The following is a 230686-nucleotide window of genomic DNA, read 5'->3' on the forward strand; positions in this document are numbered from 1 at the left end:
TTATACACAAATCATTATTTCTGGAACTTTAACGACATTCATAGATCAGATCTTCCATTGATGAGTCTGAATTAAGGAATAAACATGATTGTCAAAGCTGCTGAGTGGGCACAGAATAATTTTGGTAATGCTGAGCTAGGTGATAAAAGACGGACAAAACGACTCGTTACTTTAGTTACTGACTTAGTCAGTAACATTGGTATGTCGGTAGTAAAATCATCACAAACATCGGACAAAATTGAGGCTGCTTATCGCTTTATTCGAAATGAAAAAATTAAGGCTCAAGATATTGAAACGTCAGCATTTAACACTACAGCAGAGCTCGTTAACAATTATGATTTATTGCTTGCTTTAGAAGATACAACATCCCTTAATTTCAGTTATAAATCCGTCAACCCTGAACTTGGCCCTTTAGGGAATAGTACAAAAGCTAGGGGGATGATGGCTCATTCTGTATTGTTATTTGCACCAAATGAACAAAATGTTGTGGGCCTTATCGAACAACAGCGTTGGTGCCGAAGCCTCTCCTCTCATGGTAGAGGAAGTAAACATTTAGAATATAAATATGAAGATAAAGAAAGCTTTAAATGGCAAAGAGCTTCAACTCATGTTGCCAAGAGACTTAAATCGAATATGAGTAAAGTTATATCTGTCTGCGATCGTGAAGCAGATATTTATGAATATCTTCGATATAAAACTCAAAATAACCATCGTTTTGTTGTTCGTTCGATGCAAAGTCGGAGACTCACAGAGGAAAACAATAAACTCTATTCTTTTTCAGAAAATTTAGTCAGTGTTGCTCAAAGAACAATTTGCATATCTCAAAGAGGCGCAACAAAAACCTCAGCAGCTAGGAAAAAGAGATTAGTAAACTGCGATATCAAATACTCACCTGTTACATTAAAAGTTCCGGGGAATAAGCGCGGTAATCTTGAAGATATAAGTCTTTATTATGTTGGCTGCCATGAGAACTCAACTGGCTCTAAAGAGCCATTGAGATGGCATTTATTGACTTCTGAAAAAATCAATAATGCTGATGACGCAAAGCGAATCATAGAGTTCTATGAGAAAAGGTGGCTAATTGAGGACTACCATAAAGCTTGGAAGTCTGGGGGGACAAAAGTCGAATCATTACGCATGCAGACAAAAAATAGCCTTGAAAAAATGACTGTCATATTGTCATTTATTGCTATTAGGATTCAGCAGCTTAGGTATGTAGGGTTAAATAAAGATAAAGCTAAAAATACCAGTTGTGAAACACTATTGACGCCTTTGGAGTGGAAGTTACTTTGGATAAAAGTTGAAGGTGTACAACCTCCTAAATTAACGCCCAATATTCATTGGGCTTACATTAGCCTAGGTAAATTAGCAGGTTGGAACAATAGTAAACTAACAGGGAGAATAAGTTGGATCACCCTATGGGAAGGATGGTTTAAGTTGCAGACTTTGGTTGAAGGATATCGAATAACCCAAGACTTCATTTTTGATTTGTGATCAAGAGACAGCCCCAGCCCTCCCTTGGCTGTAAATCTTGATACCATGTATTTTTCATTGATAAAGGGAGGGAGTGATTTGTGATCGCTTGTTGTTTAGTGTTATCTGCGTAAAGAGAAACATTCCAATATTCAGCGCGAGATTAGTAGATTCCAGCTCTCGATTAGGCTCGGCTAGAATGACGGTTTCAAAAAACACTCACCGCGGGCTGATTGAGATAAAAATGAAAGTAACGGCGACAACGATCAGCTCTTCCCCTTGATATATGAAGCCACTTGGCAGCAAAAGTTGATATAAGGGGAAGCGGGGATGGGGTTGATTACGCCAAACGCCTTTGAGGCATAAACATTTAAAAATAGACAACTGACCAAACAAAGAAAGCCGATAAATTGACATTTATCGGCTTTCCTTTTTATTCAACTTAGCAGTGTGTTTTAGCGCTTTTTCACCACCACCGGATAACGGTTTGCTCTTAACTCTTTGATAAACGTCGATGGATTGGCGTTATGTAAAACCCAAACCTTCTCTTTCGCTCGGGTCATCGCCACATAGAACAAGCGACGTTCTTCAGCATTCGGGAACACATCACCGGTAGATAACAACGCATCATGCAAATGCTGCTGACGTTCAACCGCTGGGAACTGCCCTTCATCAACCGACACAATCACCACATAATCGGCTTCTTGCCCTTTGCTGGCGTGACAGGTTTTAAATTCAATATCTAAATGTAGGTTGAGTTTTTGTAGTGTCTTTAAATCGCTCGGCTCATGGTAATGATTACGGCCTAGCACCAACACTTTCTTGCGAGATTTCACTTGGCTGTTTAAGTCACTTAAAAGAGCTTCGAGCGTATGCATAGGCGCAATCGTCACCGCTTTTTGTTTTTGCTGCTTATGGCTATTTAAGGTTTTTTCTAATTGATAAGGGTTGGCTTGAATAAAGCGATTTGCCACTTCACCAATTTGGTTATTAAAACGATAAGTGGTGTCTAGGTAATGAATCTGCGCATTAGGGAAACGCTTTTTAAAACCAGTGGTTAAGTTCACATCCGCCCCTGCGAAACGATAAATCGCCTGCCAATCATCGCCAACCGCAAATAATGAACACGGTTGTTGCGTGGTCGTTTCACCTAGAGATATTTTATGCTTGGTGTTATGGCAGAGGTTATCTAAAAGCGCTAAGCGATTTGGTGAGATATCTTGATATTCATCCACCATAATAAAGCGCCATTGCGGTTTAAACTTACCATTGCCTGCATACTGAGTCGCTTTAGAGATCATGCTGTTAAAATCGATTTGATTTTCATCTTTCAGCATTTTTTGCCACGCTTGGTAGCACGGCCATGCCAACATTAACTCACTATTCAATTGCGGGTAATTTTCTAATTCAATTAACTGCTCTTGTAGTTGTTTCTTTGGTAATTGCAAAACTGAAAGCTGATCGACTTGCTGTTCTAACCACGCCAATAATTTTGGATTTTCAACATGAGAACCTAACTCAACATCCCCTTTCAAAAAGGCAATTGGCCATTCGGCTAAGTGTTTCTGCCAACGCTTAAAATTGGTTTCTGTCATCCAGTGTGTTTTTAGCCACTGGGAAAACCAAGCGGTCTTTTGGGTTGGCGTCGTGACGAGTGGAGAAATTTCAACCTGATGGCCTTCAACCGATTTAATAATATCTAAACCTAATTGATGGAAGGTCTGCACTTTTATCTGAGCACCTTGATCGCCAAACTTTTCTTTGATGCGTTGTTGCATCTCTTTTGCTGCATCACGGCCAAAAGCCACTAATAGCATCTCTTCAGGCTGAGCTTGCCCACTCTGAAGTAGATAACCTACTTTCGCCATCAACACACTGGTTTTACCCGACCCGGCTCCTGCCAAAATCAAGGTGTGATCATCATTTAATAGCACCGCTCGTTGTTGAGAAGCATTCAGTGGTGAGCGTTCACATTCTTGAAAGAATGACTTCCACTCTATTTCTTGATTGGAAAGCCAAGTTTGGTTGCGTTGCTCTAATGAGGCTTTAGGGTGTGTGAGCCAGCGTTTCAAACCACTCATTAAAGACGGTTTACTGTGTTGGAACTGACCATCGTCTTCCCATTCGTTATAACTTGGGAAAATATGTATCACTTCCGGTAGTGACATGTCTTTTTTGGCAAGATCATCTGAAATCCCTTTCATCCAGAACTCAAGCGATGAATGTGTTAAATAACCGGGTTGATTCACTAGCTCTTTTAGCTGTTGAAGCCAGCTTGGTAATAACTCCGCCAGAGATTCATTTTGGTTTAATTGCCAACGGCGGTATTCTCCTACGACACTTTGAGCAAAATGTTGACAATCAACCCAAGGTAGGCCTTGAGCCAGCCATTGAATGTGTTCATCTTCCTCTTCTTCATGAGCATGAAAATATAAATTGCCCCAAATTAAACCACGCTCTACCGTTACCTCTCCATTCCAGGCGCCAAATGGGATCTGAAGCTCATCGGTTGGAGAAGATAAAATAATGCACTGATCTTTCACTTCAACTTGTTGGTATTCATCTTGAATGAAAAATTGAGCAAAACGGCTAGCGCTTAATTGCATGAGTTTTCCTTATGCGATCAGTAAAATTTTGAATAAAAATATATCCCGATATTCTAACGGGTTTTAATGTGAAAGGAAGAGGGCTGAGGTCATCGCTTTTTCAAACTTACAATAAAACGAATAAAAATCCATCAGGCTGGCTCAAAACTTGCTTATAATCAAACAGAGAGAAGTTTTTTTGCTGTTATTACAAGAGAGTATAGTTTGAGTAAGTAAAGGCCTCTATACTGACAAGACTCTCTTTCTTCAGGAATATTATTGCGCTTTATGACGAATTCGATGCAACAACTCCGACACTATTGGTCTGATAAAACGGTTAACTACTGTATTCGAATTCTTATCGCTCTATTAGGTGTGGTCTTACCTTGTTGGTATTACGGATACACTACCGAAATTACCTCGTTGATCTTAGGCATTATTGCCGCTGCCCTAGCAGAAACCGATGATAACTTTATGGGCCGCATTCGGGCGCTTATATTAACTTTTATTTGCTTTGCGATTGCCTCCTTTTCAATCGAGATCCTATTTCCCTATCCACCACTGTTCGCCATAGGCCTGTTCACTAGCACCTTTGGTTTTATTATGCTTGGTGCCATTGGCCCACGCTACGCCAGTATTGCCTTTGGTTCTTTATTAATCGCTATTTATACCATGTTGGGGTATCACCTATACGACAACATTCTCTACCAACCCGCTCTGTTATTAGCGGGTGCAGCTTGGTATTACCTACTTTCAATGTTGTGGCAAATATTCTGGCCAATGCAGCCAGTTCAACAAGGGTTAGCGAATGTATTCGAAGAATTGGCCAACTACCTAGAAGCCAAAAGCTCATTATTTCATCCGATATCGGGTCTAACGCCACAGCCTTACCGTATTTTAGAAAGTAAGTTGAACTCGACTACAGTTAATGCATTAAATCAAGCGAAAAGCACGTTACTCTCACGTTCTAAGCGTGGGCATGTGGATGGCCCAAGTGACCGTTATTTACAGTTGTATTTTTTAGCACAAGATATCCATGAACGTATCAGTTCAACTCATTACCGTTACCAAGATTTAGCCGAACACTTTTCGCGTAGTGATGTACTTTTTCGCTTCAAACATTTAATGCTGACACAGGCTAACGCCTGCCGAGATATCTCTGAGGCACTAGAAAGTGGAAAACAATATAAATACGATGGCGACTCCATTTTGGCACTCGATGAGCTGCAAGCCTCAATGCAATACCTTAAAGATCAAAATAAACCCGAATGGCGATACCCATTAAGCCAACTGTTCTACCTATTTAATAATATGGTGACGGTAGAAAAGCAGCTATCAAACGTCAGTAACCCTGATGCGTCTAAATTCACGCCAGAAAACACCAGCGACGAAGCGAACGATTACTCATTGCATGACACGACGGCTCATACACCAAAAGTGATGTGGCAACGCATTCGTAATAATTTACATCGTGATTCAATGCTGTTCCGCCATGCACTACGTATGTCGATTGTATTAACCGTGGGTTACGGGGTGATCCAAGGACTTGGATTAGAGCGTGGCTACTGGATCATGTTAACCAGTCTCTTTGTCTGCCAACCAAACTTCAGTGCGACTCGCCAGAAACTGACCGCACGGGTTATCGGCACGATTGTCGGCTTACTCGTGGGCGTACCGCTGTTAACCTTATTCCCTTCACAAGAAAGCCAACTGGTCTTTTTGGTTATCTCTGGAACGCTATTCTTCGCTTTTAGAATGAATAATTACGGCTCCGCGACTGCCTTTATTACTCTCTTGGTCTTGTTTTGCTTTAATCAGCTCGGTGAAGGCTACGCGGTCATCCTACCCCGCCTTGCTGATACTTTAATTGGCTGTGGTTTGGCGGTATTTGCGGTGCGCTATATCCTGCCTGATTGGGAAGCGAAAAAATTGCACAGGGTGATGTCGGAAGCAATACAAGCCAATAAAAATTATCTTGGTCAGATCATCGCTCAGTATCGTGTTGGTAAACGTGATGATGTGAATTATCGTCTAGCCCGACGCACCGCCCACACGATGGACTCGACCTTAAGTACGACCATCAGCAATATGCTGGCCGAACCGGATAAATACAAAAAAGCCATTGATGAAAGTTTCCGTTTCCTGACGCTTAACCACGCAATGCTCAGTTATATCTCGGCACTAGGCGCGCACCGCAAACGTATTGATGATAAAGAAACCCACCGACTCATTTTAGAAGCGCATAAAGGGATTCACGAAAGCTTAGAGCAACTTGAACAACAGCTTTATTATCAAAATGGCGATATCAACTTAGATACATTCAATAGTGAACTCGATAAGAAACTCAGTGAATGGCGTGAAGGCGATGAAGAAGCCGTACGTTTGATCTTACAACAGCTGCACTTAATCTATCGTATGCTGCCGGAGATGTATTCACTGGCAAATAAGTTTTCGGTGAGGCTACCTACGACGGTGGCGAGTGTTGGTGAGGGATGATTTAGCAAACCATTTAACACCCACAAAACAGCACCATGACACTTTTGATTTAGTCATGTACAATTTAGTTATAATTCATTAAAAGGAGTATAGGTATGTCACAAGCATCGAATTCTACAAAGCGTAAAACAAAATTTGCTCCGAACTTTGAAAATTTTAAAACTAGTCTAAGCTACGAAGGGTTATCTTTTAAAGAAAAATCAAAAGCTCCATCGATTGCAGAACTTAAACAAAAGTATGCGAGATAAATACGGTACCGAACACGATAAATATTGTTATAACGACTCTGATGTTTTAATAAATCGTTTAAATATTCGTGATCTCGATAGGTTGGCAGAAGCTGAAACTGCTTTCACTATGCAACGATATCTTGCATATCAAAGTAATGTCGTTGAATTACAGCAACTCAATTTTAGCCACCTCAAATTTCTACATAGTTACTTATTCCAAGATCTCTTTGACTGGGCTGGTCAAGTTCGCGAAATAGATATATCAAAAGGAAGTACTCGATTTTGTACAGTTTCACGAATTGAACCTGAAGCAAAAAAATTATTCGATACCATCCCACATCTAACTAATGTAAGCCCTCCAGATTTAGTCCCTGAACTAGCCAACTTATTTTGTGAATTAAACCTACTTCATCCATTTAGAGAAGGTAACGGTCGTACTTTGCGTTTTTTCTTCGAAGAGCTAACGTTTATTCTAGGTTACGACATTGAGTGGCCGAAAATCTCACAGCAAGAATGGGTGGATGCAAACATTGCAGGAGTAGCACTAGATCTAAATCCATTAATTGCTATCTTTAATTCTGCTCTTCGTGATAGCAATAACTAATCTATATTGCCGAAAACACTACTCACTAAAAAACCTCAACATTTCTCGATAATGTCGCTCTGCTTTATCGCGCTCAATTAATTGAAACTGAACTCTCGAAGCCGGAGGGCATTGGGCGAGCTTGTTGATACTCATCCGAGTCAAGCAACCGATTTTAGGGTAACCGCCGATGGTTTGATGATCAGCCATTAGTACAATGGGTTGACCATCGGCAGGAATTTGAATCGCACCTAACGCTATGCCTTCAGAAATTAAACTGTCACCATCATAGTCAATCTTGTCACCTGATAATCGGTAACCCATGCGATCGCTGTGTGGGCTGACGGTATATACGCCGTTAAAAAGCCGCTGACGAGCAACTTTAGAAAACTGCTCATATTGGTAACTAGGAATCATATCGAGTATGCAAGAATTCGTGGTTACGGTTACTTCTGGGTATTGCGGAATGTACTCAATTGGCACTTGGCGCAGTAGAGTATGCTCGGTTGCGTGGTAAGCAATGTCATCTCCTTTGGTTAACGGTTCACCTCGACGATGTAATCCCCCCATTTCATCACGCATGACCGTAGAACAACTTGCTAATACTTGGCTTACTTTAAAACCATCTTGAATAGCTAGATATGCGCGCATGCCTTGTCGTGCTGTTTTACATTTTAATATCGATCCGGCTTTAACATGATAGCTGGCCCAAGGCTGGATCAGCTCACCATCAAGCTCAGCACGCATATCCGCACCGGTAAGCGCGATTTGTGTCGGTTGGCTAAACTCGCATTGAAACAAACCTAAAGTAATCTCTATTTGCGCGGCATTCACATCATTATTGAGTAGATGATTCGCCCAACGAAAAGCATGTTCATCCATTGGCCCACCGACTGCTGCACCTATTCCTTGAAAGCCCATCCGTCCAGTATCTTGCAATAAGCTTAATGGGCCCGCATTAAGTACTTTTAATGTCATGATTTCGCCCTCTTATTCGTATCAAGCAGCCCAACGGTATCAAGCTCTCCGCCCATATCGATAAACTGCTGACGTGAGATAGCTTTAAAACAAACTTGTGCGCCAATATGGAAAAATGACAAGTTATCTCGTTCAAAATCCACCAGCGAGATTGGGGTGCGGCCAATAATATGCCAACCACCGGGTGATGTTTTGGGATAGACGGCCGTTTGCTGCCCTGCGATTGCCACACTACCTTTGGGTACTCGTGCCCGTGGAGTGCTTTTTCTCGGTATTTGCAAGCGACGATCTAGATTGCCTAAATAAGCAAAGCCCGGTGCAAACCCAATCGCATAAACACGGTAATTTGCCTGACTATGTATTTCTGTAACGTCTGACCATGACAAACCACTATGGGCACAAACTTCAGCCGCATCTAACGCCACTTCTTCGCCATAATAAACCGGTAATTCGATGTCTAAATGCGGTAACGACATGGAGGCAGAAAGAGGCTGATTAAGTAACGCTTCGACTTGCTGCTGAAAGTCATTCATGTTCGTTTGTAAGATATCGACGGTAATGAGAATTGAATGATAGGAGGGAATCGCATCCAGAATAACATTACCCAGCGAGCTTTGCAGAACATAGAGAGCTTGAGTCACTTTCTCTGACGTTTCAGTATCGATGGTGTTCGTAAAATACACCATGATGGTATTCTCACTGATTATTTGTGTTTTCATGCCATTCCTTGCCTTTTATTCGCCACCCGACGAGATCACTTACAACTTGACTGTAGCATTGGATCTTTCATAATGAATCGAATTTTAAAATTTCCGACAAGGTAGTGGTATGTCTAATTCGAAACTCAAAATTGATATTATTTCCGACGTGGTCTGTCCATGGTGCGTCATTGGGGTTAAACACCTTAAAGATGCCGTAGTTAAAAACAACTGGCAAGATCGTATCGATATTGAATGGTATCCGTTTGAGCTAAATCCAGATATGCCGCCAGAAGGCGAAAATTTACGTGAACATATTGCAAGAAAATATGGCGCATCAGCCGAAGAAAGTGAACAAAACCGCCAACGTTTAATCGAGTTTGGAAAATCTGTCGGCTTCGAGTTTAACTTTACTGATGAAACCCGAATCTACAATACTCGCCAATGCCATATTCTATTAGATTACGCCCACTCAGTAGGCTTACAAACTCAGTTGAAAATCGCCCTTTTTACCGCTTATTTTACTGATGGCAAAAACATTTCAGATACGGATGTATTACTGGATATCGGTGAAAAAGTTGGCTTAGAAGTCGATGAAATGATCGCCTACCTGCATGATACTGCCGAGCACGATAAAATTGATGTTATTGAAGACCAATGGCATGAAATGGAAATTTCTGGTGTACCAACCATGATATTTAATGGTGAACAAGGACTCACAGGGGCACAAAGCGTAGAAAGTTACGAAGAAATGCTAAAGCAGTACTTATCTGACGAGAAATAAACCTCATACAAATTAGCTCCAACTAATCTATTCCATGGGGATGTTATAACCTCTACAAGGTGTTTAATAACCCACCATGCTTTCATAGATATATAAAAACGCCCTTACTGGTCACTCGCTCTCGTCGAGGCCAATAAGGGCGTTTTTATTAGATTAATGTTAATTCAGCTACGCTTGTTGTTGCATCATCGCGATCAAATCCCCCGAACCTTTTAGCTTGGAGACTTGACCTACCAATGGTTCAGAGAAATGAATCGGTTTAATTTTATCTGCGCGTTCTTGGTTAAATACTGGCACACGACTCATCGCATATTCAGATAGAGCTGTAATGGTTAACGACGGATTCACCCCTAAGTTGCCAGGAATAATAGAACCATCAATCACTCTCAGGTTTTTATAACCAAAAACTTCACCGCCTTCATTAACAACGCCATTTTCAGCACTGGAACCAATGGCAACACCACTCATAATATGGGCCGTCATTGGCGCCCCGGTTAATATCTCAGCTAATGCAGATCCCGGCTCGCCACCCAGTTTTTCTGAATAGATCTTCGTTGCTTTCTCTGCTGCTGGAAATGATACTTTGAGAGGTGTATCCCCTTCATTTTGCACAAAAGTGATGCCTTTTTTAAAGCCTCGATACCATTTTCTTCGCCATTCAAAATGAACAAACGCTTCTGATTTTTGCATCACTAATAACAAAATTGAGTTCACAGCCTTCCCTTTCGGTCTCAACACTTTGAAAGTTTTAACCGGGTGCAATAGGGTGTTTTTCAGCATTTTTGCTATTCGAGTAATCCCTTGCCCCGTAACCATAGGGACATATGGTAGATACAGCCACGTACCATCTGAGCCTTCACGGAAGCGGGTGATTTCAACGTTCGTCGTCTGATCCACTGAGATAAATGAACTGATACTCACGCCCTCACTCACCTTGGCATTCATGTTATTTGCTGTCGTTAATGTTTCTGAGTTAGTTCGAACTTCTTGACCTAAATTTTTCGAGATATTCGGTAGCGTTTTAAGCTGATCTCTCATGCGAAGCAATAGAGGAATCGTCCCCATCACGCCCGCTGACACAACAACACCGCGCGTGCGAATCGTGTATTCTCGCTTACCGCTATCGTTGCTTTCTTTGACAGTGATTAAATATCCATCACTGCCATCTTTGCTGCCTAATGGTTCAATTTTGGTCACGGTCGATTCTGGGCGAATTTCCGCCCCGTTACGTTCAGCAAAATACAGATAGTTTTTCATTAAAGTATTTTTAGCATTATAACGACACCCTATAATGCAACTGCCACATAACTTACAGGTTGAGCGCTCTGGGCCATCACCATTAAAGTAAGGATCTTTAAATGATTGCCCAAACTTGCCGTCCGATTGAGGAAAGAAAACGCCGGTATCAACGGTTTTGAAACTATCGCCGTACCCCATCTCCTCTGCCACTTCCTTTAACGTATCATCCGCAATATTAGTGTATTCATTATGCGTCGTTCCCAACATACGCTGAGCCAATGAGTAGTAAGGCGCCAATGTGTCTTTCCAATCAGAACGTGTTTTACTCCAAGCGGGAGATGAAAACACTTCATCTTCAGGAATAAGATGAACATTGGCATACACTTGGGAGCCCCCACCCACACCAATGCCATGAATAATGGCCGCTTTATTGGTGTAACTAAACTTCGTCACGCCCTTCCAACCGATTTGAGGCATCCACATATAATTCTTTTTATCTAAATTGGTTTTCGCAAAATCTTTATCATTGCGGCGCTTCCCCATTTCTAAAATAAGGACACGGTGACCTTTTTCAGTTAAGCGTAATGCGCTGACTGAGCCACCGAAGCCTGAACCAATAATGACTTGGTCAAAATCAAAGTTATCATGTTCCATCATATTGCCTCATCCTTTTGTTTCTTATTGTTTTTATTATTAGTTTTGTTTCAGGTATTGGTTTTTCTATTTAATCTTCATCATTAAATTCATCACTTTTATCGCGAATTTCCCATAAGGTGGCGCCATAAATTTCATGCTGGAAAAACTGGCTTGGTAGAAAACAGGACGTAATTTTGAAAAGGTCAAAAATCCTTCATAACCGTGATAATGACCCATTCCGCTGCCCCCAATTCCACCGAATGGCAAATCGTGTTGAGCAACATGGAATAACGCATCGTTCACCGACACCCCACCCGACAGAACCGATTGAATATAACGATCCACCAATACTTTATCGTTGCTAAATGGATAAAAGGCTAATGGACGATCACGCTGAATAATGTAGTCAATGACTTCTTCCGGCTGTTGATAGGTTTTCACCATTAAAATGGGGCCAAACGTCTCCCTTTGCGAAATAATCATGTCGTCAGTGGTATCGAGGATAAAGGTCACTGGAAATTTACGAGTAACGGGATCCGCAGGTTGATGGCTTAAATTAACAACGGTTGCCCCTTTATTTTTGGCATCTTCAACCGTATCGATTAGGCGCTGGAAGGCCGTGTTATCAATAATCGAGGTGTAATCTTTATGCTGAATATCAGGACAATGTTTGGCAACCCATTGCTCAGAAGTTTTAATGAATTCTTCACGTTGTGATTGGTGAACAAACGTATAATCGACATTGGTGCAAATCTGGCCTGCGTTGAATTGTTTTACGAACATAATTCGCTCAACGGCTTTCTTCATTGGGTAATTTGGATCTATCACCGCGGGCGATTTTCCTCCTAGTTCTAATGTCACAGGAGTTAAGTTTTCCGCACAAGCAGCCATCACTTTGCGACCTGTTGCCCCAGATCCCGTAAACATTAAATGATCAAAAGGCAGCTTCGAAAATTCAATGCCGACCGTGCCCGTTTCAATGAAAAACTGTAGCTTTTCTGGTTTAAAGTATTTGGGCGTCAACTCTTGTAATAGCTTGGTTAAATAAATCGAGTTTTCCGACATTTTCACCATGGCGCGGTTACCGGCAGCAAACGCAGCAGATAAACCCGAAAAGCTAAGATTAATTGGAAAGTTCCAAGGAACAATAAAACCCACGACCCCAACCGCTTGCGGAATAACTCTATTTTTCGCGCCCAAATACACCGTATGATCGACTTTGCGTTTTTGAACTTTCATCCACTTTTTGAGGTGTTTGATCGTCGATGAAATATCATCCGCAACCGTAATCACTTCCGCAAATAACGTTTCATGATGAGAGCGATTTCCGTAGTCTTTATTGATTGCCTCAGAAATCGCTTCTCGATTATCCATTAAAAGACTTTTTAAGCGTTGTAAGTGAGCTTTACGTTCTTGATAGCTTTCCTGCCCATGTTGATTAAACGCTTGCTTCTGAAGACTTAACGCTTCTTGCAACATGACACGGTTCTCGGTTGGGCTTTCATCTAAAAACGGTTCTTCGGTGTGGTTCATATTACGTTACCCCAATGCTGGTTTAGCTCGACGACATTGCTTTAAATTCGTCAGTATGTGATTCAGTCTATATTAAGATTTCATGAAGAATTTGACTTTTTAAGACACAAGCTTGACTATTTGAGACACAAAAGGCCAATAAGTAGAATTTGATCACATTGATTTAACATCAAAGGGGGAAAGACATGACTTGTTTTATTCGAGCCGCTTGTTTAGAAGGCTATGAAGAGATTGTGAGAAGTTATGGCGAGAACCCAACATTACTACTAAAAAAGGCTGGTGTGATCCAAAGCCAATTAAGAGATCCAGATACGTTTATTTACTATGAACATTTTTTACAAGCATTAGAGCTTGCGAAAATTGAATGTAATAACGATGTGTTTGGCTTAGAGCTAGGATTAAAACAAAGCGTCCACAATTTGGGGATGATGAAAAACTATATGTATCGACAAGGCTCGATACTACAAGCACTAGGCTCTTTAAATAAATATATTCACCTCTACGCAGAGGGGTTCTCCTTAACGATCACTCCAACCGGAAATCACTATAAAGTTGAGTTTAATCACCTTCATCAAGAATACTTTACCGCTCAAAAAGCGCAGTTTACGTTAGCCGCTTGTTTTAACATTTTCACAGAGCTACTCGGCTACCAAACGGCAGTACATAAAATGAGTTTTAAGCAGCCTATTCCTCACCAAGATACACGTTATTTTGAAGAGCGATTTGGTTGTTCGATGATGTTTAATGCAGAACAAGATGCCATTTACTTACCGAAAACGTTGGTGATGCAAAAGCCCGCAGTACCTAACGATGAAAAAAATCTAACATTTTCAAATGAAAAACTCAGTCAATCAAAGCCTAGTGTTAACGCAACGGAATTTATCTATCAAACGATCAAATCATTACTGGCAACAGGTGAATGTAATAAGAATAATATTGCGCTTTGCATGGGAATCCACCCTAAGAAATTACAGCGCTTATTAACCGAAAAGAACACCAGCTATCGAGAAATCATCGAGCAAGTCAGGCAAGAAGAAGCCATTAAGCTGTTGCAGCAACCGCAGTTATCTCTGACGATGATCGCTTTAAAACTTGGCTATAGTGAACTGGCGGTGTTTAGTCGTAATTTCAAAGCTTGGTTTCAGCAAACCCCTAGTCAATGGCGTGATAAAAACGTAATGGCAGTGGCTTAGAGCGTACCTTACGGTTGCCACTTCGCTTTCATCTTAGCAATGGTGCTCGGCTCTATATCGTGGATGCTACCGTAATCATTACGGCACACTTGCACCTGCAATTCAACTTGGCAGCGTTTGGCGATCGCTTTATAGGCTTTCATTTCCCAATGTTGAACAAAGGTATTCGAGACAATCACCGAGTGACCTTGTTGTAAATAGTGTTCGGTTTTCTGTTGGCACCATTGATGAGCTTGTTCTAATTTCATTGGATTAAAACGATACTGCCCATCGGCTTCAATAAAATACATATCGGTTTCTAAATGTATTGAACCTTGCTGCTGCGATAATTGCTTAGCTAATGTCGATTTCCCCGAGCCCGGTAAACCTCGAATAAGCATTAAGGTTTGAGTGTTCTTTGATTCTGACAATAGATTAATCCCAACCTTCAAGTTGATACTTTTCGATTAACGCATCAACATCTTCTTGTGTCGGCATTGTGCCATGATCGATGGTTTTAATCACTCGGCATGGGTTACCGACCGCAATCACGTTATCAGGAATATCTTTGGTGACCACACTGCCGGCGCCAATCACGCTGTTATGACCAATCGTCACGCCACCTAAAACAATCACCCCCGCACCTAGCCAAACACAATCGCCAATGGTGATTGGATCGCCGCAAGCAAACGGCTCAATACGCTCACGTAAAATGATGGGATGACTTGCCGCGCAAAGCTGCACGTTCGGCGCTATCAACACATAATCACCAATCGTGACGGGCGCAATATCGAGAACCGTTAAGCCATAATTAATAAAGCCGCCTTTGCCTATGGTAAAGTTTTGTCCCATATCACATAAAAATGGCGGCTCAATATGAGTACCTTGGTAGTTATTCAAAATCTTACCAAGTAATTCTTTTCTCAGTGCCGACTCTCTTGGGCGAGAATGATTAAAATCATAAAGCCATTCTTTACATTGCATTTGTTGCTCAATCAATTCACTATCAATTAAGGTTTTGACTGAAAAATCATTTAAGGTTTTGGACATACAGGCCTCTTGTAAATAATCAACCTCAACTTGGATGAAAATACTATATGGATCAACAACAAATCACCATTTGCGGCTGCGGCTGGCTTGGATTAGAACTTGCCAAATCTTTAGTGAAACAAAACTACACCGTTTATGGCACCAAGCAATCAACGATCGACGCACAAGCGTTAGCGACCTTTGGTATTCAAGGTATTCCTTTAACTTTACCCATCGATTTCGAGCCATTAGACACTGAACAACAACGTACACTGCAGCGTGCTTTCGCGGCCGATTTGCTAGTGATTAATGTGCCGCCGGGTCGTTACCCAAATAGTGCCGAAGATTTCAAACAAAAAATACAGAGTCTATCGCATCTTGCAAAACAAGCAGGTTGTAAAAAGGTGTTATTTATCAGCACGACAGGGGTTTATGCCGATTGTCAGGGTGAAATCACAGAAAGCACCCCTACCGCTCCCAATAACGAATCTGGGCATGCTCATGTGTGGTTGGAGAATTGGTTAAGAGAGGAATGGCAAGATAACTTAGTTGTTTTGCGTTTATCAGGTTTAATCGGGCCAGATCGTCATCCAGCTAAACATATTGTCAAACGCTATCAATCGACTGAAGAGCCTTTGGAAAATGGCTTAACGCCGGTTAACCTGATCCACCAGCATGATATTATCACCGCAATTTCTCACATGCTGACCCAATGGCCTGAGCAAAAAATATTGCACTTATCTGCGCACACACACCCAACTCGTGCCGAATATTACCAAACCATGGCCAAACACTTAGGTTTAACCATTCCTCAGTTTGTCGAAAACGGCGAGCACAATAAATGGATTAATGCGCAAGCCAGTTGCCAAGCATTAAACCTTACTTTGAAATATGATGATTTAATGAAGTTTAAGCCCTATCAATAACTAAGCCTTTTGATTCACTGAATACAACGCGCCAATAAGATCAGATTGGGTAATGATGCCGCACAGCTTTTGTTCGGCATCCAAGACGGGAATATGATGCAAGCCAATATCCGAAAGTAATGGTACTAACGCCACAATATGATCGGTATCTTTCACCGCGATCACATCCGTCACCATCAAATCTTTTACCTTATTATTCACTTCTTTCCGATGCTTACGTTTTACCAACATACGATTCAAGTGTTTCAATAACCCTGCGTAGCTTGGTACAGACAAGTTCTTCAAAAAGTCGACACTAGAGATCACACCAAGTAATTCACGTTCTTCATTGACTACCGGCAGCATGCTGATTTTATGTTTATGCAGGATCTTCCACGCCATTCCAAGCGGCATATCGGCAGACGCCGTGATCACATCGGAAGACATAATATCGCGGCTTAAAATCTCGCCACTGCGACGTTGATAAGCCAGTTTCTGTGCTTGCTGATAAATCGATTCTAATTCTTCTTGGCTGACCGCTAATACACTGTCAAAACTGTTAATCGCTTGCATTAAATCTTCCGATTGCAAGCCTAAGCGCTTCAACGGAGTTTGGTTTTGGTGCAAATGCACAGGATCATAATTCGGCTGAGGTGGTAGCCAACGCCTTTTCATGATCAGACGATTCAATACCTGACTGGCAATAAAAAACACCACGATATTGATCATAATCGGGTAAAGGAACTGTAAATGAAGATCGCTATGTTGAACCGCAAGTACCGGTACTAAGGCGGTGGCCGCTGCGGGTGGGTGCATACATTCTAAAATGTACATCACCATCAGCACACAAGCCGTTGTGGTCGCGGCCAACAAGGCTAAATCTGAAATGAAAAACGTCAAAGCAAAGCCTATCACCGCCGATATGGAGTGTCCCACCAAAAACGGCCAAGGTTTGGCTAATGGGCTACTTGGCAGAGCAAATAAAATAACCGATGACGCCCCCATTGAGCCAAGCAACACCAACATGGCATCTTGGTCTTGAATATGTTGGCTCACTAACACCACAATAAAAATGGCAAGAAAAGCCGTCAATGCGACTTTGATCCTTTCGGTTAGAGGAATGGTTGAAATTGCCTGGCTACTCGTATGATTAATACCAAGCTGAAGCAACAAACGAGAAAAGGCCTTTTGAATGTGCGATGAAAATTGCTGAACGAGAGACTGCATTGAGAATGTATCAATTTATGAATGAGGCCCTATCATAAACAATTGAGTAACATATCAGCAACAAGGATATACAAAAAACATCCACTCTAGCCCCTATAAACGGGTTTTTGCATAAATCAAAGTATGATCTAATTCCCTAGATGGCAAACGCCGCGCATACCGCAATGTCCCTTCTAACTGATAACCACACCGCTCAGCCACAGCTTGGCTTTTCGTATTAGTGCCTGCCGTTCTAATCTCCACTCGCTGTGCTTTTAAATCCTGAAATGCGTATGTTTCCAAAGCTTGAACGGCTTCCGTTATATAGCCCAACCCAACACAAGAACGACGTAGCCAATAACCAATTTCAAAATAAGGCACCTCTTTATCTCGAATGAGCAGCCCTATCATGCCGACCAATTTACCTGATTGTTTATCCAACAAGGAATAACGTAATTCATTTTCAAAATTATCGAAATTCACCATAGCTTGTTGAGTTGCTTCTATCGATTGTTGTTCGGTTAACGCAAAAGGCACCCAATCAAGAAACTGACTTAATTCAGCCTGACTTTCTATGATAGCCTCTAGCATCGCCGGTTGATTCGCTAAACATGGTGGAGCGAGGTATAAACGGTCGGTTTCCATACCAATGTCATCCTTCGTTTTGATGTAGATTGATATCATCTTCGTTTGATTTAATGCCGGATAATTGCGAGCTTCCTAAGCATAAATAAAATACCGTTCAGGAAGATAATGCAGATTTTTGAATAAACGGACCATATCAAACGCTAATCAGTTTATAAAGACAATATGACAAAACTACGCCTGCTAACGGGCTTTTCGGCTTCCTTTAAAACCGTACCTACCCAACAAACCATTCCGCGTTGGGGTCATTATCAAGTACCCATTGCGGGTTTTGTCTTGCTTCAAAATACAACTGCAAACCGTAGTAATTAAGGTAGCATTGCGGGCCGCCAAGGTGAGCAAAAGCATCAAAAAAAGCATCTTCTTGTTGGCATAATACCGGTAATGTCGTGATCTCGTTTTTAAGTGCCCATTGAATCGATTCGGTCGTCGCAATTCCATCACCGACCAGTACTTCTTCAATTCGAGAATAATCACCGGCAAAACGGGCTTGCCTATCGATCTCTTGTTGGTCTTCAAGTTGTTGGCGAACTTCATCGAGTATTTTGTCACGTTGATAGCCAATAATCGCTTTGTTGAGCTTAGCGATTTTCACCGCATAATCGATCTTTTCCGGCCCAAGTAAATCAACTAAGCTTGGCAATAACTCTTTATCCAAACGCAATGATTTGATCAGGTGATCGATGCAGGTATTGAGCGACATATAACGCACACCATCAAACTCAAAGCCGTAAGTTTCATCCTCACCTTCTACTGGAATGCTATCAATCGCGACCTTCCAGCCTTGATAAGAAAGTCGATCTCGAGCGATTTCATACATTTTCCAAGCACTTTCGCCAAAGCCGCCCAATAAAGCACCTGAAAATTCAGATTCTTGCAGTTCTTGTTCGGTCCAATTTTGGCCAATGGCAAGGTGATCAGAATACTTATCCATCAGAGAACGCTTCACATAATCTCGAACCGCCCAAATGGAAGATACATCACTGGCGACTCGAACTGCCGCGCATTCATCACACGCCGGAATGCTCATTGGAGCGTGTGCTAAGAAGTGAATATTTTTAGGATTTCTGGGTAAATCAAAAGCCTTTGCAGCTGGCTCGCCACAAAACCAACAGGTATGTCTGAAATTGAATGGAATATCGATGTAAGTATATTGAGACATGGGAAACCTTACTGGCTATTGATCAACTGAAACGCTAAAAGAAAAAAATAGCGCTCTAAAAACGTCAAAGGACTGAGATTATCAGCCCTTTGCTTAATATCCAAGAGAAGTGATTTAGCGATTAATCTTCAAATTCCGTCGTATGTTCAGGGCGCAATTGACGCTGCACACCAAATAAGAAATTACGTAAGATTTGATCTTTACACTCTCGGTAGTGCTTGTTTTCTGGCTTGCGGAAAAAAGCACTGAGTTCGTGCTTACTCAAATTGAAATCGACTAATTTCAGTGTCTCTAAAATATCTTCTGCTTTCATATTAAGTGCAATACGCAGCTTCATGAAAATCATGTTATTCGTCAAACGGCTTTCAGGTTGAGGCTGCTCACCTTCGCGTTTACCACGTTTGGTATTAATGAGGCCATTAAGAAAAATCGCTAACTCTTTATCGGTGCACTTTACAAAATCCGCGTCTTCTTCTTTTTTTAACCAAGCGCTTATTTGTGAACGTGATACTTCATGATCAGCTGCTGCATAAATGGCAATCATCTCAGCATCTTTAAAATCGAAGGCGTAACGGATACGGCGTAAAATGTCGTTATTAGTCAAAATAGTTCCTAAAGTGATACTAGATAAATATACCCTACCTCATTGATTTTGCTGTTTGAGGGCAAATAAGAAGGGTATAACAAAGGGCTGCACACTTGGCAGCCCTTAAAGAATATCAGCACATTTTAGCAGAGTTACAGATGGTCACCTATCTATATTCTCTGCCGTGGCCTATTTGGCGGTTACCGTCACCATGACTAATTTACCATCAACACGAATAGGCCCATCTTCTTTCGCTCCCAGTGTGTATTCAAACACGCCAGTTTTCATGCCGCCAGCTTCACCGTGAAGCATTAACATTAACATATCTCCTGACTTTACATCCTCAGTTAAAATCGCAGTGACATCATGGTTCTCACCACTTTTCACTGGAGAATAACCAACAACAGGTCCTGGCTTCATTGCTTTATCGGTTCGATGAACCACTAACCAACCATTGGCATCCGCATGAATTTTTTTCGCTGTCACAGTGCCACCTGAAACATCTTGATCATCGCCCCAAACTTTATTATCCGCGAAGGCTAATGGGGTAACGCCAAGAAGAACCGATGCTAATCCGATACTTTGTATCAACTTTTTCATATTTAATTCCTTGTTTCTAACAAAAGTAAAGAAACGACGGCGGACTGTTTCTCAGTAATCAACAATTAATACGTACCGCACAAGAAATAGTTCACTTTTTATACCAATAGAAAAGGCTCGTTATTCTGCCAAATAACGAGCCTTCTTCGAAAACTTATGAATGAGCGGACTAATACGCTTTACAAGATCCCCGTAATGGCGATCCCTAAACCGACTCTTTGCTGGTTTTGGTTATAGTCAATCAAGCTACTACCATAACCACTTGAATATTTCGCATAGCCACGCACTTTCCCCCAAATAGGAAAGGTTAAACCAAGCTCCGCATAACCTTTATGGGTAGAAAAGTTCTCACGACCTAAAAATGAAAACTCTAAATCATTCCATTTATACACACTCGAAAGTTCAAAATGCCCCATGTAGTCTTCAATATCAGGGTTATCATCACCACTCGAATCACTTGGATCATTCTTATCGCTTTCTGGAATTCGCCACCATGGCTGTAACGCAATAAGAAAGTTATCTTTGGCAAAATAAAACTGGCTATAAACTCGGTTCCAACTACGAGATAAATCTTGTCGCTGACCATTAGATTCATGCTCTATACCGACGCCAAAAGCAGTCGTACCGCCAAATGGCGTCCATGAGGTTGGTGTGACGTAAAACAATTCAGGACGGTAATTGGTTTCTCTAAATGGGCGTGAAATTTCATCCGCATACACTTGCCAAAAAGACTTGAGCGTCATTCCAAAAAAGAGGCCATCCCCTTCAAATAAAAGATCAGAGTAATTCAATGGTACTTTAAAGCTGATCTGAAATTCGGCCTCAGCATGCTCCAGCCCTTCAGACCAATCAGTGCCTTCGTAAGCTTTATCATTAATACTGTCGCTATAAGTGATTGGCAAAAGGTAATTTAAACGGTGCGCCGTCATCACAAAGGGTTCAAAGGCATTCTTTCGTTCGGTTTCTAGTCGATTAACGGCTAAATTCTCATCTTCTTTTTTAGCTTGAACCGCGGTTCCTGACACATTACCTAACTGGCATTCGTCTCGAATATCTTGCAACGTTTTTGAGCCTGATTGTTGTTTCATTTTTTCCAACAAACACACATCGTAAGCACTCGGTATCTCATTATTAGACGGTGGCGACTCAGCCCACACACTCGGAACCCAACAGGCATTTAACAGTAACATTTGAAACGAACTCACTTTCATGGCTTATCCTTGATCACTGTTTTGATAGGAATATCAGCATACCAATTCATATTGACAATTTATATATCGAGCGGATATTTATAACAAAATACAAACATTTATGATGATATAGAGACATAAAAGCTGTGAGACTTATCGACTCAATGAGTATGCTGTTTTACATCGCGCCGCTTTTAAGGCACATTTTGATGGATACGTTCGAATCCATGCCAACAACGACAGATAGGTTCTGATAATGAAAAAATCACATTGGTTACTCTTAATGCTTGCCGCGCCTACTGCTTATGCCGATGTCATCATTACGCCGATGGTTGGCTATACACTCGGTGGCGAAGTAGAAGATTCTAGTGGTAATAAATATGACTTTAAGGGAAGCGAAAGCTACGGCTTATCTATTGAAGTGCCCGTTGAAAATGGCCAGCTCGGACTATTCTATTCCTATCAGGATAATGAATTGGAATCTTTGGATTATGACACTTCAATCCAGTACTTAATGATTCAAAGTCGTTTGAACATGCCGATCAACAATGACGCATTAGGGTATTTGGGCGTGGGATTAGGCGGCTCTTATACTGATGTCGATTGGGCTGATAATAAGTATGGTTTTGCGGCCAGTATTTATGCAGGGTTGGAGTACAACATCACTGAGAATTTAGCCTTAACCGGACAAGTCCGTTGGTTAGGCACCGTGGTCGATAACGATTCACAAAGTGCCTGTTACGCAAACCAAAGTTCAAGTAATTGTTATATTCAATTTGAGTCAGACTGGATGAACCAATTCCAGTCTAACGTAGGTGTCGCGTTTCGATTTTAAGCCTGAGTGTTAGCAACGAAAACCTTACGCTCTGTAAGCTAAGTCACCATAAACATATGTCGCATGCACGGTTCGGTCATCCCCTAAGCTCATCAGTACAAAGAGTTTCTCTTCTAAGGTTTTGGCTTGTTGCATGCGAAATTTCATCAAAGTAGTAGCATTCGGTTCTAACACCACAAAATCCGCTTCTTTTCCCACTTCTAGACTGCCAATTTTATCATCGAGATATAAGGCTTTTGCACCGCCTAGTGTCGCTTGATAGAGCGATTTCACAGGATGCAGTTTCTTCTGCTGTAACTGCATAATTTTGTAGGCTTCACTCATGGTTTGCATCAGTGAGAATGATGTGCCAGCGCCAACATCGGTCCCCATTCCTACTCGAACCCCAAAGCCTTCCATGCGATTTAAATCAAACAGCCCTGAGCCTAAAAACAAGTTAGAGGTTGGGCAAAAGGCAATCGCTGAACCCGATTCCGATAAGCGTTGGCATTCACAATCCGACAAATGAACACCATGAGCAAACACCGATCTCGGGTGCAATAACCCATGATGATCGTACACGTCCAAATAGCCTTCTCGTTCTGGAAATAAGGATTTTACCCATTCGATCTCTTGTTTGTTTTCCGATAAATGGGTGTGCATATACACGCTTGGGTATTCTTGCAGTAATTTTCCAACCATATCGAGCTGCTCTGGAGAGCTTGTCGGTGCAAAACGAGGGGTGACGGCGTAGGATAAACGACCATTATCGTGCCATTTTTCAATCAGCTCTTTTGAATCTTGATAGCCGCACTCTGGTGTATCGGTAAGATAATCAGGCGCATTTCGATCCATTAAGACTTTACCGGCTATCATACGTAAATTACGTCGTTTGGCTTCTTGGAAAAACACATCGACTGATTGTTTGTGCACCGTACCAAAAACCAATGCGGTGGTAGTGCCGTTGGTCGCCAGTTCGTCTAAAAAGATTTTTGCTACTTTCGCGGCATATTCAGGGTCTTTAAAACGCTCTTCTTCTGGGAAGGTATAATTTTCAAGCCAATCTAAAAGTTGCTCGCCATAAGAAGCGATCATACCGGTTTGTGGGTAATGGATATGCGTATCGACAAAGCCCGCAGTGATGATTTTATCTTGATAGTTAACCATCTCAAATTCACCGTTGAGACTCGCAAGGGTGGTAATGTAATCGCCAACGTGAGTAATGATGCCGTTTTCAACCACCAATAATCCATCTTCGAAATAACGATAAGCGTTGTCTAGCCCGACTTCACTAGGGTCTGCAACGAGTTGAATAATAGAACTACGATAAGCCGTATTGACTTGTGACATTGATGACTTCCTTGTATCCATCGTCTGATCGGTATGGCTTTAATGGCCTAACCAACCAAAGTGTTGTGTTTTAATGGGCGCTTCGCTTCTAACGTTTCACCCTGATAATGCGCGATCAACTCACCCGCCACCGAAACGGCGATTTCTGCGGGGTGTTTACCTTTGACTATGGCAATGCCTATCGGACATTGCATTTTTTCTATCGTACCTTGCTCAAAGCCTCGGTGAGCTAGACGTAAATCAAATTTTTTACGTTTGGTTTGAGAGCCAATCATGCCAAAGTAACTAAAGTGATCTTGGCTTAAAATCTCACGGGCTAAATCAAAATCAAGCTGATGATTATGAGTCATCACCAAATAGTAACTATTGAGCGGCATGTGCTTAATTTCCCCCACAGGATCATCCGTCACTAATTTATGCACGTTGGGCGCTAAATAATCAGGAAATTCGGCTTCTCGCTCATCAACCCAGGTAATTTTAAACGGTAAGGTTTGCACGATATTGACTAACGCTTTCGCGACATGTCCTGCGCCGAATAATACTAAATGATGTTGATTAAAACCGATTGGCTCAAAGCTCAGAGTCGCCATGCCGCCACAACATTGACCTAAACGAGCCCCTAAATTAAAGCGCTCGATATGGATTTTGTTATCGGTTTTTCCATCACCAATGCTGATCAACATTTCACGAGCCATTTGCGTGGCGAGGTGCTCTAAATGCCCTCCGCCAATCGTCGCATACAGTTCATTGCGCGTGACAATCATCTTGGTGCCAGCGTCACGAGGCACAGAGCCTTTATCTTCCAATACAGAAACCAAAATACATGCCTCACCTTGCTGCTCGAGTAAGGCAAGTTGTTGAATCCAAGAAACTTGGCTCGTTGGATTCGAATGTTCATTTCCATAAGTAGGCATAGCTATTTCCTTTTAATAGGCTATGAAACTGTCATCCTGAATAGCGACGAAGGAGCGTAGTTCAGGATCTCCATAAGTAATCGATGAATCAACCAAACACTTTAGGAGATTCCAAACAGCTCGTCCCTCGCTTTTGGAATGACACGGTATTTATGACAACTATCAAGAACACCACAAACTGATTTAAGCTTGTACTCGATGATTTTCTACTAAAGTCGCTTTAACCGTAGAACTCCCCGCTCTCGCCTTTTCCATTGCCCACAATACTCGCTCTGGTGTGGCTGGCGTATCAAGGTGTACAGTGACTCTTTCACCTTCTTGAGCATTCTCTAGTGCCACGGCGTGCACGGCATCTTTTAACGCGCTCCAGACCGACATTCCTAGCATAAACGGTGGCTCACCAACGGCTTTCGAGTTAAACACCGTATCTTCTGGGTTACTGCGGTTTTGCACGATATTGGTTCTAAAATCAATGGGCATATCCGCAATCGCTGGGATTTTGTAGCTGGCGGGGCCGCTGGTCATCAAGCGCCCTTTTTCATTCCACACCAATTCTTCCGTAGTCAGCCAACCAACACCTTGTATAAAGCCGCCTTCTATCTGACCAATATCAATCGCAGGGTTTAGCGATGCTCCCACATCATGCAAAATATCAGTACGTAGAATTTTGTACTCACCCGTTAAAGTATCCACAATCACTTCTGAGCACGATGCACCATAAGCGAAGTAGTAGAATGGACGGCCACGCGCTTTTTCATGATCATAATGAATCTTCGGCGTGCGATAGAACCCCGTACTCGACAACGATACTTGGTTGAAATATGCCTGTTGAACAAATTCAGCAAACGGGATCAATTGATCGCGCACCTCGACCACACCATTGTTAAAGACCACCTCTTCTGGCGTCACTTTGTAGTGATTTGAGGCGAAATCAATCAAACGTGCTTTGATCGTCATCGCAGCATTTTGCGCCGCTTTACCGTTCAAGTCAGTACCGGATGAAGCCGCGGTTGGCGAAGTATTCGGTACTTTGTCAGTATTGGTGGCGGTGATTTGAATTTGGTCGATATCGACGCTGAACTCTTGCGCGACAATTTGCGCCACTTTAGTGTTCAACCCTTGCCCCATCTCAGTACCACCATGGTTCAAATGAATACTACCATCAGTATAAATATGAATAAGCGCACCGGCCTGGTTTAAGAACGTCGCGGTAAATGAAATACCAAATTTGACGGGTGTTAATGCTATGCCCTTTTTCAAGATTGGACTATTGGCATTAAATTCCTCGATTTCTCTACGACGTTTTTGATATTCACTGGTTTTTTCTAACGCTTCCGTGATTTCTAATAAGCAGTTATCTTCTACTTTTTGATAGTAGTGAGTGGTATCTCGACCTTCTCCGCCGTAGTAGTTTGTTTTACGGATTTCCAGCGGATCTTTACCAAGGTAATGCGCGATTTCATCCATGATATGTTCAATGGTCATCATGCCTTGCGGGCCACCAAAACCACGATAAGCGGTATTCGATGCGGTGTTGGTTTTGCAGCGATGTCCTACTACTTTGGCATCACCTAGGTAATAAGCGTTATCCGAGTGGAACATTGCACGGTCGACAATGGAATGTGATAAATCAATCGAATAACCACAATCACCTGAGTTAATTAATTCCGCGCCATGAATACGCCCATCATCATCAAAACCAATACGATACTGGTTATAGAATGGATGACGCTTACCCGTCATGATCATATCGTCACTGCGCCATAAGCGAATTTTGGTTGGCTTTTGGGTTAAGCTTGCAATCACTGCGGCAATACAAGCTGGGGCATTCGCTTGGGTTTCTTTCCCCCCAAAGCCACCGCCCATACGACGCATGTCCACCACCACTTTATGCATTGCAACGCCCAACACTTCCGCCACTACTTTTTGAATTTCAGTTGGGTTTTGAGTTGAGGTATAAACGATCACACCACCGTCTTCGGCTGGCACAACACTACTGGCTTGGGTTTCTAAATAAAAATGCTCTTGACCACCAATATTCAGCTCGCCCTCTAATACGTGCTTGGCAGAAGCGAGCGCGCTTTGATAATCACCACGCTGTTGCACATGGGTTTCATGCACAAAGTGTTTTTTCTCAAGCGCTTCTTTAACATCCAAAATAGCCGGTAATGGTTCAAATTCAATCTCAGCCGCTAAGGCCGCTTTACGTGCGGTTTCCATATCTTTAGCCGCCACCGCGATAATAGGTTGGCCATAATATTCCACCACGCCATCGGCTAATAATGGGTCACCAGGAAATACTGCGCCAATATCCAACTCCCCGGGCACATCTTTACTGGTGATCGCAATCTCAACGCCATCAAATTCGTAGCAAGGATCGGTATTGATACTGACAATCTTGGCATGCGCTTCGGTACTTAAACGGCAATACACATGCAACTGATTAGGAAACTCTAAGCGATCATCCACATAAATTGCTTCACCTGAAACCTGCTTGCTAGCGCTATCGTGTTTGACGGACTTACCAACACCCGTTTTAAGATCTTGCTTATATTGTGTGAGTAGCTCGTCGTAGCTTAATTTTGGAGAATGATTAGACATAAGACGTGACCCTCGTTTCAATGCTGTGTTGCTTAAAGTTATTGCTGTTTTGCTGTGACATGACCTTGGTTTGTTGCTCTAGGAAAAAACGCAGAAGCATGTTGCACGCGGTTTTTGAGCGATATTCTTTGCTGGCTCTAAAGTCAGACAATGGCTCAAAATCTTGTGCTAATTGCGCCATGGCTGCTTCAATTGATGATTTATTCCAAGCCTGACCTATTAACGATTTTTCACACAAATCTGCGCGTTTCGGTGTGGCGGCCATTCCACCAAACGCCACACGGGCATCGACAATCACGTCATTTTCAATGGTGAAGTTAAACGCGCCGCACACCGCGGAAATATCATCATCAATACGTTTAGATAATTTATAAGCGCTGAAGATCTGCTGATCATTTTCAGGCTTAGGAATGATGATTTGTTCGATGAATTCCGATTCTTGCTGAACCGTCACTTTGTAATTAATAAAGTATTCATCAATTGCGACTTCTCGGACTTGTTGCCCTTTTCGCAATTTCAGACGGGCATTAAGTGCAATAAGAAGAGGGGGCGTGTCACCAATAGGAGACGCATTGGCAACATTACCCCCAATAGTGCCTTGGTTACGTACTTGCAATGATGCAAAGCGATGCAGTAAGTGACCAAAATCTGGGTAATATTTAGCGAGTGTGGCGTAACAATCACTGATCGGCATATTGGCGCCAATCACGATGTCTTGTTCGGTTTCATGGATGGTTTTCATATCCATAACGCCAGTGACGTTAATCAAGGTTTCAATTTCACGATGGAACTGAGTGACTTCCAACGCCAAGTCCGTACCACCTGCCACCAATTTGGCTTTTGGATGACGCTCATATAACTCAGCTAATTCATCGGTAGTCGTCGGTGAAAAACTGGTTAAATTCCCTTGCACTAACGGCGCGGTTTTTGATTCAATTTTTTCAAGTTTGGCGATGGTTTGTTGCTCAAGTTCAGCAAACTGATCAAGCAAAGGCTGATCAGAGCTTAATGATAAAGCGGCATCAACAATCGGACGATAACCCGTGCAGCGACAAAGGTTACCCGCCAATGATTCCATCACATCTTCTTTATCGGCACTTGGTTTATTTTTACTCAACGCAAACATCGACATTATAAAGCCCGGTGTGCAGTAACCACATTGTGAACCATGAAAATCCACTAAGGCCTGCTGGACTGGGTGCAATGATTGTTTGTTTTTTAGATCTTCAACCGTAATCAATTGCTTGCCGTGTAATGACGACACAAAGGTCAAACATGAATTGACACTGCGATATTGCAACTTGCCATCCACAAGCTCACCAAGTACTACGGTACACGCACCGCAATCACCAGAACCACAGCCTTCTTTGGTACCGGTTTTATGTAACTCGGTACGTAGATAATTTAACACTGTCATATTGGGTGAAATATTGGTTTCACGCTTCAGTGTTTGATTGAGTAAAAACGTAATCAAAGTGCTTCTCCTGTGCTCACTTATTCGCTATTTGAAAACGGCTTTTTTATCGTACCGTTTAACCTATAGCTCACTTCCTGTACATTCAGTATTGGATTTCTTGACTCAATGGTCAAGTTTTAGCGATCACATTTTTTAAACAATTTTGCAACACTTTGATTTTTTGCATTTTAATTTTTTCTCATATACCAATTAATATAAGTAAATGATCTAAATTAGCGTAGGAAAAAAGCTTGATAACAAGGCATAAAATTTCTGTTAGTAGCTGCCCTACATACAAATTTTATAACGTAGTTAGCAAGTTTTTTAACAAGCTAAGGCGATCAGTTACTTATTGCGATTGGTATTAAGTCTTGAAAAAACAAAAATGCCGACACTAGGCCGGCATTCAAAAGGATATGTAGGTATAAACTAGTTTAGATTAGCTAAAGAAAGTCGAAACAAGAATAAACGCACCAAACAAGAATGAAGCAACTAAAGCAGTATTGCCACCCCCCGTCGTATAAGCACTTGCTTGTGATGCAACGGTAAAACTTGGTTTTCGTACATTCCACACCATGGCTAACGGCCCCCAAATCGCTAGGAAGACTAAAGTAATACCTGCGTAGTCCAGCATATTGAGGAATTTGTTTGAAAATAAATTGGTCACTAAAAGCGGCAAAATGAAAGTCAGAACAAAAATTAACCCTGCCGTTACCTTGCCCTTTTCTAGTTTGGTTCGATTAACAATCCCCGCAATCGCATCTTTGTTTTGGTCGAATAACGCCATCGACACGCCAAGAAACGACGTCACTAATGCCAATGCTGAAAAGACAGCAATAATGGTTTTTAATGTGCCAGATGAGCCGCCAAATGCCGCAATAAGCTGCGAAATATCTTCAAATTGACGAATTTCAGTCGTACCTAGGTTACCGATAATTGCGAGAAGCCAGGTGAGGTAACAAATCAGCGGGATCACAGAGCCAAGCAAAACCATATTGCGCATCTGCTTTGGTGTTGCTTCTTTGTTGTACATAACAAGTGATGGGATCACCACCATAGAAGCAAAACTCGTGAAAATAGTGGTGCTGTGTTTCACCACATCTTTCCATAAAAAGTTTGGTGTTTGCTCTAGGTACTCAATGTGAATATTGGTAAACAGTGTCACAACAACGGTAACCAACATAGTGATCATCAAAATGAACAAAACACGGTTTAGCATATCGATATACGATTTACCTGCGATAATCACCACCGCCATCACAAAGGTAAACACCGTATAACAAATCGATTGAGGGACATCAAACCCCATCCCTGCCAATAAATTATGGAACAGGTCACCAATACCGAGAATGTAAGCGACTAAAATACAAATTAGCAGCATATAAAAGAAGAAATTGATGACGAATTTGCCACTGGTTCCCAAAGAAAGCTGGGCAACGCTATTCATACCGCCATTTTGATCGGTTTTAGTACACGCTTCTGTTAGCAATAAAGATCCATAAGTGGTTCCCACAAAGATCACTAACATTAAAATTAAACTGACCGTAAAGCCAAATTGAGCTAATGCCATTGGAATGCCTAACATTCCGGCACCTAGTGCAGTCCCCGACAAAATCAAAGAACTACCGAATAATTTCATATTCACTGCATCGGTCCTTTTATTGGTTATCCTATGTAATACAACATCAACAGAGTAATCGGCTACTTTTAACGAAAACGATAACATAGGGTATTTTTTAAGACGCGCAGTTTAACAGAATATCTGGATTTTGGAGGCTAACATTCATAAAGAACGGAATTAAACACTATTTACCTGCAAATATAAGAAATAATAGTGTATGAAACCAGTATGGGTTTATAAATTAGATTTAATCATTATTTTTAGTGATCATTTCAGAATCAAAATTACATATAATGGCTAAAAATCGAAATTTCATCGCACAAATATTCACAAGAGACATTGGTTAGTAGGCAGTAATAAGGAGAGCCAATAACAATCAACATAACACCCGAAACAGCATCACATTTCAGACACACAATCACGCCAATAATGGTTCCGGAGATCGCCGCAAATAACACTCAGGTTGTGGTTTTATGATTTGAAGCACTCGCAAACACTTATGATTTAGCCAACACCACAGCCTTTTAAAATCATGGTAGTTAAAAATTCCGCCGCTTCATCATAATCTTTGCGAGCCAATTTCTTTTTGTTCATGACTCGACAAATCTGCCAACCAAAGTCCGCATACGTTTGCGTCGCCGCCCAAATAGTAAACATTAAATGGTGTGGAGAAACCGCATCCATTCTGCCCTGCTCAATCCATGACTGAAATTTCGCAATGATCATTTCAGATTGTTGCTGTAATTCATCTTCAATATCTTTGGGTAAAGAACGGCCACCAGACATCACTTCATTAGCAAACACTTTAGAGGCATAGGCATGATCACGAGAAATAACTAACTTGGTTTTGATGTACTCAGTGAGCGCTTCAATAGGGTCGTCTAAGTCTTGTATCGGTTTAGAAGATTGCAATAGCGGTACCGTCACGCTTTCTAATACTGCGCGATAGAGGTTATCTTTGGAATTGTAGTAGTAATAGATATTTGGTTTAGGAATGTTGGCTTCTTTAGCAATATCCGCCACTTTGGTTGCAGCGTAACCATACTTAGCAAAGTGCTGACTCGCAGCCTCAATAATGACACTTTGATTTCTTTCTCTCACTTTTGCCACGTCGTCACTCCTGTATTTCTACCAAAATAAGATGTGATTAGTGTTTTAACATAGCGAGCAAGAAATTCATCTTTTTTATCAATATTTTGATGATTACATCATGGGAAATCTCATTAGGATTAAAAAATCCTGAGTAACGTGATTACTGCATTAACTCGTTGCACACAAAACGAAGATTAACTTACACGCTACTCAGGGCGCACTAAAGGAGACAAAAAGTGCGGTAAAAACTGAGTCTTTGCGGCTTTATACCACCATTCCCAAATATGGCGATATAAAGCAAGTCCAATGCAATGACTCAGCTATAACGAAAATAGTATTGATTAATATACCTAAAGTCATTGGCGTTGCAGTGAGGCGAATGAACGCCGTCAACAAAGCTGCAACTTCAAGTACGAAAGGTATCGTTATTCACCACGGATATTATGTTTACCACGCGCTTCAATGGCTTTAATCAATGCAGAGTGGTCCCAGTTCGAGCCATCCATTGCGGCACACTCACCAAATAATTGTTGAGCCGTAGCCGTGTTTGGTAGATCAAGACCCAGTTGCTCCGCACCTGTTAACGCTAGATTTAAATCTTTTTGATGCAAAGAGATTCTAAATCCAGGGTCGAACGTGCCTTTCACCATGCGCTCACCATGGACTTCCAAAATCTTCGAGTTAGCAAAACCACCCATCAATGCATTACGCACACGAGCAGGATCGGCACCCGCTTTTGAAGCAAAGACAAAGGCTTCTGAAACCGCTTCGATATTAAGCGCCACGATGATTTGGTTGGCCACTTTACAAATTTGTCCTGCGCCATTGTCACCCACCAGCGTGATGTTTTGTCCCATCACTTCAAATAGTGGTTTAGCACGTTCAAACGCCGCTTCACTGCCCCCAACCATAATTGTTAGCGAGGCGTTAATCGCACCCACTTCGCCGCCGGAAACAGGAGCATCAAGATACTCCGCGCCACACTCTTTAATTTGCTTCGCAAACTCTTGCGTTTCAATTGGTGCAATCGAACTCATGTCGATCACTAACTTTCCAGCAGATAAACCTTGTGCGATACCATTATCACCAAACAGCGCATCAGCAACATCCGGCGTATTCGGTACCATAGTAATAATGATGTCCGCTTGCTCTGCCGCTTCTTTACCGCTATGTACCACCGTTGCTCCGCCATCGACTAACTCTTGTGGTGGCGCAATAAAGTGATCAGATACCACCAATTGATAACCCGCTTTTTGTAAATTCAATGCCATCGGTTTGCCCATAATGCCAGTACCGATAAATGCAATTGTTGGTGTAGTCATAATCTCATCCTTAAAATTTGTTTTTTTATCTGTTTAGTAAATTGAATTACGCCATTTCTTTTAGCCAAACAAGACCTTCTTGAGTCGTGGTCTTCGGCTTATATTCACAACCAATCCAACCGTCGTAACCAATGCTATCTAAATGGTTAAACAAGAATGGGTAGTTAATCTCCCCTGTACCCGGTTCGTGTCGACCAGGATTATCCGCTAATTGAACATGCTGAATTTGGCTAAGGTGCTCGCTGAGCGTTGGCGCTAAATCCCCTTCCATGATCTGCATGTGGTAGATGTCGTATTGGAAGTTCAGGTTATCACTGCCTACCTTCTCAATGATGTCGAGCGCTTGCTTGGTATTGGTTAAGAAAAAGCCCGGTATATCACGAGTGTTAATCGCTTCAATGATCAAACTAATGCCATTTTCTTTTAGCGCACCAGCAGCAAAACGCAGATTGCTCACAAAGGTATCTTCAGCTTGCTGTTGCGTGACACCATCCGGCACAATTCCCGCTAAACAATTGACTTGGCTGCAATTAAGCGCTTTGGCATATTGAATTGCCTTCGCGACGCCTTGCTGAAATTCATCCACCCGTTTAGGGTCAACCGCAATCCCACGATCACCGTCTAACCAGTTACCAGCAGGTAAATTGAACAACACTTGTTGTAACTGATTTTCTTCAAGCACTTGCTGAATGGTGCTAGGTTCAAAATCATAAGGGAATAAGTATTCCACACCTTGAAACCCAGCTTCCGCTGCTTGTCCAAAGCGTTGTAAAAAATCCACTTCGGTAAATAGCATTGATAGATTTGCCGCAAACTTAGGCATATCCTTCTCCTTTTTCTGCAACTAAAAATAGAGACAAAGCCATTGAAGTTGCTATCACATTGGCAGCAACTTCAATGATGTCATTACTGGTTAAAGGTAATCGCGGTTGGGGCGTCGCCTTCCATTTCCGCTAAACTTTCAAATTCATTGATGCCATCAATTTCAACACCCATTGCAATGTTAGTAACGCGTTCTAGAATGAATTCGACCACAACTGGCACGCGATGCTTGGCCATTAATTGCTTCGCTTCTTCAAAAGCGGCTGGCGCATCTTCAGGGTTACGAACGCGAATCGCTTTACAACCTAACCCTTCGACAACCGCGACGTGATCAACCCCATAACCTTCCATTTCTGGTGCGTTTTGGTTTTCAAAAGCAAGCTGCACACAGTAATCAATATCGAACTGGCGTTGCGCTTGGCGAATCAAACCAAGGTATGAATTGTTCACCACCACGTGAATGTAAGGCAGATTAAATTGCGCCCCAGCGGCTAACTCTTCAATCATGAACTGGAAGTCGTAATCGCCGGAAATCGCGACAATTGGGCGGTCAGGGTCAGCCGCTCGAACACCTAATGCAGCCGGAATCGTCCAACCTAATGGGCCAGCTTGACCACAGTTAATCCAATGACGAGGTTTATACACGTGTAGGAACTGTGCGGCAGCAATTTGCGACAAACCAATAGTGCTGACATAACAAGTGTCCTCACCAAATGCTTTGTTCATTTCTTCATAAACACGCATCGGCTTCATCGGCACTTCTTCAAAGTGAGTTTTACGCAACATGCTTGATTTGCGTTCAATACACTCACCAACCCAGCTAGAACGGTCTTTTAACTTGCCTGCTGCTTGCATTTCTTTCGCAACGTCTAAGAACAGCGTTAATGCCGACTTCGCATCTGACACAATGCCAAGATCAGGGCAGAACACGCGACCAATTTGTGTCGGTTCGATATCCACATGGACAAACTTACGACCCTGGGTATACACATCCACCGAACCGGTATGACGGTTTGCCCAGCGATTACCAATGCCCAATACAAAATCAGACGCAAGCATGGTGGCATTTCCGTAACGATGTGAAGTTTGTAGCCCAACCATACCGGCCATGAGTTCATGGTTATCAGGGATACTACCCCAGCCCATTAAGGTTGGAATGACAGGCACATTTAAGATCTCAGCCAACTCTTGCAGCTCAGCACTTGCCCCCGCATTAATCACACCACCACCAGACACAATTAAAGGCTTGTCCGATTCCGTTAACATCGTCAGCGCTTTTTCTACTTGGCTACGTGTTGCGCTAGGTTGATACGGCTCAAGTGGCTCATAAGTATCAATATCAAACTCAATTTCGGCCAATTGCACGTCAATCGGTAAGTCGATCAATACTGGCCCCGGACGACCTGAACGCATAATGTGAAATGCTTGCTGAAATGCGCGTGGCACGAGTGCTGGCTCTAAAACAGTGGTTGCCCATTTAGTGACAGGTTTGGCAATCGATTCAATGTCCACCGCTTGGAAATCTTCTTTATGCAAACGGGCGCGCGGTGCTTGTCCAGTGATACATAAGATTGGTATAGAATCTGCAGAGGCAGAATACAGCCCAGTGATCATATCGGTGCCCGCAGGGCCTGAAGTACCAATACACACCCCAATGTTTTTATCATTGGTTCGGGTATAACCTTCCGCCATATGGGAGGCCCCCTCAACGTGACGTGCTAAGACATGGTCAATCCCACCAATTTTTTTCATCGCCGCATAAAAAGGGTTAATTGCCGCACCAGGTACGCCAAATGCGATATCTACGCCTTCCCTTTTCAATACTTCAACTGCCGCTTCAATCGCTTTCATTTTAGCCATAACTCAATTCCCTTTATATATTGTATACAATTAAAAATACATTACTCAGTCTAGACTCGACAGATTGAATTGTGCAAATAAAAAACAAAAATATTTTCAAATAAACGGCAAATATTGAGTTAAGCCAATGCTTATAAAGCAATTAAAACTGATCCGACCATGAGTGCGCCATTCTGTTTTAGTGCACAAAACGTTAAATAAACTTTGATCTTTTGTGAAAACGAGGATATACCTAGACAAGAAATCAAAACAATAATGTACACAATATTGTTTAAGTAAACATAAATACAAGAAATACGTAGATAAGATTTAAAACTCAAGATCGTCCCAACGCTTTTGGGTTTACCCGTATTGACTGCTCGTACATGTTCATAAAGGAGACGATTATGCACAGCACTGAGGACCGTGAAACAGACATGCAAACCCAACAATCGCGTACGATTAATGTGGTTGGCAAACTAACAACTGAACAACAAAAGGCCATTCTTTCAGAGCCTGCTTTGGATTTTCTGAATGCCTTAGTGACCAAGTTCAGTGCACCATTAGAGCAAGCACTGAAACTACGACGTGAACGTCAAACACAATTTGATGCAGGCGAACTTCCTGATTTCCGTAAAGATACTAAAAGTATTCGTGACGATAAAAACTGGAAAGTGGCACCTATTCCTAAAACGCTTCAGGATCGTCGAGTTGAAATCACAGGCCCTGTTGACCGTAAGATGGTGATTAACGCACTCAATTCCGGTGCAAAAATCTTCATGTGCTGTTTTGAAGATGCGTCTTCTCCAACGTGGGAAAATATGCTGGATGGGCAAATTAACCTACGTGATGCCAATGCCGGCACCATCAGCTACTACGATGAGAAAAAAGATAAACAATATGATCTCGTTGCAAAACCAGCACAACTGCTTGCTCGCCCTCGTGGTTTGCATTTACCTGAGCGTCATATTGAATATAACGGCCAGCCAATTGCCGGTTGTTTAATGGATTTTGCTTTGTACTTCTTCCATAACTACCAAACTCGCGCCAAGCAAGGTGAAGGTGTGTACTACTACATTCCTAAGTTAGAAAGTATGGAAGAAGCCAAATGGTGGGACGATGTTTTCCGCTTTACTGAAGAGTACTTCAAAGTAGAGATCGGCACCATTCGCGCAACGGTATTGATCGAAACCCTTCCTGCGGTATTCCAAATGGAAGAGATTTTATATGTGATGCGTGATCATATTGTGGCAATGAACTGTGGCCGTTGGGATTACATCTTCAGCTACATCAAAACATTGAAGAATCATAAGGATCGTATCTTACCTGATCGCCACAGCGTCGGTATGGATAAACCATTCCTCAATGCTTATAGCCAACTATTAGTCAAAACCTGTCATGCTCGCGGCGCATTAGCCATGGGCGGCATGTCAGCCTTTATTCCAAATTCCGACCCGGCTGTGATGCAGCAAGTGCTAGCCAAGGTGGAAGAAGATAAAAACCGCGAATCCTCGAATGGACATGACGGTACTTGGGTTGCTCATCCAAAGTTAGTGGATGTTGCAATGAGTATTTTTGACAACAAATTGGGTGGGCAAGTCAATCAAATGGATTTTGACAGCAGCCATGTAGGTGACATTACTGCAGAACAATTACTTGCACCATGTGAAGGGCCACGCAATGAAGAAGGCTTACGTAAAAATATTCGTATTGCACTTTATTACATTGAAGCCTGGATCAGCGGTGTGGGCTGTGTACCAATCTACGGCCTAATGGAAGATGCGGCAACAGCGGAAATCTCTCGCGCCAGCATCTGGCAGTGGATTAAACACGGCGTAAAACTAGACGATGGCCAAGTGGTAACAGAGGCGTATTTCCGAGCTCTGTTGGCAGAAGAATTAATTACGATTAAACAAGAAGTTGGCGAGCAACGTTATGCTCAAGGACGATTTGAAGAAACGGCCAAGATGTTCGATACCTTATCGACCCAAGACGATTTTGCAGAGTTCTTGACTCTACCGAGCTACCCGCTTCTTTGTTAATAACCACAACTTACGATCACTCCCTGCTCTCATCGAGCCAAGTATTTGAGCAGGGAGTTTTTGTAAGTTATACCAATCACACTGATTAGCGGTTCAGATATTGCTAGGCAAACTTTGAGGACAAACAATACATGTTCGATAAGTGGTTACCTACTATCACCCTTTTTATAGATAGAAAGGATGAATCTGATAAGGAGTGCGACTGGTATTATATTAATAGAGGATCCTGATCATGAGTTTGACACTGCAACAAGCATTAAGTATCACCCAAGGTGCGTTTCATACCGCATTAGACTTAAAAAGTGCCCCCCTCACTGTGGCTGTTTTAGACAGTGGTGGCAAACTGATTTCCCTACAACGACAAGACGGCTCCAGCATGATGCGACCCGATATTGCCATTGCCAAAGCGTGGGGAGCCCTTGCATTAGGATGCTCATCAAGAAAGTTAGCGCAAGATGCCGATGCCCGACCTGCCTTTATTTCCGCCATTAATGTATTGGCTCACGGCAATATGGTACCGGTTCCCGGAGGCGTATTAATTCGCAACGAAGCGAACTTAGTATTAGGTGCAGTGGGAATCAGTGGCGACTTATCAGATTTGGATGAAAAGTGTGCGCTGGAAGGCATTTTGCATGCAAAGTTGTATTCATCTGACACTTAGATAAACTAAGGTCTATAATGTACAATCTAAGGGCGTTGTTATTATGTTTTTGAACGCCCACCACTTTTAGCAGATTAGGCCATGACGAAATTAAGTAAGCTATCGAATACTAAAATTCAAGCAAAAGCGAATAACCAGACTCAAGATGATGTGGTGTATTGCCACATCTTTGATGCCATCTTAGAGCAACGTTTGCCACCAAGCACTAAGCTCAACGAAGAGTCTTTGAGTGAAATCTTTGGCGTAAGCCGCACGATTATTCGCCGTGCCCTATTACGATTATCACTTGAGCAAGTCGTTGATATCAAACCTAACCGTGGTGCGACTGTTTCTGCACCAACCATTGAGGAAGCAACGCAAATCCTAAAAGCTCGAGAAATTGCAGAACTTGCGCTCACAGAACTCGCAACAGAGAACTGCAATCCTCAACAAATGCAAGTTCTACGTAATTTAGTCACCAGTGAAGATGAGGCCATTGCCAATGGCGATGTCGGCCGTGGGATTCGTTTATCCGGTGAATTTCATATTGAGCTGGCTAAAATGGCAAAGAACGCGCCATTATTACACTTCTTACGCAGCCTCGTTTCTCAAACGTCATTATTGATTGCTCAGTATGAAGGCAGTAATAACAGCAACTGTTCTCAAGATGAACACACTAATCTACTCAATGCGATTGAAGCCGGCGATAAGCAAACTGCCATTCATTTAATGGAACATCACTTACAGCACATCAAAGCAAACCTGAATTTAACCGATGATGCGACGTCGAGTGATTTACATGTGGTATTTTCCAATGTCATTCGTTCACGTGCATAGTCAAGCGTTTGCTAAATAATATTCAATATGTCTCGTCCTAAAATACGTTGACAGTTTTATACTAAGCCAACTGCGTTAGCCGTTGGCTTTTTCATGCACCTCATTCGGGGTTCTCATCCCAAGACTCAGGTGTGGTCTCATATTGTTATAGATGTTGATTGATTCCTTTACTAACTGCTTAAGCTCAACGATATCCTTACACTCATAAAGTAAAAATTCTTGTTTCAGGATGCCGTTTACTCTTTCTGCTAATGCATTCTGGTAGCAGTCATAACCATCCGTCATCGATGGCTTGATGGTTTCCTTTTTCAATCTGTCTTGGTAAACACCTGAGCAATATTGAAGCCCGCGATCTGAATGATGGATACACGGGCAACTATACTGACGTGTTTTTATCGCCATATCTAAAGCCTTTACAACATCCGTCGCTTTCATTTCATTGCTGAGCTCATAGCCCATAATTTTCCGACTAAAGGCGTCAGTAACTAACGAGAGATAATGCACGCCTTCATTAGATTGGACATAGGTTATGTCACTCACCAACACATCTTCGGGATGACGAGGTTTATAGTCTTTAAGCAAGTTAGGATGTTTTTTCATCCAATGTCGACTATTGGTCGTCTTCGTAAAACTGCGCTTAGGCTTAACGAGAAGACGTTCGTCACGTAAGTAATCAAAGAGTGCATCTCTACCTAGCTTGATTCCTTCTTCTTGCAGCTTTGGTTTGAGTAAGGAATACAATTTTCTAGTACCTATTCGAGGCATATAGCGCCGAAGTTCTAGAACCATCTGCTTGATGGGGGTGAGCTCTACCTGACGGTGAGCTGCCCGCTTTTCTCTTTGATAAACGCTTTGTCTCGATATGCCGCACAACCTACAGACTCGAGCTAGGCTGAGCCCCTTCTGTTTTTGAAGGCTTCTTGCTCCTTGGCGATATACTTTTTTCTGAGGCTAGTTCCGTGCTCAGCATCAAGGATATCAACGACTTCATTTAAAAAGAGATTCTTTAGTCGTTCATCTTCCAATTCTTTTTCAAGTCGCTTAATTTTTTGAGCTGGAGATTCATTTGGTTTCGTTGTTTTATGCATGGCTTTCTTCCTTGGATTTTGCGTCCAGTCCATTTTCCCGAACTTTCTTAGCCAGGTTAAAACCGTTGAACGACCTTGAATGCCATAGATAGCTTGGGCTTGTTTATAAGTCATGTCGCCTTTTTCAACAGCATCGACAACCTGTAATTTAAAGCCTAGTGTGTAATCACGCTGAGTGCGCTTAACGTAGATATTATGTGAAGTAGTCATAATTCGTCCTCAATGTGTAAACACATTTCAGGACGAGACAATACAATCAGAAAAGGCAGAGTGGTAAAGCTCTGCCTTTTTTGGTTTTGTGGGAGAGTTCTCTGGATAAGTGATGATACGTTTACTTAACTTTACCTAATCTTAAAAATTAGATTATTGTCATGTAAACTTTATAGCTGGTAGTGTTTAGAAATCTGTGTCATTTCTCCTAAAATAGACAAAAAAGGAATGACACATGAATAATGATTTCGATCTAGAGCAAGCCATTAAAGCTCTTCAATCTGGACAAGATTTAACAGGCAAAGATGGCTTTTTAACTCCTCTTATCAAGCAAATTACGGAAGCTGCTTTAAAAGCTGAGCTTGCACAACACATCGATAATGATGACCAGCCAAATCGTAAAAATGGAACCTCTAAGAAGACTGTTAAGTCTTCTGTCGGAGCATTTGAACTTGATACTCCTCGCGACCGTTCAGGCTCTTTTGAACCTCAACTTATCAAGAAAAATCAAACCAAGCTGACTGATGAAATTGATCGTAAAATCCTTTCTATGTTCTCGTTAGGAATGAGCTATCGTGATATTCGAGGACATGTTGAAGATATGTATGGTATCGACGTCTCTGAGGCCACAATTACTGCTGTCACAGACCGCTTAATACCAGAGCTTAAAGAATGGCAGCAGCGTCCATTAGACGCTATATACCCGTTCATTTGGCTTGATGCCATCCACTATAAAATTAGAGAGGATGGTCGTTATGTCAGTAAAGCGATATACACAATCTTAGGCTTGAATATCGACGGTAAAAAAGAACTACTTGGGTTATACCTATCAGAGTCTGAAGGCGCAAATTATTGGCTATCAGTTTTAACTGATTTACATAATCGAGGGGTTGAGGATATTTTAATCAGTTGCGTAGATGGCTTGGTTGGCTTCCCTGAAGCCATTGCCACAATTTATCCAAATACTGAAGTTCAATTGTGCATCGTCCATCAAATTCGGAACTCAATAAAATATGTCGCATCTAAGCACCAAAAAGAGTTTATGGCAGATCTGAAACCAGTTTATCGAGCGGTAACTAAGGAAGCAGCTGAAATAGAGTTAGACCGATTAGAAGCTAAGTGGGGCCAACAATATCCAATAGTATTACGCTCATGGCGTAATAAATGGGTAAACCTGTCGGTTTACTTTAAATATCCAGAGTATGTTCGGAAAGCCATATATACCACCAATGCTATTGAGGCGGTACATCGTCAGTTTCGAAAGCTGACCAAAACTAAAGGTGGTTTTCCAAATGAAAACAGCTTGCTTAAGCTGTTGTATGCTGGGATATTGAATGCGTCTAAGAAGTGGACAATGCCAATCCAGAACTGGAATATGACATTGTCTCAACTGGCGATTCATTTTGAAGGTCGTTTGGATGACGTCTTAGATATTTAGTCAAAATTAACTGACACAGAATTCTGAACGCCCTCTTATAGCTACGTGGTTTTCTAACTTTTAATTACATCAATTTTCTTTTAACGATGAATACAACCCATCGATTCTATCCATATAAAAGAGCTTGGCATATTCAATCCCTTTGATTGATATATTTTCTAAATTATCAATGAAAAAGCGACTAGTCATCGTATGCTTTCCATCATTAATAAAGATTTCAATAACAGAATTATCGACATACATTTCAAGTAATTGGTTATTAATGAGTCTTGGAGCCTTTCTTACTGTGCCAAACTTTTCCGCATATAGATGTGACATTTCACTTCGGTCAAGCTGAAATTCTCCACGAGTTGCACTAAAAACAATTCTCTCACCTTTGAGGTTACTTAATTCAAGCTCAAACTCTTTATCTTCAATATCAAGCTGGACTAAGAAGCTACCGTTTTCAATTTTATGAGTCTGTGAAAAAACAACCTCTTCCTTCCTTAAGCTTTGCAATTCAGTTAATGGTTTCTGAATAAGGAAGCCATCTTCCAAGGTTAGCTCACGAGGGATAGAAAGCATCCCTGCCCATTGATATTTTACAGATGGCGTATCGATATCAGGCAATCCAACCCAAGCGATTAAAATGCGTCGACCTGAACCATCTAAATAAGTCTGTGGAGCATAAAAATCAAAACCATAATCAGGTTGCAAGATATCATGATGCCCCTCTAGCTCTATCGTACTTAAGTTCAATCTATCCCCAACTAAATACGCCACCGAATAAATATTTTTAAAATCATAGGGATCGCTGCTTTGTACTCCCTGAGGTGAGAACAACATCACGGCTTGACCATCGAGTTCAAAAAAGTCTGGGCATTCCCACATATAACCTAAATCAGTATATTTTGTTTTAATTGGGCCTTTATGCTGCCAAGTAAGTAAATTTTCACTTTCATAGAGCGCCATAGAGCCTTTTTCATTTTGAGTTTGAGCACCAACAACCATGAAATAAACATCATCTTTTTTCCATACCTTTGGATCTCTGAAATGCTCAGTGTAGTGCTCATTTTCAATAATGATGCCATTCTTTTTTATCTCGTTATTTAAGAACATAGTGGCAAAACATTGTGTTGGAACTCGATTCCAATTTTCATCACGCTTATTACCTGTAAAAAACAGCAATACACGATCGCCTTCAACCAAAGCCCCCCCAGAATATACTCCATGAGAATCATAATCTTCATCTGGATGAAGGCCTATTCCATGATCGGTAAAATGAATAAAATCCTTGGTAGATAAATGGTACCAATATTTCATCCCATGCACTGGCCCTACTGGTGTCCACTGATAAAAGATATGGTGCTCTCCATTAAAGTAACACAAACCATTCGGGTCATTTAACAAACCAAATGAAGGCGCAATATGGTAGCAGGGAAAGCTTGTATCCTGTTGGCGAGAAAGTGTCATACTTTCACGCTCAGATTGCGAAATATCTTCAAGTCGACGATACCGTTGCTCTATAGTCCAACTCGTATTTAAGCTCATATATTTTTCCAACAGAAATAGGTTGTGGACATTATTGTTGAATGAATTCAAACAATTCTTTTTGGTTAGGCAATGCCGTCATCGCACCTTTTTGAGTCGTAGCCAATGCACCACACCCATTTGCCCATCGAATAGCTGAGTCAATAATATAAGTATCTTGCCAATCCGCATATTGAGACAAACTTGCTAACAACCCTCCAACAAATGCATCACCAGCCCCCGTCGTATCCACAGGATTTACCACTTTTCCTGTAATGAGCTTACCTTCACTCTCAAATACACGTAAAACGCCTTTCGCACCTTGAGTCACCAAAACTAATGTCGTGTTTAGTTCATCAAGAACCTCTAAGCCTTGCTCTATTGAGGTTGAGTTAGTTAAAAAAAGAAGCTCTTCTTCTGAAAACTTAACCACATCAGCCATAGCGATAGCCTTAAGAGCAACCGATTGAATTTCTGCCGGTTGTCGCCAAACTTCATTACGTAAATTAGGATCAAAACTAATAAAACCACCGATAGCTTTTATCCTTTTCATTGCCTCAAATGTACTACCTCTACTTGGTTCATTCGCAAGTGAAATTGAACAAACATGCAACCAATCACCTGATTTAAAATTTGGAATATCTTCCACTGACATGAATTGATCTGCACTCGGCTTAACCATAAAGGTAAAGCTTCTTTCACCTTTCTCATCCAAACCAACTACAACTGTCGATGTTCTTTGAGCAGGATCTTTTACGAGAAACTGAGTACAAACCCCCTCTTTATCCAAGGTCGCTTTCATAAAATCACCAAATGGATCCGCTCCTACTCGCCCAAAAAAACCACTTTTTCCAGCTAAACGAGCTATCGCTACCGTCACATTGGCTGGAGCACCGCCTGGACATTTAATTAAAGTGGTCTCTGATTCAGTAATGAGATCAACGACAGCATCGCCCGTTACCCACACATGGTTCATAGTGATTTCCTTTAGATATTGAAAATATTAATAGCTTCAGTAACAACATGCCGCTGCTATCAAATTGAAATTAGAAAAAACTAGCTAAGTAAATATTGCTTAGCTAGCTCCTCAGCTTTTGAGGAAAAGGATGGAACAGAGGGATCCATCCTCTAAGGAGTTCAATTAAGCGATTGCCTGTTTGCTTGTCTTGGCTCGCTCACGTATACCGAATACAATCGTTAGAATAAAAGCGGTTAAAAATGAGATCACCATACCCACGATATAGTAGCCAATCTTATCTGGTGTAATAGAGATGATCCCAGGCAGACCAGCAGCTCCAAGTGCCTGAGCTTTAACATTAAACATGGTAATAAATGCACTGGAAACTCCAGCCGCACATATAGCTGCAATAAATGGATAGCGAAGCTTTAAATTCACACCAAACATTGCAGGCTCAGTGATTCCCAATAAAGCCGTAACACCTGATGGGATAGCAATACCCTTCATCTTTTTATCTTTACTCATGAACCCGACGGCTAATGCAGCAGCACCTTGTGAAATATTTGCCATTGCTGCGATAGGAAAGATAAACGTCCCACCCGTTTTAGCGATATCGACAAGCAATTGGGTTTCAATGGCGATAAAGCTATGGTGCATACCGGTAATCACAAAAGGAGCATAAAGGAAGCCAAGTACTCCCCCTCCTATAAAGCCAGCAGTATGGTAAAGCCAGTTAAGTCCATCACCTAAGAAGAAACCAATATCGCGAGTAAATGGCCCCACTACGGTAAATGTCAGTAAACCAGTAATAAAAAGAGCAAATAGTGGCGTTAAAAGATTATCTAGAACCGATGGGATAATTTTGCGTAGACCTAGCTCGATCTTCGCCAAAATAAAAGCAGAGACTAAGACAGGAAGAACTGAACCTTGATAACCGACCTTTTGAATTTCAAAACCGAAAATATTCCACATTGGGATATTCCCTGTAATAGATGCACTACCAAAACCCCATCCGTTCAATAATTCAGGGTGTACCATTATCATACCGAGAGCTGCACCTAAATACGGATTACCACCGAATTTCTTCGTCGCTGAAAATGCTAATAAAATAGGTAAAAAAACAAATGGAGCATTTGCAAATGTGTTGATCATATTTGCTAAGTCCATCAATTCAGGATTAGCATCAATCAGGCTTTGACCATCAATAAATAAACCTTGAGCAGTCAGTACATTATATATCCCCATCAACAAACCACCTGCAACAATCGCAGGAATAATAGGAACAAAAATATCTGATAAGCCTTTCACAGCACGCTGAACAACGTTTTGCTTTTCTATTCCAGCGGATGCAACATCATTGGTCGACATTTCACTCATACCGGTTAACTTAGCCAACTCGGCATAGACCTGATTTACAATTCCTGAACCAAAGATAATTTGATACTGCCCAGCAACTTTAAATTGTCCTTTCACACCATCAAGCTCTTCGATCGCTTGTTCATCAATTTTTTGCTCATCAGCAACCGCAAGACGTAAGCGAGTAGCACAATGCGCGAGCGCAGTGATATTACTTTTACCACCTAACAGAGTTAGTAGTTCTTTTGCTACTACTGGATAATTCATTTCTCACCCCATTCGTTTTTTATCATTATGATTAATTTTCGGGAACGTTTGCAAAACACAATATTTCCTGATTAAAGTTAAACTTTCAAAGAAAAAAGAATAATAATGTGATAATGATCGTTAAACTGTCTCCCTAAGGCATCACTAGAAAGGTAAAATCACTTGTCTTTTGTCTTCATCGAGATGATTTTTGAGCTTTTCTGCAAACAATCCCAAAAACTAACGCAACTAATGGATAAAAATAATGGCGAGTTTATACGATGTCGCCCGTTTGGCTGGCGTATCAAAGTCAACCGTTTCACGGGTTATAAATAATGAATATGGTGTCAAAGAGGCAACAAAAGAAAAAGTTCGCCAAGCAGCAGAAAAATGTGGCTATGTCCCCAACCAAGTGGCCAAAGATCTCAAATCACAGAAAACAAACCTTATTGGTATCATCGTTTCGCGCGTTTCTTCTCATGCAACCGCTCAAGGGATCGACGGGTTAACTGGTGTATTAGAAAAGGCAGGGAAGCACGTTTTACTGGCAAGCACGCACCAAGATCACGAAAAAGAGCTGGAATATATAAAACTTTTCAACCAAAAGCGTGTTGAAGGCATCATCCTGTACGCCACCCACCTTGATACTAAGCTGGTAGAAAGCATTCAAAACTCCGCGGTTCCAGTGGTTCTTGTCGGCCAAGATGGGTCAATGTTCAATATTCCTAGTATTATTCATGATGATATTCGAGTCGGGTTTGAAGCCGGAAATAGGCTTATTGCCAAAGGATGTCAAACGATGGGTTTCATTGGTGTGCAAGGTGATGATATCGCCGTTGATAAACAGCGCTCAGATGGATTTCTTCAAGCATTACAGAATAAAGGATTAGAGCTCGCTTTCCATGCCCGAGGTGACTTTTCGATAAACTCAGGTTATTTACTCACCAAGCAATATTTATCACACACACCCAAATTGGATGGTTTATTTTGTGCTACTGACCGGATAGCGGTTGGTGCGATAAGAGCGATTCAAGAACATGGTCTCACACCAGGAAAGGATATTTCGGTCCTAGGAGTGGGTAACGATGAACTGGCCTCAGTATGCACCCCAAGCCTATCAACGTTTCACTACTCATTTGATAAAGCTGGCGAAAATGGTGCGCGATTATTATTAGAAAGAATTGAAAATCGAAACATTGAAACCAGCAAAATAGTATTAAATTTCAACGATATAGAACGAGAATCTTGTTAACTAAAGATAAGGACCGAGGCAATAAGGTACCGCATATCACCTCTTTTTATTGAAGCGATTGATAGAGAGGTCTCTACAAATTCAAATACTTGATAGCTTGAGTCGAATTGATTGGAAATATTGAGTAACCTTATTTTTAGAAACTACAGTCGGGAACGATACCATTTCGTAGGCAAGTAAAAAAACGCACTTGCAATCGAGTAAAAGTCTAAGAATTAATTGTTCAAGTCTGTTCGCAACGATTCTATTTAGGCTTATTCAACACTTGGGGTTTTCAACATTTTTTTAATGTCCCAATGAACTGCTCTAAGCTCAGTGGCTTATAGAAGAGGTAGCCCTGCAAGTAGTGAACCCCTTTTAGCCTTAACGCTTCGGCTTGCTCTTTCGTTTCCACACCTTCTGCTACCACATCGATTTTCAAGCGATTTGCAAGATCCACAATATTATCAATCAGACTCACACTCAGTTCATCATTAGGATATCTATCCACAAAACACTTATCAATTTTCAAACCGCTAATGTTAAGTTCCAGTATGTTCTCAAGCGAAGAATACCCAGTTCCAAAATCATCAATAACGATCATAACCCCCATATCATTCAATTTTTTCAGCGTTGTGAGCGTTTCAGGTGTGTAAGTAACAATCTGTCTTTCCGTCAACTCCAATACAACCTTTACAAAACCGAGCTTTGGACAATTTCGAAATCTCGCCACAGCATTAACTACCCCTTGTGCGTAGGGCTCAGTCAGTTGAATTGGGCTAATATTGAATGCAATGTAAAACCTAGGTAAAAGAAGATGATAATGCTGAAGGAAAAACTCATAGGTTTTATTTATAAGCTGGATACTCAGTGGGACTATCAGTCCTGATTTCTCAGCAGTGGGGATAAAGTCGTCTGGACGAATCAACGATGATTTATAATTCCAGCGCATCAGTATTTCACAGCCAGTAAGAGTACCATTAGAATCGGTAACACCTTGAGCATAGGGTTCAAATTCCCCTTTTTTTAACCCTTTTCTTAATGCTTGTACCACTTCTATTTTTGAATCATAGAAAAAATAAAGCAGACTGATAACAGAAGAAAAAAACAATAACAGTAATAACGACCAAGTATTTGTCCTTAAGAAGTTAAAAAATATATGTCGATAATCATACTTGGTGCTGATGGAGTACGGAAAAGCTTTCGATTCTATGTACACAGTGTCAGGGTTTTTAGTTGTCACCAGGTTATCATCATCATTTACCCAACCAAAGGTGGTATTGATATGAAAAGGTGTTTCTATATCTAAAATGTTAACAATCCCAAGCAAGATAAATCCATGAATTGAAGCGGAGATAAAAAGATCATCATTACCCGAGTTAATAAGAACAATTGTTTTCCCTGGAACAACAATCTTTGAAGTGATGATACTGAAATCTACAAACGTGCTAGGTGAAATTATGCTACCAATGTTCGGTTCATAAGTTGAACACACAATCGAACCCTTTTTTAAAACATTAATACTTTGAATACTGGGCTCCTTGACTATCGTATCATCCAGTATTCTAAAATCGGAGGAACAGTCTCCAGTAATCTGATGCAGTACATTATCAATCGCCACTGTCGCGGTTTCAAACAGTCCATCCATCACTTCCACAGATAAGTGCATTCGAGACTCGGTATCTTTTTTATAGTTTTGTAAGGATTGATAATACAAAACCCCATAGGTGCAAAGTAGCAAGCCAATAAATAAGCAAAAGCTATGGAGAAACTTCAGTCGTCTAAAAGGACTTTTATTGGTAAAAATAACATTATCCTCTTTGATAATAACTTAACCCAGTTGTCATGGCGTTGTTTTACTTGCCCGACTGAAATATAGATATAAATAAAATATAATACATTGAATAGCACCCAACCAGATCCCTTCAATGTCAGGTCTCTCATTACCTGTTAAAAAACTCTATTGCTATATAACCAGGTTACCCACACAAATAATAATGATAATTATTCATAACAGTCAAGTGTTGATAACAGCTATTTTCGATGATTTTATATATGGCATTACAAACTTTGTCATTACCTCCCATTCCTCTTTAAACATAAGTCTGTAAAACTAGGGAACACAAAATTAGTCAATAAGCAAAAGTATCGTTAACTAAAAATAGTTAATCTTTTCAATCCTAATGTATTAACCTTTCAGCGACCTAATAAACACAATAGCTTTTATAAAGTCATTCCAATCAAAACGGCTACAGGGGGCACAAATACGACGTTCATTGGGCTAACTTAGGTGAGTTGATGCGGTGTATTAGAAACTTTAACGACGACTCTAAAACCTTTTTATCTTATAGGTGACCCAACTTAAGCCATTGCAGTAACGCTATATGTAAACTGACTGCATGTTAATCTTATTTCGATATCTCATAAGATCTTTCAGAGAACAATGAAAAGGCCACATAACGTGGCCTTTGTGGTATTTGTTCGTAGGTAATTGTTTTAACTCAGTTGAGCAATAAGCGCTTTGGCCACGGCTTGAGAACTGGTAGGGTTTTGGCCAGTAATTAATTTCCCATCTTCGATGACAAATTCCCCCCAATCTTCACCTTTGTGATAATCAGCGCCGAGGGATTTAAATTCATCTTCAATCAAAAATGGCACAACGTCAGTCAACTCAACACCAGCTTCTTCACCGTTGGTAAAACCTGTGACTTTACGGCCTTTAATAAGCAACTCGCCATTTTCGGCTTTTACATGACGCAATACCGCCGGTGCATGACACACAAAACTGATGGGTTTACCGCTACGCTCAAAGTTTTCAATCAAATTAATGGAGATCTCTGAGTTGGTAAGATCCCAAAGTGGTCCGTGACCGCCAGGATAGAATACCGCATCAAACTCATCCGATGTTACCGTTTCAAGCTTAACGGTATTTTCCAGCGCATCTTGAGCGATCAGATCTTGATTAAAGCGCTCCGTCAATTCAGTTTGGAAATCAACAAGTACACTTTTAGGATCTAGCGGCGGTTGACCACCCGCGGGAGACGCAAGTGTGATATTGGCGCCAACATCAAGGAAAGTGTAGTAAGGGGCCGCAAATTCTTCAAGCCAAAACCCTGTTTTTTCGCCAGTGTTACCCAGTTCTTGATGGGATGTTAAGACCATTAAAATATTCATATCGATTCCTTTGAAGCGGTGAATTGTTTTCATTGTAGTTAGTCATAGTTTTCGTACCACATCATTTGTTGTTGGGATGCCGCGACGACTTTTAAACCTCAGCTTGGTATTTACTGACTCAACTCTTGCTAAACTGCAGTGGTTTTGTCTTGATAAGCCAGACTTAACAATAATGATTAACGTTTGTCATTAAAACATCATGTGATTTTTTTCATCCAAAAAGTGAGCATATCGTCATTACCGCGATTTTTGATAGAAATATGTCTCCTGGTAAACATTTCGAGCAACAAATATAACTTTTATCTTTCTTCGTTTATAGCTGTCGAAAAACATTAAAGTACATCTAGCTAAAACTTAAATATAAATATCAAGAAACCTATATGAAATAAGGCCTGGCACCTGATTATCTAAATTTAAATAAAAAACGAAAAAATTTATCTAAGTTTATGGGTTGTTTCACTGAGTAAGAACTAGTGGTTACGAGATAATGCGACAGAATAGTTATTCTCCAACTAACTCCGTTAGCTGGGGCAAACTTGGCAGCGCTATCATCGCCCTTTTTTGTGTCGTCGCGAGCAGGACACAGCCGTTACCCCAGAGCACAGCGGACAGCTTCGCTAGCAAGACACCTAAGCACCTAGCATCACAATAATCAGCTTGTTATCCCCTATCTTTAGCGCATCCAAAACAGATGAAGCAGTCTACTGATTTCATTCGTTTCATAGCTTCCAAGCGGTAGCAATGCCTCATCGAGAGATGGCCACAGCAACGTTTGTTAGTGCGCCACCTCTAGGCATTTTAAATAAGAATAAAATCCACAACAGCATCTACAGCTACTCAAACCTTGTTCATATCACTTTGCCTCTCGTGACGTTGTATAAATTAAAATTCGTAGAACAGACGCACACGAGTACCGAAATCATCTTCTTCAGCAAAGGCTGATACTTCTGATTGTTGATCCAGTTTATTGTCGACGGTCGTATAATATGTACCTAGAAGAATTGAAAAATCTTGTACTTCAAATACATCTCTGAGTGCGTAAGATGCATACCATGTTGATACATTCACGTCACCTTCAGCCCAAGAAGAAAACTCTTTATTTTCATATTTATTGATAGACTGAATGTAACCTAAACCAAAGTTCTTCCAAAGTGCATTAACACCGGCTGTTAGGTTATTTTCGTCTACTGCATCTAAGTAAGCAAGGTTCACATTTACGCTCCAATTGCCACTACTCCAGTTACCAGTTAAGCCATAACCCGTACGCTCTGAAATATCAACGCCGTTGGCTACAACCGCGTCTGAAACTAAGTTAGTCTCAACCGAAGCGGCTACCTTGAAGTCCTCCATTTGGTAAGCCACAACTGGACGAACTAAGAATGAATCTTTTACTGTGTCAATTTGCTCTCCGTGGTATTTACCTTCAAGGCCTCCATCAAACAAGTTAGATCGGTCACCTAGCATCGTGCCGACTTCAACATACAAGTTGCCAAAAGTTTGGTTGTACATGATCTGGCCATCAGAACCGCGCCCACGTACTTCTTTCATTTGATACGTGTATGCTGCACCATCTGAATACAGATCATTAGCTGTATCACCTGAATATTCAAGGAAGACATCAAGACCAACAGGGAACATATCGTAAGCTTCAAAACGACCCGCTTTAATTGCCCAGCCTTCTTTTTTACCAAACTCAAAGTACGCATCATCCAGTGCTATATTGCCTGTACTCTCAAACAAAGGCTGCGCTTTAACACCCACATAGTGACCGTTACTCGTGTACTTTTCTCCAAAAAACTCGATTAGAACGCGGCCATCTTGGTTGAATTCGCTGTTATTATTAATGTGTGATTCACGGTCTCGATAGTTGACGTTCAGCTCGACATTACCGCCAATTGAAAAGTTACCTTTTTCGTTATCTATAACTTTTATATCCGCAAATGAATTCATAGAGAATAAAGCCAAAATACTAGCTACTGTTATATTAAAAATATTCTTCATTGTTCTTCCATTTTATATTTTAACATTAATTAATGTTTTTTAGGTGTAGAGAGACCAAGGGTGATATTCGATAAAACCCTTAATTGTTACGTTTTAAATTTTAATTATAAAATATAATTTATAGACTTATTTAACTGGCAATCAAATTACCGTATTTACTTTACTATTACTTTTCTTATTGAAGATAAATAACTTATCAGCCATATAAGTTACAGAGAATGAGAACACAAATACTAATATTCCCACAGCAATATAAGCGAGTACTTGATAGCTATCATAAATGTACATGAGTGGAGAAAGTAGTACCGCAAGACCATATGAGTTAGCCTTAACCGCAAGTAGTGATAAGACCATTCCACCCAGAGCTGAGCCACACAACATAATGCACAGTGGAGTCATACCAGATCGCAAAACCACACCGAATAAAGCAGGCTCTGATACCCCTAACAACTGTGTAACTGTTGCAGAGATCCCTGCTGTTTTAAAAGCCGTATCTTTTGTTCTAAGAGAAATAGCTAAACAAACCGCAGCATTGGCAAATCCATACATAGCGCAAACTGTTATTAGCGGATTGAAGCCTGTGCCTGCAATTAAAGAAGTTTCAATCATGATGAACATATGGTGCATCCCCGTCAGCACTGCAATTGGATAAAGGAAACCGATCACAAGACCCCCGATACCAAAAGGTAATTGTAAAAAGCCTTGAATAGCTTCAATTGCAACACTTTCAAACCCTTTAACTAATGGTCCCATCACTAATAAAGCAGAGGCCACCGACAAAATGATAACGACAAAAGGGGTGAAAATCAGATCCATTGAATGTGGCATAACGTTGCGGAAGTAAAGCTCAAGCTTAGCACCAATATATCCTGTTATGAGGGCTGTCAATATAGACCCTTGATATCCCACTAAAGGAATAAATCCGAATACATAAATAGGCTCTGCGCTACCGTATGCTACGGCATATGCATTGGGTAGAGCTGGCGAAACTAGCATCAGACCAATGAGAAAGCCGATAATAGGCGTACCTCCGAACTTTTTAAAAGCTGACCAACAAATAAATGCCGCGAGAAAGGCAAATGCTGTATCGCAGAGAATAGCCATTATTGTGGTAAAACTTTCAGGGACATTTTGTAGACTCATTCCCATCATTCCTAGGACAGTAGCGTTGAATAACACGCCTTTAAGTCCTAAGAAGAGACCTGTCGCTCCCAATATTGGAACAATAGGTACAAAAACATCAGAAAGATTTCTTAATGCTGTTTTTAGTTTACCTGCATCATTGTTAGCAACCGTTCTATGATCTACTTCTTTAGCTTGTGTGACATCCATAAACGCTTCGTATACTTTATTTACGATGCCGGTACCTAAAATTACCTGATATTGTCCGGAGTTATAAAACACACCTTTAACCTGATCAATTTTTTGCACGTTTTCATCACAAATAATATTTCGATCTTTAACTTGAATTCTTAGTCGGGTCGCACAATGTGCAGCTGAAATAATATTATTCTTCCCTATTTCTCTTATGATTTCTTCAGCAGTACTTTTATAATCTTTCATTTTATAATCCCTTAATGAGTAAAGTCTGGTAGGGTTGTAGTTGCGAATATGTTTCTTTATAGTTATTAAGCAATATATTTCCATCTGGGAGGGTAAATGGCACTATTTCGTCACTTAAATTAGTAATAATAAAGAATGTCTCTTTGCTTCCTAATCGCTTATAAGCAATAATATTTTCTGCTGTATCCAAAGGCACAAACTCTCCATAAATCAATGCATCAGGATATTGATGATTACGAATCTTTATCATCGATTTATAGAAGTTAAGTACCGACTCTGGGTCTTTTATTTGGTCTTCGACATTGATGGTATATTCTGAATGCGAAAGTCCAAGCCAAGTTGGGTAGCCTTTGTTGAACCCACCATTAATTGTATTTTCCCAAGGAATCGGTGTTCTACTGTTATCGCGAGAACGAAGATTAACAAACTCTAACGCTTCTGCTTCACTATATCCCTCAAGTACTGAGCGATGATAGTTATCGATACTTGAAATATCATCGAACTCGTCGATGGACTCGCGCTTGAAATTAGTCATTCCAATCTCTTGTCCCTGATATATAAATGGTGTGCCTTGTAAGAAAAAGTATAAAACAGCTAAACATTTTGCACCGGTTTGATCACGATAGTTAGTATTTTTTATTAGCTTAGACAGTGCACGAGGTTGGTCGTGATTTTCGATAAATGTTGTTCCCCAACCGTGAGTTTGAAACGCATGTTGAGTAGAAAACAAATGCTCTCTCAGATCTTTGGTTTGCCACTGAGTTCTTTTAAACCATTCCGTTCCACTTTCTACATCAAGATCAGCAGCATGGAAGTCGAATATCATATTGAAAAATCCATCTTGGCCGATGAACTTGCCGTAATCATCTTTTGATACACCGGGAGCCTCACCAACAGTAACGCAAGGATGACAATCAAAGGTATTCTCTCTAAGCTCTAATAGAAACTCCTCTATGCCTGGACGATTTCTTGACTTATATTTTATGCTGCCCAAACCATCAGCCCCATCAACAGGTATTGAAGCAAAGTCCTGATCTTTCTTGATAAAAGTAATGGCATCAATACGAAAACCTGCAATACCTTTATCGAGCCACCAGTTCACCATACGATAAATCTCCTGACGTAGGGCAGGATTCTCCCAATTTAGGTCAGGTTGTTTCTTATCAAAAACATGCAGGTAATAGTTATCTTCACCCTCAATTTTCGTCCAAGCACTTCCACCAAAAATTGAACGCCAATTATTTGGTGGTAGCCCATTATTACTTGGTTTAATGATGTAGTAATCTCGGTATTTTGATGAAGGGTGACTGATCGCTTTTTGAAACCACTCGTGTTCATCACTGGTGTGGTTGATAACCAGATCAACCATGATCTTTATTCCTTTAAATTTTGCCTTCTCGATCAGTACATCAAAGTCACTCATCGTTCCAAAATCAGGGTTTATATCGTAATAGTCTGAAATATCGTACCCATTATCCGCCATTGGTGAACGATAAAAAGGTGATACCCAAAGCATAGTGATGCCAAGATCTTTAAGGTAATCAAGCTTCTCTATGATACCTGTAATATCGCCAATTCCATCATTATTGCTGTCTCGAAAACTCTTAGGATAGATTTGATAAATAACATCCTCTTTCCACCAAACAGATGTTTCCGTCTCGTTTTTACACATTTATCATTCCTTATTACTATATGGTATCGATATCATATTTTCATGTTAAATATGATATCGATACCACACAAGCAAGAAACTCATGATATCGATATCATACATCTAAGCAAAAGGACTCAATTCATTTAGGCTGAGTTTCTTATAACCATATTGGTTTTAAGCATACCTGTATCATAAACGTAACTTTTTCCTTCAATCGCCGCTAATAGATATTCCATCGTAAACTTCCCTAGCACATCTACAGGCTGATGTACCGTGGTAACTGGAACAGAAATTAGGGATGAAATCTTCTGATTATCAAACCCCATTACAGCAATATCATCGGGTACGTTAATGCCTGACTTTGTTAGTATGTTGATAACCCCACAGGCCACTTCATCACTGCCTGTAAAAATGGCAGAAGGACGCTGCTCATTTTTCATACTAGCGAGTTGTGATGCGATCTTCTCTCCATCTTCAAGTGTATGAACATGGCGAAATACCAGGTCATAATCAATATTCTGATTTGCTTTTCGCATCGCGGTTTTGAAGCCTTTATTCCGACGAGCACCATGGCTTCGTGATGTGAAATCACCTCCAGTACAGTAAGCAATTCTTTTATGCCCTTTTCCGGTTAAATAATTTATCGCCTCTTCTGTTGCTTGCTCATCATCTATATGGATAGATGGAATATTGGTATTATATAAATGAGTGTTGCACAAGACTATTGGGCCATGCTTAACATAATTTTCTAGAGTATCTATATCGCTTTCTACAGTGCATAAAACCAAACCATCAATAATTTTTTTCTTCAACAACTCAAGAGCGCGTTTTTCTTCCCCTTCACTATTGTGATTTTGAATAATTAAAATGGAATAACCAAACTTGCGCGCGGTTACTTCAAGAGCATCAATTAATCCTGCGTAATATTGGTTAGTAATACGGGAAACTAGAACGCCAATATGAAAAGCCTTTACCCCCCGCATTTGCTGTGCAACAGCGCTTGGTTGATAGTCCAGATCCGCCATTGCCTTTTCAATTTTCAGCCTCTTTTCATCCGAAATATAAGGATGATTATTCAGGTAGCGGGAAACGGTTGTTACCGATAATCCTGCAGAGTTTGCTACTTCTTTTATCGTTGCCATACACACTATGAAATCGTTACCATGCTTTATGATGGTAAATTAAACAATCCAGTATTAATGTCAATTAGAACGACAGAAAATGAGAAGTTTGTCATAGTTATACTTTTTTGAGCTCTCAATATATAGATGCCTATCACATCAAGTATGCGCTTCACGAAATGAAAACTATTCATTCCTGCCACCTTTAAAGCATACTGAGTTTGACTTTAGATAAGCCATTCTCTATTTCGGAGATAATTATGAATTTAAGGAATGGTTTAAGCATATTTAAAGAGATGGTATATCCCTCTCCAACGCTATGGCTTGCGATTCGCCTGCAAGGAATGTAATAGGTTTGCCTTCAGCTGCATCAGGACGCCCAACAACAGAAGCAGCAATATATTAGCAACCACGTTTTCATGCTCTATGTAGCGGGTTCGATAATAGTTAATCGAACATGGATTTTACCTGTTGTCATAGAATCAAGAATGCCATCTTCGCCAAGAGATAACTTAATAATCGACTTGTGTTCAAGAGACAGAAGTTGGATGGGGTTGGTTACGCAAAACTACTTTTGGGGAAATATTAAAAAAGGCAGCTGACCAATGTGAAGTGATCGCTGCCTTTTGGGATGAAGAGTTTATTACTCTCCCGTAGCTCTTTATTACGGTTTTTAATTATACGTAGCGTGCATTACTTATAATGTAAACGGCTTTGTAAGCGCGCTTTCAGCGCTCCATCAACCAAACCTGCCGCATGAATTTCGAGATCACGCCAATCTTGCTCGGTAAACGCTTGATAAGCTTTTTCTATTAAGCCTTGTTTCACTTCATCCGACACAAACGCCGCTTCTAGTGCACATAAGGTAACATCTAATAATTCAACGCGATTAAAGCCAAATACGGTTTCTGCAATGTGATATTCCTTCGCCACATCCGTACCAAATAAACCCGCGTCATCAGTATTAATCGACAAACGCACGCCCTTTTCATATAGACGACGCAGAGGATGATTATCAAGCTTTTGCTCAAACTCGGTGACTAGAATTCGGTTACTGGTCGGTGCCACTTCTAATGTGATATTTTCTGCAATCAGCTGTTCAATCAAAGCATCGTCTTTTATTGCTGCAATACCATGGCCAATGCGTTTTGCACCAAATTTTAAGGCATCACGAATACTTTCAGGGCCACGGATTTCACCGGCGTGGTAAGACTTAGGCAATGGAATATTATCCACCAACTCATGAACGTAGATGAAATCTTCAAATTCACCCGCCATTTCGTTACCGGCAATATTAAATCCAGTCACAACTTCACGCGGATTTTGCGCGATAAAGTCTACACTCAAATCCAAATGCTCTAGGCTTAAATGACGAACCCCACAGCCTTGCAGGCGAGTTTCTGTACCGTACTCTTCTTTTACTTCATTAATCGCACGCTCAATACCATCCATGAATTCGTGGTATTTATTAGCATTCAACGACACAGTGCCATTACCATCTTCTTCACAACATAAATGGAAAGCAGAGGTGATCATTTCACAGTAGATCATCCCCTGTTGTGCATTACGGCTTAAGTAGTCTTTCATGATCAAGTAGTAATCATCCGCATCACGCACCAAATCAGCAACCACATCATACGCTTTTACAAACTCGCCAAAATCCGTTTCATCATATTGATAACGACCATTTGGAAACTCTGCTTTGTCATAAGCACCATCGGGATAAAGAAAATCATCAGGCAATGAAACGCCATGTTTTTTAGCCAAGATCAAAGCCATTTCAGGCGTCACAGAACCTTCAATATGTTCATGCAAAATTACTTTCGGAAGCGTAGCAGTCATGATGTTATCTCTATTGATTAATCTATTTATTGCACCTTACCGTTCCATTTTATTAATGCAACCGTGGAGTATTAAAAGTTACGTACTGAAACACAGCAAACGTTTTCGGTATGCTGTTGAAAGGAGGTCGTACCCTGAATATAAAAAGCTCAGGTATCACCACCTGAGCTTTTTAATCCGCCATTATTTACACTGTAAAATCAGCGCTTAGATTGACGTTGCTGTGCTTTCTTCTGAAGCTTTAATTGACGCTTTTGCTCCATCTGTTTAACTGCATCGCCGCCAACATGTTCTTCACCGCGTTGCTTTGCTAATTGCACTTGTTTCTCACGTTCACGAAAGCGTTCAATCTGTTCATCAGAATGGGTGCCAAAACACTTCGGGCAACTCACCCCTTGTTCAAATTTATCATTTTGTTTATCTAGTTCGGTTATCGGTAAACGACAGGCATTACAAAGCTCGTATTCACTTTTTTCTAATTGATGGTTGACCGCCACTCGCCCATCAAAAACATAACAATCGCCTTTCCATAAGCTGTCTTCTTCTGGCACTTCTTCTAAATACTTTAGAATACCGCCTTCAAGATGGTACACCTCATCGAAGCCTTGTTCTTTCAAATACGCTGTAGATTTTTCACAACGGATGCCACCAGTACAAAACATCGCCACTTTCTTATGCTTTTCAGGGTCGAGATTCTCTTTTACATAGTCGGGAAATTCTCGGAACGTCTCGGTATTCGGGTTAACCGCACGCTCAAAGGTGCCGAGTTCGATTTCATAATCATTACGAGTATCCACCACAAACACTTCCGGATCGGCAATCAAACTATTCCAATCTTGTGGCTTCACGTAGGTTCCAACAACCTGTTTTGGGTCAATGCCTTCTACGCCCATAGTGACGATTTCTTTCTTTAATTTCACTTTAGAACGATTGAATGGCATTTCTTGGTGATAAGACTCTTTATAGTTAATGTCGGCCAAGCGAACATCTTGCTTAAACCAATCGAGTAGAGCATCAATCCCTTCGCGAGATGCCGCAACCGTGCCATTAATCCCTTCATGAGCCAATAATAACGTACCGCGAATAGCATGCTTTTCCATCAATTCTAATAATGGGGATTGCAACGATTGATGATCTTTAAGCTCGACAAACTTATACAGAGCACAGACAACAAATTGACTCATGGAATTCCTTAAATAACAAAATAGATACAATTTGGTCGCATTGTACTTGAGAAAGATAACAACAAATACTTACAGTTTATAAGTCTATTGTGTAATTAATAGCCCATTCTTGTCATAAAGCGAATTGAAAGTAAATTCGCAGTCATGAGTTGTTATAAATCGGTTAATTTCATCGACTTAACATCGTAATTATTTATAAATAGGCTAGAGTTAATTGGTACACAACATTTAGAAAATAATTTTTTTGAGATTTCCCCTTACATATCTCACACATTAAGGAGTGAATATGACTAAAACAAATTGGTTGAAACCATTCGCAGTAGCCTCTTTTTTCACATTAGCGCTTGCCGCTTGCGATAATAACACTGCTGATAAGGCCGAAGAAAAAGTCGATACTGCTGTCGAGCAAACTCAGCAAATGGCTGATGATGCAGGCCAAAAAGTTGACGAAATGGCAACCGATGTAAAAGAGTCAGCCTCTGAAGCTTCTGACCAAATGGGAGAACAACTTGATCAAGCCGGTGACGCGATGTCTGATCAAGCCGATGCTGCCGCTGATAAAGTCGACCAAATGGCTGATGACATGTCTGATAGCGCCAATGATGCTCAAGATTCGATGGATGACATGGCAACTGACGCAGGTAACGCGATTGAAGACAAATGCGAAGACATTAAAGAAGGTGTTAACGCTGAAGATACGGACTGTTAATCACTCTCAAGTGAATAAATCGTTCTTTTAAATCCCCCCTAGGGATCAACAAAGCCACTGAATGCTCTAGCATCAGTGGCTTTTTAGTATTTATACCCGTCGTACTTGAAGCTGCAGCTTTGTTGCCGGCTTTCATTCGCCCCAATCACATAGGCAAGCTATGCTCATGGGGCCTCATTCACTTGTCGCCTCACGGCAACTCCAATTACTTTGGGTATATAAATCAGAAACACAACTGTTATTGGAAAATTGCGTCTTGCTCAGTCTCCACCAACATCAACCCTGCCCTCAACCCCGGCCGAACATTAGGGTTAGGAAACAATACCCACTCCCTCGGTTGCTCAACTCGGTAGGTGATATCGCCATCAATCGCTAATACTTCTCCTTGTTCAAAAGCGGTAAAGTTTTTCACTTCATCACTAAAGTGCATTTCAAAATTTTCAGATAGTTTGGTTAATTGCTGCGAAACTTGATACACCTTTAACGCCACGTTCGTTGGTGGTGATTGTGGTAAACCTTGGCTCACCAATTGTCTTAACCCATTATTGATGCCTAAAAATTGTGATAGGTCGTTTTGCCCAAAAGGTCTCGCTTTACCCAGCTCTAAAGTGCAACTATCTGCCCCACAATACTCACTTGAATAATAAGAGAACGTAGCACTCGGCGCTTGATTTAATACGATGGCTTCAACCTCTGCACTCGATAACCAATCGCACATTTGTCGGCTATATTTCTCATTCTCTTTATACGGTAATAATGCGAAACGCACATGATGAGACTCACGAATAGCAGTATGCAAGTCAAAGTGGAGCTTGCGACCGGCGGCAGATTCAAAAAACTGAGCGGTTAATGCTTCAAGCTGCTGAGCTCTTAATGTTTCTGCGCAGATTGGATAATTTTGATGGTGCTGACTAAATAAACGATTCAAATCGATATCGTTATAACGCTCACCATTACGCATTGCTGCTGGATTACCCAACATCAACATCAGTTTTACATTGAGTTTTATCCTACTATTGAGCAAGTCATCCACTAGCTGATCGAGCAATTCTATCGGTGCGGTTTCATTACCATGTACACCAGCAGATAGCAGAACATGCTCTAAATGATTCACCTCATCTTTTCTTGGCTCAATCACCATAACGCCATGGTCAAGCCAGTGCCAATTAATCGCCCCTATCGTTCCACTCGTGATAAGAGGCGCATGCTGCTTTAAGGTACTTGTAAGAAAGTTATCCATAACACTTACCTCTTATATTACTGCTGAAATGGATAAATACTGCCAAGTGCAAGAATTTGCGTCAGCTCATCTAATGCTTGACGGTTTTCATTCAATAATTGTGGATCGGCAAGGTCGCTTTCGCGTAGTCGGTCGCGATAAAAACGATCAACCCAGGCATTTAAAGTGCTAAACAAGTCATCATTCATCAGCACTTGTGGCGTTACCGCTTGCAGTTCGGCTTCCGTCAAAACCACACGTTGACGCAGACACGCTGGCCCACCACCATTACGCATACTTTCTCGTAAATCGAACACTTTCACTTCATCAATTGGCCCATTCGAACTCATTAATTCCGTTAAATAGTTCCACACATTGGTGTTTTGACGCGACTCTTCCGGCACCACCAGCATCATCTTGCCATTTGGCTTAGTGAGTAACTGACTGTTAAATAAATACGTATTAACGGCATCTTGCACCGAGACTTGCTCTGTCGGGACTTCAATGGGAATAAAGTCCGTTTGTTGTAATGCCAATTTGTTCCTGATCTCATCAAAAGCCGCGCTCTGATTCAAAAAGGCTTGATCATGATGAAACAGCACATTGCCATTACTTACAGCAATGACATCATTATGAAACACGCCCTGATCAATCACTTCTGGGTTTTGCTGCACAAATACCGTTTGTTGTTCAGGTAGGCCATGTAACCTGGCTACGGCTTGACTCGCTTCTAATGTTTGCCGCGCAGGAAAGCGAGTCGGTTCAACTTGCCCACCGTAGGCTTGCCTACCATACACAAACACTTCAACACCTTTCGCGCCATATTCACGACATAAACGATTATGGTTGGCCGCACCTTCATCGCCCATTACCGACTGTTGTGGCAAAGCATCGTGATGAGCAAAATAGTGATCATTGTTAAACATTGCACGAAGTGTCGCACTGGTGGTATCCGCTTCAATCGCGCGGTGGAATTTATTGTTTAGATTGGCGACCGTGAAATGCGCTCGACCATCAGCGGTATCAGCCGACGGAGACATAGTGGCAGCATTAGCCGTCCACATAGAAGATGCCGAACTGACTGCCGATAATAATTTAGGCGCTTGTTTAGCAACATTGGCAAGTATTTGTTCATCGCTGCCGCTAAAACCAAGCTGTCTTAATACCGGAATATGCGGACGCTCTTGTGGGGGCAATACTCCTTGCTTAAAGCCCATATCACTCAAGGCTTTCATTTTTAACAAGCCTTGTTTCGCCGCCAGTTTAGGATTAGATACCGCACTTTGGTTACTGGTGGACGCCACGTTACCAAATGACAGCCCAGCATAATGGTGAGTCAGCCCGACTAAACCATCAAAATTGACTTCATAAGCTTTCATATTCACTTCCTTACCCAAACGTTAAACCGGGAGATAATTGCTCAGGTAAAGCAATGTTGTCACTTTCAAGTGATGCCATTGGCCATGCACAATAATCCGCAGCGTAATAAGCACTTGGACGATGATTTCCTGAAGCCCCAGTCCCGCCAAATGGCGCAGCACTTGAAGCCCCCGTTAATGGCTTGTTCCAATTGACAATACCGGCACGAGATTCAATTAATAATTGTTCATAATGCTCTCGATTTGGTGAGATTAAGCCCATCGATAAACCATAACGCGTGTTATTGGCGATCTGCAGTGCTTGGTCAAAATCTTGGTAACGAATAATGGTCAGTAATGGGCCGAAATGCTCTTCATCGGCAATCCCTTCTACACCAGTAATTTCCATGATCCCCGGAGTCAATAGCGCAGCTTGATCATCAACTTGAGTCATTTCGAGTAACGACGTTGCACCTTTATCTAACAGATCTTGTTGAGCTGCGAGTAATTGTTTCGCTGCATGCAGGGAAATCACACTGCCCATAAACGGCGCAGGTTCAGCATTCCACTCACCAACGCGAATACCTTTACTCACTTCAACTAAGCGCTGAATAAAGGCATCCCCTTGAGTACCTTGTTTCACCAATAAACGACGAGCACAAGTACAACGTTGACCTGCCGAAATAAAGGCGGATTGAATAGTTAAATGCACCGCGGCATCGATATCTTCAATGTCTTCCACAATTAAAGCGTTATTACCGCCCATTTCGAGTGCCAACACTTTCTCTGGCTGACCAGCCAATTGGCGATGTAAGTGATAGCCCGTATTAGCACTACCAGTAAACAATAAACCATCAGTGCCGTTATGTGAGGCTAAGGCTTCACCGGTGGTTCGACCGCCTTGTACTAGGTTAATCACGCCATCAGGCAAGCCCGCTTTTACCCACAGTTTTAACGTTTCTTCGGCTGTCCAAGGGGTTAATTCACTTGGTTTAAATACAATCGTATTGCCCGCTAATAACGCAGGAACGATGTGCCCATTCGGCAAATGCCCTGGGAAATTATAAGGACCAAATACCGCCAACACACCATGTGGACGATGGCGCAATACTGCCTGTCCATCTGGCATATCCGTCGATTTTTCACCGGTTCTTTCATGGTAGGCTTTCAGGGATATCGCCACTTTACCGACCATTGCACCGACTTCGGTTAAGGTTTCCCAATACGGCTTACCGGTTTCTTGTGAGATCACTTCAGCCAAATGCTGTTTGTTTTCACTCAGTAATTGAGAAAAGGTTTCTAGTAACTCTATGCGTTTTTCAAGTGATGTTCTTGCCCAACGAGGGAAAGCGGCACGCGCGGCATTAATTGCCTTATCTACATCCTCGGCAGTGGCTTCTTGACCTTGCCAAATCACCGCATTATTCGCTGGATTGGTTTTATCAAATGATTGACCCGTCGCATTACACCATTGGCCATTAATGAATAAATTTGGATGAGACATTACGAATTCTCCTTTGGAAATAAAGTAACAGCGCGGATCACATCGCCCGCTTTTACGCCTAGAGCGTCTGCAACATGGGCAGGGATACAAATAGATTGAGCTTCAAATGACACTTGCCCTAATACGGCTCGGTAATTTAAGAAGTCTTGATTCGCGAGTAAGTAAGCGGGGCTATCTTGCGATAGCGCCGGAGATTGAATAGAAACAGGCCACAGTTCACTGTCTCTGACCGCGCGAATATCTTCGATTCGGGCTTCTAGTGTCGGACCGGCGTCGAAGATATCGACACAACCTTCATATTTCATCCCTTCACTATTTAATATAGCGGCTGCAGGCTCGGTTTGAGGGTGGACTTTACCAACCACGTCTTGCGCTTCTTGAGTTAAGAATTCAACGTACATCGGATGTTTCGGCATAAGTTCAGCAATAAAGGCTTTTTTACCCATGCCGGATAAATAATCCGCTTCTGCAAAATCCATACTGAAAAAATGTCGACCTAGGCTTTCCCAAAAGGGTGAGCGGCCTACCTCATCTGAATAACCACGCATTTCAGCGATTAACTTGTCAGAAAAGCGGTCTTGAAAGCTCGCCATAAATAGAAAGCGCGCTTTAGATAATAAATAACCATTTTGGCTGTGACGATAGTCAGGATCTAAGAAAAGTGTACACAGTTCACTGTAACCAGTATGGTCATTACTTAGGAAAAGCGTTGGCATGCTGCGATAAACACCCAACTTTTTAGAGGCATGTACGGTCGTACCTACACGGTAGTTATACCAAGGTTCATCCAGTCCAATGGCAACTTCAATACCACTCACCCCTACTACCTTGTTCAGCTCAGTATCTTCTAAAACAAACAAATAACCTTGTTCTTCAAGTTGAGCGTGTTGGTGCCAGGTGTTCAGCATGCGCTCAATTCTTTGCTCAACTCGCTCTTCATTTTGTGGTAATGAAGTAAAACCCACGCCCGTTTTACTGGCAAGCTCTACAATGGCGGCTCGGTCTTCCAATCTGACCGGTCGAATTATCATCATATTAATATCCTTGTACTGCCAAAATTCCATTTAAAAATACAATGGTTCTAGTGTGGTCATTCCTATTTTTATTATCTCTATCTTTAAACGCCTAATTAGTCACAAATATCGCATAAAGAATCAAATGACAAAATATACTCTCTACAAACCCCTTATTTGCAGAACTTTAAACATATTTATAACATTTTTTATAACTAGGGGAACGGGCAAAACATGATCAAAAACACAGATCAAAACTTTATATTTTTAAGCGGCAAAGAGAGGATGAAGAAACGCAGAAAGGTAAAGTAGATATTCATTTACAATAAATGAATAAGATTTCATTTATCTATATTAAGACTAAAGCCAAATAAAAAAGCTTGCCGGTTATCGGAAATAACAACGCTAAAAACTGAGCACTCTCATTCCAACAACCAAGGAAAGCATACCCTAAGTGACCCCAAGATTCAGATCTACCTCCCAACTCTTTAAGCAAACAACGTTGGCGAAGGAATGTAAGCACCTTGGCGTTACTGGGTATATATTGTTAGGCGCCAAAGCGAGTCGCTTCGAAACGATTTAAAAATTTATGAAGGAAAAAACACACCATCAAGGTGATCACAATCGCAACGCCAATACTACTCATCCGATATAAAGCGCTGAATATCAAATCACCATTAGGGCTTAAATACTGACCAAATAAGATCCCTAATGTCGTCATGGCACCAAAACCGGCACCAGAACCACTCGCCTCTTTAACATGTGCTTGGCTGAAGATCATTAATCCAATCCAAAGCAGAGGGACAACAAGAATCAGCATGTTAGACCAATCATATAGAATAACTTGCACTGCGATACCAAAAGTCACACCAAGGATTGTTCCAATTGCACGCTTACGCGCATAACCCAACATTCCATCCCAATTCATAGGAAATAAGAGAAGTAAGCTAGTCGCTTGCGCTGACATTGAATCTTGTAAATCGAGCACCTGGAAGACAATAAATGACAAAGTTGCCATGATTGCTCCTAATAAAGCTTCATGACGCATGCGATTGGCATTTTTTTCAATCACTGGCCTACCGGGCCTAGGCTCGACATCTGGCCATATGTACATCATTAGATAAGCGATCATTAATGATGTACAAGACGAAACAATATTATCTGAAATGAGTATCTCGATATTGGTGGTCGGAAAACTGGCAAAATGCAACATGATGCTCAGGTTGATGACTCCGGTGGCGCCAAATAAAAATAAACTCCCTTTACTCATGGCAATGAAACGATAGAGAAACATCAAAAAAGCCATCAGTGTCATCATGGCGGGGTGATCCCCAAGCATGCCTGCAATTAATCCGACTTCAATTGCTGAAACAAACGCAGAAGCGAGCACCTGACGCACGATATGCATATTAACTTGTGGAATAAGACCTAATAATAAGATCGGCGTAACAGTGTAAAACACCCCCATTTTGCCAACCAAATAATTTACAAATCAAAAAGCCTAAGGTGGCACCAGTAGCAATACGTAAGCACTGCCTCACATCATTCGCATTTAATGGGTGGTGGCGAAGTAACAACATACTAAACCACCTTTAATAAACGTAGTGTAATAAACTAATGAACTTAATCTGAACCTTAGCCAGTAAAGCAAAAAAATGATTATCGGGCAGTAATTGAACCGTCGTCCTTGCCCCTGCGGCAGCCGGGAATTCCAGCGGATTCACCAATTTTAAATGTAAACGTAAGCGTTGAGCATCTCGCACCCAGCGATCTGAAGACGTTGGTGTCGCTAACTGACCATTTGCATCAAACTGACCAGAACTTACCCCAGCATCGATACTTTCAACAATGGCATCAAATAACTGACCAGGGCGACCATCAAAAGCGACAATCGCATGATCGCCTTGCTGAGTATAAGCAATATTTTTTTCACGGAAATCCGCAATAATATCGACTTTCGGTGATACCAAAGCTAATGCTGGGCTACCCGCATTTTTGAAACTCCCTTCTTGCAAATGCAAGTTCGTGATTAAACCATCGCTTTCCGCTACTACTCGAGTATAAGATAGGTTCAACTCTGCTTGTTTCAGATGATTTTGAGCCTGACGAATACTCAAGTTGTCTTCACCGCCAAGGCCTCGAGTCACTTTTATTTTTTCCAGTTCAGCCTTTGCTGCGAGTAAATTCGCCCGTGCAGAGCGTGCATTACTGACAGCTTGATCTCGCTCTTGTTGTGATACACCGTGATTTTTCAATAAATTAACCATACGGTTCGCTTCACGGTTTCTTTGTTCACTGATGCTCTCAGACGCATGAACATTAGCTTCAGCCGCCTCTAAGGCCGCATCTAATTCTTGGTTATTTTGTTTTGCTTGCTCTAGCGATAAGCGTGCTTCGTCTACCGCTAATTGAAAAGGAGAAGAATCGATTTCAAATAGCACATCGCCTTTTTTGACCATCTGATTATTATGAACATTTACATGCTCAATACGCCCACTGACTTGAGGAGCGACTTTAACAATAGATCGCGTCGCCATAGACTCGGTGGTCACCGGCATTTTTAAATCAGCGATTAGGAAATAAATGAATATGAAGGCAAAGCCAAACATAGCAACACGCACAAGGCGTGCAAATTGTTGATCTGGTGACATAACTCTCTCTAATTTTTTAACGATAACTCTGACATTCTTACTTACGGTCTTTTAACTGCTCTAACGCATTATGGCTAATATGCTCAACAACAAATTCAAACTCTTGCAATTGCTTTTCCGAAAGCCCTGATAATACTTTTTTGCGGACATCGAAAATTCTGGTTTCCATCTGTTTCAAGATGGTTTCCCCTTCCTTGGTCAAACAGACTAAACGGGCTCGCTTATCATGTGGACAGGCTTTACGAATGATCAATTGCTGTTGCTCTAGTTGATTAAGCGTTCTCATCAATGAGGCGAGTTCTATTTCTAACCCTTCTGCGAGACACTTCTGACTAATACAATCTCCAAGTTGTCGTAACTTCCACAATGCACTCCACCTAGGATGAGTGAGGCCTAAAGGGCTTAATTCAGCATCGGCCACCATTCGCCATAAACGAGTTAAGCGGCCTAAACGCTCTGCCAAAGGTAAGTTTTGGAGATGTTGTTTATCAGAAGAATTCATAGCACCCATACCTAGTAAGATAAAAAACAACAATTTAGTTAGCAGGCTAACCATTTAAGGATTGACATTATAAATACTTAGCGTGCAAAGTAAAGAAAAGAAAACACCAAAAGACACAAATCATTAACAACCATGTAATTTTTGAGGTCAATCTTATTGACATGGGTCACATTTTGTTACATTTTGTGCTAAGTTGTATTGATATTGTGAATTTTATTTTAGTCTAGACAGGGAGTTTCCATGAAGTTTTTCTCGCTGCTGTTCATCTTGATTGGTTTATGTCTCGCGATTGGCGGGGCTTGGCTAACGTCATTAGGTGGCAGTTTTTATTATCTATTTGCCGGACTTGCATTACTTGTATCTGGTGTGTGTATTTGGAAACAAAAGCGCACCTTATCTCATTACATTTATGCACTCTTTTTATTATTTACTACCTTGTGGGCAATCTTAGAATCTGGCATTGATTGGTGGCCATTATCAACACGTATGGGTATACCATTATTACTTGCTATCCCATTATTAGTGACATTTAAAAAAGCTAACCGCCCTTCCACCCTTTCTCTTTTTGTTATTTGGGCAATCAGTAGTGTTATTACACTAGGATCTATTTTCAATACTACCCACGATATTGAAGGTAATTTATCGACTGAGATTGTAAGCTCAAATCCTGATATGGGCGGCATTAAAGATGATGCTTGGACAAGCTATGGTCGTAGTAATTATGGACAGCGGTACTCACCTCTTGATCAAATCACTACCGATAACGTTGCAGGTCTTGTACCAGCATGGCAAATACAAACAGGTGATGTAAAAGGCCCAACGGATGTTGGTGAAACCACCTATCAAGCGACCCCGTTAAAAGTCGGCAATACGCTTTATCTTTGCACTCCACATAACTGGCTTGTCGCATTAGATGCCGATACAGGTAAAAAACAATGGATTTTTGATGCGAAAGTACCAGCTGAAAGCCAGCGTCAACATCAGACTTGTCGTGGTGTTTCTTACTTACCTCCTCAAGAACCATCAGAAGAAATGGGGGCATCGGTTGTTTCAAACACACCAAATATGAGTACACAAGATCTCCCAAGCACTCAGTGTGATGCCCAACTATTCTTACCAACCTCAGATGCACGATTAATTGCTATCGACCCAAAAACAGGCGCGCGCTGTAGTAATTTTGCTAAAGATGGTGTGTTAGATCTGATGGCGAATATGCCATATAAACAAGATGGTTATTACTACTCGACCTCACCGCCTATTGTGACTAATGGTGTGGTCGTGGTTGCCGGTGCGGTCAATGATAACTATGACATCGATTCACCTTCTGGCGTTATCCGTGCATACGATGATAAAACCGGTAAGTTAGTCTGGAATTGGGATTCAGCCAATCCAGATGACACATCGCCAATTGGTGAAGGCCAAACGTATAGCGTCAGCTCACCAAACAGCTGGTCAGTAGCGAGTGCCGATGAAAAGCTAGGCTTAATTTATTTCCCAATGGGTAACCGTACTCCCGATCAACTCGGTATGTATCGCAATGCAAGCGAAGAGAAATACTCAAGCTCAGTTGTTGCTTTGGATGCCAAAACAGGACAAGCCAGATGGGTGCAACAATTTGTTCATCATGACTTATGGGATATGGATACACCTGCACAACCAAGTTTGATCGATCTCAACACCAAAGATGGTGTACAACCGGGCTTAGTGGTTCCAACCAAGCAAGGGGACGTTTATGTGCTTAACCGCGCAACGGGTGAACCGATTCAACCAATTACAGAGAAACCTGCGCCACAAGGTGCGATGAAAGGTGATTTTGCTTCGAAAACTCAACCAGTTTCAGCACTTAGCTTTAATCCACCAGCATTGACAGAATCAAACATGTGGGGCGCAACATTAATTGACCAAATGATTTGTCGTATTCAATTCAAATCATTGCGTTATGAAGGCCGTTACACGCCACCTTCAGAACAAGGCACCATTGTTTATCCAGGTAACTTTGGGGTATTCAACTGGGGCGGCATTGCCGTCGACCCTAAACGTCAAGTGATGTTTGGTATGCCTCTAAACCTAGCGTTTGTTTCTACGGTTGTAGATAAAAAAGCATCTGGATTCTCAGAAGAAGGCAGTAACACGGGTGAACATGGCGTCAACGCTAACCACGGCGCGCCATATGCAGTAGAGCTAAAACCATTCTTATCGCCACTAGGTGTTCCTTGTCAGCAACCACCATGGGGCTACGTTGCTGGAGCAAACTTAGTCACAGGCAAAACAGCATGGCAACACAAAAACGGCACAATCTATGATATGACACCACTTCCACTGCCAATTAAAATGGGCGTACCGGGAATTGGCGGACCAATTATCACCGGTGGTGGCGTCGCATTCTTAGGGGCAACGGTTGATAATTACCTACGAGCTTATGATGTCACATCCGGCCAAGAACTGTGGAAAGGTCGACTTCCTGCTGGTGGGCAAGCAACGCCAATGACTTATCTAAACAGTAAAGGTGAACAAATGGTGGTCATTGTTGCCGGTGGGCACGGCTCTATTGGCACAAAAATTGGCGATTATGTCCTAGCTTATAAATTACCTAACTGATCATTTTTATAATTAAGTTAGTAATAAGCCTCTATTAAGCAGCCTTCGGGTTGCTTAATTTTTATCTAAAACTTATGCCGTTGTTAGAAACTAAATTCACAATGGTTCAGCATACATTTCATATTCTTTTATTAATACGCTAGAACTAATCCTAAATTCAGGTACATTTGTCATGTCTCAATGATTAAAGGATGTAATCAACCGTGCTGGAAAGTTCATTTACCCTGCTTCATAAACCGCTAGATCCCAAACAAACACCTAAAAGAATTTGGCGCCGATTCGCATGGATGTGGCCGTGTTTACTTTTGATTAGCCTAACCACGAGTTACTTTGCCTACCAAGCTTATAACCATGAACTCGAAGATCACATCATCAATGATGAAAACAATTTCATTGTAACTACGACTCAATTGCTGCAAAAAGAAATTCAACAACAAATAATGATTTTGCAGATGACATCTAAATCAAAATTTATCGCTCATTATTTCACCGCAAAAACAGAAACTGAAAAAACAGCTTATCGAGATCAAATATCATCGCTATTTATTAATCTCTCCAATACTTTCCAAAGTCACGACCAAATTCGTCTGATTTCATTAGAGGGACAAGAACTCGTCAAAACGCTCTATAATTCAGACGTTGAACAAAGCATTATTTCTAATGATTTGCAAAATATCGCCAATCAACACTACTTTAAAGAAACCCAATCACTCAATCCAAATGAAGCTTACATTTCAAAAATGGAATTAAGTTTGTATAAAGGGGAAATAGAGAAACCTAATAAACCGATTTTACGCTTTGCGACTCCCGTTTTGGATGACCACGGAAGTAAAGTAGGCATATTGATGATTAACTATCTTGCCCAAGACTTTCTCAATAGCTTCAATAGTAGACAGGAAGAGAGAGTCACTAGTTACGCCATGTTGATTGATAACCAAGGTTATTGGCTCAGCCACTACAAAGATCATGCAGAATGGGGACGTGATTTAAAGCAACCAAACAATAATTTTAAGTACGACTTTCCTGATGCCTGGAAGAGCATTCATACTGAAGACTCTGGTTCTATTCAGACACATAAAGGTTTGTTTCGTTTTCAATCGATTAAACCTTTTGATACTCAAGACATTCACTTTTTCCCAGCCGTAAAAAGGCTTTCTATTACAGAACAGTCGATAGAAAATACCCATTGGAAATTAATTTTATTTATTCCAAATGCTTTAATCCACCAGTCCTCTTTTTTCCATCAGCCACTAGGCATTATTTTTATTACCTGTATTTTCTTACTCTTATCCGTATTACTGTATTTATTAATTAGCTTATATGAACAAAAACGTTATCAAAATGAATACAACAAACGAGCGGCATTAGAGCTTAAAGACCTCTATGAAAATGCTCCATGTGGTTATAATACCATCGATAAAAAAGGCTATATCAAAAGGGTGAACAATACGCTTGCCCAGTGGCTTGGTTATTCAAAAATAGATATTTTAGACCATCATTTAAGTGATTTTTTAACTGAAAATAGCAAACTCTTATTTAATAAATTACTCATTGACTTAAATACAACGTCTCAGATCGAAGGTGTCACCTTAGAACTCATCTGTAAAGATGGTAATCGCTTCCATGTATCCTTATCTGCAAGCGGCATTAAAGACCGTAATCGACTTGTGGTCGCCAGAACAACGGTGTTCAACATTTCTGAACGTGTAAAATTGGAAAAGCGCTTAGAAAAAATTGCGAATACAGACTCCCTCACTGGCGCGAAAAATCGCCGTTACTTTTTTGAGCTAGCGGAAAGCTTTTTTCCACCCAACGTGCCCAATTCTAAAATGGTCGCCGCGCTTATGTTTGATATCGATCATTTCAAAACCATCAACGATACTTATGGTCACAAAGCCGGTGATACGATATTACAAAGCTTCACTCAAGCGTTACAACAGAACATCAGTGAGGATACCCTCTTCGCACGAATAGGCGGAGAAGAGTTTGCCATTTTGTGTCACTTAGATTCACCGCAAGCAACAATAGATCAGGCTGAAAAGTTACGCCAAATCATTGAGAACCTTATCATCAAAATTAACGACCACACGAGCATCTCAATTACCGTTTCGGTCGGCTGTTGTCATCAACGAGCCGATGAAAGCGACATTGACCAGTTAATGCATCAAGCTGATACGGCTCTATATCAAGCTAAGCTAGCCGGTAGAAATCGAGTAGCGTTACATTGATAAAATAAAAGCCACTGTCCCTATCCAGTCTAGAGGTAAATCCAAACTAAATAGGGACAATGGCATTAAAGTATATCAATAATTTAAGTCTAATGAGAAAAATAACGATCCGAATAAACAAACTGCACACTATCTAGCTTAGAAGACATCAACTCTTCATGTTGCTCACGTTCTGCTTCCGTTAGTTTTTTAAATGCCCGATCATAATTGTCCTTTGCTTTATCATAGGTTGCAGCCATTCGATCTGTGCCTGCAAACTTTAGGTATAAATTTAAATACTCTAAACCTAGTCTTTTATTAATAAAGCTAGCGTAACCTTCCCCTGAATGACCTAACAAAATATTTCCCATAGAGGCAAGAGATAACAAATCACCTTGTTGTAATAATTTCACTCGCCAATCATAGGCATTTTTGTAATCGCCCTCTGCTTCATAGTTTTGGATTAACTTTCTATAAGCTGGGATGTAGCCTTGGCTTGCTGATTTAGCTAACCACTCGTTCATCTCTGCAAAACGATTCGATTGAAAGAAATAAAAACCATCCCCTTTCTGTAAGTTTTTCGCTTGCTCATACATGGCCAACGGCTGCTCTGCATTTAAAGCTTTGTCAAAATATGCTTCTGCTGTATCTTCATCACGTTCATTTTGACGATAAAACTGGTAAAGATAGAAATCCGCTTCGTCAGAGTCTGCCTTCTCTGATTCTAACAATGCATCCAAATAACGTTGCTTCCACTCAACTTGATCATCACGACTTAACAGACCTTCACGATGATAAAGTTCAAACATGGCTGGCCTATAATCACTTTGTGCCGCTTTAATTAAATATGTTTTTGCAATTGGCTTATGCCGTGAAGTTGGGTGATAAGTTAATAAACTCATTGCATACAAATATTGAGCCTTCACATTTCCCGCTTCTGCTGCATATTGCAGATAATCCCTGGCTTCCTTGTCTTTAAATTGAGCCCTTAAAAGTTCACCTTTCTCATAAGCCGCTTCAGGAGTAAGTTGATTAATATCTGGCGGTAATTGCGCCATCACACCAAAAGAATAGAGAAAAGACAATAAACCAATTACGCCAAACCTAGCCGATGTTAACACTTGAACCTCCGATAATAACGCCACCACAATCCACTGCATCGCCTACCCTTGCGGCAGGTTTTCCATCTATCATAACGGTCGAAGAACCGCCTTTTATCATCCTAGGATGAGGTGGATTTTTCGGTTTATCATGTGGCGCAAGTGGATCGCCTTGTCTTGCAACCGGGATACCATCAATCTTAACCGTTGAAGAACCAGCTGTAATTGAAGTAGGAGGAAATCCGTCATGGTCAGAGCCTAAATCACCCACTAATGCTGCTTTTGGCATAAAACTTTCCTTATTTCTGTTTTTTATTGGCACATTTCAGTCAAGTTTTGCTTCAATGTACGAATACCTTCGGGCTTAATTTTTAATTCCTTACTTACCGTTTCAACGGAATAATTGGTTAATCCCACCAAGCGACTGATCACCCAGATTTGTGAAAGATCATCATTTAAGCCTTTCTGCTTCGCTTCTTGCCACGCTTCTATAATGGCGGCATCTTCATCATTACCGGCTTGTATGACTTGTTTTAATAGTTCAGGAGCGTAGTTCCATAAAATGCGTTGCAATTCATATTGGGGTGATGCTCGATCCCACTTCACTCGCGAAGTGCGCTCTGGTTGTTTATCTTTCCAACAACGATTGGTGATGGGTTTAGGTTTTGGGATAACTGGCTCAGGTTTAGGGTTAATCAAATCACCTTGATCGTTATAATCATCAAGTGAATAAACGTGAGTAATGTCTTTTCGCCAATAGGTTTTATTAACTTTGTCCCAAGGGATAGGAAATACTTTATGGCCTAGCGTTTCCGCTTGTTTTTGAGCTCGGACAGCCACTTGTTGGCTACTTGCTAAATCACTCGCTTTAAAACCATTGTAATCTTGCTGCATGATTTTAAACGGGGCAAGCTCTCCTACGTAGATATATTCTAAACATCCAGATAACCACACTTTAACATGACCATTAGGTAACATCCCTAATGAAAAATCATTGATATAGCAAGGAATATCACTTCCTGCATATCGATAAGATTTTTTTTTCATCATCAAAGCTTTGACCTTGTTTGATAAATCAAACTTGGTGACATAAAACTTTAAGTCGTGCATCGAGGTCCAATACACATAGATTGAATCCGGCAAATGATTAGTTCCCCCTATTTGATATGGAAAGTCAATTGCTATTGGGTTTAAGGCAATACCAAAACCATCGTAATCAGAGAGCAATCCTTGGATATTAGCTAAAGATATCCTACGCAAAACGGCTGTATGATTAAACAAGAGGCTTGTCCAATCTTCTTCCTCATTCACGCCATACGCTTTACTGACATAAATGGGATAAAAGCTGGGCGCGGTTACACCAATACGCCATTTAGGCTTATCTTGGGGAACTTCTGGCACCTTAGTGAATGCGACACAAGGCAATGAGACTAAGGTTAATAACAGTAATGCTCGTTTACACTGTCGGATCATATTGTTCACGATCAAACGCTCCTTGCGAATTAATATTAGGGTGATTGGCAATACCGTCATCTGATGAGTGATGAATCAGGTTATATCGCATAAAAGCATCTAAAAACTTGCTCGAAGACAAGTAAGTCGTTAGCTCTGCAATGTTGCCTTTTTTGCTCATTTGCAATACGGCATCACACAATTTTCCAAAAGTCATTGCTGGCGAACTATCATTACCACTAATTAACTCAGGAACAATAAAGCTACTTTCTTTTTCGTTATTCCATACTACTTTATTATTTTTAAGTGAGACCTCACTCAGTGGCACTTGCATTGATTCTGCCAATCCATACATAACCCGTAAGTACAGACGAGATAAATCACCTTGCACTAACCTTTGCAAAACCAATTCTCCTGTGGTCTGATACCGATTACCTTTGCCGACTCGAGACCTAGTTGTTTTAACCGAGATGATATAGTCGTCTGCATTCCAGCCTTGTTTGACTTCTTGCCCCAGCACTTGTTGCAACGCTTGCTCAATCCTCTGTTTTGCTCTGTCATTTTCAGACCAATCATGAGTTCGTGTAATGCGCTTGATACGTTTACGTTCAATCAAAGGTAATAAATATTCCTTTTGATCAAACGCGTATTGCGAGTAATAACCGCCACCCACATCGGAATGGGCGCCATACACTATAATTTCATGAAAATTATCGGCGGAATTAAGCTTATTCGAACTAAAATTATAGCGGTATTCGGTTTTTGGAGAGGCGGTTAAATGCACAGCGTGGCGCACTCGCTTCGGGTCGAGCCATAAACGGATATTACCGTTGTCTTGATTGTGTGGGGTAAAGTCTAATTCACTGAAATCGGCGATCGCTGCTACCGTATCAAACAGCCCCGCAAAGGTGACCTCGCAATGCTCATTGCTTGCCCAATCAAAGCCCGCTTGTAACGCTAACTCATTTTGCTGACAAGCGGCAACAAATTGAGGCACAAATTCGCCTTGTTCTCCATCAAGTGTCACATTAATAAAATGACGAGCAGCGGCGGCTCCTCGGCTAAAACCAAACACATCCAATTCAACCTTACCGATGCCATCCATAGGAATAGATATTAGATTCCTCATTGAAGTAGCAATTGAATCAAAATGTTCGCTTAAGTTTTGAATACTTGTTGTTACCTTCGCTTCCACACCGTATTCGCCTAGCCCTAAGGCTTGACCTTTTAGCGATTCATCCGCTTTGGCTATCTCGGTGCTGTTACCTGTACCAATGCCTGTGATGTATTCCGGATGATAAAATACTGTTTTATCTGAATTAAACTCATCACGCATATACCGCTCATACAGTTTTTGAATATTGGTCAATTCATTGGCGGCGCTACTTTCGACTTTTTGATCATCTTGCCAAAACCAATAAAAGTCTTCTTGATTGGGGTAACTATAGCTACTTGATTGCCATTCTTTTACTGGCTTATTACCTTCTGAATTAAGTAATTGCTGCCATTTTGAATAATAACCTTCCAGTTGTTGCTTACCCCATTGTGCGCTGTAAGTATTGTTAGCTGTGCCATCAAAAAACAAACCAAAACGCAGTGTAATATAATTAAAGCCATGCACTCTTAATAAATAACTTTGATCAACTATTAAGCTTTCTGTATCAGCTTTTTTCGCTTGATGACGATCCGACAAATCTTGGGCTTGTTCTGCCGTCAGAAAATCCCCGCTGGTAACATTAATTAATTTTCTTGGTTTCTGCTGATATCCCACCGGATTGTTTGCTAACCAATCTTGAATAGGGTCCGTTTCTGCATTGCTATTTAAGATAATTTCATCGCCCACAACGATAAGATCTGGGTTGGATTGGTATTGCGGATTTAGTGTTAACAAGGCATCTAAAGTCATACCATATTGAGAGGCGATTTTTGACAACGAATCCCCACTTTGCACAGTGTAAGACGTGCTATCGCTTGCCTTCATAACAAACGGAGTACGCTGTTGAGATTCCCGTAGCCAAGTATCTGCCTCAAGCTCGATATTAAAACGGCCAGCACTTAAACCGGTGATAAAAACGCTCGAACCATTTAAAGTAATCGGGTGTTGAGTTCCTTCAGAGTCAATCAAATGGCCGGAAACATTATTGAAAGGCTGATTGTGTTCATCAACAATATAGAGCTCTGCCCAATGTGTCCTTTTTTCACAAGCAACACAATGTGAGTTAACTTCTAGCATTCCCATAACGCCATTTCCTTTTCTATTTCTTTTAGTAATTGCACATCATTGTCATCAAGAAAAAGAGCTTGAGAGAGTTCCCAATAATCCACACCCGTTTGCTGAGCAAATGCCACGAGCACCGCTTGCTCTGCTTTATCGACTGACGCTCCATTATCAATGGCCTGTTGCAATATTTTTTGCAATGTTAAAGAAGGAGATTCAAATTGATTTATCTGTTCAGGCATTCGTTCCCATAAACGACGTTCAATCGCTCTCGCATGGGCCTCAACCTTATATAAAGGCTCTAAATGATGCGGCTTTATTTTCCACCATGTTGCTTTAATCAGTTGAAACGGTAGTTGGCTATGATTGCGATAAATTTTCAACTCTTGTTCTTGCATAATGGCAATGTGTTGACCATTACCTAAAAAAGCGTTGATTTCATCTTGAGTGAATGTTGCAAACATCGGCGCTAAAACATTAGGATCATAAAATCGAAACAGGACCTCTTCACCATCGAGAGCGGCATAAAGCATGCTTCTTAAATGCTTGATAACATCCCAAATATCGCTATCGCTAACGAACACGATTCCGTTATCAAAGGTCTCTTGAGCCACATGATTCAACGACTCTTGTGCCGGAATCAGCCAAGGTGAAAATGGCATCACCTCTTTAAATTGTTCACCGTGGAACAAAGGGATGACATCATTAAATCCTAACTGATGATTCTCTTTGATCGCCTGTTGATGCACATCGGCACTGGCTAACCAATAGGCCTGCTTTTGCTTAAAAAACCAAGAGGCTAGCATTAGTTATTACCTTCCAACGGACACGGTTTAACAGCAGTGACATTAGCCAGTTCAGCTGTTTTTAACGATTGCAGTGAAACTGGTGGCGGCGCTTGTCGTGGAGCAACCGGTTCTACTCCTTTCGGTAACATTGGTGCGGAAGCGCTGTATGTTGATGCGGAGCCGGCACTACCACCTGAGTTTAGATTGACTCCCGGCCCGACGAGGTGAACACCGGCAGCATCAACTTTAACAAAACTGCCTCCGACTTTAAAGGTCACTTCCGAGCCAGCTTCAACCACCAGTTTGCCCCCACTGGTTAAGCTGATTTCTTTACCTGCTTCCATCACGTGAGTTGAACCTATTTTTTGCTGTATAGAGCCACTCACCTCTTGTGATGAATTCCCTTTCACTTGGATCGCGCTTTCACCTTCAACCGTTAAATTGTGGTTGTTTTTGATTTGGGTGAATTGGTCATTTTCAACCGTTAAATGCTGGTCGTGGTTGATGTCGGTAATCGCATCGTTTTGCACTTCCGCTTTAAAATCTTTTTGGGCGTGTAGATACACTTGCTCGCGATCTGCCTGATCTTCAAAGCTGATTTCATTAAAGCCTTCACCTTGATGAGTTTCACTGCGCCACACCGTTTTGGTTTTGTTATCTGGCAAGGTGTATGGCGGTATATTTTGCGCGTTAAAAGCACGTCCGGTGACGATAGGCTGGTCTGGGTCGCCATTTAAAAATGAGACAATCACTTCATGACCAATGCGCGGAATAGCAATCATGCCATATTGACTGCCCGCCCAACCTTGAGAGACTTGTACCCAGCAAGAGCTGTGTTCATCGCCATTAGAATATCTATCCCACGGAAAATGCAGCCTGACACGGCCATATTCATCACAGAAGATTTCTTCACCGTCTGGGCCAACCACATAAGCGGTCATCGGGCCGTCGACTTGTGGTTTGGTCATCTGCGGCATGCGCCAAGTTTTATCGGCTGGGATGGCTTCAAATTGGTTGGCGTAAGTCGTAGGTTTACTGCCTGCGGACTCTTCGAGCGCTTGCGGTTGGTCACCTTGATGCGTGCTGGCAATAATTAGCCATGATTGATTAAAGCTATCGTCGCTATGCTCTTGCATATCAAACTTCGCGCCCGTTTGTAGCTGTGGCTCATTACTGGTGCCTTTGGCGGTGTGAGCTTCGCGACGCAAACTGTCTAAACGTAGTTGATTGAACGCTTTGCCTGTCGCATCCTCTTTAAAGCGCCCTGGGAAATCAAAGTGCTGATAAGTATCACGTTGATAATCCATGTCACTGCCCACCGCTTGCTGGGCAAAAGTGTACTGCGGCTTTTTGAAGCTGCTGTCACCGCTGTGCGCTTCACTGACTTCAAACTGGGTGGTTTTGGTGAAAGTGTTGATGTACGGCGTTGAGCTAATGCCACTCGCCATTGCGTTGTAAGGAATGGGCGCATCGAGTGAGCTAATCAATTGACTATCATCGGTAAACAATACGGTGTGTTTGCCTTTTGATTGCTCAATGTGATAGACCATGCCTTCTTCGGCGGCGAGACGATTAATAAACTCAAGGTCAGTTTCACGATATTGCATGCAAAACTCACGCAGCTTAGGCGTGCGGGTTAAAGCAAAAGCAAAATCTTGAATGTCCATTTCTTTCAACAAGGTGGCAATGATGTCGGGGGCCGAAATGGATTGGAAAATACGGCTGTTATGACGCAGTGATAAACGTTCGATTTCAGGGACTAGAGTCAAGGAATAAAAGGTATGGTGATGGCCGGTTTCACCAACCGAAAAAGCGCGCACAATCCCATTGATGCGTTGCACCACTTCGCCATCGCGATGCATAACAAGTTCGGCGTTTTTATCCACCACATCCAATGCAGTAATATCTGGGCGGCGGCTGGCAAGTTGAAGGCGATAGTGAAAGCCGTGGCACCACGAGCCATCGGCTTGTTGCACCGATGAAAAGTTATCTTGCCCTTGATAGCTTGTTACTACTAAAGATTCGTCACTGATACCATCGACGTGAATAGTAAATTGTAGCGCTGCCATGCCCTATCCTTTTATTATTTAACGCTTTACCTGTTTGCTTTTTACGCGAGTGAGCAGTCCAATCACACCCAAAGCAAACAGGTAAATATTGAGACTAAAATAACCAGAAAAAGCTTGGCAGAAATCCGCCAAGCTCGATTATCCAAACAATTACGCTTCGATAGGTTTACGCCAGTCATCACCACCTGAGGTACCGGCATTGTTGTGGTCCCAAGTGATTTTGCGGTAAGACATCGCTACCGTGATGTTTTGTGTAAAGTCTTTCATTGATGGGTCTTGGCAATGTGGCATTTCACATTGGATATCAATGATGGTCGCGCCTTCTAATTTCGTAGTGAAGAAGTTTTCTTGCTTACCTTCAATTGAAGTGCGGTACCATTTCAATTCAACTTCATCCAGTTTTTCACCAGAAGTCAGTGAGTTGTACATCAGTGGTACCGCTTTATTCAGCGCTACGGTGAATTTGAATGGTTTGTGAACACGTTGACCTGAAGGTTGGCCTGATTGCGGGTCAGTTGGAATGGTGACGGTGTGGTCAACATGTTGAACCAGCATTTGGTCTTCATGGCCTTCAACGTAAGAGTCACCGATAGAATCCGCAGTACATGCGCCTGCAGTGATGTTGCCTTGAGTCGCGCCTTTGATAGATAAGTAACATGGAGTTGGCATTGTATTGTCCTTATGAGATTGAGTTAAATGATGAAGGTCATCCTTCACACCCACCCTACCTAGCAACTTTTATGCCAAACAAAAAACACATATAATTCAATGTATTAAAAATTTAAAAATGAAATAACCAGGCAAAAAGTTGCCTACTATTCAGCAACTTTTTGCCTGATTTATGTTTTTCTCACCCCACCGATTAGCGCTATTGTTCATTCATATCCTTCCAACATATCCTTCCAATATTTCACCGTGTGTCTATTTGCTAAATGCATGGACTATTTTGCTACAAATTTTCTACGTGACTTGCCTCACTTCATAACATATCCATAAACCCTATGATTCTCCGTGCTGTACCTACATAAAAAAATAATCATGCAAGGGAATTAACATGAAACTAAAAAAACTACTCTCCACCTGCTTATTTGCGAGCGCCGCTCTACTTAGTGTCAATGCGAATGCTTTCTGGGGAAGTGACGATGATGACACATTGAAGCTTGGCTACTTAGTGAAACAACCTGAAGAACCTTGGTTCCAAACGGAATGGGCCTTTGCAGATAAAGCAGCGAAAGAATACAACTTCGAATTAATCAAAATGGCGGTGCCAGATGGAGAAAAGACACTAAATGCCATTGATACACTGGCGGCAAGTGGCGCAAAAGGTTTCGTAATTTGCACACCCGATCCAAAACTTGGCTCTGCGATCATGGCTAAGGCCAAAAGTTACGGCCTGAAAGTCGTTACCGTTGATGACCAATTCTTAAACGCCAAAGGCCAACCAATGACGGATGTACCTCTAGTCATGATGGCGGCATCGCAAATTGGTCAACGCCAAGGTAATGAGCTTTATAAAGAAATGCAAAAACGTGGCTGGAATGTTGCAAACACAGCGGTTATGGCCATCACAGCGGATGAGCTAGATACCGCACGACGTCGTGTACATGGCGCAATGGACGCATTAAAAGCTGACGGTTTCCCTGAAGCTCAAATCTACACCGTTCCAACCAAAAGCAATGATATTCCAGGCGCACTTGATGCCGCAAACTCACTATTAGTTCAGTACCCAGATGTGAAAAACTGGTTAGTGGTTGGCATGAACGACAACACCGTATTAGGTGGTGTACGTGCAACTGAAGGCCAAGGCTTTACCGCTGATAACGTGATCGGTATTGGTATCAATGGTGTTGATGCAGTTAACGAGCTCGCAAAAAGCAAACCAACTGGCTTCTACGGCTCACTACTTCCTAGCCCAGATGTCCACGGCTTCAAGTCAACTGAAATGCTGTACGAATGGGTCGCAAAAGACGTAGAACCACAAAAATTTGTTGAGGTCACTGACGCCGTATTAATCACTCGCGATAACTTCAAAGAAGAATTGAAGAAAAAAGGTCTGTAATCGAGTGAGTTAATTACTTCGGTTAACCACGTCAAAGTGCATTAACCGTCAAAGTAATTATCTAAAGGCAATGCACAAAAACAACCAATGTGCTCAAGGCTTAGTCCTGTCCCAATGGGGCTAAGCCTTGCTAAGCGAGGTCATTATGTCGTCTCAACAAAACAATTCATCCCAATCGTATTTCGTCGAATTTGACAACATCTGTCAATATTTTCCGGGTGTTAAAGCACTTGATGGAATGAGCTTTGGTGTTAAAGAAGGTAGCGTACACGCGCTTATGGGCGAAAATGGCGCAGGAAAATCCACGCTATTAAAAGTCCTCAGTGGCATAAACCAGCCAACCAAAGGTGAACTTATCATCAATGGTGAAAAGGTAAAATTCACGAACGAAACTGACTCATTAAATCACGGCATCGCCATTATTTATCAAGAGCTTAACTTAATCCCAGAATTAAGTGTGGCGGAAAATATTTTCTTAGGTCAATTGCCAACCAAGGGTGGTCGAGTTGACTATGCCAAACTCAATCAAATGGCAAAAGTACAACTGGAACGTTTAGGTGAAAATATCGACCCTTCCGATTCAGTGAAAAATCTTTCTATTGGTCAATGGCAAATGGTTGAAATTGCTAAGGCACTCAGCCGTGATGCAAAAATCATCGCTTTTGATGAACCAACCAGTAGCCTATCTCAACGTGAAATTGGTAACTTATTCAAAGTCATAGAAGAATTACGCGATCAAGGTAAGGTCATCTTTTATGTTTCACATCGCATGGAAGAAATATTTCGAATCTCCGACGCCCTAACCATTTTTAAAGATGGCACCCATGTTGAGACTTTCTACGATCTCAGCAAACTCACCAATGACCGTCTTGTCAGCCTGATGGTTGGACGAGAGTTAAAAGATATTTATAACTATCGCGAACGTGAAATGGGTATAGAAGGCTTGGCCGTTAAAAATATTCTCGGGCCTGGTGTTTCCGAACCTATTTCATTTTCAATTCGCCGAGGCGAGATCTTAGGCTTATTTGGCCTTGTCGGTTCAGGTCGAACCGAGCTGACTCGCTTATTATTTGGCGCAGAACCTAGACAGCAAGGTGATATTGCCGTTGATACCTACCCTGTCAAAGTAAACTCCCCGATTGATGCCATCAAAGCCGGTATTACTTATTGCCCCGAAGATAGAAAACTCAGCGGGATCCTGCCGATTTTATCGGTTCAGGAAAACATGAATGTGACCGCCCGTCGTAATAACTTGCAATTTGGCAGCTTAATCGACGAAAAATGGGAGCATAAAAACGCCGATGAAAAAGTCAAAAACTTAAAGGTTAAGACACCAAACTTAGAGCAAAAAATTGGCAATTTATCGGGTGGAAACCAGCAAAAAATCATCCTCGGCCGCTGGCTTTCAACTCATATGAAAGTGCTAATTCTGGATGAGCCAACTCGCGGAATCGACGTAGGTGCAAAATCTGAGATCTACGATCTTATCTTCACGTTAGCCGAATCTGGCGTCACGATCTTGATGATCTCAAGTGACTTACCAGAAGTGCTTGGCGTAGCCGACCGATTAATAGTAATGAAAGATGGAAAGATTAATGGCGAACTGACTCGTTCCGACTTCAATGAAGAAGCCGCTTTAAACCTTGCCATGCTCGAACAAGATACGCCTCAAGGCAAAAATGACGAGCCTACAGAATCACGATTAGTTCATGAGGGATAAACCATGACAACGATGAACCCAGCAACAACGACCAACGAAACAAAGAAAAAATCACGCTTTAAAATCAATCATTTCTGGGATCGATTTGGCATGCTGACCGTATTCGCCGGTCTATTCATTCTTTGCGCTGTTCTAGTGCCAAACTTTGCTTCCATGATCAACATGCGCGGTCTAGGACTTGCAATATCGATGAGCGGTATGATCGCTTGTGCCATGCTATTTTGCTTAGCTTGTGGTGATTTAGATCTTTCCGTCGCCTCGATTGTCGCTTGTTCTGGCGTAGTGACTGCGGTCGCGATCAATGCAACGGAAAGTGTCACACTCGGTATTGGTGCTGGCTTACTTTCAGGCGTGGCTTTTGGTTTATTCAATGGTTTTATCATTGCGAAACTAAAAGTAAACGCATTGATCACCACCCTCGCGACCATGCAGATAGCCCGTGGTCTTGGCTACATCATCTCTGATGGTAAAGCCGTTGGTATCACAGAAGAAAGCTTCTTTAGCCTAGGTAATGCTTCATTTTTAGGCCTGCCTGTTCCAGTATGGCTAACCATCGCTACCTTTGCGGTATTTAGCTTCTTACTCAACAAAACCGTTTATGGCCGTAACACATTAGCGATTGGTGGTAATGAAGAAGCTGCTCGTTTAGCCGGTGTCAACGTCACTAAAACCAAACTGATCATCTTCACCGTATCTGGTTTAATCAGTGCACTAGCTGGGGTTATCTTAGCGGCGCGTATGACCAGTGGTCAGCCAATGACTTCCGTTGGTTTTGAGTTAACGGTGATCTCGGCTTGTGTTCTTGGTGGTGTTTCACTAAAAGGCGGTATTGGTAAAATTTCTTATGTTATCGCTGGGGTATTGATCTTAGGTACCGTTGAAAATGCTATGAACCTGTTAAACATTTCACCATTTGCTCAGTACGTCGTACGTGGCAGCATCTTACTTGCAGCGGTTATCTTTGACCGTTATAAGCAAGCAAAATAACTTCCTTTTTCACTTAACAAAAAACCGCCAATACATTAAGTATTGGCGGTTTTTTATCATCGAATAAACATTACTTTTGCAGTTTTAAAGGCACATATTCTGCTTTATTCGCGATGGTTTCTAAAATATGAATCACGGTTAATGCTTCACTTTTCTCAACCGGAGGGTTGGGTCTTTGACCTTCCACCCAGTTTTTAAAGTCATTATAAAATTGAGTGTAATGTAGGTACTCTGCCGGCACTTCTTCTACTCGATCTTTATAGTAAATCTTACATAAACCTTCTGCCGTATCATGACCAAATGTCGGGGAATCTAAAAAGATACCTTGCTTTAAGTCGCGTTCTTGTTGGTCAATCTCATACTTTTCAACTGTGGCTTCGGTGGCGTTGATAATCCAGCGAGGTGGATGCTTAACAATTAATTGAGAATGACGAACACGAATGCGCAAATTTCCATAAATCAGCTTAATATCATAATAGTCTTCCGGCACGGTATCTGAATGCATTAAGCCTTCACCAATGTAGAAATTCTTCTGGTTACACACATCATAAATAAGGCTGTCTGGTTCCCCATATAAACTGACAATCTGATCGATAAAATGCACGGCATGGCCCAACACACTGCCATCGTATTGGTTGCCTCGGTTATCCGCGCCATCTGGTCGGTAATGAGTGTGGTTCGACTCAATCTCCATCACCTTACCAATATCTTGACGCTGTAATATGTTCTTAATAGTCAGAAAATCACTGTCATAGCGGCGGTTTTGATACGGCGTAATTTTCACATTGTGCGCCTCAGCAAGCCGATACAAATCTTCCACTTCCGCTAAAGTATTGCAAAATGGCTTTTCAACAATCACATGCTTGCCGGCCAAGATACTTTTTTTGGTATATTCATAGTGGTATTCCGGAGGCGTGGTAACGCTAATCACTTCAGCATCACTATTGAGTAATTGTTCAACATCCGGAAAGCGTGTCAGATCGGTGTTCGTTTGGTAAGGCATATCAAACGATTTTGAACCTCGAGTATAAAACCCCACGATTTCATACTGTCCAGAATCTTCTACAAACGGCATGTGATAACGGTTAGTACTTTTGCCGTAGCCAATAAATCCTATTTTCATACATCCCTCTTTATTGCATTTCGAATTTGGCTATTGTGATAATTCTTTATTCATTAGATATCCGAATCATCCTCTTGATACGCATCGACATCCGGCGCAATATCTTGACCGCCTAATGCTTGATACAGCGCCACTTGGGCGACAAACTGGTTATAGCGATTTTCTAATAATGACGCTTTGGCGTTTCGCGTGTTTTCTTGTGAATCCAGTAAATCCATGATGGTGATCGAACCGTATTTATAGCGAGAAATATAAATCTTCTCTGCTTGCTCAGCAGCATCATATTGCTCTTGCAGGCGATCATGTTGATATTGCAACTGCTCTCTGGCCGATAACGCATTTTCGACATCTTGAAACGCCGAATACAACACTTGACGATAATTGACTACCGCCGATTGATATTCAACATCCGCGATTGCCTGATTATTTTGCATATCATTCCACTGTAAAAATGGCAGAGTTAAATCAGCACCTAAGCTACCAATCGGATTGGATAATAAGTTTTTTAATTCTTCCGATGAGCCACCTAATGCGCCAGTTAGCGTCAGTGTTGGCAAGTACTCTAAATCTGCCGAATCTTTACTGGCGAGACTCGATTTAATGTCGTAAATCGCCGCTTTAACATCTGGCCTGCGGATCAATAAATCGGCAGGAACACCCGATGATACTTGCGGCAAGGTAATATCAGGTAATTGCTTAACGTTTTGTGTCATATCGAGCGGCGGCTGATTAAATAAAATCGCAAACGCATTATTCGCTTCCACCAGCTGTTGATTAAATTGGCTCTGCTGCGCTTGCAAGCTGGCGAGGCTGCGTTTCGCTTCCAATACATCCAGCTTAGTCACTGCGCCCAATTGATATTGACGAGTGATCAAGTCTAAGGTTTTTTGCGCATCTGCCACATCACTTTCACTTAGTGCGATGCGCTGCTTTAAATAGCCAATTTGCCAGTAAAGCGACGCGGTAGTCGCCACTAAACTTTGCGCGGTGCTTTCTCTATCTTCAAGACTCGCCATTGCCGCCCATTTAGCTTGATCGGTATCAGCTGAAATTTTTCCCCACAAATCCAATTCATAACTGACCGATAAGTTGGTGCGGTAACTGTCGGTTGAATCGCCACCATCTAAGGGTTTAGACACACCAGCAGAAGTAGTTGAACTTAACTGCGGATACAAATCATCATCAGCCAGGCCCATTTGTAGCCGAGCCTTTTTCAAAGTGAACGTCGCAAGAGCTAAATCGTTGTTAGTGATCAACGCTTTATCAATAAATTGATTCAGGGTTTGATCATTAAACGCATACCACCATGGGTCCACTTTTACCGCTTGAGAAAGATGCTTTTGTTGCCAGCCTTCTGGTATTTGCACTGGCGGCGCTTGATAGTCCGTTCGGGTTAATGTGCCACAACCAGTTAACACAACGGAGCTTAACACTAGGCTAATTATTGTTTTATTCATCATCATTAATCTCGCGCTAATGCTTCGACAGGATCAAGCTTGGCAGCGTTTCTAGCTGGTAAGAAACCGAACACAATACCAATCAAAGTTGAACATACGAATGCCCAAATAATCGACGCTACAGAATAAATCATTTGGAAACTGCCATTGAATGAACTGAGTAATGCGCCCAATCCAAACGCTAAGCCAATACCGGCAATGCCTCCGCACAAACACACTAATACCGCTTCAATTAAGAACTGACGCAAAATATCAATTTGCCTTGCGCCTACCGCCATTCGAACGCCAATTTCTTTGGTACGTTCGGTCACTGACACCAACATAATGTTCATCACGCCAATGCCACCTACCACCAATGAAATAACCGCAATCGAAGAAATCAATAAGGTCATCATCGCGGTGGTCTTTTCAATATTTTGACGAATAGTATCGGTATTAATGGTGAAGAAATCTTCCGTACCATGACGCATTTTTAACAAGCTAATAATGCCTTGCTCAGCGGCACTGCTCGGGGCATTTTCATCAATCCGTACCGTGATGCTATTGAGATAACGTTGTCCCATCATTCGGCCAGACATCGTGGTATAAGGCACCCACACATTCAAACTGTCGTTATTACCAAACGCACTTTCTTTCGGAGCGGTCACACCGACAATCCGCACTGGCAATCGACCTAGGAAGATCACCTGCCCAATCGGATTTTTATCCGGAAATAACGCTTGTCTGGTATTGTCATCAATCACCGCATCTTGCGCTAACGCATCGACACTGTCTTGCTGCCAAAACTGCCCTTGCGCAATCTCATACCCTTTAACGCGAAAATAATCCGGCCCAACCCCTTCTACCGACGCGCTGACCGCTTCATTGTCATAACGAACGGTTAAGCTATTACTGAGTGATGGTGTCACGCTATCGACATAAGATAAGTTTTTAATCGCTTTGGCATCTTCAGCGGTCAAAGTACGCACTCGCCCAGAGCGTCTATCACCAAACCCTGTACCCGGTCGAATATCAATGGTGTTGGTGCCCATGGAAGCGATATTGGCTAAGATTTGCTTTTGCGTACCATTGCCCAGCGCCACGACTGAAACCACTGACGCAATGCCAATAATGATACCCAACATGGTTAAAAAGGTACGCATTCGATGGCTCGACATCGCCAGTAAAGCCATTTTCAATGCATCAATAAAACTGTCCCAATGCCACCAATGTGAAGCAGAATGGCCTTGAGGATGCAATTTCTTTGGAGTAGCAGGAGTCACTTGCGAGGAGGGACTGAACTCATCAGATCGCGTATCAGCAATGATCTCACCATCTTTGATTTCGATAATACGATCCGCAAAATGCGCCACATCCATATCATGAGTCACCAAAATAATGGTATGCCCCATTTGATGCAGCTCTTTCAACAACGCCATCATTTCTTGGCCGCTTTGACTATCTAAGGCCCCCGTTGGCTCATCAGCCAAAATCACATCACCGCCGTTCATTAAGGCGCGAGCGACACTAACACGCTGTTGCTGACCGCCACTTAACTGGTTTGGTTTATGAGTTAAACGCTCGCCCAACCCTAAACGGCCCAATAACTGCTGGGCACGTTCGCTGCGTTGTGAATGAGGCACTCCGGCATACACCGCCGGCACTTCCACATTACCAACTGCGGTTAAATCGCTGAGCAAATGGTAACGCTGGAAGATAAAACCAAAATATTCTCGGCGCAGTTCCGCTAATTGATCGCTATCAAGCGTAGAAGTATCTTGTCCGTTAATCCAATATTGACCGGAGCTAGGCTGATCAAGGCAACCTAAGATATTCATCAAGGTCGACTTACCAGAACCCGACGCGCCAACAATCGCCACCATTTCACCTTGCTGGATCTCAAGGCTGACGTTATTTAATACGGTTAATGACTCATCACCACTGGCAAAACAACGAGTAAGGTTTTCAATTTTCAGTAAAGGCTGGCCCATAATATTACAGTCTCATCCGGCCACGTTTACTTGAAAAGGTATCATCGGAAGGCATGCCAACAATCACTTGGTCGCCTTCATCTAAACCAGAGAGAATTTCCGCATGTACTTTATTATTGATCCCTACGGTTACGTTTTTATACACCACGTCTTGCCCTTGCAAAACAGGGACTTCAAATTGCCCTTCCCCTTTAGATGGTTGCAATACTTGCGCCGGTACAAGTAACGCATCTTTCGATTGATTTAAGATGATCGACACTTGCGCCGTCATGCCAATTCGCAGTGTGCCTTGTGGGTTTTTTACATCAAATAACGCGTTGTAATAAATCGCATCGGTGTCAGTGACCGCAAGCTGGCTATCATCGCCAGTCATAATGGTTGGGCCGGGTTCGATGGCGCGTAATGTGCCTTGGTATTTTTTATTTGGCTGACCCAAAATGCTGAAATAAGCGGTTTGACCTGGTTGAACATGAATCACATCCGCTTCGGAGATTTGTGCTTTCACTGTCATGGTATCAAGCTGAGCAAGCTCAATAATAGTTGGCGTGGTTTGATTGGCGTTGACCGTTTGGCCACTTTCTACTGCGGTGTACACCACCGTGCCGTCCATCGGAGCACTAATCGTGGTGTAGCCTAGATCCACTTGTGCGCTGTCGACATTGATTTTGGCTTTTTCAATTTCCGCTTTTAATTGGGCTAAATCCGCTTGGTAGATCGCGAGCGTCGCTTCTGCACTTTCGTAATCGGCGCGAGAACTGGCTTCGGCTGCCAGCATGCCCTTCTGGCGTTGGTATTCATATTTTGCTTGTTTGATTTGCGCCTGCTTAGCTCGGTATTGCGCATTTAAACTATCAAGTGAGGCTTGCGATTCTTTAAGGTTATTTTGCTGAGTTAAGCTATCAATCTGGGCAATCAAATCCCCTTGCTTCACCTCATCACCTAGTGATACCGCCAGTTTTTGGATTTGCCCTGAAACCTGCGCACCGACATTCACCAACTTGGCTGCTTGCAACATACCATTGGCTAATACGGTATTTTCAATATTAGCGCGCTGCACCGTTTCCGTGGCGTAGGCTGGCGCTGGCTCCGACTGGCCAAAATAAAACCAACTCGCAATGCCGATAACCGGAACCGCAACAATAAGCATCCATCTTTTTTTAATTTTCATAGGGAGAGCGAATTTAGAAAAGTCATAACAAAGTTATACCGATTCTTTCAGAAACATCAAAGGGTAAAGCATGTAAAGAAAGGTAAAAGTACTGATTTATCGGTATCGCGTTAAAGATAAATACACCAAACCGAGCCCCTCATTCGACATTGAACGTGAGCGCTCCCTCACTTCATACATAAATTTCCACACGTTAGCCAAAGGTCGAATAAGCACAATTGAAATATAGAGTTAGGCTTTAACAGATAACGTTATCAATTAAAAATGTCACCTAAAGCAATAACACCAAAAAGTACATCAACAGAATTACTCCAAATGGAAGAGGGTTATTTATGTTTTCCTTTATACGAAAAGCTTCAACTACTGGCCGGACACTCCTTTGTGCGGCTTCTATTGTCACGACATCCATGATGTTCGCTTTTTCTGCTAACGCGGCCGATCCAATTGTGATCAAGTTTTCTCACGTGGTGGCCGACAGCACACCAAAAGGACAAGGCGCATTACTGTTTAAAAAATTGGTCGAAGAACGTTTAAAAGGCAAAGTCGAAGTACAAGTGTATTCCAACTCATCGCTTTATGGTGATGGTAAAGAAATGGAAGCCTTGCTACTTGGCGATGTGCAATTTATCGCGCCTTCTTTAGCGAAATTCGGCCAATACACCAAGAAATTACAAGTTTTCGATCTTCCTTTCCTATTCAAAGATATTAATGCGGTCGATAAATTCCAACAAAGTGAAACTGGAAAATCGTTATTAAAATCGATGGAAAACCACAACATTACAGGCTTAGGTTACTGGCACAACGGAATGAAACAACTTTCTGCGAATAAACCTCTTCATGTACCGCGCGACGCTCGTGGTCTGAAATTCCGTGTACAAGCTTCCGATGTATTAGATGAGCAATTTAAAGCGGTTCGTGCGAACCCAAGAAAAATGAGCTTCGCTGAAGTATACCAAGGCCTACAAACCGGCGTGGTCAACGGGGCAGAAAACCCTTGGTCGAACATCTACTCACAAAAATTCAACGAAGTACAAAAGTACATCACCGAATCTAACCACGGCGTACTGGATTACATGTTGATCACTAACACCAAGTTCTGGAATGGTTTACCGGATGATATTCGCGCGCAGCTGTCTGATATTTTGGATGAAGTGACGGAGCATGTGAACTCAGAAGCTGGTGCTTTAAACCAAACGGCGAAACAATCTATTATCGATTCTGGTACTTCTGAAATCATCCAATTAACCCCAGAAGAACGCGCAGAGTGGGTAAAAGCGATGAAGCCAGTTTGGGCTAAATTCGAAGATGATATTGGTTCTGATGTGATTGAAGCTGCACTCGCGGCAGGCAATTAATTGTTAATCGGATTCACTTCAATAAAAAGGCCAACCAATGAATGCTGTTTATCATTTATGGTCAAAGTTAGAGGAAGGCCTCGTTGCCTTCCTCTTAGCCGCGATGACCCTCGTAACCTTTGTGTATGTGGTTTTAAATAACCTTTATACGCCTTTCTACGACTTATCCGATTGGTTCTACGATCGTGAATGGTCAGCGACTAGCGATGCGTTCTTGTCGATAGGCGATTTCTTCATTGGCTTCGCTCAAGAGATGACCTGGAGCACCGCCTTAACTAAAGCGTTGTTTGGCTGGCTGATCTTTATTGGCATGTCTTATGGCGTACGAATTGGCGGACACATTGGCGTTGATGTCGTCGTTAAATTACTTTCTACTCGCAAACAAAAAGCACTGGGTATTCTCGCCTGTCTTGCGTGCCTCACTTATGCCAGCCTAATGACCTACGCAAGCTACGACTGGGTGAGCACCCTATTTCGTGCCGACATTTACGCCGAAGATCTCGAAAAAATCGGCATCAAACTTTGGTATATCGGCGCTGTAGTACCACTAGGCTTTACCCTATTGTGGATTCGCTTTCTTGAAATCTTCATCCGTATTATTCGGGGCTTACAACTTGGGCTTGGCATTGCCGATGAAACCAAGGATGCGATGAAGCACGCGATGGCCATGATGCCGGATGATCAAAACTCAAACGAACAAACTGCGCACAAGCAAGCCGACTCAACAAAGCAAGCACCACAGAAGAAGGACCAACCATAATGACGATTCTTTTTCTGTTTTTTAGCTTATTTCTTTTAATGTTTATTGGCGTACCGATTGCTATCTCGTTAGGCCTATCGGGTGCGCTTAGCATCTTATTTTTTAGTCAAGATTCAATCCGTTCTTTGGTGATCAAGCTGTTTGAAACCTCAGAACATTACACCTTACTCGCCATTCCTTTCTTCTTACTTTCTGGCGCGTTCATGACCAGTGGCGGAGTCGCAAAACGTTTAATCGACTTTGCCAACTCCAGTGTCGGACACATTCGTGGCGGCCTTGCGATTGCCGCGGTCATGGCATGTATGTTATTTGCTGCCCTGTCAGGCTCATCACCGGCCACCGTTGCCGCCGTCGGCTCAATCGCCATTGCCGGCATGGTTCGCTCTGGCTATCCAAAAGAATTTGGCGCAGGGATTGTGTGTAATGCCGGTACATTAGGCATTTTGATTCCCCCTTCAATTGTAATGGTCGTCTACGCCGCAGCGACTGAAAGCTCGGTCGGTAAACTTTTCATGGCAGGCGTGATCCCCGGCACCTTATTAGGGCTAGGTTTGATGACCGCCATCTACATTATTGCCCGTAAGAAAAACCTACCCGCCATGCCAAGAGCTACCTTTAAAGAATGGTTGGCTAGCGGACGCAAAGCGGCATGGGGTTTGCTGTTAATGGTGATCATTCTAGGTGGGATTTACAGCGGTATGTTCACCCCAACCGAAGCGGCGGCGGTTGCTGCGGTATATGCCGGATTCATTGCCTTATTTGTGTATAAAGACATTACCATCAAGCAATGCCCGAGCGTATTACTGGAAGCGGCCAAACTGACCGTGATGCTGATGTTTATCATCGCCAATGCCATGTTATTTGCATTTGTGTTAACTACAGAACAAATCCCTCAAACCATTGCCGCGTGGATTATTACCTTAGGTTTATCACCTTGGATGTTCTTATTGCTAGTTAATATTATTCTCTTATTAGCGGGGAACTTTATGGAGCCGTCGGCGATTATTTTGATCCTCGCGCCCATCTTATTCCCGATTGCGATTGAGCTTGGCATCGACCCTATACACTTTGGCATCATCATGGTAGTGAATATGGAAATCGGCTTAATCACGCCCCCCGTCGGCTTGAATTTGTTTGTTACGTCAGCCGTGACAGGAATGCCACTCAGCGCCACCATTCGAGCCGCCCTCCCGTGGCTAATGATCTTATTAGTGTTCTTGATGATTATTACCTACATACCAGCAGTGTCGTTATGGTTGCCGAATGCATTGGGAATGCCGTAAGGAATGAAGGCGTTTATAAAGTTATAAAGAAGCGTGCCAGGTAATGGCTGGCACGTTTGGGGAGAATTCGATACAAAGAATTTAAACTATTTATACTGTGTCAAATTATAGTAATGCACTATCTACATTTGGTGACAATACACGCTTCTCGATCTCTTTTGACAGAACATCTAAGCTATACGTCGAACCTGACAAACTAAAACGAGATACCTTAAATTGGCTATCTTTTATTGGTATTGCTATCTTAAATTGCTTACTTGCTTTAACTACGCTCTCAATTTGCTCAAAGTCATCAAAGATCAACACATTCTGTTTGCCAATTCTGTTTCCACAAACGAGGTTAAGATATACTGAACCAGACTCTGTATTAACTAAAACTGGATACTTATCTCCTTCGGTACAAGCTATACCCACACCAATTAAAAATAAGCATTCTTGATCTTCAATATAACAATATTCTCCAAATATATGATTATTGTTATTGACGGTTACAGCGTAATAAAAGTCCTCGCCATCGGTACGAAAAAACCAGTCTTTGTAAGTCTTCTCAGCAGAAAAAGCCGGAAAACAAAATGAGAGAGCAAATACAATAAGTAGGATATTTTTCATATTATTCACTTTAACGTTGAGCACTATAGTCTCTATCACTCGACCAATCCTGCATCATAATAGAGAATGAATTATGTTAATTTAGAAGGTCGTGACCTAGTCGGTTGGCTTAATTATAAATAGATGGATAATCCAGCTTACCAAACAACCAATCACTGTGATGGCAGTCCAAACAGCTAAGCCTTTCCACAGAAAAGGGTAGTTTTCTTTTGTGGCTAATATATAAAAATTAATAATGTGACCAACCAAACAAAGAAGTGACCACAATATATTTATTCCAGTAATAAGCTTATTCCGCTTTACGGCACCGGTTGAAACTCGCTTTATCTGTCTACCCATAATTTAATTACCTATGATGAGCTGAGGATTAACAAGATATGGTGGTAATTGACCAAAATCTGCAAACTGTGTCGTGAATAATTAAGCGTCTTACCTTAATAAAGTTCATCTCGCTTTATAAAGTACAAGTCATGTTTAATATGTCATTTTCTTCGTCTGTTTCAATATGAACACGAAGTGTAGGGACGTCCTTAACTGTATAACCAGCGCCCGCGATCATATCAGGCGCACCATTTTCCATTTCGTGACAAAGCTTAGTCACCAATATCCCTCGAACTCTTTGGTTTTGCGTTGCTAACTTAACCTTTTTTGCATTCTGATTATCCGCTCGAACCGTCTGGTGAATGACCAATTCACGCTTGCCATCGGTATACTCAACAATCATGACTTGTGATTCGTTTGTGGCGTTATCGCTAATCGTCTCTACCGTGACGATTTCATTCTTTGAATGCGTTGGGGTTGCTTCACAGCCAGTCAATGCGATAAAGGCAACAAAAGTTAGGGCGACAAATGTGCGTTTCATGATTGTGTTTCCATTATTGTTAATTATCTTTTGCTCTTCTCCTGCTAGATTTACCCTTTCTAACCGCTGCGTAGAAACTAACCCTAACGAAGAAAAATGCTTACAAGTCATTGTGACTTAAGTCTCAAAAAAAGCTTTTTATTAAAATTAATAATCACCACGAAAACTAAAAATATAATAAAAACAACAAATTAAAAAACCTCTAAAAAATAAGATAATGGGGCGTATTGTGCGGTGAGCCAAAGCGAGGGAGGAACTTTGAAGTGCGTAATTGGGCTAAAAAATACCGATGATTGTTGGATAAGTATCAACGTGATGGCTAGTTTCCTGCTTAATTAATCTTACTGTGACTTATGATTAACCAGCCCTGTCTTATCAAATTAAAACCCTTTCTGTGAGCGCCTACCTCATCTTATAAATCCATCAATCAAACCGCTCAAAGGTACTGCCGACTTTGATGAATGTTTATACCTAAGTGATTTACCCTCACTGAGAGCAACATTAACCATATGTTTTTATTGAATTTTAATATTATTAATTTTAATAAAGATACATTACCTAGTGAGCTATTTAACATCTGCTCCATTGAAGTGAGCAATCAACTCACATAACCAATGAATCTTAGTTTTGGCAGGGCAAATCCTACCAAACGTATTGAAAGGTAATGAAAATGAAAAAGTATTTAGTTCTTGGTGCCGCGCTTAGTGCGATGAGTTTTGGTAGTGCTTACGCTGGTGAACTTACCGTTGGTATTGCTCAAGAGGGCTTTGCTTATGATGGCTCTAGTCTCGATAATATTAGTGTCTCTACGTCTGGTCTTGTCATTCATGGTGATACAAACCTAGGTAGCAGCAACTTCGTCATCGGTGCAGAGACTTTTATCTCAATGCAGGGTGATGCTGACGCTGATGACACAAATGGTACTGGAGATGCTGATCTTTGGACATTCAAAACCACCATTGGCTATGACTTTAAGTTACTTGAAGACAAGCTAAAACTTACCCCAGTAATCGGCTATCAACTCGGTAACGGTAAGATTGAATCAGCAACTTACGATATTGATGGATTTATCGGTGGGTTACGTGCTGATTATGCTATTGACGAACATTTATCTATCAACGCTGGGCTGTTAGTCGGTATGAGTACCGTTGACTTTGATGATGTAAACGCTTTAGATTCAGACTCTTACGATGCAGTCTCTGCTAGCTTATCATTTGGTGTTGGTTACAGGTTCTAGCAATACACTGAATGCCATTCTTCAGAGTGGCATTTGTGAAGATACCAACAAGCTATTAGTAAAAGTCCAGCATTGATAATCGATGCTGGGCTTTTTGTTTATTATGCTTCTGACAGTCTTACTGTTATTTCCATCAATCAGGAAATGTAGAGCAAACGACCTTCCGCAAAATATGATGGAAAAACGATCCAAATTGTAAAGGGCAAATGGTAAGCGCTAAATCAAACTTACGGCTTATAAAAAAGCTAATGATTTGAACGACACTGCAAGATTAAAAAACCTCCTATTAATAGGAGGCTGCACAAAGATTTTAGGGGGAGAAGTGCAAAAGGAGGTTACAATGAAAGACTTATTTCAAGCATTTAACATGAATCTTAATTACAGCCTTCTTTAAAACTAAAGGTTTATCAACCACACATCCTGGTTTGTGAGGCTCCTCAGGAAAGAAAATAGCAAATTGTCTTGGTGATAATGTCACTTCATTTGTACATAATAATGATTCAACCAAATAGTAGTCATCCTTTTCATCATAAAACGTTGCATGAGGATGCTTTCCTTTTAAAGCAAACTCAATACGTTCATTTCCTGATATTAAAATTTGCATATCAACATATTCTTTATGCACTTCAGCTTGTTTCGAATCGGCAGCACCAGTTTCAAAAGTCATGACGTTGATATACATGTTCTCACCATCAATATCATGTCTCCCAATAGGTAAGGCCTCTAAATCAACACTATCTAAATATTTAATCGCCTTCTGGAAAGCATCTGGCAAAACTTTATAACTGTTAGAATCGCTTAAATCACCTAAAAACATAATTTGGACCTTTAATAATAAATAGAACTAAAATCATTACATAATGCCCCCTACCCTTTAGCAAAAGATAGGGGGGGATAAATTACATAGTTAAGTTATCAAGCTTTGATTCTGTAAGTTTAGACTTAAACAATGGCGCAGTGAGGTAACCAACAATAACGACAACTAAAGTCCCAATTACACCGTAGAAGAAGAAGTTAAGGTCAGTGAATGATTGCACGAATAAGACAGAAATAACGCTCGCCACAACACCCACCAATGCACTATTTGCATTAGCTTTCTTAATAAAGATACCTAGCATAAATAAGCCTGTCATTGGACCGCCCATCAAGCCTATTAAACTATTGAAAGTATCCCATAACTCACTTTCATTTGAGTAAATAAGGTAAATTGACGCAAGCACTCCCATCACACCAGCTATAACGGTCACAGAGCGAGCAACAAACAGTATTTTTGTTGCTGGTTTATTTTCACCAAAGCGCTCATAAACATCAGAAGTAAAACAAGCTGAAATGCTATTTAAGCTACTTGAAATGCTTGATTGTGATGCTGCAAAAATAGCGGCGATAATTATTCCAGCCACACCTGCTGGCATTTGGGAGATAACAAAGAATGGAAGGATCCCACCGGTATTAAAGTCCTCAGGTAATAGCTGAGGGTTTTGAGAGTAGTATGCATAAAGCGCTGCACCAACACCAAAGAAGAATACAGGGACAATAGCCACCAATTTAGCATTCATCACAAGTGCTTTCTTTGTTTCTTCAATAGACTCCGTTACGATATAGCGCTGCACCACGTCTTGGCTTGCTGTGAACTGTTGTAAGCTAGCAAATAGGAAACCTATAATCAGTACTGGTACATGGCTTTCGGTCCAACTCCATGAAAAGCTCTCAGCAGGAAAAAATTTATCAGCACTAGCAGTGAGATTATAAATTTCCCCTAAACCACCATCAACATTAAAACAAATCATGACGAAGATAGCGATGGCAGCAACAGATAACATCACCCCTTGAATTACATCGGTCCATATTACCCCTTCTATCCCCCCCATAAAGGTATATACGATGCAAAGCACGCCGATAAGGAATACGATAAATAATGGATTAATATCAATAAAAGGTATTAAGGTAAGTGCTGTTAAGTAGATAATGATAGCAATTCGACCAATATGAAACAGCATAAATGAAATGCTAGAGAATAAACGCATTCTTACATCAAAGCGTTTTTCTAAATATTCATAAGCAGAAGTTAGGTTTAACCTTCTGAAAAAAGGAATGTAGTAAATAAATACTATTGGCAATACCGCAATTGCCATATATTGACCGATTAAGAAAGTCCAGTCAGATGTATAAGCTTTTGCAGGAATTGACATAAAAGTTATTGAGCTTAGTGTCGTTGCAAACACACTGATACCAGCTGCCCAGCCTGGAATACGTCCACTTGCTTTGAAGTAATCTTCTGTAGACTTCTGCCTTTTAGCAAAGTACACACCGACCATCATGATTGCGAAGAGGTAAACCAGTAGCATTATATAATTTAATGCACCAAATGAATGATTTTCCATTATTATAAACCCTCGTTAATTTTAAATATTTATGATTAGTTAACTGTAAAATAGCTTTTATCTAGGTACAGACTTGCTGCGCCTAATAAGCCTGCATCTGCACCTGATTGTGCTAATCCAATATCTCTTGGTTTATAGATGTCTGGTAATAGATCTAAATGATTTCTAACCAGCTCTAAATATCCTTCAGCCAGTCCCACACTTCCACCAAGGATCACTACATCTAAATCAAGAGAAATAGTGAGATCTGCAATTAAATTCGCAATACTTTTTGCGGAACAGTTAATAATATTTGCTGCGTCTCGATCTCCATTAATAAAATATTGATAGACCTGTTGTCCTGTACATTCATCTCCCCAAAAAGCCTTACCAGCAGCAGCAATTGCTGTCCCTGAGGCAATGGATTCCACACACCCTTTCCGACCACAACCACACATTGGCCCATTAGGATCCGAAAGCATATGTCCTGCGTGCCCCGATAAACCACTTGGCCCAACATGCAATGTTTCAGCAAGTACCAATCCTGCTCCGACACCAGTAGATACTGTTATAAATGCCATATTAGAAGCAGGAGTCTTTAATAACTTAAATTCTGACCAAGCAGCAGCTTGAGCATCATTAATTACTAACGTTGGTAACTGAGTGATATTTTCAATAACAGATTGAATAGGAAAATGATTTAAACCACCTAAATTTTTAGGGTTTAAAGCCGTTAGTATTCCTTTATTAATGATCCCTGTAGATGCTACTGTGACAACCTGTGCTTCTGGCATAAAGGGGGCTAATAACTCTTTCAAAACGCTTTCTAATTGTTCAGGTGCCTTTGGAGTAGAGACTTGGGCTCTTTCTACTATTTTTTTATTAATCACAAGAGCAGCCGCAATTTTCGTTCCACCAAGATCTACGCTCAATACTTTACTCATGGTTTTTCCCTTCCACACTTTTACGGCCATGATTAACAGATTCTTTAAACCATCCACAAATATGTTCTATTCGAGTAATTGCGGAGCCTACAGTTACAGAATATGCCCCTGCTTTTATTGCTTTCTGTGCCAATTCTGGAGAGTTATAACGGCCTTCAGCCATCACTAAGCAACCTGATTGAGCCAATCGAGTAACTAATTCAAAATCGGGTTCCGTTGGAGTTTCATCCCCAACATATCCAGACATTGTGGTGCCGATAATTTCGACACCAATAGATTCACTATATTTTCCTTCTTCAAAATTTGAGCAATCTGCCATAGCCAAGCAACCTAAAGATTGAATCTCTTTCACTAAATTTTCGATGCTTTCTGGACGCACGCGATGGGTGGCATCAATAGCGATAATGTCAGCACCAGCGTCTTTAAGCGCATGAATATCTTCAATGAATGGAGTGATACGGATAGGACTATCGGCTAAGTCTCTTTTGATAATACCGATGATAGGAACGTTAACTTTAGTGCGGACAGCTTTTAGATTTTCGAGACCTTCAATACGTAACGCTGTAGCACCACCACAAACAGACGCTTCCGCCATTGCTGCTACAATCTCTGGTTTATCCATAGGGCCATTGTCTACAGGTTGGCAAGAAGCAACAAAACCTTTTCCGAGTGCTTTTAAGCAGTGTTCTTTATGATTCGACGTCATCTTTAATTGTCCACTTTTCAAATATGAAGTTATGCTTCATATAATATGAACACGGAGTTAAACTTCAACATTAATATATAAAAATAGAGATATACTCCACAGTTTTTACTGTTTTCTTTTATCATTGAATTAACATATTCAAAAATTCATCGCTTAAACAGCAAGCTTCAATAAAGAAAAAATACTGTTGATAAAGAAATAAAAAAACGCCGTACTTTTCTAAGTACGGCGCTTCTCATTATGCAGCTTAAGTTAAACTTCGAAACGAAAATTCAAGGCATAGAAATACTCATCTGCATCACCATAGAACCTTTTTAACTATCACCATCTCTTACTTCATCAGTAACATAGAACGATGATAATTCAATCAAGCGCTGTCGTGGTTTTCACTTTATTTTGTTGAGTTAAATCAGGATCTTTCTGTACCAAAAGCGTATATATCAAATCCAAAACAAACAACTGAGAAATTTTGGTGCCGATCGAATCACCTTGAAGCTTACCCTGCCGATTTCCGTTCACTAGGATAAAATCTGCATGACTAGCAATCGGTGAGCGTGGGTTATGCGTAATAACCGCTGTCGCAGCTCCATTTTCTTTCGCAAGCTTTAAAGCTTTAATCGTTTCAGCAGATGTTCCTGAGTGGCTGATTCCAATGGCAATGTCACCAGGCTGAAGTAATGATGCTTTCATGTACATAAAATGATTATTAGTCAACGCATCCACATTGTAGCCAATTCGCATTAATTTATTTTTAGCATCTTCTGCGGTAATGCCAGAAGAGCCTACACCAAAAAAGTAGACACCTTTACTCTGTTTTATTTTATTCGCGGTAGCTTCTAAGATATTGATATTAATCAAGTTCAGAGTTTCACCCAAAACGGCTGTTATTGCATTGTACAGTTTAGAGCCTATCTCCTCTGCATTGTCCTTATCAGTAACTTCAGTATCTAAAATAGAACGTTCATCTTGATTCACTTTTGATAATTCTATCGCCAGTTCCATTTTAAAGTCTTGGAATCCTTTAAAACCCAAAGAGCGACAAAATCGAATAATAGTAGCCTCACCTGCATTCACAATACTGGATAGTTCAGCAATCGACACTTTGGTTACTTCTGTCGGATTCGATAGTACATAGGATGAAATTTTTTTTGCAGAAGGAGTTAAACTCTCATGCAAACTACCTAAACTGTCTAAAATCTTTCCTGTACTTAAAGTTTGCATATATGCCATCGTTTAAACCTTCAATAAATGAGTACTACCGTTTTTATACTACCTTGTAAATTTGCTTTTTGAAATAAAACTCCGACTCCAACTTGTAAACATACATTACCCTAAGCGATTATGGCTAAATAAAGCAGCACAGCTCACACTTTACAGCTAGATTCAAAATTTACTTTGATTTTTAGTTGCAGGATGAAAAACAACCAAATAAACTAAAACTCCAAATATAATTTAATTTTGAAGTTTAACTTCCTAACTGAGATAAAAACTATGGAAAAACTTATTGGTTTAATTGCTGCCCCACACACACCTTTCACAACCGATGGAAAGGTCAATTTTCCAGTTATAGATCAAATCGCAGATCATTTGATCAAAGATAACGTTAATGGGGTTTATATCTGTGGCACAACTGGAGAAGGTATCCACTGTTCTGTTGAAGAAAGAAAAGCTATTGCTGAACGTTGGGTGACGGCTTCAAAAGGTCAACTAAAGATTACCGTACATACTGGTGCTTTGAGCATCGTAGACACCCTTGAACTTACTCGTCATGCTGAGACATTAGATATTTTTGCCACTTCGGCTATCGGACCATGCTTCTTTAAACCTGGGTCAGTCAATGAATTAGTTGAATACTGTGCGACTGTTGCAGCTGCAGCTCCAAGCAAAGGTTTTTATTACTACCATTCCGGTATGTCAGGTGTCACTGTTGATATGGAACAGTTCCTAATCGCTGCTGATAAAAAAATCCCTAATCTGTACGGCTTAAAGTTCAATAATGGTGATCTATACGAATATCAACGTTGTTTACGTGCTTGTGATGGTAAATATGATATTCCATTTGGTGTCGACGAATTTTTACCTGGTGCACTTGCAGTTGGTGCAATTGGTGCCGTAGGCAGCACTTATAACTACGCTGCACCACATTTTAATAAAATCATTAATGATTTTAATAAAGGCGACCATGCTTCTGTAATTAAAGGGATGGATAATGTCGTCGATCTGATCCGTGTATTAGTAGAGTTCGGTGGTGTTGCAGCTGGTAAAGCAGCGATGTCATTACACAACATTGATGCTGGCGATCCTCGTTCACCACTAACGCCTTTAACCGCTGAACAAAAATCTATTGTCGTAGAAAAAATGCGAAACGCTGGTTTTTTAAACTAAAAAATACAAATTTTCTTTCAAAATACCAATAAGTTGATGATTTGATTTTTTCCGGCTGGATTTATACAGCCGGAAACTTCCCATCAACAACTTATCACTTCTACTATTTACGAGAGCTTAACATGGAACATTACGCAATTTCTGCTAAAAGAATTTTTGATGGTGAACGATTTCATACTCATTCGTCTTTAGTTTGGCAGGGTGAAACGATAGTTGGTATTTTTCCAACCAGTACTGTCGATGAAAAAATAATTATTCAACATTATGCAGAGGGAATCATTACACCTGGATTTATTGATATTCAAGTGAATGGTGGCGGTGGTGTAATGTTTAACGAAAAAACTGATGTGGATGGTATCGACACTATTTGTAAAGCACATCGTAAGCATGGCACTGCTTACCTCCTCCCAACTCTTATAAGTGATACGCCTCGTAAAATCCATGAAGCACTAACAGCAGCCCAAAATGCATTAGATTGTAATACTCTCGGCATATTAGGCATTCATATAGAAGGACCTTGGATAAACCCTGCTAAAAAAGGAGCTCATAACGAATCCCTCTTCTTTGATCCTCAAATATCTATGCTTGAATCACTGCCTTGGTTAAAATCAGGTACAACTTTGATTACATTAGCACCTGAAAAAGTTAATAATGAATCTATTAAGTGGCTAGCTAAAAAAGGTGCCATATTATCCTGTGGCCATAGTAATGCGACAACACAGGAGCTAGATAACCAATATTTTAATGCCATTAGTGGGTTTACACATTTATACAATGCAATGTCACCACTAGAAGGCCGTCAAGCTGGTGTTGTGGGTAAAGCGCTAATGACAGACAATGCTTGGTGTTCAATTATTACTGATAATATACATGTATCTAAAGAATCCGCGTTATTAGCCCATAGAGTTAAACCTAAAGGGAAATTACTAATTGTGACAGATGCCATGGCCTCTGTTGGTAGTAAGAGCCCATCATTTACGTTAAACGATGAAATAATTTCTGTTGTAGATAATAAGCTTGTTAATACGAATGGTAATTTAGCAGGTGCCCATATTGGTATGGATGAGTCTGTTGCTAACGTCATAAAGTGGGGGATCGACGAAGCTGAAGCATTTAAGATGGCGTCAACCTACCCTGCCATAGCGATTAAACAAGAGCGCTTAGGCAAACTAAAGGAAGGGTTTTATGCCTCTGCAACCATTCTAGCCCCCAATTATGAGGCTCAACATGTCCTAGTAAACGGTATTTTATTTTAAATACCTTTTTTCAAAAAAGATTTGTTTTAACAGTGTCGAAGTACATATTAAAAAGTAGACATTCTTTTATTAAGCCTTAACCAAGGAACTGGCACCGGAAAGTAGGGGCTACTTTTCTTTACCTTATTCGCTCAGGTGCAGTTCAAAAAATCATCTCAATGAATAACGACTATCTAGGTTAGCATCAAAAAATATTCTCCTTTATCGCATTGGTTATTTAAAGCTATTAGAGCAAGTCAAAGAGCACCCTCAAGTAGCTCCTCAACTCGCCTTGTACTTAAATACTCAATTGCATTCCGCACACATTTGATCCGATTACAGACTCATAGCATCATTTACAACCTCCCCCGCGCCATCCATTGCCTTACACACATAAATGGTTTCTTTTAAGCCCGTTTTCGCTTGGTATTGATCTTCTACGGCTTGCTTCACTGCATCCACTAATGATGGTGGAACCAATGAGACTACGCAGCCACCGAAGCCACCACCGGTCATGCGTACGCCGCCTTGAGTGCCTATCACCTCTTTTACAATCTCAACAATCGTATCAACTTCTGAGCAGGTAATTTCAAAATCATCACGCATTGAACTATGAGATTGTTCCATTAGTACCGCAAGGCGTGCCATGTCGTGATTTTTTAACGCGTGAGCCGCTTCTACGGTTCGGTCATTTTCCGTAATGACATGGCGGGCACGTTTGGCAACCACTGGATCAAGATCCGCTTGGCGTTCGATAAACTGTTCAATGGTCACATCACGCAGCGCTTTGACAGCAAAAAACTCGGCGGCGGCTTCACATTGTTGGCGGCGCGTGTTGTATTCACTATCGACCAAGCCACGTTTTTTATTCGAGTTGATGATCACAATCGCCATGTCTTCTGGCATAGAAACCGCTTGAGTGTCTAATGAGCGGCAATCAATCAAAAGAGAATGGTTACGTTGCCCCTCGGCGGAAATAAGCTGATCCATAATGCCGCAATTACAGCCGACAAATTGGTTTTCTGCCTGCTGGCCATTAAGTGCAATCTCTTGCTGAGAAATCTCTAACTGATACAAGGTTTTGAAGGTCTGCCCTATCACGACTTCTAGCGCGGCAGAAGAACTCAGCCCTGCGCCTTGAGGTACGTTACCGCTAACGGCAATATCCGCCCCTTTAAACTGATAACCACGTTTTTGTAGGCAATCAATCACACCACGAATGTAGTTTACCCACATAACATTGTTATCAAACTCAATCGGTTGTGAAATATCAAACTCATTGACCTCGTTTTCATAATCAACCGCCACCACGCGCACGATATTGTCATCACGTTTTGCTGCGGCCACCACGGTTTGGTAGTCAATCGCACAAGGCAAGACAAAGCCGTCATTATAGTCGGTATGTTCACCGATGAGGTTTACACGCCCCGGCGCTTGGATAATATGCTTGGCGGCGTAACCCAATATCGTTTCAAAAGCATTAGATACGGCATCAATAAGTTGTGTGGTTCTTTCTGTCATAATAAAGCCCTAAATCGTTTCTCGTGGCTCGGAATCTCGTAACTCGAATCCAGCCTTTAAATATTGCGCTCAAACCTCGAGTAACGAGAGCCGAGCATCCTAAATTCGTTATTCTTTATAATGCTTATCGCTCAAAGCTCGTAGGCGCTCGGCGGCTTGCTCGGCGGTTAAATCGCGTTGGCTTTCTGCCAGCATTTCATAACCGACCATAAATTTTCTAACCGTGGCAGAGCGCAATAGCGGCGGATAAAATAGAGCATGCAGTTGCCAGTGTTCGGTTGAGGTATCGACTTGATTATCATCTTCAACTTTTTCATTCTCAACCTTACTATTTTCAAAAAAAGGCGCGTAATGCCAGCCCATTGAATACGGGAATGAGCATTGAAATAAGTTATCGTAACGACTGGTAAGCTTTTTAATCGCCACTGCTAAATCATCACGCTGCGCATCCGTTAATTCACTCATGCGGCGAATATGGGTTTTCGGCAATAACATGGTTTCAAATGGCCACGCCGCCCAATATGGCACGACGGCAATCCAGTGCTCAGTTTCAACGACAGTACGTGCGCCATCTTTTAATTCTGACTCGACGTAATCGACCAATAAATTCGAGCCATATTGCTGGTAATAGTCTCGTAGGTGATGGTCTTTACGTTCAATCTCATTGGGTAAGAAGCTGTTTGCCCAGATTTGCCCGTGCGGATGGGGTTGTGAACAGCCCATCGCTTCGCCTTTATTTTCAAACGCTTGAACCCATAGGTAATCTTTACCCAGCTCCTCAATTTGCTCGTTCCACGTATCAATCACATTACGAATTTGATTAAGTGGTAACTCTGGTAAGGTTTTGCTGTGATCAGGCGAGAAACAAATCACTCGACTTAAACCGCGTACACCTTGGGTTTTAAATAAAGGATCGTTAGATTGCGGTGCATCTGGTGAATCGGGCATTAACGCCGCAAAGTCATTTTGAAAGACGTAAGTACCTTGGTAGTCGGGATTCACATCACCTGAAATACGTGTGTTGGTTGGACATAAAAAGCAGCCCTCATCGTATGGCTTAATGCTATCAATAACGGGCTTTTCATCTTGGCCACTCCACGGGCGTTTTGCGCGATGCGGCGAGACTAAAATCCATTGGCCTGTTAATGGGTTATAACGGCGATGTGGATGATCAACGGGATTAAATTCTACCTTGGACATCTTGTTTCCTACTTATATGAGTCTATTTCTCTAATTCGTCATAGCCTTGTGGATTATTGGATTGCCAATACCACGTATCCACGCTCATTTGGGCAATATCACGCGTCGCTTTCCAACCTAAATCTTTTTCAGCTTTGGTAGTGCTTGCCCAACATTCTGCAATATCACCCGCACGACGCGGATGGATTTCATAAGCGACCGGACGCCCACACGCTTGTGAAAACGCATTGACCATATCCAGTACACTGCTCCCTTTACCAGTACCGAGATTGTAAATATGCAAGCCAGATTTGTTGGTTAAAGCATTGAGTGCGGCTAAGTGACCTTCGGCCAAGTCCATCACATGAATATAGTCACGAATGCCGGTGCCGTCTGGCGTTGGGTAATCATCACCAAAGACCGCTAACTTTTCTCGACGACCAACCGCAACTTGGGCGATAAACGGCATCAGGTTATTCGGAACGCCTTGTGGATCTTCGCCCATCGTGCCAGAAGGATGCGCCCCAACTGGGTTGAAGTAACGCAGTAGTGTAATGCTCCAATCGTTTTCAGCGGTGAATAAATCACTCAAACATTCTTCGACAATATATTTGCTACGGCCATAAGGATTAGTCGTTGCACCTGTCGGTGAATCTTCGGTGATCGGCACTTGTTGCGGGTCGCCATACACGGTAGCTGACGAGCTAAAAATGATGTTCTTCACGCCCGCTTTGCGCATACTACGAGCTAACACTAAAGAACCATTAACGTTATTGTCGTAATATTCCAATGGTTTCGCGACCGACTCTCCCACCGCTTTTAAGCCAGCAAAATGGATCACCGCATCGATGTTATGTTCGGCAAATATAGAGTCGAGAAACGCTTCATCACGCACATCGCCTAAATGAAATCTCGGACGCTGACCCGTTAGGGCTTCAATGCGATTCAGTACTAATGCTTTACTGTTAGACAAGTTGTCCATCACCACGGGCGTGTGGCCATTTTCGATTAACTGAACACAAGTATGGCTGCCGATATAGCCCAAGCCACCTGTCACTAATACTTTCATTTATTCCTCCGTAAGCACTGCACAACCAAGAAAACGATTACACCAGCACTTATTCACTCTTTGATGTCGCTATATTAGCAAGCCTAGAAGGTTTAATTCTGTGATCCAATGCAATTATTGAAAACGTTTACACAAATGAACGAATAATGATTAACGATAACAATCAGACAAAAAAAAACTCGGCACATCACGTGCCGAGCTTGATTGTTTTATCGATTCGCTTTTAAGCTTTATGCTCTATTTCTTCAAATCAATCTGATACACCGCAAAACCAACATCATCGGTGCCGACTTTTTTCATTGGATATTGCCCTTTCTCTTTAATGAATTTAGCCGCCAATTCACTTGGTGAGGTTTCAAATTGCACTTTCAAATCCGCTTGAGTTTTAATCGGCGCAAATGACCAATTGTTATCCGCACTTGGTGTCACTTCGCCTTTCTCTTTACTAACACGAGAAATGTAGTCCGCCACGATGGTACGGTTTTCATCTGGAGAATCAAAAGCCACGTGACTCGCGCCAGTACCGGCAAATTTACCGCTGTAGGCTCGGTAATTATTGGTTGCCACGATGAAGGTTTGCTCAGGGACGATCGGTTTACCTTGGTAAGTTAACCCAACGATACGGTGAGAATCTTTATTGAGCAGCTTACATTCACCATCGTATCTTGCAGGCTGAGTCACATCGACCTGATAATTCACCCCATCAATCACATCAAAATTATAAGTGCGGAAATCATCCCAGTTGATCAAAGGCTGAACTTTATCGCTGTTGGGATCGATTTGATTAAACTGCCCTGCAGAGCATTCCAACCATTCTTTAACCTCCTTGCCGGATACTTTCAGCGCGACTAAAGTATTTGAGTATAAATATAAATCCGCTGCATTACGGAAAGTTAATTGGCCCGATTCCACTTCGGTAAAGTTAGATGGATCATTTTTACGACCACCAGCTTTAAATGGCGCAGCAGCCGAAAGCACGGGTAAACCGTCTAGATTCGGATCGCCTTGTATAAATTGTTCGACATAATCTTTCTGCGCTAAATTAACGATTTGAACGGTAGGATCGTCTTGCACTAACGACAAGAAGCTATACATCACATCATTGGCTTTGCCGATAGGTTGATTCACAAAATCACGAGTCGCTTTATGATCTTTTGCTACCGCTTGCTTCACTTCAGGGTCTTCAGCTGCCAGCGATTTCTGTGCATTCGCATCATAAATAGGACGAGCTACCGCAGTACCGCTTGCAACCGCCCATTTGCCATTTTTTTGTTCTAATACGAGATCAATCACGCCAACATGGCTTCCCCAGCGGCCAGGCATTACTGATGGAATACCATTAATCGTGCCTTTTTTGATATCAGCGCCAGCAACATTAGCAAATTCTTTACTTGGGAAAATAGCATGTGCATGACCAAACGTAATGGCATCAATTCCTTTCACTTTAGTTAAGTAATAGACTGAGTTTTCCGCGCCTTGTTGGTACTTTTCCGTTGAAATACCAGAGTGAGGAATCGCGACAATCACGTCGGCGCCTTCCGCTCTCATTTTAGGAATAAAGGCTTCGGCGGTTTGTTTTATATCGTTAACTTGTATTTTACCGGTTAGGTTTTTCTTATCCCACACCATGATTTGTGGCGGCACAAAACCAATGTAACCCACTTTAATGTCATGCGATTTACCATCGGTATCTTTAAATTGGTAGTCCTTAATCACATAAGGATTGAAATAGTTTTTGCCGGATTTAGCATCCACAATATTGGCGTTAACATAAGGAAATTTAGCGTCATTGGTCGCTTCAGCTAAAAAATCTAAACCGTAGTTAAACTCATGGTTACCAAAGTTAGCAACATCATAATGCAGCAGATTCATCGCTTTATAAGCGGGGTGAACATCACCGGATTCTAACCCTTTGGCTGCGACATAATCGCCCATTGGGCTACCTTGAATTAAGTCGCCATTATCGACTAGCACGCTGTTGGTTACTTCGTCTCGGGCTTGTTTCACGACCGTTGCCGCACGCACTAAACCAATTTTGTCTGATGGCTTATCTTTGTAATAGTCATAATCCATGATATTGGCATGAATATCCGTGGTTTCGACAACACGTAGTTTGATTGTGTCTGCAAAGGCTGGATTCGCTATGCTGATCATCCCGACCAAAACAGAGAGAGAAAGAGGGTGGCGGACAAAATTCATTAAACACTCCGGTGTGAATTTTAAAAATGAGAGTTAAGGTGTAAAACACGCGCAATCATATGATCTCTTTGATGAAAAATATGTGACAAGAGACAGATTTATTGGCGAGTCCAACAAGGTTACAGTGTTAAGAAGTTTCAAGCAGGCTAGAAAAGGTATCGCGCCAATCTCGTAATTTTTCATGATAATGCTCAAGTTGCTTATCTGACATTGCTTGAATGACTTGGCTGACCATCTGAAAGGTCACTTGTCGATTACGAGTGACCTTTTCAGTAAATTCTGCGGTATAAAGTTGCTCAGGGTTGAGCAAAGTCTTGACGAATTTTTGTTTAAACTCTGGGGAAGGATTACGCTGCAAAAACAGCACTTGTACTTCTGATTTATTGGTTTGTTGTTGGTAAAACCAATCTTTGGCCATGACCGGACGCTCCAGACTCCATTGCTGAACCCATTGTTTTTGCTGTTCCGATAAATCCCCTAGCCAAGTCTCTAATGCTTCAGTCATGCGTTCGGCCGTTTTTTCACGCATTTCCGATTCTGATAAATCTTTATAATCGGCAAATTCATCGCGATATTTTTCATCTAACGAAGCAAACAATTCATCGGCTTGTTCTTGATCTAATGTCATGAATAATTTGTACATTTCAGGGACTGCTTGCTCAGCCACTTCCGCCGAGAAGGCTTTTAAGCGAAAGAACTCCGCTTCCACTTGTTTCGGGCCAATGTCTTGTGGCTGCAAAGTCAGCAATCGATCAATATGGGCAATGTATTTAGGCAGTTCTTGAGTTCTATGCCAGTGACGAACATCAATCACTGATTGCTTTACCATGCTTTCTTGCGCATCATTAAGTGGTAGATAACGGTCAACATATTGCGTGGCTAACCAATCGAGTCGATTATAAAAAAACTGCGTTGAGCAGCCGGTTAGCACGAGCAAAGTAACCACAATAATCAAACGCTTAAACATATCTTGCCTATAAACAATGAAGGTAACATGATTAGTGTATACCCTCATTTCAGTAAGATGCAGTTTTCTATACCGTTTTGTTAACCAAAGAATAAAATAAACCAAAGGATCTATCATGAACGCGACCAATGCATTTCCAATTGGCACTCCAGGCCAACCGTGGGGCGATTTAGAAAAACGCCAATGGCTTGAACAAACCACTATCAAGCGTTCTTACTCTGAAGAAGTGGTGCCAAAAATACAGGCGCTCAGCAGCGATTTTGAAGTGGCTCAATATGGCCAATTGCAATACGACAACAATCCAGTCGGTGAAAGCCGCTACCCATTGTTTGTTTTAAAATCAAAGCAATGGAATCAAGCGAACCCAACGATTTTAATTACCGGTGGCGTGCATGGTTATGAAACCAGTGGCGTACACGGCGCGTTGTTATTTGCTCAGACACAAGCGGCACGTTATCAAGAACAATTCAATATTGTGATCGCACCGTGTGTTAGCCCTTGGGGTTATGAAACGATTAACCGCTGGAACCCAGATGCACTCGATCCAAACCGTAACTTTGTGGCGAATAGCCCGGCGCAAGAGTCAGCTGCGGTCATGAACATGGTGGCCGATCTTGGTGTGCCAATTTTAGCGCATATTGATCTACACGAAACCACCGATACTGATGAGCTAGAATTTCGCCCAGCCCTTGCCGCTCGTGATGGTATTGAATATGTGAAAGGCACGATTCCTGATGGTTTCTACACCGTGGGCGATACAGAAAAGCAAGATGATGAGCTGCAAAAAGCGATCATTGATTCGGTACGTAAAGTGACGCACATTGCGCCTGCTGATGAGCACAATCAGATCATCGGCTCTGATGTCACGCAAGACGGCGTGATTAACTACCCATTGGTCGCGTTAGGCTTATGTGCAGGCTTTACCGATTGCCAATACTGCACCACGACAGAAGTGTATCCAGATAGCCCGAAAGTGACCGATGAGGAATGTAACCGCGCGCAAGTGGCGGCAATTACCGGTGCGATCGATTATATTTTGGTTCGCTAAAAGTCACCTAACACAATAGGCAACATTGGGCTCACAAAGTCATTAAATAGGAAGATCGTTATGGCTGATATTCATTTTGAAGAAAAACTCGACCGCATTGATTACGCTACCGTAGCGGTATATCGCTCGTGCTTTTTATTGTCAGCCATTGCGATTGCTCTGATTGGTTTTGGGCTAGCGCAATACGGTGCTCCCCTTTTGATTGTCAGTGCGCTGATCGCAAGCAGCTGTGTGCACCTTTATGACAAAACCATCCGTTGGTTTATTCAAAGCTGCGCCTTATTCGCAATCTGCTTATTTATCGCCAACTGGTTTACGCCGATTGCGGTTGGAGCCAGCCTCGTAGTGTGGTGTGGGCTTTCGATTAAAGAATACTATTGCTTCCGCATTCGGTTGATTCGTATTACGCCACTGGTGTTAGTGCTATTTTGGCTGTGCTTTGCACTACCGATTTGGCTTCCGGCATTTTATGTCACAGCGGGCTTATCGAGTGTTTTATTGTTTAGCATTGGCATCGCGAAATTCAGACAACCTTTTCGCTATGATATTGGCGATAAAAGCAAGTTTCAGATCTAGCCTTTCAATGTTGAATCCATCTAAATAATTGGGACGGATGTACACCGTCAAAAAAGCTAAAATTTCAACTACGTAGGGTATTGACCTTCCCCTAGCAGGAAGCTTTATAATCGGCACTTATTCATGGACATGCTAGCGAGTCGCTTTTTCACTATGCACTACTCTACACTGCAACATTCTGCGGTATGGTTGTTTACCTTGATTGCCATTGTGTTTTCAAGTGTGAGTGCTGCTACGTCCATTTCACCAGCGCCCATGGTTCAAACCGCCCAACATTCCAATACCCTTGAATCAGATGCTCAACATCATGCATCACCTTGTACTGGCATGGCTAAAACTGGCCTAACTGCCGATTTCCCGTGTTCCGACTCCGCTAAGCATAGTAATGAACATTGCGCGAATTGCATGAGCAACTATGCCGCGCTACCGACTAGCCTCGACATCAGAAATCATCCATCGTCCCCACAAAAATACAGCGATCACACCGAGTCCATTCCGAATCTCACTTTGCCGAATTTATCGCGCCCTCCCATTCAATCTGTTTGGTTTTAATTCAATACATCAACACGATTAAAAACTTAACTTTTGAATAAAAACACCCCAAAAAACGGGCGTGTTATGGAGAATACAATGAACTTACGTTTAACTATCACGACGTTATTAACTGGCGCATTCGCCGCTGCTTTATCTTTTTCAACCTTCGCCAATGAAGCCGATAAATTTGAAGGCTTAACGGCCCCACAAGCATTAGAAAAAGCGCACAGCTACCACGGCAAAGGCACCGCATCGATTCAAGTGATGCCTGATGTACTAGTGGCGAAATTTGACGATAACAGCCAAATTCAGATCCCAACCAAAGATCAGCATTTACTGTCGATTGCGCCTTATGAAAACCAAACTCACCCATGCGGCTACCATGTGCCAACCGGCTGCCAAGGTGAAATGGTCGAAAAAACCATGATGGTCAAAATCGTCGATTTGGATAGTGACAAGGTCTTGAAGTACGGCCAAGTCACCACACAAAAAGACGGTTTCATTGACCTATGGATGCCAAAGAACCGCCCAAATTTACAAGTGACTTTTACTTATAACGGTAAAACCAGTACCGAAGTATTAAGCACTGCCGATAAAGCAAGAACCTGCATTACCACAATGCAGCTGATTTAAGCTTGCCACGACTGTAGGCTTAGCGTTACTTAAAAGCTGAATACACAAAACCCACAGATTTAGGTCTGTGGGTTTTGTTCATTTCTGGTGGCTAGCACTTCTTTAAATGCAAACATACCATTCAGTGCCGCGGGGAAACCTGCATAAACAGACATTTGAATAATCACTTCTTTTATTTCGTCTTCCGTACATCCAACATTCAATGCTGCATGCAAATGAACTTTGAGTTGAGGGGAGCAATTCCCCAAGGCAGTAAGCGCCGCGACAGTAGCAATTTCTCGGGATTTCAGATCAAGACCTGGACGAGCATAAATGTCGCCAAAAGGATATTCAATGGTGTACTTAGCAAGATCGGGGCAAATATCTTGCAAGCTTTCGATAACGTTATGTCCGGCTTGGCCATCAATTTCAGACAGCAGTTGTAACCCAATTTCAAAGCGTGATTTTTGCATGGTTTATGTACCTATTTAGTTAAGAATAAGCACACCATACAAGTTAGAGTTCACTCTAAGTCAACTCACTTTTCCATTTTTATATAGGCCAATTTTTTCCTCTAAAGCCGCCATGTGTTTCTGTTGCTCATCAATATGTTTTTTTAAGTTTTGCTGATGCTGTTCTAATAAGTGTTGCCGTTCCAATAGCGACTCCTCCCCCAGCTCTCTTAACTTTGCATACTGTAAGATTTCATCTAGAGGCATCGCGGTGTCTTTTAATCGCTTCACAAAGCCAATCCAGATTAAATCTTTATTTGTATATTCACGATGACCACTACTATTTCGATGAATATTCTTCAGCAAACCGATTTTTTCATAATATCGAAGAGTATGAGAAGACAAGCCGACTAGGCTAGAAAATGCTTTCATATTCATATTTTGCTCCTAAATGATGCCAATCCCTCTGATTCAGCGCCGTTTGATCAGAGATCTACGTTAAAGACCTATTTCTCGTAAGCCGCTCACCTGAATAATACCATCAGCTAATTGAGTACTATTTATATTAGGTGCGAGCCAAATAGCACTTAAACCAGCGGAAATTGCGGGGATAATATCATTACCGAAAGAATCACCCACCATAATGAGCTTGTTTGGGTTCACTCCCAACTTCTGAGCAATCGCATCAAAAAATGCTGGCGTTCCTTTACTTATGCCTAGATTAGATTGGCAAAAATAGCCATTGATATACCGAGCTAAACCCACTCGTTCAAAAGCTCGCTTAATCTCACGTTCAGTAGAATCCGCCGCATTAGTCGCAATATAAATACGATGATGTTTAGATAAGAGCGCTAATGTTTCTAAAGCGCCATCTACCGCCTTCACTTCCGGCCAATCACACATTGGCCCGCTCTGCTCTAGGCTGTCGACCATTAAGGTGTCGCCCCAATCAAATAAATAAATCATTTCCATAGTTAACTCTTTATTTCTCACACTAATAAAAAATACTATCACGAAGAAAAAAGATAAGGCACAAATCGATCCAAAACCCCATACACTACGTATTGGTTAAATTGTTCTAATCTAAACATAAACACTCACAGGGAAAATATTTATGCTTTATCCAATGGCGGCAATGGTACTACTGATTTTTATTGTTGGATGCGTCACATTAAAAGTGCGTATTAACAGCGTGAAAAGCAAACAAATCAGTGTGAAGTATTTTCAGCTGATGCAAGGCGAAAATTTGCCAGAAATGGTGATTAAGACTAATCGACATCTGGCCAATTTATTTGAAATACCGGTGCTATTTTATGTGGTATGTACTTTGTATATCAGCCTACAGATTGATAGTAGCTTTGGCGTGATTGTCGCGTGGTTGTTTGTGGTTTTCCGCTATCTGCACAGCTACATCCACCTAGGCACCAACAATGTAAGACATCGCATGTTGGCGTTTTGGGGATCGTTTATGTGTGTTCTAGCGCTATGGATTAACTTACTGATTCTAGCTTAGTTGTATCGTACTCATTAAAACAATCAAGCCTCGAATGATGGTCTCACTCAAGGCTTGATTTTTATGGCTCGTTTAGCGCCATTCTAAAACTAATTTTGTTTAGTTCTGCAAGGTCTCGATGTATTTCACCATGACATCTTTCACAAACGCTTGGCATTCCTTGGCAGTATTCGGGTCGTAATGACCACCGTTGGTAATGTTGTTCGATAAGATACGAATGGATAAAAATGGCACTTTATACGCTTCCGCGATTTGAGCCACAGATGCGCCTTCCATTTCTTCAACACTGGTACCAAAATTTTCATGGAACCAGGCAATACGATCAAGCTCGCTGTTCCAAAAGTTAGCCGAACCCACCGTTCCTTCAACAACTTTACCGTGCTGATATTTCACTTGTTTCGCAATCGCTAACAACTCAGGGCTACCTTGATAATAACGGATCTTGTTAGCATCATCTGAGCCTGCGCTGCCTGAAGAGGCCATGATATCCATTGGAATCCACGTCAATGAATTCGAACCTTCACCCGCTTTTTTTCTTGGTGTTTTCAAGTTGCCAATATTGACGACTCGTTGACCTAACACAATGTCGCCCACGGCCAGTTTAGGATCATGACCACCAGAGGTACCTTGGTTGATAATCGCAAGCGGCTTATAGCGCTCAATCGCAATCGCTGTTGCAGCTGCCGTATTCTCTAACCCTTTTCCAGTTTGGCTCACGATGACTGGGTAGCCGTTTAATGTGCCTTTATAGAAAACAAATGATCCAGTTTTTTCAATTGAAACGTCTTTTAAAAGTGCCGCAAAATGTTGCGCTTCAATCGGCATTGGGCCTTGAATAATAATCGGCTGTAGTGGCTTACTATTACCAGCAACCGACACACTAGCCATCCCAGTTGCTTGAGCTCCAACACTCATGAATGCTGCGCTCAGCATAGTCGCACACACCATCATCATACGAATAAACAATTGCATAACTCACCTAATTAAGAAAATGAAGGCGGCATTGTAATGCAAAAAGCAAACGTTTGCATAATTTTGCGAGCGAAGTTTTGAAATGGATGGTAAGAGCATCAAAAAAACCGCTGCTTATATCCCAAGTCATACCTTCAGAATATCAATCAGCGGCTAAAATACGGTTGCGTACATTCGGTTATTTTACTCCTTCTAGATCCAGCAACATTCTTTTCATTTCAAGACCATGAGCAAAACCGGTTAAGCTACCATCTGCCCCGACAACACGGTGGCAGGGAATAATAATTGGAATCGGATTACGCCCGATAGCTGCACCAACCGCACGCACCGCTTTAGGATTGTTAATCTGTTGTGCAATATCCATATAGCGACAAGTACTGCCGGTTTTGATTTGATTAAGCGCATGCCAAACACTTTGTTGAAAATCCGTACCTTTATGCTGCAATGGTGTGGTGAAATCAAACTCAACCCGCTTACCAGCAAAGTATTCGATCACTTGCTGTTTCACATCCGAAAAACGTGCCGTATCTTCTACCCAATTTGGCTCAACTTGAAAACCATCTTTTTTGCCCGCGCCCGTTTCTAGGTGCAAGATATGCAAACCCTCATCACTGCCAACTAAGGTGACATCACAAGCTTGAGTGGTGAAGGTTTGATAATACCAAGTGTTATTGATTTTGGTTGTCATGTGGTTAATGTCCTAATCCATTCCATAAACATAATGTAGCGTAAGCGCGATATGGTTGCCATGCTTTTGCTTGCTCTAATACGGCTTTCCTGGCGGGATATTGACCATCGATTGCTAGCGCTTTTAATACGCCAAGATCTTTATCTGGAAAGCTATCTTGAATGCCTAAACCACGCATCGCGAGATAATTAGCCGTCCAAGGTCCAACCCCTTTCAGCGCGGTCCATTGCGTGAGAAACTCTTCAAATACTTGCGCCTTATCCAAAGAGATTTCATCATTTTGTAACGCGCCAATCACCACTTGTAAGGTGGCAATTCGAGATGACGTTAAGCCTAAACCATCAAAACTGTGATTGAGTAAATCATTACACTGCGGAAAAAAGAAATCGATACCTACGGGAAAGCTTTTTGGCGTCGTTAATTGAGTCGAATGCGCGATACGTTTAGCTAGGGTTGTCGCCGCTTTTACTGAGACTTGCTGACCAAGAATCGCTCGAATACAAAACTCAAAAGCATCAAACGCTTTAGGCATTCGAGGCACTCGATGATCAACAAATCCTCGTTGCAGAACGGAGTCAGCTTGTAACTGGTGTTCAATCGCTTGCATATCGGTATCAAGATCAAACATAAAACGTACACGTTGTTGCACGATTTCAAAGCCAAGCTCATCATCACACACCACTTTTACCGCTAGAGCGTTCTCGGCGGATTGGTATTCCACCTCAAAATAACCATTGATATAGCCATCCACTGTTTGCGGATTTTCAAAACGAAAACTGCGCGCGTATTTGCCTTGGGTTACACACTCAACGCCTTCAATGATACGCGGATGAAGAAAGTCCAACATAAAGTCATAATCAAACCCTACCGGGCAGGCGAGCAGGAAATGCGTTTCATGTAAATCTAAATCGGTTAAAGGTGACATTTTAGGCCTTGATTAATAAAGATGTTTGAGGAGAAGAACCAATCTACTTGGGTATTTTTTTTATTCACGTACAATCACTACTCTTTTTCTTAATGTTGGTTTCTCATGGCTTTAAAACCCACTATATATAAATTTCGTATCGCACTTACTGACATGAATCGTGATTACTATGATTCTTTTAATCTGACTATTGCGCAACACCCTTCAGAAAGTGAAGATCGCATGATGGCGCGCCTTATTGCCTTCTGTTTAAATGCCAGCCAAGAATTACAATTTACTAAAGGCTTATCCAGCATTGAAGAGCCTGATATCTGGTTAAAAACACTGGATGACCAAATTGAGCTTTGGATTGAAGCGGGCGAACCGGACCCGGAACGCATCAAAAAAGCCACTCGCCTCGCTAAACAAGTCAAAGTATACAGCTTTAACACCAAATCAGATGTGTGGTGGAAGCAAAATGAATCGAAATTTGCGCAACTCAAAGCAACCGTTGTGCGTTTAGAACATCAAGGTATTCAGGCCTTCAGCCAAATGACCGCCAGAACCTTAGATTTAGGGGTGATGCTGTCGGGCAATACCGCTTATGTCTCAAGTGATGACAAACAATGTGAAATTAATTGGGAAACCTTGCAAGAGTCATAGCAAAATATAGGGAACTTGTTTTTTTGTCTCACTTGTTTGTTATGATGAATCCAGAAAATAACTCTATTAAGGAACACGGATGCTTCGTTTGTTAACTGTTCGCCTGTGCGCATTAGCACTTCCTTTGATGCTGGCCTTTTCAACCCATGCGGCCACACCGGAAAGATTGTCAGATTCAGATGTCGCTCGTTATTTTGTATGCAGTTATCTCCATACGGAAGACAGCTATAAAATCGGTGCTTATTTGATAAAGAACTACGAAACTCAATGGTATAGCTATAGCGAAACCTACAAAGCTTTGGTGAATAACCGATTGGCTGAAATTTCTCGTGAGCAAGGCGTGTCTAAGTTTAAAGCAGAAGATGAACTTTCGACCAAATACCAATGCAATAATGCCTATATCGATTTGATTGGGTTAAGCAATATTAAGATTTAATCATTAGGAGAAAATAATGACTGAGAAAAATACTCAAGGACTGGCGTTATACCATTTTGAAACTTGCCCGTATTGCCAAAAAGTACGTCGTGCAATGGTAGAGTTAGGTATTAATATTGAGCTACGTGATACTCGTCAAAATCCTGAGTACCGTGAAGAACAAGTTAACGGTGGCGGTAAAGGACAAGTACCATGCCTACGCATCGAGCAGGCAGGTGAAATCACTTGGATGTATGAATCAGACGCGATTATTGATTACCTAAAAGCACTATAATCCGATAAAAATTGAAAAGCTGATCGCGATAACGATCAGCTTTTTTTGTGCCTTGTAACACAAGTTACTCGTATTCTCTTTTGAATATTCAACACTTGCTTTATTATGCCGCCCACTCTCCAACATCATCAAAAGGACAATGACATGGCTGTTATTCGCTGGATCCTTGGTCGCATCATTTTATTACTCAACTTTATCTTTTCACCACGCGGCGTAAAGCGTCCCCCGGAAGCTCAACAAGTAATCAATGAGCGAACTCAACATCTCGCGCTTTACCAATTTGATGCTTGCCCATTTTGCGTCAAAGTTCGTCGCGCAATGAAGCGTAATAGCCTAAAGATCGAACTAAGAGATGCTAAAGTTGAACCGCATCGCCAGACACTGCTAGACGGTGGCGGTCGCGTAAAAGTACCTTGCCTACGCATTGAAAAAGAAGGTGAAGTGACTTGGATGTATGAATCTAACGACATCATTCAATATTTAGAACAAGACATCGTAAACGCGTAATTTAGCTTGGCGCTCGTCATACTATATAACGATTAGCCGAATCATTTACATCACTCGGCTAATCGTTAAGCATTATAATACTTATACTTAAATTATATTCTCGTCAGAAAGCCCGCCTGCTGCTTCATCCATCGAAAACCATTCTGTTTCCGTCTTCGAACCACAGTGCTTCATTTTCGCCAGATTAAAGCTCGGCACTTCAAGTAGGTATAACGCTTCACCGAACTCTTTCAAACCGGCCTGACAAAACGACTGAATAAAACTATTGGTTTGACCACGATTTAACTCACTTACCGACTTCATATCTCCAAACGTAAAAACCAATATCGGTACGTATTCATACCAATCTACATTACATTGGAAATCATTGGGGTGTTCATCCCCCCAAGTACGGCATTGTTTTAAGAACACCACAAAAGGCGAATGAGCAGGCTTAGCAATAGGAGTCCACTCTTGCCAACGGCTAGTTTTACAATCGTACTGGCGTTGGATTTGAGTAGCAAAAATCGTCACGACCACATGGCCTTCAGCTTGATGCAGATTAACCGCATGACAATAAGGCATAATTAACCCATGTGATAACATCATTAAATAAAGCTGCGAGCTGTCGTAATGGCTAAACGATAAATCCAATTCATAGACATCAGATTTAGTCGTTAATTGGCAGTAAACCGGAAAATCGAGGGCGGTGTTAATCACTTGGCAATGACGCTCCACCGTTTGCATGGCTTCGACTTCTGGTGAAATGAATGACGCAGATTTAATTAACTCAGATTGATGACCGTAATCTTGAGGATCTGAGTGGGCGTGAAGATCAGAATTAAGTGAATGAGTAGTCGGTTGAGTCGATAAAGCGCTGCAACCGGTCACTAAAATCAGCAGCAACCAAATCCCTATTTTCCAGCCAGTATTGCTTTTCCAATAGGCATCGTTTTTTTCGCCAACATGTTTTTTTTCACCAACATAGCAAGGCGCAATTAATCCTTTCATTACGCCCTCCTACACCTAAAAAACTGACACGCTATTTAGTAAGGATAGTTGGTATTTATCGCTTTGTAGCAGCCGATACTTTTGCTTTTGATATTGGTGGCTTTAGAGGCTACGGCTTATATGCACTAATTGTTTTGAATTCGGTCTTTCACTTTACCAAACAAAGTAAAAATACCGACCAAAAACGCGCCCGCTGCCAACCCTAGAATACCGGTAATAATGAATGGTAATACCGACCCCACCAAAGGTAATGTCGCCACACTGTGATGAATACCAACTGTGAAATGATGCACTGCCGGTATCGTATGTTCAATAATGCCACCACCGACTAGAAACATTGCGACGGTTCCAACTACGGTTAATACTTTCATTAGCTTAGGCGCAGCGGCAACCAAACCATTACCGATGAGGTTCATCGCGCCTTGGCCTGCACTTTTTCGTTGTAAATAAAATCCCAGATCATCCAGTTTGACGATACCAGCAACTAAGCCGTATACACCGCAAGTCATGATAAAAGCAATTAAGCTCACCACCACAATTTGCGTCAATTGCGGATGGCCTTGAACAATCCCTAAGGCGATCACGATAATTTCTAGTGAAAGAATAAAATCGGTGCGGATGGCGCCTTTAATTTTCTTTTTCTCATACGCAACCAGATCTTCAGGCTCTGATTCTTGGTTCTCTGTTTCATGAGGTTGATGATGGTGAGGCAGATATTTCTCTAAAACTTTTTCAGCACCTTCATAACACAGATACAAACCGCCCACTAATAACACCGGCATAATAAGCCAGGGGGCTAACGCACTGACAATCAACGCCGATGGCACGAGAATAAGCTTATTCTTAAAGGAACCTTTTGCGACCCCCCATACCACCGGGATCTCTCTTTCTGCTCGTACACCAGTAACCTGCTGCGCATTTAAAGCTAAATCATCGCCTAATACACCCGCTGTCTTTTTAGCCGCAACCTTTGACATCACCGCAACGTCATCTAAAACCGATGCAATATCATCCAATAACGTTAATAAACTTAAACCTGCCATGCCTTACCTTCTTTAGTCTGCCTTGAGAGCGTATTGTAGCCTTAGAACGTATTGTAACCTTAAATTGCACTTTAACTTTAGTTCGCGCTTTAATATCAGCACGCACTTTAGCACTGAATGAATACACTAACCTAGTGTCGTTCCATCGCTGACATTTTCATTTAACTCTTCAAACAAAAAAACGTTCAATTTCTTTAACAAAAACATCACCCTTGTGCAATTAATCAACATTAAACACTGCCAAAGTAAGTTTTAGTAGATTAAAATCACATTATGGTTCGTTAATTTCGATATATTCATAAACTTCAGGTAAAGTGCGGCCTTTTAAAATTAGCGCTTTCATTTTGTGATCACTATGGTCTGTTGATCTTAGGGACAATCACGCCCGAAAGCCAAATAAACTAGAGGCTATAATGACGTACCAGCCAACGCGCTTACCCAGCTTGACACAAGTCTTTATTTCACTAGGACTGTTCTTATTATTGGCGTTTTCTTTTACTGCTAAATTAGACCTGCCCATCCAACTCGCGCTGTATATTGGTTGGTTTATCATCATTGGCTTAGGCATCTTTCTTGGCCATAAGTACAAAGATCTAGAAAAAGCCGCGTTAGACGGGATCTCTAATGGTTTAGGCGCCGTGCTGATTTTATTAGCCGTGGGTGCCCTGGTTGGAACCTGGATTTCTGGTGGTATTGTTCCAACCATTATTTATTATGGTCTAAAAGCTATCCATCCTTCTATTTTCCTTTTAGCGACCATGATCATCTGTTCTTTAACCGCATTAGCAACAGGGACCTCTTGGGGATCTGCTGGTACAGCGGGGATTGCCATGATGGGGATTGGCCAAGGTCTTGGCGTTCCGGCTCCAATTACCGCGGGTGCTGTCCTTTCTGGTTGTTACTTTGGTGATAAAATGTCGCCACTGTCTGATTCTGTGATTTTGGCTTCTTCAATGTCGAATGTCGAAGTCATGGAGCACATCAAGGGTATGCTTCCGATTGCTTTGATTAGCTATATCATTACTGGTGTGTTGTTTACCGCATTTGGCTTTCACTATGCAGGCAAAGTCGACATGTCACAGGTTCAAGGCGTGATTACAGCCATGGAGCAACAGTTCACCATTACCCCACTCTCCTTTGTGCCGGTGATTATTGTGCTTGGTTTACTCGCAATGCGTATGCCTTCATTCCCTGTAATCAGCTTTGGCTCACTATTGGGTATCGTCTGGGCCGTCTACGTGCAAGATATTGATTTTTTAACCGCATTCAATACTGCATGGGCACCTTACAGCATTAGCTCTGGCGTGGATTTCATTGACGCAATCTTAAACCGCGGTGGCATGTCTTCCATGCTCGGTTCTGTCGCGGTGATTGTGTTTGGTCTCGGTTTTGGTGGCTTACTGGATAAAGTGGGTCTATTAGAAACCGTGGCGAAATTATTTGAAAAACGCATTCAAAGTGCAGGCTCTCTTGCTTCAAGCACCATTGCCACCGCCTTTATGGGTAACGTATTTGGTTCTGCTATGTATGTGTCTTTGATTCTTACGCCTAAAATTTGTGCGAAGAATTACGACCGCCTAGGCTACCAACGTAAGAACCTGTCTCGTAATGCTGAGTTTGGTGGCACGTTAACCTCAGGTATGGTGCCTTGGAGTGATAACGGTATCTACATGGCGAGTATCTTAGGTGTGGCGACGCTATCGTATGCACCATTTATGTGGCTAAGCTTCATTTGTATCTTCGTGACTATTCTATGCTCTTACATGGGTTGGTTTGTCGATAAATGCGAACCTATTGCGCAAGTAGAACAAGAAGAAGCGGTTGAGCTAAAGCCGCAAACCGCCTCTTAAAACCAAGCTATTAAGCGTTTTTTAGATACAAAAATGCCGCTAATTTAGCGGCATTTTTTATCGCAATTACTTATCAATGGCTGTTACACCGACATCGAATTAACGACGTTTGTTGGCTAAGTAAGCGTCTTCAGAAATTGTGTTTCCTTGCTGATCTTGCACAGTGAAAACATAATTCATACCCGACCCTGCAACATTACTCACGACGATTTGACCGTTATCATCCGTCATGCGAGTTTTAGGACCGAAACCTTTAATTTCTACTGGGTAGTTAGCTAACGGTTGACCATCCTGGGTCACCTTAACTACCGCTTGATCGCCAGCGTGAGAATTCACATCTAGCTTAATTCCATTTGAAGTAGAAGCCATTACTGCTGAACTTAGTACTAAAGACGTCGCAAGCATTGTTGTAGATAACATTTTCATAATTAGCTCCTTTCTTAAACAAATTCACCATTGAACTCATTCATGCCAATTATCATAACGTGATATGCATCACAATAAATTAGATTTTTTCGCTCGATACCATCGAAAAAATCGAACAAGAAAATGTGAACTATTTTTGCTCTTCTACAGCCCTTATCAGCTCTAGATTTGCGTGATGACCCCTTATTGGATATAAAAATAGGGCGATGAATAAACTTTCATCGCCCTGACTTTATTGCGCTTTTATTTACGTTTTCTTAACCAAATTTATTCGATTTCAAACGAAACAACTAAACAAAATGCGAACGGTTACGCCCACTTTCTTTCGCTTTATAGAGTGCTTCATCGACCCTTTTAACTAGCCCACGTTTTTCATCACCACTCACAATCACCGACGCACCGATACTGACGGTCACTTTACGATCATCAAGAATGTTGTAGCTTTCCACTGCCTGGCGAATGGTTTCCGTACGCTGCTCTAGGTTCTCCTGATCGATCACGTTATCCAAAATAACCACAAACTCTTCACCACCAATACGGTATATCTTGCCAGAATCAGCCACAACTTCTTTTAATACCGTGCTTAAACGAACTAACGCATCATCACCTTTATCATGGCCAAGCTCATCATTTATCAATTTGAAGAAATCAATATCTAGCAAGATTAGACCGTAACGTTCAGCATCGTCTTTTTCTAACACTTTTTGTAAATCCGTTTCGTATTTTCTGCGGTTGTTTACTTTAGTGAGAGCATCCGTATTGGAAAGTTCTTCTAGCTGCTTCTCTGCGGTGATATCCACCACAACGCCAGTAAACCCGATGATGTCACCATTTTCGTATAAAGGTTTGTATATCGCATGGTAGTGATGAGGATTACCATCTGCCTTAACAAAGAAGGAGTCATATCTGATGCTTTCCCCTTGCAACACTTTTTTATAATGCGGCAAGTTATTATTAAAGCCTTCTTCTCCAATCACTTCAGACATGTGCATCCCAACCGCTTTTTGTTGGTCGATGTTATGCACTTCAGCAAAAAAAGGGTTGATGTAGGTGTAAGTTAAATCGCAACCAACCGAGAAAAATAACAAGGGTGCCGAATCGATCAATTGTTCAAAAACTTCAGGCGTTGAAGGGGTTACATTGCAGGGCATAACAACCTCGAGATATAAGCTTATAAATCATTGTTAATAATAGAATCAGTATATACTCAGCCCCTTTAAAAGGCAGCATAACGAGTTCTCATAGTTGTAAAATAATATATGAAAACCCCTGAAACTTTTCAGTTTCAGGGGTTTCGTTTTTTATATTTTACTTGGGACGGTTTGTGACTAAATCAAACCAAAAGTAAAGTGCATACCATAAAACACACCGCGACCAAATATTTCAGCAGCAATCAACGCCACCAGTGCAACGAGGCTATAAAAGCGTACTTTATTGCTTTCTTGGTGTGCCGATACCGACCACAATACTACTGCAATCAGCATCAAGATACATTGCGTCATGATCATGCTTGAGTATTCCGTCAACACAGTCGTGCCTTGGTGAATAGACGTTACCACCGTTGAGAAATCCAACACGCGAGAAATCATGACCACAAAGTGCACGGCGATCAGTAACACACCAACACCTGCAATAATTTTGTTTGATTTCACTGAACGCACATCAAAGGCATTCAGCAATACGTAACCAAACAATAGACCGGCAGTGATCACGGTGAATGTGAACTCAATAGGCGTGTAGATGCTATCCCATAACGGCACCGTATTGATCAAATACACTTTGATCATCGCCGCCATGAATACCACACCCGCTAACGAACCTAGGTGACGTAAACCCGTACGTAATGAACGAGTGCCCACATTCAATACTTCTGATAACCAGTAAAAACCCGCAATCGCAAAGAAGATTGACCCCGTTAGGATTTCATTCGATAGACCAGATGCGCCAACGCGATTAAACGAGTTAAACGCGCGCAATGGTGAGCCTAAGTGCATCGTAGACGCAGCGAAACCAATCGCCATAAAGCCCAATACGAAGAACAAAGCTTTCATCGCTAGGTTCTTGCTTTCTTGCTCATCTGCGACACACATTAAGCGAGTGCTCACTAATAAATAAGCGCCCACCGCACATTGTGCTAATACGGTAAAGAAAACTAAAGGGAGTTCTAAAAAGTGCATTAGATCACCTCCTTAGGATTTTGTAGGAAGCCTGAAGTATCCCCTAATGGTTTCGCATTCGGGTTTAACTTCACGATAAGGTTCGGGCTAGTTAAGCGTGAATCAGGTAGTGGTGCACAGTCTGCGTTATTACCATATTTCGCACGTAACTCATCAATTGGGCCAAACTCAATTGCACGTAATGGGCATGAATCGACACAGATTGGCATCAAGCCTTCAGCAACACGTTCATAACAACCATCACATTTAGTCATGTGACCTTTTTCTTCGCTGTATTGTGGGGCGCCGTAAGGACAAGCCATGTGACAGTATTTACAACCAATGCACACTTCTTCGTTTACCACCACTAAACCATCTTCTTCACGTTTATGCATCGCACCAGATGGACAAACCTTAGTACAAGCAGGGTTAGAGCAATGGTTACAAGCGATAGACAAGTAGTATGAGTAAACATCTTGACGATATACGCCATTGTTCTCAGTCCAATTACCACCTACGTATTCGTAAATACGGCGAAAGTTACGTTTAATGTCTAGGTCTTTATTGTCTTTACACGAAAGCTGACAAGTTTTACAACCCGTACATTTGCTTGAGTCAATATAGAAGCCGTACTGCTTCTTAACACCGGTTGAAGTCGTTACGCTCATGCCTTAACTCCCATGCTTTTCAGTAGTTTAATTTCAACTAAGTTGGTGTGCGATGGATTCGCTTTTGCTAATGGTGTTGGACGTGCGGTAGTCAATACGTTAATTGAACCATTCATGTCGGTACCTTCACGGTTTGGCGCATACCAAGCACCTTCACCAAGCGCAGTCGTGTGAGGAATGATACGAGGTGTCACTTTGGCGCACACTTGCAGCTTACCGAATTCACTTTCTACCTGAACTAAATCACCATTTTTGATGCCACGAGGCTCTGCATCCATTGGGTTAATCCAGATTTCTTGCGGTGCTGCGGCTTTTAGTAATTCAACATTACCGTAAGTTGAGTGAGCACGAGCTTTGTAGTGGAAACCGGTCATTTGCAGTGGGAACTGCTTACGCTTAGGTGAATCCCAGCCATCAAATGTTGGGTGGTATTCTGGGATCGGCGTAATGTGTTCATCTTCATCTAATTCCCAAGTGGCCGCGATTTCCGCTAGCTGCTCAGAATAGATTTCGATCTTACCTGATGGCGATGGTAATGGATTAGCAATTGGATCTTTACGGAAGTCTTCAAGCTCGACATAAGGGCGATCATGCTGCTTCTTGTAAATACCTTGCTTACGCATCGTGTCGTAATCTGGTAAATCTGGATCGTTATTTTGCTTAACGGTTTGAGCGTACATCCACTGTAGCCACTCTTCTTGAGTACGGCCTTCTGTGAATTCTTTTTCAACGCCTAAACGTTTTGCAAGATCAGACAACATGTCGTAAATCGGACGACATTCAAAGCGAGGTTTGATCGCTTGGCTTGCAAAGATGAAGTAAGGCATTGAACCTGCCGCGCCATCCATACAGAAATCCGATTGCTCAGACGTCGTACAGTCTGGTAGTACGATATCCGCGTATTTGGCAGATGATGTCATGTGGTTATCGATCACAACGATCATTTCACACGCTTTTTCATCTTGCAGAATTTTATGCGTACGGTTGATGTCTGAGTGTTGGTTAATCAAACAGTTGCCCGCATAGTTCCAGATGAACTTAATTGGGTTTTGCAGACGTTCTACACCACGAATACCATCAGTTTTATCCGTCATTTCGTGTGCACGGTAAATCGCATCCGTCCATAAGAACATTGGGATAGACGCTTTTACTGGGTTTGGTACTTTCGGGAAACGTTGGAATGGGTAGCCATGATCACCTTCACGTAGACCAGTACCACCACCTTGTAGGCCAACTTGACCACGAAGAAGAGAAAGCATACCAATCGCTTTACATGCTTGCTCACCACTTGCTGAGAGTTGTAAGCCCCAACCTTGCGTGATGTAGATGCGTTTTGCATCGCCAATTTCACGAGCCAGTTTGATGATGTCTTCTGCTGGCACACCGGTAATTGGTGCCGCCCACTCAGGTGTTTTAGGCGTTTTATCGTTGCCGTTACCTAAAATGTAATCTTTGTAGCTACCATTTTTCGGCGCTGAAGCAGGCAACGTTTTCGCATCGTAACCAACACAATAAGTGTCTAGGAAAGCTTGATCGACTTTATCTTCAGTGATCAGTACGTGAGCAATCGCTGCACATAATGCGGCATCGGTACCGTGACGTAGAGGAACCCATTGATCTTCACGACCACCAGCCGTGTCGGTGTAACGTGGATCGATTATGATGGTACGTGTACGGTTCTTTTGTTGACCTTCTACGTAGTTATGAGTTTGACCACCACCAGACATACGCGTCTCAGCAGGGTTGTTACCAAAGAAAATCGCCAGATCAGCATTTTGAATATCGTCCATGCTGTTGTTGGCAACCCAACCACCATAGAAGAAATCGGTCATACATTCGATTGCAGCCGCAGAGTAATCACCATAGTGGTTCAGATAACCACCTTTTAGGTTCATTAAACGTGCCACTAAGGTTGAGCTTGGATCCCAACTTTTGGTTACTGTGCCACCTAATGTGCCAGTACCGTAGTTTAGATAAACCGCGTCATTACCATAATTTTTAATCGTGTCATCCAGACTTGCTGCAATGGTGTCTAGCGCTTCATCCCAGCTAATGCGCTTGAATTTACCTTCACCACGCTTACCAACACGCTTTAGAGGATATTTTAAACGGTCAGGGTTATACACGCGACGACGCATAGAGCGGCCACGTAAACACGCACGTACTTGGTGAGAATGGTTAAATTCATCAAGACCCGTGTTATCAGTTTCTACCCATTTGATTTCGCCATCGACAACGTGCATACGTAATGGACAACGGCTACCGCAGTTTACGGTACAGGCTGACCATACGATTTTTTCGTCAGGTTTCGCTGGAGTTTCAATCGCAAGCGCTTTCTTACTAAATGGTAATGTTAAGCCACTGGTTACCGTTGCTAATGCACCTAAAGCGGCACTACCTTTTACAAAGCCACGACGTGTGACTGCAAATGCGTCGTTCTTATTTGTCTGTTTATCATTAACTGACACGACTTTTCCTCATCTATGCTTCGAGTTAGGCGATGATTATGAGCCTACCCCGATAGAGGTACTTTGTTTTAAATCAAAGTATATCGACTCTATTCGACGTATATTACGTGCCACTTAGAATGAGATATAGAGCACACTTTTAAATGACGACTTTTCATCCAGAATCAGCATTAATCACGAAAATACTTGGCGCTTTAATCTATTTCCGACCAAGTGAATTTAGCGACCATGGCATCGATCGAGTATTAGCACTACAAGTCGAATCACCAGAAAGCAGTGCTCTTATTAAAACGTTTCAAAGCGTGCTTGATGTATTTAACCGCACCGATATCGATGCATTAAATATGGCGCACGATGAATTTTTTTCCGGTATTGCCGACATACCGGTGCCACCTTGGGGCTCGGTGTATTTAGATCGTGAGTGTGTGTTATTCGGTGAATCAACGTCTGAATATAAGCAGTTTTTGGTGAAGCAGGGATTTGAATTTGAGACGCATAATAATGATCCTCTGGATCATATTGGCCTCATGCTGATGACATTAGGCGAGTTACTTGAAAACCAAACCAATGATCAAGCCTCTGCAGCACTAGAAGAATTACTCACGACCCACATGCTGCCATGGACAACGCATTACTTAACCCAAATTGAATCAATGATAACTGAACCGGCCTACGCTCAAGCGATTGCATTAACGCAAACCTTGTTAAATAAACTTCAGACAACACTGAACTTACAAGCTAAGCCAAGACAAATTTACTTTAAGATTACTCAGCAATAATCCTATGACTGAACGCAAAAATAAGCCGCAGGAACCACAGCAAAGCCGCCGAGCCTTATTCACCGGCATGGCGAAACGCAGCTATCAATCGGTTCAAGCGGAAGATAAAGTGCAGCGTACCGTGCCTCGTCCACCCAATGCGGTAGATGAGGACATCTTCACGCGCTTATGTAACCAATGTGGAGCATGCGAGAAAGTTTGCCCAGAGTCTATTATTCGTATGGAAAACGGCTTCCCTACCTTAGATGTGGAATACTCGCATTGCACCTTATGCGGAAAGTGCCAAGCCGCCTGCCCGACGATTGCGTTATCGAATCAACAACAAGATACTGGCTTACGTGCCAAGGCATCTGAAACCTGCATTAATCTTTATGGCTATTGCGACTCATGTGCTCAATCGTGCCCAAGCCAAGCACTGACATGGCGAGACAGCCAAATCCCTAGTATCGATGTGACAAAATGCAATGGTTGCGGAATTTGTAAAAGCGACTGCTTTATTGGCGCCATTCAAATGCAATAATTCATCAGTACTAAAAAGCCCATCTTGCATCGACAAAATGGGCTTGAATTCAACATAGATAAATCACGCCCGTAAAATTACGACATTGGGCTTAAAATAATTTGTACACGACGGTTTTGTGCTCGGCCTTCAGCAGACGAATTGGAAGCAATTGGATTCGACTCACCTCTTCCCACACTAGTAATACGCGTTGATTTCACCTTGTTATTGATTAAAAAGGTAGAAACCGCATTCGCACGCACTTCAGACAAACGTAAGTTATACGAGTCAGAGCCTGAACTGTCCGTATATCCATACACATTAATATTGGTTTTATTGTATTCGTTAACCACCGTTGCCACATTAAATAAAGCGCGCTTCGCAGTGTTATTCAGCTCGGTTTGATCCACGCCAAAGGTAATCGAGTTTGGCATGTTCAAAATAATATTATTGCCACTTTGGCTGACACTAATTCCCGTGGCACGCAGCTCTTGTTCAAGCTTCTTCGCTTGCGTATCCATGTAATAGCCAATGCCGCCACCGACAGTTGCCCCCGAAGCTGCGCCAATTAGCGCCCCTTTACCTCTGTCACTTTTACTCGATGATGCCACACCGATTGCTGCACCAGCGGCCGCACCAATTAAGGCGCCCGTCGTCGCATCCGACATTTGGCTCTGGCCTGTATATGGGTTAGTCGTTTCACACGCAGCCAATGACAATACGCTTCCAGCAAGTACCAGTGATTTCCATTTCATTGCACGTAATACCGTTGAATGTGAGGTTTTATTTTTTATGTTAGTCATTGCTCATAATTTCCTTTCGACTATGACGATCCATTAAATTCGCAAGGACATTAACAAAAAGTTCCTCCAGAACAAGATGAGAAACGTTTATTTAACACAATACCAACACAATTGATTTTACCCTGTCATTCACAAGCTAAAATGTAATTAGAATCTTACACCAGCCTAGGTAAAAAATGACAAATACACCTTTGTTATTATTCATTGCGCGATATAATGCCAGAACTCTTCAAATCGGTACGATTAATGACGCGCTCAGTTGCCACTCGTTCTGCCTACTCTTTGAAAATTGAATCGTTATAGGATACATACCTCGTATGATCAACACTGTAAAAACCGCTTGTTCTCGTTTTAAACAAGCACCTCGCTTTATCCGTATTACTACTTATTTGACAGTGGCTTATGCAACTTACGCTCTTATCCTCGGTTTAATTATTCCTAGCATTGCCCAATCACAAGTACCGGGTGTTCTTTCAGATTTACTCGGCAGACAAGTTAAAATCGAAAAAGTCCGCATTAATCCCTTTTTGCTTCGCTTTCGAGTGGACGGTTTTGATATAAAAGAAAGTGACGCTAAGCAGTCATTTGTCAGTTTTGAACGCCTAGATTTACAGGTAGGATTTTGGCGCAGTGTGTTGCACTTTACGCCCAACCTCGATCATTTTTATTTACAACATCCTAACGTTAATATGGTGCGTTTAGATAACCTTGGTAATTTCAATTTCACCGATATTATCAAAACACTTACCGCGGCTCCCAAAGAACCACAACAAGTTAAAGAAGAAAAAGCCGCTCCTGGTTTGCCGCCTTTTCATGCACGTGATATCAAATTAAGTGATGGTCAATTCGATTTTATCGATCAACCAACTGGCGCGCACTTAAAATATCAAGGCCTGAATATTCATCTTCCACAACTCGACTCTCAAGCACAAACGATGGTGAAAACCACTCCATCTAAAAATGGCGACCGTAATAGCGCAACATCAAATGAAAACCACTTTGCTATCAATGTTACTGGCGCAGATAAAGGCTCTCTTGCACTCGAAGGTAAATTCCAATTCGAACCTTTTGCGATTGAAGGTAAATTGGGCATGAAGAACATTACCCTCAAAAATTTTTGGCCATTTGCTGAAAAACAACTTGATGCCAAATTGACCAGCGGGCAATTTAATTTCTCAACCGAATTCCAAGCGAAAAACGAACCTCAACGTTTCGACTATTCAACGAGTAATGGCAAATTTGAATTACTTGATCTTGTTTTCACCGATGGCGAAAAAGAAAAAATCAAACTGCCTAGTCTAAAATTAAATGCGATTTCACTAAACAATAAACAACACGCGATTGATATTGGCTCGCTGACCCTCAATCGTTTATGGATTGATGCGATCGTGAACAAGCAAGGTGCTGATCTACAAACGTTGTTTACCCCAAAAGCAGAAGCCCCAAAACCGAAAGTGACCGTTACTACCGCCGATCAAGCGACCGCCGATGATGCAGTCAAAGCAATAGGAAAAACCAAAACAGCGAAAAAAACTCAACCAAGCCAAACAGAATCACCTTGGATTGTTCGCCTACACAAATTCTCAATGCTCGACACCGACATTAATGTCAATGAAAAGATGGTAAGCAATGGGGTACATTGGCGCATCAACCCACTGACGATTGAAGCCAGCAATATCATTAGCGACCTATCGAAGCCCATTGATTATAAAATCAGCCTAGATGTAAATTCTTGGGTAAAAAGCCCGCTCGACAACACACGTGGTCACTTGAATAGCCAAGGCAGTATTGATGCTAAAGCACTTACTTTTAAAGGCAATGTTGAGCTAACCCAACTAGACCTAAGCCAATTTCAAGCCTATATCGACCCATACCTCAATGTGCGTCTGCAAACCGGTAAGCTATCAACCAAAGGCCAATTTAGTGCTGATACCAAAGGCCATGCGACTTACACTGGTCAAGCAAATATCGCCAAATTATTAGTACGCGACAAATTGGAATATCAACCCTTGGTTCAGTGGTCAAACACCACGGTGAATAACCTACGCTTCGATATGGCGAAAAAAAGCATCAAAATGGCATCAATTAATATCGATAGGCCATATACGAAAGTACTGATTGATAAGCAACGTCGTACCAATATTGGCAGTCTGCTGAAACCTCAGCCTGCTGCAACCTCGAAACCATCGACTCCAAGTAATGCGAGCAGCAAACCTTACTCTGTCGACATTGGCAAAATCAGCATTCGCAATGGCTCGACTTTCTTTGCCGATTACTCATTAACACCGAGTTTCGCGTCTGGGATTGAATCTCTCAATGGTTCAGTCAGTCACCTTTCTTCAACGCCAGGAACAAAAGCAAGCGTTGACCTAAAAGGTAAAATTAACAAATACGCTCCAGTGACGTTAAACGGTGAAATTAATCCATTGATTAAAAATCCATATTTAGATTTGGACTTAATCTTTAAAAGTGTTGAACTGACATCGGTCAACCCATATTCAGGCACTTATGCAGGTTATTACATCGACAAAGGGCAACTGTCTCTTGCGTTAAAATACCAGTTAGAAAATAACCACTTAGTCGGTGATAACCACGTCATGATTGACCAATTGAAGCTCGGTGAAAAAAGTGACTCTGAAACCGCGACTAGCTTGCCACTATCACTCGCAGTTGCATTGCTGCAAGATCGCCACGGCGTGATTGATTTAGGGGTTCAAGTATCTGGCGATGTGAACAGCCCAGACTTCAGCTTTGGTAGCGTGATCTGGGGGGCATTTGCCAACGTGATCACTAAAGCCGTAACATCCCCATTCTCAATGATTGCAGGCCTTGCAGGTAGTGATGAAGAGCTCAATAAAATTGAATTTGCAGCTGGTAAAGCCATTGTGTCGACTGGTGAGCAAGAGAAATTAAGCACTATCGCGACCGCGCTGGAAGAAAGGCCGATGCTGAAATTAAGCATTGTTGGCTCGGTTAATCAGGCAGAAGATACGCAAGCGATTGCAGCAAACAAGGTGAATACTCAATTGCTACATGAAAGTGGTGTAGATGAAATCCCAGACGAACTATCTGCAGATAACTTCCCACCAGACAGTGATTTATCTGATGCTTTAGAAGACTTATTCGAAAGCCAGCTAAAAAAAGATGCGGGGGATGAACAAGATACAATCAAAGCGCAACTGCAAGCGAAAAGCGGCCAGAAAAAGGTTGATGATGACCAACTCGCACACGCACTCAACGCCAGTATGTACACGCAATTAGTCGATGCCCAAAACGTCAGCCTTGATGAATTAGGCAGCCTAGCCGAAGAGCGAGCACGCGTGATTAAAGCCTACTTAGTCGATGAACTGAAAGTCGACCCTGCTCGCGTGTTTATTCTCGATAGTAAAACCAAGCTAAAAACCGAGGATAGCATCGCTGAATTATCATTAGATGCCAGTTGATCAATAAACACTAATAAGAAAAGCAAAAGCTCAAATTTCCGATGGAATTTGAGCTTTTTTGTTTGAGCGAGAGAACATATTTGTACGGAAATATTTGTACCCAATTTCAGCTTGAACCGTTTATTATACGTTTACTCAAAAATTTCATAGTGACGTTCAACATTCACGGTTACTTTGCCCCAATGAGATGCTTTAACCCTTTTCTGGTGATACTCAAAAGCAACATTATCCGTAAACTCCTCATAAACATCAAAGCGACAAGGGTTTACCACATTTTCTGTTACCCTAAACGTAATACAACCGGGCTCTTCAAGAGTCAGTCGTTTATGATTTACCAATTCACTTTTTACTAATTTAAGCTCCGATTCAGGCACTAAAATAAAACCTTTTAATATTACTTTTGACATAAACCCTCTCGTAATAAGCATGCCTTGTTACAGTATAAACAACTCAATACCTAGGCCGCTGCAAACTACCTAAAACACTAAACGTTAATTTTGCCTTTTAGATAGAGAACGCCTTTCCCTGAAATGACAATAGATTTTTCTAGGACGCGGCACTTCAGTACCCCACCTCTTTTTGAGGCTTGGTAAGCGACTAAATCGGACTTACCAAGCTTATCAGCCCAGTAAGGAGCCAACCCAGAATGAATAGAACCTGTCACTGGATCTTCATCACCACCGTTTGCAGGCCAAAAATAACGAGACACGAAATCATAATGATCAGATTGAGCTGTGATGACCACATCGTAAGGCGCAAGCCGTTTCAATTGTTCTGACTCATACGTGACTTCCTGAACCTCTTGCTCACCGGTAAAGACGGCAAAGTATGCTTGCCTATTTTTGAGAACCTCAATAGGCGTTTTAGATAGCCCATCCAAAAGTGCTTTAGGAATAATAGAAACAACCTCTGGCTTTTGATTAGGAAATGTCATTTCAATTTCATTCTGTGCATTAAGAATAACCGTTAAATTGCCCACTTCTCTGGTCATAAACTCAATTGAGTTATCGACACCAAGCTCATTAAACAACACATAGGCAGAGGCCAAAGTTGCATGACCACAGAAGTCAATTTCAGTCAGCGGAGAAAACCAACGAATCTCGTATTGATGATCACCTACATTTTTTATATAAGCAGTCTCTGACAGATTATTTTCAGCTGCAATATCTTGCATTAACTCATCCGGCAGCCAATCTTCAACAGGAATAACTGCGGCGGAATTACCTTTAAACTGTTGTTCGGTAAAAGTATCAACGACGAATATATCCATTTTCACGGTATGAACTCCATTTACTTGATAACGCTGCGTATGCAGAATTACTTTTGAACGATTACTATAAAAAATGTACTTATGTTGATTGTTGAACCCGTACAACATTTTCATTTGAAGCTGGGGGTTCAAACCAAGACCAGAACAAATCTAACATTTCAGACGTCATTTCATAAGACTTGCCATTTAAGTCTGAATTGCGAGCAAATGCCCTTTGCTTACAAGTATCAAAGGAAACATCCAGATAATGAACCTCACTCTTAATACCTACCTTCGTTGCCCAATCGGTAAAAGAGTCTCGGTCAGCTTTACGCCAAAAACCAAAATCAAAGATAACCGGCACACCAAGAGCAAAAAGTTGTAGTGCAGACTCTTTAAATAGCTCTTGGAGTATAGCCAAACGACGCTCGAAGACTTCACGTTCCATATGCTCGCCATATAAAGGGATCATCCATTCATCAATAGAAAAACGAAAGGCTCCATGTTGATCGGCTAGCGCTTTGGAATACGTTGTTTTACCTGAGCCAATAAAACCACATACAAAATAGATTTTGGTCATAATTCCTCTTTCGCTTATAACAATCTAATCGGCGGAAAATTTCCATCTGGTTAATCTGTCGATCTTTCTATGTATCCCACAGCACGACAATTAAAGTCAAACTTCATATATTCCCAAAGCAGAAAGAATCCATTTACCTTACTTACCTGCTTCAACCATCTGAACTATCTTGGTCGCTTTTTCAAAATGATCGAGCTGATGAGTTTGAATCCACCAGGTAGCCGCTTCCATTAGTAATTCTGGATCGTCATTTTTATTGGCGAAAAAAGCATAGAATGAGACTCCGACGTTTTCGCCTTTCTGAGCAATTTTTTTATGACAAACTGCGATAATTTTTTCTCTCAATGAATGTCGCATTACTGGACTATCCTCCGTTTCCATAGCATTAACCAAATATTACCACCAGCGCGAATACGACAAGTGCGATCACTGCAAACACTTTCATCGCCACTTTTAAATCACCACCGCCGTTTGGCGCTTGATTACAACACCCCATTGTTTTCTCCTCTTAAAATAAAAGCTTTACCCTCTTACCTTTACGCTTAAAGCGCGCGGATAAAATGATAAAGCTTCCTGTTACTAGAAGGTCAATGCGTGTGTTGAGTTATTTTCTTAATGCATTGAGCTTCGCTTGAGTGATCCCAAAGATGCTGCCTACTGGGTAGGTAAAATCATCTTCAAGTTCACCAGCCGGTTTACCCATGAAGATTTCTAGCGCTTGAGTGACATGCTCAATTGCCCAAATGTGAAACTCGCCTTTTTGTACTGCTTCGACAATGTCTTTGCGCAGCATAAGGTTATGCACATTGGATTGCGGAATGATCACGCCTTGAGTGGCGGTTCTGCCTTTGATTTTGCAGACATCAAAAAAGCCTTCAATTTTTTCATTCACGCCACCAATCGGTTGTGATTCACCAAACTGATTCATTGAACCGGTAATCGCGATATCTTGCCGTAGGGGTAATTTAGAGAATGCCGAAACAATCGCGCATACTTCGGCCATTGAGGCGCTGTCACCATCGACGCCACCATAAGATTGTTCAAAGGTAATATGGGTAGTCAGTGGAATTTTGGCACTGCGACCTAAAATTGAAGCTAGGTAAGCAGATAAAATCATTACCCCTTTGGAGTGAATGCTGCCACCAAGATCGACATTGCGTTCTATATCCAAAATTTCACCATCACCAAACGCGGTAGTGGCAGTAATTCGGTTAGGCGCGCCAAACATGTGATCGCTGGTTGACAGCACCGACAAGGCATTAACAACTCCGATTGCACTGCCTTCCGTTTTGATTAATGTGGTGCCATTGGTGAAGGTTTCCATGACATTATCTTGCAAGCGATTCACTCGCATCTCTTGGCTTTTCAGTGCTTGCTCGACATGAGAAGCACGAATCAAGCTCGATTTCGCGCCACGTGCCACATAATTCGATTCACGCAATAAATTAGCGATATGCGCCGAATGCAGCGAGAGCTTATTCTGATCACCCGCGGTACGAGAACTGTGTTCGATGATTTTAGCGATCGCTTTTTTATCGCAATGCAGCATGTTGTTGTCATGCACAATGCTGGAAATAAAGCGTGCATAATGCATTTCCGCTTCCGGAGTACGCTTCATTTCATCTTCAAAATCGGCAGTCACACGGAACAGTTCGCTGAACTCAGGATCGTAATGCTGCAATAGTTGGTAGGTGCGATAATCACCAAACAAAATGATTTTCACATCCAGTGGAATAGGCTCAGGATCCAGTGACACCGCCCCGGTTAATGTGACTTCTTTTTCTAATGAGGTAAGGCTCAACTGACGAGCTCGCAAGGCGCGTTTAATGCCATCCCACACGTAAGGCTGTTCCAGTACTTTAATGGCATCCATCAATAATACACCGCCATTGGCTTTATGCATGCTGCCGGCGCGAATTAATGAGAAATCGGTAAAGACCGTGCCTTTATAGGTCGCGGTTTCCACACAACCAAATAACGAATGGTAGTTAGGGTTATCTTCCACAATGATTGGGAAGGTATCTTTTGCCTGGCTCACTAATACGTTAATGGTGTAGCGGCGTGGCAATTTGCTGTCTAATGACGCAGAGGCGATTTCATTTTGTTCATTGGATTCTTGTAAAAACTGATCAACATTTTCCACCACATCTTTTTGCAGGTCAGTTAAATATTGCTTAATTTCAGGATACTTGGAGTAGCTTTTCTTCAAGGCCTTAATCAGGTGAGAAAATACTTCTAATGCGGTTTCATCATTCAGCTTTTTCATTTTTTCACTAAATGACTCTTCCCACTCAGTAAGTTGACGAATCATGCCTCGCAGCTGAATTTCTAACGCATCGATAGTGCTGTGAAACTTATCTTGATCTTTTTTACTTAACTCTGAAAATGACTCTTCAGTGTGCACTTCTTCTTCATTTTGCATGGCGATAAATTCATAATCACCTTGCAACGTTATCGTGAGGCTCACTCTTTTTTCTTTCGCTTCTTTGCTGATTTCTTCCAGCGCTGATTGCTGCTTTTGATTAAGCTGATTTTTAAGCTTTTCCGAACGCGTGAAATACACTTCATTATCAAACGCCAATGGAATCGCTTTGACTAATTTTGCTAATAGTTTTTCCATATCTTGGCGAAATGCTTTGCCAATCCCACTGGGTAGTTTCAAAACATTGGGGCGGCGAATATCTTCAAAATTGGCCACATAACACCAATCAAAGACTTGCATATCATCGGGTTTATGACGGTTTAAATAACGCAAGATCATGGTACGTTTGCCTAAACCATTTTGCCCAGTCGCGTATATGTTGTAACCCTTATCTTTTATCGACATCGCAAATTCAACCGCTTTTTGCGCACGTTCTTGACCCACAATTTCATCAATCGGTGGGATATCTTTGGTCGATTTACAAGGCAGCTGTTCGAGATCTGCTGGGTGATATAGCTTGTCGCTTGATAAGCCTAGGGAGGAAGAATACATCGTCATAAGCAATCCCTACTTAGTTTGTTGATTAAAAGGTTAATCAATCCTTAACATCCAGAATAGCCGATTTTTGTTTCGATTTGAGTGATTTAAATGCCTTTGCAGTCTGTTCGCTCATAAAACGAGCAGTAATGCATTCTATTTTTAACCTGTAGATTAAGTAATTAAACAAAATTTTCGAACAAGCCGCTCAAATATTTCTTGCTGTGAACTTGATCGCTTCTGATAGAGTCACCATATAGATAAGACTTAAAGCACTTTTGCTTGCCGCTTTCATTAGGAATAAAAGAATGACTCACCCAATTATCAAAGATTTAGAATCTCGCTATACAGCAAAAAGCTATGACTCGAGCAAAAAAGTCTCTCAAGAAGACATGAAAGTTTTAATGGATGCAATTCGTTTATCGGCTTCGTCTATTAACTCACAGCCTTGGAAATTCATCGTATTAGAAAGTGATGCCGCTAAACAAAGAATGGATAACACTTTCGCAAATAAATTCCAATTTAACCAACCACATGTGACTTCAGCCTCTCATATTATCTTATTTGCTCATAACCCAGCTTATACTAAAGCTGACTATGACAAAGTGGTCGATCAATACGTCCGTGATGGCCGTGTTAGCGAAGAAAACCGCGAACAAGCTTACAGCAGCTTCCCTTTTGTTGGTTTAAATACCGATGAAAATGGCCGTAATGCGGATTGGACTAAATCACAAACTTACCTTGCTTTAGGTAATGCTTTGCATGTACTGGCTCGTTTAGGCATTGACTCAACCACGATGGAAGGCGTGGATTCTGAGCTTATCAGCAAAGAATTCGAAGCAGAATTAGGCGGTTACGAATGTCATGTTGCTCTAGCAATTGGTTATCACAACCCTGAAGAAGATTACAATGCTAAGCTACCTAAATCTCGCCTAGCAGCAGAAGAAGTGGTCATCACTTTATAAGTCTCAACCTTATTCAGTACGGGTCACACTCTTAATAAAAGGCAGCTCTCCGCTGCCTTTTCTATTTTGCACGATCAAGGCCGACAATTTCTGTCACAATCACTTTTGTTCATTTCCATCAGCCTCTATACTGCATACAACCTCAATAATGTATTGATAATAAAGCAGGAAGCATGGATATTTACTCCCAACTTGAGCACGCACTGGCTAAGCGAATACATTCCGAACGTATTATTTCTCAGCAAGATAAGCGCCTGGCCTATGGTACGGATGCCAGTTTTTATCGTCTAGTGCCCAAGTTAGTCTTAAGGTTAAAAGATTTAGAAGAAGTCTTGTATGCCATGCGCTGCTGTCGAACACTGGAGCTGCCATTCACTTTTCGCGCTGCAGGCACCAGCTTATCAGGCCAAGCGGTTTCAGATTCTGTTCTCATTACGCTTACCGACGATTGGCGCACTCATCACATTCATGACAATGGCCAAAAGATCACATTACAACCGGGGGTAATTGGTGCCGATGCCAATAAATACCTTGCCCCTTTTGCGCGTAAGATAGGCCCAGATCCCGCTTCAATTAATGCGTGTAAGATCGGAGGGATTGCGGCAAATAATTCCAGTGGGATGTGCTGTGGTACTGCGCAAAACTCTTATCAAACTTTAGAGAGCATGAAAATTGTATTTGCTAATGGCTCTATTTTAGATACCGGCAATCCAAACAGTATTGAGGCTTTTCGAAAATCGAATACGAAATTTATCAGCCAAATCGGCGCGCTTGCTCAAATGACCAAAGCCAATCATGAACTGGCCCATCTGATCCAACATAAGTACCGTTTAAAAAACACGACAGGCTATTCAATTAATGCCCTCGTCGATTTCAGCGACCCAATCCAAATTATTCAGCATTTAATGATCGGCTCGGAAGGTACCTTAGGTTTTATTGCCGAAATCACCTACAACACGGTCGAAGAGCACGCGCATAAAGCTTCAGCATTATTGGTATTTGAAGATATTGAACAAGCCAGCCAGGCCGTCACAGTATTGTCTAACTCTCCGGTCGCCGCAGTTGAAATGATGGATGGACGTTCGCTACGTTCAGTGGCCAATAAACCGGGCATGCCGTCCTTTATCCAAGATTTAACCCTTGAAGCGGCGGCATTACTCATTGAATCTCACGCTCATGATTCAGAAGCCCTTCAAAAGCAATGCGATACAATTTTAGATCGCTTAGTCGATTTTAAAATTATTGAATCGATCCCTTTTACTTCTGAAGCTAAAACGGTTGCCGAATTATGGGATATTCGTAAAGGTTTATTTCCAGCCGTCGGTGCGGTAAGAGAAGCCGGCACGACCGTCATTATTGAAGATGTCGCCTTTCCCGTTGAACACTTAGCGCAAGGCGTGCGTGAACTTCAACAATTGTTTGAAAAATACCATTACGATGAAGGGATTATTTTCGGCCATGCGCTCGATGGCAATTTACACTTTGTCTTTACCCAAGGCTTTGAACAACAAACCGAGATTGATCGCTATGGTCAATTTATGGATGAAGTAACACAATTAGTTGCCGTGAAATACCAAGGCTCATTAAAAGCTGAACATGGTACTGGGCGTAACATGGCACCGTATGTTGAGCTTGAATGGGGGAAAGAAGGTTATCGCTTAATGCAAGAAATTAAGCAATTGTTTGACCCTCAAGGTTTACTCAACCCTGGCGTAATCATCAATGACAATCCACATGCGCATTTAAGCAATCTTAAACCCATGCCGAAAGCCGACGAGTTGGTCGACCGCTGCATTGAATGTGGTTTTTGTGAGCCAGTTTGTCCTTCGCGAACGTTAAGCTTATCGCCTCGCCAACGCATTGTGTTATATCGAGAGTTACAGCAACAAAAACGAGACGGTAAACCGACTGCTGCAGAACTTGAAAAGCTCTTTAATTATCAGGGGATTGAGACTTGTGCTGCTACGGGATTATGTGAGCAGCGCTGCCCTGTCGGGATCAATACTGGCGATTTGATTAAGAAATTACGCTCCGAACGCCATGTAGGTAAAACGCCCTTAATTGCTCGTTGGACTCACGATCACTTCAGTACTTCGGCAAAATGGGTGAAACAAGGGCTCACCATTAATCACATTATCTCTAAATTATTGCCCAATATACTGATAGAAAAAGTGGCGAATGGTACACGTCGATTAAGCGGTAATCGCTTACCTTTATGGTTACCTGAAATTCCCGAGGCCAATCACCACAAGCTGCCGATGGATACTCAAAAGCAAGCCCAACAAGATCTCTTTAAAATTGCTGATGTTCAGCATCGTAAAGTGGTTTACTTTCCATCTTGTATTAGTAGAACGGCCACATCAAAAAATAGTAAGCAGTCACTAACAGAAGTAACGATGTCTCTGCTCAACAAAGCGGGTTTTGACATTATTTTACCGAAAGATTTGAGCAATCAATGCTGTGGAATGCCTTATAAAAGCAAAGGGTTGGACAAACTTGGTGACAGTAAAGCAAAAGATTTAGAGGCGAGTTTATGGCAAGCAAGCCATCAAGGTTTATATCCAATATTAATGGATACCAGCCCATGTGTGAAACAAAGCCAAGCGCAGTTTACCAAACCACTGAATATTTTTGAGCCTTCTGAATTTGTGATGAAGCATGTGACGCCTCATCTAACCATTACACCACTCAATGAAACGGTGATGCTCCATGTGACTTGCAGTACCAGAACGTTGGGGTTAGAAAGTACCATGGTTGAACTGGCTCAACGTTGCGCAAAAAAAGTCATCACTCCCGAACACATCCAATGCTGTGGTTGGGCGGGCGATAAGGGTTTTAATACACCCGAATTAAACGCAGCAGCCTTAGCCCCGCTAAAACAGCAAGTACCTGTTCATTGCAGTCGCGGTTTTAGTAACAGCTTAACCTGTGAAATAGGGCTTTCCCATCATAGTGGTGTGCCTTATCAGTCGATTTTGTACTTGGTGGATGAGGCGACAAGGTGAGGTATTTTCACTTTACATTCACTATCGGAGATTATTCTCCACTGCAAATATATTACTATTTGCCAGCAACCGTTGCCTATTAGGTATATTATTATTCAGCGTGCTATACTCCGCCCTCGCGTAATTTGACGCAATCTACTGATTTAATTTTAGAGTATATGGTAAACACATGAGCCAACAAAACGAACTACAACAACTTAATAACCGACTCGATAAGTGTCGCCATAAGCTAGAAGCGGCTCAAAAACGAGCCGATAAAGCGATGATCTATCAGTTTGAAACTGAAATTAATCAAATCAGCAAAAAAATCGCTCAACTTAACCATAAAAAAAGCTACGACTTGAACAAAGAGCGTAAAGCTTTATTGGCTATGCCATTTATCCGCGCACTCACCAAAGAAGAGAAAGCGGATCAAGGCAAACTAAAAAAATCAGTAAAAGGTTTAGTCATTGTGCATCCTTTAACCAAAATTGGTAAGGAGCTAAAATTAGAAGAAATGACTGGCTTTGCTCCTACAGAGTTTTAAGTTCGTCAAATCTAACTAACACCGTAAAGGATGGTAAGACTCAAGTTTATCATCCTTTTTTATGTCTTATTTTCACCTAGAAACAAGAAAGCCATCCATCATGAACAAAAGCTTTGTCACAAATCTTATCTCCATTGCACTTTTAGCCATTGGTTACCAAACTCAAAACACCATTGTACTCTACGCTGGTCTATTTGCCTTTTCTGGTGCGGTGACCAATTGGCTCGCTATTCACATGCTGTTTGAAAAAGTGCCGGGCTTGTATGGTTCAGGCATCATCCCTGCTCGTTTTGAAGAATTTAAAGCGGCGATTAAAAACCTCATGATGATGCAGTTTTTTACCAGTCAAAACATCGATAAGTTCTTAAACCAAGAATTGGCAAGCAGCACCTCGTTAGATTTAAAGCCTGTAATACAAAAAATCGATTTAGAACCTAGCTTTGACTCTTTAGTAGAAGTGATCACCAATTCTTCTTTTGGTGGAATGCTAGCCATGCTGGGTGGCGCAGAAGCTCTTCAACCACTCAAGCAGCCTTTTATTGAGAAAATGCAAGACTCCATGATTGAAATCAGCCAAAGCGAACAAGTCAAACTTGCATTAAAAGAGCAACTAGAGCAACCATCAATGATGGATGATATCCAAGCCAACATTGAAAATATTATTGATCAACGATTGAACGAATTAACGCCTAAAATGGTCAAAGAAATCGTTAAGACTATGATTCAACAACATTTAGGTTGGCTCGTAGTGTGGGGTGGTGTATTTGGTGGCCTAATTGGCGTCATCTCTGCGATTGTCAGTGCTGCATAATGACTCTGACCTTTGTCACGACTAAAAAATAAAAACGGACAAGTTATGAAAAAATTTGAATTAAGCGATACTTTGTTGGAATACGAATACGTTGGCTTCTGGTCTCGTGTGGGGGCTAGCATCATCGATAATATTTTGTATACCATCGCATTAGGATTAATTGCCCTTCCGGGTTTAGAGTCTTACCAACAAAGCTTTAGCACTCAAACCGAGCACTATTCTTATTCCTCTTACTCCACATCGTGGGCGGGCACGTTACTGTCTGATACTTGGTGGAGCTATATTCCATTGTTGGTCATCACCGTGTTATTTTGGAAGTTTCGCGGTGCAACGCCAGGTAAGATGTTAATTAAAGCACAAGTCGTTGATGCCAAAACGGGGCAACGTTTAACCACCGTTCAGTCCATTCTTCGTTACCTAGGCTACTTTGTTTCCACTTTCTTATTTATGCTGGGCTTTATTTGGGTTGCCTTTGACAGTAAGAAACAAGGCTTTCACGATAAAATTGCAGGTACTGTTGTGATTCGCCCTAAAGCGGACACCTTCAAACCAAACAACGTCCAAGACTAACTCACCTACAGATAAAATCGTTATAGCCTGAGTATTTACGCTCAGGCTTTATTATATTGTCTACAACCAAACCATCACTTGGCTTTCACTAGCGATACTGCATTCATACAATAACGTAATCCACTTGGTTCTGGGCCGTCAGGAAAGACATGGCCTAAATGAGCATCGCAAGTTGCGCACGTTGCCTCAATTCTCGTCATGCCATGGCTATGATCTTTATGATATGCCACGACATTTGGCTCGATTGGTTGAGTAAATGAAGGCCAGCCCGTCCCCGATTCAAATTTTTCGCTCGCATCAAACAGCAGAGTATTACAGCATGCACAGCCATAGAATCCAGGTTCAAAGAGACTGCAAATCTCCGAGCTAAACGCCCGCTCAGTTCCTTTTAAGCGAGTCACACGAAACACTTCAGCATCAAGAATATCTCGCCACTCTTGTTCCGTTTTTTCAACTCGACGCAATACGGGTACATTCCTATGATTTGCCCTTTTAATCACATCTTCCCAATTAAGCATGTGTACCCCCTAACAAATAATAAGCAAACAAATTTACTGCAAATGTCACCTACAGTAAGGTAATAGACATCATTAATTAAGAAAATCTTTCAACGAGAAACCATGATATGAAAGAAGCGCCATACCAACCTATTGCTTGTTCACGATACGATGAATTTGAACTCGCTTGTTTGCATCATGATAAGTTAATGATTCAACTACACAATAACGACACCATCATCGCGACAGCCATTAATGTATATTTAGAAAAGGAAACCGGAGAATGGTTTGAAGTCGAGCTTGATGATGGACAGAAAACAAGGCAACGGATCCGGCTCGATCACATTGCCTCATTTAAGAAAGCCTAGTTGTATTATTTGTCTGCACTCCCCCACTTTAAAAGGCAGACCTCATTGCCAGGTTTAGGCATGCGTGGAATATTACAAGACAACACCAATGAAATGACGGCCATCGCCGCACCAATATAAAACACCGCCGCAGGTGAATGTAGCCACAACAAACCAAATGTCACTGGAATTACTACGGCTGCAATATGATTGATGGTAAACGAAACACCAGCGGTGGAGGCCATATCTTGTGGATCGGCAATTTTCTGCAAATAGGTTTTAACCGCTAACGCTAAAGCAAAGAATAAATGGTCAACGACATACAACCCCGCGGCAATATGTGAGTTCTCAACAATCGCATAACCGACAAAGACACACACCAATCCACAGTATTCAAAAATCAGCGCTTTTCTTTCTCCTACTACACCGATAAATTGGCCAATTTTCTTGGCGAACAAAAAGTTGAAAGCGTAGTTAATTAAAAAGAGTAACGTAATATCGGCCGCCGAATAATGAAATTTTTCCACCATCAAAAAGCCCGCAAACACGGTGAAGATTTGGCGTCGAGCGCCGCTCATAAAAGTAAGCGCGTAATACAGCCAATAGCGTTTTCTTAAGATTAAATTCTTATGCTGAATGCTCGTTGCTTCAAATTGAGGGAATGCTAACCACATAAAGACGGTAACGCTCAACGCTAAGCTACCGGTGATTAAATAGACATGCCAATAATCTAACTTAAAGGCTTCGAGCATGACCCATAAAGCGCCATAGGTTAACAATGAAGCTAACGCGCCGACAGAAATTAACTTACCGAGAAACTCTGGCGCTTCTTCTTTGCTCAGCCACTGTAAAGATAAGGATTGCTTTAAGGTTTCGAAGTAGTGAAAACCTGTCGACATCAATAAGGTTGTCATTAAAAGGCCAAGTACCGAAGGGAAAAAGCCAGTAATTGCCACGCCGATAAATAACATGGCTAACGCCACAATCATGAACTTTTGCTCACGAATAAACAGCAATACAAACACCACGGTGAAAGCTAAGAAACCGGGAATTTCACGAACGCTTTGCAATAGACCAATATCCGCCCCAGTAAAAGCGGCTTTTTCAATGACAAAGTTATTTAATAGCGCCATCCAACTCGCAAACGCAATAGGGACGACTATCGATATCAACATCAAAAAAGTCTGTGGGGTTTTCCAGTTTTTTTTCTGCTCAACGCCAAGATTATCTTCTTGGGAGCTTTCTACACTATTCATCACTCATCCTTGATTAGATACCAATATCATAATAAAGAGATCATTTGTTTGTATTGGTATCGGGGCAATAAAAAAGAGCAAGTGTGAACACCTGCTCTTTACAATACTAACTGAACGCGCAATTTAATGGCTAGTGAAAATTAATTACGCACGTAGGTTTGCGCATCTGGATTTTCAATTGCCGCTTTCTTCGCTTGTTTAAACTCAGCATCAATCGCCTTTACTTGTTTCTCAAACGCTGGTTTCTCTGCTTTAGAGATCGATGTTGCCATCGGTATTTTAGCTGTTAAGAAGTTCACTGGGCGATTACGAATAATGAATTCATAATGCAGGTGGGGGCCAGTTACGCGACCCGTTGCGCCCGATTTCGCAATCACTTGCCCACGATGAACGGCTTGACCTTGGCGGACAAGAATTTTGCTGAGATGTAAATAGCGAGTGCGATAAGTTGAACCGTGCTGAACCACCACATATTTACCCGCGTATGGGTGGTTCGTGGTTAGCGTGACAATACCGTCACCGGTTGCCAAAACATCGGTACCAGTAGGAGAAGCAATATCAGCACCATTATGCGGAGCATGACGATGAGTCACAGGATGCAGTCGGTTGGCATCAAAAGGTGAACTAATACGGAAATGCTGCTTGGTTGGCCAGCGTAAAAATGCTCGTTGTAAACTATCGCCATGTCTATCGTAATACTGGCCATCAGAATGTAAGTAAGCACTGATCACGTCGCCGCGGTTATAAATACGGATCGCGTCAATTTCACGGTTACCCGTTGCAACACCATCAATAAACTGACGTTTTTGCAAAATCTCAAACTTATCACCAGCCCTCAGGTCGCGTGAAAAATTCAGTTTATCTTTTAGAAGTTGAGTAATTTGTGCGGTTTCAGAGCCCGATACGCCATATTTATACACTGACGTTGAAAAGCTTCCGTGAATTTCACCAAACAGCGGATAGGATTTCCACTCACCCGGCAGGTTGATTTCATCAAAAGTATAACTCTCATCATCATTACGAGTAAAAACCACTTTATCGGCTAAGGTAAATTCTACTTCTAATTTAGTTAGATGTTCTTGATTTTCATCCATCCAAATTTTCAGAATATCGCCAGGTCGCAAGGTATCTAATGTTAAGTGGTTTTGGTCGGTATCCATCACACTCAACATGTCGCCATACGGCACACCTAAACGAACAAAAATACTACTGAGATTATCGCCATCTTGGATTTGATAAGAGTAAAGTGGAACATTTTCATCCACGTGTACAGGCTTAGTTTCGGCAACGGCTTTAGCTTCATCAGATAATATTTTATCCATATCTAAAGAAACTGACTTACGTCCATCACCAGATTCGGCAACTAGGGCAATAATAATGAATAGCACGACAAAAGCCGCACCGATCTTCAGCATCAATGGAAACCGAGGATGCTGGCGAATATTTGAGATTTTTGATTTGGACATAAGACTAAATATTTGTGTTCTCAACAAGTGAGAAATTACATGGATCGACGTCAATTGGCCGGGCGAGTACACAACAAAAATATATTGGTATGTTATAACAGACCATTTGAAATCGAAAAGTTCAAAATAACGGAAAGGAATGTAACTTAATCTTTCATAAAAAGCGACTGTAACACGTGAATAAATCCTCATATCCACACTATTCTTGTTGTAAATCAACTCCTACAAATAATCCGATTATTGCCAGCATAACAGGCTAAAGATAAAGCCTAGTGGTAGTGGTTCACTAGGCTATCACGTCAAAGGAAGCTTAAGCGTCTTTCGGTGTCAACATACCTTCCGTAATAATAAAATCAATGATGGTGTCTAACCCAACGCTCTCTTTTAAATTCGTGAACACATAAGGTTTACTAGGACGCATCCGCTGAGTATCCGATTCCATCACTTCTAATGATGCGCCGACATACGGCGCTAAGTCGATTTTGTTGATCACCAATAAATCAGAACGTGTAATGCCCGGCCCCCCCTTACGTGGAATTTTTTCCCCTTCCGCCACATCAATAACGTAAATGGTTAAATCCGCTAATTCTGGGCTAAACGTGGCACTTAAGTTATCGCCACCGCTTTCAACAAAGACCACATCGAGATTTTTATGACGCTTGGCCAATTCTTCCACTGCTGCTAGATTCATTGATGCATCTTCACGAATGGCCGTATGTGGGCAGCCACCCGTTTCCACACCTATAATACGATCAGCCTCTAAGGCTTCTGCGCGAGTAAGTATTTTTGCATCTTCTTGCGTGTAAATATCATTGGTCACGACGGCGATATTCAAACGATCGCGAATCGCTTTACACAACACTTCTAGTAATGCAGTTTTGCCAGATCCAACCGGCCCCCCAATACCAATTCGTAATGGTTGTTTATAGCTTTCGTTTTGATAACTTGGTTGAGACATTTTAGCTTCCTTGTTAATGCGGCTAATTTTCGTACCTGTTATGAGTAAAATTAAGAACGAAATAGCCTAGTGTACTGAGTTTCATGACGGCTACTGGCGATGGCCACAGAAGGGGTAAAACTGCCAATATCATCATCTTGAATTTGATTAGCCTTTTCTATGGTTTGAGGTAACCATTCAGACAAACCAATCAGTGTTTTTTGACCAGCGGTCTGCCCTAATGGCACTAACTTAACGCCCGCCATCACAATATTTTCCGCCCAACTCCATAAATACCCTTGTTGCAAATTATGAAGTGAAATTCCCCATGCTTTGGCGGCAACACAAAACCCTAGTAATTGATTCTGGGTCGCCGCTTTCGGATCATCTTCTGGCTGCCACTCACTTTTAATCGGCAACTCTAATTGCTTTAAAAGAGTAAATAACGCCTTACCTCGTTGCAGCTCTTCGGCACGAAGTTCACTGGTTTCTCGGCATGAATATAAATATTGACTCCAATATTCAATACTCGCCTCATCATCGCTTTCTAAGGCTCGGTAAAACTTAGCCAAAATAGGCAGCTCTAACGTGGCCAAACTGTTATTAAGCATCATTTCGAGCCAATCCATCAGCTTAGCTTGGTTATCTACCCAGCCAGCTTCAACCGCCCACTCTAAACCTTGTGAATAGGTAAAACCGCCAATCGGCAACGATGAGCTGATGAGTTGAAATAGGCGGAAACAGGACACATCAGCACGACCATTATCGGAGGCCTTTCGAACCTCTGTGGCTTGATGAGATTTCACTAATGCGTCCGCGGTCAATTGATCCGTCATAAACAATTAAGACGCCATCATTAATGCCGCGCCAGAGAGAGCAATCCCAGCGCCCAGCCACTTAGTCGACAAGAAGTGCGCGATACGCTCCCCTGTAAACATAATGCCAAACGCTGCAACTAACATTCCTGCGCCAAAACCAACTAACCCACCAGTTGCTTCTACGCCATGAGCAAAACCGTGGAAAAACACTAAGCCAATAGAAGCAATAACCAGAGCTTGGGTCAGAGATTCACGAGTAGAAAACGCATTCCAAATACCAAAAGCCACCACAAAAATCGACGCTGCAATCATTAATTCAACCCCGCTGATCGCGCCGACAACACCTCCAGCCGCCAGTCCCAACGTCAAACTCACCAACGCTGCACCGAAAAGAACTGGCTTACCTAAAGACGCGGATTGACTCGAACGAAAGTGATTAATCAGCATCCCTAAACCCAATAGCATCACTAGATGATCAAGGCCCGTTAATGGGTGAACAAAGCCTTCCAAAAACGCATTGCTCGAACCGTGATCATGCATGTGTCCAACATGTGCAAACGCTGCAGGGGCAGCAAAAAGAGAAGCAAGCGTGGGTAAACGAACTAATTTCATGGCAAATATCCTTATCGTTTTTTGTTGTTTATAGAATTCAATTTCAAGCTATATCGATGTTATTCATTTCATTAAATGAAGATTAATGAGCGTGTTCATGGTGGTGATGGTGCCCACCCGAACGACCACCATAAGCGCCATCTTCAGGCTCAAATGCCGCTTGTTCGACCGTAACTTTAGCCCCTAGGCCAACCACCATATCGTCAAGCACATGGTCATGTTGATAACGCACCCACCCCTCTGAAATTTGTAATGGAACGTGGCGGTTACCTAAGTGATAGGTCACCCGATTTAGCAACAATGCATTTTGGCAATACACGCTAGACACCGTTTCTGGTGCCGCTTTGACTTCCACCAGCAAACCGCATTCACTTTGCAATAACTGACCACCGCGCAAAATATGTCCACGAGGTAAAAATAGCCCAGCATCACGCCCATCTTCTAATGCCACTTTTAGGCGACTTTTAATGCGACTGTTTATCGGAAGGCTCAATACACCATCGACATTTCCGTTAGCCATTTGATCGCCATCGGTGACGATTTTTGTTAATTCAATCATGATTGTTTATCCATTTATGCGTGTCTCGTGTCTCGTGTCTCGTGTCTCGTGTCTCGTGTCTCGTGTCTCGAAGGCAAGCTCTTAAGAACGTTGATTAATTCAAGCTTTTTCGAGCAACGAGAGCGAAGCGTCCTAGCCTTCGAGCTACGTTGACTAAAAAAGAAAATACCTTTGCGCCATTGGCAATACATCAGCAGGTTCACAGGTTAAAAGCTCGCCATCGGCTCTCACTTCATACGTTTGTGAATCAACTTCAATCTTGGGTTGCCAATCGTTCAGTTTCATATCGGCTTTAGAAATGGTGCGACAGTTTTTCGCCACACCAATCAAGCTGCCTAGCCCTAATTGACCGGCAATATCTTTATCTTTAGCTAATTGAGAAACAAATAACATCGACGTGTTTTTCGACGCTTTACCATAACTGCCAAACATCGAGCGATAATGCACAGGTTGTGGGGTTGGAATAGAGGCATTCGGGTCCCCCATTGGTGCCATAGCGATCATGCCACCTTTAATAATCGCGCTTGGTTTTACGCCAAAAAAAGCGGGTTTCCAAAGCACTAAATCCGCCAATTTCCCGACTTCAATTGAGCCGACTTCGTGACCAATTCCGTGAGTAATCGCTGGGTTAATGGTGTATTTCGCGACATATCGACGCAAACGGAAGTTATCACTTGGGGCTTCATGGCCAAACTTTTCAGTTTGATTATCAAACGCTTGCTGATCTTCCTTTAACGAGCCACGTTGTACTTTCATTTTATGAGCGGTTTGCCAGGTGCGCAGTATCACTTCACCGACACGGCCCATTGCTTGAGAATCTGATGAAATCATCGAAAACGCGCCCAAATCATGCAAAATATCTTCTGCGGCAATGGTTTCACGACGAATGCGCGATTCAGCAAACGCCACATCTTCGGCAATCGATGGTGATAAATGGTGGCAAACCATCAACATATCTAAATGCTCATCGACCGTATTAATCGTGTAAGGGCGAGTTGGGTTGGTCGAAGACGGCAAAATGTTTGATTCGCCACAAGCACGAATAATATCAGGCGCGTGACCACCACCAGCCCCTTCCGTGTGATAAGTATGAATCACGCGATCGCCAATCGCTTCTAGGGTCGATTCAACAAACCCCGATTCATTTAACGTATCGGTATGGATCGCCACTTGAATATCCGTTTGATCGGCCACGGTTAGGCACATATCAATCGAAGCTGGCGTGGTTCCCCAATCTTCATGCAATTTCAAACCAATGACCCCGGCCTCAACTTGCTCAATAAGGCCTTCGGGTAAGCTCGCATTACCTTTTCCCAGTAACCCGAAATTCATAGGAAACTCATCTAACGCTTCTAACATACGATAGATATTCCAAGGCCCCGGCGTACAAGTTGTCGCATTAGTGCCCGTTGCAGGACCAGTACCGCCACCAATCATAGTCGTCACACCAGAGGTCAACGCTTCTTCAATTTGTTGCGGGCAAATATAGTGAATATGTGAGTCAATGCCACCTGCGGTAACAATCGAGCCTTCAGCAGCAATCACTTCCGTTCCGGGCCCAATGATAATATCGACATTCGGTTGAACGTCTGGGTTACCGGCTTTACCGATGCCACAGATGCGGCCATCTTTTACACCGATATCCGCTTTGACCACACCCCAATGATCGAGAATGACCGCATTGGTTAACACAAGATCTGGCGTAAATTCAGAGGCGAGTTGACTTTGCCCCATACCATCACGAATCACCTTACCACCACCAAATTTCACTTCATCGCCGTACACGGTGTAATCTTTTTCAACTTCCAGCCATAGCTCCGTATCTGCAAGTCGTAATCTATCGCCCGTGGTCGGCCCAAACATCTCGGCGTAGGCTCTTTTTGAAATCTTTGCCATGCTATTAATCCTTTATAATTTCTCAGTCAATCCTATCCAAGTCATTGAGTTGACAGTGAGGCGGCAATTGAGTGAAGCCCCATGAGCATAGATTCTCTATGTGATTGGGGTGAACGTAGGCTCAAGAACGCTGGATAGGACCCATGACGCGACCTTTAAAGCCATACACTTTTCGATCTCCGGCATATTCCACCAATTCAACCGTGCGAGATTGCCCAGGTTCAAAGCGAGTCGCCGTACCTGCGGGAATATTGAGTCGAAAACCTTTAGCGCTTTCTCGGTCAAAACTAAGCGCGTCATTCACTTCATAAAAATGATAATGGGAGCCAATTTGAACCGGACGATCGCCTAGGTTTTCCACTTTGATTTGAAGCGTTTTACGGCCCACATTCAGTTCAATATCCCCTTGCCCTGACACTAACTGGCCGGGGATAAATGCGTTAGGGTTAACATTACTGGTTTTCATGAACTCTCCTTACACAATTGGGTCATGTACCGTGACCAGTTTGGTACCGTCGGGAAAAGTCGCTTCAACTTGCACATCAGGGATCATCGAAGGCACGCCTTCCATCACATCACCGGCGGATAAAATGGTTCGGCCATAATTCATTAACTCAGCCACCGTTTTACCTTCACGAGCACCTTCCAAAATGGCACTACTGATCAGCGCCACCGATTCTGGGTAATTAAGTTTTAAACCTTTGTCTTTGCGCTGCTGAGCCAACATGCCAGCACAAAAGATCAGCAATTTGTCTTTTTCTCTTGGGGTCAGTTCCATCTACATTCGATCCTCGGGTCTCGGGCACTTCGTTTGTCGTCTCTCGAAATGCGCATTTAACTCATTAGTATTGATCTGGTTATCTTTTTCGTAATACGAGCAGCAAAGCGCCCTAGTCGCGCAGCGAGCCGAGTAACGGACTTAAGTTGCCCAAATTCTTGGTGGTTCAGGCACATAACCAAACCATTGATGGCGGAATTGTTGCCAAATTAATGCGAAAGCTTCCAACATCGGTTCGGTCCATTTACCTAACGCTCGAACCACAATTAGCTGCTCAATTTGCGTCGCCCCAATCACAAGCTCGTTGTGAGATGTAAAATCACGAAGCAAGTCCTGTACCATTTCAAGGTCATCAGCGGTGCGAGCTGTAATAAAGAAGCTCCCCATCATGGGGAAGCCCTGTAAGCCACTGTTTAATATTGATTTATCTCCTCCGAGCAATTGCACGTTTTCAGTGAGAATATTCTTACCATCAACAAAAACTTGCGTCTTACCCCACACTTTTCCAGACTCGAAGCACTCATTTAGTGCAGGGCGACCAAAACAGTGCATTTCCCATCCCATAAATAGTGCATCGGATTCCAAGTGAATTTCAGTGTCGATTCTCACCTGCCCAGTGGGAAAGAAAATATTCTCCTGCGGTAGCCATTCCAGACAACTTCCTGACTTGGCGGTTAAGATTTGTTTTTGACGAGCGATCTTGCCTTCTGAGCGATAAAATTTGGTCGCCCCTGGAGTCGTCACTAAGGCATGTGCACCGCAGTGAGTCGTCGCATGAATGAGTAACTCATCTCCTCCCACAACCCCACCCGGCGGGTGTAGCAGGTAGGTATGGCATACATCCCCTTCTGGATATAATGGCCTTTGAATCGCAAGCGGTCCAAGCTGAGTTTTATGCCCCACCACCGTTTTATCACCACGGTCGGTAAACCCCAGTGTTAACTCGGCTTTCCAACCACCACTGTTATTCGCTGTCTTTAAACATGGTGTTTGCATCGCTCCCACGGCATCCATTTCTTTTAGCGCTTCCATTCGTGTTACTTCCATTTATTGCTTTTCTATCATCACTAAAGCAATAACTATGCCGCACCGATATCACGATGAATAAATAGAGGCTTGCCTTAAAAATAGTCATCTATACTGAAAACAACATTTGAGACCAATAAGGAAAGAAAAATGCAAGGAAGTTGCTTATGCGGCAATGTAACGCTGACAACCGAAGATAAACAAACCTTTGAAGCTTGCCATTGTGGTATGTGCCGGCGTTGGGGTGGCGGCCCTTTTATGGGGTTTCATTGTGAAAATGGGGTAGAGATTGAAGGAGAAGAGTTTATCCAAACCTTTAAGTCATCGGATTGGGCTGAACGTGGATTTTGCAAACAATGCGGTACGCACCTTTATTACAAACTCATCCACGCCAATTTATACACGTTACCGATTGGATTATTTCAAGACGTTGAGCATTTAACCTTTAATGAACAAATCTTTATTGATAAAAAACCCGCATTTTATAGCTTTTCAGAACAAACGACTCAGCTGACAGAGCAAGAAGTTTTCGAAAAGTATGCGCCTTAAAATAAACGCCAACGATAAATCAGGAAGCCGATTAATGGCAATTTTTCAGCTTCCTTTTCCTACGACACGATCGAGCCATCGAGAAGAAAGGACTCGACGGAGATAACCAAAAATATAGGTCGCTTTCGTGACATAATATCGAGGCTTTGGACGCTGACTATCTAGGATATTTAATAACGGCTTTAAAACCGCTTCAGGCCCAAGAGTCAGTGGTGTGGATGATGTTTCACTACTGAGCCTAGCCAATGTTTTCTCGTAACTTTTATTATGTCGAGATCCCTCTACATCAATAAACGCTTTCACCGCGCGCAATGAGTTAGCTCTGAACTGACTCACAATAGGCCCAGGTTCAATTAAGCTCACTGAAATATTAGTATTCATTAATTCCAAGCGTAGTGCGTCAGTATAACCTTCCAAAGCAAACTTACTGGCTACATAGGCGCCGCGATATTTCATTGCCACCAAGCCTAACACTGAACTGTTTTGTACAATCTTTCCATTACCTTGCTCTAACATAATTGGCAGCACAGCGCGCGTTAATTCATGCAAGCCAAATAGATTGGTTTCAAACTGTGCCCGCAACGCATCGGTCGGTAAGTCTTCAATGGCACCACCTTGTCCATAAGCTGCATTGTTAAATAAAACATCCAGCCTACCGCCAGTGATGGCTAAGGTTTCTTGTAATCCACTTTGAATAGAATCTGATTTGGTCACATCAAGCAACACACAATGTAAACCTTGAGATCGTAATTGAGTGACATCGTCTGGGTTTCGACAGCTAGCGATCACTAAATAGCCCAATAAATGCAATTGTTCCGCGCAATAACGGCCGATACCGGTGCTACAACCCGTGATTAAAATGGTTGGTTTCAACTTGTGGTTTTCCATCGTAAATAAGATTCCAATAAAGCTGATGCTAACAAAAATCCCCCAGTGAAGATATTGATAGCGACACTTCACTGGGGGATAGCGTTAAAATTCAACGAACATAGATTGGCAGCGTTAACGCCCTTCCGACCACACGGCAAACTCATTACCACTCGGCTCTTCAAAATGAAAACGACAACCACCGGGAAACTCAAAAATAGGCTTGATAATCGTGCCACCATGTTCGGCCACTTTATTAAAGGTTGCTTCAATATCTTGGCTATAAAAAACTAATAAAGCAGCACCATTGCGGGGTTTGCTCGACAGCGGAGCATGATAAAAGCCGCCATCTAACCCTTGATTAGAAAAGGCCATATAATCTGAGCCATAATCAACAAACGCCCAACCAAACACTGCCTGAAAAAACGCCTTGGTTGCCGCTAAATCTTTAGCCGCAAATTCGACATAATTTAACTTTTCATGTTGATTCATCAAAACCCTACCCTTGTTTTTTTAAGCTAAAAGAAAAGCCATAAGACGAAAGATTAATAACAAATAATACTGCCACTGGCCATTTCATAACTTTTTTGCCCCGAAGCTGCACAATCGCTGGTTGTTTGGGCTTTTTCGCTCGTGGATTGCGAACTGGAATTAGAATCTGAACCGGTACTCGCACAGCCAATCAATAACAACCCACAAATCAACGCGGCATAAAATGCTTTTTTCGTCGCCATAACACTTCCCTTCTCGAATTTTTATTTTACTCAGTGCTTTCAGAAAAATGCACCCATGTATTTCTATCTATTGAAAATGACAATATCACTTCTATTGATTATTTTCGGTCATGAACCCGTCAATTAAGTTTAGTTAGTCATAATGGCTTTACAATAAAGAATAAAACATCAATGAGTTATATGAGAACTGGGCTTTCCTTTGCACATAAAAAAATTGGCCTCTAAATCCACATAAGATTTAGAGGCCAATAAAAAAAGATGTCGTATCACTTAAACTATGACGCTGCCTAACCAACGACAGCGCTATTCATCATGGCTTAATATGCATATCCACTTGAGGATATGGGATTTGGATGCCTTCTTTGTCTAACTCTTCTTTTATCGCCTGCAAGGTGTCGTAGTATACTTTCCAATATTCTTCTGATTTCACCCAAGGGCGAACCGCAATATTGACCGAAGAATTCGCAAGTGCCGATACGCCAATTGTTGGGGCGGGTAAAGAAAGAATGCGCTCTTCCGATTCAAGAACACGTGCAAGGACTTGTTTGGTCTTTTGCAGATCTGACTTGTAAGACACGCCAATTTCAAAATTAATACGGCGGATCTTATGCTTCGAAAAATTCACGATAGGCTGAGACATCACCAAACGATTCGGTATCGCGACCATTTTATTATCGCCGGTGGTTAACACGGTATGAAAGATTTCAATCGCTTGAACGGTGCCAGAAACCTTACCAACTTCAATAAAATCTTTGCTTTTAAAAGGGCGAAAGATCACGATTAATACACCAGATGCAAAATTAGAAAGCGACCCTTTTAACGCTAACCCAACCGCAAGGCTGGCAGAAGCGAGTACAGCGATCACCGCCGCCATTTCAACGCCCATGGTATTTAATGCAGCAATAAACACCATCACCAGCAAAGCATAACGAACAAGGCTACCAATAAATTGAACGACGGTAGAATCAACACGTTTTGTTTCCAGTAAATTCACCACACCTTTGTGGATAAATTTAACTAAAAAACTGCCCACGAATAGGATGCAAAGCGCTGAAAGAATATTAACCCCATATTGAACCAACAAGTCCGTATTGTCGGTTAGCCAGTTAGCGGAAACGGGTGTCGCTAAGGTACTTTGCGCGCTAGATACAGATTCAATCTTATTTTCTACAGCCATAGTCGATTCCTTACATTGCAGACTATTATTGCCATCAGTGAATGGATGCTTATCCTTGATAAGAAACTGGCCAGCCATCGGGATAAAAATACTGACGCCAACACCTTATGTCCTGCGCAATATATCTATTTTTCTTATGGCGCGAAACATTATATTTACATCTAGTAGGTATAAAATTCAATTTGCCTATTTATTATTCAAACCCTATAAAATAAAAAGCCCCTCAACGAATATTAGATAATTCCCAATATCGCCGGAGAGGCCTTATACCCAAGTAATTTAAGATTTAATGGTTACTTAAGAAAAGCTAAACCGTTAAATGCTCTTTAATCAGTTGTTCGTTCAACGCTTCCATTTGCCCTTTTGCGACCGCTTTACCTCGGTCAAGCAAACAAAAGTTATGCCCTACTTTACGGGCAAACGGCAACTTCTGCTCCACCAGCAACACAGTTAAGCCATGCTTATCATTTAAAGTTTTAATAATATCGCCAATTTCTTGAACGATATTCGGCTGAATACCTTCCGTTGGCTCATCCAAAATCAATAAATCGGGCTCAACCACCAACGCTCGACCAATCGACAATTGCTGTTGTTGCCCCCCCGATAAATCGCCGCCTCTCCGGTGCAACATTTCCTTTAACACGGGAAACAGTTCAAAGATAAAATCGGGGATCTTACGATCGCCTCGCTTACGAACCGGCAAACCGATCTCTAAGTTTTCTTGTACCGTTAACATAGGAAAAATTTGGCGACCTTGTGGCACATAGCCAATACCAAGATGTGGCCGTTGCTCAGTTGAGGCTTTTTTGATGCTTTGCCCTTTAAATACAATATCGCCGCTTTTAATTGGGTTTAATCCCATAATACATTGCAGTAACGTGGTTTTACCTACCCCATTACGCCCCATCAACACGGTGCATTTGCCTTTTTCAACCTCAACATCGAGATCCCATAGGATATGACTTTCGCCATAGAATTGGTTAACGCCTTCTATTTTTAACATCCTTATTCTCCCAAGTAGACGCGTTTCACTTCTGCATGCGACTGGATTTGATCCATATTACCTTCCGCTAAGACATGCCCTTGATGAAGTACCGTGACCTGATCGGCAATTGATCGCACAAACTCCATATCATGCTCCACCACGACTACAGAGTGTTTACCCGCCAAAGATTGCAGCAATTCAGCGGTACGATCCATTTCTTGGTGAGTCATGCCGGTTACAGGTTCATCGACGAGCAATAACTTGGGTTTTTGCATCAATAACATACCGATTTCTAGCCATTGTTTTTGACCATGAGAAAGCACACCGGCTAACAGGTTTCGACATTGTTCAAGACCAATCAAAGATAAAACCCCGTCGATCTCATCACTTTGCTCGCCGGTTAATTTAGCGGTAAAGGTTGACCAAACCGAACGAGTCCCGGTCATGGCCAATTCCAAATTATTCCAAACGGTTAAGCTTTCAAACACTGTCGGTTGCTGAAACTTACGCCCAACACCCGCGTTAGCGATTTGTGCTTCGGACATAGTCAACAAGTTGGTCTTTGAACCTAACCACACCTTCCCTTGATCGGGGCGCGTCTTGCCCGTAATGATGTCCATCATTGTGGTTTTTCCTGCGCCGTTTGGTCCGATGATGCATCTTAGTTCTCCTTGTTTGATATACAGATTTAAATCGTTAATTGCTTTAAAACCGTCAAAAGAAACCGATACCCCTTCCATGTACAACATGATGTTGTGGCGAGTATCAATCAGTGGGTGGTTGACCGGTTTTAAGAAATCAAAAACTTCATCACGGCGCGTGAATTTTTCAAAGCCTTCACCGACTTTTCTGATTGGTGTGACAACCGACTCTAATGCACTCATGATGGCACCTCATTTGGATTATTCTTATTCACTTTGTCGCTTGAAGATGCGTTTTTATTGGCCCATTTTTCAGATAATGCGCCCATAACACCTTTAGGTAGGTACATGGTTGAAAGTACAAAAATGCCACCGAGAGCAAATAACCAGACCTCCGGAAACTCCACCGTAAACCAACTTTTGGCGTAGTTAATCATCAAAGCACCCACCACCGCGCCAAACAATGTTGCTCGGCCACCTAACGCTACCCACACCACAATCTCAATTGAATTAATTGGCGCAAATTGAGCCGCGCTGGTGCTGCCGGCTTGGGTGACATACAACGCGCCAGCAATACCCGCTAATACTGCAGAAAGGACAAACACCCAAAGCTTAATGCTATCGACGTCATAACCGGTAAATCGAGTTCGTAATTCCGCATCACGAATGGCCATCGCGACTCGCCCTAAACGACTGGCAATCACTAAGCGACATATCAAATAACCAATGATCAACGCCACAATGGTTGTCACCAATAAGCCCACTTTGGTGGTGTCTTGTTCCAAACTAAACCCAAGTACATCTTTAAAACCGGTTAAACCACTGCTGCCGCCAAAACCCATTTCATTACGGGAAAAGGCTAACATTAATGCGTAAGTCAGTGCTTGGGTCATAATTGAAAGATAAACGCCAGACACCCGTGAGCGAAACGCTAAAAAACCAAACACGAACGCCAACACACCGGGCACCAACATGATCATTAAGGCGGCAAAAGCAAAGTGATCAAAACCATGCCAAAACCAAGGCAGTTCTTGCCAGTTAAGTGACACCATAAAGTCTGGTAATAACGGGTTGCCATAGACACCACGGTCGCCAATTTCACGAGTGAGGTACATCCCCATCGCATAACCGCCTAGCGCAAAGAAAGCGCCGTGACCTAAACTTAAAATACCTAAATACCCCCAGATAAGGTCGACCGCTAATGCCACCAACGCGTAGGATAAATATTTACCCATTTGAGTCACAGTAAATGAACTCACATGAAATAGATTACTTTCTGGCACCACTAGGTTTAAAAATGGCACCACAATGGCTAAAGCCAATAAAAATACAATCGTGATTTTTCCGCCTGTATCTGAGGCGATAAAAGACCGACGGCTTGCAAAGTTCGACGGGCTACTCATTGAATTGCTTACTACTACACTCGTCATAATGCCTCCTTATTCTGCCGCGCGGCCACGTTGAGGAAATAATCCTTTCGGACGTTTTTGAATGAATAAAATAATGAAAACCAATACTAAAATTTTCGCTAATACTGCGCCTGCCCATGGTTCTAAAATCTTATTAAACAACCCTAACGTTAAGCCTGCCACCAAGGTTCCCCATAGGTTCCCAACACCACCGAACACCACCACCATGAAAGAATCAATAATGTAGTTTTGTCCCATGTTCGGTCCAACGTTGGTTAATTGAGATAACGCGACACCAGCGACGCCAGCAATGCCCGAGCCTAAACCAAACGTCATCGCATCGACACGTTCAGAACGTACCCCCATAGAGCGAGCCATCGCTCGATTTTGCGACACCGCGCGAACCTGCAAGCCCAGTGGGGTTTTCTTGAGAATGGCGACTAGAGCAAGGAAGACCATAAAACAGAAGATAATGATGTATAAGCGGTTATAAGTCAGAGATAACATCGGGTTGATTTGTAACGCGCCGGCCATCCAATCTGGCGTGCTCACCGAGCGGTTTAAAGGGGAGAAAATACTGCGCACCGCTTGTTGTAAAATCAAGCTAATACCAAAGGTGGCGAGCAAAGTTTCAAGCGGACGCCCATATAAACGTCGAATCACGGTACGTTCGATCGCAATACCGACCAAACCGGAAACCGCAAAAGCAGCGGGGACTGACAACACTAAAGCTAAGCCAATATTATTGGGCATGATTTGTTGCATCACATAAGTGGTATAAGCCCCTATCATAATGAGCTCACCATGCGCCATATTGATCACGCCCATCACCCCAAAGGTGATCGCCAATCCAATGCCTGCTAACACTAAAACCGAGCCCAAACTCAAGCCAAAAAAGACCGTTTCTAGGCCACCATAAAAGCTTTGGGTTTGCTTATATTGGTTCAATCCTAGCTTAGCGGCTTCCGCTACGGTTGAGTCCGAATCATTGTTCATCACTTGACTCAAGATGCCATACACTTCTTGCTGCTTTGAGCTGGCAATCACTTCAATGGCATCGAGTTTTTCTGCGGCATTCGTGCTGGTCTGAACTTGATTCATCGCCAAAGCCAGTTCAAGTGATTGTCGCACTTCACTATCGCTTTCCACCTGTAATTGTTGAGCAATTTTCTCAATGGTTTTCGGGTTGGTCGTTCCAAGCAAACTATTAACCGCTTGCAGGCGAACCGTCACAGGTTTGGCGTTAATATCAATTCGTGCGATCACATCTCGAATGTCAGAGCGCAATGAGTTATTGGTGCGCACTTTTGAAAAATCACGGGGATTTTCAATCACAACCGACGCGATACTATTATTATCACCGAGAAGAGGTTGCGCCGTTTTACCTTTTTTCAGATTAGAGATAACAAATAAAGCATCATCCGCTCTACGGTAATAAAGGTCGCCTTCTAACCAAGGGCTTAAAATGGCTTTAGATTGTTCAGTATTCGGTGATTGCTCTAACCATTCAATGGCTTCTTGTTTCACCGAGTTCTTTTTCGATAATAAGGCCGAACGAATATCTGAAAGAGACTGGATCGAAGCGGTCTGTGCAAGCGAAAGCGAACTAAATAAGCTCAAGAACATCATCAACATCACGCTGATTAATAGATCTATTCGAGGCTTGGGGTGATGAATTAAAGAGTGTTTTATTTTCATTATGTCCTATCCATGGCAGTCAAACTTTTTCCATTTTTTGCTATCCCTCCTCACGATGTGAAGGCCTAACAAAAAAGCCTCATTACGTCACTAACGACCTAATGAGGCTTATCGATTTATTTCGCTTCACCGCCTAAACATTGCTTAGTTTCGGTGTTGTAACTGCCACACATGATAGGTGCCGTCCAATCCGAAATTAAGTGCTCAGAACTTGGTAAAAAGTCAGACCATGCATCGCCTTTGACTTCTTTTTCCGTTTCCCAAACCACATCAAATTGACCGTTATCTTGGATTTCCCCAATGACAACCGGCTTAGTAATGTGGTGGTTAGCCAGCATCGTCGCCGAACCGCCAGTTAAATTAGGAACCGATAACCCAATGATCGCATCGCTCACTTTCGCAGTATCGGTTGTCCCCGCTTTCTCAACTGCTTTCACCCATAAATTAAAACCAATATATGTGGCTTCCATCGGATCATTCGTCACGCGTTTATCGTCTTTGATATATTTATGCCATGTATCAATGAAGGCATCGTTGGCTTCAGAATCGACACTCATGAAGTAGTTCCATGCTGCTAAGTGACCAACCAATGCAGAGGTATCCATACCCGATAGTTCTTCTTCCCCAACCGAGAAAGCAATCACAGGAACATCTTCCGATGACACACCTTGCGCCGCTAGCTCTTTATAAAAGGGTACATTGGCATCACCATTAATGGTGGAAACCACCGCGGTTTTCTTGCCTTCTGAACCGAATTTTTTGATATTAGACACGATCGACTGCCAATCAGAGTGACCAAATGGAGTGTAATTCACCATAATGTCAGAATCTGCCACGCCTTTACTTTTCAAATAAGCGGCAAGGATTTTATTGGTGGTACGTGGGTAAACATAATCGGTACCAGCGAGGACAAAACGTTTAACGCCCAGTTCGTTGATCAGATAGTCAACCGCAGGAATCGCTTGTTGGTTTGGCGCGGCACCAGTATAGAAAATATTTTTCGACGACTCTTGGCCTTCATATTGAACCGGATAAAACAAGATACTGTTGTCTTGCTCAAACACCGGTAACATGGCTTTACGAGAAGCAGAAGTCCAACCACCAAAAGTCACCGCCACTTTATCTTTTTCAATCAACTCACGTGCTTTTTCAGCGTACATTGGCCAATTAGATGCAGGGTCAACCACCACAGGTTCCAATTTCTTACCTAATACGCCGCCTTTTTTGTTTTGTTCGTCAATCAGCATTAAAACGGTGTCTTTCAATGTGGTTTCGCTGATTGCCATAGTGCCTGATAGAGAATGAAGCACACCGACTTTAATAGTATCAGCGGCTTGAACGCTAAACGCACACGCACTGATCGCTGCACTACCAGCTAACAACTTGAGGCGAGTGGCTAACGATTGGGTCTTTACTTTTTTGTTCATATAGATATCGCTCCTTGATAAGTAACCAAATACATATTGGGTTACTTATTCAACAGCAAGGAGCATGCCAGAGAGGTAACTTATTCATTTATATAGATATACAAGCTATCTCCCCCCAACTTCCCCACTAAATGGTCTATTGTGGTGCATGAAAATCGCACAACTCACCAAAAAAGTGATATTGCTCGGAAAGCTGATGAGACGGATGAAAGCTTGCACTGTTTATGGGAATCAACAGGGGAGTCAAAAGGCACATGACATTCGCGAATGTATCATCGCACCATAGCGTGAAATGACTCAATCCATGCTCAACATTAATAGAAACTCAATAGGATAAACATGGCATAATAGACATTAAACACGACCCATAAGATCGATAAGACCATCATCATGACTGAACTCACTCTCACACCTCAACAACACGCCATCGCCACTTTAAAAGCCAATTTACATTTGCCCAACGGCGGATTTCATAAATTAATTGTTGAACTTTCACGTGAGTACTTACTTCCTTTTCAAACCGTGAGAAAGGTTTTAAAGCAGTATCAAAAAGCCATTGAAAAGAAAATTAAGCATCAACTTGATGATGTGTCTGATGATGAGCTCACCAAAGATCACTGGCTGAACCTGATACATGCTTCGCTTACAGAGAAAGCGAAAGACAACCTGCCAGTAATGGAAAAATTGCAGCAAAGCCAGCTTTATCAAGATGCCATTCAAGCGCTTTCACAACCGACTCACACACCAGATGAATGTGAAGCGGTGCGCGAACAATTAGCGATGGCTTACGAAATCGAAGTGTATAAACCGCTCACCGAGATGTTGTATACCTCGATATTATATTGGAAGTTACCGGATGACTTATATCAAATGACCGAGGACAAACAGCAAGAATTTGGTGGCTACCCTCAACACATGGAAGCGGTTAGGCATTTATTAAAATTAGCGGAATAATCGGCTAATTATCAGGATCATCGTCAATGATCACTTGTCCATTTCGAGAGTCATAGTAAATAGAGAGTGTCGGTAGTCGGTTATATTTATAAAGGCATTGTTCATTTCGAATATAAATAGCTTGATAGTCTGATACGCTACTATCGGACAAGTTTGAAAGAGTCGGTGCATCATCTAATATGACATTCCACACGGCTTTACAATCAACAACATTATTTAACTTCGGGTTCTCCTCAACACGAAAATACTGTTGTATCGGATAACCATTTGAGTTGAAATCTAATTTACCAGCAGCAGTATTACCCGTAATCGAAAGATCATCAAAGCTGACTCCTCGCGAGCTAGCTATCATAGCTTTAGCTGATGCTAATTGAATGGCACTTTTAAATGCTGCACCATTCGCATTATTTTTCGCCACATGAGCATCTGTTGTGATATCCAAAAATTTAGGTGCCGCCGTTACCGCTAAAATACCAAGGATAAGAATCACAACAACTAACTCAATGAGTGTAAAACCACTTATTTTCATACGAGCTCTCCAATACCTCACTAATCTTATTCATAAAACCAACACGATAGCAACATAAAAACAACAAAAACCAACCTTTGTGACCGGCTGGTTTTATTCTCTCAATAATAATCTTGCTTATTAAAGTAACATCGACAAAAACTGCTGAAATCTTGGATGATCAGGCTTATCAAAGAAGTCATTCGGTTAGCATTAACTATGGAATAAAACGAGGAGCATCAATTTAATAGACTGATATTTATATAGTTATTGAGGGAATAAAGCTTGAATTCGATCGTTCATTTTATGAGCTAAATTATTAAGAGTGAAATGGAATGAAGAGAAAACCAAGACCAGATCCAAGGATGAAAGCGGCTTTAGGCTTAAAATTCGGTTTATGTTTTAAGATACTGGCAACAGCGTTCATTGGGGAATCATTGACTATTGTCATAATAGCGATCTCTTTTAGTTAAGTGATGACGATGTGTAGCCACCGAGAAGAAATATATCCAACAATAATAACGAACTTAATTTAAAAACAATAAGAGCAAAATAATACTTTTATAATTAACCATTATGGGTGATTAATTTAATAATAATCTTGTATGTTTTAATTTATTTACTTAAAGTCCATATAAACCTATAATCAAAAGTTAATAATAAAATCAATAATAAAAGTCACAAGAGCGTCAATGCTTTGTGGCAAAAACGTTCCTTTTTCCTTGCTGTATTACATATAAAGAAAGCCAATGAAAAAACACATGAAAACCAATCTGGCCTATAACCCATGGTTTTATTCTATTTCTAGTACTTTATTAATATTGGTATTAGGGGTATTAATCATTACAGCGCAATCAATCCATTCTTATGATGAAAACCTTATTCAACGGTTAAACTTAGCCGTTAACGTGATTGACCGTAAGCTGAATGATAAAAAAGTGGTTTTTTCAGATATTCACGAACTGCTTGATCAGCCTTGTGAGAGGCAAAATCTGGTTGATATCAAAATGTTATACAACCAATTTCAAACCATTAATATCGTTAAAGATAATAATGTCACCTGCTCTAACAACCCGCGCATGGTCAACCACTCACCAGTGTATGATGTGTCTAATGGTATTCTGCATATTACTATCTCAAAAGTGATTCACCCTGGCGACATTGTATTTTATATCAATGACCTATATAAAGGGTCTGGAGTATTAGCAACCTTTAGCGCCCAAGATATATACTCTTCTCTCGAATATATTTCTGACAAACACCAACATTTCAGAATTAAAGCAGATAACATCGAAATTGATAAAAATGGTCAGGTGTACGATAAAAAAGATACCAAGAACACACATGAGATCCGATCTAAAGAGTATGGTTACACAATAAAAGAAACCACAAAATATAACTACTATCTAAATAACCTCTTAGAGCATTATTTGGGCATTATTATCTTTTTTGCTCTTATCTCAGTTGCGATAGGAAAATATATTCACTCAAGTGCCGTAAAGAACTCCTCTCTTTCTTTTATGAAGAATGCTATTAAGAAAAATGAATTCGTTCCTTTCGCTCAGCCCATTATGGATACTTCTGGTAATTTGACTGGTTGTGAAATATTGATGCGCTGGAAAAACAAACACATTGGCTTTATTTATCCAGATCAATTTATTCCTCTTGCAGAAGAATCAGGCCTAATTATTCCAATGACTAAGCAGCTCCTTTCTAGCTCTTATGATGTGTTTAAATCCTGCGAAGAGACAATCCCTAATGGATTCCACATCGGATTCAATATCAGCGCACAACACTTTGATCCTAAAAATCAAAACGATCTTATCGAGTCTTGCAAACTGTTCTCAGAAGATTCTCTCGCAGGAAAAGTGCATTTAACATTAGAGCTGACGGAAAGAAATTCGATCGAAAACTATGATGACACCCAACTAGTCTTTGACGCGCTGCATAAGATGAATGTTAAAATGGCCGTTGATGACTTTGGTACAGGCCACTCTACTCTGACTTATATACAAAAACTGAGCTTTGACTTTATCAAAATCGATAAAAGCTTTATTGATTTTATCGGAACTGATGCGATATCCGCTCCTCTAGTAGATAACATTATCGACTTATCACAAAGGTTAAACTTAAGCATCGTAGCGGAAGGTGTTGAAACACAAGAACAGTTGGATTATTTAAAAAGCAAGAATGTCGATTTAATTCAAGGCTACTACTACAGTAGACCAATTCCATTGGAAGAGTTTATTGAAAAATATTTTAGTTAAGAGCCATAATTTTTCTGACTAAACAGATCTGACTAAACAGAAAAGCGTATTGCATCGATCTGGCTTCTATTCACAGACGAAATAGATAAATTTATTGTATTATCGATCACTTTTTGTACCAATTTGACATGTTATCCTAAAGAAAATATTTAGGAAGTTTATCGTGCCTACCATAAAAGACATTGCAAAAAAGACAGGGACATCCTCTTCAACCGTTTCAAGGGTATTAAATAATGACCCTAGTTTGCCCTCACAAACAGCCAGCCGTTAACCTCATCAAGCCTATCTAATCTAACTTTATTCATTATTAATACGAGAATGAATAGAGAGGAAAGCTGGGCACTTGGTATCATTAATTGCTTTAATTGTTTATTTTAACGCTTGATTGGACGTAATATTTAATTTTACTTCTTTAGTAAAGAATCATTCCCCTTCTAACTGCATCATAATGTATGAAGATACATTATGATTGACATGATGAATAGTTGAGCGGAAACACCCTAGAATAACATATATTTATTGACAAAATAGTCATTGCTATAAGTAAGGATAATGGACATAATCGGTTCATACCGTTACCTATATTTCTCTATGTAGCTATGAATAATAAAATTAAGAATATATTAAGATACAGACAATGGTTTTTCGCAACCGTTGCTACCGTTGGAATATTTATATTCGGTACGGGGATTATCGTTGTCCAATCTATACAATCCTATGATAGTACCATCCTTAAACGGCTCAATGCGGTTATGTTAATAATTGAAGGTAAATTACACGACACCGATGAAATTATTCAACGTGCCAAACCTTTTATTGATAGCGCTTGTGCAACCACTCAACAAAAGCTTGTCGATATCATCATCGAATATGCTGAATTTCAAACGCTTAATATCGTAAAGAACAATGTTGTCACCTGCTCTACCAATCCTCGTATAGAACAAGTTGCCTACGTGCCTCTAGGCAAACCCAATAATAAGTTGTCTATTGTAGAGTCCTCAATTCTAACTCCGGGGGAAGTTATTGGTGCCATTAAAGAAGTTAATAATGGCAATGGCGTGTTAATCACCATTAATGGAAAAGTATTCTACTCTATTCTCAAAAACCTTGGTGATAGTGATGATTATCAAATTCAATCCTCAACAATATTGTTTGATAAAAATGGGGTCATCCATAATAATCCACCAAAAAGTAATCTCATTGTTACCTCTGAAAAATATCACTTTAGTGTCACATCAAATGCATCACCTAGTGATTATATTAATAACATTATTACCAATTACACCATTATCATTTTATTTATTGCCGTCATTTCTTTAATCATCGGTCGCTATGTTTTATTGAATGCTCAAAAAAACTCTAGCTTGCTTATTATGAAAGAAAGCCTTGCTGATAATGAATTTACCCCTTACGCACAACCAGTGATTGACTCAAATGGTGAATTATCGGGACTTGAAATACTCATTCGTTGGAATAATAAACACCTAGGCCTTGTTTACCCGGATGTATTCATACCGTTAGCCGAAGCTTCTGGTCTCATTATTCCAATGACAACTCAATTGATGGAAAACACCTTCCATCAACTCGCATCAGTAGAAGACAAAATACCTAGCGGCTTTCATATCGGTTTCAATATTAGTGCTCAACATTTTGCTCAAGTAAACCAATCATCTCTCATTACCAGTTGTGAAAAATATATAAATAGCTCGCTCAATGCCAAAGCTCATGTTGTTTTAGAGCTAACAGAAAGACAACCTATCGACAATTACGGTGAAGTTCGATCGGTATTTGATACGTTACATAAGATGGGCATCAAAATGGCGATTGATGATTTTGGTACTGGCCACTCAACGCTGTCATACATCAAAAATTTAAACTTTGATTTTATAAAAATAGATAAGAGTTTTATCGATTTAATTGGTTCTGATGCCATCGCGGCCCCATTAGTGGACAACATCATCGATTTAGCCAAAAGGTTAAACTTGGCTATCGTCGCGGAAGGTGTCGAAACACAAGAACAATTAGACTACTTAAAAACCCATGATGTTGACTACATCCAAGGTTATTTTTATGGCAGACCGATACCACTTCAAGAATTTATTGAACATTACTTAAACAAGAATACTTAAAAACGAACTAAACCAATTGATATATTTTGTTGCAGGCTTCTATTAAGTGTTCAGCCAATAACTTACTTTGATTCGTTAATTGAGGTTGAACATGCAAAATCAAATCAAGTGGTGCAATATTCGGTAAACCATCATCTTGGGTAAGCACTCGATGCAAAGGGGTAACTAAACGTTTTGGCAATAAAGAAAGTCCTAGTCCCGCCTCTACAGCGCAACCAACGCCTGATAAACTGGTTGTAATATAGGCCATGCGCCAACGTCGTCCTAGGGAATCTAACGTGTGTGACATTTCACTTCGATACAATCCTGTGCTGGGCAGACCAACCAAAGGAACGATCTCCTTGTCTAAACTATGTAATGAATAGCCATCAATCCAGCACAAAGGTTCCGCCCATTTAGCGATACCATGCGCGCTGTCTGGGCGGTGTTTAACCAGTGCTATATCTAACTCGTTATTTTGAAACTGAGTCCATATATCGCTGCACATGCCACTTTTTACTTCTAAACGCGTTTCAGGAAAAGCTTTGGCAAACAAAGATAACGTCGGAACTAACTCATGCGTGGCGAAATCTTCAGGGACTCCGAGTTTAATTGGTCTTTGCTCTGCAGTACTCACAGTTTCGGCGATTGCTTCTTCCATCATGGCAAGAATTCGGCGAGCATGGCTAACAATGCGTTCACCTTCCATTGTAGGAGTCGCGTAGCGCTTTTTACGCACCAATAACTCGCAGTCTAATTGTGCTTCAAGCTTGCGGATCTGCTGGCTAATCGTCGATTGAGTTAAGTGGGTACTATCGGCAGCACGAGTAAAACTCCCCGTATCCACAACCGCGATTAAGCTGCGCAATAACACAGGATCTAATGTTGTATTCATCTATCACCTCATCCGACTCTTTAAATCAATTAATCTAGTGGATTTCCCACTAATAGTAATTAAATTATTTAATTTTTAAATTACAACTGTGAAGCGCATAATAAATCTACACTCAAAGTAATTAGAGTTGCAGTGAGGCGACAAGTGAATGAACCGCCGGCAGCAAAGCTGCAGCTTCAAATACGATGGATATATCTTCACTCTCTTGTATGAAGGATCACAAGAATGACCAATAAACACAGCTATTATTCTCCGCAGGGAGGCTTACCTCCGCAAACTCAACTGTTATCGGATCGCGCAGTATTAACCGAAGCTTACGCAATTATCCCTAAAGGCGTTTATAGCGATATCGTGACCAGCTTTTTACCTTTCTGGGAAGGGATGCGCATGTGGGTGATCGCTCGCCCTTTGAGTGGTTTTTCCGAAACGTTTTCTCAGTATATTGTCGAAATTGAAGCCGGTGGTGGTTCCAATAAACCTGAACTCGATCCAGCGGCTCAAGGCGTATTGTTCGTGGTCGCAGGTGAAATGGACATTACTATTGAAGGCGAAAAACATCACATGACCGAAGGTGGTTATGCTTACCTGCCACCAAAATGCAATTGGACGGTACATAATAACAGCAATCAACCGGTTAAATTTCACTGGGTGCGTAAGGCGTATCAATATGTGGAAGGTTTAGAAGTACCCGAAGCTTTCGTGACCAATGAAAATGACATTGAGCCGATTCCAATGCCAGAAACCGATGATGCTTGGGCGACAACTCGCTTTGTTGATTCAACCGATATGCGCCACGATATGCACGTTAACATCGTGACTTTCCAACCAGGTGGTGTCATTCCATTTGATGAAACACACGTAATGGAACATGGGCTTTATGTCCTAGAAGGCAAAGCGGTCTATCACTTAAATCAACAATGGGTTGAAGTGGAAGCGGGTGATTTTATGTGGCTTCGTGCTTTCTGTCCACAATCTTGCTATGCCGGTGGTCCTGGCCCGTTCCGCTACTTATTGTATAAAGACGTAAACCGCCATATGCCGTTTATCCGTCCGACAAACTAATCAACCTACGTACTTCAAAGGTATAAAAAAACCTAGCTTACTCAATAAAGAGATAAGCTAGGTTAACTATGCCCAAATTATAATATTTCGTGGGCATCAAAGGGGGGTTGAAGGGTACACGGTAAAACCGAATACACCGTTATGATGACAGTAACCATCCCAAACAAAAACAGAACAGTTTATTTAACTTTCTTTCCTCATTTCATCATCCCCTTTATCTAACGAATGAATACGAAAGCAAATTTCAGGCGCTTGATAACTCACCTCAATCTTGTAGCCATTTAGCCCACAAAGATTATTAACAATCGATAATCCTAAACCGTAGCGGTCATTTGAGGTTCTCGATTGATCGACCTGATACATAGGCTCTAATAACTGTGATATATCTTGAGCCGTTAATTCATTACGTACTTGGTTTCTTACTTCTAATACAAGTGAGCCTTGATGTTCTGTTAATACTACCGTAACGACTGAGTTATCTGGGCTATAAAATAAAGCATTATCAATCAAATTCACCAAAATCGTGTGGAGTGAAAATGAATCACCAACGACCAATGACTGCTCAATATCGATATGCACGCGCTCACTGACGCTCTCAAACTTAAAAGCCAGCTCTTCTATCACCTCGGTGGTGAGTTGGTATAGATCTATCACCTCGTGCTCAATTTGAATCGTCGCTGATGTCGTTCGCTGTAATAGCAATAAATTATCGACAATTTTTTTCATTCGCTGAGCAATTTTAAGCATATCTTGTTTATAGGTTGCTCCGATACGTTCATCATCAGGATAATGAATATAGACTTCACTCAAACTCATTATTTCTGCAATTGGGGTTTTTAACTCATGAGCAATATCGCCTGTTAAGCGCTTTTCATTTTGTAAAAACGCCTGATTGGCTTTAATAAAGGTATTTAACTCTTTGCGGATCGGCTCGATTTCTTCTACTTGCAAGTAAGGTGTCGGAATCTCTGTCACTGAATTTTGATCATCAATTTTAATTTTCTTAATTTCAGCATTGATCGTTTGTAATGGTTTTAATCCTTTATCTACAATACGCACTGATATGTAACGCATCACAACGATGGAGATAAAAAACGTCACAATCAATAAGGTATCGACCAACATTAACATATGCTCTAGCGAATTAGTTGATTGATAGATTGTTAAATAAACCGGGTGTTCATGTGTCACCGAAAGCTGTTCGGATTCTGGTAAAAAATGGGAAAGAAACGCTCTTCCCTCTTCCCCATTTGGCAAGGTGACATCCAGTAATTGATTGGTATTTAATGGCAGTGAAAGTTTTAACAGCTCAATATCAGGGTATTCAGTTAACGATTGAGACCGCTTTAAACTTTGATTTTGAGTCCAGAGTTGATAATAGTAGATGTCTTCATCTTCATAGTCCGAAATCACCTTATCATCGAAATCTAAATGTCCATTTGAAACCTTAACTAACGATTTCATATAGTTCGCTTTATTGATCAGCGACTTATCGAATTGATTATCAACCCAGCTATCTAGGCTTAAATCTATTGAAAGGTAAACGGCAAAAATAATAATCCCAAACACCACCGAAATAGAATTCACTAAGTTGCGCTTAATCGATGACGCTCGCACAGGAATAATCATTACTTCGTCTCTTCAACGAAATAGCCAAACCCGCGTTTATTTTTAACCGGTAAAACGCCCCCTAATGCTCGGGCTTTTTTTCGCACCGACGATAAGTGCGACTCGATGGTATTTTTCGATAAGTAATCAAACGTCCCAACAACGGCTTCGCTGATCATTTCCACATTCACTACTCGACCTTTGGCTGAAAATAAACATTCAATGATTTTAAATTCATTACGAGTCAATTCGAGCTCTTGATTTTGGTAGCTGAAACTTTTGGTTTCAAGGTCTAAACAAAACCCTCCAACTTGATGACTATTGCCTTGTTGTAGTAATTGCCCGCGGCGTAAGATCGCCAAAATACGCGCATGTAATTCTTCAAACGAGAATGGTTTGGTTAAGTAGTCATCCGCGCCTTGCATTAAACCATCAATTTTATCTTGAGGAAGTGTCTTAGCCGAGAGTATGAGTACCTTAGTCTGAATACCTTGTTGACGCATGGTACGCAAAATACTCATACCATCGACATTGGGCAGCATTAAATCGAGAATAATTAAATCATATTGATGATTCAGTGCCATCGTTAAACCGACAGAACCATCACCCGTTTCATCAACAGTGAAGCCGAGGTTATTCAAACCAACAATAAGACCTCGTCGCAATGCTTCTGAATCTTCAATCACCAATAATTTCATTTTGTCTATTTCCGTATTCAAAACTGTCAATGTGAAAGGGTTATTTGACATCGAGTTCATGATCAAAATAAAGGATAAACAATCACACCCCACACCATGGCTGACATAATCATACTCAGTGTCACCACTGCAGAACCAATATTTTTCGCCACGCCAGATAAAGTGTGATATTCCAAGCCTACACGGTCGACGACCGCTTCGATGGCGGTATTGACCATTTCAGCAAATAGCACAAACATTAACGATAAAATTAAGAAAACCGATTGCACTGCGCTGATATCAAGGTAGCAAGCTAAGACTGTTAATGGAAGAAACAACACTAACTCTTGTTGAAAAGCGGCTTCATTTTTTAGCATCCACTTCAAACCGTTAAAGCTATGCTTTAGGGTAAAGATAATACGCATAATACCGGTACGTTTGACGACAATTTTTTCATTCATATTAATTAGTAAACTCTATTAAATTTATCTATGACAGTTTGAAAATAAATCCAAATCTGCTTGCTTATCTTTGGTTTCAACTCCATACAACCCGATTAAACTGTGAAAAAAGTTATCGTGTGAATAATTAGGTTGTTGAGCTTCCTGTTTTACGCAAGCAGCATCAATGTGTTTTTGTTGAGCATATTGCTCTGGCAACCATAATAACCAAGGCACTGTGGTTTGCTCTTTAGGGGCAATAGCATAAGGCGTTCCATGCAAATATAAACCATTCTCTCCTAATGACTCACCATGATCCGACACATACATCAGCGCGACATTATAGTCCTTAGAGTAGCCCTTCAATTGTTCAATGACTTGCGCCAAAAAGAAGTCAGTATATACCAGAGTATTATCATAAACATTGGTAATTTCTTGGTCGGTACATTGCTCGATATCTTTACGATTACACCACGGGGCAAATTTTGCCATTTCCACAGGAAAACGCTGGAAATATGTCGGCCCGTGACTGCCGATGGCGTGCAAAACGACTAATTTATTCTTATGATCTTTTTCAATAAATTGCTTTGCCGGCTTAATCATCACTTGGTCAAAGCAGGTATTTCCATCACATAAGGTCTCATCACTTCCAGGATCAATATTGATTAATTGAGTATGATGCGCGACGCCTTTATCCCCACCATCATTATCAACCCACAGCGTTTCTACGCCGGCTTTAGCAATAATGTCCACCGCATTATCTTGCGCATTCGCTTTCGCCTTGTTGTATTGAGTTCGATTCATATTCGAGAACATACATGGCACCGACAATGCCGTATAAGTGCCACACGATGACACATCTTTAAATGAAATGAGCCCTAAATCTTTGGTATACGGTTGAGTATCGCGAGCATAGCCATTATCAGTAAAGTTCATGGCGCGCGCCGTTTCACCTAGCACCATCACCACTAGCGTCGGCTTACCATTTTCCGTGGGCATCAGCTTGGCATCATCCCCTAACGATTGGTATGGCAAAGGTTTGGTTAAGTAATTACGTCTGAGATATTTATAAGCATCATAAACATGAGCAGGAATAATCATCCGATTGAGATATTTGTTATTTCGCCCAACCGAAGCGTAATCTTTATAAGTGGTAATCGCGATCACTGAAATCCCAACCAAGGCAACCAACACCAAGATAACTCTCGCCGCAACCTCGCGAAAAATGGATGGCCTATACTCAATTTTTACCCATAACAGCAACAGACTTGGAATGACCCCAAAACCTAATAAGTACAGCACCGAACGAACATTAAAATAGAACAAAATTTCCGAGACATTAGTTTCAATTACATTCTCGATCATTGAGGTATCGAATAACACGTGAAATTCATGCTCGGCATACAAAGCCAGCGCTGAAGTTAATGTCAAAATAATAAAGAAAGGTTTTAAAATAATTGGCAACGCAAAAATGGAAAAAATAACAATAAAGGCAAAAAGTAAAACAAAAGGCGCCGTATAAGGAAACCAAAAATCAGGGACATCCTGACTCAAAGAAAATATTTTAGCCACGATAGGAAAGTTAAGAATAAAGCCATAATAAAAAGCCAGCCATACCACCAAGGTTGTCACTTTGACACTTGGTCGATAAAAACTGTCTGAACCGCATAAACGAGAAATAAACGTCAACATAAGAGTTACACCATAATTAGAATGGCGGCAGCATATGAGCTTAAACTGAAGATTAGCTGAAGATACACTGAAACTTAGCGCAAGATGGCTAAGCCTAATTGCCAAACTATACTCAAGGTGTATGCTGGAGTAGTTGATTTTTCGAAAGAAACGAGGAGAAACGCATGAAAGACACACCACTTGGATTTGTGAAGGGCACAGTGATCAAACGCATTGATTGGGATGACCACTTATTTTCACTACGTGTCCAAGCTCCCGCTAACGCCTTTCCAACTCCTGCTTTCACCGCCGGTCAATTTAGCAAGCTTGCCGCCCTTAACGAGCAGGGTGAATGGGTAAGACGCGCCTATTCTATGGTCAACAAACCTCATCTCACCGACGATCAAATCGAATTGGAATTTTTAGTGATTGAAATTCCCGATGGCAAACTCACGCCATTACTCGGCCATATAAAAGAAGGTGATCAGATATTAGTCGGCACTTTACCAGCTGGCTTTATGACCATTGACGAAGTGCCTGAAACCGCAACCGACTTATGGATGCTTTCAACGGGAACCGGAATCGGCCCATTTTTATCCATATTAGAAGAAGTAGATCAATGTCAACGCTTTGAACATTTAGTCTTAGTGCATGCGGTTCGTACGAAAGCAGAACTCGTGTACAAAGATAAAATCATGGCATTAATGAAAACCTATCAAGGTAGACTGCGCTATGTGCCGATTGTTTCACGTGAAGAAACGCCAGGGGCATTATCTGGTCGAATTCCTCAGCGAATCCAAGATGGTAGTTTAGAACAAGCTGCGCACGTAAAACTCAGTCACGATGAGAGTTTTTTATATCTGTGTGGCAACCCAGATATGATCCATGATACTCGTGATACGTTGCAACAAATGGGCTATAAAAAACACTTACGCCGTGAAGCCGGCCAGTTTAGCTTTGAGAACTACTGGTAATTCCCCTCACCTATACCAACTTAAGCCAAAGAATAATCCAACTACTGCTTATTCTTTGGCTTTAATAACGCTTGATATTCTTTGCGTTCAAACTCTTGGCCATACTTGGCAATGTCATTACATACCTACGTATCCAGTACATCGTCCAGGTACAAACATTCTGGAATATGACAGGGAAAAGGGCTTTGATATTGTTCCTATCTTTTCATTGTCATGTTCAAAAAATCATCACCAAAGTTCGACAATCCCTTGGTATAAACGTCAATTAACGCTGCGTAAGCCGTAACATTGATGTCAGAATTTTCTTCATGTCATCTATGTTTCAAATTAATGTAACACAACTGTCATAATTCAACCCTAAAGTGGCTTTCGTCAACTCAACGACTTAACGGCATGAAGCCATAAAGGAAACTAAGGTATGAAAAAGACAGTAATCAGTGCTCTAGCGATTTTAAGCGCACTAACAGTAAACCCAGTATCAGCCAAAGAAACTATCTCTGCGGTAGGTTCAAGTAGTGTTACTCCGTTAATGGAAGTCTTTGCTGAAACATACATGAAAACCAACTCTGATGTATTTATCGAAGTTCAAGGCCCTGGTTCTTCTGCCGGTATCAAAGCGGCAAAGAATAACTCAGCCGACCTTGGCATGTCTTCTCGTGACTTAAAAGCAGAAGAAAAAGAGCCAACACTTAAGGAAGAAGTGATTGCTCGTGATGGTATCGCCGTTGTCGTTAACCCAAAAAATACCCTAAAAGGTTTAACTGCAGCTCAAATCACTAAGATTTATAAAGGTGAAGTTACTAACTGGAAAGAAGTCGGTGGTGAAGATAAGCCAATTGTAACTATTACTCGTGATACCGCATCAGGGACTCGTGGCGCATTTGAAGACATCATGGGCCTAAAAATGAAAGTCAACGGCATCAAAGTATCGGCTATCTCTCAACGTGCTCAAGTCGCTAACGGTAACGGTGGCCTTAAAACCATGGTCGCAAGCAACCCATACGCAATCGGATACATCTCTTTAGGCTCTGTAGATAATACGGTTCACCCTCTTGCGGTAGACGGTGTTGAAGCGAATGTTGCTAACGTTAAAAATGGCTCTTATAAAGTAGCGCGTCCTTTCTTAGTGCTTTACCACGAAGGTAAACCAACGCCAACAACACAAAAATTCCTAGATTGGATGTTAACCAAAGATGCTCAAAAATTAGTATCGTCTAACGGTTACATCGACATTCACTAAGCAACACCTTTAACTTTAATTGCTCAGCTCGTAAGGGCTGGGCTTATTTTCCATCTCGGGATACTTACCATATCCACCGTAATTAGATTAGCAGCGACGACAACAAAACTGCGACTTTAAATACGATGGGTAGAAGCATTTTTCGATATGTGAGTTTTGATTATGACCATCGCCACTTATAGTGACCAAACAACAGATAGTGACAAGCTTATGAATACTGTCGCAAACTCAGAAGGCCAAACTTCTGAACACAATGGCAACCTACGCCAGAAAAAAGGCATTGATTGGAAAGAGAAAATTTTCCACGGCTTATTTCTTGGCAGTGCCATCATTGGTATCGTTTCTCTTGCTCTTATTGCCTACTTCATCATTGCTGAAAGTATCCCTGCGTTTAAAGCCGTGGGCGTTTCTGGCATCGTATTAGGTGATAACTGGCTACCACCGGCATTGTACGGTGTTTACACCATGATCGTCGCCTCGGTTGTTTCTACCTTAGGCGCCGTTCTTCTTGGCGTACCCGTTGGGCTATTAACCGCAATATTTATTGCTGAAGTTGCCCCTAAACGTGTTGCGGATGTGATTCGTCCTGCGGTTGAATTATTAGCAGGTATTCCCTCGGTGGTATACGGCTTCTTTGGTCTCGTGATCATCGTACCGTTAATTCAGCAAATCTTTGAAGTGCCCGCCGGTAACACCATTCTAGCCGGTATCATTGTGCTAGGTGTAATGATTCTACCGACCGTGATCACCGTTTCAGAAACGTCGATTCGCGCCGTGCCACATGCCTATAAAGAAGCATCTCTGGCGCTTGGCGCTTCAAAAACATTCACCATATTTAAAATCCTCCTACCTGCTGCTCGCTCAGGGATCATGACTGGTGTCATCTTAGGTATCGCCCGCGCGTTAGGTGAAACCATGGCCATTATTATGGTAATGGGCAATGCACCGGCCATGCCAGAAGGCATTCTTGACTCCGCTCGAACCTTAACCGCGAACATTGCCATTGAAATGTCTTACGCAAGTGGTATTCACGCCAACGCGCTTTATGCAACAGGTGTGGTGCTATTAGCCTTCATCATGATTTTAAATGCTGCTCTTCTGTACCTTAACCGTCAGAAAGCGAGGTAAGCACTATGAATTTCGCAAAAGACTCAGATTTACTTAAACTGAAAAAACAGCGTAAAAATAAAGATTTAATTTTAAATGTATTTATTTGGATTTCGGCAGGTTTAACCGTTGGGTTCTTGTTCTGGATTATCTGGTACATTTTATCCAATGGCCTACAGTATGTAGATTGGAACTTCATCACTGACGACTACACTCGCACCGGTGAACAACACGGTATTTTCCCAATGATCGTTGCCACCATCTATATGGTGATTGCCTCCATTGCGGTAGCAGCTCCGCTCGGCATTATGACGGCGATCTACCTAACCGAATACGCCAAACCGGGCAGTAAGTTAGTTAAAATTATCCGTTTTTGTACCGAATCGCTCGCCGGTATTCCATCGATCATCTTTGGTTTATTTGGTATGACCTTCTTTGTGGCAGTACTAGGGTTTGGTTTCTCAATTTTATCTGGCGCTTTAACGCTCAGTATTTTGATCCTACCAGTCATCATCCGTACGACCGAAGAAGCATTAATGGCGGTTTCACAAACCTATCGTGAAGGCTCTTATGGCCTTGGCGCGTCAAAAATCTACACCATCTGGCGTTTAATCTTGCCAAGTGCAATGCCAGGTATTTTAACGTCGGTCATTCTAAGTATTGGGCGTGTTATCGGTGAATCTGCGCCGGTTTTCTTAACCGCGGGTATGGTTGCTCGTATTCCAGAATCACTATTTGATTCAGGTCGTACCTTAACCGTTCACCTTTATAAATTGACGACTGAGCTATTTTCAGTCGATGAATGGAATCAAGCTTACGGTACCGCTACTGTTCTGATTGTGTTGGTTCTTTTCATCAACATGCTGACTAAGTTAATCGCTAGCCGCTTCAATAAAGCGAACTACTGATTTACAAAGGTCTAATTTATAAGCTCGTATTTACCAACGCGAATTCAACTTAAATGAATGATAAGTAGTGGCTAGATAACCCTATCAGCGGCTACCACGACAAAGAGATATCACAATGAATAAATTTAACATCGAAAACCTAGATCTTTTTTACGGCGATAACCAAGCACTAAAAAGCATTAACTTGCCTATTCCACAAAAGAAAGTCACGGCGCTTATTGGACCTTCAGGCTGTGGTAAATCTACCCTACTTCGTTGCTTAAACCGCATGAATGATTTAATCGCAGGTGTCAAAATCACCGGTAAAGTAACCATGGATGAGCACGATATCTATGGCAACATCGACGTTTCTGACCTACGCATCAAAGTTGGCATGGTATTCCAAAAGCCGAACCCATTCCCAATGAGCATTTATGAAAACGTCGCGTATGGTTTACGTGCCCAAGGGATTAAAGACAAAAAACACATTGATTCTGTCGTCGAAAAGTCACTACGTGGCGCGGCATTATGGGATGAAGTGAAAGATCGTTTGAAATCACACGCATTTGGTTTATCTGGTGGTCAGCAGCAGCGTTTATGTATTGCTCGTACCATTGCAATGCAACCAGATGTGATTTTAATGGATGAACCAACATCCGCGCTTGATCCTATTGCGACACATAAAATTGAAGAGTTGATGGAATCTCTAAAGAAAGAGTTCACTATTGTCATCGTGACTCACTCAATGCAACAAGCTCGCCGGATTTCAGACCGCACCGCGTTTTTCTTGATGGGCGAACTGGTTGAGCATGATGAAACACAAATTATCTTCAGTAACCCAAAAGATGACCGTACCCAAGGCTATGTCAATGGTGACTTTGGTTAATGAATCAATCTTATTACTCAAAGAGCTAGTCTGGCGCTATGCCTAGCTCAATAAATAACTATAAAAAAGCGATGGAACGTTTGCCCCTTACTGAGGGGCTTTTTTATCGGTATATAGACGACACCTACAACATACCTAGCACATACAAAAAGAGGGCAAGCGCAAAGCTTACCCTCCCTCTTACAACCTGTATCTGTCAGCTTGTGTATCTTAAGCTTTCAAGCTAGACATAAAGTGTAACTCATAAGAAAGCAGACGATTGTTGATCACAAACTCATCATGATTAATCTCTACATCTCGGAACAAGAAATTACTATATTTCACAAACAAGAAATAGAACACTGACATTGGGATCCCTGCTTCATAATGGCTTTCTACAATCTTCATCCGGTAATGGTGTAAGTTGTCATTTTCACGGGTGCATGAATAAATCATTTTTAAATAATTACTGATTAGATAATTTAACTTGCCATGGTAAGCCGATAAAACCGCTTCATTTAACTCGCTTTGCAACAAATGCTCTGCTTGTATAAAATCAAGCTTATCAACCATATCCAATTTAATATCTTGCTCTGCTGACGATAAGTTAATATTGAAACTATCAAACTCGTAGCAAATAGTATCAATCTTATCAATAGACTTCTTGTTCATCAGAATTGAGTCTGCTTCTTTGATTGATTGAGACAACGTTTCATGGCTATTTTCACCAAATAAAACATAGCCACCACTAACAGAAAACACCGGAATAGAATTCACTTTACAGTCATAAGCCAGTTTTTGATTCAAACGGATCATAAACTGTTCCGGATCAAATTCATTCTTAGTATCAATATATAAGACGATTAAAAACTCATCTCCGCCTAAACGCACAATATCATCGTGAGGCTGACAAATATGCTTAGCCGCTTTAGCGATTAACACAATAGCTTTATCGCCAGTATCATGACCGTATTTATCATTGATCTGTTTAAATTTATTGGCATCAATAGAGAAAATATGCGCGCCTTTATTATTGTTAAGCGCTTTATCAATTTTCTTATATACCTTCTGATACAAACCATGGCGGTTGTACACTTGGGTCAATGAATCAAAAAATTGCTTATCGCTTTCACGAATACCACGCAGCATTTGTTGCAAAATAGTGTAGCTAAATAACAAAACAAAAAGTGGCATGAAAAACAAGTAAGGTTGTTCATCAAAAATTAAGCTGATCATCGCAGTAAGAGGCACGGATAAACGCGCTTTCATTTCACCAAATTGAGTTTTGCTCTTAGCGGAAGGTGTTGATTCAAACCTTAATATCTTACGACCATCTAAATTAATAGAGGGCGTTCAGAATTCTGTGTCAGTTAATTTTGACTAAATATCTAAGACGTCATCCAAACGACCTTCAAAATGAATCGCCAGTTGAGACAATGTCATATTCCAGTTCTGGATTGGCATTGTCCACTTCTTAGACGCATTCAATATCCCAGCATACAACAGCTTAAGCAAGCTGTTTTCATTTGGAAAACCACCTTTAGTTTTGGTCAGCTTTCGAAACTGACGATGTACCGCCTCAATAGCATTGGTGGTATATATGGCTTTCCGAACATACTCTGGATATTTAAAGTAAACCGACAGGTTTACCCATTTATTACGCCATGAGCGTAATACTATTGGATATTGTTGGCCCCACTTAGCTTCTAATCGGTCTAACTCTATTTCAGCTGCTTCCTTAGTTACCGCTCGATAAACTGGTTTCAGATCTGCCATAAACTCTTTTTGGTGCTTAGATGCGACATATTTTATTGAGTTCCGAATTTGATGGACGATGCACAATTGAACTTCAGTATTTGGATAAATTGTGGCAATGGCTTCAGGGAAGCCAACCAAGCCATCTACGCAACTGATTAAAATATCCTCAACCCCTCGATTATGTAAATCAGTTAAAACTGATAGCCAATAATTTGCGCCTTCAGACTCTGATAGGTATAACCCAAGTAGTTCTTTTTTACCGTCGATATTCAAGCCTAAGATTGTGTATATCGCTTTACTGACATAACGACCATCCTCTCTAATTTTATAGTGGATGGCATCAAGCCAAATGAACGGGTATATAGCGTCTAATGGACGCTGCTGCCATTCTTTAAGCTCTGGTATTAAGCGGTCTGTGACAGCAGTAATTGTGGCCTCAGAGACGTCGATACCATACATATCTTCAACATGTCCTCGAATATCACGATAGCTCATTCCTAACGAGAACATAGAAAGGATTTTACGATCAATTTCATCAGTCAGCTTGGTTTGATTTTTCTTGATAAGTTGAGGTTCAAAAGAGCCTGAACGGTCGCGAGGAGTATCAAGTTCAAATGCTCCGACAGAAGACTTAACAGTCTTCTTAGAGGTTCCATTTTTACGATTTGGCTGGTCATCATTATCGATGTGTTGTGCAAGCTCAGCTTTTAAAGCAGCTTCCGTAATTTGCTTGATAAGAGGAGTTAAAAAGCCATCTTTGCCTGTTAAATCTTGTCCAGATTGAAGAGCTTTAATGGCTTGCTCTAGATCGAAATCATTATTCATGTGTCATTCCTTTTTTGTCTATTTTAGGAGAAATGACACAGATTTCTAAACACTACCAATTAATATCTTTGGCTAAATGTTTTAATATTACAGAATTATTATTCAAAAACTCTAATAGACCATAATTCATTAAATGAATATGGCTATCTCTCTGCTCAAGCGTTTTATCAAACATCGTAATTAAATCATCGAGATAAACATCTCGAGCAAGAAACCCTATGACTTGATTACGGTAGTCTTTTACATTCTCAACCAAAGTAATAGTTTGCTTTTTCGTTTCATTATCAAGATAAGGCTTAGTGACCCATAAATTGCCATATCGTGAGGGATTAGCTTCATATTGTTTCTTCAATTCAGGAGTAAAGTATTTGACTAGGCTTCCTTCTGAAAAAGCACGATCAAACAAAAACATGAAATCAGTATTTCTAGAGACAAAGTAATATTGCGATGAAATAATAGGTTGAGCTTTTGCTAAACGTATAACTTCTGAATTGGCGCTAGAAGTAGTAACAGCGGTGCATAACATATTCAACGATTCTGTCGAATACTGATTGATATCGCCCACTCCAAGTAAAACACCATTACGAACATCTATACCACTAGCATTCTGAGCAGTACGATTACTAAATTGCAATGTAGTAGGATCAGTTTCAATTAATGAACGACATTTCTCGATAAGGCGAGGTTGCTTCTCACTTAAAATAGGGCGAGAATCTACCGTCATTCCATTATGTTGCAAAGCTGTAAACTGTAGGAATTGAAATTGGTTTTGAGTATAACTTGTCACTGAGTTAAATTCCGCCACAATACTAGGCAGAATATCGGTATTAATACGGTTTTTTAAATTGCTATACTCATGGAATGCAAATCCGACAGTAATAAGCAAAGATACTAGTACACTTAGAACAATCGTTTGATTCCTAAGTATTTTATCTTGTTGCAACATATAAATTTCAACCTAAAAAGAACAAAAAAACTCATAACCATTCCATCCTTAATAAAATAGAAATCTCAACTGGCCAATAAGTTTTAAATAATAATTTTAACGATGAAATTATACGCTCATTAGATGCTTTATCTAGTCAAGCTGACATTAAAAAAGCATAATATTTAATCTTATAAAAATTTTTTAGATTAAAGTATTTAATTTAAATAAAGTTACGAACGAATACATCACAAATAAAAATAATGCGTACATTAGGTTAACATATCGATATTTAAATATATTTTTCACTTAACCTTTTAATTAATATCCATTTTTGCTTTAGCCAGTTGTTGCAAGCTAATACCATTTTTTTCTAATAATGACTCCAACGCCGGCAATAACTCACCTAAATTTTCTTCAAGGGTTTCACGAACGGTATCGACCAGCACTTGAGTACTACGTTCAATTTCGATATTTAATTTCGAACCTGGTTGTTTCAATTCAAACGTCGTCATCCGACGAGTTTCAGGGATCAGCCACACATCAAACCAACCTAGCTTTTTATCGACATCGGCAATCGTTAAGCTCGCACCATTGATTGCAATATAACCTTTAGGGAAAATATAACGTAGCCATTGCGGCTCGACCCCAATACGAATACGGTAGTTCTCTTCAATATGCTGAACATCGATGACTTGAGCACAAAAATCCACATGCCCGGAAAGTGGATGACCACCAATTTCAGCTCCATCTTTGGCAGCTCGTTCCGCATTCACGGTATCCGTCGCCTGCACTTCATTTAATGTTGTTATTTGTAAGCTTTTCAGCATCACATCAAAACGCAAAATGTGAGCACTTACTATCTCAGTTACGGTTAAACATACTCCATCAATCGCCACACTCGCACCAATCTCAATATCTCGACAAAATCCATCCGGAAAAGCGATTTCAAAACTGCGAATACCCTGGTGGTCGGTGACTCTGTGTAACGTTGCAACAGCTTGAACAATACCTGTAAACATAAAACATCCTGAATAAAACGAAGAAAGTGACTACGTTGTCAAAAAGATAAAATTGATGCCAACACAAATCGGTTAGTCACGCCCAGAAATATCTAAATATAAAACCGTAGCCGCCGTTCTTGATGCCACATTCAACTTTTTCAACAAGCTTTTCATATGCACTTTTACCGTCGACTCTGAAATGAATAAGTGATCGGCAATTTGCTTATTACGATAACCTTTCGCCACTTCCTGCAAAATTTGCATTTCACGATCGGTTAACTGATCGAGTAAATTATCTCGTTCACCTCGTGTTTCTAAATGCTCTTTAACCAAATGACTATAAACCGTCTCACCTTGTTGAGCTTGTTTTAATAGTTCAATTAATTCATCGGGTTCAGTATCTTTAAGTAAATAACCATCAGCCTGTGCTTTCACTAAAGCATCAATATCCGCCGGATTATCTGAGACAGTTAAAATGATAATTTGGCTATCAATCTCTTCTTTACGCATTGCTTTTAGCGTATCTAAACCCGACATCCCTTTCATGTTTAAATCCAACAGAATAATGTCTGGCTCTAATTCATTGGCAAGTGCAATCGCATCAACACCGTTGCTGGCTTCACCAACAACCTCAAAGCAGCTTTCTAAACTCAATAACTGCCCTATTCCTCTGCGCATTAATGGATGGTCATCAACCAATAATATTTTTGATGTTGTGTTTGTCATGTAGTACCTACAAATATCTGTTTGCTTCGAATTAAGCTAACGTCATTTCCAAGCGAATTTTACTGCCTAAGCCCGGAGTGGATTCAATAAAGCAGTCCGCTTCTAAGCGAGAAGCCCGCTCTTGCATAATACTAAGCCCATAATGATTGAGCTTAGGTTTGTTGACATCAAAGCCGATACCATCATCTTCGATAGCCACTTTGATCATACCGCGACTGTGGTGACAATCGACATGAATTTTATTGGCAGCAGAATGTTTAATCGAATTCAATACTGCTTCTCTAATAAATTGCAAAAGGTGAACTTGTTGCTGGGCATCTAAATCAATCGATAATAGTTGATTATCCACCACTAATTGGGCTTGTGTTTGCGATTTCAGTGGCTCTAATAACTGCTTTAATGCCTCTCCAAAATGCGCCTCTTCTATTTGCAAGCGGAAGGTACTTAGCAGCTCTCGCAATTGAGTATAGGCTTGCGCGAGTACTTCATCGACATCTTTAATTATCGACGTCGCGACATCACAGCGTTTAGCACATAACTCTTGATTTAAATTACGCTTAAGTAGCGTGACTTGAATTTTTAGATAAGACAAAGATTGCGCTAATGAGTCATGTAGCTCACGGGCGATAGTGGCCCGTTCTTGCATTAAAATAAGTTGCTCGGTTTGCTTTTGGTTATGGCCAAAATACAACGCTCTCGCCACGATATGCCCTAAGCTTTCCATCACAAGATTATCGGCTTTATTGGAAGTTTGTTGCCACTCTAGCTTGCCTAGTGACATGTCGTGCTCTTCTAACTGGATACACTTCCACTCTTGATTAGGATTGCGGTTTCCCGCCACCAACTCAATTTGACCACCTTCTTTTTCATCAATAGACAAACGACAAGCTTCAATACCATCGATTTTTTCAAAAGAATCCAATACTGTTTGAAAATCAGGGATTGATAAGCGAGAGCTCGATAATGCTTCTGAGCAATCATACAAGGTTTTCAATGCGTCATTCGCTTGCTGTAATTCTTGTGTTTTTTCATCAACCGCAAGCTCTAAACCATGGTAGAGCAGCGCCAATTCTTGCGCCATTGACTGATAGCATTGCCCTAAAACATCCAATTCCGTTTGGCTATTAATATCAAGCTTGATATCAAAGTTTTTAGCTTGTATTTCCTGGCTTGCTACCACTAACTGCTCTAATGGCTTAACGACTTTATTGCGGGCAAAACGTACGATGAGCACAGTGATCACAAAGATCAAAAACAAGCATAATGCACCTGATAATGCAAAAGCCCTCAGTTTATTTTCAGAAAAACGCTGTAAATTAAGAACAAATTGGTCAAGTTCTGCAACCAACCCTTCAACTTGATTTAGATAATCGACATTATTGCCAGAACGAATCTCACTTGATAGAAGCTGCCAACGTTGCAAAATATTTTGATATTGCAGCTGAATCGTCGTCGGGACAATCGCCATATTTAACGTTTTCATAGTCGCAGAATTCAAAGATTCATCTAAATTTTGAATATGGTTAGGAAGTTGTGAAGACTGACTTTGAATATCATAAGCGAGGCGATAACTTTGCATTCTTAACGACCCTGCAACGTTGATCACTTCAGCATCTTTTAAACTATAAGTAATCGTAAACATCGCCACAAAAATTGCGACCACGGCAAGAATGAGTATCGACGTTAACCCTTTAGCAATAGTCGATGCAATAGGCTTTTTTGGAGTCAAATAATGACCTGAATTATGAGCTACATTCACGTTTCACCTATTTCGTTTTTATTACGCTAATTCAACAAACTTTCACTAATCTTACTTGAACCATTCAAAATGTGTGAGGTTTATACAGGGCATAAATTGATCTAAAACAATTTAACCCATCAATTACCCCTTTGTGGGTATTTCAGCTTGACCTATAAAAACTACAATTTTATGTGGTGAAATAAACATTTATAGCTGTTTATTTTTCAATCGATTAATGGCTCATTTCACAGGGTATTTGGTGTGTCGAATTCTCAAATTAATATCTCAAGGCGACAGCTCTTTACCCGCCGAAAAGACGCAGAAAAACCAAATCTTCCTTGGGTGAAAAATCATCTTTTTACGGATGTTTGCACCCAATGTGGAAAATGCAGCAATGCATGTCCTGAGCAGATTATTAAATCTTCAGACGGCGGTTTTCCAAGAGTCGATTTTAACCATGGTGAGTGCACTTTTTGCTACCGATGTGCTGAAGTTTGCCCTGAACCATTATTTCATCCAAAGACTGAACCTGCATGGCAAGTCACTGCAGACATTAGTGACCTATGTTTAGCAAAGAAAAATGTGGACTGTCGAAGTTGTGGTGACAGTTGTGAGCCTCAAGCCATTCGCTTCAAGCTAGCCGTTGGCTCTGTTGCTCAACCACAAATAGAAACCGATAGTTGTACTGGTTGTGGCGCGTGTGTTTCAGTTTGCCCGACCAACGCCATCACGATCAAACATGTGTCATAACATAACCAATATAGAGAGCACCAATGTCACTTAACGAAGTCCATATCTCAAGTTTAGTCGTTCACGTTATGCCAGAGTATTTAGCGTCCACAAAAACGACCATCGAGTCGTTTGATGGAACCGAAATATACGGCGAGAGTGAAGACGGAAAATTGGTTGTTGTAATTGAAACTGAAAATCAAGGTTATATCACGGACACCATTGACGCGATCAATCAACTTGATCACGTCTTAAGCACCGCATTAGTTTTTCATCAAATCGAAAGCAATCTCGATGATGAAACTGAAATAACGGAATAATAACAATTAAGTACCTATTTATATACTCAAAGTAATTGGAGCTGCAGTGAGGCGACAAGTAAATGAGACCCCATGAGCATAGCTCGTCTATGACTTTCTTTAATAAAGATATTGGGGGGCGAAAGAACGCCGTCAACAAAGCTGTAGCTTCAAGTACGAAGAGTATAGGTAAACACTGGATTTAAAACCCGAGGGTGATGTATGAAAATGACAAGACGTGCGTTTGTTAAAGCAAACGCAGCCGCTTCCGCCGCCGCAGTCGCAGGGATAACCCTTCCTGCTTCGGCCACTAATCTGATCGTAAGCTCAGATGAAACTGCCATTAAATGGGATAAAGCTCCATGCCGCTTTTGTGGTACTGGTTGTTCTGTTTTAGTCGGTACTCAAAATGGTCGTGTTGTAGCAACACAAGGTGACCCTGAAGCGCCAGTAAACAAAGGCCTCAACTGTATTAAAGGCTACTTCTTATCAAAAATCATGTACGGTACTGATCGTTTAAATACGCCGCTATTGCGCATGAAAGACGGTAAGTTCGATAAGAATGGTGACTTCGCACCGGTTTCTTGGGACCAAGCTTTCGATGTAATGGCGGAAAAATTCAAAAAAGCCATTAAAGAAAAAGGCCCAACCAGCGTCGGTATGTTTGGCTCTGGCCAATGGACGGTTATGGAAGGTTACGCGGCCTCTAAATTGATGAAAGCCGGTTTCCGTTCAAATAACATCGACCCGAACGCGCGTCACTGCATGGCTTCTGCGGTTGTCGGCTTTATGCGTACTTTTGGTATTGATGAGCCAATGGGTTGCTATGATGACTTCGAGCACGCCGATTCTTTTGTGCTTTGGGGCTCAAACATGGCCGAAATGCATCCAGTACTTTGGACTCGCATCACTGATCGCCGTTTAAGTCACCCACATGTCAAAGTAAATGTACTTTCTACTTACTACCACCGTTCATTTGAACTGGCTGATCGCGGTATGATTTTCCACCCTCAATCAGACCTCGCGATTGCTAACTTCATTGCTAACTACATTATTCAAAACGATGCCGTTAACTGGGATTTCGTAAACAAGCATACCCACTTTAAGCAAGCAACCACTGATATTGGTTATGGTTTGCGTGATGATGATCCTCTACAGCAAAAAGCGAAAAACCCAAATTCAGGCGATATGTCTGATATTAGCTTTGAACAGTACAAAAAATCTGTTGCGCCATACACCGTAGAAAAAGCGGCTGAAATGTCAGGACTTCTACCTGAAGATCTGATTGAACTGGCGAAGCAATATGCTGATCCAAACCGTAAAGTGATGTCACTTTGGACCATGGGTATGAATCAACATACTCGCGGCGTTTGGATGCAAAGCCTAGTGTACAACCTACACTTGTTGACTGGCAAAATCTCAGAACCGGGTAACAGCCCATTCTCACTAACCGGTCAGCCTTCTGCTTGTGGTACTGCGCGTGAAGTGGGTACTTTTGCGCACCGTCTACCCGCTGATCTCGTGGTTGCTAACCCAGCACACCGTAAGATCGCAGAAAAAATCTGGAAACTGCCAGAAGGCACGATTCCACCAAAACCGGGCTTCCACGCTGTGTTGCAAGATCGCATGCTGAATGATGGCGTGTTAAACGCTTACTGGGTGATGTGTAACAACAACATGCAAGCCGGTCCAAACATCAATAAAGAACGCCTACCAGGTTACCGTAACCCTGAAAACTTCATTGTGTGTTCAGACCCATACCCAACAGTAACGGCACAAGCCTCTGATCTTATTCTTCCAACCGCAATGTGGGTAGAAAAAGAAGGCGCTTACGGTAACGCAGAGCGTCGTACGCAAGCTTGGTACCAACAAGTATCACCAGTTGAAGGGGCAAAATCTGACCTTTGGCAGATCATGGAATTCTCAAAACGCTTCAAAATTGAAGAAGTGTGGGATGAAGAGCTACTGGCTAAAGCCCCTGAAATGCGCGGCAAAACCATGTATGACATCCTATTCCGCAACGGCAATGTCGATAAGTTCCCGCTAGAAGAAGCGCAAGAACTTAACGATGATGCAAAAGCGGCAGGCTTCTACGTACAAAAAGGCCTATTTGAAGAATACGCAGAGTTTGGTCGTGGTCACGGTCATGACTTAGCACCTTACGATGTTTACCACACGGTACGTGGTCTACGTTGGCCAGTCGTCGATGGTAAAGAAACTTTATGGCGTTTTAACCCAGAATATGACCCATACGCAAAACGCGCTGGTCGTGACTTCTATGGTAAGCCAGATGGCAAAGCACTGATCATTTCAGCGCCTTACGAAGCGCCACCAGAAGTGCCAAATGAAGAGTTCGACTTATGGCTATGTACTGGCCGTGTTCTTGAACATTGGCACACTGGCACCATGACTCGTCGTGTCCCTGAGCTTTATAAAGCCGTACCTGATGCCCATTGTTTCATCCACCCAGATGATGCCGAAGCTCGTAACTTACGTCGCGGTGATGAAGTTCTGATCCAATCACCTCGTGGTGAAGTCCGTGCCCGTGTTGAAACTCGTGGTCGTAACCGTCCGCCACAAGGCTTGGTTTTCGTACCGTTCTTTGATGCTCGTATCCTGATCAACAAATTGATTTTAGATGCGACCGACCCGCTATCTAAACAGACTGACTTTAAGAAATGTCCTGTGAAGATCACGAAAGTTGGCAGTGTTTAAGGCTGATTAAGCACGAGCAATAACCAATGAAGGTCACTCAGAAAATACCTGAGTGACCAACAAAGAATCGGAGAAGATTATGAAAAAAATCATTATGGCATTGATCGCCGCAAGTGCATTGATCATGGGTGCCGTTCAAGCTGAAGATGGCGACACCATTACACCAACCGCATCAAACCCGGGCGGTATTGGTGGTGTTGAATCACTACGTGGTGCCACTGAACTAGAAGCGACACGTCCAGCAGACGACTTTAAACGTTTCCCTAAAGACCACAAAGTCGACAGCAGCTATGTGTATCAGCCACCACTGATCCCACATACTATTCGCAACTACGAAGTATCATTAAATGCCAACAAATGTCTGTCTTGTCATAGTTGGAAAAATGCCAAAGAAATGGGCGCGACGAAAATCAGCGTAACGCACTATGTGAACCGTCAAGACGCGGTATTGTCTGACGTATCACCTCGTCGTTACTTCTGCTTGCAATGTCACGTACCACAAGCGGATGCGAAGCCTTTGGTCGACAACAAATATGAACCCGTAGATTCATTAAAATAAACGCTGAGCCTAGGTTAAATCACGTTTTTAACCTAGGCCAAAAGAGAGACGACTATGAAAATCTTAAAAAACTTTTGGAAGCGTTTATCCACGCCAAGTAAAGCCGCAGCAGGTATTATTCTGTTTATGGGCTTTATGGGTGGCCTACTCTTCTGGGGGGCATTTAACACCGGTATGGAAGCGACCAACACGGAAGAGTTCTGCTCTGGTTGTCACGCCCCTATCGTAAAAGAGATCCGTGAAACCATTCACTACTCTAACCGCTCTGGTGTTCGTGCCATTTGTTCAGACTGTCACGTACCGCATCAATGGACGGATAAAATCGTCCGTAAAGTACAGGCTTCAAAAGAGTTGGTTTACAACTTTATTGGCACCATCGATACGGAAGAGAAGTTTAAAGCTCGCCGTGGCCACCTTGCACATCGTGAGTGGCAACGAATGAAAGATAATGACTCGAAAGAATGCCGTAACTGTCACCAGTTCAACTACATGGATTTTTCAGAGCAAGGTCCACGTGCCGTTAAACAGCACTCAACAGCCTTAGCCGATGGCGACAAAACGTGTGTGGATTGCCACAAAGGTATCGCACACAAACTGCCTGACATGAAAGATGTAGAAGGCTGGCAATAAGCCACCAGATAAAAAGGAGAAGGAATTATGAGTACTTTAGAATACGTTATCTGGCATATCTTAGGTTATGCAGCCATGCCTGCAATTATCCTAGGTGGCTTTGTCGCTGTGGCGGCCATTTGCATCGCGATTTTATCTTTTACTAAAGATAAGCAGATAGATTAAACAAATCGCTTTAAACACTGAATAAACCGCCTGAATATCGACTATTTCAAGCCAGAACTCAGGCGGTTTTTTATTTTTACTATCAATTCAAATTCAAAAATTGGCGCACTCGTGGAGAATTCGGATTAGTAAAAAATTTTTCTGGTGGACACTGTTCAATCAAAATGCCTTTTTCCAAAAACACCACTTGATTGGAAACATTACGCGCAAAGTCCATTTCATGCGTCACCACCACCATGGTGTAACCTTCTTTTGATAATTGCTTCATCACCACCAGCACTTCTTCTACCAATTCAGGATCTAGAGCGGATGTCGGCTCATCAAATAAAATGATTTCTGGCTCCATCGCAAGAGAACGGGCTATCGCCACACGTTGTTTTTGCCCACCGGATAACATATTCGGATATACGTCCAACTTATGTGACATCCCCACTTTTTCTAGCTGCTTTTTGGCAATGCTTTCGGCTTCCAATTTCGGCATTTTTTTTACATGAATCAAGGCTTCCATCACGTTTTGCAATACCGAGAGATGAGGCCATAAATTAAAACTTTGAAACACCATCCCAATGCGTTCACGTAATTTAGCCAGTTCTTTATGTTTAAGCGGCTTTTTAGTTACCGGGTTTTGGTCTATGCGGTCTTCACGTAAATAAATCGCGCCACGCTCCGGTTGCTCTAACCAGTTCATGCAGCGTAACAAGGTTGATTTCCCTGAACCTGAAGAGCCAAGAATGCTGACCACATCGCCTTTTTTAATGGTGAGGTTAATGTCTCTTAATACTTCAACGCCATCAAACTGCTTAGAAAGTTTGTCTATCTTGATGATGTGCTCGCAAGATTGATTTTCGATTAGATCACGCATTACTTAGCCCTCTTTTTTCAATGTTTTGCATGCAATATTTGCTGACTTGTTCAATCACGATACTAATTAGCCAATACAGACCAATGGCGATCACAAAGGCTTTGAGTGGAATGAAATACATCGACTGCACACTGTTTGCTGCAGCAGTGATATCTAACACGGTAATAATGCTTAAAAACGCGGTGTCTTTTAGGCAAATGATCAATTGGTTGGCAATCAATGGGATCGACTTGAACACCACGCTAGGAATAATGATGCGGGTGAATATTTTATGTCGCGAAAATCCACACGCTTGTGCTGCTTCAATTAATCCGTGATCCATACCTCGGCGCTGACCCCGGAAAATTTCGCAAAAATAAGCGCCGTGATAAATGCTTAAAGAAACAAATCCAACCGTCAACGCATCCATTCTTACGCCAAGTTGAGGCAAGCCGTAATACAGCAAATAGGCCAAAATTAAATACGGTAGGGTTCGCATAATATTGACCCACAACCGCAAGCCAGATTTACATTTTTCGTGACCGTTATCCATTAAATACAGCAACCCAATACCAATCAATAAACTGGCTATCGATGCAACGGTAAATAAGGTAAAAGTAGTACCAAAGCCAGAGATAAACGTATCTCTTTGCTGCCAAATTATTTCCCATTCAGACATAACAACATCCTTTAATTTCTACTTTCATTTCACGCTTTTAAATATTGCGTTTTCTGTTCCGCGTACGATTGAAGTTTGACTAATAAGCCAATAATCAGCATATAAACAACAGTTGCACATAAAATAGGCGGTAGAGGCTCATAAGTGACAGCGGCAATTCGATTGGTCACACGCGTTAAGTCAACCACGCCAATCACTGCAATTGCTGGACTACCTTTAATCAAAAAAGACATTTCATTAATCAACGCAGGCAAACTGACTAAAAACATCTGCGGGAACATAATGCGACGAAAGTAAGTAACACGGCGCATCCCTAACGCTTCCGCAGCTTCCAATTGGCCTTTGGAAAAATTCAAAAATGCATTGCGCCAGATTTCGGCATTAAAGGCAGCCGTATTCAGTGTTAAAGTAAGAATGGCCGATAGGTTTTTATCTAATTGAATGCCGAACGAAGGGAAAGTTAAAAAGATAAACAAAGCCAACGTCACGAGTGGTGTCGCCCTAGCCCAACTAACATAAACGGCGAGAACTTTGTCGATGAAAGGTAACTTCATCATTCGCACAATAGCAATGCCTAAGCCAATGCTAATCCCAAGCCCAATTGATATTAACGATATCCATGCTGTCGCCCACGCGCCATCGGCCAACTGTATCCATGCATAAGAATCCATAAAACAACCTCTTCCATACGGTTAACTCTAAGTCATTGCTTGGTGAAGCCGCTAAAAATAAACGACTTCACTTTTATGCAACTCAATTTAAGGTTATTTCACCGCAGTGAGTTGTTTATATTGTTCGACACTGGTAATCGCTTGATCTGGCAATTGATCAAATGATTCGCCAAACCATTTTTTCTGCAACTGAGCCAAACGACCTGTTTCTTTTAAATGCAAGAAGAAGCCTGTCAGATAGTTCAGCAATTCTGGATTATTTTTAGGGACCGGCCAGCTAACAAAACCTGGCCCAGATACGGCTAGTCCCTTTTTGAAAACATTAGGCTTTGCCTTAACAATTTCATTCACAGACACCACGCTATTAATCACGTAATCAACACGGCCATTCGCTAAGTCAGCATACGCTTCAGGATAAGATTGATACTGAACCACTTTGCCTAACTTTTTACCGTCGTTTTCGAGCATCGCTTTCAATTCAGGTAAACGTTCCAATAAAGCACTGCCTGCCTGTAAGCCAACAGTTTTTCCGTCAAGATCATCAATGGTTTTAATACTGTCATCTTTCGCTCTTGTGACAAAATAATGTTGAGCAGAAGCAATTGGCGGCGTGAAATCAAAAGTATTTAAACGCGCATCCGTAATAATTGCCCCAGTCAAAGCTAAGTCATATTGCCCTCCCGATACCGAAGCTAATAACCCAGTCCAAGGTAGAATTTCTTGTTTTACTTCAAATTTGGAATAGCGGCGTAATTCATCGAGCAAATCTCTATTGATCCCTTGCGGCTCACCTTTCTCAATGTAGTTAAACGGTGAGTAGTTATCCTCGGTGGCCACCGTCATCACACCTTTCTTTTCAATTTGCGCTAAATTTTGCGCTTGTACAAAACTAGCAACACATAGAGTCGATGATGCGGCAACGGTAAGCACGAGTTTCTTAAGAATGTTCTTTTTATACATAGTCTGATCCTTTTGACTGATGAGTACCCTTTCACTCTAGATTCACATGAAAAAATGTCGTAGTGCCAATTGTTAAATCGATTTGGGACAGACTATTGAGAATATTATTTATTGGCCTGACTTTTGCTTATCTCTTAAATATACAATTGATGTTTAAGACCAGAATAAAAAAACTGTCTGAACAAGGGATTGAAACAGAGATTTCAGGAGGCAATATGACAACTAATCACAACTGCTTTATTGAGTTTGATGAGCATCGCAGCTTGCAAGAACAAGTGCGCGAATATTTGGTTAAAACCATTCTTGACGGTATATTCCCTGCAGACCAAGCCCTGCCTTCATGCCGTAATTTATCGAATCAACTCAAGGTGTCTCGCAACACTATTTCTTTGGTTTATGAGAGTTTATTAGACAGTGGTTATCTGATTAGCAAACCACGCAGCGGTTACTATTTAGCAGAAAAATACCGTCACTCTAGTTATCTCAATGATGGCCTTGAACTAGAAGTTAATCTGGATTTAGAGCATGTCATGGATGAAACCAACAACCATCAAGTTGCACCAAATTGGGAAGCAAAGCTCAAAGTTCACACCAGTCAATATCAGCGTGTTGTCAAACCTAGCCATTGGAGTTGCTACCAATACCCATTTATTTACGGGCAACCATCAATTAATGACTTTCCCTTGGTTCAATGGCGAGAAGCCTCGCGTAAAGTGATGGCTAACCCACACGATCATCGCTGGTTATGCGATAAAGTCGATAAAGATGATGAACAATTAATCGAGCAAATACGCACCCGAGTCTTGCCTCAACGCGGCATTCACGCTAGCAGCGAAGAAATTTTGATCACCATGGGATCACAAAATGCGTTATACATGTTGGCGCAACTTTTAATGGATCGCTGCAGCCGTATTGGTGTCGAAAACCCTGGTTATAAAGAAGCCAATAATATTTTTAGTCTCGCCGGCGCTACCCTACACCCACATCAAGTTGATAGCGAAGGGATACTGCTTAATCCACTCTCCAGCATGTGCGATTTTTTCTATGTTACGCCGAGTCATCAAGCACCAACAGGCGTGACCATGAGCGACCAACGCCGCCAACTTTTATTGCAACAAGCCCAACAAAACGACGCCATCATCATTGAAGACGATTACGATTCAGAAAGTAATGTTGAAACCCAACCTAAGCCTGCCCTCAAAGCGTTAGATAAAAGTGATCGTGTGATTTATGTGAGCAGCTTTTCGAAGTTATTAGCACCAGGTTTGCGCATCGGTTATATCGTCGCACCTGAGGAATTAATTTATGAATTGCGCTCGCTACGCCGTTTGATGTATCGCCACCCACCAACTCGAGCCCAAATGGAACTGAGCCATTTTATTACTCAAGGTTATTACGATAGCTATTTAAGAAAGTTTCGCGAGCAAACCCGACAACGATGGGAACTCATTGATAATGCTGTTCACAAACACATCCCATTTTGTGAGCGCTTAGCAAAAAAAGAGTTGGCCAACGCCTTATGGCTACAAACACCGGACAATATGAATAGCCAGCACCTAGCCTCCCGTGCAGCTCAATTGGGTGTATTAATAGAAACTGGATATTCCCATTTTATGCCCGATCCAAATAACAGCTTATCAATTCCACCGGATCATTATTTCCGCTTGGGTTTTCACGCGATAAAAAAAGACTTAATTGAAGATGGCATTATTGCTTTAGCAAGAGCTATGGAGTGACTATTTAATCAAAAACAAACGCCTTCGCAGGTTAGTTTAAGGCATTTTATCTGAATATATATTAAGGTCGATTGTAACCTAGGTATTAAGTCACGATTCATGCGCTCATTTTAACTTAGTGGCATGACTGATTGACTTAACTAATTGCTCGAACGCTTGTGATTGTTTTCCTATTAAAACAAGCTGATGTCCCAAAGTTTTAAAGAGGGATGCCAAGAAATTGTTTTTCCTGACGCTTGCACTAAATACGTTTTTTCTTATTTGCCATAGTTCACCTCGTTAGTGATTTTATTCACTTAACTCAGTGTCCAAAACTTCTGGTGCGGATCAAAAAAGAGATTTCCCCAAAAGTCACACCAAATTTTCACTATAACGCTAACAATGAAATACAACAGGGTATGTTTTAAGTGATAAAAGATCCCAAACATTCTTTGATGGGATCTTTTACTTCACCGATTAACGCAATTCCGCTAAACAACGATCAATAATCGCAACTCCTTTTTCAATTTCATCGGCGCGAACAATCAATGGCGGTACAACGTGAATACGGTTATTTACGATAAATGCCAATAAACCTTTAGAGGTTAAATTGGCTTTTAACTGAGCCATTTTACTATCAGCTAACGGCTCTCTAGTGGTTTTGTCTTCCACTAATTCCAAAGCCCAAAACATCCCTTTTCCTCGCACTTCACCAATAATCGAGTGAGTATGCTTTAAAGTTTGAAGCATAGGTCCTAGAATTTCATTACCCACACGATCAGCCTGACCAACGATGCCTTCTTCTTCCATGGCTTCTAGAGTCGCGACAATGGCTGACATCGCTAATGGATGGCCAGAATAGGTTAAGCCTCCCATAAAAAATGTATGCTTAAAGTATTCCACTATTGGTTCACTTACTAATACACCACCTGCTGGCACATAACCTGAATTGACCCCTTTAGCAAACGTCACTAAATCAGGCACCACATTGAAGTGCTCAAATGCGAACCAACGCCCTGTTCGACCAAAACCGACCATAACTTCATCAAAAATCAATTGAATGCCGTATTGGGTCGCTAGTTCACGTACACCTTGTAAATAGCCTTCAGGTGGCAATAAGAATCCAGCGGTTCCTGGAATGGTTTCAAGCAAAATTGCCGCAATGCTGTGTGGCCCCTCACATTCAATCACGCGCTTAAGATGCTGCAATGCCCTCTCACACTCTTGTTCTTGGGTTTGCGCATTAAATTCACTGCGATATAAAAATGGGTTAAAAAAATGCACATGACCACGGCTATACTCATTGGGAACGCGGCGGAAATCCCCTGTCGCAGCAATCGCAGATCCTGTATTGCCATGATAAGAGCGGTAAGCCGAGAGCACTTTATCTCGACCAGTAAATTGACGCGCCATACGGATGGCATTTTCATTGGCATCGGCACCAGCGTTAGTAAAAAAGACTTTTTTGAATGAATCTGGAGCATGAGACAGAATTAATTCTGCCGCTCTACCCCGGGTTAAATTTGCTGTTGCGGGTGCAATAGTAATTAGACTATCTGCTTGGGCTTTTATCGCGTCGATCACTTTCGGATGTTGGTGACCTATATTGATATTAACAAGTTGACTACTAAAATCTAAATATTCTTTGCCTTCGTAGTCCCACAAGCTACAGCCTTGACCGCCAGCGATCACAATTGGCGTTGCTGCTTCTTGCACCGACCAAGAATGGAAAACGTATTTATCCAGTTCCAGTGCCGTTTGATTGGTTTCTATATTGACCACTTTTTTTTGAGACGCAACATTCATATTAACTCTCCTTAATTCAACCTTATCTTTCATCCGAGGTCACCAATATGGCATTCGGTTATATTCATCTTGGACAAAATTGAAAATAAGGTGATAGGGACAGTTTTTAATCTGTCTTGGGCCAGATCATCTGCCCCATCATAGCTATCAAACTGGCTCTATTCAGTATTTTTGCGCTTAGTTACAGTTGGCCAAACGACATCACAAAGAGTGAGCATGGGAGCAATGGCGTGACGATTTTATGGGCAACCGGATTTATTTTATTTGCCGGCATCGTTCGGGGATATACAGGATTTGGGTTTTCAGTCATCTCAGTACTGTGTCTCAACCTAATTTATTCTCCAATCGAGTCCATCGCGTTATCTATTGGGTTAGATTTATTGAGCAGCTTATGTTTGCTATCAGGCATTCGTCAGCAAATCAATCTCACACTGTTTAAACCATTACTTATGGGAATGTTAGCGGCATTGCCTTTAGCGTTAGGTTTGATTCATTACATACCTAGCCAGCAACTAAAAATGTTAATTGCTAGCGTATGTTTTGTTGCAGGTGGATTAATGATGCTCAACTTAAAGTTAGCTTGGTTAAATCAAAAATTCGCTTTCAGCGCGGGTATGATTTCAGGATTTACCATGACCACAGCATCAGCCGGAGGACCGCCTTTGATTCTGTATTTAATGAACTTATCATTACCTCAATCAGAATTAAGAGCCACATCCATTGCTTTTTTTGTGTCTAGTGCATTGATTTCTTTGTTAGGACTCATTTATCTAGATATGATTGAAACCCAAACCATGATTCATTCACTAATACTGCTCCCTGCGGCTATCGTTGGCAATTTACTCGGTAAACAATGCTACCGAGTATTACCCCAAATTCCACATCGCTGGTTTAATGCGCCATTGTTAATGTTACTGGCTAGCATAATTTTTATAACTTGATGAAGTTTTCACTTTATCTTTATCGATTACACAAAAGGAACGATTTATGACAAATATCGCTTTTATTACAGGTGCAACTTCTGGGTTTGGTCGAGCCGCTGCGCGTCATTTTGCACAAGATGGTTGGTCGTTAGTTTTATCTGGCCGTCGTATGGAACGTTTAATTGAATTGAAAGAAGAGTTAAGCGGCGTTCCGGTACATATTATTCAACTCGACGTTCGTGATGACCAAGCGGTGAAAACGGCCGTTGCCGAGCTGCCTGCCGAGTTTGCTCAAATCAAAGCGTTAATCAACAATGCTGGCCTGGCTCTTGCGCCACAAAGTGCTGAAAAGGTCGATCTTAAAGATTGGCATACTATGATTGACACCAACATTACTGGCCTTGTGAACGTTACTCACGCCTTGCTGCCGACCCTAATTGAAACAGGCGCTGGTGCGAGCATCATCAATATTGGCTCTATCGCAGGACAATGGCCATACCCAGGCAGCCACGTGTATGGCGCGAGCAAAGCCTTTGTACAGCAGTTTACTTATAACTTACGTTGCGATTTATTAGGCACAGGCGTGCGTGTCACGGATATTGCCCCAGGCATGGCGGAAACCGAATTTACACTAGTTCGTACCAAAGGCGATCAGACTGCCTCTGATAATCTATACAAAACCACCACTCCGCTAAGCGCTGAAGATATTGCTGAGCAAATGTTCTATGTTGCGACATTGCCTGATCACATCAACATCAACCGATTAGAAGTCATGCCAACTCGTCAAGCTTGGTCTCCATTTGCAGTTGATCGTGATTGATCGCGATTTGATTAAGAGCTATCACCATCAATAATTAACCAACACAGACAAAAAGCTTCCAGTAAATTGGAAGCTTTTTTATTGGACTATCCGCAGACTATCTAGAGTAACTTTTCAATATCTTCCGCAAGCTCTTCTGCTGAATAGGTTGGAGAATAACGCTCAACCACATTACCTTCTTGATCAACGAGAAACTTAGTAAAGTTCCATTTCAACTCACCATCACCGAATACTTGGCCAATTGAGGTCAGCTTTTCAATTAACCCTTCAGAGGCATCGTTAGTTTTATCGTCATGGCGCTGCATCTTTAAATGCTTAAACAATGGGTCAGCATCTGGGCCATTGACATCAATTTTGGCAAAGTTGGTAAAGCTCACCCCGTAGTTGACTTGGCAAAAATCCATAATGCCTTGATCATCTTCTGGTGATTGACCTAAAAACTGGTTACATGGAAAACCTAACACTTCAACGCCCTTGTCTTTGTAGTCTTGGTATAACGTCTCTAACCCTTCGAGCTGGGGCGTTAATCCACACTGAGTAGCAATGTTTACCACCAGCAATACCTTACCTTGATATTGAGCTAAATCGACAGACTCACCAGACGCTACTTTTACTTTAAAATCATGGACATTCATCTTATTACTCCTTAATTAGAATCATTCATTACTTTTCGACACTACTCTTTTGGGCTACCACTTTAGGGTAGTTTAAAGAGCAAATTGATTTGAATCAGTATTCTTGGTCATCATTTCGCCATGATAGCGCTAGTTAATTTATTTTTATGGGCGAAATATATATGAATAAGATCAAACTCGTCGTCATCGGTAACGGCATGGTCGGCCATCGTTTTATCGAAGATATGGTCGAAAAAGGTGACTTAAACCAATACGAAATCACCGCATTTTGTGAAGAACCACGTGTTGCTTATGACCGAGTTCATCTCTCTTCATATTTCTCCCACCACACCGCTGATGAGCTCTCTCTTGTTAAAGAAGGCTTTTACCAAAAACATGGCATCAATGTCTTAATTGGTGAACGTGCCATTAATATTAGTCGTGAAAACAAAACCGTGTATTCAAGCTCTGGTCGTGAAGTTCAATACGACAAACTGATTATGGCAACCGGCTCTTACCCATTTGTGCCGCCAATCAAAGGCAACGAAAGTAAAGACTGTTTCGTTTACCGTACCATTGAAGATTTAAAATCCATAGAAGCCACCGCGAAAAAAAGCAAAAGCGGCGCAGTAATCGGTGGTGGTTTGCTTGGTCTTGAAGCGGCTGGCGCATTAAAAGCCCTCGGTGTTGAAACTCATGTGATCGAATTTGCGCCAGTATTAATGGCGGAACAGCTTGATCTACAAGGTGGCTTAAAGCTACGTAACAAAATCGAACGTATGGGCGTGCAAGTTCATACCAGCAAAAATACATTAGAAATCTTACCTCAAGGTGACAACGCCCGTAACACCATGAAGTTTGCTGATGGCACCGATTTAGAAGTCGACTTTATTGTGTTCTCCGCAGGTATTCGCCCACAAGATCGCTTATCTCGCCAATCTGAACTTGAAATTGGCCCTCGTGGTGGTATTGCGATTAACGATAATTGCCAAACCTCTGATCCAGATATCTATGCCATCGGTGAATGTGCCTCTTGGAATGGCGTGTTCTTCGGCTTAGTGGCTCCAGGTTATAAAATGGCACAAGTTGCCGTGGCTCACCTATTAGGCAACCTTGACACCCAATTTACTGGCGCGGATATGAGTGCCAAATTAAAACTGCTTGGCGTCAAAGTAGGAAGTATCGGTGATGCCAATGGCCGCACGCCAAACTGCAAAAGCTTTGTTTACCAAAACGATGAAGACGATACCTATAAGCGCCTTATCGTTTCAGAAGACGGCAAAAAACTGCTTGGAGCAGTATTAGTTGGCGATACCTCTGATTACGGTAACCTACTGCAACTACACTTAAATGATATGGATCTTCCTGAGCATCCAGACACCTTGATTCTTCCAGCGCATGCCGGTGCAGAAAAGCCATCCATGGGGGCTGATGCATTACCTGATTCAGCCGTGATTTGTTCGTGCTTTGATGTCACCAAAGGCAAAATTGCTGCCGCGGTTGCCGAAGGCCATACCACGCTCGGTGATATCAAAATGGTCACCAAAGCGGGTACCGGTTGTGGTGGTTGTGTGCCAATGATCACCCAGGTTCTCAATGCTGAGCTAGCAAAAGCCGGTATTGAAGTGAAAAATCATATCTGTGAGCATTTCGAATATTCTCGTCAAGAGCTATTCCACCTATGCCGTATCGAAGGCATTCGTTCATTCGATCAACTACTTGAAAAGCATGGCCACGGTTATGGCTGTGAAGTGTGTAAACCAACGGTTGGTTCTATCTTAGCGTCTTGCTGGGGCGACCACGTATTAAAACCACAGCACGTTGGCTTGCAAGATACCAATGATAATTTCCTTGGCAATATGCAAAAAGACGGCACTTACTCGGTGATTCCTCGTATGGCCGGTGGTGAAGTCACCCCTCAAGCTCTAGCAGCCCTAGCCAATGTGGCAGCGGAATACAATCTTTATACCAAGATCACTGGCGCACAACGTATTGGTCTATTCGGCGCGCAAAAAGATGATCTACCTGAAATCTGGAAAAAACTCATCGCGGCAGGTTATGAAACCGGTCAAGCCTATGCCAAAGCACTGCGCATGGCAAAAACTTGCGTCGGCAGCACGTGGTGTCGTTTCGGCGTACAAGATAGTGTTGGCCTAGGTTCGTACTTGGAAAACCGTTACAAAGGCATCCGTACCCCTCACAAAATGAAATTCGGTGTATCAGGTTGTACGCGTGAGTGTGCGGAAGCTCAAGGCAAAGACTTAGGCATCATCGCCACCGATGCGGGTTGGAATATGTATGTTTGTGGTAACGGTGGTATGAACCCTCGTCACGGCGACTTACTCGCGTCTGACTTAGACAAAGAAACCTTAATTAAATATATCGACCGCTTTATGATGTTCTACATCCGTACCGCCGATAAATTGCAGCGTACTTCTGTTTGGTTAGAAAACTTAGACGGCGGTGTGGACTACCTACGCAAAGTGATTGTCGATGACACATTAGGCATCAACGAACAACTTGAAAAAGACGTCCAAATACTCGTAGACAGCTACACCTGTGAATGGACAGACACGATTAATGACGAAAGCCAGTTAACGCGTTTTGCTCACTTCATCAACAGCGATGCGCGCGATGAAAACGTGGTATTTGTTTCAGAGCGTGACCAACACCGTCCGGCAACGTTTACCGAAAAGCACCCGCACTTACGTGGTGACATTCTACACACCGACTTAAATGACAACAAAGTAACGGAGGAAGCGTAATGACTAATCAACCAAATACGAATCAAAAAAGTCATAAACCTAGTTGGGTAAAAGTCTGTGCGCTTGGTGACATTACGCCAAAAACTGGGGTTTGTGCCTTAGTCAACGGTAAGCAAGTTGCGATCTTCCGTCCACGTTTTGATGAGCAACTCTTCGCTATCAATAATATGGACCCGTTTGCTCAATCAAACGTACTCTCTCGCGGCTTAATCTGCGAGCACGATGGTGAGCTTTGGGTGGCCAGCCCACTCAAAAAACAACGTTTCAACCTAGAAACCGGTCGCTGCCTTGAAGATGAAACCATGAACGTAGAAGCCTATGAGATTCGCGTGAAAGGCAATGAGATTGAGGTGAAGGCGTAAACGACTTTCGAAATCTCGTGACTCGTTTCTCGAACTGCACTTTCGAGAAACGAGATTCGGTAAACGAGCACCGTTAAAAAGTTTCAATATCCATAGCGATCGCTTCGGTCGCTATCAGTATTCAAACTTTAATTTTAACTTTTGTAGGAAATCACTATGTATACAGACACCATAAAAAAGTGCTCGAACAATGCGGCTCGGATTGTCAAACTCGCCGATAACAACCCATTAGGGTTTTGGATTAGTTCTGCTATGGCTGGGGCTTATGTGGGCATTGGCATCATTTTAATTTTCACTTTCGGCAACCTTGTTGATCCTGCTATTCGTCCACTCGTGATGGGCGCAACTTTTGGTATCGCATTAACGCTAGTGATCATTGCCGGTTCAGAACTGTTCACTGGTCACACTATGTTTTTAGCATTTGGCGCTCTGACAAAACAAATTTCGTGGAAAGACAACGTACGTATCTTGCCACAAACCTGGTTAGGCCCAAATTCAACTCCGAACTGCGACATTTGTAATTTCAAGCAGCCAACATCATTTTGCTAAAAATGACGGCTGGTTGCTTGAACCCTAAACACTTCTTTGGACGATAATTTATCCGAAGTTGGGCTCGCTCAACTTCATCATCACTCACCGACCGTAAATCTGTTCCTTTCTTGATATATTGTCTCAACAGGCCATTAGCATTTTCATTAGCACCGCGCTCCCAAGAACTATAAGGGTGAGCAAAATACACATCGGTTTCTAAGGCTTGTGCTACTTCCATATGACCCGCAAATTCTCTGCCATTATCGGCCGTTATAGTATGAACAAATCGTTTGTATGGCCGTAATAAGTCTATCGTCGCTCTGGTCACATCTTCTGCTGATTTTGAAGGCACTTTTTTTACTAAATAAAACCGTGTGGCTCGCTCTAAGATTGTGACAATAGCGCCCGTACCATGTTTACCAAGAACTGTATCAATTTCCCAATCACCAAAACGTGTACGATTATCGACATCTTTGGGTCTTTCATCTATTGAAATGGCATTTTTTATTGCGGGAGCTTTATCTTTCTTGCCTCTTCTATAGCGTTTATGACCTTGGCGTAAATGACGAAACAGTTTACCGCCTTGCCGTTTATTGCAGGCAATAAAACGGTAAATCCATTCATGACTGACTTTTTCTCCAATACGAGTAAGAACGTGAGATATTTGCTCTGGACTCCAGTCTTGCGTTATTAAAAACTCAATAAATTCGACACGTTGTTGCGGTACTCGATACTTAGATGCGTTTAATCGCTTTGCCCTAGATAGTTGCTGGGCTGTATCTGGTGAATATTGTTCTTTTGTACCGCATCGTCTCAACTCTCTATAGAGAGTTGAGCGGTGACATTTTACGGTTTTGGCAATTTCAGAAATTGAAATTCCCTGTTCTAAAAGGGCAGAAATCTGGTATCGTCTTCCCTCGGTCAACTGCTGATAATTCATGGTAGTCCGCTTGTTTCTTTGGCGAGAAGAGCGTACCACTTTCAGCAGTTGGTTTCCTCTTCTACACCATTCCATGAATGTCGCAGTTATTATCTGAAATCAGGGGTAACTTAATCGGTTCCGTATTGGTCGCTTACCTATTCTTCCTTGCCGGTGGTGGTAAGCTTCTACCCGATGCAAAAAGCTTTTTACACGCAGCAGCACTAGGCAAAACCGCCGCACCTGCTAGCGTATTATTCTTCAAAGGCATCCTATGTAACTGGTTAGTGTGTCTTGCCATTTGGATGTGTCAACGTGTAGAAGGTACCGGTAAATTTATCGCTATCTGGTGGTGTTTACTTGCGTTCATCGGCGCCGGTTTTGAGCACTCAATTGCCAACATGACTATCTTCGCACTGTCTTACTTTGGTCACCATTCCGATGCCTTCACGCTTGCCGGTATTGGCCACAACCTATTATGGGTATCGTTAGGTAATATCGTTTCTGGTGCTATCTTTATGGCAGTCGGTTACTGGTTTGCAACCCCAAAAGCAGAGCGTCCGATTTTTGACCAACAAGAAATCGAAAACGTACAGGAAGTAAAAGCGTAAACGTTCCTCGGCTACTCGTGGCTCGTTACTCGGCACTGGTTTTGATGAAATCTTGTTCGAGCAACGAGTCACGAGAATCGCTACACTAAACTCAATCATTGTCTCCTACTTTATTCGGTTTTCGGAGTTCGCTATGCAGGCCACCTACTCTAACGCTCGTCCATTCGTTTCCCTTGTTGGCGCGGGCCCAGGCGATCCTGATTTACTGACGATAAAAGCCTACCGCTTGATTCAATCGGCGGATGTCGTGGTTTATGATCGTTTGGTCTCTGATGAAATCATGGCGTTGGTGAATCCAAATGCAGAACTGTTGTTTGTGGGTAAAAAGCTCAATCACCACTGCGTTCCACAAGATCAAATCAATCAAATATTGGTCAATAAAGCGCTGGAAAATAAACATGTGGTCCGTTTGAAGGGGGGCGACCCATTTATCTTTGGTCGTGGCGGTGAAGAACTTGAAACCTTAGTCGAAAACAACATCGGTTTTGAGGTAGTGCCCGGCATTACGGCGGCGTCAGGCTGTAGTGCTTATGCGGGAATTCCACTCACGCATCGCGATCATGCGCAAAGCGTACAGTTCATCACGGGGCATTTAAAGAAAGAAGGGCAAGATATTAATTGGCCAAGTCTCGCTCAAGCAAATCACACACTAGTCTTTTATATGGGATTGAAACAAGCACCGGTGATTCGTCAAAATCTGGCCGACAATGGCTTATCAGTGAATACGCCTTGTGCGATTGTAGAACGAGGTACAACCCCTCAACAGCGCGTATTAACAGGCACACTGAAAGAATTAGATTCATTGGCTACGCAAGCCATTAGTCCTTCTCTGATTATTGTGGGGAGTGTAGCCAGCTTACATGAGCCATTACATTGGTTTAAACAATCCTAAAATCTAGAAAGCGAAAATATCGGTTATAAAGTTGGATGAGAATAATAATGCAACTTTAAATAGTGTTCAGCATGATTTATCTGATGCATAGAATTGGGTGGGGTTTTATATATAAGGTTCACAACTTCTTGCGATTGCTGACGATTTCCCAACATGAATTGAAAGTACAGTGTGAGATGATCATAAGTCGAACTGTGTTTTTTATCCCCCACCCACTCATTTTTTCTTACAAAATAAGGTTGATGCACCCCTAGGTAGGCATTCTCATAGACATAGCGTATTTGTCCCGACATCAACACAACAAAACATGATGAATAACAATAGGTTTCTACTAATGTATTGAGGCTATTTTGATGAATAATCCTCCCTACTTTCATGGCTTCATTGATTGAGCCACCATTAGATTGAAGTAGAATGAATTGCGTATTTTTATGGTTAGCGAGAAATTGCTGAAAACGGTAGGATTCTCCAGACTCAAATCGACCGCTCAACGTCACAATATGACGATCACGCGACTGAAAAGCTTTATAACTTGCTGCTGGGGAAGAGTTTAGCAGACAAACACTTAAGAGCATGCCTCCAAAGATGACATGCTTAGGGGATAAATAAACCACAAATTACTCAATAAAATACTTTACCTCCCTATATCGACATCAATCTTGCTTTCCTAAGCAGATAGAATTGATGAGCTTACGCCATGTCGATCGTTTCTTTATTGACCAAAATCAGTTCAAATAAAGGTTTAATTTATTAAATAATAAACAATGTCCGAGGTGTGCAGCTTAGTCCTTATCTTTCATGAACTTATGGCCCAATCACTAATTTTTCTTTGCTTGATTTGCTTAGCTTTTTAATCCGAATTTCTTCTTTTAACGCTGAACTCTTATCCGCAACTTGCTGTGACCACACTAATAATAACGGCCCTTTTCCCCTTAAATATTTGGCTCCCTTACCCGATTGATGCTGCTCAAACCGACGTTGAAGATCATTGGTGATACCACAATAAAGCGTATTGGCACGCGTACGGATGAGGTACACATGCCAATCTTTATCGAGTTGTTCACGCTTCTGAATAGCAGGCTCTGTCATGGTCTTAGTCAGAAATTAAAGCTTTAAGCTCTTCAACTTGTGCTTTTAATTCCGATACTTGTTGCTCTAACGTAGCAATGCGTTCTTCATGTTGACTATTAGCCGATAACGCAACGGATGGCATAGCCGTCGCATAAGATTCTACGTCCACTTCACCACAAAAAAGATGCTGATAACGAGACTCTCGTTTGCCCGGCTCACGCGGCAGTTTAACCACTAAACCGCCCTCTTCACGAGACGCCATTTTTTCAAGTAAGGATTCCACCTGCTTCACATCACTGAAATCACATAAACGATTAGTGCGAGTACGAATTTCACCAGGCGTTTGCGCGCCACGTAATAGCATGCAGCAAATAATGCCTCGTTCTTGGTCTGTTAATTGCAACGAGCCAAACTCGGTATTACAAAAACGATGACGAAATTTAGAAACACGGCTATTGAAGCCACTTTCATCGGTCATTAAACGTCGGTCAATCAAAGCTTGAGCAGCGTCCATCACTTCTGCTTCACTCAAAGCCATCACAGGTTCACGATTGCTCTTTTGGTTACAGGCAGTGGTTAAACTATTTAAGGTGAGTGGGTAGTAATCTGGGGTAGTGACTTCTTTTTCAATCAAACAGCCAATGATTCGAGCTTCAATTGGGGTTAATTCTATATTCATTGCGTTCTTCCTAGTTGAATACTATTGCAGCATAGCTTAGTGATCCCAGCGATACGGGCGATAAATTTGACGGCCACCTTCTGCCACCACAATAATTTGACTGCGGTTTAAATCTAAATCAATCCGTTGCATCGCTTTACGTGACTTAAGATAAGCCTGTTGAAAGCGTTGTTGAGGCGTGGTTTGTTCAACCGCTTCAATATCTGTTGTTGCTTGATTCAATATTGTTGAATTATTCTCTGTCATTCTTAATCAGATTATCTATATTTAGATCAACTTTTTTGGGGATGTTGGCCTTTCTTGATGTTTTCACTTAAAAAACTCTAATTAAGATATTGGTTTTCTATGTAAATAAATCAAGGGCACAATTCGACAAACTCTGGCTTCTAAAAGAGAAAACACCAAAGTTCATCAGAAATGATGTATTTTTAAGCAAACCACCACTCTTAAATTCAATTCATCGTAATGTAAAACTAAGCTTTTAAACTTATCCCTATTTATTTTGATCTTAGCTCTGTTTTGTCTGTTGGGTATATGGTTTAATTTGATGAAATGGGATTTTAGTTAATAACTCTGAATTAGGAAGAAACTATGGCTAACGTATTTGAAATCGTAAACCAAGCTCGTCGCAAGAATAAACTAAAACGTGAAATTCTTGATAATGAAAAGAAAATCCGTGATAACCGTAAGCGTGTTGATTTACTAGATAACCTACTTGATTACATCCATGCAGGCATGACTCACGAAGAAATCGTTGAAATCATCAAAAACATGAAAGCGGATTATGAAGACCGTGTTGATGATCACATCATCAAAGGTGCTGAAATTTCGAAGCAACGTCGTGAAATCAGCCGTAAAATCCGTGAACTGACTGAAGCTGATAAGCTACAGCATACGAACGTAAAAAAATAAGACTTCATGTATTTTAGGGGCCATCCGGCCCTTTTCTTTCGCTGTTTATCTATTCAATATCTGTCTGTGGATAGAAGCTTTCTGATAACAAGGAAATGAGAATGTCATTGAAAAATGTAATTTTGAAACCTGTCGCACTTTGCGCATTACTTGGGTTAAGTACTTCTGTATTCGCGGACGTCACGATCACTCTCCCTTCAAATGTTGATCTTCTTGCGGCTAATAGTGAAACCCCAAAAATCAATGGCAACGTATTCTCTAACACTAAATCCATCACTTTACCTGATGGCGAAAACCAAATTGTTTTCCGTTACAAGCCTGTATTTAGACAAGGCGGCGATACCGAAATCGTCACAACTGAAGCCATCATCACTAAATTCACCGCATCAGATGTAGAACTGACTTTTGATATTCCAGAATATCGTAGCGCAGAACTTGCACGTGATTTTGATAAGAATCCAACGTGGAAATTAGTTGATAAAGATGGCAACGCCGTTGATGTTAAACAAGATAAATTAACTAATCCTGGCTTTCAAATTGGCCGTAACTATGACCAAGAGTCTGTTGCATACAACAAAAAAGGCGGGATAGCCGCAATCACCGCAACGGGCGCACTTGCGGTAACCGAAGCCGCCATTCAATCGCCTGCTGCCAATAGCCAGTACAAAACCACTGAAGAACAAATGCTTCATTACTGGTATGAAAAAGCCGATAAGGAAACGAAGCAACGCTTCCTACAATCGATTATTCAAGCGAAGTAATCTCGATATCACGTAGTTGTTAACTAAAAACATCTAGCGCCACTATACCCAAAGAAATTGGAGTTGCAGTGAGGCAAATGAACGCCATCAATCAAGCTGCGGCTTCAAGTACTAAGGGTATAAAGAAGGGCTTATCCATTACAGATAAGCCCTTCTTTTATTTTGATAACCTAGAATTGATAGTTCGGATTATTCATCATCCAAAATCGGTTTCTTTTTCTTCTTGATCATAAAGACTTGCTCACCAACATCGACATTTTTGTAGAAGCTCTTATCGCGTTTAGCTGGCTTCTTGGCTGTCGTCGATTTTTTAGTGACTTTCTTCGCATTCGCCGCGCCTTTCTTAACGACAGGTTTGCGTGGCTTAATGCCCGTAAATTTGCCTTTCAAGCCTTCAAAAACCGAGAAAGTTAAATCTTGTTGTAAGTAGGTTTCAACATTCTTAAAGCTTACCCAATCTTTCGGGCCAACCAATGAAATGGCAGTACCTTTATTACCCGCACGACCTGTACGACCAACACGGTGCACATATTCTTCAGTATGCTTTGGCATATCAAAGTTAATCACGTGGGTCACATTAGCAATATCTAAACCACGGGAAGCAATATCCGTTGTCACCAAAATTTTATGCACTGAGCGTTCAAACTGGCTCATAATGCTATTACGTTGAGTTTGATTTAACCCACCACTTAATGCGACAGCTTTTAGCTTTTTCTCATTCAGTTTAATGGTTAAACGTTCCGTATCACTACGAGTTGCGGTGAATATAATAACTTGTTTATATTCAGCTTCTTCAAGAATGCGGTCAAGGATCGCTTCTTTATGATCGAGATGATCACAAAGATAAAATGATTGGTCGATATCTTTATGCTCTTCGGCAGATAAGCCAATTGAAATGCGCTTAGGATCACTCAGCATTTCATTGGATAAACCACTCACTTCTGCGTGATCAAGCGTTGCTGAGAACATTAAAGTCTGACGACGACGGTGTTTAGCCGCATTATGAATGCGGCGTAATTCTGGCGCAAAGCCGAGATCGAGCATGCGGTCGGCTTCATCTAAAATCAGCGTCTCGACACCTTCTAAATAAAGAGAACGGTGCTCAAGGTGATCCGCTAAGCGTCCAGGTGTTGCCACAATAAACTTAGGGTATTTTCTTAATGCTTTAACTTGGTCGTTAAAGTTTTCGCCACCAACAATCAAAGTGCCAGTGTAAGAAAGCCCACCTAGCATAGCTTTAAGCTCACCAAAAACCTGTTTAGCCAGTTCACGCGTTGGCGCTAAGATCACACCTCGTGGATCTTTCGCTGAAAGTGCTTTAGTTTTTAAAGCTTTATGAAGCATAGGTAAAACAAACGCTAATGTTTTTCCAGAACCCGTCTTGGATGAAGCCAATAAGTCTTTACCTGCAATCGCAACCGGGATCGCTTGACGCTGAATATCCGTTGCTTGTGCAAAATTGTAATGTTGTAGGTTTTTCAGTAGACGATTATCTAAACCAAGATCTTTAAACTGCAAAGGGGTGCTCCAAAAGAAATAAAAATAAACTCATGTGCATAATAGCATAAGGGTTCCGTCGCTCCCTCATACTTTATAAAAAGAACAATGTAATATCACTAAATGCCACTTCCCCCAATACATGATGGTTGCTCATCGGTTAGACCCGTTATTTCTTACTTTTAATTGTCTCGCGACTAATTCTACTCCGGGCTTATAGCGTTTAGCCGAAGCATTTAATGCCAACTCTAGTGCGCTATCAGCAATGATTTCAAAGCGTTGAGATAACGAGTTAATCTTAATCGGTAAGAAGTCCAATAAACGATTATCACCATAAGTTGCTACGCGTATTTTACTCATCAATTCTGGGTGTTCAAATAACACATCCAACACCCCTTCGAGCAAGGTGTATGAAGTCGTAATAATCGCATCCGGTAGGGTTTGTTCACTCAACCAATGCTGTATCGCCTCGCGGCCAGCTTGAGAATTAAACTGAGCGCCATACTCAATATAAGTCGTCAGCGGCTTATCATGTTGACGAATTGCCGCTTCAAAACCCAACTGACGTTCTTTTGAAATGTTCAGCTCAGGTAAAGCTCCAATCAAGCCCACTGATGCAACGCTATCGGATAAAATCGACGACGTTAACCTTAACGCTCCTTCAAAATCTTCACTGATCACACAACTAAAATATTCATCATCTAATGGTCGGTCGAGAGCAATGACCGGAATACCGCGCTTTTGGATGCCAAGATAAAACTCATTTGCATGCGGAATGGCGCTGGCAACAAACAAGGCATCAATCCGTCGACTCACTAACGCATTCGCCACCGACATTTCAGTTTCAGGATCATCATCCGAACTGCCAATTAAAATCTGATAGCCAGCTTGACGAGAATTAAACTCCAACAACTTCGCCAAGCGCGCATAACTGCTGTTTTCTAAATCCGGAATAATCAACCCAAATGAGCGACTTTGCCCGGCGCGTAATGAAGACGCTGCATGATCAGGTTGATACTGGTGCTCTTCAACAACCGCCATCACTTTTTGCTGCGTTTTTTGGCTAATTCTATATTTACTGGCTTTACCGTTAATCACATAACTGGCGGTGGTTTTAGATACCCCAGCCAGCTTTGCTATTTCATCTAGAGTCATCAAGTTCGTCCCTATTCACTCACGGTTATGTGCACTGGATCAAAAATCTATCGTTCATTTTGCTGTCTTATTTGAATTATAAGCTGAATCGATTCAGTATAAAAGCTGAAAGGATTCAGCAAATTTGAAGTCTGGTCACATTAACTAAAAAATCTCTTATCTACTAAGATAAATAAATAGGATTTTTTACCCCTAATTGAAGACAAGACATGATTCGCTGAATTTTTTTACCAAACTGCTGAACCGATTCAGCAACATAAAATTAGAGAACTGGAAATCAATGTTTTTGATGATAAGTACCGGTTCCCAACTCAATAGAGGCACGACAATGCTTATTTTAACACCTCAAGAAGTGACGCTTGCTCAATCTGCATCAGACAAGACAACTGCAATTAAAAATATTGCAGCCACATTAACTCAACAAGGTTACGTGGAAGCTGGCTATGTCGAAGGCATGCTGACTCGTGAAAGCCAATCCTCAACCTTTTTAGGTAACGGTATCGCCATTCCACACGGCACAACAGAGACACGTGGCCTAGTACAAAAAACAGGCGTGAGCGTCCATCATTTTCCTGAAGGGGTGGATTGGGGAAATGGTACGGTTTATGTCGCGATCGGTATTGCAGCAAAATCGGATGAGCATTTAGGCATCTTAAAACAACTCACCAAAGTGCTTTCTGCCGATGGCGTTGAAACTGCACTGAAAGAGGCCAAAACCGCCCAAGACATTATTAATGTATTAAATGGCCAAACCCAGTTGATGGCCGATTTTGATGCTTCATTAATTCAACTGAAATTTCCTGCGAGCGACATGCTGCAAATGACGGCAGTTGCCGGTGGCCTACTTCGCAATACCGGTTGTACCACTGATGAATATATTTCAGAGATCATCACCAAAACGCCAACCGACTTAGGTAACGGTCTATGGTTAATCAGCGGGGGCGCTGGGGTGAATCGTTCTGCGATGTCCTTTGTTTCCACTGCCAATGATTGCGAATTTGAAGGCAAACAAGTCAAAGGTTTAATCGCGTTTGCTGCTTGTAATGCCAGCCATAAACCTCTGCTTTATAAACTGACTCAATTGATTTTATCAAAACGCCAACATGAGGTTTTAGATGGCGATATGGATCAGCTTCTGAACTTATTCGACCTTTCAGAAAAAACACCGGAAATCAGTGAAGACGCCGCTAACGTGGCGACATTCAAGATCAAAAACACCCACGGCTTACATGCTCGCCCTGGCGCCATGTTAGTAGCCGAAGCGAAAAAATTTGAAGCCACCATTCGAGTTGAAAACTTAGATGGTGAAGGCGGTAGCGTTAATGCGAAAAGCTTAATGAAAGTGATCGCTCTCGGTGTGAAACACGGCCATCGCCTGCAATTTAGCGCCGATGGTGCTGACGCTGAGTTAGCGCTTACTTCGATTGGTAAGGCTATTGAATCAGGCCTTGGTGAAGGTTAAGGAATTGACTATGTCTATTAAAAAAACGTCATCCAAAAAAGTCGTCACTATCACGCTCAACCCCGCGCTTGATTTGACGGGGCACTTAACAGATAGCCTCAACGTAGGCAGTGTTAGCCTCGTGTCGAGCAGCACGTTACACCCAGCAGGTAAAGGCGTGAATGTCGCGAAGGTGTTATCGGATTTAGGCGCAGACGTGACTGTCACTGGTTTTTTAGGGGCTGATAACCAAGAACCCTTCTGTCAGTTATTTGAACAAATCCGTGCGACCGACCGCTTTATTCGAGTCGCGGGGGCAACCCGTATCAATGTCAAATTGGTCGATAAAGCCAGTGAGGTAAGCGACATTAACTTCCCGGGTGTTGAAGTCGACCAAGCGGCGATTGAAGCATTTGAAGCCACGCTTGATGAATTAGCCGCTGAGCATGATTACTTTGTCATGGCTGGCAGCCTACCTCGCGGGATCAGCCCTGAGCTTTGCGCGAAGTGGATTGAATCACTGCATCAAAAAGGCAAAAAAGTGATTTTTGATAGCAGCCGTCAAGCGCTCGCCGCAGGATTAAATGCTCACCCATGGTTGATTAAGCCCAATGATGAAGAGCTATCAGAGCTTGTTGGTAAAGAGCTCAGCAGCATCGAAGATTGTCAGCAAGCCGCACACACTTTGGAATCAAAAGGCATCGACAATATTGTGGTATCGATGGGCGCGAAAGGTGTGATGTGGTTAAACCAAGGTCAATGGCTACAAGCCCAGCCGCCTCGAATGGACGTAGTAAGTACCGTGGGTGCCGGTGATACCTTAGTCGCGGGACTAACATGGGGCCACCTCAACCAAGATTTCGATTCAGAAAATTGGCCAAAAGAAAAAGTGCTAAGTTTTGCAACGGCATTGTCCGCATTAGCCGTCACGCAAATCGGCGTTGGAGTAACGGATCTTACTCCCGTGAACAACCTACAACAAAAGATTCGCATTGAAGCGATCTCTCATATCTAGAAGAGCTAAGGACATCCTATGAATATTGCCATTATTACCGCATGCCCAAGTGGCGTTGCCAACAGCGTTATTGCCGCCGGTGTATTAGAGCAGGCAGCCAAAGCATTAAATTGGAATGCCAATGTAGAATGCCAATCAAGTGTCATTCCACAACAACCTCTGAGCCAACAACAGATTGATGATGCCGACGTGATTGTGATCGCAGCGAATACGCCTGTCGACACCACTCGCTTTAGCGGCAAGAAAGTCTATCAAGGTGACATCAACTCAAGTATCAATGATGCACAAACTTGGTTAGAAAATGCCGTCAAGCAAGCCACCATTTTGGAACAAGGTTCTGCACCTATTGCCGAAGCAGCATCAAGCACAAAAACCGCTAAGATTGTCGCGATTACCGCTTGTCCAACCGGCGTTGCCCACACCTTCATGGCCGCCGAAGCACTAGAAGAAACGGGCGCAAAACTTGGCCACCAAATTAAAGTGGAAACTCGTGGTTCAGTAGGCGCCAAAAACCAACTCACCGAACAAGATATCGCCGAAGCCGATCTCGTGATCATTGCGGCGGATATCGAAGTTCCGCTAGACCGGTTTGCTGGCAAGCCTCTATATAAAACCAGCACTGGCTTAGCGTTGAAAAAAACTGAGCAAGAATTTGCTAAAGCGTTTGAACAAGCAACCCCTCATCAAGCAGGTCAGCAATCTAGCGCTTCATCGTCTTCTGAAGAAAAAGCTGGAGTGTATAAGCACTTAATGACCGGCGTCTCTCACATGTTGCCACTTGTGGTTGCCGGTGGTTTGGCGATTGCCCTTTCATTTGTGTTCGGTATCGAAGCCTTTAAAGAAGAAGGCACGCTAGCTGCCGCATTAATGACCATTGGTGGAGGTTCTGCCTTTGCCTTAATGATCCCAGTTCTTGCTGGCTTCATTGCTTTCTCTATTGCCGATCGCCCGGGTCTAGCACCTGGTTTAATTGGCGGCATGCTAGCAAGCTCAACAGGCGCAGGCTTCATCGGCGGTATCATTGCTGGTTTCCTAGCAGGTTACACGGCTAAATTTATCGCCGATAAAGTCAAACTGCCACAATCAATGGAAGCGTTAAAACCAATCCTTATCATTCCATTATTAGCGAGCTTGTTTACTGGTCTTGTGATGATTTATGTGGTCGGTGGCCCAGTGTCAGGCATCATGACCGCCATGACCGAGTTCCTAAACAACATGGGCTCAGCAAACGCCGTATTATTGGGTATTATCCTAGGCTGCATGATGTGTTTCGACCTTGGTGGCCCAATCAACAAAGCCGCTTACACGTTTGGCGTAGGTCTATTGGCCTCTCAAACTTACGCGCCAATGGCAGCGGTCATGGCGGCAGGTATGGTGCCAGCACTCGGTATGGGATTAGCAACGTTCTTAGCCAAAGATAAGTTCGCTCAAACAGAACGTGAAGCAGGTAAAGCGTCATTTGTTCTTGGTCTGTGCTTTATCTCAGAAGGTGCGATTCCATTTGCGGCAAAAGATCCAATGCGCGTAATCCCAAGCTGTATGGCTGGCGGTGCATTAACCGGTGCGCTTTCCATGCTATTTGGTGCAAAACTGATGGCACCACACGGCGGTCTATTTGTACTGCTTATTCCAAATGCAATTACGCCCGTATTTTTATACCTAGTGGCGATTGTAGCGGGTACGGTAGTAACCGGTGTGACTTACGCCTTCTTGAAAAATAAAGCACAAGAAAAAGCCGTTACCGCTTAATTTCTCAACATTGCTTTACAGTGTAAACCGCGAGTCATATTGCTTGGCTCGCGGTTTTTTCGTTTTCAAATAAAGCTATATGTAAAGTAATAGAGGTTGCACTGAGGCAACGAGTGAATAGGCTCCGTCAACAAAGCTGTAACTTCAAGTACTAAGGATAAAAAGACATTAAAGTTTGAAGCTCGTTTTTGGACAGAAATCATTTAGAAATGAAACCAGCGTCTGCTGATTTCAAATAATACAATATAAGGGAAATTGGCCAAATTTACTCAGCCACTACAATATGCGTGCTATCACCTTGATTCAATCTGAAAAGCCGTCTCTTTCATCTTTAGTAGGCACACATTGCCTCAAACTGTTCTGTAGCCAATCTGTAAATTTTTTCCCCAGAGCATCAGGAGTTCTTTCTTGGCTAAGCAAGATATAACTATGCCCAGATAAATCAAACCCGAATGGTGCAATTAAGTTGCCTCTTTTCAAATCATCCACCACAAGTGGATACGATCCTATTGCAGTCCCTAACCCATCGACGACAGCTTGAAAACAAAAATAAAAATGAGCAAAAGTATGATGAGTATTACTAGAAAGCGACGAACCCACATGGTGAGAATACCAACATTCCCACGCTTGTGGCCTTGTCTGGCTATGCAACAGTTTAACTTTACTTAAATCATTTTTCACTTGATCCCAATATTCAGGTGAAAATACAGGCCCTACCCATTCATCGACTAATTTCACTTGTTTGTAATCATGAGGTAACTCAAAATCATCGCGACGTATTGCTAACGAAAGTCCTGTGACGCCTAATTTTACAGGCCCTCCAGCTGTCGATAACCTTACATCTTCCCCTGAAGCCATATGAAAGTCTGATAATCGCGGCATCAGCCAACGCATTGCTAGTGTTGGTTCACAAGAAACGTCTATGCAAGGACTATTAACTTGAATAAGCTTATTTACACCACTCTCAAGTGCTTCAAATGCCTGCTTCGTATAGTTTTTTAGTAACTCTCCTTCCTGAGTTAAATAGACATTTCGTCCTTGTTTATAGAACAAAGGCAAGGAAAGATAATTTTCCAATACTTTGACCTGTTTACTTACTGCCCCATGAGTAATGTGCAACTTAGTTGCCGCTTCACTATAACTTGATGAAGTGGCCGCAACATGGAAGACATGAAATGCTTTCAAGTGTCTCATTTGTGAATTTTGCTCACATAATAATTGAAATTTATTCGATTATAACCACTATAAAATACACATACAATAAGTGCTCAATACTCATCATGGATCAAATTTGGAGCATAAATGGAAATCATAAGTCTTGCCATTCTAGGCATATTAATCGTAATAAGTCCGGGAGCTGATTTTGTTTTAGTCTTAAAAAATAGTATTAATCAGGGAAGAAAATCAGGAGTCTGGACCGCGATTGGGATTAGTCTCGCTATCTGTGTCCATATCGGCTATTCAATGTTAGGGATAAGTTACTTAATCTCACAAAATGAATTGCTATTTAGTGTAGTAAGGTATTCAGGATCTGCCTATTTAATCTACTTAGGATTAAAAAGCATTTTCTCAGCTAAAGCTAGTTTCGAAACAATAGAAGGCAGACAAAAAGATTTCAAAGCCTCTCAATACTTAGCACAAGGTTTTTTGTGTAATGTATTAAATCCTAAAACAATGCTTTTCTTCCTGAGTATATTCAGCCAAGTTATTTCACCTGATTCTAGTGATCATCATAAAGCTATAATATATGGCTTATATATGGTGACACTGCACGGATTTTGGTTCAGTCTTGTGGCAATGCTTTTTACGTCAAATGCACTTCAAACACACTTCCAGAAAATGAAAAAAAGATTGAATCAAGCATGCGGACTGGGCTTACTTACTTTTGGTGCCTTGTTAGCCATAAAAGCGTAAAATTGGAATCATATTAAATAGCTACTTTCGGTAGCTATTTAATAGCATTATGCGCTCGCTTGTACTGTGTTAAACCTACTGTTTACACACATAATAAACAGTAGGAAAAATATTACACGCTTGAACCCTAAAAATCCGTTCACTAACTTATTTTGGGGCAAAAGCTTGCTAGAACAAAAGATACGCTGCGATAAAAGCATCAAAACGTTTTAAGCTTTAATATCCTCCGACATAAAGGGGGATAAATTGGTATTCCAATATGAAACAAGTACAATTGCCCCGTTTACTTAATTCGAGCTTCTGCCATGCCTTGTTTCACCCCTTTTACTGCTGATGTTTCTGATATCGACTTACCAGCAAAATTCACCTTTCCATTTTGCTATGAGCCTCATCCACTAAGCCAAATTGCCGCCAAGCAATTACAACAGCATCTACAGTCACAAACCGATTGGCAACATGATTTTGGGTTTAGTGATAACAGTAAAGCCGCCGGAAAAATGTTTGGTGTGCTGGTTGTGAAAAACGCTCAAGGACAACTCGGTTTTTTATCAGCCTTTTCAGGCAAACTGGCAGACCAAAACCATCTGCCATATTTCGTGCCCCCTGTGTTTGATATGCTCACTGAAGGCAGTTTTTTTCTTGAGGGTACCGCCCCCATCAATGCCATCAACCATCAAATCAAACAGCTTGAAGAAGATCCCGAACTTGCCTTGTTACAGCAAACCATTCGTGATTTTAAACAGCAAGCCCAGCAAGAGATGGAAGCGTTACGTCTGTCTATTGTCGACAGTCGCAAACAAAGAAAAGCATTAAGAAAACAAGCTGAAGCGAACTTGCAAGGCGAAGCATTACAAACCATCTTTGACGAGCTAGGCAAACAAAGCGTGGCCGAAAAAGCACAGCAAAGACATCTCAAAGCGCATTGGTTAGATCAAATAGAACAAGCAGAACAACAATGGCAGAAAAAAATCGATGTGATCGAGCAATTAAAGCAAGACCGCAAACAACAATCTGCCAAGTTACAACAAAAGCTGTTTGCTCAGTACCAATTTCTCAATCAAGCTCAGCAGTCAAAATCACTGCTCGATATTTTCAATACCACTGCTAATCCTACGCCACCAGCTGGCTCAGGTGAATGCGCCGCGCCTAAACTGCTGCAATATGCTTTCGCGCACGGCTTAACGCCCGTTTGTTTAGCTGAATTTTGGTGGGGCGCCTCACCGAAATCCGAAATTCGTCAGCACAAAAAATACTACCCAGCTTGCCAAAGTAAGTGTCAGCCTATTCTTTCTCACATGTTAGAAGGCATCACTCTGGACGAAAACCCACTACTTAAAAATCACGCGCAAGGTAAAGAACTCGACATCATTTACCAAGATGAAGCGATCGTGGTCGTCAACAAACCGGCGGAATTTTTATCGGTTCCCGGCGTCAATGTCAGCGACTCCGCCTACACCCGCTTGCAAACCTTATTTCCCGATGTTGAAGGCCCTTTTGTGTTGCATCGATTAGATATGTCGACTTCCGGCCTGCTGGTTTTTGCGCTTACCAAACGTGCCAATAAAAGCTTGCAAAAGCAGTTCATCACACGCGGTGTCGAAAAGAGATATGTGGCGTTATTAGATGGTGAGTTAGCTGATCAACAAGGTGAGATTAATCTACCGCTGCGTGGAGACTTAGAAGACCGTCCAAGACAAATGGTGTGTTTTGAGCATGGCAAACCAGCGCAAACCCATTGGCAACTGATCGAAACAACAGATCACAATGGCCAGCCTAAAAGCAAAGTCTACCTGTATCCGAAAACAGGCCGCACCCATCAACTACGAGTCCATTGTGCTCATCAAGATGGCTTAAATATGCCGATTACTGGTGATGATCTCTATGGTGAAAAAGCCAATCGCCTGCATTTACATGCACAACAATTGGCATTTGATCATCCTTATACGAAACAAAGAATGGTATTTGAAGTTGAGGCTGAGTTTTAAGCAACATGAATAAAAACCTTGCTTCATTATTTAAGTAAACCAGACAAAATTAAATTAGAAACATTAAGCCCCATGATAATAACAATACATCATGGGGCTTTATTATTTATCCAACGTTACGATTAATCATCGATGGTTATTTGGCGAATCAACTTCGCTGGTGTACCACCATAAAGACAATCCGGTGGCACATCTTTCGTTACCACAGAATTAGCAGCAATCACAGAACGTGCCCCAATGGTGACACCTTGTAAAATAACGCTATTACCGCCAATCCAAACATCATCTTCCACCACAATCGGTTTACTAAAAGTTTCCCAACGACGGCGGCTTTCAAAATCAAGGGAATGACTGGCAGTATAAAACTGAACATTAGGCCCAATTAATACATGGTCACCAATGATGATCGGAGCGTTATCTAACATGACCACATTCATGTTCAAAAACGTCTGCTTACCTATCGAAATCGGTTTGCCGAATTCACATTGAAATGGCGGAGTAATAATACTCTCTTCACCAAACTGACCAAGCATTTCACTCACAATGGCTTGTTGTTCTGGAATGGTAATCGATTGATTTAGTTGCAGCTTCAATTGAGCTGTTTTTGTGCGTACTTCTGAAATACTGGCATCCATGCCATCGAAATCCTCTCCTTGCAGCATTTTTTCAAATTCAGTCATGATGATTCTCATTTTGCAGAGTGGATGAAATGACATTTAGAGTAACGAAATTCACCATAAAAGACAGCCCAGACATCACAAAAAAAACCAGCAACCTTTATGGCTACTGGTTATGTTTTTTAGTGCTGTACTCGCTTAAAGATTGGCGATCTTAGCGTGAGTCTTTAACACTAGCCTCGGTAATAACGCTGTGGCACAAACGGCATTTTTTCTACGGTCATTGGCAATTTCTTACCACGTACATCAGCAAAAATCTCCGTGCCAATTGCCGCAAATTCGGTCGCCACATACGCCATTGATACTGGTTTACCGGCAGTAGGCCCCGCAGTACCACTTGTCACTATGCCAATCTCATTATCTTGCGCATCAAACAACTTGCAGCCTTCACGAACCGGCGCTTTGGTTTGACCCACTAAGCCAACACGCTTACGAGCCACATCTTTGGTTTCGATTTGTTTTAAGATGATATCCGCACCAGGGAAGCCACCAGCACGCTCACCATCTGCGCGGCGTGGTTTGCTAATGCCCCACAACAAGCTCGCTTCAACCGGCGTGGTGGTGGTATCCAGATCATGGCCATAAAGACATAAACCACACTCTAAACGCAATGAATCACGCGCGCCTAAACCAATCCATTCTACTTCTTCGCACGCCGTCAGTTTATTGGCCAATTCGACTGCTTGAACACTTGGAACTGAGATTTCATAACCATCTTCACCGGTATAACCTGAGCGGCTAACGATGCACTCAACACCATCAATCTCAAGCACTTTGACATCCATAAACAGCATGTCGGCAACTTGTGGCTGAAAACGTGCCAGCACTTCTGCCGCTTTTGGGCCTTGCAGCGCCAATAAAGCACGGTCTTCAATCACTTCAAGCTCAACACCTTGCGGTAGGTTTGCTTGCAGATGAGCAATATCTTGCGCTTTACATGCCGCGTTCACCACGACAAATAAATGATCACCAAGGTTGGCCACCATAAGATCATCCATGATGCCGCCTTGCTCATTGGTAAAAAACGCATAACGCTGTTTACCCGATGGCAGATCAATAATATCAACCGGCACTAATGCTTCTAACGCCGCCGCGGCTCCTTCACCTTTTAAGCGCAATTGCCCCATGTGAGATACATCAAAAAGCCCAGCCGCATCACGAGTATGCAAGTGTTCTTTTTTCACCCCAAGTGGATATTGAACAGGCATATCATAGCCTGCAAATGGCACCATTTTCGCACCAGCTTCTAGATGAACCGCATGTAACGGTGTTTTCAAACATGTGTCTTGATCGGTCATTTATCCTCCATCGGGCTTTCGCCTACATTAATACCAATCACAAAAACGAACGGATTCGCTTATGAGTTAATCTGTGGTTTCTTTGATAGTGACATCTTTCCCTGCGAAATAGTCACGCGTTAATTTAAATACCACTGGGCTCAGTAATATCAGTGCAATCAAGTTTGGAATCGCCATCATGGCATTCATGGTGTCGGCCAATAGCCAAATAAAGTTCAATGAGCTCATCGCCCCAACTGGCACCGCTAAAACCCAGACAATACGAAATGGTTTAATCGCCTTCGTACCAAATAGGAATTGGACACATTTCTCACAGTAAAAGCTCCAGCCTAAAATCGTGGTAAAGGCAAAAATAGCCAAAGCAATCGCCACAATCACATTGCCGAATGAGAATGTGCTAGCAAACGCACTTGAGGTTAATGATGCTCCGGTTTCACCCGACATCCACTCACCAGACAAAATGATCGCAAAGCCCGTGATTGAACAAACAATGATGGTATCAATGAAGGTACCCAACATCGCAACCAAACCTTGCTTCACCGGATTTTTAGTTTTTGCCGCCGCGTGAGCAATCGGTGCCGAGCCTAAACCGGCTTCATTGGAAAAAACACCACGTGCCACACCAAAACGAATGGCGGCCCAAACCGCTGCCCCTGCAAAACCACCTTGCGCCGCTACTGGGCTAAAGGCACTTTCGATGATCAAAGCAAACGCCGCCGGAATATCGGAAATATGGGCAATCATGACACCTAAACCAGCCACGATATAAAACAGCGCCATCAAAGGAACCAATTTTCCTGCCACTTCAGAAATACGCTTGATACCACCAATAAGAACCAGACCAACCAGTACCATCATCACAAGGCCAGTTACCATAGGTGACACACCAAAGTTACTATCCAGTGCATCGGCAACCGAGTTTGCTTGCACGCCATTACCAATACCAAAACCAGCAATCGCGCCAAAAATGGCGAATAGCGTACCTAGCCATGCCCACTTTTTCGATAAACCATTTTTGATGTAATACATCGGCCCGCCGACATAGTTACCATGTTCATCTTTTTCACGATAAGTCACCGCACACACGGCTTCTGAATACTTGGTTGCCATACCAACTAACGCGGTACACCACATCCAAAATAAAGCGCCAGGGCCGCCAAGTGCAATCGCCGTCGCCACACCGGCAATATTACCAGTACCAATGGTGGCAGAGAGTGAGGTCATCAACGCATTGAAAGGGGTGATATCCCCTTCCGATGAACTAGTACGCCCATTCCATAACAATTTAAAGCCTTGTGGCAGTTTTAAAATTGGCATAAATCTTAGACCGAGCATTAAAAACAGCCCAACCCCTAAAATCATCACCAACATAGGGACACCCCAGACGACCCCATTAATAGCAGAAACAAAATTGGTTAACGCTTCCATGTGAAATCCTTTAATTATTGATTTTTATACTCAAAAAATGAGTATCAGATGGATTCAACCACGCTTACAAAAACAACTCCATAGATAAAGCATTGGCCTGAACGAATTCATCATAAACATGAAAAAACGATCGTACCTAGTAAGAATCATAAAAGTGTGAAAAAACACTCACATTTGTAACAAATAAACAACATTGTACTTATTTAGACGTCACCCACAGTATTAATGCATCGTCCTCACTGACTGAAATCAAGGTGTGTCCCATGCTGGCATCGTAGTACACGCTATCGCCTTGCTTTAATTCAACCGGCTCATAAAATTCACAATAAAAACGCACTTCGCCTTCTAGCACTAATAAAAACTCTTCCCCATCATGACGAATCCATTCTTGGTAATCATCAAAACTGCGAGAACGAATTCGGCTCTTAAACGGCACCATTTTCTTATTAGATAATTGGGTTGCCAGTAATTCATGTTCATAAGTGGTGGTAGGATGCGGCTTGCCTTCTCCGGCTAACGTAATATCACGTCGACCGACCGCACTGGCTTGTTTTGGCGGTTCAAAAATTTGCGGAATGGGCATATCAAGCCCGGTGGCGAGCTTTTGTAATGCTTGAAACGTGGGGGAAATTTGTTCGTTTTCAATTTTAGATAACGTTGAACGCGCCAACCCTGTTCGCTTACTCGCTTCTTCTAACGTTAACCCCATCTGCAAGCGAATATCTTTTAACCGCTGTCCAAGGTTAAGTGGCGTGAGTGTTTGTTCAGGATCGTCTGACTGAAACGTCATCTGCTTATTTACTAATTCACTTTTTACACTCACCGATGTCCCCTATCGTACGCTATCCATTTTTCGTCGCTTTAACATCAAGATAATTCGCCTGAGAAGCAAACGATTGCCAATTCAGTCTACCGATTCAAAATCGTAGAGAAAAGAGAAACTATTTCCTAAAAGGTGCGGTAGGTAACAAAAATGGAAATCTTGTTTCTTATAGGAAACTTTTGGTTGAATAATCTACGGGCGAAAAGTATGTTATTGGTAATCGCATACAAGAATGGTAAAGGCTCGGCAGAGAAATTTATCTCTTAGCTTATACCCAAAGTAATTGGCGTTGCAGTGAAGCGTCAAGTACGAAGGGTCGCCGTTCTTTTTAAATACACATTCAGTGACTACACTAAAAACGCAATTGACTTCCCAGCCCAAAGGCAAACGATTGCGCAATAAGTTATTGATGAGAAAAACTTTCTATTTTCAGGAGCAAATAAAATGGACATGACTCTAAAATTTACCGAAAGCCACGAATGGGTTCGTGATAATGGTGACGGTACGGTAACCATCGGTATTTCTGAGCACGCACAAGAAATGCTAGGTGATGTGGTGTTTGTTGATCTACCAGAAGTCGGTGACACCATCGATGCCGGAGATAGTTTTTCTTTAGTGGAGTCAGTTAAGGCTGCCTCTGACATTTATGCCCCTGTCACTGGCGAAATCGTTGAAATTAACGAAGAGCTAGAAGATAGCCCAGAACTTATCAATAGTGAGTCTTATGAAGGCGGTTGGATTGTCAAAGTGAAATTGGATGACGCATCTGAATTAGACAACCTACAAGATGCAGAAGACTACCTAGCGAGTATTGAAGAAGACTAAAAGATAGTTGCGAGAGCCGAGTGCGCTTCGCTTCGAGCTGCGAGAAAAAGATGGTTTCGAGTTGCGTGTGACGTGCTGCGAGAAACAGCAAAAGAAACGTCATCCTGAAAAGCGACGTAGGAGCGCAGTTCAGGATCTCCGACAGCAAGTGACAAATCGATT

Annotated in this window: 209 protein-coding genes and 1 pseudogene; 77 read left to right on the forward strand and 133 right to left on the reverse strand. The window is 41.8% G+C overall.

Features of this window, described 5'->3' with window-relative positions; genetic code table 11:
- The first annotated feature begins 84 nt into the window (after positions 1–84).
- Positions 85–1494: an IS4-like element ISPrst1 family transposase gene (locus tag VRUMOI_RS16345; RefSeq protein ID WP_110410729.1), complete on the forward strand. Its 1410-nt coding sequence runs from the start codon at positions 85–87 to the stop codon at positions 1492–1494.
- Positions 1495–1928: 434 nt separating this feature from the next.
- On the opposite strand, the gene helD is transcribed toward VRUMOI_RS16345, so the two are convergent.
- Positions 1929–4079 carry a DNA helicase IV gene (gene helD, locus VRUMOI_RS16350; RefSeq protein ID WP_089139498.1) on the reverse strand — a complete coding sequence of 717 codons (2151 nt, stop codon included), beginning with the start codon at positions 4077–4079 and terminating at the stop codon, positions 1929–1931.
- Positions 4080–4346: 267 nt separating this feature from the next.
- Here helD and yccS point away from each other — a divergent pair, with 267 nt between their 5' ends.
- From yccS to VRUMOI_RS16360, 3 genes are all read left to right on the forward strand, one after another.
- Complete coding sequence (yccS, locus tag VRUMOI_RS16355) at positions 4347–6554, forward strand: YccS family putative transporter (RefSeq protein WP_231897530.1); 2208 nt, start codon at positions 4347–4349, stop codon at positions 6552–6554.
- 95 nt (positions 6555–6649) lie between these two features.
- Positions 6650–6802 carry a hypothetical protein gene (locus VRUMOI_RS19375; protein WP_174208824.1) on the forward strand — a complete coding sequence of 51 codons (153 nt, stop codon included), beginning with the start codon at positions 6650–6652 and terminating at the stop codon, positions 6800–6802.
- On the forward strand, positions 6792–7388 hold the full coding sequence (locus VRUMOI_RS16360) for a Fic/DOC family protein (protein ID WP_089139497.1): 597 nt from the start codon (positions 6792–6794) through the stop codon (positions 7386–7388). The genes VRUMOI_RS19375 and VRUMOI_RS16360 overlap by 11 nt, the downstream gene beginning before the upstream one ends.
- 18 nt (positions 7389–7406) lie before the next feature.
- Here VRUMOI_RS16360 and VRUMOI_RS16365 read toward each other — a convergent pair whose 3' ends face one another.
- Entirely contained in the window at positions 7407–8345 is a 939-nt protein-coding gene (locus VRUMOI_RS16365) for a 5-oxoprolinase subunit C family protein (protein WP_089139496.1), read from the reverse strand.
- On the reverse strand, positions 8342–9064 hold the full coding sequence (pxpB, locus tag VRUMOI_RS16370; protein ID WP_089139495.1) for a 5-oxoprolinase subunit PxpB: 723 nt from the start codon (positions 9062–9064) through the stop codon (positions 8342–8344). Before pxpB ends, VRUMOI_RS16365 begins: the two co-directional genes overlap by 4 nt.
- 109 nt (positions 9065–9173) lie before the next feature.
- Here pxpB and VRUMOI_RS16375 point away from each other — a divergent pair, with 109 nt between their 5' ends.
- Positions 9174–9827: a DsbA family oxidoreductase gene (locus tag VRUMOI_RS16375; protein WP_089139494.1), complete on the forward strand. Its 654-nt coding sequence runs from the start codon at positions 9174–9176 to the stop codon at positions 9825–9827.
- Positions 9828–9995: 168 nt separating this feature from the next.
- Here VRUMOI_RS16375 and VRUMOI_RS16380 read toward each other — a convergent pair whose 3' ends face one another.
- Positions 9996–11723, reverse strand: a complete 1728-nt coding sequence (locus tag VRUMOI_RS16380; RefSeq protein WP_197712963.1) for a GMC family oxidoreductase — start codon at positions 11721–11723, stop codon at positions 9996–9998.
- 63 nt (positions 11724–11786) lie between these two features.
- Positions 11787–13235, reverse strand: coding sequence for a coniferyl aldehyde dehydrogenase (locus VRUMOI_RS16385; RefSeq protein WP_089139493.1), 1449 nt, complete (start codon positions 13233–13235; stop codon positions 11787–11789).
- Between the two features lie 185 nt (positions 13236–13420).
- On the opposite strand from VRUMOI_RS16385, the gene VRUMOI_RS16390 reads away from it, so the two are divergent.
- Positions 13421–14428: an AraC family transcriptional regulator gene (locus VRUMOI_RS16390; protein ID WP_089139492.1), complete on the forward strand. Its 1008-nt coding sequence runs from the start codon at positions 13421–13423 to the stop codon at positions 14426–14428.
- Between the two features lie 8 nt (positions 14429–14436).
- Here the strand turns inward: VRUMOI_RS16390 and VRUMOI_RS16395 are convergent, their stop codons facing one another.
- Together VRUMOI_RS16395 and VRUMOI_RS16400 are read right to left on the reverse strand one after the other, a co-directional pair.
- Positions 14437–14838 (reverse strand): AAA family ATPase, encoded by a 402-nt coding sequence (locus VRUMOI_RS16395; protein WP_269459986.1) that lies wholly within the window; start codon positions 14836–14838, stop codon positions 14437–14439.
- A gap of 4 nt (positions 14839–14842) precedes the next feature.
- Positions 14843–15457, reverse strand: coding sequence for a sugar O-acetyltransferase (locus VRUMOI_RS16400; RefSeq protein ID WP_089139490.1), 615 nt, complete (start codon positions 15455–15457; stop codon positions 14843–14845).
- A 47-nt stretch (positions 15458–15504) separates the two neighbouring features.
- On the opposite strand from VRUMOI_RS16400, the gene VRUMOI_RS16405 reads away from it, so the two are divergent.
- Positions 15505–16362 (forward strand): NAD-dependent epimerase/dehydratase family protein, encoded by an 858-nt coding sequence (locus VRUMOI_RS16405; protein ID WP_089139489.1) that lies wholly within the window; start codon positions 15505–15507, stop codon positions 16360–16362.
- On the opposite strand, the gene VRUMOI_RS16410 is transcribed toward VRUMOI_RS16405, so the two are convergent.
- The 6 genes from VRUMOI_RS16410 to VRUMOI_RS16435 form a co-directional block, all read right to left on the reverse strand.
- Positions 16363–17568, reverse strand: coding sequence for an HPP family protein (locus tag VRUMOI_RS16410; protein ID WP_089139488.1), 1206 nt, complete (start codon positions 17566–17568; stop codon positions 16363–16365).
- A gap of 93 nt (positions 17569–17661) precedes the next feature.
- Positions 17662–18192: a GNAT family N-acetyltransferase gene (locus tag VRUMOI_RS16415; RefSeq protein WP_089139487.1), complete on the reverse strand. Its 531-nt coding sequence runs from the start codon at positions 18190–18192 to the stop codon at positions 17662–17664.
- Positions 18193–18409: 217 nt separating this feature from the next.
- Positions 18410–19354, reverse strand: a complete 945-nt coding sequence (locus VRUMOI_RS16420) for a hypothetical protein (RefSeq protein ID WP_089139486.1) — start codon at positions 19352–19354, stop codon at positions 18410–18412.
- A 121-nt stretch (positions 19355–19475) separates the two neighbouring features.
- Positions 19476–19958 (reverse strand): YehS family protein, encoded by a 483-nt coding sequence (locus VRUMOI_RS16425; RefSeq protein ID WP_089139485.1) that lies wholly within the window; start codon positions 19956–19958, stop codon positions 19476–19478.
- Positions 19959–20129: 171 nt separating this feature from the next.
- The gene (locus VRUMOI_RS16430; RefSeq protein WP_089139484.1) at positions 20130–20540 is read right to left on the reverse strand and encodes a DUF7282 domain-containing protein; all 411 of its coding nucleotides are present in this window, start codon (positions 20538–20540) and stop codon (positions 20130–20132) included.
- Between the two features lie 179 nt (positions 20541–20719).
- Complete coding sequence (locus VRUMOI_RS16435) at positions 20720–21730, reverse strand: phospholipase A (protein WP_394608808.1); 1011 nt, start codon at positions 21728–21730, stop codon at positions 20720–20722.
- Between the two features lie 256 nt (positions 21731–21986).
- On the opposite strand from VRUMOI_RS16435, the gene VRUMOI_RS16440 reads away from it, so the two are divergent.
- Complete coding sequence (locus tag VRUMOI_RS16440; RefSeq protein ID WP_089139482.1) at positions 21987–22565, forward strand: outer membrane beta-barrel protein; 579 nt, start codon at positions 21987–21989, stop codon at positions 22563–22565.
- Between the two features lie 24 nt (positions 22566–22589).
- Here the strand turns inward: VRUMOI_RS16440 and guaD are convergent, their stop codons facing one another.
- From guaD to gcl, 9 genes are all read right to left on the reverse strand, one after another.
- Entirely contained in the window at positions 22590–23894 is a 1305-nt protein-coding gene (gene guaD, locus VRUMOI_RS16445; protein ID WP_089139481.1) for a guanine deaminase, read from the reverse strand.
- A gap of 47 nt (positions 23895–23941) precedes the next feature.
- Entirely contained in the window at positions 23942–24808 is an 867-nt protein-coding gene (gene xdhC / locus VRUMOI_RS16450) for a xanthine dehydrogenase accessory protein XdhC (RefSeq protein ID WP_089139480.1), read from the reverse strand.
- Positions 24809–24991: 183 nt separating this feature from the next.
- Complete coding sequence (xdhB, locus tag VRUMOI_RS16455) at positions 24992–27409, reverse strand: xanthine dehydrogenase molybdopterin binding subunit (protein WP_089139479.1); 2418 nt, start codon at positions 27407–27409, stop codon at positions 24992–24994.
- Positions 27402–28883 carry a xanthine dehydrogenase small subunit gene (gene xdhA, locus VRUMOI_RS16460; protein ID WP_089139478.1) on the reverse strand — a complete coding sequence of 494 codons (1482 nt, stop codon included), beginning with the start codon at positions 28881–28883 and terminating at the stop codon, positions 27402–27404. Before xdhA ends, xdhB begins: the two co-directional genes overlap by 8 nt.
- Before the next feature lie 421 nt (positions 28884–29304).
- Positions 29305–30504, reverse strand: coding sequence for an amino acid permease (locus tag VRUMOI_RS16465; protein WP_089139477.1), 1200 nt, complete (start codon positions 30502–30504; stop codon positions 29305–29307).
- A gap of 486 nt (positions 30505–30990) precedes the next feature.
- Positions 30991–31596, reverse strand: coding sequence for a TetR/AcrR family transcriptional regulator (locus tag VRUMOI_RS16470; RefSeq protein ID WP_089139476.1), 606 nt, complete (start codon positions 31594–31596; stop codon positions 30991–30993).
- Positions 31597–32003: 407 nt separating this feature from the next.
- Positions 32004–32900, reverse strand: a complete 897-nt coding sequence (locus VRUMOI_RS16475) for a 2-hydroxy-3-oxopropionate reductase (protein ID WP_089139475.1) — start codon at positions 32898–32900, stop codon at positions 32004–32006.
- Positions 32901–32946: 46 nt separating this feature from the next.
- Positions 32947–33723, reverse strand: a complete 777-nt coding sequence (gene hyi, locus VRUMOI_RS16480; RefSeq protein ID WP_089139474.1) for a hydroxypyruvate isomerase — start codon at positions 33721–33723, stop codon at positions 32947–32949.
- A gap of 83 nt (positions 33724–33806) precedes the next feature.
- Entirely contained in the window at positions 33807–35582 is a 1776-nt protein-coding gene (gcl, locus tag VRUMOI_RS16485; RefSeq protein WP_089139473.1) for a glyoxylate carboligase, read from the reverse strand.
- Between the two features lie 416 nt (positions 35583–35998).
- On the opposite strand from gcl, the gene aceB reads away from it, so the two are divergent.
- From aceB to VRUMOI_RS16500, 3 genes are all read left to right on the forward strand, one after another.
- Positions 35999–37603, forward strand: coding sequence for a malate synthase A (aceB, locus tag VRUMOI_RS16490; RefSeq protein ID WP_089139499.1), 1605 nt, complete (start codon positions 35999–36001; stop codon positions 37601–37603).
- A 229-nt stretch (positions 37604–37832) separates the two neighbouring features.
- Positions 37833–38264: a GlcG/HbpS family heme-binding protein gene (locus VRUMOI_RS16495; RefSeq protein WP_089139472.1), complete on the forward strand. Its 432-nt coding sequence runs from the start codon at positions 37833–37835 to the stop codon at positions 38262–38264.
- An 81-nt stretch (positions 38265–38345) separates the two neighbouring features.
- Positions 38346–39080: a GntR family transcriptional regulator gene (locus tag VRUMOI_RS16500; RefSeq protein WP_089139471.1), complete on the forward strand. Its 735-nt coding sequence runs from the start codon at positions 38346–38348 to the stop codon at positions 39078–39080.
- A gap of 75 nt (positions 39081–39155) precedes the next feature.
- On the opposite strand, the gene VRUMOI_RS16505 is transcribed toward VRUMOI_RS16500, so the two are convergent.
- A protein-coding gene (locus tag VRUMOI_RS16505; protein ID WP_089139470.1) for an IS3 family transposase occupies positions 39156–40378 on the reverse strand; the annotation gives its coding sequence in 2 pieces (ribosomal slippage) (positions 39156–40004 and positions 40007–40378; 1221 coding nt in all).
- A gap of 235 nt (positions 40379–40613) precedes the next feature.
- Between VRUMOI_RS16505 and VRUMOI_RS16510 the strand changes: the two genes are divergently transcribed.
- A complete protein-coding gene (locus VRUMOI_RS16510) occupies positions 40614–41816 on the forward strand; it encodes an IS256 family transposase (protein WP_105903604.1) in 1203 nt (400 codons plus the stop codon).
- Positions 41817–41885: 69 nt separating this feature from the next.
- Here the strand turns inward: VRUMOI_RS16510 and VRUMOI_RS16515 are convergent, their stop codons facing one another.
- From VRUMOI_RS16515 to VRUMOI_RS16525, 3 genes are all read right to left on the reverse strand, one after another.
- The gene (locus tag VRUMOI_RS16515; protein ID WP_089139917.1) at positions 41886–43346 is read right to left on the reverse strand and encodes a sucrose-6-phosphate hydrolase; all 1461 of its coding nucleotides are present in this window, start codon (positions 43344–43346) and stop codon (positions 41886–41888) included.
- A gap of 31 nt (positions 43347–43377) precedes the next feature.
- Positions 43378–44301, reverse strand: coding sequence for an aminoimidazole riboside kinase (locus tag VRUMOI_RS16520; protein ID WP_089139916.1), 924 nt, complete (start codon positions 44299–44301; stop codon positions 43378–43380).
- A gap of 165 nt (positions 44302–44466) precedes the next feature.
- Positions 44467–45906 (reverse strand): sucrose-specific PTS transporter subunit IIBC, encoded by a 1440-nt coding sequence (locus VRUMOI_RS16525; protein ID WP_089139915.1) that lies wholly within the window; start codon positions 45904–45906, stop codon positions 44467–44469.
- 244 nt (positions 45907–46150) lie between these two features.
- Between VRUMOI_RS16525 and VRUMOI_RS16530 the strand changes: the two genes are divergently transcribed.
- On the forward strand, positions 46151–47137 hold the full coding sequence (locus tag VRUMOI_RS16530; protein ID WP_089139914.1) for a LacI family DNA-binding transcriptional regulator: 987 nt from the start codon (positions 46151–46153) through the stop codon (positions 47135–47137).
- 274 nt (positions 47138–47411) lie between these two features.
- Here the strand turns inward: VRUMOI_RS16530 and VRUMOI_RS16535 are convergent, their stop codons facing one another.
- The 8 genes from VRUMOI_RS16535 to trhO all read right to left on the reverse strand — a co-directional run bounded on the left by VRUMOI_RS16535 (position 47412) and on the right by trhO (position 59655).
- Positions 47412–48857: an EAL domain-containing protein gene (locus VRUMOI_RS16535; RefSeq protein ID WP_408646281.1), complete on the reverse strand. Its 1446-nt coding sequence runs from the start codon at positions 48855–48857 to the stop codon at positions 47412–47414.
- Positions 48858–49612: 755 nt separating this feature from the next.
- A complete protein-coding gene (locus tag VRUMOI_RS16540; protein ID WP_089139912.1) occupies positions 49613–50290 on the reverse strand; it encodes a type 1 glutamine amidotransferase domain-containing protein in 678 nt (225 codons plus the stop codon).
- A gap of 882 nt (positions 50291–51172) precedes the next feature.
- Positions 51173–52291 carry a carbohydrate porin gene (locus VRUMOI_RS16550; protein ID WP_089139911.1) on the reverse strand — a complete coding sequence of 373 codons (1119 nt, stop codon included), beginning with the start codon at positions 52289–52291 and terminating at the stop codon, positions 51173–51175.
- A gap of 141 nt (positions 52292–52432) precedes the next feature.
- Positions 52433–53854, reverse strand: coding sequence for a PTS transporter subunit EIIC (locus VRUMOI_RS16555; protein ID WP_089139910.1), 1422 nt, complete (start codon positions 53852–53854; stop codon positions 52433–52435).
- Position 53855: 1 nt separating this feature from the next.
- Positions 53856–55526 carry an alpha-glucosidase gene (locus tag VRUMOI_RS16560; protein ID WP_110410730.1) on the reverse strand — a complete coding sequence of 557 codons (1671 nt, stop codon included), beginning with the start codon at positions 55524–55526 and terminating at the stop codon, positions 53856–53858.
- Between the two features lie 125 nt (positions 55527–55651).
- A complete protein-coding gene (locus VRUMOI_RS16565; RefSeq protein WP_110410731.1) occupies positions 55652–56650 on the reverse strand; it encodes a LacI family DNA-binding transcriptional regulator in 999 nt (332 codons plus the stop codon).
- A gap of 672 nt (positions 56651–57322) precedes the next feature.
- The gene (add, locus tag VRUMOI_RS16570; RefSeq protein WP_089137744.1) at positions 57323–58471 is read right to left on the reverse strand and encodes an adenosine deaminase; all 1149 of its coding nucleotides are present in this window, start codon (positions 58469–58471) and stop codon (positions 57323–57325) included.
- 200 nt (positions 58472–58671) lie between these two features.
- Positions 58672–59655, reverse strand: coding sequence for an oxygen-dependent tRNA uridine(34) hydroxylase TrhO (gene trhO / locus VRUMOI_RS16575; RefSeq protein WP_089137745.1), 984 nt, complete (start codon positions 59653–59655; stop codon positions 58672–58674).
- Between the two features lie 286 nt (positions 59656–59941).
- Between trhO and VRUMOI_RS16580 the strand changes: the two genes are divergently transcribed.
- Positions 59942–60364 carry a hypothetical protein gene (locus VRUMOI_RS16580; RefSeq protein WP_089137746.1) on the forward strand — a complete coding sequence of 141 codons (423 nt, stop codon included), beginning with the start codon at positions 59942–59944 and terminating at the stop codon, positions 60362–60364.
- Positions 60365–60602: 238 nt separating this feature from the next.
- On the opposite strand, the gene astE is transcribed toward VRUMOI_RS16580, so the two are convergent.
- The 7 genes and pseudogenes from astE to VRUMOI_RS16615 form a co-directional block, all read right to left on the reverse strand.
- Positions 60603–61604, reverse strand: coding sequence for a succinylglutamate desuccinylase (gene astE, locus VRUMOI_RS16585; RefSeq protein WP_089137747.1), 1002 nt, complete (start codon positions 61602–61604; stop codon positions 60603–60605).
- A 17-nt stretch (positions 61605–61621) separates the two neighbouring features.
- The gene (astB, locus tag VRUMOI_RS16590) at positions 61622–62962 is read right to left on the reverse strand and encodes an N-succinylarginine dihydrolase (protein WP_089137748.1); all 1341 of its coding nucleotides are present in this window, start codon (positions 62960–62962) and stop codon (positions 61622–61624) included.
- A gap of 10 nt (positions 62963–62972) precedes the next feature.
- Complete coding sequence (gene astD, locus VRUMOI_RS16595) at positions 62973–64445, reverse strand: succinylglutamate-semialdehyde dehydrogenase (protein ID WP_089137749.1); 1473 nt, start codon at positions 64443–64445, stop codon at positions 62973–62975.
- Entirely contained in the window at positions 64445–65479 is a 1035-nt protein-coding gene (astA, locus tag VRUMOI_RS16600) for an arginine N-succinyltransferase (RefSeq protein WP_089137750.1), read from the reverse strand. Before astA ends, astD begins: the two co-directional genes overlap by 1 nt.
- A 526-nt stretch (positions 65480–66005) precedes the next feature.
- Positions 66006–67035, reverse strand: a pseudogene (locus VRUMOI_RS16605) (DUF2955 domain-containing protein).
- A 15-nt stretch (positions 67036–67050) separates the two neighbouring features.
- On the reverse strand, positions 67051–68109 hold the full coding sequence (locus VRUMOI_RS16610) for an HlyD family secretion protein (protein ID WP_089137751.1): 1059 nt from the start codon (positions 68107–68109) through the stop codon (positions 67051–67053).
- 37 nt (positions 68110–68146) lie between these two features.
- Positions 68147–68611: a MarR family transcriptional regulator gene (locus tag VRUMOI_RS16615; RefSeq protein WP_089137752.1), complete on the reverse strand. Its 465-nt coding sequence runs from the start codon at positions 68609–68611 to the stop codon at positions 68147–68149.
- A 240-nt stretch (positions 68612–68851) separates the two neighbouring features.
- Here VRUMOI_RS16615 and VRUMOI_RS16620 point away from each other — a divergent pair, with 240 nt between their 5' ends.
- Positions 68852–71209, forward strand: coding sequence for a membrane-bound PQQ-dependent dehydrogenase, glucose/quinate/shikimate family (locus tag VRUMOI_RS16620; RefSeq protein ID WP_089137753.1), 2358 nt, complete (start codon positions 68852–68854; stop codon positions 71207–71209).
- A 203-nt stretch (positions 71210–71412) separates the two neighbouring features.
- The gene (locus tag VRUMOI_RS16625; RefSeq protein ID WP_089137754.1) at positions 71413–73437 is read left to right on the forward strand and encodes a sensor domain-containing diguanylate cyclase; all 2025 of its coding nucleotides are present in this window, start codon (positions 71413–71415) and stop codon (positions 73435–73437) included.
- 89 nt (positions 73438–73526) lie between these two features.
- Here VRUMOI_RS16625 and VRUMOI_RS16630 read toward each other — a convergent pair whose 3' ends face one another.
- The 7 genes from VRUMOI_RS16630 to VRUMOI_RS16660 all read right to left on the reverse strand — a co-directional run bounded on the left by VRUMOI_RS16630 (position 73527) and on the right by VRUMOI_RS16660 (position 81712).
- The gene (locus VRUMOI_RS16630) at positions 73527–74537 is read right to left on the reverse strand and encodes an SEL1-like repeat protein (RefSeq protein WP_089137755.1); all 1011 of its coding nucleotides are present in this window, start codon (positions 74535–74537) and stop codon (positions 73527–73529) included.
- Positions 74521–74805 carry a type VI secretion system PAAR protein gene (locus VRUMOI_RS16635; protein ID WP_089137756.1) on the reverse strand — a complete coding sequence of 95 codons (285 nt, stop codon included), beginning with the start codon at positions 74803–74805 and terminating at the stop codon, positions 74521–74523. Before VRUMOI_RS16635 ends, VRUMOI_RS16630 begins: the two co-directional genes overlap by 17 nt.
- 23 nt (positions 74806–74828) lie before the next feature.
- A complete protein-coding gene (locus VRUMOI_RS16640; protein ID WP_231897565.1) occupies positions 74829–75989 on the reverse strand; it encodes a DUF2931 family protein in 1161 nt (386 codons plus the stop codon).
- Positions 75973–78207, reverse strand: a complete 2235-nt coding sequence (locus VRUMOI_RS16645) for a phospholipase effector Tle1 domain-containing protein (RefSeq protein WP_089137758.1) — start codon at positions 78205–78207, stop codon at positions 75973–75975. The genes VRUMOI_RS16640 and VRUMOI_RS16645 overlap by 17 nt, the downstream gene beginning before the upstream one ends.
- A complete protein-coding gene (locus VRUMOI_RS16650; RefSeq protein ID WP_089137759.1) occupies positions 78195–78992 on the reverse strand; it encodes a DUF4123 domain-containing protein in 798 nt (265 codons plus the stop codon). The genes VRUMOI_RS16645 and VRUMOI_RS16650 overlap by 13 nt, the downstream gene beginning before the upstream one ends.
- A complete protein-coding gene (locus VRUMOI_RS16655) occupies positions 78992–81043 on the reverse strand; it encodes a type VI secretion system Vgr family protein (RefSeq protein ID WP_089137760.1) in 2052 nt (683 codons plus the stop codon). Before VRUMOI_RS16655 ends, VRUMOI_RS16650 begins: the two co-directional genes overlap by 1 nt.
- A gap of 150 nt (positions 81044–81193) precedes the next feature.
- Positions 81194–81712: an Hcp family type VI secretion system effector gene (locus VRUMOI_RS16660; RefSeq protein WP_089137761.1), complete on the reverse strand. Its 519-nt coding sequence runs from the start codon at positions 81710–81712 to the stop codon at positions 81194–81196.
- Positions 81713–82097: 385 nt separating this feature from the next.
- Here VRUMOI_RS16660 and VRUMOI_RS16665 point away from each other — a divergent pair, with 385 nt between their 5' ends.
- The 3 genes from VRUMOI_RS16665 (at position 82098) to araH (ending at position 85809) form a co-directional block, all read left to right on the forward strand.
- Entirely contained in the window at positions 82098–83102 is a 1005-nt protein-coding gene (locus VRUMOI_RS16665) for an arabinose ABC transporter substrate-binding protein (RefSeq protein WP_089137762.1), read from the forward strand.
- 145 nt (positions 83103–83247) lie between these two features.
- Complete coding sequence (gene araG, locus VRUMOI_RS16670; protein WP_089137763.1) at positions 83248–84822, forward strand: L-arabinose ABC transporter ATP-binding protein AraG; 1575 nt, start codon at positions 83248–83250, stop codon at positions 84820–84822.
- Between the two features lie 12 nt (positions 84823–84834).
- Complete coding sequence (gene araH / locus VRUMOI_RS16675; RefSeq protein ID WP_089137852.1) at positions 84835–85809, forward strand: L-arabinose ABC transporter permease AraH; 975 nt, start codon at positions 84835–84837, stop codon at positions 85807–85809.
- Positions 85810–85879: 70 nt separating this feature from the next.
- Here araH and VRUMOI_RS16680 read toward each other — a convergent pair whose 3' ends face one another.
- Genes VRUMOI_RS16680 through VRUMOI_RS16695 form a run of 4 tightly spaced genes read right to left on the reverse strand, consistent with a single transcriptional unit; the run spans position 85880 to position 91527 of the window.
- A complete protein-coding gene (locus VRUMOI_RS16680; RefSeq protein ID WP_089137764.1) occupies positions 85880–86932 on the reverse strand; it encodes a Gfo/Idh/MocA family oxidoreductase in 1053 nt (350 codons plus the stop codon).
- 53 nt (positions 86933–86985) lie between these two features.
- Positions 86986–88389, reverse strand: a complete 1404-nt coding sequence (locus VRUMOI_RS16685; protein WP_197712964.1) for an efflux transporter outer membrane subunit — start codon at positions 88387–88389, stop codon at positions 86986–86988.
- A 5-nt stretch (positions 88390–88394) separates the two neighbouring features.
- On the reverse strand, positions 88395–90359 hold the full coding sequence (locus tag VRUMOI_RS16690; protein WP_089137766.1) for a MacB family efflux pump subunit: 1965 nt from the start codon (positions 90357–90359) through the stop codon (positions 88395–88397).
- A gap of 4 nt (positions 90360–90363) precedes the next feature.
- Positions 90364–91527, reverse strand: coding sequence for an efflux RND transporter periplasmic adaptor subunit (locus VRUMOI_RS16695; RefSeq protein WP_089137767.1), 1164 nt, complete (start codon positions 91525–91527; stop codon positions 90364–90366).
- A 332-nt stretch (positions 91528–91859) separates the two neighbouring features.
- On the opposite strand from VRUMOI_RS16695, the gene VRUMOI_RS16700 reads away from it, so the two are divergent.
- From VRUMOI_RS16700 to dctM, 3 genes are read left to right on the forward strand one after another with little or no spacing between them, the layout of a single operon-like run.
- Positions 91860–92882: a TRAP transporter substrate-binding protein gene (locus tag VRUMOI_RS16700; RefSeq protein ID WP_394608627.1), complete on the forward strand. Its 1023-nt coding sequence runs from the start codon at positions 91860–91862 to the stop codon at positions 92880–92882.
- Positions 92883–92919: 37 nt separating this feature from the next.
- Positions 92920–93642, forward strand: coding sequence for a TRAP transporter small permease (locus VRUMOI_RS16705; RefSeq protein WP_089137768.1), 723 nt, complete (start codon positions 92920–92922; stop codon positions 93640–93642).
- Positions 93642–94925: a C4-dicarboxylate TRAP transporter large permease protein DctM gene (gene dctM / locus VRUMOI_RS16710; protein WP_089137769.1), complete on the forward strand. Its 1284-nt coding sequence runs from the start codon at positions 93642–93644 to the stop codon at positions 94923–94925. Before VRUMOI_RS16705 ends, dctM begins: the two co-directional genes overlap by 1 nt.
- A 105-nt stretch (positions 94926–95030) precedes the next feature.
- Here dctM and VRUMOI_RS16715 read toward each other — a convergent pair whose 3' ends face one another.
- The gene (locus VRUMOI_RS16715) at positions 95031–95534 is read right to left on the reverse strand and encodes a hypothetical protein (RefSeq protein ID WP_089137854.1); all 504 of its coding nucleotides are present in this window, start codon (positions 95532–95534) and stop codon (positions 95031–95033) included.
- Positions 95535–95988: 454 nt separating this feature from the next.
- Positions 95989–96396, reverse strand: a complete 408-nt coding sequence (locus tag VRUMOI_RS16725) for a hypothetical protein (protein WP_089137771.1) — start codon at positions 96394–96396, stop codon at positions 95989–95991.
- A gap of 670 nt (positions 96397–97066) precedes the next feature.
- On the opposite strand from VRUMOI_RS16725, the gene VRUMOI_RS16730 reads away from it, so the two are divergent.
- Positions 97067–97633, forward strand: coding sequence for an outer membrane protein (locus VRUMOI_RS16730; protein WP_089137772.1), 567 nt, complete (start codon positions 97067–97069; stop codon positions 97631–97633).
- Between the two features lie 349 nt (positions 97634–97982).
- Here the strand turns inward: VRUMOI_RS16730 and nanQ are convergent, their stop codons facing one another.
- The 5 genes from nanQ to VRUMOI_RS16755 all read right to left on the reverse strand — a co-directional run bounded on the left by nanQ (position 97983) and on the right by VRUMOI_RS16755 (position 102873).
- Entirely contained in the window at positions 97983–98450 is a 468-nt protein-coding gene (gene nanQ / locus VRUMOI_RS16735) for an N-acetylneuraminate anomerase (protein ID WP_089137773.1), read from the reverse strand.
- 82 nt (positions 98451–98532) lie between these two features.
- Positions 98533–100014, reverse strand: coding sequence for a sodium:solute symporter (locus tag VRUMOI_RS16740; RefSeq protein WP_089137774.1), 1482 nt, complete (start codon positions 100012–100014; stop codon positions 98533–98535).
- Between the two features lie 35 nt (positions 100015–100049).
- Entirely contained in the window at positions 100050–100937 is an 888-nt protein-coding gene (locus tag VRUMOI_RS16745) for an N-acetylmannosamine kinase (protein WP_089137775.1), read from the reverse strand.
- The gene (locus VRUMOI_RS16750; RefSeq protein ID WP_089137776.1) at positions 100930–101643 is read right to left on the reverse strand and encodes an N-acetylmannosamine-6-phosphate 2-epimerase; all 714 of its coding nucleotides are present in this window, start codon (positions 101641–101643) and stop codon (positions 100930–100932) included. The genes VRUMOI_RS16745 and VRUMOI_RS16750 overlap by 8 nt, the downstream gene beginning before the upstream one ends.
- A gap of 363 nt (positions 101644–102006) precedes the next feature.
- The gene (locus tag VRUMOI_RS16755) at positions 102007–102873 is read right to left on the reverse strand and encodes a MurR/RpiR family transcriptional regulator (RefSeq protein WP_089137777.1); all 867 of its coding nucleotides are present in this window, start codon (positions 102871–102873) and stop codon (positions 102007–102009) included.
- A gap of 261 nt (positions 102874–103134) precedes the next feature.
- On the opposite strand from VRUMOI_RS16755, the gene VRUMOI_RS16760 reads away from it, so the two are divergent.
- Entirely contained in the window at positions 103135–104028 is an 894-nt protein-coding gene (locus tag VRUMOI_RS16760; RefSeq protein WP_089137778.1) for a dihydrodipicolinate synthase family protein, read from the forward strand.
- 122 nt (positions 104029–104150) lie between these two features.
- Positions 104151–105284, forward strand: a complete 1134-nt coding sequence (gene nagA, locus VRUMOI_RS16765) for an N-acetylglucosamine-6-phosphate deacetylase (protein ID WP_089137779.1) — start codon at positions 104151–104153, stop codon at positions 105282–105284.
- A gap of 315 nt (positions 105285–105599) precedes the next feature.
- Here the strand turns inward: nagA and galK are convergent, their stop codons facing one another.
- From galK to VRUMOI_RS16790, 5 genes are all read right to left on the reverse strand, one after another.
- On the reverse strand, positions 105600–106784 hold the full coding sequence (gene galK, locus VRUMOI_RS16770) for a galactokinase (protein WP_089137780.1): 1185 nt from the start codon (positions 106782–106784) through the stop codon (positions 105600–105602).
- A gap of 108 nt (positions 106785–106892) precedes the next feature.
- Positions 106893–107984, reverse strand: a complete 1092-nt coding sequence (locus tag VRUMOI_RS16775; protein WP_089137781.1) for a UDP-glucose--hexose-1-phosphate uridylyltransferase — start codon at positions 107982–107984, stop codon at positions 106893–106895.
- Positions 107985–108006: 22 nt separating this feature from the next.
- The gene (gene galE, locus VRUMOI_RS16780) at positions 108007–109032 is read right to left on the reverse strand and encodes a UDP-glucose 4-epimerase GalE (RefSeq protein ID WP_089137782.1); all 1026 of its coding nucleotides are present in this window, start codon (positions 109030–109032) and stop codon (positions 108007–108009) included.
- Positions 109033–109269: 237 nt separating this feature from the next.
- Positions 109270–111231 carry a 2',3'-cyclic-nucleotide 2'-phosphodiesterase gene (gene cpdB, locus VRUMOI_RS16785; RefSeq protein ID WP_089137783.1) on the reverse strand — a complete coding sequence of 654 codons (1962 nt, stop codon included), beginning with the start codon at positions 111229–111231 and terminating at the stop codon, positions 109270–109272.
- Positions 111232–111358: 127 nt separating this feature from the next.
- The gene (locus tag VRUMOI_RS16790) at positions 111359–112198 is read right to left on the reverse strand and encodes a DUF6279 family lipoprotein (RefSeq protein WP_089137784.1); all 840 of its coding nucleotides are present in this window, start codon (positions 112196–112198) and stop codon (positions 111359–111361) included.
- Positions 112199–112313: 115 nt separating this feature from the next.
- Here VRUMOI_RS16790 and VRUMOI_RS16795 point away from each other — a divergent pair, with 115 nt between their 5' ends.
- The 4 genes from VRUMOI_RS16795 to VRUMOI_RS16810 all read left to right on the forward strand — a co-directional run bounded on the left by VRUMOI_RS16795 (position 112314) and on the right by VRUMOI_RS16810 (position 114989).
- Positions 112314–113246 (forward strand): M14 family metallopeptidase, encoded by a 933-nt coding sequence (locus VRUMOI_RS16795; protein WP_089137785.1) that lies wholly within the window; start codon positions 112314–112316, stop codon positions 113244–113246.
- A gap of 60 nt (positions 113247–113306) precedes the next feature.
- Complete coding sequence (locus tag VRUMOI_RS16800; RefSeq protein WP_089137786.1) at positions 113307–113822, forward strand: DUF2301 domain-containing membrane protein; 516 nt, start codon at positions 113307–113309, stop codon at positions 113820–113822.
- 123 nt (positions 113823–113945) lie between these two features.
- Positions 113946–114374 carry a hypothetical protein gene (locus tag VRUMOI_RS16805; protein WP_089137787.1) on the forward strand — a complete coding sequence of 143 codons (429 nt, stop codon included), beginning with the start codon at positions 113946–113948 and terminating at the stop codon, positions 114372–114374.
- 78 nt (positions 114375–114452) lie between these two features.
- Positions 114453–114989, forward strand: coding sequence for a CueP family metal-binding protein (locus VRUMOI_RS16810; RefSeq protein WP_089137788.1), 537 nt, complete (start codon positions 114453–114455; stop codon positions 114987–114989).
- Positions 114990–115048: 59 nt separating this feature from the next.
- Here the strand turns inward: VRUMOI_RS16810 and VRUMOI_RS16815 are convergent, their stop codons facing one another.
- The 3 genes from VRUMOI_RS16815 to VRUMOI_RS16825 are packed head-to-tail and all read right to left on the reverse strand — an operon-like array spanning position 115049 to position 116392.
- Complete coding sequence (locus VRUMOI_RS16815) at positions 115049–115441, reverse strand: carboxymuconolactone decarboxylase family protein (RefSeq protein ID WP_089137789.1); 393 nt, start codon at positions 115439–115441, stop codon at positions 115049–115051.
- A 60-nt stretch (positions 115442–115501) separates the two neighbouring features.
- Positions 115502–115858, reverse strand: coding sequence for a MerR family transcriptional regulator (locus VRUMOI_RS16820; protein WP_089137790.1), 357 nt, complete (start codon positions 115856–115858; stop codon positions 115502–115504).
- A gap of 60 nt (positions 115859–115918) precedes the next feature.
- Positions 115919–116392 carry an HAD family hydrolase gene (locus VRUMOI_RS16825; RefSeq protein ID WP_089137791.1) on the reverse strand — a complete coding sequence of 158 codons (474 nt, stop codon included), beginning with the start codon at positions 116390–116392 and terminating at the stop codon, positions 115919–115921.
- Between the two features lie 142 nt (positions 116393–116534).
- Here VRUMOI_RS16825 and VRUMOI_RS16830 point away from each other — a divergent pair, with 142 nt between their 5' ends.
- On the forward strand, positions 116535–116933 hold the full coding sequence (locus VRUMOI_RS16830; RefSeq protein ID WP_089137792.1) for an MAPEG family protein: 399 nt from the start codon (positions 116535–116537) through the stop codon (positions 116931–116933).
- 99 nt (positions 116934–117032) lie between these two features.
- Here VRUMOI_RS16830 and VRUMOI_RS16835 read toward each other — a convergent pair whose 3' ends face one another.
- The 3 genes from VRUMOI_RS16835 to VRUMOI_RS16845 form a co-directional block, all read right to left on the reverse strand.
- On the reverse strand, positions 117033–117905 hold the full coding sequence (locus tag VRUMOI_RS16835) for a 5'-methylthioadenosine/S-adenosylhomocysteine nucleosidase (protein ID WP_231897532.1): 873 nt from the start codon (positions 117903–117905) through the stop codon (positions 117033–117035).
- Between the two features lie 178 nt (positions 117906–118083).
- A complete protein-coding gene (locus tag VRUMOI_RS16840; RefSeq protein WP_089137793.1) occupies positions 118084–118593 on the reverse strand; it encodes a methylated-DNA--[protein]-cysteine S-methyltransferase in 510 nt (169 codons plus the stop codon).
- A gap of 4 nt (positions 118594–118597) precedes the next feature.
- Positions 118598–119518 carry a DNA-3-methyladenine glycosylase 2 gene (locus VRUMOI_RS16845; protein WP_089137794.1) on the reverse strand — a complete coding sequence of 307 codons (921 nt, stop codon included), beginning with the start codon at positions 119516–119518 and terminating at the stop codon, positions 118598–118600.
- Positions 119519–119623: 105 nt separating this feature from the next.
- On the opposite strand from VRUMOI_RS16845, the gene VRUMOI_RS16850 reads away from it, so the two are divergent.
- The 4 genes from VRUMOI_RS16850 to VRUMOI_RS16865 all read left to right on the forward strand — a co-directional run bounded on the left by VRUMOI_RS16850 (position 119624) and on the right by VRUMOI_RS16865 (position 121377).
- Complete coding sequence (locus VRUMOI_RS16850; protein ID WP_089137795.1) at positions 119624–120160, forward strand: YaeQ family protein; 537 nt, start codon at positions 119624–119626, stop codon at positions 120158–120160.
- Between the two features lie 79 nt (positions 120161–120239).
- Positions 120240–120596 carry a hypothetical protein gene (locus VRUMOI_RS16855; RefSeq protein WP_089137796.1) on the forward strand — a complete coding sequence of 119 codons (357 nt, stop codon included), beginning with the start codon at positions 120240–120242 and terminating at the stop codon, positions 120594–120596.
- A 16-nt stretch (positions 120597–120612) separates the two neighbouring features.
- The gene (locus VRUMOI_RS16860) at positions 120613–120870 is read left to right on the forward strand and encodes a glutathione S-transferase N-terminal domain-containing protein (RefSeq protein ID WP_089137797.1); all 258 of its coding nucleotides are present in this window, start codon (positions 120613–120615) and stop codon (positions 120868–120870) included.
- A 144-nt stretch (positions 120871–121014) separates the two neighbouring features.
- Entirely contained in the window at positions 121015–121377 is a 363-nt protein-coding gene (locus tag VRUMOI_RS16865; RefSeq protein WP_089137798.1) for a glutathione S-transferase N-terminal domain-containing protein, read from the forward strand.
- A gap of 87 nt (positions 121378–121464) precedes the next feature.
- Here the strand turns inward: VRUMOI_RS16865 and VRUMOI_RS16870 are convergent, their stop codons facing one another.
- A complete protein-coding gene (locus VRUMOI_RS16870; RefSeq protein ID WP_089137799.1) occupies positions 121465–122367 on the reverse strand; it encodes a hypothetical protein in 903 nt (300 codons plus the stop codon).
- Positions 122368–122492: 125 nt separating this feature from the next.
- Positions 122493–123410, reverse strand: a complete 918-nt coding sequence (locus VRUMOI_RS16875) for a DUF808 domain-containing protein (RefSeq protein ID WP_089137800.1) — start codon at positions 123408–123410, stop codon at positions 122493–122495.
- Positions 123411–123823: 413 nt separating this feature from the next.
- Here VRUMOI_RS16875 and nhaC point away from each other — a divergent pair, with 413 nt between their 5' ends.
- Positions 123824–125260, forward strand: a complete 1437-nt coding sequence (gene nhaC / locus VRUMOI_RS16880; RefSeq protein WP_089137801.1) for a Na+/H+ antiporter NhaC — start codon at positions 123824–123826, stop codon at positions 125258–125260.
- A gap of 99 nt (positions 125261–125359) precedes the next feature.
- On the opposite strand, the gene VRUMOI_RS16885 is transcribed toward nhaC, so the two are convergent.
- The 5 genes from VRUMOI_RS16885 to VRUMOI_RS16905 form a co-directional block, all read right to left on the reverse strand.
- A complete protein-coding gene (locus VRUMOI_RS16885) occupies positions 125360–125686 on the reverse strand; it encodes a hypothetical protein (protein ID WP_089137802.1) in 327 nt (108 codons plus the stop codon).
- A gap of 290 nt (positions 125687–125976) precedes the next feature.
- A complete protein-coding gene (locus VRUMOI_RS16890) occupies positions 125977–126837 on the reverse strand; it encodes a sensor domain-containing diguanylate cyclase (protein ID WP_089137803.1) in 861 nt (286 codons plus the stop codon).
- Between the two features lie 177 nt (positions 126838–127014).
- Positions 127015–127863, reverse strand: a complete 849-nt coding sequence (locus VRUMOI_RS16895; protein ID WP_089137804.1) for a dimethyl sulfoxide reductase anchor subunit family protein — start codon at positions 127861–127863, stop codon at positions 127015–127017.
- A complete protein-coding gene (locus VRUMOI_RS16900; RefSeq protein ID WP_089137805.1) occupies positions 127863–128510 on the reverse strand; it encodes a DMSO/selenate family reductase complex B subunit in 648 nt (215 codons plus the stop codon). Before VRUMOI_RS16900 ends, VRUMOI_RS16895 begins: the two co-directional genes overlap by 1 nt.
- Entirely contained in the window at positions 128507–130978 is a 2472-nt protein-coding gene (locus tag VRUMOI_RS16905) for a DmsA/YnfE/YnfF family dimethyl sulfoxide reductase (RefSeq protein WP_089137806.1), read from the reverse strand. Before VRUMOI_RS16905 ends, VRUMOI_RS16900 begins: the two co-directional genes overlap by 4 nt.
- Positions 130979–131121: 143 nt before the next feature.
- Here VRUMOI_RS16905 and VRUMOI_RS16910 point away from each other — a divergent pair, with 143 nt between their 5' ends.
- Entirely contained in the window at positions 131122–131757 is a 636-nt protein-coding gene (locus VRUMOI_RS16910) for a molecular chaperone TorD family protein (protein WP_089137807.1), read from the forward strand.
- A gap of 4 nt (positions 131758–131761) precedes the next feature.
- Complete coding sequence (napF, locus tag VRUMOI_RS16915; protein ID WP_089137808.1) at positions 131762–132277, forward strand: ferredoxin-type protein NapF; 516 nt, start codon at positions 131762–131764, stop codon at positions 132275–132277.
- Between the two features lie 77 nt (positions 132278–132354).
- On the opposite strand, the gene VRUMOI_RS16920 is transcribed toward napF (VRUMOI_RS16915), so the two are convergent.
- Positions 132355–133059, reverse strand: coding sequence for an OmpA family protein (locus VRUMOI_RS16920; protein WP_408646287.1), 705 nt, complete (start codon positions 133057–133059; stop codon positions 132355–132357).
- A gap of 317 nt (positions 133060–133376) precedes the next feature.
- On the opposite strand from VRUMOI_RS16920, the gene VRUMOI_RS16925 reads away from it, so the two are divergent.
- A complete protein-coding gene (locus VRUMOI_RS16925) occupies positions 133377–136502 on the forward strand; it encodes a DUF748 domain-containing protein (RefSeq protein WP_089137809.1) in 3126 nt (1041 codons plus the stop codon).
- A gap of 131 nt (positions 136503–136633) precedes the next feature.
- On the opposite strand, the gene VRUMOI_RS16930 is transcribed toward VRUMOI_RS16925, so the two are convergent.
- The 5 genes from VRUMOI_RS16930 to VRUMOI_RS16950 all read right to left on the reverse strand — a co-directional run bounded on the left by VRUMOI_RS16930 (position 136634) and on the right by VRUMOI_RS16950 (position 141305).
- A complete protein-coding gene (locus VRUMOI_RS16930) occupies positions 136634–136909 on the reverse strand; it encodes a putative quinol monooxygenase (protein WP_089137810.1) in 276 nt (91 codons plus the stop codon).
- Positions 136910–136986: 77 nt separating this feature from the next.
- On the reverse strand, positions 136987–137778 hold the full coding sequence (locus tag VRUMOI_RS16935; RefSeq protein ID WP_174208826.1) for a PhzF family phenazine biosynthesis protein: 792 nt from the start codon (positions 137776–137778) through the stop codon (positions 136987–136989).
- Positions 137779–137851: 73 nt separating this feature from the next.
- Positions 137852–138331, reverse strand: coding sequence for an AAA family ATPase (locus tag VRUMOI_RS16940; protein WP_089137812.1), 480 nt, complete (start codon positions 138329–138331; stop codon positions 137852–137854).
- A gap of 138 nt (positions 138332–138469) precedes the next feature.
- Positions 138470–138688: a DUF6500 family protein gene (locus tag VRUMOI_RS16945; protein WP_089137857.1), complete on the reverse strand. Its 219-nt coding sequence runs from the start codon at positions 138686–138688 to the stop codon at positions 138470–138472.
- A gap of 247 nt (positions 138689–138935) precedes the next feature.
- A complete protein-coding gene (locus VRUMOI_RS16950) occupies positions 138936–141305 on the reverse strand; it encodes a Lon protease family protein (protein ID WP_231897566.1) in 2370 nt (789 codons plus the stop codon).
- A 293-nt stretch (positions 141306–141598) separates the two neighbouring features.
- On the opposite strand from VRUMOI_RS16950, the gene VRUMOI_RS16955 reads away from it, so the two are divergent.
- The 5 genes from VRUMOI_RS16955 (at position 141599) to VRUMOI_RS16975 (ending at position 147167) form a co-directional block, all read left to right on the forward strand.
- Positions 141599–142255 (forward strand): nitroreductase family protein, encoded by a 657-nt coding sequence (locus VRUMOI_RS16955; RefSeq protein ID WP_089137814.1) that lies wholly within the window; start codon positions 141599–141601, stop codon positions 142253–142255.
- Positions 142256–142428: 173 nt separating this feature from the next.
- Positions 142429–145260, forward strand: a complete 2832-nt coding sequence (locus VRUMOI_RS16960) for an FAD-binding and (Fe-S)-binding domain-containing protein (RefSeq protein WP_089137815.1) — start codon at positions 142429–142431, stop codon at positions 145258–145260.
- A 169-nt stretch (positions 145261–145429) separates the two neighbouring features.
- Positions 145430–145786: a YibL family ribosome-associated protein gene (locus tag VRUMOI_RS16965; protein WP_089137816.1), complete on the forward strand. Its 357-nt coding sequence runs from the start codon at positions 145430–145432 to the stop codon at positions 145784–145786.
- A gap of 100 nt (positions 145787–145886) precedes the next feature.
- Complete coding sequence (locus VRUMOI_RS16970; protein ID WP_089137858.1) at positions 145887–146597, forward strand: DUF445 domain-containing protein; 711 nt, start codon at positions 145887–145889, stop codon at positions 146595–146597.
- Between the two features lie 45 nt (positions 146598–146642).
- A complete protein-coding gene (locus VRUMOI_RS16975) occupies positions 146643–147167 on the forward strand; it encodes an RDD family protein (protein ID WP_089137817.1) in 525 nt (174 codons plus the stop codon).
- A 74-nt stretch (positions 147168–147241) separates the two neighbouring features.
- Here VRUMOI_RS16975 and msrB read toward each other — a convergent pair whose 3' ends face one another.
- Positions 147242–147685 (reverse strand): peptide-methionine (R)-S-oxide reductase MsrB, encoded by a 444-nt coding sequence (msrB, locus tag VRUMOI_RS16980; protein ID WP_089137818.1) that lies wholly within the window; start codon positions 147683–147685, stop codon positions 147242–147244.
- A gap of 107 nt (positions 147686–147792) precedes the next feature.
- On the opposite strand from msrB, the gene VRUMOI_RS16985 reads away from it, so the two are divergent.
- Positions 147793–148032: a Rho-binding antiterminator gene (locus tag VRUMOI_RS16985; RefSeq protein WP_089137819.1), complete on the forward strand. Its 240-nt coding sequence runs from the start codon at positions 147793–147795 to the stop codon at positions 148030–148032.
- Between the two features lie 5 nt (positions 148033–148037).
- On the opposite strand, the gene VRUMOI_RS16990 is transcribed toward VRUMOI_RS16985, so the two are convergent.
- From VRUMOI_RS16990 to VRUMOI_RS17035, 10 genes are all read right to left on the reverse strand, one after another.
- On the reverse strand, positions 148038–149267 hold the full coding sequence (locus VRUMOI_RS16990; protein ID WP_089137820.1) for an MFS transporter: 1230 nt from the start codon (positions 149265–149267) through the stop codon (positions 148038–148040).
- 140 nt (positions 149268–149407) lie between these two features.
- Complete coding sequence (locus tag VRUMOI_RS16995; protein WP_231897533.1) at positions 149408–150682, reverse strand: peptidoglycan DD-metalloendopeptidase family protein; 1275 nt, start codon at positions 150680–150682, stop codon at positions 149408–149410.
- A 361-nt stretch (positions 150683–151043) separates the two neighbouring features.
- On the reverse strand, positions 151044–151691 hold the full coding sequence (gene ureG, locus VRUMOI_RS17000; RefSeq protein WP_089137822.1) for an urease accessory protein UreG: 648 nt from the start codon (positions 151689–151691) through the stop codon (positions 151044–151046).
- A 50-nt stretch (positions 151692–151741) separates the two neighbouring features.
- Positions 151742–152506, reverse strand: coding sequence for an urease accessory protein UreF (locus VRUMOI_RS17005; protein WP_089137859.1), 765 nt, complete (start codon positions 152504–152506; stop codon positions 151742–151744).
- A 6-nt stretch (positions 152507–152512) separates the two neighbouring features.
- Positions 152513–153100 carry a HupE/UreJ family protein gene (locus VRUMOI_RS17010; protein ID WP_089137823.1) on the reverse strand — a complete coding sequence of 196 codons (588 nt, stop codon included), beginning with the start codon at positions 153098–153100 and terminating at the stop codon, positions 152513–152515.
- 82 nt (positions 153101–153182) lie between these two features.
- Positions 153183–153659 carry an urease accessory protein UreE gene (ureE, locus tag VRUMOI_RS17015; RefSeq protein WP_089137824.1) on the reverse strand — a complete coding sequence of 159 codons (477 nt, stop codon included), beginning with the start codon at positions 153657–153659 and terminating at the stop codon, positions 153183–153185.
- Between the two features lie 153 nt (positions 153660–153812).
- The gene (ureC, locus tag VRUMOI_RS17020) at positions 153813–155555 is read right to left on the reverse strand and encodes an urease subunit alpha (protein WP_089137825.1); all 1743 of its coding nucleotides are present in this window, start codon (positions 155553–155555) and stop codon (positions 153813–153815) included.
- Positions 155556–155676: 121 nt separating this feature from the next.
- On the reverse strand, positions 155677–156021 hold the full coding sequence (locus tag VRUMOI_RS17025) for an urease subunit beta (protein ID WP_089137826.1): 345 nt from the start codon (positions 156019–156021) through the stop codon (positions 155677–155679).
- A gap of 9 nt (positions 156022–156030) precedes the next feature.
- A complete protein-coding gene (gene ureA / locus VRUMOI_RS17030; RefSeq protein ID WP_089137827.1) occupies positions 156031–156333 on the reverse strand; it encodes an urease subunit gamma in 303 nt (100 codons plus the stop codon).
- A 141-nt stretch (positions 156334–156474) separates the two neighbouring features.
- Positions 156475–157347 carry an urease accessory protein UreD gene (locus VRUMOI_RS17035; RefSeq protein WP_231897567.1) on the reverse strand — a complete coding sequence of 291 codons (873 nt, stop codon included), beginning with the start codon at positions 157345–157347 and terminating at the stop codon, positions 156475–156477.
- Positions 157348–157509: 162 nt separating this feature from the next.
- Here VRUMOI_RS17035 and VRUMOI_RS17040 point away from each other — a divergent pair, with 162 nt between their 5' ends.
- A complete protein-coding gene (locus VRUMOI_RS17040; RefSeq protein WP_089137829.1) occupies positions 157510–157908 on the forward strand; it encodes a GFA family protein in 399 nt (132 codons plus the stop codon).
- A gap of 45 nt (positions 157909–157953) precedes the next feature.
- Here VRUMOI_RS17040 and VRUMOI_RS17045 read toward each other — a convergent pair whose 3' ends face one another.
- The 9 genes from VRUMOI_RS17045 to urtA form a co-directional block, all read right to left on the reverse strand.
- A complete protein-coding gene (locus tag VRUMOI_RS17045) occupies positions 157954–158781 on the reverse strand; it encodes an SDR family oxidoreductase (RefSeq protein ID WP_089137860.1) in 828 nt (275 codons plus the stop codon).
- Positions 158782–158910: 129 nt separating this feature from the next.
- A complete protein-coding gene (locus tag VRUMOI_RS17050) occupies positions 158911–159267 on the reverse strand; it encodes a VOC family protein (protein ID WP_089137830.1) in 357 nt (118 codons plus the stop codon).
- 53 nt (positions 159268–159320) lie between these two features.
- A complete protein-coding gene (locus tag VRUMOI_RS17055; RefSeq protein WP_089137831.1) occupies positions 159321–159509 on the reverse strand; it encodes a hypothetical protein in 189 nt (62 codons plus the stop codon).
- Positions 159510–159819: 310 nt separating this feature from the next.
- Positions 159820–160686: a mechanosensitive ion channel domain-containing protein gene (locus VRUMOI_RS17060; RefSeq protein ID WP_089137832.1), complete on the reverse strand. Its 867-nt coding sequence runs from the start codon at positions 160684–160686 to the stop codon at positions 159820–159822.
- 307 nt (positions 160687–160993) lie between these two features.
- Entirely contained in the window at positions 160994–161689 is a 696-nt protein-coding gene (gene urtE, locus VRUMOI_RS17065) for an urea ABC transporter ATP-binding subunit UrtE (protein ID WP_089137833.1), read from the reverse strand.
- Between the two features lie 2 nt (positions 161690–161691).
- Positions 161692–162555 carry an urea ABC transporter ATP-binding protein UrtD gene (urtD, locus tag VRUMOI_RS17070; protein WP_089137834.1) on the reverse strand — a complete coding sequence of 288 codons (864 nt, stop codon included), beginning with the start codon at positions 162553–162555 and terminating at the stop codon, positions 161692–161694.
- Positions 162552–163715, reverse strand: a complete 1164-nt coding sequence (gene urtC, locus VRUMOI_RS17075; RefSeq protein WP_089137861.1) for an urea ABC transporter permease subunit UrtC — start codon at positions 163713–163715, stop codon at positions 162552–162554. The genes urtD and urtC overlap by 4 nt, the downstream gene beginning before the upstream one ends.
- Positions 163716–163751: 36 nt before the next feature.
- Positions 163752–165356 carry an urea ABC transporter permease subunit UrtB gene (urtB, locus tag VRUMOI_RS17080; RefSeq protein WP_089137862.1) on the reverse strand — a complete coding sequence of 535 codons (1605 nt, stop codon included), beginning with the start codon at positions 165354–165356 and terminating at the stop codon, positions 163752–163754.
- A gap of 179 nt (positions 165357–165535) precedes the next feature.
- Complete coding sequence (urtA, locus tag VRUMOI_RS17085) at positions 165536–166846, reverse strand: urea ABC transporter substrate-binding protein (protein ID WP_089137835.1); 1311 nt, start codon at positions 166844–166846, stop codon at positions 165536–165538.
- A gap of 390 nt (positions 166847–167236) precedes the next feature.
- On the opposite strand from urtA, the gene VRUMOI_RS17090 reads away from it, so the two are divergent.
- Positions 167237–167800, forward strand: coding sequence for a hypothetical protein (locus VRUMOI_RS17090; RefSeq protein ID WP_089137836.1), 564 nt, complete (start codon positions 167237–167239; stop codon positions 167798–167800).
- A 4-nt stretch (positions 167801–167804) separates the two neighbouring features.
- On the opposite strand, the gene VRUMOI_RS19655 is transcribed toward VRUMOI_RS17090, so the two are convergent.
- Positions 167805–168329 (reverse strand): pilus assembly FimT family protein, encoded by a 525-nt coding sequence (locus VRUMOI_RS19655; RefSeq protein ID WP_089137837.1) that lies wholly within the window; start codon positions 168327–168329, stop codon positions 167805–167807.
- Positions 168330–169057: 728 nt separating this feature from the next.
- Here VRUMOI_RS19655 and VRUMOI_RS17105 point away from each other — a divergent pair.
- From VRUMOI_RS17105 to VRUMOI_RS17115, 3 genes are all read left to right on the forward strand, one after another.
- Entirely contained in the window at positions 169058–170575 is a 1518-nt protein-coding gene (locus VRUMOI_RS17105; protein WP_089137838.1) for an EAL domain-containing protein, read from the forward strand.
- 163 nt (positions 170576–170738) lie between these two features.
- Positions 170739–170846: a LacI family DNA-binding transcriptional regulator gene (locus VRUMOI_RS19785; RefSeq protein WP_197712965.1), complete on the forward strand. Its 108-nt coding sequence runs from the start codon at positions 170739–170741 to the stop codon at positions 170844–170846.
- A gap of 481 nt (positions 170847–171327) precedes the next feature.
- The gene (locus tag VRUMOI_RS17115) at positions 171328–172704 is read left to right on the forward strand and encodes an EAL domain-containing protein (protein ID WP_231897535.1); all 1377 of its coding nucleotides are present in this window, start codon (positions 171328–171330) and stop codon (positions 172702–172704) included.
- 7 nt (positions 172705–172711) lie between these two features.
- Here the strand turns inward: VRUMOI_RS17115 and VRUMOI_RS17120 are convergent, their stop codons facing one another.
- A complete protein-coding gene (locus tag VRUMOI_RS17120) occupies positions 172712–173578 on the reverse strand; it encodes a LysR family transcriptional regulator (RefSeq protein WP_089137841.1) in 867 nt (288 codons plus the stop codon).
- 225 nt (positions 173579–173803) lie between these two features.
- Here VRUMOI_RS17120 and VRUMOI_RS17125 point away from each other — a divergent pair, with 225 nt between their 5' ends.
- Positions 173804–174640, forward strand: a complete 837-nt coding sequence (locus VRUMOI_RS17125) for a bifunctional allantoicase/(S)-ureidoglycine aminohydrolase (RefSeq protein ID WP_089137842.1) — start codon at positions 173804–173806, stop codon at positions 174638–174640.
- A gap of 183 nt (positions 174641–174823) precedes the next feature.
- Here the strand turns inward: VRUMOI_RS17125 and VRUMOI_RS17130 are convergent, their stop codons facing one another.
- The 4 genes from VRUMOI_RS17130 to VRUMOI_RS17145 all read right to left on the reverse strand — a co-directional run bounded on the left by VRUMOI_RS17130 (position 174824) and on the right by VRUMOI_RS17145 (position 179057).
- Positions 174824–176269 carry a sensor histidine kinase gene (locus VRUMOI_RS17130; RefSeq protein ID WP_089137843.1) on the reverse strand — a complete coding sequence of 482 codons (1446 nt, stop codon included), beginning with the start codon at positions 176267–176269 and terminating at the stop codon, positions 174824–174826.
- Positions 176269–176946: a response regulator transcription factor gene (locus VRUMOI_RS17135; protein WP_089137844.1), complete on the reverse strand. Its 678-nt coding sequence runs from the start codon at positions 176944–176946 to the stop codon at positions 176269–176271. Before VRUMOI_RS17135 ends, VRUMOI_RS17130 begins: the two co-directional genes overlap by 1 nt.
- 62 nt (positions 176947–177008) lie before the next feature.
- Positions 177009–177386, reverse strand: coding sequence for a diacylglycerol kinase (locus VRUMOI_RS17140; RefSeq protein WP_089137845.1), 378 nt, complete (start codon positions 177384–177386; stop codon positions 177009–177011).
- A gap of 24 nt (positions 177387–177410) precedes the next feature.
- Positions 177411–179057, reverse strand: a complete 1647-nt coding sequence (locus VRUMOI_RS17145) for a phosphoethanolamine transferase (protein ID WP_197712966.1) — start codon at positions 179055–179057, stop codon at positions 177411–177413.
- A 164-nt stretch (positions 179058–179221) separates the two neighbouring features.
- Here VRUMOI_RS17145 and VRUMOI_RS17150 point away from each other — a divergent pair, with 164 nt between their 5' ends.
- From VRUMOI_RS17150 to pstB, 5 genes are all read left to right on the forward strand, one after another.
- The gene (locus tag VRUMOI_RS17150) at positions 179222–180010 is read left to right on the forward strand and encodes a ferredoxin--NADP reductase (RefSeq protein WP_089137846.1); all 789 of its coding nucleotides are present in this window, start codon (positions 179222–179224) and stop codon (positions 180008–180010) included.
- 418 nt (positions 180011–180428) lie between these two features.
- A complete protein-coding gene (locus VRUMOI_RS17155) occupies positions 180429–181250 on the forward strand; it encodes a phosphate ABC transporter substrate-binding protein (RefSeq protein WP_089137847.1) in 822 nt (273 codons plus the stop codon).
- A 162-nt stretch (positions 181251–181412) separates the two neighbouring features.
- Positions 181413–182378 (forward strand): phosphate ABC transporter permease subunit PstC, encoded by a 966-nt coding sequence (gene pstC / locus VRUMOI_RS17160; RefSeq protein WP_089137848.1) that lies wholly within the window; start codon positions 181413–181415, stop codon positions 182376–182378.
- Between the two features lie 5 nt (positions 182379–182383).
- Complete coding sequence (gene pstA / locus VRUMOI_RS17165; RefSeq protein WP_089137849.1) at positions 182384–183265, forward strand: phosphate ABC transporter permease PstA; 882 nt, start codon at positions 182384–182386, stop codon at positions 183263–183265.
- Between the two features lie 115 nt (positions 183266–183380).
- Positions 183381–184130: a phosphate ABC transporter ATP-binding protein PstB gene (pstB, locus tag VRUMOI_RS17170; RefSeq protein WP_089137850.1), complete on the forward strand. Its 750-nt coding sequence runs from the start codon at positions 183381–183383 to the stop codon at positions 184128–184130.
- Between the two features lie 210 nt (positions 184131–184340).
- Here the strand turns inward: pstB and VRUMOI_RS17175 are convergent, their stop codons facing one another.
- From VRUMOI_RS17175 to narQ, 6 genes are all read right to left on the reverse strand, one after another.
- Positions 184341–185378 carry a GGDEF domain-containing protein gene (locus VRUMOI_RS17175; RefSeq protein WP_089137851.1) on the reverse strand — a complete coding sequence of 346 codons (1038 nt, stop codon included), beginning with the start codon at positions 185376–185378 and terminating at the stop codon, positions 184341–184343.
- Between the two features lie 111 nt (positions 185379–185489).
- Positions 185490–186692 (reverse strand): IS256 family transposase, encoded by a 1203-nt coding sequence (locus VRUMOI_RS17180; RefSeq protein WP_105903604.1) that lies wholly within the window; start codon positions 186690–186692, stop codon positions 185490–185492.
- Positions 186693–186744: 52 nt separating this feature from the next.
- On the reverse strand, positions 186745–187638 hold the full coding sequence (locus VRUMOI_RS17185) for a hypothetical protein (RefSeq protein WP_089139640.1): 894 nt from the start codon (positions 187636–187638) through the stop codon (positions 186745–186747).
- Positions 187639–187934: 296 nt separating this feature from the next.
- Positions 187935–188639, reverse strand: a complete 705-nt coding sequence (locus tag VRUMOI_RS17190) for a riboflavin synthase subunit alpha (protein WP_089139641.1) — start codon at positions 188637–188639, stop codon at positions 187935–187937.
- 72 nt (positions 188640–188711) lie between these two features.
- Positions 188712–189347 (reverse strand): response regulator, encoded by a 636-nt coding sequence (locus VRUMOI_RS17195; RefSeq protein WP_089139642.1) that lies wholly within the window; start codon positions 189345–189347, stop codon positions 188712–188714.
- A gap of 31 nt (positions 189348–189378) precedes the next feature.
- Positions 189379–191106: a nitrate/nitrite two-component system sensor histidine kinase NarQ gene (narQ, locus tag VRUMOI_RS17200; protein WP_089139643.1), complete on the reverse strand. Its 1728-nt coding sequence runs from the start codon at positions 191104–191106 to the stop codon at positions 189379–189381.
- Positions 191107–191349: 243 nt separating this feature from the next.
- Between narQ and napF (VRUMOI_RS17205) the strand changes: the two genes are divergently transcribed.
- The 6 genes from napF (VRUMOI_RS17205) (at position 191350) to VRUMOI_RS17230 (ending at position 196185) form a co-directional block, all read left to right on the forward strand.
- On the forward strand, positions 191350–191838 hold the full coding sequence (gene napF, locus VRUMOI_RS17205; RefSeq protein ID WP_089139644.1) for a ferredoxin-type protein NapF: 489 nt from the start codon (positions 191350–191352) through the stop codon (positions 191836–191838).
- Between the two features lie 23 nt (positions 191839–191861).
- Complete coding sequence (locus VRUMOI_RS17210) at positions 191862–192137, forward strand: chaperone NapD (protein ID WP_089139645.1); 276 nt, start codon at positions 191862–191864, stop codon at positions 192135–192137.
- A gap of 201 nt (positions 192138–192338) precedes the next feature.
- Entirely contained in the window at positions 192339–194831 is a 2493-nt protein-coding gene (gene napA / locus VRUMOI_RS17215) for a periplasmic nitrate reductase subunit alpha (RefSeq protein WP_089139646.1), read from the forward strand.
- A gap of 79 nt (positions 194832–194910) precedes the next feature.
- Entirely contained in the window at positions 194911–195390 is a 480-nt protein-coding gene (locus VRUMOI_RS17220; protein WP_089139647.1) for a nitrate reductase cytochrome c-type subunit, read from the forward strand.
- Between the two features lie 54 nt (positions 195391–195444).
- Entirely contained in the window at positions 195445–196020 is a 576-nt protein-coding gene (locus VRUMOI_RS17225) for a NapC/NirT family cytochrome c (protein WP_089139648.1), read from the forward strand.
- Between the two features lie 27 nt (positions 196021–196047).
- A complete protein-coding gene (locus VRUMOI_RS17230) occupies positions 196048–196185 on the forward strand; it encodes a TIGR02808 family protein (protein ID WP_089139649.1) in 138 nt (45 codons plus the stop codon).
- Positions 196186–196267: 82 nt separating this feature from the next.
- Here the strand turns inward: VRUMOI_RS17230 and VRUMOI_RS17235 are convergent, their stop codons facing one another.
- The 4 genes from VRUMOI_RS17235 to VRUMOI_RS17250 all read right to left on the reverse strand — a co-directional run bounded on the left by VRUMOI_RS17235 (position 196268) and on the right by VRUMOI_RS17250 (position 199336).
- Positions 196268–197047 carry an amino acid ABC transporter ATP-binding protein gene (locus VRUMOI_RS17235; protein WP_089139650.1) on the reverse strand — a complete coding sequence of 260 codons (780 nt, stop codon included), beginning with the start codon at positions 197045–197047 and terminating at the stop codon, positions 196268–196270.
- A complete protein-coding gene (locus tag VRUMOI_RS17240; protein WP_089139651.1) occupies positions 197040–197705 on the reverse strand; it encodes an ABC transporter permease subunit in 666 nt (221 codons plus the stop codon). The genes VRUMOI_RS17235 and VRUMOI_RS17240 overlap by 8 nt, the downstream gene beginning before the upstream one ends.
- Before the next feature lie 29 nt (positions 197706–197734).
- Positions 197735–198376 (reverse strand): amino acid ABC transporter permease, encoded by a 642-nt coding sequence (locus tag VRUMOI_RS17245; protein ID WP_089139652.1) that lies wholly within the window; start codon positions 198374–198376, stop codon positions 197735–197737.
- A gap of 93 nt (positions 198377–198469) precedes the next feature.
- Positions 198470–199336 carry a transporter substrate-binding domain-containing protein gene (locus VRUMOI_RS17250; protein WP_089139653.1) on the reverse strand — a complete coding sequence of 289 codons (867 nt, stop codon included), beginning with the start codon at positions 199334–199336 and terminating at the stop codon, positions 198470–198472.
- Between the two features lie 215 nt (positions 199337–199551).
- Here VRUMOI_RS17250 and pdxR point away from each other — a divergent pair, with 215 nt between their 5' ends.
- Complete coding sequence (gene pdxR / locus VRUMOI_RS17255; protein ID WP_089139654.1) at positions 199552–201072, forward strand: MocR-like pyridoxine biosynthesis transcription factor PdxR; 1521 nt, start codon at positions 199552–199554, stop codon at positions 201070–201072.
- Positions 201073–201528: 456 nt separating this feature from the next.
- Here pdxR and VRUMOI_RS17260 read toward each other — a convergent pair whose 3' ends face one another.
- The gene (locus tag VRUMOI_RS17260) at positions 201529–202857 is read right to left on the reverse strand and encodes an aspartate aminotransferase family protein (RefSeq protein ID WP_089139655.1); all 1329 of its coding nucleotides are present in this window, start codon (positions 202855–202857) and stop codon (positions 201529–201531) included.
- Positions 202858–203087: 230 nt separating this feature from the next.
- Here VRUMOI_RS17260 and VRUMOI_RS17265 point away from each other — a divergent pair, with 230 nt between their 5' ends.
- Positions 203088–203798: a sulfite exporter TauE/SafE family protein gene (locus VRUMOI_RS17265; protein ID WP_231897536.1), complete on the forward strand. Its 711-nt coding sequence runs from the start codon at positions 203088–203090 to the stop codon at positions 203796–203798.
- Between the two features lie 46 nt (positions 203799–203844).
- Positions 203845–204600, forward strand: a complete 756-nt coding sequence (locus VRUMOI_RS17270; RefSeq protein ID WP_089139656.1) for an SDR family NAD(P)-dependent oxidoreductase — start codon at positions 203845–203847, stop codon at positions 204598–204600.
- A 101-nt stretch (positions 204601–204701) separates the two neighbouring features.
- Here VRUMOI_RS17270 and VRUMOI_RS17275 read toward each other — a convergent pair whose 3' ends face one another.
- The gene (locus VRUMOI_RS17275; RefSeq protein ID WP_089139657.1) at positions 204702–205235 is read right to left on the reverse strand and encodes a glutathione peroxidase; all 534 of its coding nucleotides are present in this window, start codon (positions 205233–205235) and stop codon (positions 204702–204704) included.
- Between the two features lie 161 nt (positions 205236–205396).
- Here VRUMOI_RS17275 and nirB point away from each other — a divergent pair, with 161 nt between their 5' ends.
- The 3 genes from nirB (at position 205397) to VRUMOI_RS17290 (ending at position 208890) form a co-directional block, all read left to right on the forward strand.
- A complete protein-coding gene (gene nirB, locus VRUMOI_RS17280; RefSeq protein ID WP_089139658.1) occupies positions 205397–207979 on the forward strand; it encodes a nitrite reductase large subunit NirB in 2583 nt (860 codons plus the stop codon).
- Positions 207979–208341, forward strand: coding sequence for a nitrite reductase small subunit NirD (gene nirD / locus VRUMOI_RS17285; RefSeq protein WP_089139659.1), 363 nt, complete (start codon positions 207979–207981; stop codon positions 208339–208341). The genes nirB and nirD overlap by 1 nt, the downstream gene beginning before the upstream one ends.
- 156 nt (positions 208342–208497) lie before the next feature.
- The gene (locus VRUMOI_RS17290; RefSeq protein ID WP_269459987.1) at positions 208498–208890 is read left to right on the forward strand and encodes a formate/nitrite transporter family protein; all 393 of its coding nucleotides are present in this window, start codon (positions 208498–208500) and stop codon (positions 208888–208890) included.
- Here the strand turns inward: VRUMOI_RS17290 and VRUMOI_RS17295 are convergent.
- Positions 208865–209812, reverse strand: a complete 948-nt coding sequence (locus tag VRUMOI_RS17295; protein ID WP_110410617.1) for an IS30 family transposase — start codon at positions 209810–209812, stop codon at positions 208865–208867. The genes VRUMOI_RS17290 and VRUMOI_RS17295 overlap by 26 nt on opposite strands.
- 77 nt (positions 209813–209889) lie before the next feature.
- Between VRUMOI_RS17295 and VRUMOI_RS17300 the strand changes: the two genes are divergently transcribed.
- Both VRUMOI_RS17300 and cobA read left to right on the forward strand, forming a co-directional pair.
- Positions 209890–210402, forward strand: a complete 513-nt coding sequence (locus VRUMOI_RS17300; protein ID WP_269459988.1) for a formate/nitrite transporter family protein — start codon at positions 209890–209892, stop codon at positions 210400–210402.
- Positions 210403–210535: 133 nt separating this feature from the next.
- Positions 210536–211294 carry a uroporphyrinogen-III C-methyltransferase gene (gene cobA, locus VRUMOI_RS17305; RefSeq protein ID WP_089139420.1) on the forward strand — a complete coding sequence of 253 codons (759 nt, stop codon included), beginning with the start codon at positions 210536–210538 and terminating at the stop codon, positions 211292–211294.
- A gap of 23 nt (positions 211295–211317) precedes the next feature.
- On the opposite strand, the gene VRUMOI_RS17310 is transcribed toward cobA, so the two are convergent.
- From VRUMOI_RS17310 to VRUMOI_RS17325, 4 genes are all read right to left on the reverse strand, one after another.
- Complete coding sequence (locus VRUMOI_RS17310) at positions 211318–211908, reverse strand: hypothetical protein (RefSeq protein ID WP_162598443.1); 591 nt, start codon at positions 211906–211908, stop codon at positions 211318–211320.
- A 190-nt stretch (positions 211909–212098) separates the two neighbouring features.
- Entirely contained in the window at positions 212099–212383 is a 285-nt protein-coding gene (locus VRUMOI_RS17315) for a GIY-YIG nuclease family protein (protein ID WP_089139418.1), read from the reverse strand.
- Between the two features lie 4 nt (positions 212384–212387).
- Positions 212388–213044 carry a YceH family protein gene (locus VRUMOI_RS17320; protein WP_089139417.1) on the reverse strand — a complete coding sequence of 219 codons (657 nt, stop codon included), beginning with the start codon at positions 213042–213044 and terminating at the stop codon, positions 212388–212390.
- A gap of 36 nt (positions 213045–213080) precedes the next feature.
- A complete protein-coding gene (locus tag VRUMOI_RS17325) occupies positions 213081–213290 on the reverse strand; it encodes a hypothetical protein (RefSeq protein ID WP_089139416.1) in 210 nt (69 codons plus the stop codon).
- A gap of 345 nt (positions 213291–213635) precedes the next feature.
- Between VRUMOI_RS17325 and VRUMOI_RS17330 the strand changes: the two genes are divergently transcribed.
- Together VRUMOI_RS17330 and VRUMOI_RS17335 are read left to right on the forward strand one after the other, a co-directional pair.
- Positions 213636–213956: a DUF496 family protein gene (locus tag VRUMOI_RS17330; RefSeq protein WP_089139415.1), complete on the forward strand. Its 321-nt coding sequence runs from the start codon at positions 213636–213638 to the stop codon at positions 213954–213956.
- Positions 213957–214057: 101 nt separating this feature from the next.
- Entirely contained in the window at positions 214058–214717 is a 660-nt protein-coding gene (locus VRUMOI_RS17335) for a DUF2057 family protein (RefSeq protein ID WP_089139414.1), read from the forward strand.
- A 189-nt stretch (positions 214718–214906) separates the two neighbouring features.
- Here the strand turns inward: VRUMOI_RS17335 and VRUMOI_RS17340 are convergent, their stop codons facing one another.
- Positions 214907–216235, reverse strand: coding sequence for a DEAD/DEAH box helicase (locus VRUMOI_RS17340; protein ID WP_089139413.1), 1329 nt, complete (start codon positions 216233–216235; stop codon positions 214907–214909).
- 132 nt (positions 216236–216367) lie between these two features.
- Entirely contained in the window at positions 216368–217369 is a 1002-nt protein-coding gene (cra, locus tag VRUMOI_RS17345) for a catabolite repressor/activator (protein ID WP_089139412.1), read from the reverse strand.
- Between the two features lie 328 nt (positions 217370–217697).
- On the opposite strand from cra, the gene fruB reads away from it, so the two are divergent.
- From fruB to fruA, 3 genes are read left to right on the forward strand one after another with little or no spacing between them, the layout of a single operon-like run.
- The gene (gene fruB / locus VRUMOI_RS17350; protein WP_089139411.1) at positions 217698–218831 is read left to right on the forward strand and encodes a fused PTS fructose transporter subunit IIA/HPr protein; all 1134 of its coding nucleotides are present in this window, start codon (positions 217698–217700) and stop codon (positions 218829–218831) included.
- A 10-nt stretch (positions 218832–218841) separates the two neighbouring features.
- The gene (pfkB, locus tag VRUMOI_RS17355) at positions 218842–219825 is read left to right on the forward strand and encodes a 1-phosphofructokinase (RefSeq protein WP_089139410.1); all 984 of its coding nucleotides are present in this window, start codon (positions 218842–218844) and stop codon (positions 219823–219825) included.
- Positions 219826–219843: 18 nt separating this feature from the next.
- Positions 219844–221574 carry a PTS fructose transporter subunit IIBC gene (gene fruA / locus VRUMOI_RS17360; RefSeq protein WP_089139409.1) on the forward strand — a complete coding sequence of 577 codons (1731 nt, stop codon included), beginning with the start codon at positions 219844–219846 and terminating at the stop codon, positions 221572–221574.
- A gap of 303 nt (positions 221575–221877) precedes the next feature.
- Here the strand turns inward: fruA and VRUMOI_RS17365 are convergent, their stop codons facing one another.
- Complete coding sequence (locus tag VRUMOI_RS17365; protein WP_089139408.1) at positions 221878–222768, reverse strand: LysR family transcriptional regulator; 891 nt, start codon at positions 222766–222768, stop codon at positions 221878–221880.
- A gap of 108 nt (positions 222769–222876) precedes the next feature.
- Between VRUMOI_RS17365 and VRUMOI_RS17370 the strand changes: the two genes are divergently transcribed.
- Both VRUMOI_RS17370 and VRUMOI_RS17375 read left to right on the forward strand, forming a co-directional pair.
- Positions 222877–223488 (forward strand): LysE family translocator, encoded by a 612-nt coding sequence (locus VRUMOI_RS17370; protein WP_089139407.1) that lies wholly within the window; start codon positions 222877–222879, stop codon positions 223486–223488.
- A 305-nt stretch (positions 223489–223793) separates the two neighbouring features.
- Positions 223794–225473: an RluA family pseudouridine synthase gene (locus VRUMOI_RS17375; protein WP_089139406.1), complete on the forward strand. Its 1680-nt coding sequence runs from the start codon at positions 223794–223796 to the stop codon at positions 225471–225473.
- A 122-nt stretch (positions 225474–225595) separates the two neighbouring features.
- Here the strand turns inward: VRUMOI_RS17375 and VRUMOI_RS17380 are convergent, their stop codons facing one another.
- From VRUMOI_RS17380 to VRUMOI_RS17395, 4 genes are all read right to left on the reverse strand, one after another.
- Positions 225596–226153, reverse strand: a complete 558-nt coding sequence (locus tag VRUMOI_RS17380) for a sugar O-acetyltransferase (protein ID WP_089139405.1) — start codon at positions 226151–226153, stop codon at positions 225596–225598.
- A gap of 170 nt (positions 226154–226323) precedes the next feature.
- Complete coding sequence (gene gcvT / locus VRUMOI_RS17385; RefSeq protein ID WP_089139404.1) at positions 226324–227448, reverse strand: glycine cleavage system aminomethyltransferase GcvT; 1125 nt, start codon at positions 227446–227448, stop codon at positions 226324–226326.
- 66 nt (positions 227449–227514) lie between these two features.
- Positions 227515–228876: an alanine/glycine:cation symporter family protein gene (locus VRUMOI_RS17390; RefSeq protein ID WP_089139403.1), complete on the reverse strand. Its 1362-nt coding sequence runs from the start codon at positions 228874–228876 to the stop codon at positions 227515–227517.
- Between the two features lie 199 nt (positions 228877–229075).
- Positions 229076–229666, reverse strand: coding sequence for a helix-turn-helix domain-containing protein (locus VRUMOI_RS17395; protein ID WP_089139434.1), 591 nt, complete (start codon positions 229664–229666; stop codon positions 229076–229078).
- Positions 229667–230143: 477 nt separating this feature from the next.
- Between VRUMOI_RS17395 and gcvH the strand changes: the two genes are divergently transcribed.
- The gene (gene gcvH / locus VRUMOI_RS17400) at positions 230144–230524 is read left to right on the forward strand and encodes a glycine cleavage system protein GcvH (RefSeq protein ID WP_089139402.1); all 381 of its coding nucleotides are present in this window, start codon (positions 230144–230146) and stop codon (positions 230522–230524) included.
- The last annotated feature ends 162 nt before the right edge of the window (positions 230525–230686 follow it).

The organism is Vibrio rumoiensis (genome assembly GCF_002218045.2).
Lineage (GTDB): Bacteria > Pseudomonadota > Gammaproteobacteria > Enterobacterales > Vibrionaceae > Vibrio > Vibrio rumoiensis.

What these genes read in the sequence shown, in the direction of transcription:
- VRUMOI_RS16345 (WP_110410729.1), top strand. Translation starts at nt 85, where the DNA reads ATGATTGTCAAAGCTGCTGAGTGGGCACAGAATAATTTTGGTAATGCT.
- helD (WP_089139498.1), bottom strand. Translation starts at nt 4,079, where the DNA reads ATGCAATTAAGCGCTAGCCGTTTTGCTCAATTTTTCATTCAAGATGAA.
- yccS (WP_231897530.1), top strand. Translation starts at nt 4,347, where the DNA reads ATGACGAATTCGATGCAACAACTCCGACACTATTGGTCTGATAAAACG.
- VRUMOI_RS19375 (WP_174208824.1), top strand. Translation starts at nt 6,650, where the DNA reads ATGTCACAAGCATCGAATTCTACAAAGCGTAAAACAAAATTTGCTCCG.
- VRUMOI_RS16360 (WP_089139497.1), top strand. Translation starts at nt 6,792, where the DNA reads ATGCGAGATAAATACGGTACCGAACACGATAAATATTGTTATAACGAC.
- VRUMOI_RS16365 (WP_089139496.1), bottom strand. Translation starts at nt 8,345, where the DNA reads ATGACATTAAAAGTACTTAATGCGGGCCCATTAAGCTTATTGCAAGAT.
- pxpB (WP_089139495.1), bottom strand. Translation starts at nt 9,064, where the DNA reads ATGAAAACACAAATAATCAGTGAGAATACCATCATGGTGTATTTTACG.
- VRUMOI_RS16375 (WP_089139494.1), top strand. Translation starts at nt 9,174, where the DNA reads ATGTCTAATTCGAAACTCAAAATTGATATTATTTCCGACGTGGTCTGT.
- VRUMOI_RS16380 (WP_197712963.1), bottom strand. Translation starts at nt 11,723, where the DNA reads ATGATGGAACATGATAACTTTGATTTTGACCAAGTCATTATTGGTTCA.
- VRUMOI_RS16385 (WP_089139493.1), bottom strand. Translation starts at nt 13,235, where the DNA reads ATGAACCACACCGAAGAACCGTTTTTAGATGAAAGCCCAACCGAGAAC.
- VRUMOI_RS16390 (WP_089139492.1), top strand. Translation starts at nt 13,421, where the DNA reads ATGACTTGTTTTATTCGAGCCGCTTGTTTAGAAGGCTATGAAGAGATT.
- VRUMOI_RS16400 (WP_089139490.1), bottom strand. Translation starts at nt 15,457, where the DNA reads ATGTCCAAAACCTTAAATGATTTTTCAGTCAAAACCTTAATTGATAGT.
- VRUMOI_RS16405 (WP_089139489.1), top strand. Translation starts at nt 15,505, where the DNA reads ATGGATCAACAACAAATCACCATTTGCGGCTGCGGCTGGCTTGGATTA.
- VRUMOI_RS16410 (WP_089139488.1), bottom strand. Translation starts at nt 17,568, where the DNA reads ATGCAGTCTCTCGTTCAGCAATTTTCATCGCACATTCAAAAGGCCTTT.
- VRUMOI_RS16415 (WP_089139487.1), bottom strand. Translation starts at nt 18,192, where the DNA reads ATGGAAACCGACCGTTTATACCTCGCTCCACCATGTTTAGCGAATCAA.
- VRUMOI_RS16420 (WP_089139486.1), bottom strand. Translation starts at nt 19,354, where the DNA reads ATGTCTCAATATACTTACATCGATATTCCATTCAATTTCAGACATACC.
- VRUMOI_RS16430 (WP_089139484.1), bottom strand. Translation starts at nt 20,540, where the DNA reads ATGAAAAAGTTGATACAAAGTATCGGATTAGCATCGGTTCTTCTTGGC.
- VRUMOI_RS16435 (WP_394608808.1), bottom strand. Translation starts at nt 21,730, where the DNA reads ATGTTACTGTTAAATGCCTGTTGGGTTCCGAGTGTGTGGGCTGAGTCG.
- VRUMOI_RS16440 (WP_089139482.1), top strand. Translation starts at nt 21,987, where the DNA reads ATGAAAAAATCACATTGGTTACTCTTAATGCTTGCCGCGCCTACTGCT.
- guaD (WP_089139481.1), bottom strand. Translation starts at nt 23,894, where the DNA reads ATGTCACAAGTCAATACGGCTTATCGTAGTTCTATTATTCAACTCGTT.
- xdhC (WP_089139480.1), bottom strand. Translation starts at nt 24,808, where the DNA reads ATGCCTACTTATGGAAATGAACATTCGAATCCAACGAGCCAAGTTTCT.
- xdhB (WP_089139479.1), bottom strand. Translation starts at nt 27,409, where the DNA reads ATGTCTAATCATTCTCCAAAATTAAGCTACGACGAGCTACTCACACAA.
- VRUMOI_RS16465 (WP_089139477.1), bottom strand. Translation starts at nt 30,504, where the DNA reads ATGAAATTATTCGGTAGTTCTTTGATTTTGTCGGGGACTGCACTAGGT.
- VRUMOI_RS16475 (WP_089139475.1), bottom strand. Translation starts at nt 32,900, where the DNA reads ATGACTACACCAACAATTGCATTTATCGGTACTGGCATTATGGGCAAA.
- hyi (WP_089139474.1), bottom strand. Translation starts at nt 33,723, where the DNA reads ATGCCTAAGTTTGCGGCAAATCTATCAATGCTATTTACCGAAGTGGAT.
- gcl (WP_089139473.1), bottom strand. Translation starts at nt 35,582, where the DNA reads ATGGCTAAAATGAAAGCGATTGAAGCGGCAGTTGAAGTATTGAAAAGG.
- aceB (WP_089139499.1), top strand. Translation starts at nt 35,999, where the DNA reads ATGCAAACCCAACAATCGCGTACGATTAATGTGGTTGGCAAACTAACA.
- VRUMOI_RS16500 (WP_089139471.1), top strand. Translation starts at nt 38,346, where the DNA reads ATGACGAAATTAAGTAAGCTATCGAATACTAAAATTCAAGCAAAAGCG.
- VRUMOI_RS16510 (WP_105903604.1), top strand. Translation starts at nt 40,614, where the DNA reads ATGAATAATGATTTCGATCTAGAGCAAGCCATTAAAGCTCTTCAATCT.
- VRUMOI_RS16515 (WP_089139917.1), bottom strand. Translation starts at nt 43,346, where the DNA reads ATGAGCTTAAATACGAGTTGGACTATAGAGCAACGGTATCGTCGACTT.
- VRUMOI_RS16520 (WP_089139916.1), bottom strand. Translation starts at nt 44,301, where the DNA reads ATGAACCATGTGTGGGTAACGGGCGATGCTGTCGTTGATCTCATTACT.
- VRUMOI_RS16525 (WP_089139915.1), bottom strand. Translation starts at nt 45,906, where the DNA reads ATGAATTATCCAGTAGTAGCAAAAGAACTACTAACTCTGTTAGGTGGT.
- VRUMOI_RS16530 (WP_089139914.1), top strand. Translation starts at nt 46,151, where the DNA reads ATGGCGAGTTTATACGATGTCGCCCGTTTGGCTGGCGTATCAAAGTCA.
- VRUMOI_RS16540 (WP_089139912.1), bottom strand. Translation starts at nt 50,290, where the DNA reads ATGAATATTTTAATGGTCTTAACATCCCATCAAGAACTGGGTAACACT.
- VRUMOI_RS16550 (WP_089139911.1), bottom strand. Translation starts at nt 52,291, where the DNA reads ATGAAGAATATTTTTAATATAACAGTAGCTAGTATTTTGGCTTTATTC.
- VRUMOI_RS16555 (WP_089139910.1), bottom strand. Translation starts at nt 53,854, where the DNA reads ATGAAAGATTATAAAAGTACTGCTGAAGAAATCATAAGAGAAATAGGG.
- VRUMOI_RS16560 (WP_110410730.1), bottom strand. Translation starts at nt 55,526, where the DNA reads ATGTGTAAAAACGAGACGGAAACATCTGTTTGGTGGAAAGAGGATGTT.
- VRUMOI_RS16565 (WP_110410731.1), bottom strand. Translation starts at nt 56,650, where the DNA reads ATGGCAACGATAAAAGAAGTAGCAAACTCTGCAGGATTATCGGTAACA.
- add (WP_089137744.1), bottom strand. Translation starts at nt 58,471, where the DNA reads ATGACTGCTACGCTTCCGAAAGTAATTTTGCATGAACATATTGAAGGT.
- trhO (WP_089137745.1), bottom strand. Translation starts at nt 59,655, where the DNA reads ATGAGTCAATTTGTTGTCTGTGCTCTGTATAAGTTTGTCGAGCTTAAA.
- VRUMOI_RS16580 (WP_089137746.1), top strand. Translation starts at nt 59,942, where the DNA reads ATGACTAAAACAAATTGGTTGAAACCATTCGCAGTAGCCTCTTTTTTC.
- astE (WP_089137747.1), bottom strand. Translation starts at nt 61,604, where the DNA reads ATGGATAACTTTCTTACAAGTACCTTAAAGCAGCATGCGCCTCTTATC.
- astB (WP_089137748.1), bottom strand. Translation starts at nt 62,962, where the DNA reads ATGAAAGCTTATGAAGTCAATTTTGATGGTTTAGTCGGGCTGACTCAC.
- astD (WP_089137749.1), bottom strand. Translation starts at nt 64,445, where the DNA reads ATGTCTCATCCAAATTTATTCATTAATGGCCAATGGTGTAATGCGACG.
- astA (WP_089137750.1), bottom strand. Translation starts at nt 65,479, where the DNA reads ATGATGATAATTCGACCGGTCAGATTGGAAGACCGAGCCGCCATTGTA.
- VRUMOI_RS16610 (WP_089137751.1), bottom strand. Translation starts at nt 68,109, where the DNA reads ATGTCACCAGATCAACAATTTGCACGCCTTGTGCGTGTTGCTATGTTT.
- VRUMOI_RS16615 (WP_089137752.1), bottom strand. Translation starts at nt 68,611, where the DNA reads ATGAATTCTTCTGATAAACAACATCTCCAAAACTTACCTTTGGCAGAG.
- VRUMOI_RS16620 (WP_089137753.1), top strand. Translation starts at nt 68,852, where the DNA reads ATGAAGTTTTTCTCGCTGCTGTTCATCTTGATTGGTTTATGTCTCGCG.
- VRUMOI_RS16635 (WP_089137756.1), bottom strand. Translation starts at nt 74,805, where the DNA reads ATGCCAAAAGCAGCATTAGTGGGTGATTTAGGCTCTGACCATGACGGA.
- VRUMOI_RS16640 (WP_231897565.1), bottom strand. Translation starts at nt 75,989, where the DNA reads ATGATCCGACAGTGTAAACGAGCATTACTGTTATTAACCTTAGTCTCA.
- VRUMOI_RS16645 (WP_089137758.1), bottom strand. Translation starts at nt 78,207, where the DNA reads ATGGGAATGCTAGAAGTTAACTCACATTGTGTTGCTTGTGAAAAAAGG.
- VRUMOI_RS16650 (WP_089137759.1), bottom strand. Translation starts at nt 78,992, where the DNA reads ATGCTAGCCTCTTGGTTTTTTAAGCAAAAGCAGGCCTATTGGTTAGCC.
- VRUMOI_RS16655 (WP_089137760.1), bottom strand. Translation starts at nt 81,043, where the DNA reads ATGGCAGCGCTACAATTTACTATTCACGTCGATGGTATCAGTGACGAA.
- VRUMOI_RS16660 (WP_089137761.1), bottom strand. Translation starts at nt 81,712, where the DNA reads ATGCCAACTCCATGTTACTTATCTATCAAAGGCGCGACTCAAGGCAAC.
- VRUMOI_RS16665 (WP_089137762.1), top strand. Translation starts at nt 82,098, where the DNA reads ATGAAACTAAAAAAACTACTCTCCACCTGCTTATTTGCGAGCGCCGCT.
- araG (WP_089137763.1), top strand. Translation starts at nt 83,248, where the DNA reads ATGTCGTCTCAACAAAACAATTCATCCCAATCGTATTTCGTCGAATTT.
- araH (WP_089137852.1), top strand. Translation starts at nt 84,835, where the DNA reads ATGAACCCAGCAACAACGACCAACGAAACAAAGAAAAAATCACGCTTT.
- VRUMOI_RS16680 (WP_089137764.1), bottom strand. Translation starts at nt 86,932, where the DNA reads ATGAAAATAGGATTTATTGGCTACGGCAAAAGTACTAACCGTTATCAC.
- VRUMOI_RS16685 (WP_197712964.1), bottom strand. Translation starts at nt 88,389, where the DNA reads ATGAATAAAACAATAATTAGCCTAGTGTTAAGCTCCGTTGTGTTAACT.
- VRUMOI_RS16690 (WP_089137766.1), bottom strand. Translation starts at nt 90,359, where the DNA reads ATGGGCCAGCCTTTACTGAAAATTGAAAACCTTACTCGTTGTTTTGCC.
- VRUMOI_RS16695 (WP_089137767.1), bottom strand. Translation starts at nt 91,527, where the DNA reads ATGAAAATTAAAAAAAGATGGATGCTTATTGTTGCGGTTCCGGTTATC.
- VRUMOI_RS16700 (WP_394608627.1), top strand. Translation starts at nt 91,860, where the DNA reads ATGTTTTCCTTTATACGAAAAGCTTCAACTACTGGCCGGACACTCCTT.
- VRUMOI_RS16705 (WP_089137768.1), top strand. Translation starts at nt 92,920, where the DNA reads ATGAATGCTGTTTATCATTTATGGTCAAAGTTAGAGGAAGGCCTCGTT.
- dctM (WP_089137769.1), top strand. Translation starts at nt 93,642, where the DNA reads ATGACGATTCTTTTTCTGTTTTTTAGCTTATTTCTTTTAATGTTTATT.
- VRUMOI_RS16715 (WP_089137854.1), bottom strand. Translation starts at nt 95,534, where the DNA reads ATGAAAAATATCCTACTTATTGTATTTGCTCTCTCATTTTGTTTTCCG.
- VRUMOI_RS16725 (WP_089137771.1), bottom strand. Translation starts at nt 96,396, where the DNA reads ATGAAACGCACATTTGTCGCCCTAACTTTTGTTGCCTTTATCGCATTG.
- VRUMOI_RS16730 (WP_089137772.1), top strand. Translation starts at nt 97,067, where the DNA reads ATGAAAAAGTATTTAGTTCTTGGTGCCGCGCTTAGTGCGATGAGTTTT.
- nanQ (WP_089137773.1), bottom strand. Translation starts at nt 98,450, where the DNA reads ATGTTTTTAGGTGATTTAAGCGATTCTAACAGTTATAAAGTTTTGCCA.
- VRUMOI_RS16740 (WP_089137774.1), bottom strand. Translation starts at nt 100,014, where the DNA reads ATGGAAAATCATTCATTTGGTGCATTAAATTATATAATGCTACTGGTT.
- VRUMOI_RS16745 (WP_089137775.1), bottom strand. Translation starts at nt 100,937, where the DNA reads ATGAGTAAAGTATTGAGCGTAGATCTTGGTGGAACGAAAATTGCGGCT.
- VRUMOI_RS16750 (WP_089137776.1), bottom strand. Translation starts at nt 101,643, where the DNA reads ATGACGTCGAATCATAAAGAACACTGCTTAAAAGCACTCGGAAAAGGT.
- VRUMOI_RS16755 (WP_089137777.1), bottom strand. Translation starts at nt 102,873, where the DNA reads ATGGCATATATGCAAACTTTAAGTACAGGAAAGATTTTAGACAGTTTA.
- VRUMOI_RS16760 (WP_089137778.1), top strand. Translation starts at nt 103,135, where the DNA reads ATGGAAAAACTTATTGGTTTAATTGCTGCCCCACACACACCTTTCACA.
- nagA (WP_089137779.1), top strand. Translation starts at nt 104,151, where the DNA reads ATGGAACATTACGCAATTTCTGCTAAAAGAATTTTTGATGGTGAACGA.
- galK (WP_089137780.1), bottom strand. Translation starts at nt 106,784, where the DNA reads ATGACAGAAAGAACCACACAACTTATTGATGCCGTATCTAATGCTTTT.
- VRUMOI_RS16775 (WP_089137781.1), bottom strand. Translation starts at nt 107,984, where the DNA reads ATGTCCAAGGTAGAATTTAATCCCGTTGATCATCCACATCGCCGTTAT.
- galE (WP_089137782.1), bottom strand. Translation starts at nt 109,032, where the DNA reads ATGAAAGTATTAGTGACAGGTGGCTTGGGCTATATCGGCAGCCATACT.
- cpdB (WP_089137783.1), bottom strand. Translation starts at nt 111,231, where the DNA reads ATGAATTTTGTCCGCCACCCTCTTTCTCTCTCTGTTTTGGTCGGGATG.
- VRUMOI_RS16790 (WP_089137784.1), bottom strand. Translation starts at nt 112,198, where the DNA reads ATGTTTAAGCGTTTGATTATTGTGGTTACTTTGCTCGTGCTAACCGGC.
- VRUMOI_RS16795 (WP_089137785.1), top strand. Translation starts at nt 112,314, where the DNA reads ATGAACGCGACCAATGCATTTCCAATTGGCACTCCAGGCCAACCGTGG.
- VRUMOI_RS16800 (WP_089137786.1), top strand. Translation starts at nt 113,307, where the DNA reads ATGGCTGATATTCATTTTGAAGAAAAACTCGACCGCATTGATTACGCT.
- VRUMOI_RS16805 (WP_089137787.1), top strand. Translation starts at nt 113,946, where the DNA reads ATGGACATGCTAGCGAGTCGCTTTTTCACTATGCACTACTCTACACTG.
- VRUMOI_RS16810 (WP_089137788.1), top strand. Translation starts at nt 114,453, where the DNA reads ATGAACTTACGTTTAACTATCACGACGTTATTAACTGGCGCATTCGCC.
- VRUMOI_RS16815 (WP_089137789.1), bottom strand. Translation starts at nt 115,441, where the DNA reads ATGCAAAAATCACGCTTTGAAATTGGGTTACAACTGCTGTCTGAAATT.
- VRUMOI_RS16820 (WP_089137790.1), bottom strand. Translation starts at nt 115,858, where the DNA reads ATGAATATGAAAGCATTTTCTAGCCTAGTCGGCTTGTCTTCTCATACT.
- VRUMOI_RS16825 (WP_089137791.1), bottom strand. Translation starts at nt 116,392, where the DNA reads ATGGAAATGATTTATTTATTTGATTGGGGCGACACCTTAATGGTCGAC.
- VRUMOI_RS16830 (WP_089137792.1), top strand. Translation starts at nt 116,535, where the DNA reads ATGCTTTATCCAATGGCGGCAATGGTACTACTGATTTTTATTGTTGGA.
- VRUMOI_RS16835 (WP_231897532.1), bottom strand. Translation starts at nt 117,905, where the DNA reads ATGCAATTGTTTATTCGTATGATGATGGTGTGTGCGACTATGCTGAGC.
- VRUMOI_RS16840 (WP_089137793.1), bottom strand. Translation starts at nt 118,593, where the DNA reads ATGACAACCAAAATCAATAACACTTGGTATTATCAAACCTTCACCACT.
- VRUMOI_RS16845 (WP_089137794.1), bottom strand. Translation starts at nt 119,518, where the DNA reads ATGTCACCTTTAACCGATTTAGATTTACATGAAACGCATTTCCTGCTC.
- VRUMOI_RS16850 (WP_089137795.1), top strand. Translation starts at nt 119,624, where the DNA reads ATGGCTTTAAAACCCACTATATATAAATTTCGTATCGCACTTACTGAC.
- VRUMOI_RS16855 (WP_089137796.1), top strand. Translation starts at nt 120,240, where the DNA reads ATGCTTCGTTTGTTAACTGTTCGCCTGTGCGCATTAGCACTTCCTTTG.
- VRUMOI_RS16860 (WP_089137797.1), top strand. Translation starts at nt 120,613, where the DNA reads ATGACTGAGAAAAATACTCAAGGACTGGCGTTATACCATTTTGAAACT.
- VRUMOI_RS16865 (WP_089137798.1), top strand. Translation starts at nt 121,015, where the DNA reads ATGGCTGTTATTCGCTGGATCCTTGGTCGCATCATTTTATTACTCAAC.
- VRUMOI_RS16870 (WP_089137799.1), bottom strand. Translation starts at nt 122,367, where the DNA reads ATGAAAGGATTAATTGCGCCTTGCTATGTTGGTGAAAAAAAACATGTT.
- VRUMOI_RS16875 (WP_089137800.1), bottom strand. Translation starts at nt 123,410, where the DNA reads ATGGCAGGTTTAAGTTTATTAACGTTATTGGATGATATTGCATCGGTT.
- nhaC (WP_089137801.1), top strand. Translation starts at nt 123,824, where the DNA reads ATGACGTACCAGCCAACGCGCTTACCCAGCTTGACACAAGTCTTTATT.
- VRUMOI_RS16885 (WP_089137802.1), bottom strand. Translation starts at nt 125,686, where the DNA reads ATGAAAATGTTATCTACAACAATGCTTGCGACGTCTTTAGTACTAAGT.
- VRUMOI_RS16890 (WP_089137803.1), bottom strand. Translation starts at nt 126,837, where the DNA reads ATGCCCTGCAATGTAACCCCTTCAACGCCTGAAGTTTTTGAACAATTG.
- VRUMOI_RS16895 (WP_089137804.1), bottom strand. Translation starts at nt 127,863, where the DNA reads ATGCACTTTTTAGAACTCCCTTTAGTTTTCTTTACCGTATTAGCACAA.
- VRUMOI_RS16900 (WP_089137805.1), bottom strand. Translation starts at nt 128,510, where the DNA reads ATGAGCGTAACGACTTCAACCGGTGTTAAGAAGCAGTACGGCTTCTAT.
- VRUMOI_RS16910 (WP_089137807.1), top strand. Translation starts at nt 131,122, where the DNA reads ATGACGACTTTTCATCCAGAATCAGCATTAATCACGAAAATACTTGGC.
- napF (WP_089137808.1), top strand. Translation starts at nt 131,762, where the DNA reads ATGACTGAACGCAAAAATAAGCCGCAGGAACCACAGCAAAGCCGCCGA.
- VRUMOI_RS16920 (WP_408646287.1), bottom strand. Translation starts at nt 133,059, where the DNA reads ATGACTAACATAAAAAATAAAACCTCACATTCAACGGTATTACGTGCA.
- VRUMOI_RS16925 (WP_089137809.1), top strand. Translation starts at nt 133,377, where the DNA reads ATGATCAACACTGTAAAAACCGCTTGTTCTCGTTTTAAACAAGCACCT.
- VRUMOI_RS16930 (WP_089137810.1), bottom strand. Translation starts at nt 136,909, where the DNA reads ATGTCAAAAGTAATATTAAAAGGTTTTATTTTAGTGCCTGAATCGGAG.
- VRUMOI_RS16940 (WP_089137812.1), bottom strand. Translation starts at nt 138,331, where the DNA reads ATGACCAAAATCTATTTTGTATGTGGTTTTATTGGCTCAGGTAAAACA.
- VRUMOI_RS16945 (WP_089137857.1), bottom strand. Translation starts at nt 138,688, where the DNA reads ATGCGACATTCATTGAGAGAAAAAATTATCGCAGTTTGTCATAAAAAA.
- VRUMOI_RS16950 (WP_231897566.1), bottom strand. Translation starts at nt 141,305, where the DNA reads ATGTATTCTTCCTCCCTAGGCTTATCAAGCGACAAGCTATATCACCCA.
- VRUMOI_RS16955 (WP_089137814.1), top strand. Translation starts at nt 141,599, where the DNA reads ATGACTCACCCAATTATCAAAGATTTAGAATCTCGCTATACAGCAAAA.
- VRUMOI_RS16960 (WP_089137815.1), top strand. Translation starts at nt 142,429, where the DNA reads ATGGATATTTACTCCCAACTTGAGCACGCACTGGCTAAGCGAATACAT.
- VRUMOI_RS16965 (WP_089137816.1), top strand. Translation starts at nt 145,430, where the DNA reads ATGAGCCAACAAAACGAACTACAACAACTTAATAACCGACTCGATAAG.
- VRUMOI_RS16970 (WP_089137858.1), top strand. Translation starts at nt 145,887, where the DNA reads ATGAACAAAAGCTTTGTCACAAATCTTATCTCCATTGCACTTTTAGCC.
- VRUMOI_RS16975 (WP_089137817.1), top strand. Translation starts at nt 146,643, where the DNA reads ATGAAAAAATTTGAATTAAGCGATACTTTGTTGGAATACGAATACGTT.
- msrB (WP_089137818.1), bottom strand. Translation starts at nt 147,685, where the DNA reads ATGCTTAATTGGGAAGATGTGATTAAAAGGGCAAATCATAGGAATGTA.
- VRUMOI_RS16985 (WP_089137819.1), top strand. Translation starts at nt 147,793, where the DNA reads ATGAAAGAAGCGCCATACCAACCTATTGCTTGTTCACGATACGATGAA.
- VRUMOI_RS16990 (WP_089137820.1), bottom strand. Translation starts at nt 149,267, where the DNA reads ATGAATAGTGTAGAAAGCTCCCAAGAAGATAATCTTGGCGTTGAGCAG.
- VRUMOI_RS16995 (WP_231897533.1), bottom strand. Translation starts at nt 150,682, where the DNA reads ATGCTGAAGATCGGTGCGGCTTTTGTCGTGCTATTCATTATTATTGCC.
- ureG (WP_089137822.1), bottom strand. Translation starts at nt 151,691, where the DNA reads ATGTCTCAACCAAGTTATCAAAACGAAAGCTATAAACAACCATTACGA.
- VRUMOI_RS17005 (WP_089137859.1), bottom strand. Translation starts at nt 152,506, where the DNA reads ATGACGGATCAATTGACCGCGGACGCATTAGTGAAATCTCATCAAGCC.
- VRUMOI_RS17010 (WP_089137823.1), bottom strand. Translation starts at nt 153,100, where the DNA reads ATGAAATTAGTTCGTTTACCCACGCTTGCTTCTCTTTTTGCTGCCCCT.
- ureE (WP_089137824.1), bottom strand. Translation starts at nt 153,659, where the DNA reads ATGATTGAATTAACAAAAATCGTCACCGATGGCGATCAAATGGCTAAC.
- ureC (WP_089137825.1), bottom strand. Translation starts at nt 155,555, where the DNA reads ATGGCAAAGATTTCAAAAAGAGCCTACGCCGAGATGTTTGGGCCGACC.
- VRUMOI_RS17025 (WP_089137826.1), bottom strand. Translation starts at nt 156,021, where the DNA reads ATGAAAACCAGTAATGTTAACCCTAACGCATTTATCCCCGGCCAGTTA.
- ureA (WP_089137827.1), bottom strand. Translation starts at nt 156,333, where the DNA reads ATGGAACTGACCCCAAGAGAAAAAGACAAATTGCTGATCTTTTGTGCT.
- VRUMOI_RS17035 (WP_231897567.1), bottom strand. Translation starts at nt 157,347, where the DNA reads ATGGATGCCGTGGGAGCGATGCAAACACCATGTTTAAAGACAGCGAAT.
- VRUMOI_RS17040 (WP_089137829.1), top strand. Translation starts at nt 157,510, where the DNA reads ATGCAAGGAAGTTGCTTATGCGGCAATGTAACGCTGACAACCGAAGAT.
- VRUMOI_RS17050 (WP_089137830.1), bottom strand. Translation starts at nt 159,267, where the DNA reads ATGAATCAACATGAAAAGTTAAATTATGTCGAATTTGCGGCTAAAGAT.
- VRUMOI_RS17055 (WP_089137831.1), bottom strand. Translation starts at nt 159,509, where the DNA reads ATGGCGACGAAAAAAGCATTTTATGCCGCGTTGATTTGTGGGTTGTTA.
- VRUMOI_RS17060 (WP_089137832.1), bottom strand. Translation starts at nt 160,686, where the DNA reads ATGGCTGTAGAAAATAAGATTGAATCTGTATCTAGCGCGCAAAGTACC.
- urtE (WP_089137833.1), bottom strand. Translation starts at nt 161,689, where the DNA reads ATGTTAAAAATAGAAGGCGTTAACCAATTCTATGGCGAAAGTCATATC.
- urtD (WP_089137834.1), bottom strand. Translation starts at nt 162,555, where the DNA reads ATGAGTGCATTAGAGTCGGTTGTCACACCAATCAGAAAAGTCGGTGAA.
- urtC (WP_089137861.1), bottom strand. Translation starts at nt 163,715, where the DNA reads ATGAGTAGCCCGTCGAACTTTGCAAGCCGTCGGTCTTTTATCGCCTCA.
- urtB (WP_089137862.1), bottom strand. Translation starts at nt 165,356, where the DNA reads ATGTTGATGATGTTCTTGAGCTTATTTAGTTCGCTTTCGCTTGCACAG.
- urtA (WP_089137835.1), bottom strand. Translation starts at nt 166,846, where the DNA reads ATGAACAAAAAAGTAAAGACCCAATCGTTAGCCACTCGCCTCAAGTTG.
- VRUMOI_RS17090 (WP_089137836.1), top strand. Translation starts at nt 167,237, where the DNA reads ATGACTGAACTCACTCTCACACCTCAACAACACGCCATCGCCACTTTA.
- VRUMOI_RS19655 (WP_089137837.1), bottom strand. Translation starts at nt 168,329, where the DNA reads ATGAAAATAAGTGGTTTTACACTCATTGAGTTAGTTGTTGTGATTCTT.
- VRUMOI_RS17105 (WP_089137838.1), top strand. Translation starts at nt 169,058, where the DNA reads ATGAAAAAACACATGAAAACCAATCTGGCCTATAACCCATGGTTTTAT.
- VRUMOI_RS17115 (WP_231897535.1), top strand. Translation starts at nt 171,328, where the DNA reads ATGTTAATAATTGAAGGTAAATTACACGACACCGATGAAATTATTCAA.
- VRUMOI_RS17120 (WP_089137841.1), bottom strand. Translation starts at nt 173,578, where the DNA reads ATGAATACAACATTAGATCCTGTGTTATTGCGCAGCTTAATCGCGGTT.
- VRUMOI_RS17125 (WP_089137842.1), top strand. Translation starts at nt 173,804, where the DNA reads ATGACCAATAAACACAGCTATTATTCTCCGCAGGGAGGCTTACCTCCG.
- VRUMOI_RS17130 (WP_089137843.1), bottom strand. Translation starts at nt 176,269, where the DNA reads ATGATTATTCCTGTGCGAGCGTCATCGATTAAGCGCAACTTAGTGAAT.
- VRUMOI_RS17135 (WP_089137844.1), bottom strand. Translation starts at nt 176,946, where the DNA reads ATGAAATTATTGGTGATTGAAGATTCAGAAGCATTGCGACGAGGTCTT.
- VRUMOI_RS17140 (WP_089137845.1), bottom strand. Translation starts at nt 177,386, where the DNA reads ATGAATGAAAAAATTGTCGTCAAACGTACCGGTATTATGCGTATTATC.
- VRUMOI_RS17145 (WP_197712966.1), bottom strand. Translation starts at nt 179,057, where the DNA reads ATGTTGACGTTTATTTCTCGTTTATGCGGTTCAGACAGTTTTTATCGA.
- VRUMOI_RS17150 (WP_089137846.1), top strand. Translation starts at nt 179,222, where the DNA reads ATGAAAGACACACCACTTGGATTTGTGAAGGGCACAGTGATCAAACGC.
- VRUMOI_RS17155 (WP_089137847.1), top strand. Translation starts at nt 180,429, where the DNA reads ATGAAAAAGACAGTAATCAGTGCTCTAGCGATTTTAAGCGCACTAACA.
- pstC (WP_089137848.1), top strand. Translation starts at nt 181,413, where the DNA reads ATGACCATCGCCACTTATAGTGACCAAACAACAGATAGTGACAAGCTT.
- pstA (WP_089137849.1), top strand. Translation starts at nt 182,384, where the DNA reads ATGAATTTCGCAAAAGACTCAGATTTACTTAAACTGAAAAAACAGCGT.
- pstB (WP_089137850.1), top strand. Translation starts at nt 183,381, where the DNA reads ATGAATAAATTTAACATCGAAAACCTAGATCTTTTTTACGGCGATAAC.
- VRUMOI_RS17175 (WP_089137851.1), bottom strand. Translation starts at nt 185,378, where the DNA reads ATGAAAGCGCGTTTATCCGTGCCTCTTACTGCGATGATCAGCTTAATT.
- VRUMOI_RS17180 (WP_105903604.1), bottom strand. Translation starts at nt 186,692, where the DNA reads ATGAATAATGATTTCGATCTAGAGCAAGCCATTAAAGCTCTTCAATCT.
- VRUMOI_RS17185 (WP_089139640.1), bottom strand. Translation starts at nt 187,638, where the DNA reads ATGTTGCAACAAGATAAAATACTTAGGAATCAAACGATTGTTCTAAGT.
- VRUMOI_RS17190 (WP_089139641.1), bottom strand. Translation starts at nt 188,639, where the DNA reads ATGTTTACAGGTATTGTTCAAGCTGTTGCAACGTTACACAGAGTCACC.
- VRUMOI_RS17195 (WP_089139642.1), bottom strand. Translation starts at nt 189,347, where the DNA reads ATGACAAACACAACATCAAAAATATTATTGGTTGATGACCATCCATTA.
- VRUMOI_RS17210 (WP_089139645.1), top strand. Translation starts at nt 191,862, where the DNA reads ATGTCACTTAACGAAGTCCATATCTCAAGTTTAGTCGTTCACGTTATG.
- napA (WP_089139646.1), top strand. Translation starts at nt 192,339, where the DNA reads ATGAAAATGACAAGACGTGCGTTTGTTAAAGCAAACGCAGCCGCTTCC.
- VRUMOI_RS17220 (WP_089139647.1), top strand. Translation starts at nt 194,911, where the DNA reads ATGAAAAAAATCATTATGGCATTGATCGCCGCAAGTGCATTGATCATG.
- VRUMOI_RS17225 (WP_089139648.1), top strand. Translation starts at nt 195,445, where the DNA reads ATGAAAATCTTAAAAAACTTTTGGAAGCGTTTATCCACGCCAAGTAAA.
- VRUMOI_RS17230 (WP_089139649.1), top strand. Translation starts at nt 196,048, where the DNA reads ATGAGTACTTTAGAATACGTTATCTGGCATATCTTAGGTTATGCAGCC.
- VRUMOI_RS17235 (WP_089139650.1), bottom strand. Translation starts at nt 197,047, where the DNA reads ATGCGTGATCTAATCGAAAATCAATCTTGCGAGCACATCATCAAGATA.
- VRUMOI_RS17240 (WP_089139651.1), bottom strand. Translation starts at nt 197,705, where the DNA reads ATGTCTGAATGGGAAATAATTTGGCAGCAAAGAGATACGTTTATCTCT.
- VRUMOI_RS17245 (WP_089139652.1), bottom strand. Translation starts at nt 198,376, where the DNA reads ATGGATTCTTATGCATGGATACAGTTGGCCGATGGCGCGTGGGCGACA.
- VRUMOI_RS17250 (WP_089139653.1), bottom strand. Translation starts at nt 199,336, where the DNA reads ATGTATAAAAAGAACATTCTTAAGAAACTCGTGCTTACCGTTGCCGCA.
- pdxR (WP_089139654.1), top strand. Translation starts at nt 199,552, where the DNA reads ATGACAACTAATCACAACTGCTTTATTGAGTTTGATGAGCATCGCAGC.
- VRUMOI_RS17260 (WP_089139655.1), bottom strand. Translation starts at nt 202,857, where the DNA reads ATGAATGTTGCGTCTCAAAAAAAAGTGGTCAATATAGAAACCAATCAA.
- VRUMOI_RS17270 (WP_089139656.1), top strand. Translation starts at nt 203,845, where the DNA reads ATGACAAATATCGCTTTTATTACAGGTGCAACTTCTGGGTTTGGTCGA.
- VRUMOI_RS17275 (WP_089139657.1), bottom strand. Translation starts at nt 205,235, where the DNA reads ATGAATGTCCATGATTTTAAAGTAAAAGTAGCGTCTGGTGAGTCTGTC.
- nirB (WP_089139658.1), top strand. Translation starts at nt 205,397, where the DNA reads ATGAATAAGATCAAACTCGTCGTCATCGGTAACGGCATGGTCGGCCAT.
- nirD (WP_089139659.1), top strand. Translation starts at nt 207,979, where the DNA reads ATGACTAATCAACCAAATACGAATCAAAAAAGTCATAAACCTAGTTGG.
- VRUMOI_RS17290 (WP_269459987.1), top strand. Translation starts at nt 208,498, where the DNA reads ATGTATACAGACACCATAAAAAAGTGCTCGAACAATGCGGCTCGGATT.
- VRUMOI_RS17295 (WP_110410617.1), bottom strand. Translation starts at nt 209,812, where the DNA reads ATGAATTATCAGCAGTTGACCGAGGGAAGACGATACCAGATTTCTGCC.
- VRUMOI_RS17300 (WP_269459988.1), top strand. Translation starts at nt 209,890, where the DNA reads ATGTCGCAGTTATTATCTGAAATCAGGGGTAACTTAATCGGTTCCGTA.
- cobA (WP_089139420.1), top strand. Translation starts at nt 210,536, where the DNA reads ATGCAGGCCACCTACTCTAACGCTCGTCCATTCGTTTCCCTTGTTGGC.
- VRUMOI_RS17315 (WP_089139418.1), bottom strand. Translation starts at nt 212,383, where the DNA reads ATGACAGAGCCTGCTATTCAGAAGCGTGAACAACTCGATAAAGATTGG.
- VRUMOI_RS17320 (WP_089139417.1), bottom strand. Translation starts at nt 213,044, where the DNA reads ATGAATATAGAATTAACCCCAATTGAAGCTCGAATCATTGGCTGTTTG.
- VRUMOI_RS17325 (WP_089139416.1), bottom strand. Translation starts at nt 213,290, where the DNA reads ATGACAGAGAATAATTCAACAATATTGAATCAAGCAACAACAGATATT.
- VRUMOI_RS17330 (WP_089139415.1), top strand. Translation starts at nt 213,636, where the DNA reads ATGGCTAACGTATTTGAAATCGTAAACCAAGCTCGTCGCAAGAATAAA.
- VRUMOI_RS17335 (WP_089139414.1), top strand. Translation starts at nt 214,058, where the DNA reads ATGTCATTGAAAAATGTAATTTTGAAACCTGTCGCACTTTGCGCATTA.
- cra (WP_089139412.1), bottom strand. Translation starts at nt 217,369, where the DNA reads ATGACTCTAGATGAAATAGCAAAGCTGGCTGGGGTATCTAAAACCACC.
- fruB (WP_089139411.1), top strand. Translation starts at nt 217,698, where the DNA reads ATGCTTATTTTAACACCTCAAGAAGTGACGCTTGCTCAATCTGCATCA.
- pfkB (WP_089139410.1), top strand. Translation starts at nt 218,842, where the DNA reads ATGTCTATTAAAAAAACGTCATCCAAAAAAGTCGTCACTATCACGCTC.
- fruA (WP_089139409.1), top strand. Translation starts at nt 219,844, where the DNA reads ATGAATATTGCCATTATTACCGCATGCCCAAGTGGCGTTGCCAACAGC.
- VRUMOI_RS17365 (WP_089139408.1), bottom strand. Translation starts at nt 222,768, where the DNA reads ATGAGACACTTGAAAGCATTTCATGTCTTCCATGTTGCGGCCACTTCA.
- VRUMOI_RS17370 (WP_089139407.1), top strand. Translation starts at nt 222,877, where the DNA reads ATGGAAATCATAAGTCTTGCCATTCTAGGCATATTAATCGTAATAAGT.
- VRUMOI_RS17375 (WP_089139406.1), top strand. Translation starts at nt 223,794, where the DNA reads ATGCCTTGTTTCACCCCTTTTACTGCTGATGTTTCTGATATCGACTTA.
- VRUMOI_RS17380 (WP_089139405.1), bottom strand. Translation starts at nt 226,153, where the DNA reads ATGACTGAATTTGAAAAAATGCTGCAAGGAGAGGATTTCGATGGCATG.
- gcvT (WP_089139404.1), bottom strand. Translation starts at nt 227,448, where the DNA reads ATGACCGATCAAGACACATGTTTGAAAACACCGTTACATGCGGTTCAT.
- VRUMOI_RS17390 (WP_089139403.1), bottom strand. Translation starts at nt 228,876, where the DNA reads ATGGAAGCGTTAACCAATTTTGTTTCTGCTATTAATGGGGTCGTCTGG.
- VRUMOI_RS17395 (WP_089139434.1), bottom strand. Translation starts at nt 229,666, where the DNA reads ATGACGTTTCAGTCAGACGATCCTGAACAAACACTCACGCCACTTAAC.
- gcvH (WP_089139402.1), top strand. Translation starts at nt 230,144, where the DNA reads ATGGACATGACTCTAAAATTTACCGAAAGCCACGAATGGGTTCGTGAT.